Annotated in this window: 135 protein-coding genes, 3 pseudogenes and 1 riboswitch (1 of these 139 only partly in view); of the genes and pseudogenes, 77 read left to right on the top strand and 61 right to left on the bottom strand. The window is 61.4% G+C overall.

Annotation, left to right across the window (positions count from 1 at the left end; all coding sequences use genetic code 11):
- Both CFE428DRAFT_RS09060 and CFE428DRAFT_RS09065 read left to right on the top strand, forming a co-directional pair.
- Positions 1 to 951 carry the 3' end of a hybrid sensor histidine kinase/response regulator gene (locus CFE428DRAFT_RS09060; RefSeq protein ID WP_006979212.1) on the top strand. It extends 1479 nt beyond the left edge of the window, so the window shows 951 of its 2430 coding nt (coding positions 1480-2430); the start codon falls outside the window, past its left edge; it ends in the stop codon at positions 949 to 951.
- A gap of 224 nt (positions 952 to 1175) precedes the next feature.
- Positions 1176 to 2291: a lactonase family protein gene (locus CFE428DRAFT_RS09065; protein WP_006979213.1), complete on the top strand. Its 1116-nt coding sequence runs from the start codon at positions 1176 to 1178 to the stop codon at positions 2289 to 2291.
- A 111-nt stretch (positions 2292 to 2402) separates the two neighbouring features.
- Here the strand turns inward: CFE428DRAFT_RS09065 and CFE428DRAFT_RS09070 are convergent, their stop codons facing one another.
- Entirely contained in the window at positions 2403 to 2909 is a 507-nt protein-coding gene (locus tag CFE428DRAFT_RS09070) for a hypothetical protein (protein ID WP_006979214.1), read from the bottom strand.
- Positions 2910 to 3218: 309 nt separating this feature from the next.
- Here CFE428DRAFT_RS09070 and gap point away from each other — a divergent pair, with 309 nt between their 5' ends.
- The gene (gene gap / locus CFE428DRAFT_RS09075; protein ID WP_006979215.1) at positions 3219 to 4262 is read left to right on the top strand and encodes a type I glyceraldehyde-3-phosphate dehydrogenase; all 1044 of its coding nucleotides are present in this window, start codon (positions 3219 to 3221) and stop codon (positions 4260 to 4262) included.
- Positions 4263 to 4464: 202 nt separating this feature from the next.
- Here the strand turns inward: gap and CFE428DRAFT_RS09080 are convergent, their stop codons facing one another.
- Positions 4465 to 4695: a hypothetical protein gene (locus CFE428DRAFT_RS09080; protein ID WP_006979216.1), complete on the bottom strand. Its 231-nt coding sequence runs from the start codon at positions 4693 to 4695 to the stop codon at positions 4465 to 4467.
- Between the two features lie 277 nt (positions 4696 to 4972).
- Between CFE428DRAFT_RS09080 and pgk the strand changes: the two genes are divergently transcribed.
- Together pgk and tpiA are read left to right on the top strand one after the other, a co-directional pair.
- Positions 4973 to 6217 carry a phosphoglycerate kinase gene (gene pgk, locus CFE428DRAFT_RS09085; protein WP_006979217.1) on the top strand — a complete coding sequence of 415 codons (1245 nt, stop codon included), beginning with the start codon at positions 4973 to 4975 and terminating at the stop codon, positions 6215 to 6217.
- Positions 6218 to 6229: 12 nt separating this feature from the next.
- Positions 6230 to 6994: a triose-phosphate isomerase gene (gene tpiA, locus CFE428DRAFT_RS09090; protein ID WP_006979218.1), complete on the top strand. Its 765-nt coding sequence runs from the start codon at positions 6230 to 6232 to the stop codon at positions 6992 to 6994.
- Between the two features lie 126 nt (positions 6995 to 7120).
- Here tpiA and CFE428DRAFT_RS09095 read toward each other — a convergent pair whose 3' ends face one another.
- From CFE428DRAFT_RS09095 to CFE428DRAFT_RS09110, 4 genes are all read right to left on the bottom strand, one after another.
- Positions 7121 to 8167, bottom strand: a complete 1047-nt coding sequence (locus tag CFE428DRAFT_RS09095) for a Gfo/Idh/MocA family protein (protein WP_006979219.1) — start codon at positions 8165 to 8167, stop codon at positions 7121 to 7123.
- A gap of 138 nt (positions 8168 to 8305) precedes the next feature.
- Positions 8306 to 9430, bottom strand: coding sequence for a citrate synthase (locus CFE428DRAFT_RS09100; protein ID WP_006979221.1), 1125 nt, complete (start codon positions 9428 to 9430; stop codon positions 8306 to 8308).
- Between the two features lie 125 nt (positions 9431 to 9555).
- Positions 9556 to 10506, bottom strand: coding sequence for an AEC family transporter (locus tag CFE428DRAFT_RS09105; protein WP_006979222.1), 951 nt, complete (start codon positions 10504 to 10506; stop codon positions 9556 to 9558).
- An 87-nt stretch (positions 10507 to 10593) separates the two neighbouring features.
- Entirely contained in the window at positions 10594 to 11121 is a 528-nt protein-coding gene (locus tag CFE428DRAFT_RS09110; RefSeq protein WP_006979223.1) for a hypothetical protein, read from the bottom strand.
- A 74-nt stretch (positions 11122 to 11195) separates the two neighbouring features.
- On the opposite strand from CFE428DRAFT_RS09110, the gene CFE428DRAFT_RS09115 reads away from it, so the two are divergent.
- A complete protein-coding gene (locus tag CFE428DRAFT_RS09115) occupies positions 11196 to 11819 on the top strand; it encodes a BsuPI-related putative proteinase inhibitor (RefSeq protein WP_006979224.1) in 624 nt (207 codons plus the stop codon).
- A 340-nt stretch (positions 11820 to 12159) separates the two neighbouring features.
- Here the strand turns inward: CFE428DRAFT_RS09115 and CFE428DRAFT_RS09120 are convergent, their stop codons facing one another.
- Entirely contained in the window at positions 12160 to 13917 is a 1758-nt protein-coding gene (locus CFE428DRAFT_RS09120; RefSeq protein WP_006979225.1) for a hypothetical protein, read from the bottom strand.
- A 161-nt stretch (positions 13918 to 14078) separates the two neighbouring features.
- On the opposite strand from CFE428DRAFT_RS09120, the gene CFE428DRAFT_RS09125 reads away from it, so the two are divergent.
- A complete protein-coding gene (locus CFE428DRAFT_RS09125; RefSeq protein WP_006979226.1) occupies positions 14079 to 14324 on the top strand; it encodes an acyl carrier protein in 246 nt (81 codons plus the stop codon).
- A gap of 157 nt (positions 14325 to 14481) precedes the next feature.
- Positions 14482 to 14946, top strand: a complete 465-nt coding sequence (locus CFE428DRAFT_RS09130) for a Spy/CpxP family protein refolding chaperone (protein WP_006979227.1) — start codon at positions 14482 to 14484, stop codon at positions 14944 to 14946.
- A 78-nt stretch (positions 14947 to 15024) separates the two neighbouring features.
- Here the strand turns inward: CFE428DRAFT_RS09130 and CFE428DRAFT_RS09140 are convergent, their stop codons facing one another.
- The 3 genes from CFE428DRAFT_RS09140 to CFE428DRAFT_RS09150 all read right to left on the bottom strand — a co-directional run bounded on the left by CFE428DRAFT_RS09140 (position 15025) and on the right by CFE428DRAFT_RS09150 (position 18303).
- A complete protein-coding gene (locus CFE428DRAFT_RS09140; protein ID WP_006979228.1) occupies positions 15025 to 16773 on the bottom strand; it encodes a SprT-like domain-containing protein in 1749 nt (582 codons plus the stop codon).
- A 119-nt stretch (positions 16774 to 16892) separates the two neighbouring features.
- Positions 16893 to 17378 (bottom strand): hypothetical protein, encoded by a 486-nt coding sequence (locus tag CFE428DRAFT_RS09145; protein WP_042724678.1) that lies wholly within the window; start codon positions 17376 to 17378, stop codon positions 16893 to 16895.
- Positions 17379 to 17394: 16 nt separating this feature from the next.
- Positions 17395 to 18303, bottom strand: a complete 909-nt coding sequence (locus tag CFE428DRAFT_RS09150; RefSeq protein ID WP_006979230.1) for a serine O-acetyltransferase — start codon at positions 18301 to 18303, stop codon at positions 17395 to 17397.
- Between the two features lie 256 nt (positions 18304 to 18559).
- Between CFE428DRAFT_RS09150 and CFE428DRAFT_RS09155 the strand changes: the two genes are divergently transcribed.
- Entirely contained in the window at positions 18560 to 19408 is an 849-nt protein-coding gene (locus CFE428DRAFT_RS09155; RefSeq protein WP_157447468.1) for a PP2C family protein-serine/threonine phosphatase, read from the top strand.
- 107 nt (positions 19409 to 19515) lie between these two features.
- Here CFE428DRAFT_RS09155 and CFE428DRAFT_RS09160 read toward each other — a convergent pair whose 3' ends face one another.
- A complete protein-coding gene (locus tag CFE428DRAFT_RS09160; protein ID WP_006979232.1) occupies positions 19516 to 20421 on the bottom strand; it encodes a phosphatase domain-containing putative toxin in 906 nt (301 codons plus the stop codon).
- Between the two features lie 233 nt (positions 20422 to 20654).
- On the opposite strand from CFE428DRAFT_RS09160, the gene CFE428DRAFT_RS09165 reads away from it, so the two are divergent.
- Positions 20655 to 21122, top strand: a complete 468-nt coding sequence (locus tag CFE428DRAFT_RS09165) for a GNAT family acetyltransferase (protein WP_006979233.1) — start codon at positions 20655 to 20657, stop codon at positions 21120 to 21122.
- 8 nt (positions 21123 to 21130) lie between these two features.
- Here the strand turns inward: CFE428DRAFT_RS09165 and CFE428DRAFT_RS09170 are convergent, their stop codons facing one another.
- Positions 21131 to 23644, bottom strand: coding sequence for a molybdopterin-containing oxidoreductase family protein (locus CFE428DRAFT_RS09170; protein WP_006979234.1), 2514 nt, complete (start codon positions 23642 to 23644; stop codon positions 21131 to 21133).
- A 168-nt stretch (positions 23645 to 23812) separates the two neighbouring features.
- Here CFE428DRAFT_RS09170 and CFE428DRAFT_RS37145 point away from each other — a divergent pair, with 168 nt between their 5' ends.
- The 6 genes from CFE428DRAFT_RS37145 to CFE428DRAFT_RS09195 all read left to right on the top strand — a co-directional run bounded on the left by CFE428DRAFT_RS37145 (position 23813) and on the right by CFE428DRAFT_RS09195 (position 26521).
- On the top strand, positions 23813 to 24058 hold the full coding sequence (locus CFE428DRAFT_RS37145) for a hypothetical protein (protein ID WP_131989660.1): 246 nt from the start codon (positions 23813 to 23815) through the stop codon (positions 24056 to 24058).
- A gap of 48 nt (positions 24059 to 24106) precedes the next feature.
- Positions 24107 to 24427, top strand: coding sequence for an ArsR/SmtB family transcription factor (locus CFE428DRAFT_RS09175; protein WP_006979235.1), 321 nt, complete (start codon positions 24107 to 24109; stop codon positions 24425 to 24427).
- 124 nt (positions 24428 to 24551) lie between these two features.
- On the top strand, positions 24552 to 24899 hold the full coding sequence (locus CFE428DRAFT_RS09180; RefSeq protein ID WP_006979236.1) for an ArsR/SmtB family transcription factor: 348 nt from the start codon (positions 24552 to 24554) through the stop codon (positions 24897 to 24899).
- A gap of 5 nt (positions 24900 to 24904) precedes the next feature.
- Positions 24905 to 25582, top strand: a complete 678-nt coding sequence (locus tag CFE428DRAFT_RS09185; protein ID WP_006979237.1) for an MIP/aquaporin family protein — start codon at positions 24905 to 24907, stop codon at positions 25580 to 25582.
- On the top strand, positions 25579 to 26037 hold the full coding sequence (locus tag CFE428DRAFT_RS09190) for a DUF6428 family protein (RefSeq protein ID WP_006979238.1): 459 nt from the start codon (positions 25579 to 25581) through the stop codon (positions 26035 to 26037). The genes CFE428DRAFT_RS09185 and CFE428DRAFT_RS09190 overlap by 4 nt, the downstream gene beginning before the upstream one ends.
- A 25-nt stretch (positions 26038 to 26062) precedes the next feature.
- Complete coding sequence (locus CFE428DRAFT_RS09195; protein WP_006979239.1) at positions 26063 to 26521, top strand: arsenate reductase ArsC; 459 nt, start codon at positions 26063 to 26065, stop codon at positions 26519 to 26521.
- 50 nt (positions 26522 to 26571) lie between these two features.
- Here CFE428DRAFT_RS09195 and CFE428DRAFT_RS37150 read toward each other — a convergent pair whose 3' ends face one another.
- The 3 genes from CFE428DRAFT_RS37150 to CFE428DRAFT_RS09205 all read right to left on the bottom strand — a co-directional run bounded on the left by CFE428DRAFT_RS37150 (position 26572) and on the right by CFE428DRAFT_RS09205 (position 28304).
- The gene (locus tag CFE428DRAFT_RS37150) at positions 26572 to 26787 is read right to left on the bottom strand and encodes a hypothetical protein (RefSeq protein WP_006979240.1); all 216 of its coding nucleotides are present in this window, start codon (positions 26785 to 26787) and stop codon (positions 26572 to 26574) included.
- Between the two features lie 113 nt (positions 26788 to 26900).
- Positions 26901 to 27368, bottom strand: coding sequence for a hypothetical protein (locus CFE428DRAFT_RS09200; RefSeq protein ID WP_042724681.1), 468 nt, complete (start codon positions 27366 to 27368; stop codon positions 26901 to 26903).
- Positions 27369 to 27416: 48 nt separating this feature from the next.
- Positions 27417 to 28304 carry a beta-propeller domain-containing protein gene (locus tag CFE428DRAFT_RS09205; protein ID WP_006979242.1) on the bottom strand — a complete coding sequence of 296 codons (888 nt, stop codon included), beginning with the start codon at positions 28302 to 28304 and terminating at the stop codon, positions 27417 to 27419.
- Positions 28305 to 28617: 313 nt separating this feature from the next.
- On the opposite strand from CFE428DRAFT_RS09205, the gene CFE428DRAFT_RS09210 reads away from it, so the two are divergent.
- From CFE428DRAFT_RS09210 to CFE428DRAFT_RS09225, 5 genes are all read left to right on the top strand, one after another.
- Complete coding sequence (locus CFE428DRAFT_RS09210) at positions 28618 to 29424, top strand: IclR family transcriptional regulator (RefSeq protein ID WP_006979244.1); 807 nt, start codon at positions 28618 to 28620, stop codon at positions 29422 to 29424.
- Positions 29425 to 29511: 87 nt separating this feature from the next.
- The gene (locus CFE428DRAFT_RS33315) at positions 29512 to 33582 is read left to right on the top strand and encodes a DUF1553 domain-containing protein (protein ID WP_049975595.1); all 4071 of its coding nucleotides are present in this window, start codon (positions 29512 to 29514) and stop codon (positions 33580 to 33582) included.
- A gap of 6 nt (positions 33583 to 33588) precedes the next feature.
- Positions 33589 to 33885 (top strand): DUF1501 domain-containing protein, encoded by a 297-nt coding sequence (locus CFE428DRAFT_RS40370; RefSeq protein ID WP_006979246.1) that lies wholly within the window; start codon positions 33589 to 33591, stop codon positions 33883 to 33885.
- Between the two features lie 13 nt (positions 33886 to 33898).
- On the top strand, positions 33899 to 35029 hold the full coding sequence (locus tag CFE428DRAFT_RS09220) for a DUF1501 domain-containing protein (RefSeq protein WP_006979247.1): 1131 nt from the start codon (positions 33899 to 33901) through the stop codon (positions 35027 to 35029).
- A gap of 43 nt (positions 35030 to 35072) precedes the next feature.
- Complete coding sequence (locus CFE428DRAFT_RS09225) at positions 35073 to 38177, top strand: c-type cytochrome (RefSeq protein ID WP_006979248.1); 3105 nt, start codon at positions 35073 to 35075, stop codon at positions 38175 to 38177.
- Between the two features lie 172 nt (positions 38178 to 38349).
- Here CFE428DRAFT_RS09225 and CFE428DRAFT_RS09230 read toward each other — a convergent pair whose 3' ends face one another.
- The 4 genes from CFE428DRAFT_RS09230 to CFE428DRAFT_RS09245 form a co-directional block, all read right to left on the bottom strand.
- Positions 38350 to 38667, bottom strand: a complete 318-nt coding sequence (locus tag CFE428DRAFT_RS09230; RefSeq protein WP_083805059.1) for an EF-hand domain-containing protein — start codon at positions 38665 to 38667, stop codon at positions 38350 to 38352.
- Positions 38668 to 38814: 147 nt separating this feature from the next.
- Positions 38815 to 40170 (bottom strand): DUF1501 domain-containing protein, encoded by a 1356-nt coding sequence (locus CFE428DRAFT_RS09235; RefSeq protein ID WP_006979250.1) that lies wholly within the window; start codon positions 40168 to 40170, stop codon positions 38815 to 38817.
- A gap of 157 nt (positions 40171 to 40327) precedes the next feature.
- Entirely contained in the window at positions 40328 to 40711 is a 384-nt protein-coding gene (locus CFE428DRAFT_RS09240) for a four helix bundle protein (protein WP_042724682.1), read from the bottom strand.
- Positions 40712 to 40808: 97 nt separating this feature from the next.
- Entirely contained in the window at positions 40809 to 43223 is a 2415-nt protein-coding gene (locus CFE428DRAFT_RS09245; protein WP_064736162.1) for a PSD1 and planctomycete cytochrome C domain-containing protein, read from the bottom strand.
- 473 nt (positions 43224 to 43696) lie between these two features.
- Between CFE428DRAFT_RS09245 and CFE428DRAFT_RS09250 the strand changes: the two genes are divergently transcribed.
- Complete coding sequence (locus CFE428DRAFT_RS09250; protein WP_131989662.1) at positions 43697 to 43879, top strand: hypothetical protein; 183 nt, start codon at positions 43697 to 43699, stop codon at positions 43877 to 43879.
- Between the two features lie 44 nt (positions 43880 to 43923).
- Positions 43924 to 44424 carry a hypothetical protein gene (locus tag CFE428DRAFT_RS09255; RefSeq protein ID WP_006979254.1) on the top strand — a complete coding sequence of 167 codons (501 nt, stop codon included), beginning with the start codon at positions 43924 to 43926 and terminating at the stop codon, positions 44422 to 44424.
- A gap of 17 nt (positions 44425 to 44441) precedes the next feature.
- Here CFE428DRAFT_RS09255 and CFE428DRAFT_RS40375 read toward each other — a convergent pair whose 3' ends face one another.
- A complete protein-coding gene (locus CFE428DRAFT_RS40375) occupies positions 44442 to 45245 on the bottom strand; it encodes an AraC family transcriptional regulator (protein WP_006979255.1) in 804 nt (267 codons plus the stop codon).
- A 277-nt stretch (positions 45246 to 45522) separates the two neighbouring features.
- Between CFE428DRAFT_RS40375 and CFE428DRAFT_RS09265 the strand changes: the two genes are divergently transcribed.
- The 5 genes from CFE428DRAFT_RS09265 (at position 45523) to CFE428DRAFT_RS09285 (ending at position 50004) form a co-directional block, all read left to right on the top strand.
- Positions 45523 to 46479: an ROK family protein gene (locus CFE428DRAFT_RS09265; protein WP_006979256.1), complete on the top strand. Its 957-nt coding sequence runs from the start codon at positions 45523 to 45525 to the stop codon at positions 46477 to 46479.
- Positions 46476 to 47036, top strand: a complete 561-nt coding sequence (locus CFE428DRAFT_RS09270) for a D-sedoheptulose-7-phosphate isomerase (RefSeq protein ID WP_006979257.1) — start codon at positions 46476 to 46478, stop codon at positions 47034 to 47036. Before CFE428DRAFT_RS09265 ends, CFE428DRAFT_RS09270 begins: the two co-directional genes overlap by 4 nt.
- Positions 47033 to 47884: an HAD family hydrolase gene (locus tag CFE428DRAFT_RS09275; protein WP_006979258.1), complete on the top strand. Its 852-nt coding sequence runs from the start codon at positions 47033 to 47035 to the stop codon at positions 47882 to 47884. Before CFE428DRAFT_RS09270 ends, CFE428DRAFT_RS09275 begins: the two co-directional genes overlap by 4 nt.
- Before the next feature lie 300 nt (positions 47885 to 48184).
- Positions 48185 to 48991, top strand: a complete 807-nt coding sequence (locus tag CFE428DRAFT_RS09280; RefSeq protein ID WP_474373876.1) for a GSU2086 family protein — start codon at positions 48185 to 48187, stop codon at positions 48989 to 48991.
- The gene (locus tag CFE428DRAFT_RS09285; protein WP_006979260.1) at positions 48988 to 50004 is read left to right on the top strand and encodes a bifunctional heptose 7-phosphate kinase/heptose 1-phosphate adenyltransferase; all 1017 of its coding nucleotides are present in this window, start codon (positions 48988 to 48990) and stop codon (positions 50002 to 50004) included. The genes CFE428DRAFT_RS09280 and CFE428DRAFT_RS09285 overlap by 4 nt, the downstream gene beginning before the upstream one ends.
- Before the next feature lie 467 nt (positions 50005 to 50471).
- Here CFE428DRAFT_RS09285 and CFE428DRAFT_RS09290 read toward each other — a convergent pair whose 3' ends face one another.
- The 7 genes from CFE428DRAFT_RS09290 to CFE428DRAFT_RS09320 form a co-directional block, all read right to left on the bottom strand.
- The gene (locus CFE428DRAFT_RS09290; RefSeq protein ID WP_006979261.1) at positions 50472 to 53594 is read right to left on the bottom strand and encodes an efflux RND transporter permease subunit; all 3123 of its coding nucleotides are present in this window, start codon (positions 53592 to 53594) and stop codon (positions 50472 to 50474) included.
- Between the two features lie 2 nt (positions 53595 to 53596).
- Positions 53597 to 56743: a multidrug efflux RND transporter permease subunit gene (locus tag CFE428DRAFT_RS09295; protein ID WP_006979262.1), complete on the bottom strand. Its 3147-nt coding sequence runs from the start codon at positions 56741 to 56743 to the stop codon at positions 53597 to 53599.
- A gap of 35 nt (positions 56744 to 56778) precedes the next feature.
- On the bottom strand, positions 56779 to 58089 hold the full coding sequence (locus tag CFE428DRAFT_RS09300; protein ID WP_006979263.1) for an efflux RND transporter periplasmic adaptor subunit: 1311 nt from the start codon (positions 58087 to 58089) through the stop codon (positions 56779 to 56781).
- Between the two features lie 26 nt (positions 58090 to 58115).
- Positions 58116 to 58610: a MarR family winged helix-turn-helix transcriptional regulator gene (locus tag CFE428DRAFT_RS33320; protein WP_083805047.1), complete on the bottom strand. Its 495-nt coding sequence runs from the start codon at positions 58608 to 58610 to the stop codon at positions 58116 to 58118.
- Between the two features lie 222 nt (positions 58611 to 58832).
- Entirely contained in the window at positions 58833 to 60710 is a 1878-nt protein-coding gene (locus CFE428DRAFT_RS09310; protein WP_006979265.1) for a sulfatase-like hydrolase/transferase, read from the bottom strand.
- Between the two features lie 32 nt (positions 60711 to 60742).
- Positions 60743 to 62509 (bottom strand): arylsulfatase, encoded by a 1767-nt coding sequence (locus tag CFE428DRAFT_RS09315; RefSeq protein WP_006979266.1) that lies wholly within the window; start codon positions 62507 to 62509, stop codon positions 60743 to 60745.
- Between the two features lie 24 nt (positions 62510 to 62533).
- On the bottom strand, positions 62534 to 64036 hold the full coding sequence (locus tag CFE428DRAFT_RS09320; RefSeq protein ID WP_006979267.1) for an arylsulfatase: 1503 nt from the start codon (positions 64034 to 64036) through the stop codon (positions 62534 to 62536).
- A gap of 291 nt (positions 64037 to 64327) precedes the next feature.
- Here CFE428DRAFT_RS09320 and CFE428DRAFT_RS09325 point away from each other — a divergent pair, with 291 nt between their 5' ends.
- Entirely contained in the window at positions 64328 to 65296 is a 969-nt protein-coding gene (locus tag CFE428DRAFT_RS09325) for a 3-keto-disaccharide hydrolase (protein ID WP_006979268.1), read from the top strand.
- Positions 65297 to 65305: 9 nt separating this feature from the next.
- Here the strand turns inward: CFE428DRAFT_RS09325 and CFE428DRAFT_RS09330 are convergent, their stop codons facing one another.
- From CFE428DRAFT_RS09330 to CFE428DRAFT_RS09350, 5 genes are all read right to left on the bottom strand, one after another.
- Complete coding sequence (locus tag CFE428DRAFT_RS09330) at positions 65306 to 69166, bottom strand: CBM96 family carbohydrate-binding protein (RefSeq protein WP_006979269.1); 3861 nt, start codon at positions 69164 to 69166, stop codon at positions 65306 to 65308.
- 135 nt (positions 69167 to 69301) lie between these two features.
- On the bottom strand, positions 69302 to 70732 hold the full coding sequence (locus tag CFE428DRAFT_RS09335; protein WP_006979270.1) for a DUF1501 domain-containing protein: 1431 nt from the start codon (positions 70730 to 70732) through the stop codon (positions 69302 to 69304).
- On the bottom strand, positions 70722 to 73568 hold the full coding sequence (locus CFE428DRAFT_RS09340) for a PSD1 and planctomycete cytochrome C domain-containing protein (RefSeq protein ID WP_006979271.1): 2847 nt from the start codon (positions 73566 to 73568) through the stop codon (positions 70722 to 70724). Before CFE428DRAFT_RS09340 ends, CFE428DRAFT_RS09335 begins: the two co-directional genes overlap by 11 nt.
- Positions 73565 to 75190, bottom strand: coding sequence for a LamG-like jellyroll fold domain-containing protein (locus CFE428DRAFT_RS09345; protein WP_006979272.1), 1626 nt, complete (start codon positions 75188 to 75190; stop codon positions 73565 to 73567). Before CFE428DRAFT_RS09345 ends, CFE428DRAFT_RS09340 begins: the two co-directional genes overlap by 4 nt.
- Positions 75187 to 75750 carry a sigma-70 family RNA polymerase sigma factor gene (locus CFE428DRAFT_RS09350; protein WP_006979273.1) on the bottom strand — a complete coding sequence of 188 codons (564 nt, stop codon included), beginning with the start codon at positions 75748 to 75750 and terminating at the stop codon, positions 75187 to 75189. Before CFE428DRAFT_RS09350 ends, CFE428DRAFT_RS09345 begins: the two co-directional genes overlap by 4 nt.
- A 307-nt stretch (positions 75751 to 76057) precedes the next feature.
- On the opposite strand from CFE428DRAFT_RS09350, the gene CFE428DRAFT_RS39675 reads away from it, so the two are divergent.
- Together CFE428DRAFT_RS39675 and CFE428DRAFT_RS37155 are read left to right on the top strand one after the other, a co-directional pair.
- Complete coding sequence (locus CFE428DRAFT_RS39675) at positions 76058 to 76288, top strand: hypothetical protein (protein WP_237705464.1); 231 nt, start codon at positions 76058 to 76060, stop codon at positions 76286 to 76288.
- A 162-nt stretch (positions 76289 to 76450) separates the two neighbouring features.
- Positions 76451 to 76882: a hypothetical protein gene (locus CFE428DRAFT_RS37155; RefSeq protein WP_131989666.1), complete on the top strand. Its 432-nt coding sequence runs from the start codon at positions 76451 to 76453 to the stop codon at positions 76880 to 76882.
- 149 nt (positions 76883 to 77031) lie between these two features.
- On the opposite strand, the gene CFE428DRAFT_RS33325 is transcribed toward CFE428DRAFT_RS37155, so the two are convergent.
- From CFE428DRAFT_RS33325 to CFE428DRAFT_RS41530, 3 genes and pseudogenes are all read right to left on the bottom strand, one after another.
- Entirely contained in the window at positions 77032 to 79614 is a 2583-nt protein-coding gene (locus CFE428DRAFT_RS33325; RefSeq protein WP_006979276.1) for a response regulator, read from the bottom strand.
- A gap of 11 nt (positions 79615 to 79625) precedes the next feature.
- Positions 79626 to 85469, bottom strand: a complete 5844-nt coding sequence (locus CFE428DRAFT_RS41525; protein WP_006979277.1) for a HAMP domain-containing protein — start codon at positions 85467 to 85469, stop codon at positions 79626 to 79628.
- Between the two features lie 33 nt (positions 85470 to 85502).
- Positions 85503 to 87206: pseudogene (locus CFE428DRAFT_RS41530) on the bottom strand (HAMP domain-containing protein); the annotation flags it as partial.
- Between the two features lie 442 nt (positions 87207 to 87648).
- Here CFE428DRAFT_RS41530 and CFE428DRAFT_RS09380 point away from each other — a divergent pair.
- A complete protein-coding gene (locus CFE428DRAFT_RS09380) occupies positions 87649 to 87843 on the top strand; it encodes a hypothetical protein (RefSeq protein ID WP_006979279.1) in 195 nt (64 codons plus the stop codon).
- Positions 87844 to 87874: 31 nt separating this feature from the next.
- On the opposite strand, the gene treY is transcribed toward CFE428DRAFT_RS09380, so the two are convergent.
- Together treY and treZ are read right to left on the bottom strand one after the other, a co-directional pair.
- Positions 87875 to 90676: a malto-oligosyltrehalose synthase gene (gene treY, locus CFE428DRAFT_RS09385; protein ID WP_006979280.1), complete on the bottom strand. Its 2802-nt coding sequence runs from the start codon at positions 90674 to 90676 to the stop codon at positions 87875 to 87877.
- Position 90677: 1 nt separating this feature from the next.
- Positions 90678 to 92633 (bottom strand): malto-oligosyltrehalose trehalohydrolase, encoded by a 1956-nt coding sequence (gene treZ / locus CFE428DRAFT_RS09390; RefSeq protein WP_083805060.1) that lies wholly within the window; start codon positions 92631 to 92633, stop codon positions 90678 to 90680.
- Here treZ and treS point away from each other — a divergent pair.
- The 6 genes from treS (at position 92599) to CFE428DRAFT_RS09420 (ending at position 99921) form a co-directional block, all read left to right on the top strand.
- Positions 92599 to 95823 carry a maltose alpha-D-glucosyltransferase gene (gene treS, locus CFE428DRAFT_RS09395; protein WP_006979282.1) on the top strand — a complete coding sequence of 1075 codons (3225 nt, stop codon included), beginning with the start codon at positions 92599 to 92601 and terminating at the stop codon, positions 95821 to 95823. The two genes, treZ and treS, sit on opposite strands and share 35 nt — an antisense overlap.
- 141 nt (positions 95824 to 95964) lie before the next feature.
- Positions 95965 to 96378 carry a hypothetical protein gene (locus CFE428DRAFT_RS09400; protein WP_131989667.1) on the top strand — a complete coding sequence of 138 codons (414 nt, stop codon included), beginning with the start codon at positions 95965 to 95967 and terminating at the stop codon, positions 96376 to 96378.
- 180 nt (positions 96379 to 96558) lie between these two features.
- Complete coding sequence (locus CFE428DRAFT_RS33335; protein ID WP_006979284.1) at positions 96559 to 96825, top strand: hypothetical protein; 267 nt, start codon at positions 96559 to 96561, stop codon at positions 96823 to 96825.
- Between the two features lie 8 nt (positions 96826 to 96833).
- Positions 96834 to 97121, top strand: a complete 288-nt coding sequence (locus CFE428DRAFT_RS09410; protein ID WP_006979285.1) for a flagellar basal body L-ring protein FlgH — start codon at positions 96834 to 96836, stop codon at positions 97119 to 97121.
- Positions 97108 to 98505: a TolC family protein gene (locus CFE428DRAFT_RS09415; RefSeq protein WP_006979286.1), complete on the top strand. Its 1398-nt coding sequence runs from the start codon at positions 97108 to 97110 to the stop codon at positions 98503 to 98505. Before CFE428DRAFT_RS09410 ends, CFE428DRAFT_RS09415 begins: the two co-directional genes overlap by 14 nt.
- A gap of 9 nt (positions 98506 to 98514) precedes the next feature.
- On the top strand, positions 98515 to 99921 hold the full coding sequence (locus tag CFE428DRAFT_RS09420; protein ID WP_006979287.1) for a multicopper oxidase family protein: 1407 nt from the start codon (positions 98515 to 98517) through the stop codon (positions 99919 to 99921).
- 29 nt (positions 99922 to 99950) lie between these two features.
- Here the strand turns inward: CFE428DRAFT_RS09420 and CFE428DRAFT_RS09425 are convergent, their stop codons facing one another.
- Both CFE428DRAFT_RS09425 and CFE428DRAFT_RS09430 read right to left on the bottom strand, forming a co-directional pair.
- Entirely contained in the window at positions 99951 to 102110 is a 2160-nt protein-coding gene (locus tag CFE428DRAFT_RS09425; RefSeq protein ID WP_006979288.1) for a hypothetical protein, read from the bottom strand.
- Between the two features lie 33 nt (positions 102111 to 102143).
- Complete coding sequence (locus CFE428DRAFT_RS09430; protein WP_006979289.1) at positions 102144 to 103070, bottom strand: alpha/beta hydrolase; 927 nt, start codon at positions 103068 to 103070, stop codon at positions 102144 to 102146.
- A gap of 252 nt (positions 103071 to 103322) precedes the next feature.
- Here CFE428DRAFT_RS09430 and CFE428DRAFT_RS09435 point away from each other — a divergent pair, with 252 nt between their 5' ends.
- Entirely contained in the window at positions 103323 to 104909 is a 1587-nt protein-coding gene (locus CFE428DRAFT_RS09435; protein WP_157447469.1) for a hypothetical protein, read from the top strand.
- A gap of 20 nt (positions 104910 to 104929) precedes the next feature.
- Here CFE428DRAFT_RS09435 and CFE428DRAFT_RS40380 read toward each other — a convergent pair whose 3' ends face one another.
- On the bottom strand, positions 104930 to 106513 hold the full coding sequence (locus CFE428DRAFT_RS40380) for a sulfatase family protein (RefSeq protein WP_006979291.1): 1584 nt from the start codon (positions 106511 to 106513) through the stop codon (positions 104930 to 104932).
- A gap of 263 nt (positions 106514 to 106776) precedes the next feature.
- Between CFE428DRAFT_RS40380 and CFE428DRAFT_RS09445 the strand changes: the two genes are divergently transcribed.
- From CFE428DRAFT_RS09445 to CFE428DRAFT_RS09525, 17 genes are all read left to right on the top strand, one after another.
- A complete protein-coding gene (locus CFE428DRAFT_RS09445) occupies positions 106777 to 108129 on the top strand; it encodes an SWIM zinc finger family protein (RefSeq protein ID WP_006979292.1) in 1353 nt (450 codons plus the stop codon).
- Positions 108126 to 109625 (top strand): DUF5691 domain-containing protein, encoded by a 1500-nt coding sequence (locus CFE428DRAFT_RS33340; protein ID WP_006979293.1) that lies wholly within the window; start codon positions 108126 to 108128, stop codon positions 109623 to 109625. The genes CFE428DRAFT_RS09445 and CFE428DRAFT_RS33340 overlap by 4 nt, the downstream gene beginning before the upstream one ends.
- Position 109626: 1 nt before the next feature.
- A complete protein-coding gene (locus CFE428DRAFT_RS09455) occupies positions 109627 to 110706 on the top strand; it encodes an ATP-binding protein (RefSeq protein WP_006979294.1) in 1080 nt (359 codons plus the stop codon).
- 11 nt (positions 110707 to 110717) lie between these two features.
- Positions 110718 to 111707 carry an adenylyltransferase/cytidyltransferase family protein gene (locus CFE428DRAFT_RS09460; RefSeq protein WP_006979295.1) on the top strand — a complete coding sequence of 330 codons (990 nt, stop codon included), beginning with the start codon at positions 110718 to 110720 and terminating at the stop codon, positions 111705 to 111707.
- 114 nt (positions 111708 to 111821) lie between these two features.
- Complete coding sequence (locus CFE428DRAFT_RS09465; protein WP_006979296.1) at positions 111822 to 114053, top strand: DUF5682 family protein; 2232 nt, start codon at positions 111822 to 111824, stop codon at positions 114051 to 114053.
- On the top strand, positions 114050 to 115252 hold the full coding sequence (locus CFE428DRAFT_RS09470; protein ID WP_006979297.1) for a VWA domain-containing protein: 1203 nt from the start codon (positions 114050 to 114052) through the stop codon (positions 115250 to 115252). The genes CFE428DRAFT_RS09465 and CFE428DRAFT_RS09470 overlap by 4 nt, the downstream gene beginning before the upstream one ends.
- Before the next feature lie 48 nt (positions 115253 to 115300).
- Complete coding sequence (locus CFE428DRAFT_RS09475) at positions 115301 to 116797, top strand: nicotinate phosphoribosyltransferase (RefSeq protein ID WP_006979298.1); 1497 nt, start codon at positions 115301 to 115303, stop codon at positions 116795 to 116797.
- Complete coding sequence (gene nadE / locus CFE428DRAFT_RS09480) at positions 116794 to 118791, top strand: NAD(+) synthase (RefSeq protein WP_006979299.1); 1998 nt, start codon at positions 116794 to 116796, stop codon at positions 118789 to 118791. Before CFE428DRAFT_RS09475 ends, nadE begins: the two co-directional genes overlap by 4 nt.
- 106 nt (positions 118792 to 118897) lie before the next feature.
- Positions 118898 to 119533 (top strand): bifunctional nicotinamidase/pyrazinamidase, encoded by a 636-nt coding sequence (gene pncA, locus CFE428DRAFT_RS09485; RefSeq protein ID WP_006979300.1) that lies wholly within the window; start codon positions 118898 to 118900, stop codon positions 119531 to 119533.
- Positions 119534 to 119565: 32 nt separating this feature from the next.
- Positions 119566 to 120543 (top strand): ADP-ribosylglycohydrolase family protein, encoded by a 978-nt coding sequence (locus tag CFE428DRAFT_RS09490; RefSeq protein WP_006979301.1) that lies wholly within the window; start codon positions 119566 to 119568, stop codon positions 120541 to 120543.
- Between the two features lie 111 nt (positions 120544 to 120654).
- Positions 120655 to 121344 carry an NUDIX hydrolase gene (locus tag CFE428DRAFT_RS09495; protein ID WP_006979302.1) on the top strand — a complete coding sequence of 230 codons (690 nt, stop codon included), beginning with the start codon at positions 120655 to 120657 and terminating at the stop codon, positions 121342 to 121344.
- Positions 121341 to 122438 (top strand): ADP-ribosylglycohydrolase family protein, encoded by a 1098-nt coding sequence (locus CFE428DRAFT_RS09500; protein WP_006979303.1) that lies wholly within the window; start codon positions 121341 to 121343, stop codon positions 122436 to 122438. Before CFE428DRAFT_RS09495 ends, CFE428DRAFT_RS09500 begins: the two co-directional genes overlap by 4 nt.
- A gap of 11 nt (positions 122439 to 122449) precedes the next feature.
- Positions 122450 to 123016, top strand: coding sequence for an RNA 2'-phosphotransferase (locus CFE428DRAFT_RS09505; protein WP_006979304.1), 567 nt, complete (start codon positions 122450 to 122452; stop codon positions 123014 to 123016).
- 1 nt (position 123017) lies between these two features.
- On the top strand, positions 123018 to 123845 hold the full coding sequence (locus tag CFE428DRAFT_RS09510) for a TIGR02452 family protein (RefSeq protein ID WP_049975598.1): 828 nt from the start codon (positions 123018 to 123020) through the stop codon (positions 123843 to 123845).
- Entirely contained in the window at positions 123842 to 124765 is a 924-nt protein-coding gene (locus CFE428DRAFT_RS09515) for an ADP-ribosylglycohydrolase family protein (RefSeq protein WP_006979306.1), read from the top strand. Before CFE428DRAFT_RS09510 ends, CFE428DRAFT_RS09515 begins: the two co-directional genes overlap by 4 nt.
- 89 nt (positions 124766 to 124854) lie before the next feature.
- Positions 124855 to 125880 (top strand): SPFH domain-containing protein, encoded by a 1026-nt coding sequence (locus CFE428DRAFT_RS09520; RefSeq protein WP_006979307.1) that lies wholly within the window; start codon positions 124855 to 124857, stop codon positions 125878 to 125880.
- Complete coding sequence (locus CFE428DRAFT_RS09525) at positions 125877 to 126833, top strand: diacylglycerol kinase catalytic domain-containing protein (protein ID WP_006979308.1); 957 nt, start codon at positions 125877 to 125879, stop codon at positions 126831 to 126833. Before CFE428DRAFT_RS09520 ends, CFE428DRAFT_RS09525 begins: the two co-directional genes overlap by 4 nt.
- Positions 126834 to 126836: 3 nt before the next feature.
- Here the strand turns inward: CFE428DRAFT_RS09525 and CFE428DRAFT_RS09530 are convergent, their stop codons facing one another.
- Together CFE428DRAFT_RS09530 and CFE428DRAFT_RS09535 are read right to left on the bottom strand one after the other, a co-directional pair.
- Entirely contained in the window at positions 126837 to 128639 is a 1803-nt protein-coding gene (locus CFE428DRAFT_RS09530; protein WP_006979309.1) for a glycoside hydrolase family 15 protein, read from the bottom strand.
- Positions 128640 to 128730: 91 nt separating this feature from the next.
- A complete protein-coding gene (locus tag CFE428DRAFT_RS09535) occupies positions 128731 to 129135 on the bottom strand; it encodes a response regulator (protein ID WP_006979310.1) in 405 nt (134 codons plus the stop codon).
- 374 nt (positions 129136 to 129509) lie between these two features.
- Between CFE428DRAFT_RS09535 and CFE428DRAFT_RS09540 the strand changes: the two genes are divergently transcribed.
- The 3 genes from CFE428DRAFT_RS09540 to CFE428DRAFT_RS09550 all read left to right on the top strand — a co-directional run bounded on the left by CFE428DRAFT_RS09540 (position 129510) and on the right by CFE428DRAFT_RS09550 (position 137985).
- Positions 129510 to 131975 carry a DUF4838 domain-containing protein gene (locus CFE428DRAFT_RS09540; RefSeq protein WP_162145254.1) on the top strand — a complete coding sequence of 822 codons (2466 nt, stop codon included), beginning with the start codon at positions 129510 to 129512 and terminating at the stop codon, positions 131973 to 131975.
- A 401-nt stretch (positions 131976 to 132376) separates the two neighbouring features.
- Complete coding sequence (locus CFE428DRAFT_RS09545; protein WP_042724684.1) at positions 132377 to 134554, top strand: beta strand repeat-containing protein; 2178 nt, start codon at positions 132377 to 132379, stop codon at positions 134552 to 134554.
- Positions 134512 to 137985 carry a beta strand repeat-containing protein gene (locus CFE428DRAFT_RS09550; protein WP_006979313.1) on the top strand — a complete coding sequence of 1158 codons (3474 nt, stop codon included), beginning with the start codon at positions 134512 to 134514 and terminating at the stop codon, positions 137983 to 137985. Before CFE428DRAFT_RS09545 ends, CFE428DRAFT_RS09550 begins: the two co-directional genes overlap by 43 nt.
- A gap of 88 nt (positions 137986 to 138073) precedes the next feature.
- Here CFE428DRAFT_RS09550 and CFE428DRAFT_RS09555 read toward each other — a convergent pair whose 3' ends face one another.
- The 11 genes and pseudogenes from CFE428DRAFT_RS09555 to CFE428DRAFT_RS09600 form a co-directional block, all read right to left on the bottom strand.
- Positions 138074 to 138826 carry an AraC family transcriptional regulator gene (locus CFE428DRAFT_RS09555; protein WP_006979314.1) on the bottom strand — a complete coding sequence of 251 codons (753 nt, stop codon included), beginning with the start codon at positions 138824 to 138826 and terminating at the stop codon, positions 138074 to 138076.
- 14 nt (positions 138827 to 138840) lie between these two features.
- Complete coding sequence (locus CFE428DRAFT_RS09560; RefSeq protein ID WP_006979315.1) at positions 138841 to 140070, bottom strand: NAD(P)/FAD-dependent oxidoreductase; 1230 nt, start codon at positions 140068 to 140070, stop codon at positions 138841 to 138843.
- Between the two features lie 4 nt (positions 140071 to 140074).
- Positions 140075 to 142447 carry a prolyl oligopeptidase family serine peptidase gene (locus CFE428DRAFT_RS09565; RefSeq protein ID WP_006979316.1) on the bottom strand — a complete coding sequence of 791 codons (2373 nt, stop codon included), beginning with the start codon at positions 142445 to 142447 and terminating at the stop codon, positions 140075 to 140077.
- Complete coding sequence (locus CFE428DRAFT_RS09570) at positions 142444 to 143370, bottom strand: proline racemase family protein (protein WP_006979317.1); 927 nt, start codon at positions 143368 to 143370, stop codon at positions 142444 to 142446. The genes CFE428DRAFT_RS09565 and CFE428DRAFT_RS09570 overlap by 4 nt, the downstream gene beginning before the upstream one ends.
- Before the next feature lie 9 nt (positions 143371 to 143379).
- On the bottom strand, positions 143380 to 144321 hold the full coding sequence (locus CFE428DRAFT_RS09575) for a M24 family metallopeptidase (RefSeq protein WP_237705471.1): 942 nt from the start codon (positions 144319 to 144321) through the stop codon (positions 143380 to 143382).
- Positions 144322 to 144357: 36 nt separating this feature from the next.
- Positions 144358 to 144590 (bottom strand): annotated as a pseudogene (locus tag CFE428DRAFT_RS39690) (aminopeptidase P N-terminal domain-containing protein); the annotation flags it as partial.
- Between the two features lie 105 nt (positions 144591 to 144695).
- The gene (locus CFE428DRAFT_RS09580) at positions 144696 to 145628 is read right to left on the bottom strand and encodes a dihydrodipicolinate synthase family protein (protein ID WP_006979319.1); all 933 of its coding nucleotides are present in this window, start codon (positions 145626 to 145628) and stop codon (positions 144696 to 144698) included.
- Positions 145629 to 145928: 300 nt separating this feature from the next.
- A complete protein-coding gene (locus CFE428DRAFT_RS09585) occupies positions 145929 to 146573 on the bottom strand; it encodes an ABC transporter ATP-binding protein (protein ID WP_006979320.1) in 645 nt (214 codons plus the stop codon).
- Complete coding sequence (locus CFE428DRAFT_RS09590; RefSeq protein WP_006979321.1) at positions 146570 to 147358, bottom strand: ABC transporter permease; 789 nt, start codon at positions 147356 to 147358, stop codon at positions 146570 to 146572. Before CFE428DRAFT_RS09590 ends, CFE428DRAFT_RS09585 begins: the two co-directional genes overlap by 4 nt.
- On the bottom strand, positions 147355 to 148152 hold the full coding sequence (locus CFE428DRAFT_RS09595) for an extracellular solute-binding protein (RefSeq protein WP_006979322.1): 798 nt from the start codon (positions 148150 to 148152) through the stop codon (positions 147355 to 147357). The genes CFE428DRAFT_RS09590 and CFE428DRAFT_RS09595 overlap by 4 nt, the downstream gene beginning before the upstream one ends.
- A 90-nt stretch (positions 148153 to 148242) precedes the next feature.
- Positions 148243 to 149340: a YcjF family protein gene (locus tag CFE428DRAFT_RS09600; RefSeq protein ID WP_006979323.1), complete on the bottom strand. Its 1098-nt coding sequence runs from the start codon at positions 149338 to 149340 to the stop codon at positions 148243 to 148245.
- Between the two features lie 160 nt (positions 149341 to 149500).
- Between CFE428DRAFT_RS09600 and CFE428DRAFT_RS09605 the strand changes: the two genes are divergently transcribed.
- Together CFE428DRAFT_RS09605 and CFE428DRAFT_RS09610 are read left to right on the top strand one after the other, a co-directional pair.
- Entirely contained in the window at positions 149501 to 150472 is a 972-nt protein-coding gene (locus CFE428DRAFT_RS09605; RefSeq protein ID WP_006979324.1) for a hypothetical protein, read from the top strand.
- Positions 150473 to 150485: 13 nt separating this feature from the next.
- Positions 150486 to 150947 carry a hypothetical protein gene (locus CFE428DRAFT_RS09610; protein WP_006979325.1) on the top strand — a complete coding sequence of 154 codons (462 nt, stop codon included), beginning with the start codon at positions 150486 to 150488 and terminating at the stop codon, positions 150945 to 150947.
- A 42-nt stretch (positions 150948 to 150989) separates the two neighbouring features.
- Here the strand turns inward: CFE428DRAFT_RS09610 and bcp are convergent, their stop codons facing one another.
- From bcp to CFE428DRAFT_RS39695, 3 genes are read right to left on the bottom strand one after another with little or no spacing between them, the layout of a single operon-like run.
- A complete protein-coding gene (bcp, locus tag CFE428DRAFT_RS09615; protein WP_006979326.1) occupies positions 150990 to 151466 on the bottom strand; it encodes a thioredoxin-dependent thiol peroxidase in 477 nt (158 codons plus the stop codon).
- Between the two features lie 46 nt (positions 151467 to 151512).
- Entirely contained in the window at positions 151513 to 152415 is a 903-nt protein-coding gene (locus CFE428DRAFT_RS09620; protein WP_006979327.1) for an adenylate/guanylate cyclase domain-containing protein, read from the bottom strand.
- Positions 152416 to 152468: 53 nt separating this feature from the next.
- Positions 152469 to 153536 (bottom strand): CHASE2 domain-containing protein, encoded by a 1068-nt coding sequence (locus CFE428DRAFT_RS39695; RefSeq protein WP_006979328.1) that lies wholly within the window; start codon positions 153534 to 153536, stop codon positions 152469 to 152471.
- A gap of 174 nt (positions 153537 to 153710) precedes the next feature.
- On the opposite strand from CFE428DRAFT_RS39695, the gene CFE428DRAFT_RS09630 reads away from it, so the two are divergent.
- Both CFE428DRAFT_RS09630 and CFE428DRAFT_RS09635 read left to right on the top strand, forming a co-directional pair.
- The gene (locus CFE428DRAFT_RS09630) at positions 153711 to 154517 is read left to right on the top strand and encodes a FecR domain-containing protein (RefSeq protein ID WP_131989674.1); all 807 of its coding nucleotides are present in this window, start codon (positions 153711 to 153713) and stop codon (positions 154515 to 154517) included.
- A gap of 25 nt (positions 154518 to 154542) precedes the next feature.
- A complete protein-coding gene (locus tag CFE428DRAFT_RS09635) occupies positions 154543 to 155433 on the top strand; it encodes an outer membrane beta-barrel protein (RefSeq protein WP_006979330.1) in 891 nt (296 codons plus the stop codon).
- Here CFE428DRAFT_RS09635 and CFE428DRAFT_RS09640 read toward each other — a convergent pair.
- Positions 155430 to 157331, bottom strand: coding sequence for a hypothetical protein (locus CFE428DRAFT_RS09640; RefSeq protein ID WP_006979331.1), 1902 nt, complete (start codon positions 157329 to 157331; stop codon positions 155430 to 155432). The two genes, CFE428DRAFT_RS09635 and CFE428DRAFT_RS09640, sit on opposite strands and share 4 nt — an antisense overlap.
- A 65-nt stretch (positions 157332 to 157396) precedes the next feature.
- Here CFE428DRAFT_RS09640 and pgsA point away from each other — a divergent pair, with 65 nt between their 5' ends.
- The 9 genes from pgsA to CFE428DRAFT_RS09685 all read left to right on the top strand — a co-directional run bounded on the left by pgsA (position 157397) and on the right by CFE428DRAFT_RS09685 (position 165082).
- Positions 157397 to 158035: a CDP-diacylglycerol--glycerol-3-phosphate 3-phosphatidyltransferase gene (gene pgsA / locus CFE428DRAFT_RS09645; protein ID WP_006979332.1), complete on the top strand. Its 639-nt coding sequence runs from the start codon at positions 157397 to 157399 to the stop codon at positions 158033 to 158035.
- A gap of 215 nt (positions 158036 to 158250) precedes the next feature.
- A complete protein-coding gene (gene der, locus CFE428DRAFT_RS09650; protein WP_237705473.1) occupies positions 158251 to 159717 on the top strand; it encodes a ribosome biogenesis GTPase Der in 1467 nt (488 codons plus the stop codon).
- A 22-nt stretch (positions 159718 to 159739) separates the two neighbouring features.
- Entirely contained in the window at positions 159740 to 159937 is a 198-nt protein-coding gene (locus CFE428DRAFT_RS09655; RefSeq protein WP_006979334.1) for a hypothetical protein, read from the top strand.
- 469 nt (positions 159938 to 160406) lie between these two features.
- Entirely contained in the window at positions 160407 to 160724 is a 318-nt protein-coding gene (locus CFE428DRAFT_RS09660) for a hypothetical protein (protein ID WP_006979335.1), read from the top strand.
- Positions 160717 to 161013 (top strand): transcriptional regulator, encoded by a 297-nt coding sequence (locus CFE428DRAFT_RS09665; protein ID WP_006979336.1) that lies wholly within the window; start codon positions 160717 to 160719, stop codon positions 161011 to 161013. Before CFE428DRAFT_RS09660 ends, CFE428DRAFT_RS09665 begins: the two co-directional genes overlap by 8 nt.
- 63 nt (positions 161014 to 161076) lie before the next feature.
- A complete protein-coding gene (gene ispH, locus CFE428DRAFT_RS09670; RefSeq protein ID WP_006979337.1) occupies positions 161077 to 161940 on the top strand; it encodes a 4-hydroxy-3-methylbut-2-enyl diphosphate reductase in 864 nt (287 codons plus the stop codon).
- A gap of 5 nt (positions 161941 to 161945) precedes the next feature.
- On the top strand, positions 161946 to 163502 hold the full coding sequence (locus CFE428DRAFT_RS09675) for a DUF4153 domain-containing protein (RefSeq protein WP_006979338.1): 1557 nt from the start codon (positions 161946 to 161948) through the stop codon (positions 163500 to 163502).
- 27 nt (positions 163503 to 163529) lie between these two features.
- Complete coding sequence (locus CFE428DRAFT_RS33345) at positions 163530 to 164291, top strand: ferritin-like domain-containing protein (protein WP_006979339.1); 762 nt, start codon at positions 163530 to 163532, stop codon at positions 164289 to 164291.
- 50 nt (positions 164292 to 164341) lie between these two features.
- Entirely contained in the window at positions 164342 to 165082 is a 741-nt protein-coding gene (locus tag CFE428DRAFT_RS09685) for a ferritin-like domain-containing protein (protein ID WP_006979340.1), read from the top strand.
- A 10-nt stretch (positions 165083 to 165092) separates the two neighbouring features.
- Here the strand turns inward: CFE428DRAFT_RS09685 and CFE428DRAFT_RS09690 are convergent, their stop codons facing one another.
- Complete coding sequence (locus CFE428DRAFT_RS09690; RefSeq protein ID WP_006979341.1) at positions 165093 to 165548, bottom strand: hypothetical protein; 456 nt, start codon at positions 165546 to 165548, stop codon at positions 165093 to 165095.
- A gap of 250 nt (positions 165549 to 165798) precedes the next feature.
- Between CFE428DRAFT_RS09690 and CFE428DRAFT_RS09695 the strand changes: the two genes are divergently transcribed.
- Both CFE428DRAFT_RS09695 and CFE428DRAFT_RS09700 read left to right on the top strand, forming a co-directional pair.
- On the top strand, positions 165799 to 167220 hold the full coding sequence (locus tag CFE428DRAFT_RS09695; protein WP_006979342.1) for a Gfo/Idh/MocA family oxidoreductase: 1422 nt from the start codon (positions 165799 to 165801) through the stop codon (positions 167218 to 167220).
- 112 nt (positions 167221 to 167332) lie between these two features.
- Positions 167333 to 167707, top strand: a complete 375-nt coding sequence (locus CFE428DRAFT_RS09700) for a DUF2237 family protein (RefSeq protein WP_006979343.1) — start codon at positions 167333 to 167335, stop codon at positions 167705 to 167707.
- Between the two features lie 362 nt (positions 167708 to 168069).
- Here the strand turns inward: CFE428DRAFT_RS09700 and CFE428DRAFT_RS09705 are convergent.
- The 3 genes and pseudogenes from CFE428DRAFT_RS09705 to CFE428DRAFT_RS09715 form a co-directional block, all read right to left on the bottom strand.
- Positions 168070 to 170921: pseudogene (locus CFE428DRAFT_RS09705) on the bottom strand (ribonucleoside-diphosphate reductase subunit alpha).
- Between the two features lie 336 nt (positions 170922 to 171257).
- Positions 171258 to 171827 (bottom strand): dCTP deaminase, encoded by a 570-nt coding sequence (dcd, locus tag CFE428DRAFT_RS09710; protein WP_006979346.1) that lies wholly within the window; start codon positions 171825 to 171827, stop codon positions 171258 to 171260.
- Between the two features lie 273 nt (positions 171828 to 172100).
- A riboswitch (cobalamin riboswitch) is annotated at positions 172101 to 172294 on the bottom strand.
- Positions 172295 to 172381: 87 nt separating this feature from the next.
- A complete protein-coding gene (locus CFE428DRAFT_RS09715) occupies positions 172382 to 173296 on the bottom strand; it encodes a LysR family transcriptional regulator (protein ID WP_006979347.1) in 915 nt (304 codons plus the stop codon).
- 209 nt (positions 173297 to 173505) lie between these two features.
- On the opposite strand from CFE428DRAFT_RS09715, the gene metE reads away from it, so the two are divergent.
- The 3 genes from metE to CFE428DRAFT_RS09730 all read left to right on the top strand — a co-directional run bounded on the left by metE (position 173506) and on the right by CFE428DRAFT_RS09730 (position 177547).
- Positions 173506 to 175845 carry a 5-methyltetrahydropteroyltriglutamate--homocysteine S-methyltransferase gene (metE, locus tag CFE428DRAFT_RS09720; RefSeq protein WP_042724745.1) on the top strand — a complete coding sequence of 780 codons (2340 nt, stop codon included), beginning with the start codon at positions 173506 to 173508 and terminating at the stop codon, positions 175843 to 175845.
- Positions 175846 to 175858: 13 nt separating this feature from the next.
- Positions 175859 to 176737 (top strand): methylenetetrahydrofolate reductase [NAD(P)H], encoded by an 879-nt coding sequence (gene metF, locus CFE428DRAFT_RS09725; protein WP_006979349.1) that lies wholly within the window; start codon positions 175859 to 175861, stop codon positions 176735 to 176737.
- Between the two features lie 150 nt (positions 176738 to 176887).
- Positions 176888 to 177547 (top strand): hypothetical protein, encoded by a 660-nt coding sequence (locus CFE428DRAFT_RS09730; protein WP_006979350.1) that lies wholly within the window; start codon positions 176888 to 176890, stop codon positions 177545 to 177547.
- Positions 177548 to 177593: the final 46 nt, after the last annotated feature.

Here is a 177593-nt window from a genome sequence, read left to right on the forward strand (position 1 = left end):
TCCGGGAAGGGGCGATTCGTCGTCAATCGCCTCGATATCAATGCGCTCATCGAGGACACGACGCGGCTGCTCCAGGTCTCGATCAGCAAACGCGCGGTGATGAAGTTCAACCTCTCGCCCGGCCTGCCCGTGGTGCTGGGCGACGCGACACAATTGCGCCAGGTAGTGATGAATCTGGTGATCAACGCCTCCGAGGCAATCAGCGACAAGAGCGGTTTCATCGGCATCACCACCGGCCTCACGCGGGCCGATCGTGCTTATCTCTCCGGGGCCTTCTTCGCGCGCGATTTGCCGGAGGGCGATTACGTCTCGCTGGAGATCAGCGACAACGGCGGCGGCATGTCGCAGGAAGTACTGGAGAAGATTTTCGATCCGTTTTTCACGACCAAGTTTACGGGCCGCGGTCTGGGTCTCGCCGCCGTGCTCGGCATCGTGCGCGGGCACAATGGTGCGCTGAAAGTCTTCAGCGAAGAAGGGTGGGGGACGACGTTTAAAATCCTGCTGCCGTGCGCCGAGGGTGTGGCCGAGGAACTGACCGCGGCGATGCCGGGGACGGAGGGTTGGACGGGTTCCGGCCGCGTGCTGGTGGTGGATGACGAAGAAACCGTGCGCGTGACTACCGCGCGCATGCTCGAAGCGTGTGGTTTCACCACGAAGCTCGCGGATCACGGGCGGACGGGCGTCGAGGAATTCAGCGCCGATCCCGATGGGTATACGCTCATCATGCTCGACCTCACCATGCCGCACATGGATGGCGACGAAGCGTTCCGGCTCATCCGCGAATTGCGGCCGAGCGCCCGGGTGCTCTTGATGAGCGGCTTCAACGAGCAGGAGGCGATCGCGCGTTTTACCGGCAAAGGGCTGGCGGGGTTCATTCAAAAGCCGTTCACCTTCCCGACGCTGCGCGAGAAATTGCAGGAGATCTTCCCGGCGCAGCCGGCGGCGGTGTAGGGCGCGTGGTTCACGTGCGGGAAGGGGGCGGCGCTGTAGCGGCGGTCTGTGCTCTGTGGAGGGAGAGAGATGGGAGGAAGGAGCTTCTTAATCTTACTCGTAATCTTAATCTTAATCCCTCTGCGCCCGCGTCAGGATTAAGATTACGAGTAAGATTAAGATTAAGACTCAGCCGCAATCTGCAGGCTTGAGCCTCGCCCGCAAACCGCGAACACTCCCGCCCCATGAAATTCCCCTCTCTCGCTAGCGCTGTTGGTGTTCTCGCACTTTTTGCCTCGACTGGTTTGGCGACGGAGGACTTTTACGTCGGCACCTACACGAAATTCTTCGGCAGCAAGGGCATCTACCGTTTTCAATTCGACGAAAAGAGCGGTGCGGTCTCGCCGGGGCAGCTCGCGGTGAAAACGGTGAGTCCTTCGTGGGTCATCATTCACCCGAATCGGCGCTGGGTTTATTCGGTGAACGAGGGGCCGGAGGGGAAGGTAAGCGCATTCCGCATTGCGCCGGACGGTCAGTTGCAACTGCTCAGCCAGCAAAGCGCGAAGGGGGCGGACCCGTGCCATCTTTCGCTGGATCAGACGCATCGCTTCCTCTTCGTTGCGAATTACACCTCCGGTTCCGTTGCGTCCCTGCCCGTGCAGCGCAATGGCGCGCTCGCTCCCGTCGCGAGTTTCCAGCAGCAGCACGGCGGCGGGGTGAATAAGGACCGGCAGGAAGGCCCGCATGCGCACAGTATTTATCCCGGTCCGGCAAACAACTTCATCTATTCCTGCGACCTGGGGAACGACCACATCGAGCGCTACCGCTTCAATGAGGAAAAAGGCACGCTCACGCCAGTCAAGACACCGGCCGCGAAGATCGCGCCGGGCTCTGGTCCGCGGCATCTCGTATTGGACCCGCGTGGTTTCGCCTATCTCGTCAATGAAATGGGTAACACCGTGACGGTGCTCCGCTGGGACAAAGAGGGCGGGACGATGCACACGATCCAGACCGTGCCCACGCTGCCCAAGGACTTCTCGGGACAAAACACCACGGCCGAGATCGCCCTGCATCCGAATGGCCATTTCCTCTACGCCTCCAATCGCGGACACAACAGCATTGCGGTCTTTGCCGTCGGTGAAAACGGCCGCCTCTCGTTCGTCGAGCACGCGTCCACGAAGGGTAAGACCCCGCGCAATTTTGCCTTCGATCCGACCGGTCGCTGGCTGCTCGCCGCGAACCAGGATTCCAACGATATCTTCGTCTACCGCGTGAACAGCTACACCGGCAAACTCACCCCGACCGCCCAGCGTGTCCGCGTCGGCGCCCCGGTGTGCGTGGCGTTCGTGCAGGGGAAATAATCCTCCACAGGCGCGAAGCGCGACTCTTCCTTAATCCTTAATCTTTGATCGTTAATCCTTAATCTCCTCCCGGCCGGAAAAGGATTAAGGATAAAAGAGCACCCTCTTTCCTTACGCCGGCTTGACGTAAATCCCAATCACCGGCCGCGGGTAGGCCGAGGGCGAAACGAAATCGCTCACGAAACCGCTTTCCGTGCGAATCTCGACGTGGCCAGCATCCGGTCCGCCGTAAACGATGACTGCGCCGACCGGAGCCTTGTAAGGGTTCTTGATGGAAAGCTCCTTGAAACCGTAGTTGCGAGTGAGTTCGTCACCGGCTTCACGCGCCCAGGCGCTGGTCGGGCGGCTTTTGATGACATCGGCGGCCACCAGCGCGTCCTTCACGTAGGCCCAGCAATGCCACGTCATGTGCGGATGCGCGCGCTGCCGGGCGATCTGCGCGGCGCGGATCATGCGCGGGTCGTAGTGCAGCCCGTGCGATTTCGGCCCAAACATCCCCTGTTCCCCAGTCGACAGTTCGCGCGTCTTCGATTTGTCCAAGAGCGATTCGTCAGCGGAAGCGACGGCCGCGGTGGAAAGCAAAACGGCCAACAGGATAGGCAGGTGGAATTTCATCATGGATTCGGCGAAGGCGAAGGGCGGACATTAGCCGCAGGTTTCTTCACGTCAAATTAGCAGTGTGCATTCCAAAACCGGGCGGATAAGCCGCCATTTTCGAAGGGAGTAGTCCGTAGAGGCACACTGGTGGAATTATGTAGTGGAAGCGTTACACTCTCTTCACGGCGCTCAGAAGGACCCGCAAAGGCGGCGGCCACGTATTTCACAGAGTCCTTATGACCGAATGATTGTTTGACGCTCCGCGGAGTGCTCGTTTTAGTGTCCTGCGGTTTTTTCCGAATTCGCACTACAAACCACCACCAAGAAAATATGATCAAAATCGGTATTAATGGCTTTGGCCGCATCGGGCGGCTCGTTTTTCGCGCTATTTGCGACCAGGGCCTCCTGGGCAAAGAAATCGAAGTCGTCGCTGTGAACGACCTCGTGCCCGCGGACAATCTCGCTTATCTCGTGAAATATGACTCTACGCAGGGTCGTGCGAAGGAGGAAGTCTACAGCAAAAAATCCAAGCCGGAACTCGCCGAAGACGATATCCTCGTGGTCGACGGACACGAGATCAAGTGCCTCGCGGTGAAAGAAGGCCCGGCCGCGTTGCCCTGGAAGGAACTCGGCGTGGAAATCGTCATTGAATCGACCGGTCTCTTCACCGACGCCGAGAAGGCCAAGGGCCACCTTGCCGCTGGCGCCAAGAAGGTCATCATCAGCGCCCCGGCGAAGAATGAAGACATCACCGTGGTCATGGGCGTGAACCACGAGAAGTATGATGCTTCCAAGCACCACATCATTTCGAACGCCAGCTGCACCACGAACTGCCTCGCGCCGGTCGTGCACGTGCTCCTGAAGGAAGGCTTCGGCGTGGAAGAAGGTCTCATGACCACCGTCCACAGCTACACCGCCACCCAGAAGACCGTGGACGGTCCGTCGAAGAAGGACTGGAAGGGCGGCCGCAGCGCGGCGATCAACATCATCCCATCGACCACCGGCGCCGCCAAGGCCGTGGGTCTGGCGATTCCGGAAGTGAAGGGCAAGCTCACCGGCATGTCCTTCCGCGTGCCGACGCCGACCGTCTCGGTGGTCGACCTCACGGTGAAGACCGTGAAGGAGACCAGCTACGACGAAATCAAGGCCGCGATGAAGAAAGCCAGCGAGACGTATCTGAAGGGCATCCTCGCCTATACCGAAGACGAAGTTGTCTCGAGCGACTTCATCCACGATCCCGCCAGCTCGATCTTCGACGCCGGCAGCGGCATCGCCTTAAACAACCGCTTCTTCAAGCTTGTGAGCTGGTACGACAACGAGTGGGGCTACAGCAATCGCTGCGTGGACCTCGTGAAGTACATCGTCGGCAAGTAACCCGGCCCGCTCCCCAAGAGCAGCTTTTCACGCCCGTCATCGGTTTCTCCGGTGGCGGGCGTGTTGCTTTTAGAGAGGGGGGCGGTCTCTAATCTGGCTATTATCCATTTTGCGTTGCGCCAGGATGGCGATGCAGATGCGCTCCTCAAGAAACTTTCATCAGCATTTCGGCGTCACCGTGGACGAGTAACGCAGTGTGCATCTATTTTCTTTTCCGCCCGATACCTAGAAGATCAAGAAGGTAGAAGGAAAGGCCGCACACGATCCAGCACAGCGGCATGCCGAGCAGCATGCCGAGCAACACACCCGCCCACCATGGGAGCGACGTAAAACGATGCAGCAACGTCATCGTTGCGAAGATTCCAACAATCTGGAGGGGGACCATGACGACGTCCGTAATATCCCATCCTTTACTTTTGGGTCTTGCGTTCATGATCGGGCAATCTGGCTGGGATCATACGGCAGCGTCCCAGAAACTGGCAAGATGCGCGAGTGATGAGGACGGAAGGCGAGAAGTGGAAAGAGCCAGTGCCGGTCGACAGTTTCCGAGTTTGTGTGATGCAAAGGTGATCCCGGGATACGCTGTGGAACACTCGCCGTGGTAGGCCGGCAAAACATGCAAAATCCTTCCCGGCGGCCTTTTCCTCTCGCCCCCGGCAAAGTGCTTGTCTTTTCGCACTGCAAGGCGCTTCATTTCGCCCCTCACTTTTATGGCCAAACTCTCTGTTCGCGATCTCGATCTAGCTGGCAAACGCGTCTTTGTGCGCGTCGACTTTAATGTCCCGCAGGACAAAAAGACCGGCGAAATCACCAACACGGCCCGCATCAGCGCGGCCCTGCCGACCATTCAGTACATTCTCGACCAGGGTGGGTCCGTCGTCCTGGCCAGCCACCTCGGCCGCCCGGGTGGCCAGCGCGTGGAAAAGCTTTCGCTCAAGCCGGTGGCTGACAAGCTCGCCGAACTGCTCGGCAAGCCGGTGAAATTCCTGCCCGACTGCGTCGGCGCGGAAGTGGAAGCGGCGGCCGCGGCGCTCAAGCCCGGTGAAGTGATTCTGCTCGAGAACCTGCGCTTCCACATCGAGGAAGAGGGGAAGGTGAAGCGCGAGGACGGGACGAAGGAAACGGCCGATCCGGCGAAGGTCGCGGCCTTCCGCGCCAGCCTTTCGAAGCTCGGCGATATCTATGTGAATGACGCTTTTGGCACCGCACACCGTGCGCACTCGTCGGTGGTCGGCGTCGATCTGCCGATCAAGGCAGCCGGCTTTCTCATGCAGAAGGAGCTCGAGGCCTTTGCCGCGGTGCTCGACAATCCGCAGCGCCCGGTGCTCGCCATCCTCGGCGGCGCGAAGATCGCGGATAAGATCCCGCTGATCAACAACCTCCTCGACCGGGCCAACGAGATCATCATCGGCGGCGGCATGGCTTTCACCTTCAAGAAGGTGCTCGAAGGCATGGAGATCGGAAACAGCCTCTTCGACCCGAAGGGTGCGGAGATCGCCAGGGAGCTTTTTGACAAGGCGGCCACGAAGGGCGTGAAGATTCATCTGCCCACGGATTTCATCTGCGGCGACAAATTTGGTCCGGATGCCAATACCAAGACGGCGACGGATAAGGAAGGCATTCCCGCGGGCTGGGAAGGCATGGACGGCGGCCCGGCGACCCGCAAGGCGTTCTCCGAGGTGATCGCCCGTGCGAAGACGATCATCTGGAATGGACCTCCCGGGGTATTCGAATTTGAACCGTTCATGGGTGGCACCAAGGCCATGGCCGAGGCCATCGCGGCGGCGACGGCGAAGGGCGCGGTCACCGTGGTCGGAGGTGGCGATACCGCGACCGCGGCGAAGAAGTGCGGGATCATCGACAAGGTCACCCACGCCTCGACCGGCGGCGGCGCCTCGCTCGAACTGCTCGAAGGCAAAACCCTGCCCGGCGTGGCCGCGCTGAACGATAAATAACGCTCTACTGCCATGCGTAAGAAAATCATTGCCGCCAACTGGAAGATGAACCAGACGATCGCCGACGCGGCGTCTTATCTGGACAGTTTCCTCCTCGAAGTCGCCGACGAAAAGCGGATCGACATCGTCATCGTCCCGCCCTTCACCGCGCTTGCTTATGTCTCCGAAAGGCTGAGCAAAGTGCAGCACGTGAAATCCGGGGCGCAGAACATGCATTGGGAAAAGAACGGCGCCTTCACCGGTGAGATCAGCGCGGGGATGATTCGCGAGTTGTTCGCGCGCTATGTCGTGCTCGGTCACAGTGAGCGCCGCACGCTCTTCGGCGAGACCGACGAGATCGTGAACAAGAAGACCAAGGCGGCGATCGCGGCGACGTTGACCCCGATCGTGTGCATTGGTGAGACGCTTGCTGAGCGCGATGCTGGCCAGGTCGAGCAGGTGCTCCACACGCAGCTGACCGGCAGCCTCGCCGGCATTCCGGCGAAGGAGCTCGCTGACGTCGTTCTCGCTTATGAGCCCGTGTGGGCCATCGGCACCGGCCGCACGGCGACTCCCGAACAGGCGCAGGAAGCGCACGCTTACATTCGCAAGGTGCTCGCGGAGATTTCCGATGCGGCGACGGCGGAGAAGGTGCGCATTCAGTACGGCGGCAGCGTGAAGCCCGGCAACACCGGCGCGCTCATGGGCCAGCCGGACATCGACGGCGCGCTCGTCGGTGGCGCCAGCCTGGTTGCCCGGGACTTTGCCGAGATCGTGAAGATCTCGGCGGCGTTGTAGTCGCTAAGATTCAAGTGCTTAGTACTTAGTGCTCAGTTCTTAGTAGAGATCACGCGTTCACGCGTTGCGGTTCTCCTACTAAGCACTTAAGCACTAAAACTCAGCGACCTCGGTGGTCGTGCAACTTCAAAGCCGCACGGTCCGCCCTGTCCTGGCCGACTCGTAGATCGCCAGCACCAACTGCACCGCCCGTCGCGCTTCGCCGCCGGGGATCATCGGTGGCCGGCCTTCGAGAAGGGCGCGACTGAGGTCGCCGACGAGCACGCGGTGGCCGTCCCAGCTCATGCCACGGGGATCGCCGCTGCCGACCTTGAGCGTGCCTTGGGAGAGCTCGGCGCGGATGCTCTCATCCTCGGGTTGAGGATCGGCGAAGACCCAGCGCACCAGTCGGTCATTGATCAATGTCGCTGAGCCGCGGTCGCCGACGATCTCGATCCGCACATCATCGCCCGGCCAGGCAGAGGTTGCCGCTTCGATTACGCCGAGTCCGCCGTGCGCATAGCGCAGGGTGGCGGCGACGGTGTCCTCGGCTTCGATCATCGTGTGAGAAAGTTTGGCAGCGAAGGCGCTGACTTCCTCCGGCAACCCGGCAATCCACTGCAACAGATCCACCGCATGAATGCCTTGATTGATGAGTGCACCACCGCCGTCGAGCTTGTAGGAACCTTTCCACGAGGAGGACGAGTAGTATTCGTCCGAGCGCCACCACTTGATGTAAGCACTGCACGAAACGAGCCGGCCGAAGCGTCCTGTCTCCACGGCCTGCTTCACCGTCTGCGCGGCGCGCTGCAGTCGCATTTGGAAAACACCGGCGAGCGTGCCACCACCGCGTTCGGCAGCAGCGACGATGCGATCGACGGCGTCGAGCGAAACTTCCAATGGCTTCTCACAGAGCACCGCTTTGCCCGCTTCGAGGAAAGGCACGGCGACGTCGGCATGAGCGCCGCTCGGTGTGGCAATCGTGACCGCGCGGATTTCCGGATCGGCAATCAGCGACTCGAGGCTCTCCGCGGAGCGGCAGCCAAACTTCGCGGCGAACGCGTTCCGGTTTTCGGCCGAGCGGGTCCACACGGCGACGAGCCGCGCTTCCGGCGTTTCCTTGATGGCTTGCGCATGCACCTCGGCAATCATGCCGGTGCCGATGACGGCAAAGCCGATCGGAGAAATATTCATTCAGCGTTTACCGTCCAGATGGCTCCAAAAAAGAGCCCGCGAATCACGCAGATGACGCGAATCAAGCCAACTTCATTCGCGTCCATCTGTGTCATTCGCGGGCAAAACCGAAACAAGGCCGACTTAGTTCTCCGTCTTTCAGCGTTCGGCAATCGGGACGACCTTCTTGCCGACCGGGGCGCCGGCGTATTCGCTCAGCGGGCGGAAGAGGCGGTTGTCGCCGTACTGCTCGAGGACGTGCGCCGTCCAGCCGCTCATGCGAGAGATGGCGAAGATCGGGGTGAAGAGATCGGTCGGGACGCCGAGCGAGTAGTAAACCGTGGCCGAGTAGAAATCGACGTTGGCGTTGAGGCCCTTGCGTTCCTTCATGATCGTCGCGATACGCTCGCTCATCTGAATCCACTTCGCATCGCCCAGTTCTTCGCTGAGCTTGATGGCCATGGCCTTGAGGTGCGGGGCGCGCGGGTCGAGTACCTTGTAGACGCGGTGGCCGATGCCCATGATCTTCTTCTTCTGCGCCAGCGCTTCTTCGATCCACGCATCGACTTTGTCGAGCGAGCCGATTTCCTGGAGCATGTGGATGACGCCCTCATTGGCGCCGCCGTGCAGTGGGCCCTTGAGTGCGCCGATTGCGGCGCTGATCGCGGAATACATGTCGCTGAGCGTGGAGGCGACGACGCGGCTGGTGAAAGTGCTGGCATTGAAGCCGTGCTCGGCGTGCAGCACATAAGCAACGTCGAGCGTCTGGGTCGCTTCGGAGCCCGGTTCCTTGCCGGTCATGAGCCACAGGAAGTGCGCGGCTTCGCCGAGGTCCTTGCGAATTGGCGGAAGATCCTGGCCGGTCCGGTAACGATGGAAATAGGCGGCGACGATGCCGATCTGCGCTACGAGCTTGATGGCGATGGCGTGGCTCTCCGGCATGTCGAGATCATGGCGGACCGTGGGGTAGCACCCGAGCATGCTCACCGCGGTGCGCATGATATCGATGGGCGCGGCGGTCTTCGGCGCGCTCGTGATCCAGTCGATCACGCCTTGGGGCAATTCGCGTTCGGCCCGCAGCGCGGTGGTAAGGGCGTCGAGTTCCTTTTGAGTCGGCAGCCGATTGTGCCAGAGGAGGTGGACGATTTCTTCGTAACTGACCTTGCCGGCAAGTTCATTGATGTCGTAGCCGCAGTAGATGAGTTGGCCGACGTCCCCGCGCACGTCTCCGATGCGGGTTTCCGCGGCGATGATCCCTTCAAGCCCTCGTGAAATGACTGCCATAGTGGTGATACGATTTAATTGGTTGGAAAACTGTCACGCTTTGCGTCGGGCAATCGTTGCCGTCCTGCGGACGAAAATAGATTCTCTGCCCCATGCTCCCGCTTCAAGTGCTAACGCGCGAAATCTCAAATTGATCCGATCCAGCGCAGACCGAGTTGCAGCCAGAAAGGAATGGTGAGCAGACCAAGAACGGACGTGAAGAGAACCGAGCGCATGGCCAGCGATGGGTCGCCATTGTAGTGCTTGGCGAGAATGACCGGGATCATCGCGCAAGGCATCGCCGCTTGAATGACGATGACGCGGCGCAACTCGATGGGACAGGGCAGCCAGATGGCGAGCGCGAGCATGAGCACGGGCAGAAGACCAAGGCGTAGCGCGCATGCGCCGATGCTGGTCATGATGCGACCGCCGGCGGAGAGATTGCGCATGTGGTCGGCAAACGTCGCACCGGTCAGGAGCACGCCGAGCGGAATAGCGGTGGCACCGAGTCGGTGAACGGCGTCCATCACCACGGAAGGCATCCACCAACGTGCGCCGGCAAAATGGAGAGCGCCCGCGCCGAGGATGGCGATGAACGGGCCATTGATCACGTGACGCCAGCCGCCGCGATGCACCACGCCGGAGATGACCATGATTCCGATGGTCCACAGGGCGATTTCCACGCCGACATTGTGGATGAAGAGCACCGCGCTCGTGTCCTTGCCGAAACGCGTCTGCGCGATCGGCAACGCGAGATAGCCGTAATTGTAGATGCCGGTGGTAAACGCGAAGGTCCGGCGCGCGCGCGGCTCATGGGCATCGAAGAGCGGCGCGGCAAACCAGCAAATGGCGTAACCGAGAACGACGGTGCCAAAACCGACGACCGGCGCGAGGAGCACGTTGCCGGCTTTCTCCAGCGCGGGATTCCCGAGGACCGTGTCGATGATGAGGCACGGGTAGAGCAGGTTAACGATGACCCGCAGCAGCGTCGCATCCGCCTCTTCGTTCAGCCAACCAATGCGCCGGATGATCCAACCCGCCGCAATGATGATGAAGACCGGGGCGACGGCGCCAAGGAGAGGAAGATATTCGGACACGAATCGAGTGCTGGATACTGCAGAATGCGGCGACCGCGATCAATCCAGATGGATCGCGGTTCGTCGCTCAGGATAGGGCGTTTGAGCTTAAGATTCGGGAGAAGCCGGATGCTCTTCGGAAGGCGTCTCCTTTTTCTTCTTCTTGTTCTTGCTCTGGCCGAGCACGGGGAACTCTTTGGTGAGGAAAGAGATCTCGAGTTCAGTCAGACCGTAAGGAATCGTGATGACGCCATCGCTGATTTGCTTGTCGATGACCATATCGATGACCTTGCGCGTGTGCTTCTGGGTGCTGAGCATCGCGACTACGGAGCTGCCCCGCCGGGAACCGCTGAACGTGTCGAGGCTGATCCGCCCGTCTTCATCGAGCTTGAATGAGCAACCCCAGGTGCCGTTGGCGGCTTGGAAAGGGTAGATCGCGCGAATCATGCGCTCGTTGATGACCGGAATCTTTTCGATGAAGGCGTCGCGTGGCGGATTCTCAAGATGGACCGGACTGGAGAAAGTCTCGGTGTCCTGACGATTGCCCTCCACGTAAAAGCGGATGGCCACGGGAGGCTTGCCGCCCATGCCCAAGGTGAAGAGGCCGAGCAAAACGCACAGGAGAGAGGTCTTCATTTTCGTCGACGAGGAAAGGGTGGGGGCAAGGGAAGCCATTTGCCAACCATGCAGCGTCCAGCTAAAGGAGGGCGATGAAATTCCGCGTCTCGATCCTCCTTCTCTCTACGGCTTTGCCTTTGGCCCTCCTTGCTGCGGATGATCGTCCGGCCGTCACGCCCACGCCGACGCCGAAGCCGACCATCCTGAAACGCTGGATGAAGACCTTTGGCCTGGCGAAGGATCAGCTCCCAAATACGAGCGCAACGGGATTCATGGGGCTGGATATGGGAGTAGTGGCCGAGCCGGCCCACGTCGTCCTGCCCGAGACCAAGCAGGTGAAGGTGACCGTGACGCTGGCCAACGAGGGGAGAAAGATCAGGCAGCTCGAGTTCCCGACCTCACAGCGGATCGAGGTGCTGGTGAAATCGAAGGAGGGCAAGACCATCGAGCAGTGGTCGGAAGATCAGGCTTTCAACAACGAGCCGACGGTGGTGACGATCAATCCCCAGGAGCGGCTGGAATACAAGGCCACGATCCAGACCCGTGACATGGTGGTGGGCCAGACCTACACGATCGAGGCGTTCTTCCCGAATTTTGAGCAGTTGCGGAAATCGGTGACGATCACGGCCAGCAATACGCTTCCGGCCGCTACCCCGGATCCCAAAACTGGCATCATGCCGGCGGCGACACCCGCGGGCAAACATAAGAAGCTGTAGGTCGGAGTGCGTCTCCGCATCGGAGCCGGCGGGAGTGCTCCGTTGGCGCCGCAGCGGGAGGGCCTCATGCGGCACCTCCAGCTGCGCATCAGGCAGCGGTTACGATTTACCCTGCGCGAGGTGTGCCGCGACAGCGTTTCGGAGTGCGGCGCCGCTGCGCCGCTTTTAGACAATAGCGTTCAATTCAGAGCGTGCGCCCTCATTGCCGGCACGTTCAAAAGCGGCGCAGCAGCGCCGCACTCCAAAACGCAAGCGTCAGTCCGCCAGCCATTTCCAATTCGTTAAGTAGCGGTGATGGGCGAGACGAGCACGCCCATCGCCGTGGAATTCCTGGCAAAACCTACAGCGTGGTGCTGGGTTCCGCGGAGTGCTCGGGCTCCGCCGCGGGCGCCGGGTGCTGCACCGTCGACATGGATTCCGGCGGCGGTTCGCAGGCCTCGATCGGTGCGGATGGCACTTCAATCGTCTCGGTAGAAACGGATTCCGACGAAATGGGTTCAGCCGGGACGGAAGCGTGGACTTCGGCGGAAGCGTCGGAATGCGCCTCGGACGAGGGTTCCGGTTCCGCTTCAGCGGCCAAATCGGGCTCAGATTCACCGGCTTCCGTGATGGAAGATTCATCCTCACCGCTCACCGCGCTTTCGCTCGAGACTGGTTTGGCCGCACCCGCCGGCGCATTCGCATTCTTATCGTGCGGTGCCAGCGGCAGTTCCAGCATGCCATTCGAGAATTCGATGACGTGACCGGAATGAATCAAGTAGTGCAGGTCGCTGGCCAGTTGCTCCTTCCGCGCCGCGGCTTCCGGGGCGTCGTGCAGGTCGCCGAGAATTTTCACGGCCAGATCGGGGCGCTTGAGACGTGGCGTGGCTTCGACGGTCTTCAGGATCGACGAGATGCCATCGGAGAAAACCTGTCCGATCGGATGCCGCACCGGCTTCGTGGCAGAGACGTAGAGCACGCGCTTGCGGTGTTTGAAGAAGTGCAGCCCGGCTTCCATGAAGTAGGGGCGCAATCCATTGACGATCTGCTGCGGGAAGTGGCTTTCCTTTTCCCCACGCGGCGCGCACGGCGCCGGGCGACAAAGCGGTCCGCGGCTGAGCGGCTCGCCTGTCCGCTGCATTCCAGCGTCTGCCCCGCTCTTCACGATCTGCGGGAGGTAGTGTTTGCGGAAATGCTGTTCGGTGTCGAAGGCCGTCTTGAAGGTGACCGGCTCCGCTTCCTTGGTGGTGGTGAAGGTGGTGCTGGTGCGCGCCTGTTCCTTCCAGTCGGCGACAGCCTGTTCATCGCTCACGATTTCAATCTCGTACTGTTGGAATTCCGGGAACGGCATGCGGCGGCTGAAGCGCTCTTCATAGAGCTTGCGCAGCGCAGGTTGATAGCCGTGGTAGTTCGTCGGTCCGAGCAGGGCGCCGGTGGTGCGGACCCGGGCGACATTGGAGAAATTGCCCTTGATGGGTTCGCCTTGCACCGTTTCCTCGGTGTAATACTCGGTCTTCGCGCCGAAGAAGGCATTGCGCTCCACCGAAGCGCGATCGAAGGAGATCGGGCCATCGCCGATCTGGAAAAGCGGAACCGCCGGGTCGGAGGAGGTCACCCGCACGCGATGGCGCTCGGGACGCTCGAGGAAGAGCTTGCTGGTGCTGAAGACGGCGTAGGCTCGGCCGCTGGCCTTGATCTGCTTGGCGATGCCGCTGCCCGCATTCGGCTCCGGAATGAATTCGATCTTCAGCTGCGCTGGCGCCGGGCGCGGTGCCTCGCGGGGCGGGCGGGCGTCGTCGCGTGGGCCGTAGCCTTGGGGTTTGCCACCGGGGCGCCGTTCGGAACGGCCGTCGCGCGGCCGGTCTCCACCGGGACGCGGTCCACGTCCGCGATTATCTCCGGGTCGATCGCTCCGCGGTCCGCGGCGGTCGTCATCCCGTCGCGGAGCACCGGGTCCGCGCCCTCCGGGGCGGGGGCCGCGAGGGCCGCGGTCGTCGCGCGAACGCGGGAAGCGGCCCTCCGCTTCGCCTTGATAATCGGCATAGCGATTGGTCGCTGGGGCTTCTTTGACCCAGTCAGGTAGAAATTTCAAATCGAGTTCCAGTGGCGAATCGCTCATGTGGTCGTTACTTAACGGTGCCAGCGTATAGACGCCAGCGTTGATTTTTGACGATTGAATTACGTCGGAAAAAAGTCGGAATTAGTTGTTGCCAATCCTCTGAGCCGTCCTTAAAGCATGCCCCGAATACAACCCAACCAACCGCAAGCACTATCCCTTTTATGGCAGACAAAACGATCGAAGAAAAAGTGAAGGACATCATCGTCGAACAACTCGGCGTGAATCCTGAACAAGTCACCCCGAGCGCGTCTTTCATCGAAGATCTCGGCGCCGATTCCCTGGATACTGTCGAGCTGGTCATGGCGTTCGAGGAGGAGTTCTCCGTGGAAGTGCCCGACGAGGACGCAGAAAAGCTCCAGACGGTCGGTGACGTGGTGAAATACATCGAGGAGAAAACCGCGAAGTAATCATCGCAATAGTCGAATTCTTGAAGAAAAGGACACGGTCGCAAGCCGTGTCCTCTTTCTTTTTTAAGGAGAGACCTCGTGAAATCGCGAAGTTGCCCGGCCGGTTTCTTTAAACAAACGCGCAACTCTGTGTCGGGGCAGGGGTTCCTGTGCCACAATGAAAAAGCATCTCGCTGTTCTCTCCCTTGCCGTGGCCAGTCTCTGCGCTGTGCCGTCCCTCCTCCGGGCGGATGATGCCGCCGTTCCACCCAAGCCACCGGGCGGCGACAAAGCGCCCGCCGATAGCTCCAAGGCCCCTGCCGCTGGCAAAGGAGGCGGTGCCCGCATGACTCCTGAGGAGCGCCTGAAGCGCATGACCGAAGAGCTGGGCCTCTCGCAGGAGCAGCAGGACAAGATCAAGGCGATCTATGAAAAAGACGCCCCGCAGATGAAAGAACTCATGGCCAAGGGTCGCGAGAACCTGACGGACGACGACAAAGCCAAATTCCGCGAACTGATCAAAAACCAGATGGAAGAGATCGTCGCGGTGCTGACGCCCGACCAGAAGGCGAAATTCCAGGAGATGATGGAGAAGCGTCGCGCTGCCCGTGGCAACGGTAATGGCGCCGGGGCTCCGAAGTAGGCCACGAAGCATCCATTGCCTTTAGCAACCGGGCGGTGTGTCACGGGACATGCCGCCCGGTTCTGCTTTGGTGAAACTCTACTTCGCCGGCCCGGGGACTTTTAAAAAGCGGAACCGCTCGTCGTATTGCCCGCGATTGTGCCGGCGGCAACAATCGAGGCACGCCGTCTTGCGACCGAAAGGTCGCACGCGCTTGATCTCCTGAGTGCATGCGGGGCAGCGATAGAAATGCCGGGCGGCCAGTTCCCGGCGGGGCAGGGCGAGCGTATGGCAGCGCTTCTCATCGTGCAGGCCAAGATCGCGGCAGGCCTGCTGCCACTCGGGACCGTGGGGATCGATGTGCCGGCGTCCCGCGCGATGATGCGCGAGCAAATGCGCGAGTTCGTGCCGCAGCGTGCGGTCCACTTCGACTTCACCAAATGCCCGGAGACGCGGGTTGAGCGTGATCAATGACTTCGACACCAGCGCCGTGCCCGCGGTGCTGCGCATGCGCGGATTCCAGCGCACGATCACCCGCTGCGAGAGCGTCGGGCAATCTACATCCCGTAATAATTCGCGGGCTTTGGCTTCCATCGCGGCATCACGGTTCGGTGTCGCTGGTAGCTCAGGTTGTTTTTCTAGGGGGAGAGGCTTCTTGTGCCGGGTCGAGATTAAACGGGTGAGATAGTCGAATTGGCGTCCAAGACTCATGCGGTGGCAGTTTGCAGGCGGGAGAAGATCGCTGGCAGGCGGGCGATCGTAGTAGTGATTTCGTTTGTGGTGTTTTCCTTGCCGAGTGAAAAGCGAACGGTCGAGCGCGCGAGTTCCGGCGCCACACCCATGGCGCAGCAGCACGTGCGAGGGCATGATCGAGCCGACCATGCAGGCGGAGCCGCTCGAGGCGCAGATGCCTGCGAGATCGAGATTGATGAGCAACCCCTCGCCGTCGAGACCGGGGAAGCTCACGTTCAAAGTATTGGCGAGGCAGTGCTCGGGATCGCCGTTGCGCACCGCCGTCGGCAACGCCTCGCGAATGCCGTCCCAAAGCTGATCGCGCAGCGCCGCCTGCCGCGGACGTTCGCTCTCCATCGTGGCCAGCGCGAGTTCCGCCGCGCGCGTCATGCCGACGATCGCCGCGGTATTCTCCGTGCCGGGCCGGCGCTCGTTTTCATGCGAGCCGCCGTGTTGCAATCGTTCGATTGACAAGCCGGTGCGCAGATACAATGCGCCCGCACCCTTGGGGCCGTAAAACTTATGCGCGGCGAGTGAGAGTGCATCGAACTCGCGCGTATCGAGCGGTTCCTTGCCGAAAGATTGAATCGCGTCGCTGTGCAAAAGGACACCGCGCTCGCGGCAGATCGCGCTGATCTCGCGGATCGGCTGGGTGGTACCGGTTTCGTTGTTCGCCGTCATGATGGACACGAGCGTCGTCTCGGGCGTGATCGCATCCGCCACGTCCTGCGGACGCACGCGACCACCCGCGTCGACCGGCAGCCACGTTATGCGAAAGCCTTCCTTCTTTTGCAAATGCTCACACGCGTGCAGCACCGCGTGATGCTCGGTCGTGCAGGAAATCACATGCCTGCCGCGCGAGGCCTGCGCTCGCGCCAGACCGATCACCGCGAGATTATCCGCCTCCGTGCCGCCGCCGGTGAAAATGATTTCGTGCGGCTTCGCGCCGAGCAATCGTGCCAGACGATCACGCGCATCATCGATCGCCGCGCGCGCCTCGCGTCCCGCCGCATGAATGCTCGATGGATTGCCAAAGTGTCGCTCGAGATACGGACGCATCTCCGCCAGCGCTTCGGGCGCGAGCGGTGTCGTTGCGTTGTAATCGAGATAGATCATGCGGAAATTTGCGGCGGGTTTCTTTATTCGTACCAAGCGCTGATGCAAGCAACCGAACAATTCACGGAAAATTTTCGTCCGCGACTTGCGTTTCCTTTATTTTACGCGGCGTTTGCATCTCACTCCATCGCAGCCTCACGCCGGAAAATCTCCGTCGGGTTGGTAGCAAAGGCCGGCGACGCCACTGCGGAAAACCATTCGTCGAGTTTTCTGCAGCCGATCAAGTACGCCGGCATCGCCGCGATGAAGGGTTTCCAACCATCCATGTCCTCGTCCAATTCGAGGCAGCGACCGTCCTGAAATTCGATACTCAAGCAGATCAAATCGACCGCGAACAAGTCGCGCTTAAAAACGATGAGGCGCTCAATTTCAGACCACTTGATGTTTATCGGCCGGGGGTGCGAAATGCGGTGATTAACGATGCTGATCCGCTCAGCATCGAAGCGGATCGAATATCGTTTTTCATCATTCCTCTTTCGCGTTTCCATCCGGTCGGACAAGCGTTTGAAGAAAGGAATTCCCGCCCAGATTCCTAGGCGGAGCGCGAGACAGGCGCAAAACACGATGGCAATGGCGGTGGCCGCAATTAACCTCAGCACGTCCAAGAAAATGGAGTGAGAATCAAATCACCCAATCTCCGACAAATTCCGCCGCTTTCTTGTCCTTGTCGAAAATGCGGAGCTGATTCTCTTCGTAGAAGACGAGTGAGCGCGGCGGGACGCTGTGGGTGAGAAAGACATTCGCGCCGATCGTCGAACCTTCGCCGATCACGGTATCGCCGCCGATGATCGTCGTGCCGGCGTAGATGGTGACGTGATCCTCGACGGTGGGATGCCGTTTCTTGCCTTTCAGCGCCTGGCCGCCGGAGAGCGAGCGCGCGACGAGCGACACACCTTGATACATCTTCACGTGATGGCCGATGACCGAGGTCTCGCCGATGACCACGCCGGTGCCGTGGTCGATGAAGAAGTGCGACTTGATATGCGCGCCGGGATGAATGTCGATGCCGGTGCGCGAGTGCGCCCACTCCGTCATCATGCGCGGGATGAGCGGAAGCTGGTGGCAATAGAGCAAGTGCGCGCAACGCTGGATGGCGATGGCCTCCAGGTAGGGATACGAGAGAATGATCTCATCGTAGCTCAAGGCCGCGGGATCACCGGAATACGCCGCTTCGATATCCGTCTGCAATTGCTGCCGAGCGAAGGGAAGCGTGTTCAGGAAATCGGCGACCATCGCTTCGGCGCGAGCTTTCGGGCATTCCGGTTCGCTGAGCCGCAGGCTCTTGCACACCTCCTCGCCCAGACGCTCGGCGATGGAGTAGATGCGGTGGCCGGTCACCCGGCGCAGGTCGCGCGAGTGGATCGGCTCCTGGTCGTGAAACCCGGGGAAGAGGAGCTGGAGCAAGTCTTCGCAGATCGTGGCCAGGGCGCGCTTCGAGGGCAGATTCGAGCCGTCGATATTGTTCATGCCCGCGCCCGCCTGGTAGGAGGCGAGGATTTTCTCGGTAATGCTGGCCAGGTCGTGATCCATCGCTTTCTGAACTATCGCTCTTTGAATAAAGGCGCAATGCACGAGTCCAAGATGGTGTCCATTTGAACGCCCTCGTAATTCCCGTGCGACCACTTTTTCGCTGGCTTGCGATGAACGCAAGAAGCCACCCCTCCTTATGGCGCTGCCCTTTCTCTTTCGTGCATTTGCAGACGAAGACTTGAAAGTTGCTACAGAACCGGGCCACTATATCGGCGTGCCGAAGTCGAAAGCCTCTGCCCACCCCCCTAAAGAACACATGAATCTTACCGCCCCCCCTGTCCCTACGCGTTTCTCCGGTGCGAAGAAGTCGCCGGTCGATGAACACGTGGCGCATCGGTATACCGCACGGGGAGCGTGGATTTGTCATACCGGTCGCGTGCGCCGGGTGAATGAAGATTCCCTGCTAGCCGGGAGCAAATTTTTTGGCGGCAGCACCGAAGCGCCGGCGAAGATCGACATCGCCACCGGGCCGTGGATCGTGGCGGTATCCGATGGCATTGGCGGCCATCGCGGCGGCGCCGAAGCCAGCAAGGAAGTTGTGGAAGCGCTGGCCCAATGCTCCCGCGTCACGCCCGTTTCCGTGGCCGATACGTTGCGCAAGTTGAACCGGGATTTTTGTGAACGTGGCCAGACGGTGAGCGAACTTGCCGCCATGGGCGCCACGGTGGCCGGCATTGGTTGCGGAGGTCGCGGACTTTTCGCTTTCAACGTCGGTGACTCGCGGGTCTACCGGCAGGATGGCGAGAAGCTGGTGCAAATCACCCGCGACGATTCCGAGGCCGAGGACCTCATCGATGTCGGTTTGCTCCAGCCCTACGACGGCCCGCGTCCCGGGTTTTTGCATGCGCTCACTCAGGCCATCGGTGGCCGCGAGGAAGTGATCGAGATTCACACGCATATCCATCAGCTCCATATCGAAGAGAAGGCCCGCTTCCTCATCTGCAGCGACGGGCTGACGGACATGCTGCACAGCCCGGAGATCCTCGAGGTTCTCTGTGATGAGAAGCGCGCCGAACGTGCCGCGACATCGCTCTTCCAACGCGCGATGAACGCTGGCGGCGTGGATAATATTACGCTGGCAGTGGTAGAGATTGAGCGTTCTTAATCGTTAATCCTTGATCGTTAATCTTTAATCCCTCTTCGTTGCTTGGGGTTTGCGGAGAGATTAACGATTAAGGATTAAAGAATAAGGATTAAGAGTCGCGCTGCTTCTCAATTCCGATGCGCCTTGTGACAGACGGCGCAAGCCTCCGTCACGTGTTGAAAGGCGGCGTCGCGTGTGGGGCCGTCCTGCGTCGCATCGGCTAGAACGGTACGCAAGGCATCCGCCGCTTTCTCACCTTCGGCCAGTTTCGCCAGGTAATCTTCGCCGCGCTGCTTCGTCTCCGGATCGCGCGCCAGTTCGCGGAAGAGTTCCCACATGAGGACCGCGGTTTGCGCGGGGGCCTCGCCGGGATGCCCGGGCACCTGGCTCCAGCCGGCCTTCTGCGCGGCCTTGAGCGCATCGCAGTGCTGGTCGATCGCCACCATCGTATCCACCATCGGCGGCGTCTTCGCGATCTCGGGAAAATCGGCGCGCATGCCCGCCAGTTCTGCCGCGGCCGGTGGACGGAACGCCTTTACGTCCCGATACAGTCCCGCGTAATCCGGCGCCGTTCCCGCCTGGTGGAGAAAGTCGATCGCCTTCTCCTTGCTCCAGCCGTCGAGAGCCTCGCACACCACCGCGGCCGCAGTCGGCGCGCGGTGCTTTCCGTGGTGGCAATGCAAGTAGACCGGTCCTTCCGCTTCCGCGACCTGCACCGCTTTCGCGAGTTCCACGCCGCGCTTCTGCGGCAGGCCATCGTAACCGAAAGGCAGGTGCACGTAACGCATGCCATAGCGATGCGCGAGTGCGACGTTCGGCTTCGTCCCATCCACAGTCACGATCGTCTTGATCCCCAGCTTCGCCAGTTCGCGAAACCCTGCATCATCCTCCGGCGCATTTCCGGAGTAGAGTTCCGTATCGAGCTTGAAGACATTGTGCAGCGCTTGCGTCTCCACCGGTTGCCCGGGATCGGCGGCGCAGGCGGACACCGCGACACCGGCAATGAGAAGAAAAGCGACGAAGCGCGGGAACATCGGGCGACTGTAGAATCGCCCCGTCGCCGTGCAAGCTCGCCTACTCTGGGTAAGCGGTCTCGCCAGAGGTAAATGACGATTGGTCAAAGGGTGAGCCGCGGCGCGGGTTCTGCTTTGCGGAGAGCGGCGTGTTCATATAATGCACGCTTCGTCGGGACCGGAAGTGGCCAGCCACTCCGGTCCGCGCTCTTTCGCAACGCAATGTTTAACCCAATTTTAATAGGAGTGCAGTCATGGTAATCCGACAGTTTCATCCGGCCGATGAACTGGCGGTCATCCAGCTTTGGATGCATTGCGGGCTGATCGTGCCGCAAAACAATCCGCGCGCCGACATCGAACGCAAATTGTGGGTCTCGCCCGAGTTGTTCCTGGTCGGCACCGTGGGCGAGGAAATCGTCGCCTCGGTCATGGCGGGCTACGATGGGCATCGCGGGAGTATCAACTATCTGGCGGTGGCGCCGGAGTATCAGCACAATGGCTACGGGCGGGCGCTCGTCGAGCATGTCGAAGCCATCCTGCACGATTGCGGTTGCCCGAAGATCAATCTCTGCGTGCGGACTTCCAACCAATCCGTCATCGCCTTCTATCAGCGGCTCGGTTTCGTCTGCGATCCGGTGATCACGATGAGCAGGCGTCTGGTGGCCGATCAGCCGTTTGAGCTGGTCGTCGAGTACGAAGAGGACGTGACCAATTCGCACTGAGCGTTCGCTTACGCCTTCCGCACCCGTACCGCGAAGCACTTATACGCTTGCTGGCCGGAGAGGTTGTCGAAGTAGCGGTCGTCGAGGAGCGTGTTGGCGGTTTCGTAACGTGGGAGGCCGAATTCATCGCCCATGGCTTGCGCCGGGCCGAAGCTATTCGGAATGAAGATGGTGTCTTCGCGGATGCCTTCCCAGAGCGTGGCGGTGCCGGTGATGGCGCCGCGCGGGCTTTCGATGACGATCTTGTCGCCCTGCGCAACGCCGGATTTCTCCGCGGTGCGCGGATGGATCTGCACGAGGCGCACGCCGTTCATCTGCTTGCCGAAGTAGGTCCACTGCGTGACGCCGGCGAAGTGTACGACGCTGGCTCGGCCGCACATCCCCATGAGCGGGAATTGCTCATGCACCTTGCCGTCGCTGAGACCGCCGAGTGTCACATTCGGCGTGACACTGCCGGGATTGATCGCGTTCGGTACGAGTTCCTCTTCGTAGACGATGCTCGGATTCTGTCCCGTGACCTCCGGGTGCGTATAGAAAATTGGCAGCGCCGAATGGCCCGCGCCGACGAGCTTCTGATCGAGCTCCGCGGTGAAGATTTCCACCTTGCCGCTCCCGGTGAGGAAACGCTTGCCTTTGTTCTTCGGGTCGAGCGCCTCGGCGGCCTGATACCAGGAGGCATGATCGAGATAGAGCGTGGAGACGCCCGGGGTCTTCTCGCTGGCGCAAGGCCAGCGGAGCGGTTCGGCGCGCTTTTCCATGCGGGTCTGGCTCATGCCGCCCACGCCGGGCGTGCGGGCCACGAATTCCGCCCAGAGCTTCCCGAAATCCTTCCACTCGGCGCGCAGGTTGCCGGTCCAATACTCCGGTTTGTTCTTCGTATCGAGCTTCGCCATGGCCGCGGCGAGATCGATCCAGATTTCGATATCCGTCTTCGATTCGCCCACGCGCGCCACCGCGGCGTGCTGCCAGCGGATCGCGCGGTCATCGCGCCGCATATAGACGCCGTCCATCTCGAAGCCACTCGCCACCGGCAAGATCACGTCCGCGTAATACGCGGCCTCTTCCATGAAGAGCCCGGTGAAGACGTAAAACTCCAGCTTCTTGAAGGCTTCCTGCACCTTCTTCGAATTCGCGCTGCCGATGAGCGGGTTGCCCTCGGTGACGATGGCCTTGAGCTGATACGGGCGCGAATGGAGGATCGACTCCGCAAACCAATCCGGGCCGACCGGCAGCTCGCCATCTTTCTTCGGCGTCTCGCCCATGACCGGTAGCAGGTTCAGCCCGCCCGGCCAGGTGTTGTGCATGAAATTGCAGCCGCCCCCGTGCACGCCGATGTTGCCAGTGATCGCCGCGAGAAACGCCAGCGTGCGATAGGTATCGAACGCGCCGAGTTGATGCGAGATGCCCGCGTTGCAGAAGATCGCCGCGGGCCTGGCCTTCGCGTAACCCTCCGCGATCGCCTTGATCTTCGTCGCCGGCACACCAGTGATCTTCTCCGCCCATTCCGGCGTGTAGTCGTGATCGGCCAGATGCTTCTTCAGTTGGTCGAAGCCGAGCACCCACTTCGCGACAAGCTTTGCATCGTAGAGCTTCTGCGCGATGATGTGCTGGAGAAACGCCAGCACCAGGGCGAGATCGGTGTGCGGCTTCGGCGCGATCCATTCATCCGCCTGCGCACCCGTGGGCGTGAGGCGCGGATCGATCACGATGAGTTTGGCCTTCGTCTTCAGGCGCTCACGCAGCAGGTAGGCAAACGTCATCGGCTGCGTCTCCGCCTGGTTTGTGCCGAGGAAGAGGAAGAACCTGGCGCTGCCGAGGTCTTCCTTGCCGGTGTTCTCGTCCTTGCCGTAGCCGTTGGTGAAATTGCCCAGGCCGAAGGTCGTGCCGAGCGCGTCGCCGCCGGCGTCGTTGCAGACGGGGCCCACGTCGGTGTCGTTTGGCGAACCGAGCAGGGTGAAGAAGCGGCCGATGATCGAACCCGTGCCGCGCTGGAGACGGCCCGAGGTCTTGTTGGCGATTGCCTTCGCATCGCCTGCATCGCGCAGGGTGAGGAATTTCTTCGCGATGATCTCGAGCGCTTCCTCCCACGAGCACGGCTCGAATTTCGAATCCATCGAGCCCTTCTCGCCGCCCACGCGCTTCAGTGGCCTGGTCAGCCGGAAGCGGTTGTAGACGAGCTGGGTCATCATCTCCGCTTTTACACACAGGCCGCCGGCCTGTACCGGGTCGGCGTCCTCGCCGAGCACGTCAATGACCCGCCCGTCCTTGACGTGCACCTTCAGCCGGCAGTTGCAATTGCAGAATTGACAGGCGCTATCAACGATCTTGTCCGGCTGGAGCTGGCCGGAACCCTTGGTGAAATCGAATCCCGTCGGCGGCGGCGCCGTCTTCGAGTATTCGCCGTCGTGTCCTGCCAGCGTTTCCGCGGTGCGGAGCCCGAAGGTCGAGGCCGCGGCCGCGCCGAGCGCGCCACCGCGGAGAAAACTGCGCCGGGAAAGGTGCTGCGAGGATTCGTTGCTCATGGAGCGGGGGAGGTTGGAAGGTGAAGACGAAGTTGCCCTGATCGTCCAGGAAACGCTCTGACCGGGAACGAAGGCTCGGGTGAGTTGGGTTGGGATTTGGGATGGATGCGCAGAAGGAAATGGCCGGATCATCGCCTTATTGCTTATATGCACATCTAGGCATATTAGATGAATCGTTTTGGTGTAAAAGAATTTGGTGAATTGCTTTTCGGGACGAATTTTTTTTTGATCACCTCTCCCGAAGTTATCCTTCCGGAACTGACTGGGCGCGAGGTGGGTTCTGGCGGCAGGGATGGCGGGCGGACCTTCGAAAAAGTTAGACTGAACGAAAATTCAGTTAGTCGCGGAGTAGGATGCCCCGGCGTTCCCGCGCAAGCGTTTGGCCTGAATAAATATTCAGTTTTCAGAAAATAGGTGACATTTTTCATCGAGGAAACTTGCGGCCTCGTGCACATTTCGCGCATGCCGAAAACGGATCCGCCGAAGACGGACTGCGTCGATATTCTCAAAGCCCTTTCTGATCGCTCCCGCATGCGGATCGTGAAAGCCCTGCTGCCCAAGGAGCACGGGGTCAATGACCTCGCCGACGAACTCAGTCTCTCGCAATACAACGTCTCGAAGCACCTGCGTGTGTTGAAGCAGGCGGGCATCGTGGACATGCACCCCGAAGGCACCCGCCGCGAATACTTCATCGTGAAGGAATTCCGCGAGCGCCTGAAGAAGGAGAATCACGTGCTCGATTTCGGCTGCTGCAGCTTCCGCTTCGATCAGTTGCCGGATTAGCGGGATGCGGTGGGAAGTTCGCGGAAGTAGTGGAATAGATCGCAGCCCTGCAAAGCGATATGATGCCTGGGTGGATTCAGTTTTCACGTGACACATACGGTCATGCATATATATGCATGACCGTATGCGTCAGCCCTCGTCCACCCGCCTGCGGGAACTTCCGCCGATCTTCAAGGCACTTTCCGATCCCACCCGGCTGCGCCTGTTGAGCTTGCTCTCCGAGGGCGAGGTGTGCGTTTGCTTTCTCAGCGATGTGCTGAAACTGGTGCAGCCCAAAGTTTCCCGGCATCTCGCCTACTTGAAGCGCGCCGGCCTGGTGGCGGCGCGTCGCGAGGGTAAATGGATGCACTACGCCTGGGCGGAGTTGGGCGATCCCATTTCCCGCAATGTGATGAACGGTCTCCGGGATTGGATGGCCAAGGACGAAATCCTGCGCCGTGAACGGGCGGCGCTGAAGCGGGTGTGCTGCTGATTTTTATGAAAGCCTGTTTTGCCGAAGCGGTGGGCACGTTCTGCCTCGTCTTTGCTGGGACGGGGGCCATCGTCATCGATGCCGCTTCGCATGGCTCCATCACCCATGTGGGCGTGGCGTTTACCTTTGGGCTCATCGTCCTGGCGATGATCTATACGGTGGGCGATGTCTCGGGCGCGCATCTCAACCCGGCGGTGACAATCGGCTTTGCCGTGGCCCGTCGCTTTCCTGTGAGCGGCGTGTTGCCCTACGTCGCGAGCCAATGTGTGGGCGCGCTTGCTGCCAGCGGCTTGTTGCGGGTGCTTTTTCCCGCCGATCCGACTCTCGGGACCACGCTGCCCGCCGGTTCGGCGATGCAATCGTTCATCCTGGAAATCGTCCTCACGGCTATTCTCATGTTCGTGATCCTGTGCGTATCTACCGGGGCGAAGGAGAAAGGCATCACCGCGGGGATCGCCGTGGGTTCGGTGATTGCGCTGGAGGCGATGTTTGCCGGTCCCATCTCCGGCGCATCCATGAATCCCGCCCGATCGCTGGCGCCCGCGCTGGTCAGCGGTCATCTCGAGCATCTTTGGGTCTATCTTCTCGCACCCATTCTCGGCGCGCTCATTGCCGTGCCGACGTGCTGCGCCGTGCAAACCGGGGAGTGCTGCCAATCCGCCATCAAACCATCGAACCCATGAAATTATCCGAGTTCAAATCCCACCTGCAACGCACGCCCAATGACCAGTTGCGCTTCGCGCTGCCGGATGGCGGCGCGATCGAGGCGCATGCTCACATCACCGAGGTGGGGCGGGTTGACAAAGCTTTTGTCGACTGCGGCGGCACCGTGCGCCGCACCGCTCATTGCTCCCTGCAGGCCTGGGTGGCGGATGACACGGACCATCGCCTCCTGCCCGGCAAACTTGCGGCGATCATCGAAAAGGCGGCGCCCATTCTTGGAGACGAAGACCTCGACGTGGAAATCGAATATCAGGACGGACTCATCTCCCAGTTTCCGGTGGAAGCGGCGAGCAGCGCCGGGGGCGCACTCATCTTCCATCTCAGCACCAAGAACACCGACTGCCTTGCGAAGGAGTTTTGCCTGCCCAATGCGAACCAGGAGAGCAGTTGCTGTGGTACCGGAGGCTGCTGCTGAACGCGCGATCATTTCCCAAACACCTATGACCAAACCAAAAGTCCTCTTCGTCTGCATTCATAACAGTGCCCGGAGCCAAATGGCCGAGGCCCTGCTCAACCATCTCTGCGGAAATCAATTGGAAGCTCAGAGCGCGGGGCTGGAACCGGGAAAGCTAAACCCGCTGGCCGTGGAAGCGATGAAGCTCATGGGCGTCGATATTTCCCAGGCGGAAACCAAGAGCGTTTTTGAAAAGTTCAAGAATGCCGAGCATTTCGCCTATGTCATCACGGTCTGCGATGAAACCAGTGGCGAGCGTTGCCCGATCTTTCCGAGCGCGGCCAAACGCATCCACTGGAGTTTTCCGGACCCGAGCAGCTTCACGGGAAGTTGGGAGGAGCGCGTCCTGCGCACGGTCGAAGTGCGCAATTTGATCGCCAACCAAATCCGCGAGTGGTGTCCGGCCGTCTGCTCGCAGCCCGATCTCTGCGAAAGCGTCGCGTAATCATCTTTGAGACCTCCAAGAGGAGAGAGGCTCTCTTCCGTGAAATCAGCCTAAGTCGGCTCCGCAGAACGGTAGCGATCCGTCCATCCGAGCCAGTATTCAATGTCGCATGGCCGATCTTCCGGAGGACGCAGCGCCGTAAGAATCGGGTGCGTCAGGGCGTGCTGGACAAACTCCTCGGGTAGCATGACGTCGTGACACTCGACGTAGTGGGATAATCCCTCGGGCCAGGCCCACACGCCGTCCCAATACTCGCGATGTCCCACGTCGCCGCAATCGAAGCGGCAACATGAAAGTCCTCGATAAACCTCAAACTCAGGCGAAGATCGCAGATAGTGGAGTAAGGCGATCTTCTCGTCAGGACTGATCCAGTTGGGTCTTATGAGGATGCGAGGATGTGGAAACTGCCGGTCGTAATCCGTGAAGCCGTTAAACCAATAGCCAATAAGCCGTGGAGCTGGCGTGGTCGCTTCGTTTGGAGTTCCGCGATGATCTGGTGGATGCGTTCCCATAGGGCATCGAGAGCGGTGGAAAGTTCCGGAAGCGTGACGTTTTCCAGAGGAAACCGCACTCCTTTTAGACCGGGCTTCACAGTTTGCATCGGCGCGGGAAAGATCGTGAGCCCAATGGAGACAAGGTGATGGGCATCGATCGCCGGCGCTACATAAATGAGATAACTATTCCCAACGTCGTCCGTGATCGGGATGTTCCGGTCCAAGGCGAACGCATCTCGGAACCGAACGCTGAGACCCTTGCCGGTAACCCATGGCTGCAGGATGGCGTCGATTGTGATTTGCGATTGCATGGTGTCGTCAGAAAGAAAGAGATAGACGAGGAAAGCCGTCAACCCCGTGCCGCCTTTTTAGACGCTGACGAAGCAGCGCTCTCCGGTTGATTACCGGAGGATTTCCCCCTTGGTCACATCGCCCGGCACATCCAGCGATTGCACCTGGTTGATCGTCTTGAAATGTGCGTGGTCGGCGAATTCCCACACGACCTTTTTGTCCCGCGTGACTTCGATGACCATCGGCTGCTCGCCGATGTGGCCGTGGCCGAGATAGACGCAGAAGAGGGTGTTGCCATTGGGCAGGCGCTGGCAGCCCGCCATGAGCCGGAGCGGATTGCCGGGCAGATCGTTTTCGTTGAGCTCCCACACGACTTTGTCGCTCGGGTCGACTTCCTCGACCTTGTGTCCGTCGCCGCAATCGATGAGCCAGTTCTTGTTCGGCAGGAGGACGACTTCATGCGGGTCGCCCGGCACTTTCACCTCGCGCAGCACCTTGCCGTCGCCGTCGAGCTCCACGACTTTGCCCTCGCCCTTGAAGCACACCAGATAGTGGCCCTCCGGCGTCTTGCGCGTGCCGCGGAATTGATTGTGCATCTTCTCCGTCGTGGTCGTGAGCTTGATCTCCTTGGCGATTTTCCCCTGGCGGTCGACCTCGATGATCCGGCTCGTGCCGCCTTCCACGATGAGCACATTGCCATTCGGCAACGGTTGCGCGGCATGGCACTCGATTTTTTCCGGCGCCTTGTATTCCCACACCACCTGCTTGTCCTTGGTCATCTCTTTCGCCCCATTGAGATAGGCAAAGAGGACGTTTCCATTCGGCAGCATCCAGCAGTCCTGCGGATTCTTGGCGTCGACCTGCCACTCGATCGAGCCATCGGCGGCGACGATGCTCACGTGCCCGCCGTTGTAATCGCAGTTGAGAAAACGCGGCCCGGCGAAGGCGGCGGAGGCGAGGGAGAAAGCGGCGAAGAAGAGGGTGAGGCGGAGTTTCATGGAAGGGAGGGGGACAGGCGGAAAACTTGGGGGCGGGTTGTTGTGATGAAAACCACGGAGGGCGTCCAGTCTTGGGAAATGAAAGTTAAAGTCTACCATGCGGTCGAAGGGTCCGGCTGCTTTACCGGATTCCGTCGCTGGTAAAGCCGCCGGTTTCTTCGACTGCGTGCTCCGCCAACTGACCACCGGAGCAATCCGCTCAGCACTTTTCCAACAACCAAGAATGACCGCGAGGAGAAAATGGCGCATCGATTCGCCGCCTTCTAAGAATTTGCGCGAAGGCTGATTTTCATATACAGAAAGCTTTTCGCCTATGAAAATCCCCTCCCAGAAGCGCCCCAAGACCGAGCCAGCGGTCGGCGACAATGCCCTGCAAGTGCCCGCCCTGCAACGGGGGCTTTCGATGCTGGAATTTCTCGCCGGACTGCCCGATGGCGCGACGCTTTCCGAACTGGGAGCCCAACTCGACATCTCCATTGCCTCGGTGTTCCGCCTTGCCGGCGCGCTGGAGGAACTCGGCTACATCCGCCGCGACGAGAAGACCAAGCGCTACGCCGTGACGCAAAAGCTCCTGCTCCTCGGTCAACCGCATTCCGGCAGCCGCAGCCTCGTGGAATGTGCGATCGAGCCCATGCGCCGCATCCTCGCCGCGACGGGCGAGACGACCCAGCTCTGCTGCCTGGCGGAAGCGGATTGCGTGATGATCGAGCAACTGCCCTCGCTCCATCCTTTCAAATACATCGTCGACCTCGGTTCACGCGTGCCGATTCACTGTTGCGCGCCGGGCAAGGCGATCCTCGCCTTCCTGCCTGACGACGTGCTCGACGCCGTGCTGCCGCAGTTGAAATTCGAGAAGCACACCGAGCGCACGATCCTCAGCCGCGAGGCGCTGCTCGTGGAACTGGAGCGGGTGCGCGCCGGCGGTTACGCGCTCGATTGTGGCGAGCACTTCGATGGCATTCATTGCGTCGCGGCGCCGCTGCTCGATCGCCACGGCCAGACCATCGCTGCAATCACCATCGCCGGTCCCGCCACGCGGATCCCTGCGACGCGGTTCGAGGAGATCGGCCATTTGATCATCAAGGAAGCCAGCGCCGCGGCCCGGCGGTTTGAGGAATAGCGTATGCGTCCACACGAAACCTTCAGTGCCAGGAGCCAGGAGCCAAGAGCCAAGTGGCGACACCATCTGCGTTGGGCAGCGGGACACTTGGCTCTCTTTACCTGGCTCCTGGCACTGTCCTGCCACGCCGCCGACGCTCCCATCACACCGGAGGGCCGCGAATTTTTCGAAAACAAAATCCGTCCCATCCTCTCGGCGGAATGCAACGAGTGCCACAACGCCATCAAACACAAGGGCGGTCTGCGGCTCGACTATCGTGGCGGCTGGCAAAAGGGCGGCGACAATGGCGATGACATCGTCCCCGGCGATGCGGCGAAGAGCCTGCTGATCAAATCAATCCGCCATGAGGATCCCGATCTCAAGATGCCGGCGAAATCGCCGAAGCTCGACTCGAAGGTAATCGCCGATTTCGAGAAGTGGGTGAACATGGGCGCGCCCGATCCGCGCGACGAACCGCCCAAGGAAGTGGCCGGCAAACCGAAGTGGGCCGAATTGCTGGCCGCGCGCCGCACGTGGTGGTCGCTGCAGCCGGTGCAGAAGCCCGTGGTGCCGGCGGTGAAAGATGCCGCGTGGTCGTCCAATCCCGTCGATCGATTTCTCCTCGCGAAGATGGAGGAGCACGATCTCACGCCGGCGAAGGATGCCGATCCGCGCACGTTCATTCGCCGCCTTACGTTCGCTCTTACCGGCCTGCCGCCGACTCCGGAGGAAGTGGAGGCCTTTGTGGGCGAAGCCTCCAGCGACCGAATGGCGGCGATCCGCAAAGCCACCGATCGCCTGCTGGCTTCGCCGCACTTTGGCGAGCATTGGGCGCGGCATTGGCTCGACCTGGTGCGCTACGCGGAGACGCACGGCAGCGAGGGCGACCCGGAAATTCGCGAGGCGTGGCGCTATCGTGATTACATGATCAGCGCGCTGAATCAGGATGTGCCGGTCGATCAACTCATTCGCGAAAACCTGGCGGGCGATCTGCTCGCGCATCCGCGGATCAGCCCCGATGGCATCAATCAATCGATGCTCGGGATCGCCCAATATCGTCTCGTCGAGCACGGCTTCCAGCCGGTCGACACACTCGACGATGAAGTCAAGGTGGTGGACAACCAGATCGACGTGGTGAGCAAGGCTTTCCAGGGGCTCACCGTGGCGTGTGCGCGTTGCCACGATCACAAGTTCGACGCCATCAGCCAGCACGACTATTACGCGCTCTTTGGCATCTTCGCGAGCTGCCGTCCGGCGCAGGTCACCATTGATTCACCCGCGGTGCAGGCGACGAATCGCGACGCCCTCGAGCATGTGCACGCGGAGATCAAATCCGCGCTGGCCGATGCCTGGCTCAAGTCTGCCGATCAAGTGGCATCGCGGTTGCGCGATGCCTCGGCGCAGGCGGAGAAGTCGCGCGCGGTGGCCGGAAAGATTCGCGATCTCGAACAGCAGGTCGCCGATCTCGAATGGAGTGCGCGACAGGCGCTCAACCATCGTGGCGCGTCGCCGGCCAAGGCGGAGAAATTGCCCTCGCCGTTTGCGGCCTGGAGTTTTGAGAACGGCGCAAACGATACTTTCGGTCGTCTCAACGGGCACCTCGAAGGCGGCGCGGAGATTCGCAATGGCCGACTCATCCTCGATGGCAAGGGCGCCTATTTCCGCACCGACCAACTGCCGATGAACCTCGAGGCGAAGACGCTCGAGGCCTGGGTCTCGCCAGCGACGCTGGATCAGCGCGGCGGCGGCGTGGTCAGTGTCGAGAGTACCGATGTGCACGGCTTTGACTCCATCGTTTTCGCGGAGCGCGAACCGCGGCGCTGGTATCCCGGCAGCAACTTCGGCCTGCGTAGTGAAAATGTCGGCGGTACCGAGGAGACGGCGAAGCCCGGCGAGTTGGTCCACATGGCGCTCGTCTACGGCGCGGACAATAGTATCGCGATGTATCGCAATGGCGTGCCTTACGGGCACAGCTACACGAAAGCGGAGATGAAGAAATTCGAAGCGGGCAACGCAAGAGTCCTGCTCGGCCTGCGGCACAAGGGTGCGGGCAGTGGATTCTTCGCCGGGGAGATCGAGGAAGCGCGGTTGTATGATCGCGCCCTGACGGCGGAAGAAGTGGCCGCTTCCTACCATGCGGGCGCGGGCCCAGTGATCACGCCGGAGCAAATCACCGCGGCGCTTTCTCCCGAGCAACGCCAGCAACGTGCCTCGCTCACCGCGCAAATCGAAAAATTGCGCGCGGAATCGACCGCCAATCCCGCTGCCCAAATCTGGGCTCAGGCGATGGCGGACGCGGCGACGAATGCCAGCAACCCGCTGCATCTCTGGGCGAAACTGGAGAATGTGCGCGATGCCGACCTGCCGGCCGTCTGGCAGAAGCTGACCGATCCGTTGCGCGCGAAACTCGCGGAAGCGCGCAAAACGAATCGCGAGCAATTCAAAACCGCCTGGAATCTCGCTGGGGCGGATTATGCGAAGTGGTTTCCATACGGCCCCGGCCTCACCCCGAAGCCGCTGGCCGCCGGTGAATTCTCAATCGAACCGAGCGGGGATCGTGTGCTCGCCGGCCTCGAGCCCGGCGGCGCGTTCACTGATCGCTTGTCGGAAAAGCACACCGGCATTCTCACTTCGCCGCGCTTCAAGATCGAGAGCGATAGCATCAGTGTGCGCGCTTTCGGCGCTGGCGGCGCAATGGTCCGCGTGATCGTCGATAACTATCCGCTGCCGAATAATCCGATCTTCCCCAAGGCCATCCTCGAAAAGAGCGAGCCGGGCTGGGTGCGGTTGGACACGGCTTATCGCAAGGGCAGCTATGCCTACATCGAGTTCGCCACGCACGAAGACCTCACGCGTCCGCTGACCGACAAGAAAGAGAAGCCGAACTCGCGGCAAGACGAGCCATCTTCTTTCGGCGTGGATCAAGTCGTTTTTAACGATGGCAAAAGCGTCCCGCAGGAAGAGGACTCCGCGCTGGCTCCGCTACTCGATGGCCCCGCGCCAAAATCCGCGACCGAGCTCGCCCAGACCTACAGCCGGGCCATTGCCGAGGCTGTTCAGGCCTGGCGCAACGATCAACTCACCGAAGCGCAGCGCCTGTTCCTCGATGGACTTGTGCATCGTGGCGTGCTGCCGACCACGCTCACCGAGCTCGCTGCCGTCCGTCCGCTCGTGACGCAGTATCGCCAACTCGATGCCGGCGTGCCGCAATTGCACCATGCCCCCGGCGTCCTCGAGACCGCCGCTTACGACGCGCCTTTCCTGCCCCGAGGCGATCATCTCAAGCCCGGCGAACCCGTGCCGCGCCGCTACCTCGAAGTCTTCGGCGGCCAGCCGTATCACACCTCGCTCAGCGGCCGCCGCGAGCTCGCTGATGCCATCGCCAATCCGCAGAATCCGCTGACTGCGCGGGTGATGGTCAACCGCATCTGGCACTGGCTCTACGGCCGCGGCATCGTCGCGACAGTCGATAACTTCGGTCGCCTCGGCGAAAAGCCCACGCACCCCGAATTGCTCGACTATCTCGCCGCGCGTTTCGTCGAGCATGGCTGGTCGATGAAAGACATGATCCGCTATCTCGTGACCACGCGCGCCTTCGGCATGGACAGCGAGCCTTCCGCCAAGGCGCTGGCCAGCGATCCCTCGAATGACTGGCTCTCGCACATGCGGGTGCGCCGAATCGAGGCCGAGTCCATTCGCGACTCGCTCCTCGTTGATGCCGGGGTGCTCGATGACAAAATGTTCGGCAAGCCCGCCGACATCAACTCGTCGCGCCGCAGCATCTATCTGCCGGTCCGCCGCACGTTTCTGAATCCCTTCCTGCAAGTCTTCGATGCACCGCGGCCCTTCACCACGCTCGGTCGCCGCGACGCGACCAACGTGCCCGCGCAATCGCTGACCATGCTCAATTCGCCTTTCGTCATCGCCCAGGCCAAGCGCTGGGCGACCGCTCTCGTGCAGGACAGTAGCGACTGCGCCACCACGCGCATCAATCGTATGTTCATCGCCGCCTTTGCCCGCCCCGCGGATGACCACGAGCTCGCCGCCGCCACCGAATATCTCAACGAACTCGTCGTCGATCACAAGATCCGCCCGGAGGAACTGCTCGGCAGCGCCCCTGTGTGGGAGGACTTCGCGCAGTCGCTCTTCAATCTCAAGGAATTCATCTACCTCCGCTGAACCGCCATGAACCCCTCACCCTACTTCCGTACGCCGCTGACCCGCCGCGCCATGCTCCAGCGTTGCTCGCTCGGTTTCGGTTCCATCGCCCTCTCCGGTCTTCTCGCTGACCAGGGTTACGGCGCGATCTCGCCCGACGCGAAACCGCCGGGGCCGCACTTCAAGCCGCGGGCCAAGCGGGTCATCTTTTGCTACATGAGCGGCGGCGTGTCGCACGTCGATTCCTTCGACCCGAAGCCCGAACTCGCCAAGCGCAACGGCCAGCCGATGCCCGTGCCGGTGAAGCCGACGATGGTTCAATAACAACGGCAACATCATGGCCTCGCCGTGGGAGTTCAAGCCTCGCGGACAGAGCGGCCTGGAGATCAGCGAACTCTTCCCGCACATCGCGCAGCACGCAGATAGCCTGGCGGTGATTCGTTCGATGACCAGCAAGGTCAACGAGCACGCGCAGGGCAATTACTTCGCGCACACCGGTTTTTCCTTCATGGGACACCCGAGCGCCGGCGCGTGGATCAGCTACGGCCTCGGCACCGAGAATAAAGACCTGCCCGGCTTCATCGTCCTCCAGAGCGGCGCGGCGGTCCCACCGCACGGCGGCGTCGGTGTTTTCAGTAATGGTTATCTTCCCGGCCAGTATCAGGCTTCGATTCTGAAAGCGGATGGCGACGAGGCGCTGCCCAACATCAAGCCGCACGAGACCGATGCGACCCAACGTCAGCGGCTGAGTTTCATCAAAAGCATGGACGATCGATTCCTGCGCGAGGCCGCGGAGCCGCAAGTCGAAGCGGCGATCAAAAATTACGAGACGGCTTACCGCATGCAGACTGCGGTGCCGGAACTTTGCGACATCCGCGGCGAGAGCGAGGCGACGAAGAAAATGTATGGGCTGGGTTCCGGCGATCCGCTGATGGAGTCTTACGGGCGGCAGGCTCTCGTGGCGCGCCGGTTGATCGAGCGCGGCGTGCGCTTCGTGGAATTGAGTTGCATCAGTTCGGGGATCGGCGCCGGTGGTCCGCCGAACCCGTGGGACCAACACGGGAAAATCCTGGAAGGCCACGGGGCGATGGCCCGGCAGGTTGATCAACCGATCGCCGCGCTCATGACCGATCTCAAGCAGCGCGGGCTTTTCGAAGACACGCTCATCCTCTTTACCGGAGAGTTCGGCCGCACGCCCTTCTCGCAAGGCAGCGACGGCCGCGACCACAATCCTTTCGGCTTCAGCGCGTGGATCGCCGGCGGCGGCGTGCGCGGCGGCACCGCCTTCGGTGCGACTGACGATCTCGGCTATTATGCCGTCGAGAAAATCTCCTCGTTCTACGACTACTACGCCACGGTGCTGTATCTGCTCGGCATCGATCACGAGAAGCTCACCTACCGTTTCGGCGGCCGGGACTTCCGGCTTACCGATGTGCACGGGAATGTGCTCAAAGAGATTGTGACGTAGCTCGAGGCTAAGCATTTCCTCCCCGCAGAATCATTCCCTCCACATGAAAGTCTCCCGTTCCCCAATCATCCTTGCCGCGCTGCTGGGCGCCCTCTTCCCGTCACTGGTCTTGCACGCGGAGCCGCAGTGGATCTGGAGCCAGCAAAGGGCCTACGACAAGGAGAAGGAGATCTTTCGCAAGAAATTCACGATCACCGGCGAGATCAAATCAGCCACCCTCGCCCTAACCTGCGACAACGCGGCGACGGCCACGCTCAATGGAAAGACTGTACTGGAGAATCTCGATTGGAACGAGCCGGTGCGTGGCAATGTGGCGAAGAATTTGCATCCGGGAGAAAACGAACTCGTCATCGAAGGCCGCAACCGCGAAGGCGCCGCGGCGTTGCTCGCCTCGCTGACCATCGAGACGGCGGATGGCAAAAAGCAACTGGTCGAGACCGGACCTGACTGGGAGACCGCCAAGCCGGGGACCACGGATTTTCACCCAGTCCTCGTCATTGCCAAGTACGGCGCCAAGCCGTGGGGCGCGATCTTCGATCGCACGCCGAAAACGGCCATAGCCGACCCAGCGTCGCTGACCGTGGCACCTGGCTTCAAGGTCGAGCTGCTTTACACCGTGCCGAAGGAAGAGCAGGGCTCGTGGGTCGCGCTGACGGTCGATCCCAAGGGGCGGCTCCTGGCCAGCGATCAATACGGCGGAATTTACCGCATCACCCCGCCGCCGATCGGACAAAGCGGGGAAGCGAAGGTCGAACCGCTCGCGACGCAGATCGGCGGCGCGCACGGACTGCTCTTCGCCAACAACGCTCTCTACGTGATGGTCAACGAGACGAAGGCGTCGAACTCGCATGAGGCCGGTCTCTATCGTTTGAAATACAACGCGGCGGCCGATGCCTTTGAGACGCCGGAATTGCTGCGTCACATTCAAGGCGGCGGCGAGCATGGCCCGCACTCGATCGTCCTCGGCCCGGATGGCAAATCGATCTACATCTGCGCCGGCAATTTCACCAAGTTCCCCGAGGGCGGCGAAACGACGCGGCCCGTGGCCTGGCAGGAGGATAACTTGCTGCCGCGCCTGTGGGACGCCAACGGCTTCGGCAAAGCCCTGCTCGCGCCGGGCGGCTACACCTGCAAGCTCGATTTCGATGGCAAGAACGCCGAGATCATTGCCTTCGGGTTCCGCAATCACTTCGACATGGCCTTCGACACGAATGGCGAGCTCTTCACCTACGACTCCGACATGGAGTGGGACATGGGTTCGCCGTGGTATGTGCCGACGCGCATCAACCACATCGTCAGCGGCGGCGACTTCGGCTGGCGCAGCGGAGCTAATCGAATGCCGGCTTATTATGAGGACTCGCTGCCCGCGGTGCTCGACATCGGTCCCGGTTCGCCGACGGGCATGGTCTTTGGCACCGGCGCGAAATTCCCGGCGAAATATCAGCGCGCCATGTTCGCGCTCGACTGGACCTACGGCACGCTCTACGCGATCCATTACATTCCGGATGGTGCGACTTTCCGCGCGGAGAAGGAGGAGTTCGTCGCTGGCAAACCGCTGCCGCTGACGGACGTGGTCATCCGCCCGCAGGATGGCGCGCTCTATTTCACGGTCGGCGGACGCAAGACGCAGTCGGCCCTGTTCCGGGTGACTTACACCGGCAGTGAAAGCACCGCGCCGGTCCTCGCGTTGCCGCCGACGCCGGAGGCGAAGACGCGGCGGGAGCTCGAGAAGTTGCACGTGGAGGGTGTCGGTCCGGAAGCGATCGACAAAGCATGGCCGCATCTCGCGAGTCCGGATCGTTACATTCGCTGGGCGGCGCGCGTCGCCATCGAGCATCAACCCGTGGCGAAGTGGAAGGACCGCGCGTTGGCTGAGCGTGATCCGTGGGGCTCGATCGAGGCGCTGATCGCGCTCTCCCGCATGGGCTGCAGCAAACACGCAACGGAACTCGAGACCGAGGAGGCGCTGAAGAAAGGTACGTCGTCCGGTCCCGTGGTCGCGACCTTGCCCGAGGACGCCGCCTTGCAAAAGAGCGTGCTCGAAGCGCTCGGGCGCCTTGATTTCAAGAAGCTCGACAAAGCCCAGCAGATGGCGCTCTTGCGCGCTTACGAGTTGTGCTTCACGCGCCTCGGCAAACCCGGCCCGGACATCTGCGCGCCGCTGGCCGCGAAGTTCGACCCGCTCTTTCCGCAGACCGATGCGCTGATGAATCGGGAACTGGTTTCGCTGCTCGTCTTCCTCGACTCCACGAGTGTCGTAGCCAAGACGGTGCCGCTGCTCGACACCACGCCGGATTACGGCGGCGCCATCGCCACCGAAGGCCTGCTTGCCCGCAATGAAGGCTACGCTCACGGCGTCAATGCTGTCGGCGACAGCCGTCCGAACCGCCAGGCGATCGCCTACGTCTATGCACTGCGCGATGCGCATGTCGGCTGGACCCCGGCGCTACGCAAGGCCTACTTCACCTGGTTCTCGCGGACGCGCGGTTGGCATGGCGGCAACAGCTTCACGAAGTTCCTCGAGAACATGCGCACCGAGTCGCTGGCGAACTTCGTCCCCGATGCCGAGCACGCTTCGCTCGATGCGCTCTCGAAGCAGGCGCCGCCCGCGCCCCCGGCGAATATCGTGATGCCCAAGGGCCCCGGTCGCAATTACTCCGTCGACGAAGCCGTCGCGTTCGCCCAAGGCGGCCTGCACGGCCGCAACTTCGAGCAGGGCAAGGCGATGTTCACCTCCACGCTGTGCATCCGCTGCCATCACTTCAATGGTGAAGGCGGCAACATCGGTCCCGATATCTCCGGCGCGGGTAATCGCTACACGCTGCGTGATCTGCTCGAGAACATCATCGAGCCGTCGAAAGTCATCAGCGATCAATACGGCACCGACCAGCTCGAGTTGAAGGATGGCAGCACCGTCATCGGCCGCGTGGTCGTCGAGGAGAACGAGAAACTCTTCGTCATGACCAGCGCGCTCGCCCCGGAAACCCTCACGCCGGTGAATGCCAGGGACGTCAAGGCGCGCAAGCCGTATCCCGTCTCGATGATGCCCGTCGGCCTCATCAACGGCCTCAACAAGGACGAACTGCTCGACCTGCTCGCCTACATCCAGTCCGGCGGCAACCCGAACGACAAGGCTTTCGCCAGGTAAGGCGCTCCTTAGATCCGGAATTCTATAACTCCTATTCTTCCCATCTGTCCTATTGCCTCGGATGGGAGGAATAGGACGAATAGGAATTATAGGAGAAGCCTCGACAGCAAAGCGCCACACCCTTTCGGATGTGGCGCCCATGAGCGAAATTACGAGTGAGACCGCGGGGCGGTTACTTGTTCTTCTTGCCGCCGCTGTGGGCCGCGACCCACTGCTCGAGCGTGATCGAGCCGGTGTTGTCCTTGTCGATCTTCTGGAAATAGGCCTTGGCCTTGTCCGGGTCCTTCTTGCCCTGCGGGCCGGCCAGGAATTCTTCGAGGGTCAGCTTTCCGTCCCCGTTCGTGTCGAGCTTTTTGAAGCTTTCGGCCGGGTCGCGCTTCGGCTTGGCGGGCGTCGTCGTGGCGTCAGCGCTGCCAGCCGCGGGGGCTGCCGGTTTGTCGTCCGCCAGAGCGAGGGTGCTGCCGATCGCAAGAACGGCCAGGAGAGGCATGATTGATTTCATGTGGTTACGTGGATTTGTGGTTGTTTGTTTTGGTTATCCTCAGCCGACTCATTTCGTCGTGTGGCCAAAGCTGGGGAAGTGCTTTAACAGTGGGTTTCGACGGGAGTTGCGCGGAGAAATTTGGACCTCACGGATTTAGGCGAAAATGCCCTTCGCCACCGCGCCGTGCACGTCGGTGAGGCGGAAGTCGCGACCGGCATAGCGATACGTAAGTTTCTCGTGATCAAGCCCTAGCAGCGCGAGTAACGTGGCGTGCAGGTCGTGCACGTGAATCGGATTCTCCACCGCCCGATAGCCGTAATCATCCGTCGCCCCGTAGCTCAGGCCGCCCTTCACTCCGCCACCGGCCAGCCACATCGTGTAACCCTTCGCATTGTGATCGCGCCCGTCCGGCTTTCGGCTGTCCGGGGTGCGGCCAAATTCGCCGCCCCACATGACGATCGTATCCTTCAACAGCCCACGCTGTTTCAGGTCCGTGAGCAGCGCCGCGATCGGTTGATCCGTCGCCCCCGCGCTGCCCACCATCCGGGTGTGCAGATTGGTGTGGTGGTCCCATCCGCCGTGGCAGACCTCGATAAACCGCACGCCCGCCTCCGCGAGCCGCCGCGCCATGAGACATTGCCGGCCGAAATCATTCGTCGGCCCGGCGCCGATGCCATACATCGCCAACGTCGCCGGCGATTCCTTCGAGAGGTCCATTACCTTCGGCAATTCGCCCTGCATGCGAAACGCCAGTTCGTACGACTCGATCACGCCCTCGACCTCGGGATTCGACGTCGAGTTCAGCAGTTCGCGATTCATCGCCTGCACGAGATCGAGTTGCTTGCGTTGCAGGTCCGTCGGCAGATCCGGATTCCGCAAATTGCCAATCGCCGCCGTCGTTCCTTCCTCGCGCTGGGCGCCGATGCGCGTGCCCTGAAATACCGCCGGCAAAAACGAACTGCCGTAATTCACCGCGCCGAATTGCAGCGGGGGGCTCACCGTGACAAAGCCTGGGAGATTTTCATTCTCGGTGCCGAGGCCATAGAGCATCCACGCCCCCATGCTCGGCCGCACAAATTGCGCGCTGCCGGTGTGCAACTCCACGAAGGCCTGCGCGTGATTTGGAATGTCGGTGTGCATCCCGCGGAGCAGACACAAGTCATCCGCGTGCTCCGCGACTTTCGAGAACAGCTCCGAAATCGCCAGCCCGCTCTGCCCGTGCTGATCGAATTTGAACGGCGAACCGAAGAGATGCGAGCCCCCGCCTTTCGCCACGCCGGGCCGTCCGTTGTCCGCATTGAGCTTCGGCTTGTAGTCGAAGGTATCCATGTGCGCTGGCCCGCCCTGCATGCAGAGGAAAATCACGCGCTTGGCCCGCGGGGGGAAGTTTGGCTCCTTTTTCGCCAGGGGATTGGTGCTGCTCTCCGCCGCGCCCGCCATCATGCCTTTCAAGGCAAGCCAACCAAAGCCAGCGGAAACGGTGCGGAGCAAATCGCGCCGGGTCATCATTCGCGGCATGACGCCACGGCAGTCATAGGGAAGTGCGGAATGTGGAGTGCGGAATGCGGAATGAGTCCTCATAGCGGGGATGGGTTGGTTTGCGTGGATGTTTAATTCCGGTGCGACGAAAATGTGGAATTCGGATTGTGGATTGCGGAATGGCTTTTCATCGCGCGGCGCGGCTGGATTTGCTGGGCGATTTAGGTCCGTTGCGGCGGGACGTCTTGATCGACGAGACGACGATCGCGGTGAGTTCATTGGCCTCGGCGAGCAGAGCATCGCACCGCTTCGCCTTTACCAATCCTGCCTCGATGAGCATTTCGATCCAGTATGCGGACTCGTCGGACTCTTCTTCGACAATGCCGAGTTTTGCCTGAAACTCGGCAGCACTCCGTCCACGACATGCCGCTCGATAATTCGCGCCGACCGAAGTCGCCGAACGCAAAAGCTGTCTACCGATGACATCGGCCTCCCGATTTTTAGGAAGACTTTGCGTCAACCGAATTACACGAAGACCGAATTGTTTTGTACGTTGCTTAAGATCATTCATATTCCGAGATAGTATCTCGCCAATCCCGAATTCCGATTGCCGAATGGACTTTCGCCGCGAACCATTCCGCATTCCGAACTCCGAATTCCGCATTCATCTATTTGAGATAGCGAAACTCCGCACAGGCAAACAGCGCCTGGCAGAACGTACTCCACGAAAGCAACGCCGCGTCGTCGGCTTTGCCGCCTTTGACCGGCAACAGTCCGCGGCCTTCGCTGAGCAGATATTTCTCCGCACGCGCGATTTCCGCGGCATTCGGCGGACGACCGAGCGCGTATTCATAGGCGAGCGTGATGCGCTGCTCGTACGATACCGGTTGCGCGAGGACGCGTTTCGCCATCGCCGCCGCCTGATCGCGAACGAAGCCGTTATTCAGCAGATACAGCGCTTGCGCGGGAACGTTGGTTACGTCGCGCGCGGCCACCACCAGGCTCGGTTCGGCGAAGTCGAAGATATCCAGCACCTCCGGCACGAAATCGCGCACCACCGGCAGATACACACTGCGGTAATTCGCCGTGATCTGCGTGAAGCGCTCCGGCTGGATGCCCTTGCCGACGTAACCTTTTCCCGCCGTCTGCACCGCCGAGCCGTGCGGCGGCTGAAATTGCAATTGCCCGCTGGCCGTAAGCAGCGCATCGCGGATGGCCTCCGCATCGAGCCGCCGCGGCGACGCGCGCCACAGCAAGCGATTGTCGGGATCCTTCTCGCTGTCCACCGAATCGTGCGCGCTGCTGAGTTGATAGGTGTGACTCAGCACCAGCGAACGCACCAGTTTTTTGACCGACCACCCATCGTGCATGAACTGCACCGCCAGCGCATCGAGCAGCTCGGGATTGCTCGGCTTCTCGCCCGTGGCGCCAAAGTTATCCGCCGTCCGCACCAGCCCCTGGCCGAAGAGATACGACCAAACGCGATTCGCCTCCACGCGCGCGGTGAGCGGATTTGTCGGCGACGTCATCCACTCGGCGAGCTCGAGCCGTCCGCTGTGATCCGTTGGAATGGCCGGCACGTCGCCCGGCGAGAGCACCGTGAGCATGCCGCGCGGCACGATGTCGCCCGGTTGCGCTACCTCGCCGCGGACCAGCAGTCGGGCATTGCCCGGCTTGCCTTCTTCCACGCCCATCACCGCGCCATCCAGCGGCACATTCACCGTGGCCGGCGTATTCTGCTGGGCCTTTTTCTTGTTCTTCTTTTTCCCGCCTTCCTTGCGATTTGGCATCGTCACCGCCGGTTCCGGTGGCGGCGCGTCCGTGGAGGCGAGCATCTCCGTCGGCGGCGGCAGCGGAATCAGCGTCGAGGCATTGCGATTTTTGATGCCCGTGCCGCCCGTGCCGTAAAAAGTCTCCGTGCTGCGGAAGATGCCGGCCATCGCGTAGTATTCCTTCTGCGGCACGGGATCGAATTTGTGATCGTGGCAGCGCGCGCAGGCCACGGTGAGGCCGAGCACCGCGCGCGACGTCGTATCGATCTGCTCATCGATCTGATCCATGCGGAATTGCTCGGCGTTTTTCTCCTGCAAGCTTTTCGGCCCGATGGCGAGAAAACCGGTCGCCGTCAAATGCGCGGCGTGTTCCGCGCCATTCTTCGCCGGCAAAAGATCGCCCGCGATCTGCTCCCGGATGAACTGGTCGTAGGGCACATCGGCATTCGCCGCCGAGATCACCCAGTCGCGATACCGCCAGGCCTCCTGGAAGGTGAAGTTGCGCTCCTTGCCCGTGCTCTCCGCATAGCGCGCCACGTCCAGCCAATGGCGCCCCCAGCGTTCGCCGAATTGCGGCGAGGCGAGCAGAATATCCACCAGCTTGGCGTAAGCGTCGGGCGATTTGTTTTGCACGAAATCCTCCACCTGCTGCGGTGTGGGCGGCAGCCCGATGAGATCGAAATACAGGCGGCGAATCAGCGACCGGCGATCCGCATCGCCCACCGGATGCAGCCCCTGCGCTTCCTGGGCCGCGAGGATGAAGCGGTCCACCTCCGTGTGCGGCCACGCGGTGTCCTTCACCTCGGGGAGCGGCGCCGCCTTGGGCGTCTGAAAGGCCCAGAGCGTGGCTTTGGCCTCCTTCGGATCGAGGATCTTCCGCGCCACCACCTTGGCCTCGCCATCGCGCGGATCCGGCGCGCCGATGATGATCCACTTCTCGAAATCGGCGATGACGTTGTCCGGCAGCTTGCCGCCATCCTTCTCTGGTGGCATTTGCAAATCCTTGTCCTGCCAGTGCAGCGCCGTCACCAGCAGGCTTTCCTTGAGATTCCCCGGGACCACCGCATGCCCGCTATCGCCCCCCATGCGAATGCCCTCGCGGGTATCCAGCACCAGCCCGCCCTTCACCTTCTCGGATTGTGCGGAGTGGCATTTGTAACACTTGTCCGCCAGCACGGGCCGGATGTTCTTTTCGAAAAAGGCGAGCTGATCGGCCGTGGGTTGGGCCGCATCGGGCGCCAGCGCGGCCAGGCCGGAAGCCGAGACCGCAAAGAGCGCAGTCCACGCGAGGGAAAGTGAACGGAAAGACATGGCGGGGAGGGGCATCACAGAGGTAACAGCGTGAACCACGGGAATTGGGACAGAGTTTCTGGTGAATTCTTGGCGTCCCGTGGAGGATGGGCGTGGGTTTAAAACGCAGAGACGCGGAGACGCAGAGGTCGCAGAGTTTCGGAACCTGGAAGCGTGGTGACTGTGGAAAGGAGCCGTGCGGGCTCACTCACGCCTCGTGCCCAAGCTCCAGTTTGGGCATGCACCTGTCTGCGAAGCTCGAGCTTCGTCCGTGTCGGCTAAAGAAGCTGGAGCTTCCGAGACCAGTGCGCTCCCAAGCTGGAGCTTGGGAGCGAGGAAAGCTCGCCGCCATTCTCAGAGTTCTTCCTTGCCGTAATTGAAAACGGGGCTGACATCAGCTAATGCCAAATATGGGCGAGACAGTTCAAATGAGGGACGGAGATTGCATCCTGGTTATGGTCAAGGATGGCAGGGTCATCCATTGGACTTGGAACATGGCATTACCGCACGTCGAGTTCGTCCGCCGTGCCACGGGAACTCGTCCCGAGAGAGCTTGGGTTGGCACGGTATCGAAACTCGACGGCGAGGTGATGGGAATCACCTCCAAATACTTTTACGATTACCAGCTTCCGGCACCGCCAGATGTGAATGCGGCGATCAAGGAACTTTTCAAATAAACCACCTAGCATTGAGTTCGCGCGGGTCAGCCTGACTGAAGCATATGTTCGGGAAGATCGATCTGGTCCCATGGGGAAAGCTGAAACACGCTTACGGCGATGCGGTGGACGCGCCCAAATGGATACGCGCCTTCGATTCTGTGGAAGAAGAGGATCGGATGGAGGCGATTAACTATTTCCTACTGAGTTGTGCGTTTCACCAATACACGCTCTATACCGTCACTCCCTTTGTTATCCCTTTTGTTATCGAGGCGCTTGAATCCGCGACGCTCGGAGAGCGGAGCACAGGAATGTGCTCTTCCATGAAACTCGAGCTAATTCACTTTCTTCGCCTTTGCGCTCAATGCGGGCAGCGTGCGATGTATGGACACCCTTCTCCACAAGCTCCCACGGTCGAGGATTCGATTTTCGCCGGCGAGGAGCTTTATCAACGTTGTGTGGAAGATTCCGACGAGCGGGTCCGTTCAGATGCTCTCTGGCTTCTCGATTTTTGCCGTGCCGGAAAAGCAGTCAGAAATCGTTCCAAACTCCCGTTTCAGAACTAAGAGTTCCGCACTTTCCATTACCGCGCCGCCTTCCGATACTGACCCGGCGTAACTCCGGCATGCCTTCGGAAGAGTTGGGTGAAGGAGCTTTGATCGGCGAAGCCGCAGTCGGTGGCGATGTCGCTTAATGCGCGGGCGGTGGTGCGCAGGAGGTGGCAGGCGGCGGCGACGCGGGTTTTGATGAGGAATTCCTGCGGGGTGAGACCGAAGACGCGTTGGAACTGGCGCTGCATGGCGCGCAGGGAGAGGCCGCATTCGCTGGCGACGGTTTCGATGGTCAGGCGTCCGCCGAAGCCCTGGCGCATGCGGAGCACGGCTTGGGAGAGGACGTTGAAGGCGGGGAATTGGCGCTCGCGGGCGTCGGGCGGGCGCAGGACGCCCATGACGCCGATGACGCGGCCGCGGGTGTCCTTGAGGGGGAGCTTGGTGACGTGCGCCCAATCGGGCAGGCCCTGGCGGTCGAACCACAACTCGAGCCGCTCGATGACCTGCGCCTGGCCGGAGAGCAGTCGCTCGTCGTCGCCGGTGTAGGAGCGGGCCATGCTGTCGGGGTTCAAGTCGAAATCGGTGAGGCCGATAAGGTCGTGGTCGTCGCTCAGCCCATAGAGCTCATAGATGCGGCGGCTGGCGACCATGAGGCGGCCACGGGCGTCCTTGGCGAAGAAGGTGAGGTCGGGCAGGTAGTCGAAGATGCGATGGAAGAGGGATTCGGGAGCGAGGCGGCGGACCCAGGTGGCACGCTCGCGGGCGAGGGTGGGTAGATGACGCTTCGGTAATGCGCGCGGCTGGCGGGTGGGGCGGAGTGGTGTCGCATTTCGCATAAAGATTGCCGCGGACAAGCAAGACGCGCCGGGCGTTTCGTGCAAGACTGTTTGTGCTCCTGGCGGTTCTGAGCGCCGCCTTCGTAATCCTTATTCGTTAATCCTTAATCCTTAATCCCTCCGTACCGAAGCGGGATTAAGGATTAACGAATAAGATTAAGGATTAAGAATTCTCCCACCCACTAAGCGGTGGCGGGGTAGATTGACTGAAGCTTCCGACACGCCCACAATTCCGATTTTCCATGACCGACCGTAATCCACAGCTTCCCGCCCAAGGATGACGACTCCCCATTTTCTGGCCATCGAAATAGGCGGCACGAAGCTGCAGCTTTGCGTCGGGACCGAGGGCGGGGAGATCGTGGATCGGGTGCGCTTCAGTGTGGACAGGGCGCGCGGGGCGGAGGGGATTCGCGAGCAGATTGCCAGGGGCGTGCCGGAGTTGATTGCCAAGTGGCAGCCGTCGGCGATTGGCGTGGGCTACGGCGGGCCGGTGGATTGGCGTACGGGGCGCATCTGGAAGTCGTATCACATCGCCGGCTGGTCGGATTTTCCCATGGCCGATTGGTTGCGGGAGCAGACTTCGCTGCCGGTCTTCGTGGAGAATGACAGCAATCTGGCTACGCTCGGCGAGGCGATCTGCGGCGCGGGCAAGGGGATGAATCCGGTTTTCTATACGAACATGGGCAGCGGGGTCGGCGGGGGGCTCGCGGTGGATGGGCGCATTTATCACGGCGCGCCTCCGGGGGAGATGGAGTTTGGCCATCTGCGGCTGCATGGGCCGGAACGCATTTTGGAAGACGACTGTTCGGGCTGGAGCCTGGATTGTGCGATTCGCGTGGCGGTCGAGAACGCGCCGGAATCCACCCTGGCGCAACTGGTCAAGGAGAACCCGGGCAGCGGCGGTGAGGCGCGGCATCTGGTGAAGGCGCTGGAAGCCGGCGACGCGCTGGCGACCTCGCTGGTGGAGACCCTGGCCGGCCATTTCACCAATGCGCTCGGCGTGGTCGTGCAGCTTTTGCATCCGGAAGTGATCGTGATCGGCGGCGGCGTGTCGCTGATCGGCGAGCCGCTGCGCGCGGCGGTGGCCGAGCGGCTGCCGAGCTTCATCATGGATGTCTTTCATCCCGGCCCGCAGGTGCGCCTCGCGGGCTTGCGCGAGGATTCCGTGCCGGTCGGCGCGCTGCTCATGGCGGCGGACCGGTTCAATAGTTCCAAAACCACACCCCTATTATGAAAGACTGGCTTCAAAGCTACATTGCTGCTCAACACCGTGCCGTGGATTCCGTACCGCTCGACGCGGTCGCCAAGGCGACGGAAACCGTCCGCACCGCCTGGGAAAACGACCGGCAAATTTTCGCCATCGGCAACGGCGGCAGTGCGGCGAATGCTTCGCACTTTGCCACCGACCTTGGCAAGGGTTCCTCGGATGCCGTGGGCAAGCGCTTCCGTGTGCAATCGCTGACCGACAATCTCGCATGGATCACCGCGCTGGGAAATGATTACAGCTACGACGATATCTTCCTGCGCCAGCTGCAGAATTTCGCCCGTTCGGGCGATGTGCTGATCACCGCGAGCGTGAGCGGCAGTTCGCCGAACCTGGTGAAGGCGTTCACCTGGGCGAAGGAGAATGGGCTGCACACCATCGCCATGGTGGGTGCGAAGCGCGGCAAGCTGGCGGACATCGCCGGGCAGGTGATCGTCGTCGACGACACGCACTACGGCCGCGTCGAAGACGTGCACATGCACATCTTCCACATGATCTGCTACGCCTTCATGGAGAAGACCGCGTGAAGAGCGCTGCTGCCCGTCCTCTGCCCCGATTCACCGGCGACGTCGAGGTGCGTCCAAGCCTGGTACCGCGTCCCGGCATCTCGCATGTGGTGTTCGATTTCGATGGCACGCTTTCGTGGGTGCGCCATGGCTGGCCGGAGATTATGTTCGGCGTTTTCGGGCGCCATTTGCCGGTGCAGGATGGAGAGAGCGCCGCTGACCGGACCGCGCTGTTCAACAGTATCGTCTTTGGTTTGAATGGGCGGCCGACGATTATGCAGATGCAACGCTTTGCCGAGGTGGTGAAGGAGCGCACGGGAGAAGAACTGGTGCCTGAGGATCTGCGCCGGGAGTTTCAGGATGAGCTCGATGCGGAGATCGCGGCGCGGTTGCTGTCGATTCGCAGCCGGGCGGTGCCGCATGATGCCTTTGTCGTGCATGCGGCGCGGGCACTTCTGGAGCGTCTGCGCGAGCTGGGCATCAAGCCGATCGTGCTCAGCAGCACCATCGAGCATCGCGTGCGCGAAGAAGCGGAGGCGCTGGATCTCGCGCAGTATTTCGGCGAGCACATTTACGGCAGTCCCGCCGACCCGACCTCCTTTTCGAAGATGGCGGTGTTTCAGCGGTTGCTGAAGGAAGAAGGGATTCAGGGCGAACACCTGTTGTCCTTCGGCGATGGGCCGGTGGAGCTTTCGTCGACGAAAGAACTCGGTGGCCTGGCGATCGCGGTGTGCAGCGATGAAGATCACAACGGCTCTGGGGTGATGGATGCATTCAAGCGGCGGCAGTTGCTCGACGCCGGCGCGGACGCGGCGCTCCCGGATTTCCGCGATGCGGTCGCGCTGGTCGACTATCTCCTGCAAAAATGAAAACGGTGCAGCAGCTCGATCTGTCGAAACTGAAAGTATTTCCGCTGGCCGAGCGGAAGAGCCTGACCCGCGCGGAGGATATCCTGATTCCGCCGGACTCTGCACCGAAGCCGGTGTCGGAGGAATTGGCGCGGCAGATTCAAGGGGCGGCGGAGCACATTCGCGCGGCGAAGCAACGTGGGGCGAGCGTGATGCTGCTCTACGGCGCGCATCTCCTGCGCAACGGCACGGCGTTGATTCTCGACCGGCTCATGGAGCAGGGATGGGATCACGCATCTGGCGACGAATGGCGCGGGAACGATTCACGATTGGGAATACGCCTGGTTTGGCGCCTCCACCGAGAGTGTGGAGATGAATGTGGCCAGCGGGACGTTTGGCACGTGGCACGAGACGGCGACGAATATTCACCTCGCGCTGATGGCCGGGGCGCTGGATGGGCTCGGCTATGGGCGTTCACTCGGGCGTTATATTGCGGAGGACGGGGCGAATGTGCCGGGCGCGGAAGCGCTGGCGCAGAGCATCGCAGCGGAGCCGGGGCATCCGCTGACCGCGGCTCGGGCGGACCTGCTGCAGGCCTTGCGCGAAGGACGCGTGTCCTCGGGGCGCGTGGCGATCGAGCATCGTTGGAAACAGGCTTCGATCCTGGCTTCGGCCTGGAAGCATGGCGTGCCGATGACGGTGCATCCGGGGATCGGCTACGACATCATTTCCAATCATCCGATTTTCAGCGGCTCGGTGATCGGGCGTGCGGGGGAGCTGGATTTCAAATTATTCGGCGGCTCGGTGGAAGGGCTCGATGGCGGCGTCGTATTGTCGGTTGGGTCGGCGATCATGGGGCCGCAGGTCTTCGAGAAATCGCTGAGTTGCGTGAACAACATGCGCCTGCAGTCGGGGCGGCAGATCGTGCAGGGGCACCACATTTACGTGGTTGATTTGCAGGACGGTGGCGGATGGGATTGGACGAAGGGCGAACCGCCGAAGACGAACGCCGCTTACTACCTTCGCTTTTGCAAAAGCTTCTCCCGCATGGGCGCGCCGATGCATTACCTGCAAAGCGACAACGCCGCTTTCGTGCATCATCTTGCGCACGCTCTCCAGAACGCATGACCCCGGATCGCCTTTCAGAAATCGCCAGCCGTTACTCGAAACTGCGCATCGCCGTCGTCGGCGATCTTTGCCTCGACCGCTACCTGGAGATCGATCCGTCGCGGGCGGAGGTTTCGATCGAGACGGGATTGCCGGTTTACAATGTCGCCCGCGTGCGTTCGCAGCCCGGGGCTGCGGGGACGATTCTGAACAACCTCGTGGCGCTCGGCGTGGGGCAGATTTTTCCCGTCGGGTTCTGCGGTGAGGATGGGGAGGGGTATGAATTGCTGCGGGCGCTCGGAGCGCTGCCGGGCGTGGATACGGCGCACTTTTTTCAGACGTCGGCGCGGCGCACGTTTACCTATTGCAAGCCGTTGATCATGGAACCGGGGCAGCCGCCGCGGGAGCTCAATCGGCTGGATTCCAAGAACTGGACGCCAACGCCGGCGGAGGTCGCCGATCGGATCGCGGACTCCGTGGAGAAGCTGCGCGGGGCAGTCGATGCAGTGATCTTGATGGACCAGGTCGATGTCGAGGAAACGGGTGTAGTGACGAAGTCCGTGCTGGCGCGCGTGGAAGCGCTGGAAAAGAAAGCGGCGCCGATTCCCGTGCTGGCGGATAGCCGTCGTGGATTGCGCGGGTTTTCCTCGGTGATTTTCAAGATGAACGCGGCGGAGCTTTCCGCGCTGACCGGGATGCCGGCGCAATCGTCGCTGGAGGAGGTCCGCAGTGCGGCGGTGGAACTGGCGCAGCAGAATCAACGCGCGGTGTTTGTCACCATGGCCGAGCGTGGGTTGGTCGGCGCATTGCCCGATGGGCGCAGCGAGCATGTGCCGGCGTTGGCGTTGCGTGGGACGATCGACGTCGTGGGGGCGGGGGATTCGGTGACGGCGAATCTCGCGGCGGCACTCGCAGGGGGCGCGGAATTGCGCGAGGCTTTGAGTGTCGCGGCGCTGGCTTCTTCGATTGTCATCCACCAGTTAGGGACATCGGGAAGCGCGTCGGTGGCGCAGATGAAGGGGCTGTTGGGTTAAAACGCAGAGGCGCAGAGACGCAGAGGTCGCAGAGGAAAAGCGCAAGCGCCCTCCCAAAAAGCCGTCATCCTGAGCGAACGGGGAATCATGGGCGGAGTCGAAGGATCTCCAATATCCCGGGCGAAGGCGGTGGGAGAAATGAGGCCGTGGACACAGTGCTGCACGTGGGGCTCCGCGCGAAAACCCACGAAAATTGGAGGTCCTTCGACTCCGCCCATGCTACCCCGCTCCGCTCAGGATGACTGGCTTTTTTTTGGAGCGCTTCGCGCGTCTTTGCCAAACGCTTACCGATGGCATTGCCGCTCCTTATGAGGAAATTTTTCTTGGACGATTCTCAGCAAAGGGGAAGGGCGAAGAAAGGGAAGCATCCAAGATCCAACGATCAACACCCAATGGCACAAGCGTGTGCGGTGGCGCCTCTTCCATTGGATGTTGGATGTTTTGCCTTTGTCGGGCGTTCTGTATGCTCAACGCGCCCCTTCCCAGTCGAGTTCCTCGGAGGTATGTTTTTCCGGGCCGCGGAAGTAGAGGCGCAGGTGCTCCCAGAAGAGGTAGATGACCGGCGTGGTGTAGAGGGTGAGGATTTGCGAGACGATGAGGCCGCCGACGACGGCGATGCCGAGCGGTTGACGCAATTCCGCGCCGACGCCCATGCCGATGGCCAGCGGGACGGCGCCGAGGAGGGCAGCCATGGTGGTCATCATGATCGGGCGGAAGCGGATGATGCAGGCTTTGAAGATGGCTTCTTCCGGGCCCATGTTTTGATGGCGCTCCGCCTCGAGGGCGAAGTCGATCATCATGATGGCGTTTTTCTTCACGATGCCCATGAGCAGGATGATGGCGATGAAGGAGACGAGCGAGAGCTCGGAGTGGAAGAGCATCAACGCGAGGAGCGCACCGAGACCGGCGCTGGGCAGCGTGGAGAGAATGGTGATCGGGTGAATGAGGCTCTCGTAGAGCATGCCGAGCACGATGTAGACGGTGATGAGCGCGGCGAGGATGAGGATGGGCAGACTGGAGAGTGATTGCTGGAAGACCTGCGCGGTGCCCTGGAAACTGCCGTTGATCGAGGACGGCATATTCAGCTCGTGCTTGGTTTGCTCGACGATTTCGGTCGCCTGTCCGAGCGAGATGCCCGGCGCGAGATTGAAGGAAATCGTCGCGCAGGGGAATTGACCCTGGTGGCTGACGGTGAGATACGCGTTGCTTGTTTGGAACTTGGAGACCGAGGAGAGCGGCACCAGAGCCCCGGTGGTGGATTTGACGTAGATCTGATTGAGATATTTCGGATCGGTCTGGAATTTCGGATCGACCTCGAGAATCACGTGATGCTGGTTGTATTGCTCGTAGAGCGTCGAGACCTGCCGCTGACCGAAGGCATCGTAGAGCGTGTTGTCGACATCGATGGGAGACACCCCGAGGCGGGAGGCCGCATCGCGGTCCACCACGACCGTGGTCTGCAGACCGCGGGTCTGCAGATCGCTATCGATATCCTTGATCTCCGGATGCTTGGCGAGTGCCGCCATGAGCTTCGGCGTCCATTGGTTGAGGTCTTCGAGATCGCCGCTCTGCAGCGCGTATTGATACTGTCCTTTGCTGCCGCCACGGCTGCCCACGCGAATGTCCTGGTCGGGGCTGAGGATGAGCCGGATGCCTTCGATGCCCGCGGTTTTTTTGCGGATGCGCGCAATGACTTCATCCGCGCTGAGCTTGCGCTCGGATTTCGGTTTGAGGCTGAGGAAGAAGCTGCCGTTGTTCACGCTGCTGCTGCGATAGCCGCTGCCGATGAAGGAGCTGAAAGTATCGATGGCCGGATCTTCCAACAGAATCTGCGAGATGCGCCCCTGAAGCTTGACCATCTGCGGGAAGGAAACGTCCTGACCGGCGACCGTCGTGCCGTGCATCTGGCCGGTGTCCTGTTGCGGGAAAAAGCCCTTCGGCACCACCCCGTAAAGCCAGATGGTCATGACGATCGTCATCAGGGTGATGAGGAGCATGGGGAGCTGATGGCGCAGAACCCATTTCAGGCTGCTCTCGTAATGGCTGACCATCCAGTTCAAGCCCGCTTCGCTCCAGCGCTGGATGAAATTCATCTTCTTCGGATGCGCGGCTTCGGCCTTGAGGAAGCGCGAGCACATCATCGGCGTGAGGGTCAGGGAAATGACGCCGGAGACGACAATCGCCGCGCTGAGCGTGACGGCGAATTCGTGGAAGAGACGTCCGATCAAGCCGCCCATGAAAAGCAGCGGACCGAACACGGCGATGAGCGACAGGCTGATCGAGATAATGGTGAAGCCGATTTGTCGCGCGCCCTTGAGTGCGGCCTCCATCGGCTTTTCGCCTTCTTCGACAAAACGAAAGACGTTCTCGATGACGACGATCGCGTCGTCGACCACGAAGCCCACGGAGATGGTTACCGCCATGAGCGAAATGTTGTCGAGGCTGTAGTGCAGCAGGTACATGACGCCGAATGTGCCGGCGAGCGAGAGCGGCACGGTGACACTGGCGATGAAGGTGGGCCAAAAGCGCCGCAGGAAGAGGAAGATGACCATGACCACCAGGGCGATGCTCGCCATGAGCGAGAACTGCACTTCCTCCACCGAGGCGCGGATGGTGATGGTGCGATCGCTGATCACATCGAGGTGCACGCTGGGCGGGAGCCACTTTTCCGTCGTGGGCAGAGCGGCCTTCACGAGATCCGTCGTGGCAATGACGTTGGCGTCGGGTTGCTTGAAGACGATGACCAGCACGGCCGGCTTGGTGCCGGCCCACCCGCCGAGACGGGAGTTCTCGACGCCGTTCACGACGTTGGCCACCGAGCTCAGTTTGATGGGCGTGCCGTTCTTGGTGGCAAGGATGAGATTGCGATACTCGCCGGCTTCGAGGAGTTGGTCGTTGCTGTAGATCGCGTAGGAGGCTTTGTCGCCATCGACGCTGCCTTTCGGCATGTCCACATTCACCTGCTGGAGATAATTGCGGACGTCTTCGAGACTGATCTGGCTGGAAGCCAGAGCCGCGGGATTGACCTGCACCCGCACGGCCGATTTTTCCGCGCCGCTGATGACTACCTGGCCGACGCCCTTCAGCTGCGCGAGTTGCTGGCCGACGATTTCGTCGGCGTACTGGAAGACCTGCGTCGGTTCCCGGGTCTCGCTGGTCATCGCGAGAATGAGGATCGGCGCGTCCGCCGGATTTTGTTTCCGCCAGGAGGGCAGGGTGGGGATGTTGATCGGCAGATCGGCGGCGGCTTCATCAATGGCGCGCTGGACGTCGCGGGCCGCGCCGTCGACCGCGCGATCGAGGTCGAATTGAATGGAGATGCCGGTGGCACCGAGCGAACTGGTAGAGGTCATCTCCGTGATGCCGGAAATTTCACCGAGGCGCCGCTCGAGCGGTGCGGCCAGCGAGGAGGCCACGGTCTGGGGGTCGGCGCCGGGCAAGGACGCGTTAACCGAGATCATCGGGAAATCGACGTGCGGCAACGGGGCGACCGGCAGGAAGTGATAGGCGACGATGCCTAGGAAGAAGAGGCCTCCCGCGAGCAGGAATGTCCCCGCTGGCCGGCGAATGAATGGCTCGGAGATATTCATGTCTACACGCCGACTTCCGGGCGCCGGTTCACGGCCGGCAGGGTCTCTTCATGCAGACCGGGCAGGCCCTTCCGCGCACGCCACTGGCGGACACGGAGGCCCATGCGGTCGAGATAGAGATAGATGACCGGAGTGGTGTAAAGGGTGAGGAATTGCGAGAGCAACAACCCGCCGACGATGGCGATGCCGAGCGGCTTGCGGAGTTCGGAGCCGGTGCCGTTCTCCAGGGCGAGCGGCAGGGCGCCGAGCAACGCGGCGAAGGTGGTCATCATGATCGGGCGGAAACGGAGCAGGCACGCCTGGTAGATGGATTGCTCGGGCGGCAGGCCTTCGTTGCGCTCGGCGTCGAGCGCGAAGTCGATCATCATGATCGCGTTCTTCTTCACGATGCCGATGAGGAGGATGATGCCGATGAGCGCGATGAGCGACATATCGATGTGGAAAATGATGAGCGCGAGCAGCGCACCCACGCCGGCGGAAGGCAACGAGGAGAGAATGGTGATCGGGTGGATGTAGCTCTCATAGAGCACCCCCAGCACGATATAGATGACGACGATGGCCGCGAGGATGAGGAAGGGCTCGCTGGCCAGCGAAGAGCGGAATTCAGCCGCGCTGCCGGAGAAGGAGGTCACCACCGTGTCGGGCAACCCGATTTCCTGCTGGGCTTTCTGGATCGCTTCGATGGCGGCGCCAAGCGAGCTGTTCGGGCTCAGGTTGAAGGAAAGCGTGACGGCGGGGAACTGGCCCTCATGGAGGATGGAGAGCGGCGCGGTGACCGTCTTGAGCGAAGCGAAGGCGCTCAACGGGACCATCTGCCCGGTGGAGCTCTTCACATAGATCTTGGTCAGCGATTCCGGCGTGAGCTGGAAGTGCGGCTCGACCTCGAGGATGACGCGATACTGGTTCAGCTGCGTGAAGATGATCGAGACCTGGCGCTGGCCAAAGGCGTCGTAAAGCGTGTCGTCGATCGCCTGGGTGAGGACGTTGTAGCGCGAGGCCTGCTCGCGATCGATGTCCACGCTGATCTGCAAGCCGTCCGACTGCTGGTCGCTCGCCGCGTCCGAGAGCTCGGGCAGGGTGCGGAATTTGGCGAGAAGCTTCGGCGCCCACTCGGCGAGTTCTTCTTCATCCGCATCCTCGAGCGTATACTGGTATTGGGTGCGGCTAAGGCGGCTGTCGATCTGCACGTCCTGCACCGCTTGCATGTAGAGGGAAATGCCTTCGACGTTCCTGGTCGCTTCGCGGAGGCGGTTGATGATGGCGCTGGCGTCTTCCTTGCGCTCCTCGCGCGGCTTGAGCTGGATATTCATGCGGCCGCTATTGACCGTGGCATTGACCGCCCCACCGCCGACGAAGGAGCTGACGCTGCGCACATCCGGATCCTGGCGGACGATTTCCGCGATGGCGCGCTGTTTCTCCGCCATGGCCTTGAAGGAGATCGACTGCGCGGAATCCGTGACGCCGAGAATGAGGCCGGTGTCCTGCTGGGGCAGCAGGCCCTTGGGCACGATGATGTAGAGATAGATCGTGGCGACGAGCGTGCCGATGGCCACCATGAGGGTGAAGAATTGATGGGCCATGACCCACTTCAAGCCGGTCTCATAGAGATTGAGCATCGACTGGAACATCTTCTCCGTGGCGTGGTAGAAGCGGCCCTGGTCCTCCTCGCGCTCCGGCTTGAGGAGGCGGGCGCACATCATGGGTGTGAGCGTGAGCGAGACGAAAGCGGAGGCGACGACCGCGATACTGAGTGTGATGGCGAATTCGCGGAACAGGCGGCCGACGATGCCAGTCATGAAGAGCAGCGGGATGAAGACGGCGATGAGCGAGACGGAAAGCGAGATGACGGTGAAGCCGATCTGCTTCGCACCCTTGAGCGCGGCTTCCATGGGCGGATCGCCCATTTCGATGAAGCGCACGATGTTCTCGATCATGACGATGGCGTCATCGACGACGAAGCCGGTCGAGATGGTCAGCGCCATGAGCGAGAGGTTATCAAGGCTGAAACCGATGAGCTTCATGACCCCGAAGGTGCCGATGATCGCGAGCGGCAGGGCGACCGAGGGAATGACCGTTGCCCAGAATTTGCGCAGGAAGACGAAGATCACCGCGACGACGAGGACGACGGTGAGGATGAGCGTGAACTGCACGTCCTTCACCGAAGCGCGGATGGTCTCGGTGCGGTCGGCCAGGATCTCCAGCTTGATCGTCGGCGGCAGCATGGAGCGCAGCTTCGGCAGCAGCGCTTTGATGCGGTCGGCGGTCTCGATGATATTCGCGCCGGGCTGGCGCTGGACATCGAGAATGACCGCGGGAGTGCCATTCACCCAACCAGCGAGACGCACGTTTTCCACGCCATCGACGACCTGGCCGATGTCGCGCAGGCGGACGGGCGCGCCGTTTTTGTAAGCGACGATGACTTCACCGTATTCCTTGGCGGTGAAGATCTGGTCGTTGGCGCCGATCGCGTAGGATTGCTTTGGACCGTCGAAGTTGCCCTTGGGTTGATTGGTATTGTTGTTGGTCAGTGCGGTCCGGATGTCCTCGAGACCCGTGCCGAGCGAGGCGATGGCGGCGGGATTGATGCGCACGCGGACGGCCGGTTTCTGGTTGCCCTCGATGGTGACGAGACCGACGCCGCTGACCTCGCTGAGCTTTTGCGCGAGGATGGTGTCTGCCTTGTCGTTGACCTGCTCGAGAGGCAGCGTATCCGAGGTGAGGACAAGGCTGATGATGGCGGTATCCGCGGGGTTGACCTTGCTGTAGGTGGGGGGATTCGGCATGCCCTTGGGCAACACGCCGGAGGCGGTATTGATCGCGGCCTGCACGTCCTGCGCGGCGCCGTCGATATCGCGGTCGAGGACGAACTGCAGGGTGATGGTGGTGTTCCCGAAGGAGCTGACCGAGGTCATGCTCGAGAGACCGCTGATCTGGCCGAAATTGCGTTCCAGCGGCGTGGTTACCGACGAGGCCATGACGTCCGGGCTGGCGCCGGGATATTGCGCGACCACCTGAATGGTCGGGAAATCGACCGGAGGCAGCGCGGAGATGGGCAGGAGGAAGTACCCCAGCATGCCCATGATGATGACGCCAACCATCAGCAATGTGGTGGCGATGGGCCTCCGGATGAAGGGCTCGGAAATATTCATCGATACACGGCGCGGTGGGCGCCGATCATTTCAATTCACTGCTCTTCTTGTGCCCGCTCTGTCCGTGGCTGCCGGGCTTGGTGCCGGCCGCGGGCGCGCCCGCCGGGCCAGCTCCGCCTCCGTGGGAGACGACGATCTTGGAAACCGTTTTGCAATTTGTACTGGCCATCGACGACGACCTTTTCGCCCTCGGCGAGACCGCTCTCGATCAGCGCTTCGCCATCCTCGGTCTGGGCCATGTCGCCGTTTTCCTTGCGGGTGACTTTGACCTCGCGAATCTGGACCGTCTGGTCATCCTGGACGACGAAGACGTAAGTGCCATTCGGGCCGTGCTGGATGACGCTGGCCGGAACGACGAGGCCATCCTTCTGCGTGCTGAGATGCAGGTGCGCATTGATGAATTCGCCGGGCCAGAGCATGAGGTCCTTGTTCTCGAAGGTCGCCTTGAGCTTGATCGTGCCGGTCGTGATATCGATCTGGTTGTCGATGACGGAGAGCTTGCCGGTGTCGAGCTTGGTCTTGTCGTCGCGGTCCATGGCGAGGACGGCCAGTTCCTTGCCGTCGGCCGTTTCCTTGTGAATGGCGGTGAGCGACTGCTCGGGCAGAGTGAAGATCAGCGAAATGGGATGGAGCTGGGTGATGACGACCAGGCCGGTGGTGTCGGCGGCATGGACGATATTGCCCTGGTCGACGAGGCGAATGCCGGTGCGGCCATCGAGCGGAGAAACGATGGTGGTGTAGTTGAGGTTCACCTTGGCGCTTTCCACTGCGGCGGTGTCGTTGGCCACGGTGCCTTCAAACTGGGCGACGAGCGCTTTCTGGGTGTCGTACTGCTGGGAAGAAATGACCTTCTTGGCGACGAGATCGGCGTAACGATCGTAGTCCAGCTTGGCGTTGTTGAGTTGGGCCTGGTCCTGTTTCAGTTTGGCTTGGGCCTGCTCGACCGCGGCCTTGTAGGGCGCCTGGTCGATGATGGCGAGGACGTCACCGGCCTTCACGTCCTGGCCTTCCTCAAATGCCACCTTTTCCAATTGGCCATCCACCCGCGTGCGGACGGTGACGGTATTCAAAGCCTGGATGGTGCCGATGCCCTCGAGATAGATTGGCACATCCTTTTTGGTGACTGCGCCGACAACGACGGGCACAGGACCACCCGCGCCGCGGCCTTTCCCGCCCGAGCCTGTGGTAGCGGTGGATGCGGGGCGATGGGTGTAAAACCAGATTCCTCCGAGGACGAGGGCGAGCAGGATCACCCAAATCAGCCAGCCACCTTTCTTCGGTTCGGGTTGTTGGAGATTGGGCCGGGGCTTGGCAGGCGTGGGCTCCAGTTCGATGTAATTGGCCATGGGACGGATGAGGATGGAGGTGAAAACTAGTTTTGGAGACTGCCGGCGCTCGCCTTCAGGAGACGGGCCGCATTGGTTTCCGGGGGAACGTCGGAGAAGATGCCGCGAAGGATCCGCATGGAATCGGCGATGCACGCCCGGTCCTCGAGTGGGACTTCCGCGACACGCTCCGTAAGAAAATCGGCGGTGGCCTCCCGGACGGCGGCAAACTTCTCTTTTCCGGCGGGGCTGAGCTTCAGGACGACCTTGCGGCGGTCCTCGAGGTCGTTTTCCCGCGAGACCAGGTCGGCGTTGACGAGGGCGTCCACCAGTTTGGAGGTCGCGGAGAGGGTGAGGACGAGGAAATTGGCCACGTCGCCGAGCATGGCTCCTTCATTGCGTCCAAGGAAAGCGAGAGCGCGAAATTGGGGCATCGAGAGCTCTGGACTGCTGTTGGAGCGGACCTTGGAGCGGATGACGCGCATCATGAGAGGGACGACGTCGAGCAGTTCAGCAGCGCAATCTCGAGGAGGAAGGTTCATTGATTGAGTCTGGTATTAATGTCGCAATTCAACTATTGAACTACTCAACTATCGAATTGTTGCTTTCTTTGGATGTGAATTTTGCTTTTTTTATTCGCGACCCAGTAACGCAGCGCGAGACGTCAGGAGGGAATCCAGAAGCACCGCCCAGCTTATGCCTTTTTTGTGGCGCGACACCTAGACATCAATCGTAGTGATTATCGCTACATTAGCCAGTTTTTGTCAGTTTTTGGAAAATTGGGGATAAACCAACGGAGCGGTCTTGCCCTCCAACACGGCGATCGCGTGGGTCAGGATCCGGTTGGTATAAAAGGGATAGCTTTTGGCGTCGGTGTTTCCGGCGACCTTTTCCTGGACCTGCTTCATGATGGGCAGCGAAGGGCGGGCGATTTCGCCGAGGCGATCGAGGACGTTGCCCGCTTGGAGCGCAAACTGCGGGGTGTCGAGGGCTTGCAGCCGCTTCTCCAAGGTCGGGAGTGCTTCCTTGACCTGGCCCATACGGGCGAGCGCTTCGGCGGCGGCGACTTGCACGGCGCCGGAGTCGTCGTTGAGGTGTTTGCGCAAGGCGGGTGCGGCGGAGGACGCCTTGTCGCCGAGCATCGTGCACCCCTGTGCCGCCCACCAGCGCATGGGTTCGCTGCTGTCCTCGAGCGCTTCGAGGAGAGCGGGAAGATTGGCGAGGTCGCGCTCGGAAGCCTTGGTGGCCAGGGCGTAGACGTTCTCCACGGGCCACGCGCCTTCCTTGTGCGATGCCTCATAGCCTTCGAGCACGGAGCCCTCGGGGAGGAAGCCGTTGTCCTTGTTTTGCAGGACGACGCGTTTCAATTCCGCACGCATTCGTGCCATCACGTCATGATATTTGGAGTCCTTGGCAAGATTGTGGACGCTATCCGGGTCGGTGCTCATCTCGTACAATTCCTCGGTCGGTTTCTCGCCCCAGAATTGCGCGGTGTCCTTTGTTAATTTGCCTTCCGCGGCGACCCGCGCCCATGACTGATAGCCGCGTGCCTTGAACTGATATTCGAGCGGTTGCACGAAGGGCAGGTCGGGCCGGTAATTGTGGACGTAGATGTAATGGCCGTCGGAGATGGAGCGCATCATGTCGTAACGCTCGTCCATGCGGTCGCGGGTGATGTGCACGTATTGAATCGCCGGTGCCTTGGCATTTCCGGCAAAGGCGTGGCCCTGCATGTAATCGGGGATCTTCACGCCTGCGAGCGAGAGCACGGTCTCGGAGAAATCGAGGAAACTTACGGGATCGGAGATGCGCGAGCCCGGGGCCGCGGGTGCGAGGTGGCGCCACTTCGGTGGAAAATAAACGATCAGCGGCACGCTCACGCCGCTTTGCTCGAGGAAGCGTTTGCTGCGGGGCAGCACTCCGCCGTTGTCGCCGTAGTAAAAGATGATGGTGTCATCGGCGAGACCGTCATCGGCGAGCATTTTCAGTTTCGCGGCGATCTGCTCGTCGAGCACGGTCATGTGGTTGTAGTAGCGCGCCCAGTCGGCTCGGATCTCCGGCGTGTCCGGTTGGTAAGCTGGAATGCGCACCTTCGCCGGGTCCATTGGCGGAAAATCGAGGGGCAGCTCTTTCTCGGGAAAGAGGCAGCTCTCGTGGGTGACTTCATGATTGAAGACGCTGAAGAAAGGCTGCTTGGGATCGGGGCGATTGCGCCAGTGGGCTTTCTTCCCCTGGTCCACCCATGCTTCCGGAATGCTGATCGGCGAATTGTAGTCGGTCTTCGCGTTATTCGAGGTGAAGTAGCCAGCCTGGCGGAGATAAGTGGGAAAGCCGTGCAGCCAATCGGGAATCTTGCCGTTGGCGCGCATGTGCTCCGCCGGACCGCAGGTGGTGGGATACATCCCGGTGATCAAGGTGAAACGTGAGGGCGCACACACCGGCCAGGCATAGCAGCGCTCGTAGAGCACGCCTTCCTTGGCGAGTTTATCCAGCGTCGGTGTGTGGGCTAGCGGGTCGCCGTAACATCCGAGGAAGGGATTGTTGTCCTCGCTCACGACCCAAAGGATGTTCGGGCGATCCGCGGCGAAGGCAAGGTTGGCGGTTAAGGCCAGCGCGAGGAGGAGTTTGCCGAGAAGTTTCATGGGAAATGGGATAGGAGGGATGAGGTAGTCGGCTATTTTTTGAGCGTGAGAAAGACGAGGCGCACGTCCATCACGCTCTTGCCCGGAATTTGCGGGGCGCGCAGCGTCAATTCACCGCGGCCCTTGGTGAGTTCGATATCTCCCAGCTTGAGCGGTTTGAAATCTTTCACAAATGACTCCTGGTCGCGCGGCGCGCGGTCGCGTTCCATGCCGTGCAAGGGCGGATCGTTGGCCTCCGTCACCTTGCTCTCGAGACGCTTGCCCTGAAAGGAAAGCTCCACGGTGGAGCCAGCATCTGCCGCGGGCACCGTGTAGTAAACGACTGCTTCGTATTTGCCGGTCGTGCCGACGTCGATGTCCCATGTGATGCTATCCTCCGGACTGGTCCAGTGGGTGAAATAGGAACAGTTCGGCGCCCTGGAACTGCGTTGGATGCCGCCGTGGGGGATGCCATCGCGCGCGGGCAATTGGGTAAAGGGGTAAGCGGTATAGCCGACGGTAAACGGCCGGTCGTCTTTGGCCAGGTAAGGCAACTTCATTTCCTTTTTCCAAGCTTGCATCGCTTGGGAGAGACGCGCGGTTTCCTCGGGATGTTCGGCGGCGACGTTATGATCCTGCACGGGATCGGCCTCCATGTCGAAAAGCGCATTGGCCGAGTCCAGGCGGTAGCGCTGGGTACGCACACTCGTTTTGCCCGCCCAATGCGAGAAGATCATGCGATCGGGCCAGTCTTTGACGTCGCTGGTGAGGAGCGGTTTGAGGCTCACGCCATCGAGCGGCTTGGTGCTGACCGACTGAACGCCGGTAAGCTCCGTGAGGGTGGGAAGCAGGTCGATTGCGCCGGAGATTTGCGGGATGCGTTTGCCTGCTGGGATGTGACCTGGCCAGCGAATGAGAAATGGCACCCGCACTCCGCCTTCGTCGGTCGTGCCCTTCTTTCCTTTCATCTCGCCGTTCCATCGCCACAACGCCGGCCCGTTGTCGCTGAAGTAGATGACGATCGTGTCGTTCTCCAGGTGCAGCTTGTCGAGTTGGGCGAGCAGGCGGCCTACGTTCCAGTCGATATTCTCGCACATGGCGAGGATGGCACGCGTGTCGGCGATTTTCTCCTGCTGTGGATTCCGGGCGCGCAGCTTGAGGTCCATGTTGGAGAACTTGTCGAACCACCGATCCGGGACCTGCAGCGGGGTGTGCGGCGTATTGAACGGAACGTAGCAGAAGAAGGGGCGGTCTTTGTTCTGCTCGATGAAGTCCATCGCGTGCTGGGTAAAGTCGTCGATCAGGAAGCCGTGACTTTGCACGATCTGCCCATTGTGCTCGATCGGGGCATCGAAGTAATCGCCCCAATGTCCGGAGCAGAAGCCGTAGTATTCGTCAAAGCCGCGGGCGTTGGGATGATAGGGATACTGCATGCCATTGTGCCATTTTCCGAAGGCGCCGGTGGCGTAACCGGCCGCCTTGAACGCCTCGGCAATCGTGCGCTCGTCGAGATTCAAGCGTTCGCCGCCCGAAGACACCCCATGCACACCGCCGCGCAGATGATAGCGCCCGGTGAGAAACTCGGCGCGCGTGGGCGAACAGACCGGGCAGACGAAGAAGTGATCGAGGAGCGCGCCAGTGGTGGCCAGCGAGTCGATATTCGGCGTGGAGAGGTTGGTATTGCCATTGATGCTGAGGTCTCCCCATGCCTGGTCATCTGCCAACACAATGAGGACATTGGGTTTCTTTTGGTCCGCGGCTTGCGAGCCGACGGCGAGGGAGAGCGACAGCAGGATGGCGAGTAGACGGATCGTGCGCATGGAAAGTGAACGGGGTGAGACGAATTATTGAGCGGTGCTGGTGGGCGCTTTATCGAAGCCCATCTGCTTGAGCTCTTCCGGCGTCGGCCCGCCGCCGAATTGTTTCCAGTAGAGGACCTTGAACGGATTCATTCCGGAATAGTGGGCGTGCTCGTTGACCATCATCGGCACCACCGACGCCCACCAGCGATCGTATTCCGCATCGAGGCGCGTGACGACATCCGGGTGCTCCGCCACCACGTCGTGGTCCTCGCCGATATCCTTCGAGACATCGAACAGCTTCCAGCCTTTTTCGCGTGGTTTGCCGGGAGGCCCATCGCTGACCAAATGCCACTGACCACTGCGCACCGAGCAAGCGGCGTATTTGTAAGCCTGCACATCCGCGCCCTTCGGCCAGCGGCCTACATGGGTGAAGAGCACCCGCTCCGGCCACGGCGCATTCCCATCCCGCAGCAGGGGAAGGAGGCTGCGTCCATCCACTTGCTTCTGTGCTTTCTCATTGGGCGTCGCTCCGGCGAGTTCCGCGAGCGTGGGAAAGAAATCGATATTCGACGCCAGCCCCGCCGCGTCGTGTGGGGCGAAGGTGTCGGACCACCGCCAAAGCGACACGGCGCGCGTGCCGCCCAGCCAGGCGCTGCCTTTGCTGCCGCGCATGCCGGCGTTGAAGACCTTGCAAGCGGGTCCGTGGCCGCCGTTGTCGTTCATGAAGACGACCAGCGTATCCTTGGCGATGCCCCATTCATCGAGCTTCGCCAGCACGCGGCCGACGTTCTCGTCGATGTTGGCGACCATCCCGAAGTAAGTCGCGAGATGATCGTCGACCTTGCCCTCGTACGGCTTCTTGTATTCGTCGGGGCAGGAGACTGGGACGTGTGCCGCGTTGTAAGGAATGTAGCAGAAGAATGGCTGCTTACCTTTCACCGACTCCATCCAATGGATCGCCTGGTTCGTGAAAATATCCGTGCAAAAGCCCTGGGTCTTTTCAAAGCTTCCGTTGTGCAGGATCGCCGGGTTGAAATAGGTATTGCCCGGCGCATCGCCGCATGAGCCCGGATAAGTCTGTCCGATCCCGCCGCCGCCGTGGATGAAGACTTCATCGAAGCCACGCTGGCCAGGTTGATGATCCGGCTCATCGCCGAGATGCCACTTGCCGAAAATGCCGGTGGTGTAACCCGCGCTCTTGAGGACCTGCGCGATTGTGATGGCATCGGGATTCAAGCGCTCGCGTTCCAGGATGGTGTGCGTGACGCCGTTTTTGAATTCGTGCCGGCCGGTCATCAGCGCTGAACGCGTCGGCGAGCAGGTCGGCGAGACGTGGAAATCGGTGAACCGCACCGCGGCGTTGTAGAGTTTGTCGAGGTGCGGCGTCTTGAGGATCGGGTTGCCCGTCGCGGAAAGATCGCCGTAACCCGTGTCGTCGGCGAGGATGAAGACGATGTTTGGCTTGGATGGAGCTCCCTGCGCAGTCGCGACGACCGCCAGGCAACAGCACAGTACGAGAGAGAAAAGGCGGGGAAACGCGTTCATGGGGAGGATGGGGGTAAAAACTGCCGGGAAGCAGGATCGTTGCGGAGTTTTTGGGGTACGAGACCCAACCCGGCTTCGAGCCCCTTTCTTAATCTTAATCTTTGATCGTTAATCCTTAATCCCCAGACTGGCTGGAGGACTAAGGATTAACGATTAACGATTAAAGATTAAGGATTAAGGATTAAGAATTGCGATTCAGAGGTCCATCTGGTCGCCGCGCTATTGGGATTGAAAACCGCGTAATGCCTGAAACAATCGCCGCCCTTTCCGATTCCTTCCCCAACCCCCGTCATGAAAAGCTCTCCCATTAAACTCCTCTGCTTCTTCGCCTTTGCGCTCCTCTCCGTGGTCTCCTCCGGCTGGGCGGAAAATCCCTTCATCGGACGCTGGGCACTGACGATCCCCGGCGGCGCCGCCGGGTGGCTCGGAGTGGAGGAGAAAGATGGCCAGTTGCACGCGAGCATTCTCTGGGGCGGCGGCAGCGTGGTGCCGGCGGAGGGGGCGAAGGTGGATGGCAATACCTTGACGGTCACCCGGCTTTCCAAGGGCAAAACCGGCCCGGTCACCGAAACGATCACCGCCAATGTGTCCGGCGATGACCTGAAACTCACCACGGTCAAAACGAAAGGCGATGGCCAGGAATTCGGCCGCGCGGATTTCACCGGCAAGCGCATTCCGCCCGTGCCGCCGACGCCCGACCTGTCCAAGGTGAAATACGGCGAGCCGATCACGCTCTTCAACGGCAAGGACCTGACCGGCTGGCGCCTGGTGAATCCGAAATCGGACAACGGCTGGACCGTCGTGGACGGCGTGCTCATGAACCGCATTGAGGCGGGCAAGCATTTCGGCAACCTGCGCACCGATCGCGAATTCGAGGACTTCAACCTCACGCTCGAGACGCGCACCCAGGCGAACAGCAACAGCGGCATTTATCTGCGCGGCATCTACGAAATCCAGGTCGCGGAGACCTACGGCAAGCCGCTCGATCCGCATAACATGGGCGCGCTCTACAGCCGTATCACCCCGAGCGTGGCCGCGGAAAAGCCGATCGGTGAATGGCAGACCTTCGACATCACCCTCGTGGATCGCCACGTCACGGTCATCCTCAATGGCCAGAAGATCATCGACAATCAGCCGGTGCTCGGTTGCACCGGCGGCGCGCTGACCAGCGACGAATCCAAGCCCGGCCCGCTGATGTTGCAGGGCGATCACACCAGTATCGACTACCGCAACATCGTCATCCGCCCGGTGGTGAAGTAAGCGCGGGTCTTAATTTCCAATCAGTGCGCATTGGTTCGGCGCCAAGGTGACGCCGACGGTGCCGCTGCCGATGCTCACGGACTGTGTGGTTCCGCTGGCGTCCACCCACGCATTCGGCGTGGGCGCTTGCCAGGGAACCCAAATCGTTTGCGCGCTGCTGGATGAATTGAATACCGCGGCGGTCTGACGGCCGGATTCCCAAGTCGCCACCCAGCCCGTGTCATTCGGCAGTAAGCTAATGCTTTCCGGCGGCGTGGCAGAAGTGGGGCCAACCCAAACGGCATAGACATAGTTGGCGCCGCTCGCCAGGCCGGACAACGATCCGCTACTCATGATCAGTGCCGGCCAATTAGGGGAGACGTCGTCTTCGTTGTTCATTTCCCGATCTCCCGTGCTCAGCGTGCCGAAGCCTTGCAAGACTTTCACGCGCAGGGAGCCGCTGCGCCATTGGTTGTTTCCTTCCGCCACCAGCACGTTCGGCCCGAGAAGAATCTTGCCCGTCACGGCCGAGGCGGTACTAACCGCGGCGGTGGTGCGCAGACTGACGAGCCCGATACTGCCTTCTCCCGCGGCTCGCCACACCTGCGTCACTTGCATGGCGGTAGCCGGAGTGGATGGGGTGGGAATGCCATTGATATACGTCGGCTGCAGCGTGTAACGCACGCCCAGCCCACCTCCGGTTCCGGGTTCCATCGCGAGCCCTACTTGATCGGAGGCTTGCGAGAGCGACCAGGCAAAGGGATTGCTGCTCGTCTCCACGGCGATTTCCGCGCCACGGAAGGTGTCGGTGAGCGGCGGAAAATTCGTCGCACTCGTCATCAGCCCGCCAGTGAAGGTATTCCGCAGTCCGTGTCCCTGACAGACTCCGAAGTACCATTGGTCTGCACGCCCGCGAATGCCGACGATATTCTTGTCCTGCACCACGAAGTTATTCGCGATGGGGGTGCCTGCGCCGGTGCCACTCCAGTAAGAGGCGGCGTAGATGCCGAGCATGCCGAGATCGTGCGAGGGAGTTCGGGCCAGATTTTGCCAGAGGAGCCATTGGTTTTCCGGATCGCCCGTCCCTCCCGCAGCGATGGCGATACCTGCCAGAATTTCATCGTTCGGCGCGGGATACCAGTAGTCCTTCCACCAGGCATCGCTCCAGTAATCCATCTGCCCCTCGGCCGTCATGGTGAGCGGGAAGTAATTCACCGTCGCTCGCAGAATCGCGGTGGCGGTCGGGTCGTTGGTCAGATAAGCGTAACGGGCGATGATGAAGAGATCGGTCGCATGATAAACGGGTGATTCGTTTTCCTGTCCGATATAGTGAATGCCGCCATCTGGGAGCAGATTGCTTTGCACCTCCATCATCAGTTGCTTGGCGCTATTCAGGTCGCTCGAGTTATTGAAGAGCAACGAATCGGAGGAGAGTGCCAGGATGAGGGCGACATAGACGTCCTGGTTCGCGTAGTGACCCGCGGTGGGAGCGCCATACCCACTGCGCTGATAGGCGACGGCAGCGCCGAGCTTGGTGGACCAACTCGGCCAAAGGTTATCCACGGTCTGGTTATGCAAATGGCGCAGCAGATACATGGAATCGAGGAGCGGCCCGAGAGTGAATCGATTGACATTGGCATCGCCGTCCAACGGAGAGCCTTGTTCCCACCACCAGCCGCCGGCGTTGCATTGGACGAGCAGCCATTGGATGCAAGCGGTGCAGTAATTCAGCAGATCGGTCCGGACATTTGCGGGGACCGTGGTGTAATAAGGCGAACGCGGATCCGCGACCGCATAAGCGACCGGCAATAGACCTTCCGCGACGGAGCGGTACTGCCAGGTGGTTGTGACCGTGGGAGCTTGAAAGGCGGCCAGGGTGGTCGCGTAGGTGGTTTTGTTCCATTCGAGGAAGGGATTGTTCAGTGAGGTCTGCGCCTTGGCCTTCCAGTTATTCGTATTGGTCGTCAGCCACGGTGCCGATGGAGGAGTCGGGAGCGCCGTGCCGGAAACATGCAAGGTCGGCGGCGTCAGAGTTCCTTCGCGCGCTCCGAAGCTGCTGTTCAGCGACCAGTTATTTGTATTCCGCGCCAGCATGATGGTGACTTTTCCGTTGGTATCGTCGGCCAGGAAGTTGAGCAGTTCCGGACTGGAGAATCGCACTGTCTCGCCATTGCCCGTCTCGGAGGTGAAATTGAAACTCCCGAGGTAAACCGCGGCGTTCGGGTCGAAGGAGGCGAGCGGTTCGTTGGCGGGGGCGTTGTTCCATGTGATGCCACCGGAACCGCTCTCGATCCACCCGGGGGAATCTCCGGTGACGCCATCGCGCAGCCCATAGACATCGAAACGCAGGGGCGCGGCGGTGCTCCATCCCGCTGTGGTCAAAGTGAGGCTGGCATCCGTCATTCCGGGATCGGTGAAGAGGCTCGTATCGAAGCGCAGATACGCCTTGCGGTTCCCATTGTCATTCGCCGTGCCGGCGGTCTTCACCGGTAGCACGGAGAGGGTGCCGTAGTTGGTATCGGCATTCGTGCCATCGTTGACATAGGTATCCGCACCGCCGCCCGATCCCGTTGAGAGTGCGAACGCGTGCCCGTTCGCTACCGGCACGGCGTCCAGGAGAAGAGTGGGCGGTGTGCTGCTCTCGGCCGAAGCGAAGCCGGAGTTCAACGAACCATTTGAAGTGTCCCGCGCGATCATGAGGGTCACTTGCTTGTTCGCGTCTTCCTTCAGGAAATCGATCAAGTCCGGCGACGAGAAACAGATTTTTTCTCCGCTGCCCGCGGTGGAGGTGAAGGTAAAGCTGCCGAGGAAGCGGGCGTCGCTGGTGAAGGGGATGGGCCCTGGAGCGGGCCCAGCAGGCTGGGGCGTATTCGCCGGCGCGTTGTTCCACGTTAGCGTGGACGCCGTCCAGCCATTGTTCGCATCACCGGCCGTGCCGTCGCGAAGACCATAAACGCTGAAGGTCATCGGACTGCCCGTGGTGAAACCGCTCGTGCGGAGCACCAGTCCGGCGTAGTCGAAGGTTACGGGCTGAGTGAGGCTGCTGAGATCGAATCGGAGATACGCTTTGCGATTCAGTCCGACATTCGGGACGCCACTTTTCACCAGCAGATAGCCGGCTCCGTCGTAAGCGATGTCCGGGTTCGTGTCCCAAACGAAGCTGTCGCCGGCCACTCCGGAACCCGTGCCAGTGCTGAACGCTTGGGTGGCACTGGCGTCGATGGTCAACGTTGGCCCAGACCCACTTTCGTGGGAGTTGAAGGAGGTATTGTCGGCCGCGTTCGTGTCCACACGGCTCAGGCACAACGTCACCAACTTGTTGGTGTCATTGTTCAGAAAGGTAATGAGCTCCGGACTGGTAAAGCTCACCACCTGGGCGCTCGCCGAGCCGATGACGGTGAATGTCCCAAGTGGAATTGCATCGCTCAAAAAGCCATCCGGGCTCGCGGTGTCGTTGGCCGGGGCGTTGTTCCAGGTAATCGAGCTTTCATCCCAACCGCCGCCGACATCGCCAGCCGAGAGATCACGAAGGCCGTAGACCGAGAAGGTGACGGCTGTGCCCACGGGCCAGCCCGTCGTCGCGGTTAACTTGAAGCTGGCCGAGGTAAACCCTCCGGTGGGAGCGCTACCAAGGTTGAAGCGGATGTACGTCTTGCGATCGAGGCCGTTGACCGTAGGGCCGCCCTGCTTGACCGCGAGGACGGATTGCGTCCCGTAGTTGGTATCCGCACTAGTCCCGCTGGCTTGGACATACGCATCGGCAGCAGCCGTGATCGGAGATTGCGCCTGCACGACTGGGGTGAGGAAGAACAGCGCCAGTACTCCGCAAGCCAGGCGGATGAGTGCGCGTTGAAAAAGGGGACGGGCGCTGAGTGGGGGGAAGCATCGCATGGGAGCAAGCTTGCTCCTATTGCGAAAGGGGCATCTTGTATGGTCATGGCGCGGTTGTGTAAAATCCGCTCATGCCTCATCCGGTCACGAAAGCGGCTTTCCGTAGGGAACCAGTGCCCGACACTGGGCTCTGCGCTATGCGATCAAGTCCCTGATCACCTTTCCGCCGAACTGGCTGAGCTGTTTGAAGCGGCCGGCGTGGTAGTAAGTGAGCTTGTTATCATCGAGCCCGAGCAGGCGCAGTAGCGTGACATGAAAATCGCGCACGTGCGCGACACCTTCCACGGCTTCCATGCCGAGTTCATCGGTGGCGCCGATGGTGTGGCCGGCATGGCAACCGCCGCCGGCCAGCCAGATGGTCATCGCCTTCGGATTGTGATCGCGGCCGTAAGTCGTCCCCATGCGCACGCCATTGTCCGGGGTGCGGCCAAATTCCCCGCACCACACGATGAGCGTGCTCTCAAGCAACCCGCGTTGCTTGAGATCGCTGATCAGCGCGGCGATCGGTTGGTCGACGCTGCGGATGAGATTGCCGTGTGCGCGCTCGATATAGTCGTGGCTGTCCCACGAGCCGTTGTAGAGCTGTACAAAGCGCACGCCTTTCTCCACGAGCTTGCGCGCGAGCAGACACTTGCGGCCAAAGGAATCCGTCGCGTCCCGGCCGATGCCATAGAGCTCCTTCGTCTTCGCATCTTCCTGGGAAAGATCGAGCACCTCGGGCACCTGCGCCTGCATGCGAAAGGCCAGTTCGTAATTATCCATGCGCGCCGCAAGTTCATCCTGCCAGGGATGCCGCGCCTGCTGCATCTGATTCAATTGCGCGATGAGATCGAGATTTACGCGTTCTCGTTCCATATTGACGCCCGCGGGCGGATCGATATCGAGGATCGGCGAGCCCTTCGGCCGCAACGGTGTGCCTTGGAAATGCGCGGGGAGAAAGCCGTTGCTCCAATTCGCCGCGCCGCCCTGCGGATAGCTCACCTCCGGCAGGACGATGAAGCCGGGCAAATTCTGATTCAGCGAACCGATGCCATAAGTGACCCATGCGCCGATGGCGGGGTCTCCACCAAAGCGGTTGCCGCAGTTCATCTGATACATCGCCGTCGGATGATTCACGCTGTCGACCTGACAGCCCCGGAAGAAACAGAGGTCATCCGCGACACCGGCGAGATGCTCCCAATTTTCCGCCATGTCCGCGCCGCTCTGTCCGCATTTGTGAAAGGCGAAGGGGCTGCGGACGTAGTAACGTTTGCCGCTTTCCATCGCGGATTTCTGTTTCCCCTGGCGCACGAATTCCTGGAGATGCAATTCGGCGAGCTTTGGTTTGGGATCGAAGGTGTCGATGTGCGAAGGTCCGCCTTCCATCATGAGGAAGATGCAGTTCTTCGCCTTGGCCGGAAAATGGCCCGGGTGCGGCGCGAGCGGATTCGGCTTCTCCTCCGCGCGCAGCAACGAAGTGAAGGCGAGGCCGCCAATGCTGGCGCCGAGACCGTAGAGAAATTCGCGCCGGGTCGGCGCATGCAAAGCGCGGGCGCCGGCGCAGGGGAAGAAGGGCCTAGTAGGCATAAGCGAAGTCGTTGGTGTTGAAGATCGCGAGGCAGACATCGGCGAGGGCGCGAGTGCGCGCGTCCACGTCGCTGGGTTGCAGGTCGGGGACGTAATCGGCGGAGTCGTAGAGTTTTTCCGCGAAGGCAAAATTCTCCCCGGTGTTTTCCTCGATCGCTTCGCGGCGGACTTCCAGCGGTGGCCTGGCAAAGACGAGAGGTGTTGGCGATTGGGCCCGCACTTTTTGCCAATGCGCCAGGCAGGCGGTGAACTCGCGGTCATCGGGCAGGCGCCCGCAGGCCAATCGGAAACAGCGCTCGATGGCCGCGCGATCCGATGTGGTCTCGTGGGTTGCGCGGGCGGCGAGCGCGAGCGCGCGGGCGTAGCTGGCCTTGCTGTTGAAGAGACTGAAGACCTGCGGCGTCACGGTCGAAGCTTCACGGCGCTCACAGGAAAAGTCCGGGGCGGGGGAATTGAAGACCTCCATTGCGGGATCCACGAGACCGCGCAGCTTGAGCGCGTAGAGCGAACGGCGGTTCCGCTGCTGTGGAAATGGATTGGGCGTCCACGCTGCCGCGAAGGTGCCCATGACCTGGCGAGGTTGCAGCGCTGCCTCGAGATTGATTTCCGGCCGATTGGGAATGCCGCCCATCGTGAGATTGAGTTCACCTGTTGCGGAGAGCATGGCGTCGCGCAGTTCCTCGGCAGTCAACCGCCGCGGGCGGAACACGGCATACGAAGAGCCGTCCGGATCCTTCTCTGCCAGTCGCTTCCGGTCGGGGTGCTCGGCGCTGCGGCGATACGCTTCCGAATTCATGATCAACCGGTGCATTGCTTTGCACGACCAGCCCTTCTCGACCAAGGTCGCGGCCAGCCAGTCGAGCAATTCCGGATGCGTGGGCTTTTTCCCCGTGCTGCCGAAGTTGTTGGGATTGCCGGCGATGGCCTGGCCGAAGTGCCAGAGCCAGATGCGATTGACGATGGCGCGTGTGGTCAGGGGGTTATTCTGGCTCGCCACCCATTCGGCGAAAGCTTTGCGCCGGCCTTCGATGCCGTCCGGGATCGGTGTCGTTTGGATGTCGCCCAGCACGCTGAGCACACATGGCGACACGGCTGGTCCTTTGGAGAAGGGATCGCCGCCGAGATGGATGCACGGCTCTTCGAGTTCCCCGGCGGTCAGGCGATTCGGCATCATCCGCTGCGGACGAAACACGGCTGTGACCTGTGGAGTGCGCCCATCGTAAACCGTGAGGGCAAAGGGTTCGTAACGCTCCAGTTCCCACGCGAGCCGCTCGAGGCCTTTGTTGGCGATGCGTTCCAGTCCGAACTCCTCGCGGGTGAGAGCGAGTTGGCGCGGCGGAAATTGATCTTCCGGGACGCCTTGTTTCAACAGCAGGTCGCGGGCGGTGTTGAAGAGCGAGCCGCGCTGCAGCTTCGGCATGTGCCGTGCACGTTCCAGGGCGGCGTTCCATTGGGAGGGGTCGATTTTCTTTTCTGCCAGCCAAGCGTCCGCGGCCTTCAGCGATTTTTCATCGAGGCGGGTGAGCGTGGCGCGATGATCGGCGAGACTTTCCTCGAGATACCGTTTTTCTTCGAAGCCGTTCGTATTTTCGTCAGGCAGAAAGGCGGCGGCGCGCTCGGCGAGTTGGGTCGTGGCGAAGACAGCCTGGATGCCGTAGTAGTCGCGTGTGGGGACGGGATCGAATTTGTGATCGTGGCAGCGCGCGCATTGCAACGAGTGGGCGAGGAAGGTTTCGCCGACGCTATTGGTGACGTCATCGAGAAAACGCTGGCGTGCGACTTTGGCCACTTCCATCGAAGTCAGTTCCCACGGGCCCATGCGCAGGAAGCCGGTGGCGATGAGCATCTCGGGATTCGCCGGATCGATTTCGTCGCCGGCGATCTGTTCGCGGACGAACTGGTCGTACGGCTTATCCTCGTTGAACGCGCGCACGACGTAATCGCGATAGCGCCAGGCGTTGCCGCGCACGTAGTCGTTGGAGAAACCGGAGGAATCGGCGTAGCGCACGACATCGAGCCAGTGTTGCGCCATGCGTTCGCCGTAGTGTGGCGAAGCCAGCAGGCGGTCGACGACTTTGGCAAACGCCTCGGCATCGGACAGGGAATCGTGGACAAAGGTATCGATTTCCTCGGGTGTCGGAGGCAGGCCGGTGAGGTCGAACGTGGCCCGGCGGATGAGCGTGACCCGATCCGCCGGCGGCGCGACCGGAAGGTCGGCAGGCAAACGCGCACGGATGAGTTCGTCAATGGCAGCCGGGCCGTCGCCCGTGGTCGCTGGCTTCTTTACTGGTTGATAAGCCCACAGGTTCTCCGGCTTGTATTTGCGATTGGTCCACTCCGGGCTCAGGCCGCCGGAGGTCTTGACCGGTGCGCCATCTTCCGCCGCCCACTTCGTGGCATTCGCTTTCGCTATTTCCTCGGCCCGCCCTTTGTCCGGCCACGGCGCTCCGCCGGCGATCCATTCTTTGATCCACTCGACCTGTTGGGCGTAAAGCTTGTCCGCCTCCTTCGGGGGCATCGGCTTCCAATCCGGTTCGTGCTGGCGCGTGGCGGCGAGGTAGAGCGGGCTTTCCTCGGGCTTCCCCGGATTGATCGCCGCCTCCTCGCTGTCGCCGCCGCGCAGGACCGATTCGAGCGAACGCATGTCGAGGCCGCCTTTGATTTTGTGCACGTCGTTGCCGTGGCAGGAGAGACACTTTTCGGAGAAGAGCGGTGCGATGCGGCGCACATAGAGCAACTCGGCGGGGTCATCGGCGCGGAGAGTTTGCATCGATACGAAGAGGCCGAAGGCGGTGATGGTCCCGCGCAGCGGGAACAAATGGAAGGGGAGCTTCATTCCGGTTTACCGATTTCAAATAGTTCGTGAATTTCCGTCGGGGACAGCGCCGCCTGGTAGATGAGGAATTCGTCGATGCGTCCGTTGAAATTACGGATGGGGAACTGGTGGCCTTGCGTGGGCAGCCCCCAATTGCCGATCTCGCAGGGGCCGAACTGGATGGGGCGGCCGGGTTGATGCATGGGGCTGACCTCGCGGCTGATTTCCTGGCCATCGAGATACTGCACGGCCTCGCCGCTTTGGTTGTCGTAGGTCACCGCCACGTGATGCCAGCGACGCTGATTGGTGAGGTCGAAGACGCGCGGAGAAAAATAGATCTGGTTGTTCTTTTTGTTCACGCGCTGGTCGGCCGGCGCGAGATAGGCGATCGAGAACATGAGGCGGCCATCCTCGTAGATCTGCCAATGCGGATTGCCCGGATCGTAACCGTCTGTAAGCAGCAGCGCGTTGTATTTGCGATCGAGGCCGTCCACGCGGACCCATGCGGCGAGGGTGATCGCGGAATAGATGTCCTTGCCGAGATTCACGCGTACGCGATCGCCGGGACTCTTGAACTCCAACGCGTCCTTCATCGGCCAGCGGCCCTCGGTCCAGCGCACCCCGACCGCACCGCCGGAGCGGGACGGCACGCGTGGTTCGGCGACATTCTCGACCAGCCGATCCCAGCGGTCGTCCGGGCCGTGGCGGAAGAGATAACACGCGAGGAGACGCGGATCGGTTTTCGCCTTTTGCATGTGCTGCCACCAGGAGTCGTAGCGCTCCTTCGCATGGGTGGAACTGATGGCGTTCAACTTCTCGATGCTCGGGAAATCCTCCGGTCGGGTATTGCCGGGCGACAGGGTGTGATCTTCCGCGCGGCGCAGACTCTGCCCGGTGCTGAGCAATTGCATAGCGGCATTTTCGGGATGTGCTTCCACCTTGCCTTCGAAAACGTGCACCTCGGTTGCGCCGCCGGCATCCGCGTTCACGCCAAATTCCGTGCCCAAGTCGACGAGATCCATGCCCGCCGTGCGCAGCTTGAATCCCTGCGCGGGTGGCGGCACGCGTACGGTGACTTTGCCGGTGTGGCAGACCGCTTCCCAAGGGGAAACCAATTCCAGCGACGCGCCCGCCTCGAGGATCATCGAGGCGCCGCTGAAAAATTCGATCTGCGCTACGCCGCGGGTGAGCCGCAGTGCGCCTGGGCGAATTGTGTCGCCGACGCGCAATCCTTTGGTGTCCGCAAATTCCGCATCGGTGGAGCGGGTGAGAATGGCGCAGCCAGTATTGGTCTGTTCGGGCGCCTGGCTTGTCAAAGAGCGTGCGGTAGTATGCTGGCGATCGTGCAGCCAGAGGGCGGAAAGACTGAGGAGAGCGATGAACGAGGCTGCGGCGGCCATCCAGCCGAGCATGCGGAAACGCACGGCGGGAGCGGGCAACGGCACGACGTTTTTGGGCAGGGCGGCTTCCGCACTTTGGTCCACTTGCTCGCGCAAGGCCGCGTCGAGTTGCGTCCAGCGGCGAAATTCACTCCGTGCCGCCGCTGAGGTGCGCAGCATGTCTTGCAGCGCCGCCGAATTTTCCTCGGTGATCCGTCCATCCAGCCACGCGGCGATCAGCGGGTGGAGTTGCTCGTCGTTCATACGAGTCCCTCCTGCGCCATGGTGCGCGAAATGCATTCCAGCAGGGCGGCGCGGAGGCGTTGCATCGTCTTGTAAAAGGCCTGCTCGCTGCTCCCGGCTTGCTGGGCGATTTCCTTGAGATGGGCGCCGGGCGCGTAGGCCTTGAGCACCAGTTCACGCTGGTTGGGTGGCAGTTTTCCGAGGCATCGCTCCAGCGCCTCACGACGCACAGAACCGCTGTCCGCCGCGCTCTCGGCTTCGTTGGCTAGCGATTCCCAAACGTCGTCGGAAAAGACCAGTGGGCTGCGGGCGACATTACGGCGATGCTTGAGCGCCTCGAAGCGCGCGATGGTCAGCAGCCACCCGGCGAAATTGGTTTCCTTTTCAAAGTCCGCGAACTTTCGCCACGCGACGAGGCTGGCATTTTGCATGACCTCCTCCACGTCCGGCCACGTGGGCAACAGCCCGCGCAGATAGGCGCGCATCCGCGGTTCGTGCTCGACCAGCAGGCGAACGAAAGCCTCATAGCCGGCGTCCGGACGTCCGGCGGTCGGAATGCGTTCTGGGGTGTCGTCGGTCATGCAAGGAATCACTCCCGATGCCGGCGATTCTGGACAAAGAATTTGTGTGAGGCAGCAATTTAAAGCGGCCGCGGCCTCCAAACGTGACCGGCTGTTTTATACGTTTGTATACATATGGACACGTAGGTGTTTTCCTTACTATTCTGGACACCCATTCGCCGCATTCGCGGTCGTTCTTCCGCTCAATGTCTTCCACTCAACTCGTTTCCGAACGTGACGCTTTGCGCCAGGCGGTCGAATTGGCCCGAAAAGAAAGCGGCCGATGCTCAATCGGGCATTGAAGCACGCGCAAGTGAGAATCACGATCATGGAATCCCGAGTCCGCGCGCTGAAGACCAAGCTGGAAGCGATGTATCACCGCTTGGAAAAACAGTCCGGACGACATCGGCATCACATCGAGGAGGCGCACCGCATCAGCGTCCTCGAGTCGCAATACGAGCAGTGCCTCCTCGAGAATCGCACATTAAGAACGCGACTTCTGGATACGGCTTCGAAACGGTCCGCAGCGATTCGCGGCCCGATACGGTGGCCCGCATAGGCGCCTTGGTCCGTCAGTTGTAGCCCAACGGGATCAGCCTGGCGTGCGGAGGTTTGTTTTGCGTAAATTTACGCTGTGAAATGTTGACGCTTTCGTGTCACATTGGCACAAAATCGGCTGCATTCTGTCGGCGACATCACAGAATCACCCATCCCCCAAAACATGGCCAAGAATCTGATCGCGGAGCGCGATGCATTGCTGAAGGCGCTGGAACTCGCGCATCGGCGAATCAACGAAGCCCAGAAATCCCAAAAACAAGCGGAGCAAGAGATCCATACTCTGGAAGCGCAAGCCCGAGCCTTGGAGATTCAGCTGGAATCCATGCATCGCCAGTTTGAAAAACGAGCCGGCGAAATCGCCGCGTGCCATGGTCACGGCGAGGAGCACATCCGAATGCTCGAACACAAGATCGGTCAAGGCGTGGCAGAGAGTCAGCGGCTCAAAGCCCTCCTCATCGAAGCCGAATCTGAACATAGCACGAATCATGTCCCCGCCCCCAGACGCGGCGTGCATTACGAACCCAACTCTCTCCACGTCGATGCCGACGTTGAAATCGAAGCCTCTCCCCCCCATCTGCGCCGGCATCGATCGTAGCCGGAAGGAAGTTCTTTACCGGCATCCTGCGCGGTCGTAATCCGCAAATTGATGGGGAGAGATGTTCTGAAAGTGGCAGCGGTCGCCGCCCATGGCGGTACCTCTTTGCGTTTGGGAGATCAGCAACAGTATGTTGCTGCCACTTACTCTCAAGCCAGCGCCGGAACCGGCGGGGGGATCTTGACGGAGATTCGCCCCAAGGCCTTGCGCAGCATGGCAAAATCGACCGGCTTGATAAGGTGCTCGTTGAAGCCCGCGGAAAAGCTTCGCTCCAAATCCTCGGGCATGCCGAAGCCACTGAGCGCGATGCCAGCGATGGGACGGTTGCCGGCGGCGGCGACAAATTTCGGCATGAGTTCCAGGCCGCTGCCATCGGGCAGTCCGATGTCGCTCACGAGCAGATCGAATTCGCCTTCTTCCACGTGCCGCAGGGCGCTGGCGACGTCCGTGGCCGTTTGCACGACATAGCCGGAATTGACGAGGAGACGCTGGAGGGTTGCGGCGGTATCCACGTGGTCCTCGACGAGCAGCACGCGCAGGCCCTTGGGCGCTGCCTGCACCGGCGTGGCCGATGTGACCTGCTGGCTGGGCTGGACTTCACGGACGGTCGGCAACGTGACGACGAACAGGGAACCCCGGCTGGCGCCGCCGCTGCGCGCTTCGATGCGGCCGCCGTGCAGCGTGACCAGCGCGCGGCAAATGGCGAGACCCAGCCCCAGGCCACCGGAGCGCCCGCTGTTGGCCTGTTCAAAGGCGTCGAAGATGCTTTCGAGCCGGGCCGATTCAATGCCGATGCCCGAGTCCGTGAACTCGACGCGCAGCGAGCCCGTGCGTTCGTCGTCCTCGGTGCGAAGGGAGATTGCGCCGCCGGGGGGCGTGTACTTCACGGCGTTGCTGATCAGGTTCCAGAAAATCTGCTGAATGCGCGCCGGATCGGCCTCCAGCGAATGCCGCTTCGCATGCAGATCGACCGTGAGCTGGAGTTGGCGTGTTTCGATATCCGGCCGGCAAATGTCCACGGCGCGAGCGAGAAGGTCATGCGCATCCACCGGTTCGGGTTGGAGCTGGAGCTTGCCGTTGCGGATGCGCGCGAGGTCGAGCAGGTCGTCGATGAGGCGCGCTTCGAGTTGCACGTTGCGGCGGATGGTCGCGATCGTGCTGCGCATCGGTTCGGGACAGTCTGCCTCTTCCAGTAAAGTGGTGGCGTGCAAGACCGGCGAGAGCGGTGTGCGCAACTCGTGCGAGAGCATGGCAAGGAAGCGATCCTTGGCGGTGTTGGCGGCCTCGGCGGCTTCACGCGCTTGCTTCGACTCCGCGTAGAGCCGGCTGTTGTCGAGCGCCATGCCGGCGCGCTCCGCCAGTTCGATGGCCAGCGAAAGATCCGCGTCGTTGTAGCGGCGCTCCGTCATACTCGCAAAGCAGAGGCCACCCAGGGTGCGGCCGCGGGCCCGCATCGCGACCACGATATACGACTGGATTTCGAGAGGGCGCAGTGCCGCTTCTTCCTCGGGGCTGCGGGCAAAAGCAGCCATCTGCTTTTCGCCAAATTGCTTGCACAGGACGGGGATGCCGCCCTTGAGGGCCGCGGCCACTCCCCTGCCATCTTCGAGGCGAGCCGGGAAGGCGCGGCGAAATTCGTTGATCTGCTGCTCGAGGGCCTTGTCCTTATGTGCCACGACGAGCGGCTTGAGCGTGCCGTCTTCCTGCACGAGGTCGACGATGCAGCAGTCGGCGAAATTCGGGATCAAGAGCTGCGCGAGCCCGGTGAACATCTCGCCATAGTCGAACGACGAGGCGAGAACACTGCTCGCTTCCGCGAGGAAACTGGAGCGCTCCCGCGCGGCGTCAGCTTCCGCCTTGGCGGCCTCGGCGCGCATCCGTCGCACCCGGTCCTCGGCCTGGCGGCGCAACTCGGCGTTCTTCGCTTCCAGTTCGGCATTCGCCGCGCGCAACGCCGCCTCGGCGCGCTTGCGTTCCGTGATGTCGACGAACGAAGCCAGCTTGAAGATGCCGTCCGAAGATTGGAACTGGCTGAGCCCCACCTCGAGTGGAATCGTCGTGCCGTTCTTGCGTTTGCCGATCAACTCGCGGGGGACGCGCGAGGTTTCGAAATCGTGCAGCCCATCCTCCGCGATCAACACGCTGATCGACTGGCAGATGAGTTCGTCGCGGTCGTAACCGAAGAGCGATTCGGTGCGCGAATTGACGAGAATGATCTGCCCGTCCGCCGCGATCATCACCATGGCATTCGGCGCGGTCTCGACCACCATACGGAAACGCTCTTCGGCCTGCTGCCGCTCGGCCATCTCCGCTTCCATGGCGCGATTCACCTCGGCGAGCGCGGTCGTTTTGCGGAAGAGATCGATGAATACGCCGATCTTCGAGCGCAGCACCGCGGGGTTCACCGGCTTGGTGATGTAGTCGACCGCACCGGCGCCATAGCCGAGCACTACATGCTCATCCTCCTGGTAATAGGCGGTGAGAAAGAGGATCGGGACGTGCTGCGTTTTCTTGCGCTGCTTGATGAGCCGGGCCAGATCGAGCCCGCTCATGTCGGGCATCTGCACATCCAGCACGATGGCGGCAAACTCCTCATTCATCAGCGCCAGGAGCGCTTCATCCGCCGTGGACGCATTGACCAGCCGATACTCCGGAGAGTTCAGGATGGTCTCGAGAACCATCAGGTTCTTCGGGTCATCATCGACGAGGAGAATGGAGATGAGTTTATCCATGCAGAGTTGACTTACCGATGCAGCCAGACGCGGAGGAGGGAGAGGAGTTGGTCGGTGTTCACGGGCTTGGCGATGTAATCGCTGGCCCCGGCTTCGAGACACTTTTCACGGTCGCCTTTCATCGCTTTTGCGGTGAGGGCAAGGATGGGCAGCGAACGGAAGCGCGCATTGTTGCGAATGCGCCGCATCGTTTCGTAGCCATCCATTTCCGGCATCATGATGTCCATGAGCACCATGGAGAGATCGGGCGTGTTCTCGATTAACTCGATGGCCTGGCGACCGTTGGTGGCGCTGATGATGTTCATCTCTTGATTCTCGAGGACGATCGAGAGGGCGAAGATGTTGCGGGCGTCGTCATCGACGATGAGTACCTTCCGTCCGCGCAAAGCCTCGTTCGAGCGATGCAGCGTCTCGAGCATGTTGCGCTTGGCCTCCGGCAAGTCGCCGATGATGCGGTGCAGGAAGAGCGCCGTCTCGTCGAGCAAACGCTCGGGCGAGCGCACGTCCTTGAGCACGATGCTCTTGGCTACGGTCTTGAGGTGGCTTTCCTCCTCGCGGGAGAGTTCCTTGCCGGTGAAGACGACGATCGGGACATCGCGCAAGTTCGATTCCGCCTGGATGCGATCGAGCAGCTCGAAGCCGCTCATATCCGGCAGGCGCAGATCGAGCACGCCGCAGTCGAAAGGCTTGTCGAGCAGCTCTTGGAGCGCTTCCGACCCGGTGCCCACGGTGGTGATCTCGATGTCGTCGTGGCCGAGCAATTCGACGATGCTCTGCCGTTCGAGGTCGTTGTCTTCCACGACCAGCAGGCGCTTCTTGCGCGGGGCGGCGAAGGTCTTGATGCGCTCGAAGGCGACGTCGAGATCTTCCGTCGTCGCGGGCTTCACCATGTAAGAGAACGCGCCGTGCGAGAGCCCATGCTGGCGCTCTTCGTCGAGCGAGATGATCTGCACGGGAATGTGCCGCGTGTTCGGATCGAGCTTGAGATTATTCAGCACTGTCCAGCCGAGCATGTCGGGCAGGAAGATGTCGAGGGTGATGGCAGTCGGCAGGAATTGCCGCGCCAGCGTGAGAGCATGCTGACCGCGCATGGCGACGAGACCCTTGAAGCCCTTGTCGCGCGCCAGGCCGAGCAGGACCCGCGCATAGTGGGGATCATCCTCCACGATGAGGAGAGCTGTGTCGCCGGGGCGGATTGCTTCGCGGTCATCGAGCACCTCCTCGTCGCGGGCGACGGGGAGCACGGGCAACGACGCCCCGCTGGGCAGACTCGCGGCGGCGCTGGAGACACGAATGGTCGCTGCGGCCGGTCCGGTGTAATTCAGCGGCAGGTAGAGGGTGAAGGTGCTGCCTTCACCGGGCACACTGTTCAGGCGGATTTCGCCGCCGAGCAGGGTCGCCAGTTCACGGGAGATGGCGAGGCCGAGACCGGTGCCGCCGTATTTGCGCGACGTGCCGGCGTCCGCTTGCTGGAATGCTTCGAAGATGAGGCGCTGCTTTTCCGGTGCGATGCCGATGCCGGTATCGCGGATGGAAAGAGCAATCACATTTGGCGCCCGTTTCAACACCGGGTGATCCACTGTCCAGCCTTCCGTGGCCGCCTCCGCTTTCATGCTCACCTGGCCTTGCGAGGTGAACTTGAAGGCGTTGGAGAGCAGGTTCTTGATGATCTGCTGCAGGCGCTTCGAGTCGGTGCTGAATTGCCGCGGCAGCGCCGGGTCGAAATCGACGTAGAACGGCAGATTCTTGTTGTCGGCGATGTGACGGAAATTGCGTTCCACCGACTCGCGCAACGAGGCGAAGGTGATGTCCTCGGCTTCCACCGCGACGGTGCCGGACTCGATCTTGGAAAGGTCGAGAATGTCGTTGATCAGGTTCAGGAGGTCTGCGCCCGCCGAGTGAATGTTGCGGGCGAAATCGACCTGCTTCTCGCTGAGGTTGCCCGCGCCGTTTTCCGCGAGCTGCTGACCGAGGATGAGGATGGAATTGAGAGGTGTGCGCAGCTCGTGCGACATGTTGGCAAGGAATTCTGACTTATACTTCGAAGTTAACGCCAATTCGGCCGCCTTCTCCTCCAGCGCGCTGCGGGCTTGCTCGATTTCCTTGTTCTTGCGCTCCACCTCGGCGTTTTGCTCGGCGAGCTGTCGGGCCTTTTGTTCGAGCTCTTCGTTTGTCTGCTGCAATTCCTTTTGGCCGGATTGCAATTCCGCGGTGAGCTGCTGGCTTTGCTGCAGCAGGCCTTCCGTGCGCATCGTGGCCTCGATCGTATTCAGCACCACGCCGATGGATTGGGTGAGCTGCTCGAGGAAGTTGAGATGCCCGTCGGTGAAGGCGTGCAAGGAAGCGAGTTCGATCACGGCTTTGGTTTCCCCTTCAAAGAGCACAGGCAATACCACAATGCTGGCCGGAAGTGCTTCACCGAGGCTGGAATGCACCGGGGTGTAGGAAGCGGGGATATTCGAGAGGAGAATGCGCTGCTTTTCCCGCGCGCATTGGCCGACGAGGCCATCGCCCACGCCGAGACGCTCGGCCTGGTCGGGTCGCGTGGCATAAGCGGCGAGCAGACGCAGGAGGGGATCGCCATTGTCGCCGACGGTCATCTGATAGACGGTGCCTTGTTGGGCGAAAATGAGCGGGGCCAGTTCGGAGAGCAGCATCTGGCCGACGGTGAAGAGGTCGCGCTGGCCCTGGAGCATGCGGGTGAACTTGGCGAGGTTGGTCTTCAGCCAGTCCTGCTCCTGGTTGCGCTCCGTCGTCACGCGGAGGTTGTCGATCATCGTGTTGATGTTGTCCTTGAGCTCCGCGACTTCGCCGCGGGTCTCCACCTGGATGGAGCGGGTCAGATCGCCCTTGGTCACCGCGGTGGCCACCTCCGCGATCGCGCGCACCTGGGTGGTGAGATTGGCGGCGAGGAGATTGACGTTACCGGTGAGGTCCTTCCACGTGCCGGCGGCGCCGGGGACGTTGGCCTGGCCACCGAGCCGGCCTTCCACGCCGACTTCGCGCGCGACGTTCGTCACCTGGTCGGCGAAGGTCGCCAGCGTGTCGGTCATGTTATTGATCGTTTCCGCGAGTGCGGCTACTTCGCCCTTGGCCTGCACGGTGAGGCGCTGGCGCAGATTGCCGTCGGCGACGGCGGTCACCACTTTGACGATGCCGCGCACCTGGTCGGTGAGATTGGCGGCCATGACGTTGACCGAGTCGGTGAGATCCTTCCAAGTGCCAGCGACGCCGGGCACCTGGGCCTGGCCGCCGAGCTTGCCTTCGGTGCCGACTTCGCGGGCCACGCGGGTCACCTCCGCGGCGAAGGCGTTGAGCTGGTCGACCATGGTGTTGATCGTGTTCTTCAACTCGAGAATTTCACCTTTCACGTCGACCGTGATCTTGCGCGAGAGGTCGCCACGCGCGACTGCGGTGGTGACTTCGGCGATGTTGCGGACCTGGGCAGTCAGGTTCGAGCCCATGGCGTTGACCGAGTCGGTGAGATCTTTCCAGGTGCCGGCCACACCGGGCACCACCGCTTGCACGCCGAGGCGGCCTTCGGTGCCAACTTCGCGGGCGACGCGGGTCACTTCCGAAGCGAAGGAGCGCAACTGTTCGACCATGGTGTTGATCGTTTCCTTGAGTTGCAGAATCTCGCCGCGGACGTCCACGGTGATCTTGCGGGAAAGGTCGCCATTGGCCACGGCGATGGTCACTTCGGCAATGTTGCGGACCTGGCCGGTGAGATTCGAGGCCATGGAGTTCACGTTGTCGGTGAGATCCTTCCACGTGCCGGCCACACCGGAGACTTGGGCCTGACCGCCGAGCTTGCCCTCAGTGCCAACTTCGCGGGCCACGCGGCTGACTTCCGAGGCGAAGGCGTTGAGCTGATCGACCATCGTGTTGATGGTGTTCTTGAGCTCGAGAATTTCACCGCGCACGTCGACGGTGATCTTGCGCGAGAGGTCGCCTCGCGCGACCGCGGTGGTCACTTCGGCGATGTTGCGAACTTGCGCGGTGAGGTTCGTCGCCATGGCGTTGACCGAGTCGGTGAGGTCTTTCCAAGTGCCAGCCACGCCGGGGACGAGCGCCTGGCCGCCGAGCTTGCCTTCGGTGCCGACTTCGCGGGCGACGCGGGTCACTTCCGAAGCGAAGGAGCGCAACTGATCGACCATGGTATTGATCGTTTCCTTGAGCTGCAGAATCTCGCCCCGGACGTCGACGGTGATCTTTTTGGAAAGGTCGCCATTGGCCACGGCGATGGTCACATCGGCAATGTTGCGAACCTGGCCGGTGAGATTCGAGGCCATCGAATTCACGTTGTCCGTGAGATCCTTCCAGGTGCCGGCTACGCCGGAGACTTGCGCCTGTCCACCGAGCTTGCCTTCGGTGCCGACTTCACGGGCCACGCGGGTCACTTCGGAAGCAAAGGCGCTGAGCTGATCGACCATGGTGTTGATCGTTTCCTTGAGCTGCAGAATCTCGCCCTTCACGTCGACCGTGATCTTGCGGGAGAGATCACCACGGGCGATGGCGGTGGCCACGTCGGCGATGTTGCGGACCTGGCCGGTGAGATTCGAGGCCATCGAATTGACGTTGTCGGTAAGGTCCTTCCACGTGCCGGCCACGCCGGGCACTTGTGCCTGGCCGCCAAGCTTGCCTTCGGTGCCGACCTCGCGGGCGACGCGGGTCACCTCGGCCGCGAAGGAACGCAACTGATCGACCATGGTGTTGATCGTTTCCTTGAGCTCCAGGATTTCTCCACGGACGTCGACGGTGATCTTCTTGGAAAGGTCACCATTGGCCACGGCGATGGTCACTTCGGCGATGTTGCGCACCTGCGAGGTGAGGTTCGAAGCCATCGAGTTGACGTTGTCGGTGAGATCCTTCCAGGTGCCGGCGACGCCGCCCACTTCCGCCTGGCCGCCGAGTTTGCCTTCGGTGCCGACTTCCCGGGCCACGCGGCTGACTTCCGAAGCGAAGGCATTGAGCTGATCGACCATCGTGTTGATGGTGTTCTTCAACTCGAGAATTTCGCCTTTCACGTCGACGGTGATTTTGCGGGAGAGGTCACCACGGGCGACCGCCGTGGTCACTTCGGCAATGTTTCGGACCTGACCGGTGAGATTGTCCGCCATCGAGTTGACGTTGTCGGTGAGATCCTTCCAAGTGCCGGCCACACCTTGCACTTCGGCCTGACCGCCGAGTTTGCCTTCGGTGCCGACTTCGCGGGCCACACGCGTGACCTCGGAGGAGAAAGCGTTGAGCTGGTCCACCATGGTGTTCATGGTTTCTTTGAGCTGCAAAATCTCGCCCTTCACGTCGACGGTGATTTTGCGCGAGAGGTCGCCCTTGGCGATGGCAGTCGCGACGTCGGCGATGTTGCGGACCTGACCGGTGAGGTTCGAGGCCATGGAGTTCACGTTATCGGTGAGATCCTTCCACGTGCCGGCCACGCCGCGCACCTGGGCCTGACCGCCGAGCTTGCCTTCAGTGCCGACTTCGCGGGCCACGCGGGTTACTTCCGAGGCGAAGCCGTTGAGTTGGTCGACCATGGTGTTGATCGTTTCCTTCAACTCCAAAATTTCACCCTTCACGTCGACGGTGATCTTGCGCGAGAGGTCGCCACGAGCCACGGCCGTGGCCACGTCGGCGATGTTGCGCACCTGCGCCGTGAGGTTCGACGCCATCGAGTTGACGTTGTCCGTGAGATCTTTCCAGGTACCGGCGACGCCGCCCACTTCCGCCTGGCCGCCGAGTTTGCCTTCCGTGCCGACTTCGCGAGCCACGCGGCTCACTTCCGAAGCGAAGGCGTTGAGCCGATCGACCATGGTATTCATGGTTTCCTTGAGCTGCAAAATCTCGCCCTTCACGTCGACAGTGATCTTGCGCGAAAGGTCGCCCTAGGCGATGGCCGTGGCCACGTCGGCGATGTTGCGGACCTGCGCGGTGAGGTTATTCGCCATGAAGTTCACGTTATCCATGAGGTCCTTCCAGGTGCCGGCCACGCCTTGCACTTCGGCCTGGCCGCAGAGATAGCCTTCGGTGCCCACTTCACGGGCCACGCGGGTCACTTCCGCGGCGAAGGCGTTGAGCTGGTCGACCATCGTGTTGATGGTGTTCTTGAGCTCGAGAATTTCGCCCTTCACCTCCACGGTGATCTTCGAAGAAAGGTCACCTTTCGCGATGGCGGTCGCCACGTCGGCGATGTTGCGGACTTGCCCCGTGAGGTTCGAGGCCATGGAGTTCACGTTGTCCGTGAGGTCTTTCCACGTGCCACCGACACCGGGCACAATCGCCTGGCCGCCGAGTTTGCCCTCGGTGCCAACTTCGCGGGCCACGCGGGTCACTTCCGAGGCGAAGGCGTTGAGCTGGTCAACCATCGTGTTGATGGTGTTTTTCAGCTCGAGAATTTCACCTTTCACGTCCACGGTGATCTTGCGGGAAAGGTCACCACGCGCGATGGCCGTCGCCACGTCGGCGATGTTGCGGACCTGGCCGGTGAGGTTCGACGCCATGGAGTTGACGTTGTCGGTGAGATCCTTCCAAGTACCAGCGACTCCCGAGACCTGTGCCTGACCACCGAGCTTGCCTTCGGTGCCGACTTCGCGGGCCACCCGCGTCACTTCCGCGGCGAAACCGTTGAGCTGGTCGACCATGGTGTTGATCGTTTCCTTAAGCTCGAGAATTTCGCCTTTCACCTCCACGGTGATCTTGCGGGAGAGATCGCCGCGGGCCACAGCCGTGGTCACCGCCGCGATATTACGCACCTGCGCCGTCAGGTTCGAGGCCATGGCGTTCACCGAGTCGGTAAGATCTTTCCAAGTGCCCGCCACGCCGGGCACCACCGCCTGGCCACCAAGACGGCCTTCGGTGCCCACCTCGCGGGCCACGCGCGTCACTTCCGACGCGAACGAACGGAGCTGGTCGACCATGGTGTTGATCGCCTCCTTGAGCTGCAAAATTTCACCCCGCACGTCCACGGTGATCTTCTTGGAAAGGTCACCGTTGGCCACGGCGATGGTCACGTCCACGATGTTGCGGACCTGGGCGGTGAGGTTCACCGCCATGAGGTTCACGCTCTCGGTGAGTTCCTTCCAGGCGCCGGACACATTCTTGACCTGGGCCTGGCCGCCGAGCTTGCCTTCGGTGCCGACTTCGCGGGCCACGCGCGTCACTTCCGAGGTGAAGACGGAAAGCTGGTCGATCATTCGGTTCACCAGCTTCGCGGAGTGGAGGAACTCGCCTTCCAGTCGGCGACCGTCGACATCCAGAGCCATGGATTCGCTCAAGTCGCCTTTCGCCACCGCGCCGATGGTCCGCGTCACTTCCGTGACCGGCCAGACCAAGTCGTCCACGAGGCCGTTGAGCATCTCGACTTCATCGCCCCATCCGCCGACCAGACCCGGCACCCGCATACGCTGCTTCAGCTTGCCTTCCTTGCCTACCACGCGGCAAACGCGCGTCGCTTCCTCCGAGCGCCGCTTGTTCATCGTGGCGACGTCGTTGAAAGCGTCGGCGATCTTGCCAAAGACGCCGGTCCAGCCGGAAGGGAGCCGCGTGGCAAAATTGCCGCTGCGCAGGGCCAGCATGGCCTCGAGAATTTCCAACGCCCGATCCCGCTCATCCGGCGAATGATTGCTGCCGTTGCTTTGCGGAAGGTTCCCGGTCGCTTTAGGTGAATCTTCGGAGCCTTCGGGCTTCGTCGGGAGGACGGTGGGTGATCCTGGCGTATCCATAATACTAATGAGGGTGAACGAAATGGTGTCGGGGAAACGATGCAGTTTCAAGACGGCGCTCGCCAGCGGAAGGCTCGGAACGACTGTCGGGGGTGCCCATTATTATCCTATCGGGGAAAATCCGTGCCTTGGATGCGTCATGGTTCCGTAATTTCTCGAACTACCAAAATGGCTGACCTTGATATTTTGTCGGTTTGCTGCAGACCCGCAATACTTTCGGAGGGCTCTGACCATGAGTACTGCTGGTAGTGGTTTTCGCTACATTTTCTGACACGCGACCGGTTCATGTTTTGGTTTCGAAAAGGCCTGTCGCATGGCCGAACCAAAAAATCCCATTTACGACGCGCTCCAGACCAAACCGGAGCCCTACCGGGCCGTGCGGCTCTTTTTTGCCGATGGCAGCCGCCAAGGAGGGATTTGGACCGGCAAAGTCTGGTGGTCGGAGGGTGGTGCGGTTCATCCCGATCAGTGGCAGCCGTTGCCTCCGCCGGAACCTGATCAGGAGTGAACGAGGGGAAATTTTTTGGCGAGGCATGCGGCTAGGCCTTGGACAGGAGCGCCGCCGCCGGGAAATCTGACAGAATTCTGGCAAGCGGTAAGGAAGAGTTGCTCGGAAATTTTTGGCCGGAGATGAGGTCGCACCAATCGCGCGACACCGACGGCTCGACGGCGGTGTCTTCCCAGCGATCGCCCAGCGGCGGGAAGCCGAGCTGCGAGACGAGGCGAGGGACGACGACGAGCAAAGTCATTCCCGAAAACTGGCGTTCGAAAGCGACGACACAATCGGCCAACGCGCCTGAAACAGAGATGGGCCGGTAGCTGCCCTCGGCGAAGAGTTGTGGATGGTCGCGGCGGAAATGCAGGAGAGTGCGGATGAGGTAGCTCTTGATGCGCCCATCCCGCCAATGCTCGAGGAGGGATCGCGGGGAGACTTCACCCGAGATCGCGGTCAAGGCCGTGCGGCATTGCTCGTAATCCACGGGTCGGCGGTTGTCGGGATCGACCAGGCTGAAATCCCACAGTTCCGAACCCTGATAGAAATCCGGCATTCCTGGGACGGTCAGCTTGAGCAGCGTCTGGCTCAGCGAATTGATGGCACCGGCGGCGGCCAGCCGCTCGGCGAAAGGCTGGAAGGTACTGAGGAAACGGTTGCCGGAATGCGGGGCAAGGACCTTCGCCACAAAGTCGCACACCGCTTTGTCCCACTCTACGTTGGGCTCGACCCAACTGCTGTTCACCTTTGCTTCGTGCAGGGCTTTTACCATGTAGTCCTGGATGCGCTTCACGTAGACCGGACGCGTCTGGGCGTTGAGCGGCTCCAGCGGCCATGAGCCCAGCAGCGTTTGGTAAAGCAGCGTCTCCTCGTTGTGATCCGGCGCCCATTCGTTGTCGATCTTGCCGCGGAATTTTCGGTTCACGGTGTGCCAGCGGCGCAGGGCGCGTCCCCATTCCTTGGGCATCTCGGAGAGCACGGTGAGACGCGCTCGCACGTCTTCGCTCCGCTTCGTGTCGTGCGTGGAGGTAGCGAGCATCGAGTGCGGAAATTCCGCGAGTCGCGCGGCGTTCTGCCGATGGAACGTCTCGACGGTCGCGCCGAATTCGCCGGGTTCGCCGCCGACTTCATTCAGGGCGATGAGCCGATGGTATTGATAGAAAGCGGTGTCCTCCACACCCTTGGCCGCGATGGGGCTGGTGCATTGCTGGAACTTGAGCACGAACTCGCGACGCAACGTTTCATCGAGTTGATGCGGGTTCGGATCCGGCGGAAGCAGCACGGCGCGGAGAAATTCGAAAACGGTGCGTTCCAATGCCGGATTGCGCCGCCGCGCCTCGGCCAGAGCGCGGTAAATGATGCGCACGCAGGCTTCGGCCGGTGTCTCCCCGGGCACGAGATAGGTGCGATAGACCCGGAAGCAGGCGATCGTTTCCCGCACCGCGGCGGTGAGCGCATTGACGGTGAAATCGCGATACCAACGATGGCTTTCGGAAAGCCGATTGAGCAGGTGACCAAGGACATTGACCTCGCTGGCCATCGACACCTGCATGACCAGTTTCTTGCTCCGGTAGACGAGCTCCTGGAAGCCCAGCTGGCGACCGACGAATCGATTGTAAGTATCCGTCATCGTGCGTTCCGCCGTCCGGTCGACGAGCAGTTCAGTCACTTGATTGGCGAATTCATAACCCGTGGTGCCGTGCACCGGCCAATCTGCCCGCAGCTTTTCGCCGGAGCCGAGGATTTTTTCCACCAGGAGGTAAATGGCATGCTTCTCTGCGGGGACGCCGAGGGTGCCGCTGGCGCCGGTCTGCAGGGTGCGCAGATACTCGCGCGGATCTGCCAGACCATCGATGTGATCGATGCGCACGCCGTCCACCGCATGGCTGCCGATCAATTGGAACAGGAGCTTGTGCGTGGCGTCGAAGACTTCCGGCAGCTCCATGCGGATGGCCGCGAGGGAATTGACGTCGAAAAAGCGGCGATAGTTGATTTCCTCGGCGGCGACCTTCCACGAGCTCAGGCGGTACGGTTGATTGCTGATCAAGGCGTCGAGACGATCGAAGCTGGTGGGGTCGCTGGCGTCCTGCAATTCCGTCAGCGCGCGTTTGATCGCGTCGAGGACGGCGGGAGTTTCTTCGCAGAGGCGATTCAACCGGTTGCGAATGACGTCCTTCTCCCGCATGCGTTCCACCACTTTGTCGTGATCCGTCTCCGTGCTCGCCGGCAGATGCTCGATGGCGGTCAGAATGCTCATCAATTCCACGGGCGGCTCCGCCAGCAATTCCGCGGCACGCTTGAGCAGCGGCCGCGTCGAGCGCGGGCCGAGCGGCAGGCGCAACGCGTAGTAGTCCAGCCAGAAACGCCCGCCCTCGAAACGCACTTTCAGGTCACCTTGTTCGAGCACGCGCCCATACTGGTCGCCGAGCACCGGCAGCAGGACTTTGTTTTCGAGCTCACGTTTGAGTGGCACCCAGTCGATGTCGAAGAACCGCGCGTAAGGCGACGCGGGGCCATTCTCGAGCACATCCATCCACCAATGGTTTTGCGTCTCGGCGATGCCCATGTGGTTTGGGACGAAATCGACGATCAAGCCCAGCTTCAGGCGGTGCAGTTCCGCGATCAGCGCATCGAAATCTTCGCGGGTGCCGATCTCCGGATTGAGCGCGTTGTGATCGCAGATGTCGTAGCCGTGCATGCTCCCGGGCATCGCCCGGAAAATGGGGGACGCATAGACATGGCTGATGCCCAGATCGTGCAGGTACGGCACCAGCGCGCGGGCATCGCGGAAGGTGAATTCCTTGTTGAACTGAAAGCGGTAGGTCGCGGTGGGAATGGAAGCGGGCATATCACTCGGCTCGCAGCAGGAGCACCTCGGGATGGGAAAATGCAAGGCGGCCGGTCTGCGGATCGTAGCTTCCACGGCTGGAGCCGCCAAATTGGGGGGCGTTACTCGAGAAGGCGACCTGCCAGGTCCGTCCTGGCTCGAGCTGGCAAAAAGTTTCCTGGCTTAGGTCACCGGAGTGACCGCCGCGCAAATCTCCCAGGAGCAGCCAGTCTTCCGCTTCGGCTTGATAGCGGATGGCGAGCACCTCGCAGGAAAGCGCCGCTACTTTCGTGTGCTGGCGATCGACGGGACGGAAAGCCGCGTATTTCCGGCGCAGCCGCAGCGCTTCGCGATAGAGTTTCAAACAGGCTCCGTGACCGGCCATGGTCGTTTCTTTCCATTGCAGTTTCGACTGCGCGAATGTTTCCCGCGCTTGTGGTGACGGAAAATCGCGTTCCGACAATTCCTTCACGAAGATGGGAAATTTTTGCAGATCCTTCCTTCGTCCTTCCGAGACCAGACGGCCGAGTTCCGCATGGTGATCCGTGAAATACAGGAATGGCGTCGAGGCGCCCCATTCCTGGCCCATGAAAAGCAGCGGCGTGTACGGAGCGAGGCAGAGCAGGGCGCTGGCCGCGCGATAGCCTTCGGGCGTCACGAAATGATTCAGTCGTTCGCCGAAAGCGCGGTTGCCGCACTGGTCGTGATTCGAAATGCAAAAGACAAATCGCTCCGGCGGCAGATGCGAACCGGCGGTATTGTAGCGCGGCTGGCCGGCCGGCCATGGTGGGGGATAAACCCAGCCGTTTTGCAGAATGTTGACCAGCTCCGGCAATTGCCCCTGAAAGGTGCCCGCGTACATGGAGCTCCGAATGAGCCCCACCTCCACGCTGTGGTGAAAATCGTCCGCCCAAACGGCGTTCACATCGGAGCCGTCTTCGTTTAGCGGCGAGATGAGCTTCGCGAGGTTCCGCTCATCTTCGGCGATGATGTAGCAGCCGCGGTCGTGAGCGACCTCGCCAAGTTCCGCGAGAATGTGCCGCTTCGAGTCATCGAAAATCGCGTGGGTGGCATCGAGTCGAAAGCCGTCGAAATGAAACTCGTCGTGCCAGTAGCGAATATTATCGCCGTAGTAAGCGCGCACCTCCGGGCTGCTGCTGAAGTTAATCGCCTCGCCCCACGGCGTATGATGCCGGCTCTCGAAATAATCCGGCGAAAACTCGCGCAGATAATTTCCGTCGGGTCCGAAGTGGTTGTAGACGACGTCCAGAATCACCGCCAGGCCGTGGGCATGCGCGGCGTCCACCAAAGCGCGCAAATCGTCCGGGGCCCCGTATCCGCGTGCCGGCGCGTAAAGCCGCACGCCGTCGTAACCCCAGTTATGCCTGCCGGGAAAATCCGCCAATGGCATGAGTTCAATCGCATTGACGCCCAAGTCCCGCAGATACGATAGACGCTCGATCACGCCGCGATAAGTTCCTTCCGGCGTAAATGTCCCAACGTGCAGTTCGTAAATGATCAGGTCGCGAAATGCTGGCCGGGACCAGGTTTCATCGGTCCATCGGAAATCCCCTGGATCGACGACCATCGCCGGACCGGAGACGTCATCCGGTTGGTAGCGCGAAACGGGGCAGGGGAGGAGCTTTCCCGTGCCGAGATCATAAAGATACCGGTCACCGGCCCGTCCGGAAGCGTCGAGACCACTGTGATAACCATTTCCTTCCCCCGCGAGCTCCAGCTTGCGCGTTTCGCCGCCCTCAGTCGTGACCGCCACGGAGACGCGCTCCGCCTTCGGGGCCCAAACACGGTAGTGAACCCCGTCGCGGCCGATCTCGGCTCCCTGTGAATATTTTCTCCCTGACATCGCCAACGCAATCGCACGAACAAGCGTATTCGGTTGTCCCATGCGCGCAAACCGGGGACGTGTCGCGTAACAGTAGGAGATGTCAGACCCACTCTGGTTCAAGAGCGCCGTCATCTACGAGCTGCACGTCAAGACCTTCATGGATAGCGATGGGGATGGTCTTGGTGATTTCCGCGGACTGATCGAACGGCTCGATTATTTCACCGAACTCGGGGTCACCGCCCTGTGGCTGTTGCCCTTCTATCCGTCGCCCCTCAAAGACGACGGTTATGATATTGCCGACTATTTTGCCGTGCACCCCAGTTACGGCACGCTGGACGATTTTCGAACCTTTCTCGATCTCGCCCATGAGCGTGGCCTGCGGGTCATCACCGAACTCGTCCTCAACCACACCTCCGACCAAAACGCCTGGTTCCAACGGGCCCGGCGTGCGCCCAAAGGCTCACCGGAGCGGGATTTCTACGTCTGGACTGATGATCCGCGAAAATACAAGGAAGCCCGGATTATTTTCAAGGACTTCGAGCCGTCGAACTGGACCTGGGATCCCGTGGCGAAAGCCTATTTCTGGCATCGCTTCTATGCCCACCAGCCGGATCTGAACTTCGACAATCCGCTCGTCCATGCGGAACTCTTCCGGGCCATCGATTTCTGGATGGCCATGGGGGTCGATGGTCTTCGGCTCGATGCCATCCCCTATCTCTATGAGCGGGAAGGGACCAACTGCGAAAATCTCGATGAAACGCACGATTTTATCCGCAAATTGCGCGCGCACATCGATACGAAATTCCCCAATCGCATGCTGCTCGCCGAAGCCAATCAATGGCCTGAGGATGCCGTGGAGTATTTCGGCAACGGCGACGAATGCCATATGGAATTTCACTTTCCGCTCATGCCGCGCATGTTCATGGCGATACAGATGGAGGACCGCTTCCCGATTCTCGACATCCTCGACCAGACGCCGACCATTCCGGAAAACTGTCAGTGGGCGATCTTTCTCCGCAACCACGATGAGCTGACGCTCGAGATGGTCACCGATGAAGAGCGCGACTATATGTATCGGGTCTACGCCGAGGATACACGCGCGCGGATTAATCTGGGCATTCGCCGCCGGCTCGCACCGTTACTCGGTAACAACCGGCGCAAGATCGAACTGATCAATTCGCTGCTCTTCTCCCTGCCGGGTACGCCCATTATCTATTACGGCGACGAGATCGGGATGGGCGATAACTTCTATCTCGGTGATCGCAACGGCGTGCGCACGCCGATGCAATGGTCGCCGGATCGCAATGCCGGCTTTTCGAAGGCGAATCCGCAGCAGCTTTATCTGCCGACCATCATTGATCCCGAGTACCACTACGAATCGATCAATGTGGAAAACCAGCAGCGAAACCTTTCGTCGCTGTTTTGGTGGATGCGGCGGATGCTGGGGGTCCGCGAGAAGATCAAGGCGTTTTCCCACGGGACCATCGAGTTCCTGCAACCGGACAATGCCAAGGTCCTGGTGTATGTGCGCCGGTTCGAAAACGAGGCCGTGCTGGTTATCGCCAATCTCTCCCGTTTTTCCCAAGTCGTGGAACTCGATCTTGCGGCCTATGCCGGCATGGTTCCCGAGGAGCTCTTCGGACACGCCAATTTCCCGGAGATCAAGCAAACGCCGTGGGTTCTCACGCTGGGCCCACATGGCTTTTACTGGCTCGCCCTGCGCCCGCCGCCGGTCGTCGCCGCGGTGGAGGCGGTGTGGGCGCCGCCGGAGCTGAAAGTGCCGGCCACCTGGGGCAACGGCCTCATCAAACATCTCGAGCGCGAGGTATTGCCTGCCTATATCCCGACCCGCCGCTGGTACGGCGGCAAGGAGCGGGTGCTCCGTGAGATGAAGATCGTGCAAAAGGTTCCCTTCGGCGGAGAGGGGGCGGCGGCGCAGCTTTTCGTCGTCGAGGTCTCATTTACCGACGGCCTGCCGGAAAGTTATCTGCTGCCCGTGGCTTTTGCGGATGAAAATACGACGACGCGTCTGGCCGCGGAGGCTCCCCAGGCGATCATCGCGCGTCTCGACGGACAGCAATCCCTCTGCGATGCGCTGCATCTTCCGGAGGCCCGGGCGGAACTGCTCCGTCTCATTGCCGGGCAGACGGCCGCCTCCGGGCGCACACGATTGGTCGGGACAAAACTGGCCGCATTCGATCCCGCAGCCTTCGAACGTTCGCTGGCCAATTCGCGCCTGGTGAGCGTCGATCAGTCGAACACGTCGATCGCTTTTGGCGACACCTGGCTCCTGAAAATCCTGCGCAAGTTCGAGCGTGGCGCTCACCCGGATACGGAGATCACCCGTTTCTTGAACGAGGATGTGCGCCTGCCTTGCGTGCCGCCTTATCTCGGTTCGCTCAGCTTGGCCGATCGGGCGGGCGATGCGTCGATTGGGATGTTGTTTGGTTTTGTCGTCAACCAGGGCGACGGCTGGACCTATACCCTCGATGCGCTGGCACGCTACTTTGATCGCGTCCTCGAAGCTCGCCGCGATTTCGATAGCACCGCGGCTCCGGATCTCATCGGTGCCATCTATCGTGAACGCGCCCGCCAGCTCGGTCAGCGGACCGCCGAGATGCACCGGGCGCTGGCCTCCGTCGAGGAGCGCGCGGATTTTGCGCCTGAGCCATTTAGCACGCTGTATCAGCGCTCGCTCTATCAAGGCATGCGTGGCTCGGCCGGCTATATCCTGCGGCGGCTGAAACGCCAGCTCCCACGCCTGCCCGAGGACGCTCGCGCCGATGCCGCCAGCTTGCTCGCCAGTCACGCGCCGCTTCTCACCATCTATGCGCGGCTGCTCACCCATCGCATCGATGCTTCGCGGATTCGCATCCACGGCGATTTTCACCTCGCGCAGGTGCTCAACACCGGCAAGGACTTCGTCATCATCGATTTCGAGGGCGAGCCACGCCTGCCCTTGAGCGAACGGCGGCTCAAACGATCCGCCCTGCGCGACGTGGCGGGCATGCTGCGATCCTTCGATTACGCGGTAACGACCACCTTGCGCAATGAGCGTGCGGACGATGTGCAACGACTGGCCCCTTGGGCGCAGGCCTGGGCGGAGACGATTCGCGATAGCTATCTCACCGCTTATCTCGAGGCCGCGGCAGGCGCGTCGTTCCTGCCCACGTCCGCCGAGGATACGCAGCTCCTCCTCGAGGCCTACCAACTCGACAAAGCACTCTACGAAGTGGCCTACGACTTGAGCTATCGTCCCGGTTGGGTGGCGACCCCATTGCGTGCAGTGAAGACCATGCTGGCTCAATTCAACGGGCATTAAGAGACCCTAAAAAGTGCCCGCAAATTACGCGGATGACACGGATGGGATACCTTCATTCGTGTTGTCTGTGTGATTCGCGGGCCAACGCTCGTGGTGAACTTTCTTGTTGATTGCCGCGTGGGTTTGCGCTCTCCGTGTGTTGTGGCGAAAGCACTCCGCAATTCATCGATCAGCCGCTGCCTTGTCGTGGCTGTCATGCTGCTTTCGTGGCTCGTCGTCACCAACCACTGCGCGCTCGCCCAGCTTGAGGGGCGGAATATGCGGCACGCCCATTGCCATGCGTCGAAGGACGACGCGGGCAAGCAGACTCCGGCGGATGGCATGCGTGAATGCTGCAAGGCGATCAAAGCGAATCTGACCGGCAAGCAGGAGATCAAATTCGAACTCTCGTGGATCGAAGTGCAAAGCTACGCGTTGCCGCAAACGCTGTTGGCGCCGGTGGCGATTCCGGCATCCGATTTTCTGCAGGACCACGGACCTCCGCGGGTCGTTTCGTTCGCGGAAAATGTTCTCCAAAGGAGCCTGCTCAGCCACGCTCCGCCGGCTTTCGTCTAGCGATGCGGCGCCCGCCAGCGGCGGGAGGTTCTGCCGCATCGCCACGCTGACCTGAACTCGTGTGAGTTCAGCGTCTTCGCGTGCTTTTTCCACACCGTCGTGTCGTGCCCTCCCGCCTGCCCGTATGCCACGACGATTCCACCCAACTGGGGCGGGTCACTCCAAAACGAAATCAAGAACATGAAATCCAAATTCACCCTCGCCATCCTCATCGCTACCCTCCTGGGGAGCACCTTCGCCTTCGCGGACACCGCGACTGTGCCGAAAAATTATCCGCTCAAAAAATGCGTGGTCTCCGGCGACACCCTCGGCAAGCACGGAAAAGCCGTGAAAGTCTCCTATCACGGCACGGACGTGTATCTGTGCTGCAACGATTGCATAGGCGACTTCAACAAGCACCCGGCCAAGTATGTGAAAATGGTCAAGGACGCCGAGGCGAAGAAGTAGCCTTCCCGATGATGCGAATTCCTGCCCTTTGCGCGGCGGTGTTGCTCACCGGATGCGCGACCACGCCTCCACCGCTGACCCCGGCTTCGCCGGCCAGTCCCGATGCTCCCGAGGGAGCGCGAACACCGCGTAAAACTTCGCTCGGTGCTGACGCGGCGACACGGAAGACCGCTGCGCTGCTTTCCGCCGCGCAAAAGGAGCAGGCCCACTGGGATGCCTACGGCCCGGTCTCCGGCAATCCCGACGAAGAACCCAAGGCCGACGCCAAACCGGAGATGAAACATGACCATCCCTAGGAGAACGATCACGCTGGCGGTCCTCGCCTCTGGCCTTCTTTCCGGTCCTGCGTGGCCAAAGGATCCGCCGTTGCACGCGGTCGAAAAAGCCGTGACGGATCGCACCGGGTTCGCCGTGCGCTGGCAACAAAATGCCCAGGCCCGGGAAGAGGCGCTCACGCAAGTGCGTGCTCTGTTGAAGAAGCCGCTAAACGTCGACCGTGCCGTGCAAGTCGCGCTGCTCAACAATCGCGATTTGCTCGCCACCCTGGAAGACGTGGGCGTCTCCGCGGCGGACCTGCGCGAGGCGGGTTTGTGGAAAAATCCGAGTATCAACTTGAGCCTGCGCTTTCCCGATCGGCCACCATCGGCGACGGATGCGGAGGAAGGTGTGGCCTTCGACCTGCTCGACTTGCTCATGATTCCATTGCGCAAGCGCGTCGCCGCCGATCACCTCGTTGCCGCGCAGTTGCGCGTGGCCGATGAAGCGCTACGCCTCGTGGCTGAGGTGAAGGCAGAGATCTATTGGCTGCAAGGCGATGCGGCGATGCTGGCTCATCGGAAAACCATCGTGGACGTCAATGCTACCGCGGTGGACCTGGCGCAGCGTCAGCACGAGGCCGGCAATATCACCGACCTCGCGCTCAACCAGCAGCAGGCTACTTACAATGCCGCTCGTCTGGCCCTCGCCGCTGCGGAAAACGAGCAGCGCGAACATCGCGAAAAGCTCAACCGTCTGCTCAGCCTGTGGGGACCGGACACGGCTTGGAAACTCACCGAAGGGTTGCCCGCACTGCCGGAGGGGAATGTGCCCCTTCGCGGGCTGGAATCGCTGGCCGTGGCTCAGCGCCTCGATCTCGCTGCGGCGCGTGCGGAATTGGAAAGCGTGGTGCGTGCGCTCGGGCTCACGAAAAGCTACCGCTATATCGGGGCGCTGGAATTTGGCGTAGATACCGAGCACAACCCGGATCACAGCAACGTGACCGGTCCCACGTTACGTTTGGAACTGCCGTTGTTTAATCAGGGACAGGCGCGGGTCGCCAAGAGCGAGGCGGAATTGCGCCAGGCGGAGCGCAAGCTCGAAGGACTGGCCATCGACATCCGCTCCAATGTGCGGGCGTTGCACGACAAGCTCGCCGCCCTGCGGGAAACGGTCCAGTTTTACCAAAAGGAAATCGTGCCGACCCAGCAGGCGGTCGCGACCGGGACGCTGCTGCGTTACAATGGCATGCTCTTGGGCAACTACGACGTCTTTGCCACCCGGGCCGAGGCAGCCGATGCGGAACAGAAATCCATCGAAGCGCTCCGCGACTATTGGATCACGCGCACGGAACTGGAACGCGTGGTCGGCGGAAATCTTCACCCGCAACGGCCCGCCAAGACAGCGGATTACAAAACCAACTGACATTTTCGTATGATCACTCGACGTGAACTTTTCACCGGTGCCGCCGCTCTGGCGGGAGCCGCGGCCATTCCGCAAGTCGCACGCGCGCAAAATCCGCCGCCTCCGGGCGATCCCTTTACCCAGTCGCGAACTCCGGACGGCAAGATCGTGCCGCCGAGTTGGACGCGGCCGCCCCATCCGGAGCCCGGGGAACCGGGCAAGCACTACACCCCGAGCGTGACGCTCAACGGCTTTACGCTGCCATGGAAGCTCGTGGACGGGGTGAAAGTCTTTCACCTCACCGCCGAGGAAGTGCCGAACCATGAATTCGCGCCCGGATTGAAAGCGCATTGCTGGGGCTACAACGGACAGGTGCATGGACCGACTATCGAAGTCGTCGAGGGAGACCGTGTGCGCGTTTATGTGACCAACAAGTTGCCCGAAGCCACTGCCGTGCATTGGCATGGTATTATCGGGCCGAATGGGATGGATGGTGTTGGTGGGCTCACGCAACGTTCCATTGCGCCGAACGAAACGTTCAAATACGAATTCACTCTCTGGCAGCATGGCACGTTCATGTATCACGCCCATCACGACGAGATGACGCAGATGGCGCTGGGGCTCATGGGCATGATCGTCATTCATCCGCGTGAGCCACGCGGCCCGAGGCCCGATCGCGATTTTGTCTTTCTGCTCAGTGAATGGAAAATCGTCGCCGGCACGATGCGGCCGGATCCGAATGAGATGACCGAGTTCAACGTGCTCACGCTGAATGCCCGGTGTTATCCCGGCACCGCGCCGCTCATCATCAAAACGGGCGATCGCGTGCGCATTCGTTTCGGCAATCTCTCCGCGATGGATCATCACCCCATGCATTTCCACGGGCACTATTGGTGGGTGACCGCGACCGATGGCGGCGAGATTCCCGAGAGCGCCCGCGTGCCCGAGGTGACGACGATCGTTCCCGTGGGCAGCACGCGCACCATGGAATTCGTAGCTAACAACCCGGGGGATTGGGCCATGCACTGCCACATGTCCCATCACGTGATGAATCAGATGGGGCACGGCCTGCCGAATCTCATCGGGGTCAATACGCGCGGTCTCGATCAGCAAGCGCGCCAATCCCTGCCCGGTTACATGACCATGGGCGACACCGGCATGGCCGAGATGGGCCAGATGGGAATGCGCGTCCCGCGCAATAGCCTGCCCATGATTGGCAGCAAAGGGCCACACGACTACATCACCATGGGCGGCATGTACACGAACATCAAAGTTCGTGATCATCTCGAGAGCTACGACAAAGACCCGGGTTGGTACGAAGCGCCGCCCGGCACCCGAGCCGATGTCGCTAGCATCGATGAAATGCAACGCGACCTCGGCTTCATCCCCGGCGCCACTCCCAAGCCCGAAGGCGAGCACATGCATCACCACGGCTGATTGCGTGTCTCTCCGCGGGCGAAAGCCTCCTATTGGGTCGACGTCGGATGATAGGGCTCGAGAGCGATGCTCCGTCCGTTGATGTGCGCGGTGGTTTTGCGATCGGCTTCGACGGCCACGACCTTCTTGTCGCGGAGTTGCAGGACAAACTGGCAGGTGGTATCGAAGGTCACATCCGGCTTTCCGTCGCCATCGAGATCGATGGCGTTGCCTTCGCCACCGGCAGAGGTGCGGCCGATGTAGAGCGTGCCGTGGACGGCGCCGAGACTCGACTGGAAGCCGTCGTCGGTGACGCGCAAACTTGCGCGCACCTTTTCGGCCGCGGGATCGCTCGGGCTGCGCGGATAGACGAATGTCTGGTTCAATCCATCGGTCGCCAAAGCGCGGACAGGAAGCAGCCAGCCGTAAGTGCTCCGCAAGTGCTCGTCGTTTTCCGGGGTCACGGCGCCGGTGCTGATGGCTAAGAATGCCTCTTCATCCGCGCCATCGCCGTAGCTTGTCGTCGCGCTGTGGTCGCCAATCTTGGTTCTCAGCGGTGCTCCATCGTTTTCCAGCAATGGCCACGTGACGCCAAAATCCGTTGTGCCTTTCGCATGGGTGGTGACCAGCACGCCATCCGGTGTCAGGACGAAATCCTGGCGGAAGGAAGGTCCGCTCCCTTTGAATGGCGCGTAGTCGATGGCGCACCGGACGAGGAGCGGGTGGGCAAATTGCACGCTGAATTTACCGCGATAGCGATCCGGCACATCGGCCATGCGCACCCAGTGGCCGTCTTCCGTCCAGGTCGGTGCGAAGGTGATGCCGCGCCCCGTTTTACTTTCCCGCTCGCCGTCCGACGGACCCAGCCGTGAATCCCAACCGGCGCGGGCGAAACGGACGACGCCGAGCGCGGACCAATATTTATCGTAGACTTTGTAGGTATCGCTGCGGACATCGGCAAATATCTGCATGCCACCCGCATTGGCGACGACGCTGGCAAACTTACCGTCCATGGCCGCCGCATAGCCGCCGATCTCGGTGGGCGCGGGTTGCTCGGGGATTTCGGTCTTCCGCGAGAGCCACGACTCCGCGAGATGCATCATCACCGCGCCATTGTAGTTTCCGTAGTTGCTGGCCGGTTGATAGCCCACGCGTTCCGCGGGATCGAAGTGGTTCTTCGTGACGTAATAGGAACCCGCCCAAGGGGCGTCCTGCCGACGCCAGCGGGCGATGCTTTGGAAGCTGAGCATGGCTGCGTGACGGTATTCGCCGGCGAGAAGGTCGTCCCCCGCAGCATGCGCGCGTTCCGCCATGACGTCGAAGGCGAGCTGATACAGCACATCATTGAAAACGTGATCGTCGGTGCGGCCGTTGGGTGGACATTGGCCCGACGGATCTTGCAAGAGCAACGTCGTCGCCGTGCCGCGTTCGACCGCCTGGCGGATTTCCCCGCTCGATGGACCATCGTAGCCCGATTCGACAAGCGCCAGCAGGTTGCCTCGGCCCACGGCTTCCACCGCGTGCGGTTCGGGATTCGTCGTGTGATCCTGGTAGAGGTTCCATTTGTCGCCCACGATGCGATCGCGCTGCTGGCCGTGCAGCCAACTGTCCTCGATGAAGGCCACGGCGCTGTCATGTTCCACGAGACCCATTTTGGCGCGCAGCCATTCGCCCTTCATCCCGTAGGTGCGCCAGTTATTCAGGCCGCCGTGGACGAGTTGCTCGCGCGGGGTTTTCAGGCGATCGCGCCAGAGTACGATCTTTTCCGCAGGCACGTGATCGCGGTAGAGCTCCAGCGCGCCGGGCAGGCAGGCGAGAAAGAACTCTCCGTGTGCATCGGGGATTTTCGCGTCACCCTTGGCGAAACATTCGGTGGCGCGATCCATCGCTCGGACGCCGTTGTCGAGGAGGTCCGCAGCCCGCCCGGCGTGGATGAGAGTGCCGACGGCGAAGGCGAAATAGGGCGTGGAATACTGGTGCTCCCGATGCAGGAACGGATCGATGACCGCGCCGTGCGCGTCCTGATGCTGGACGGTGAATCGGCAAATCCCCTCGATGGCATCCAGATATTGATCGCGCGAGATTCTCAACGGCTGCCAGGGCCGGGCCGTGAGATGGAACTGCAACTGAGGTAGCGTCGCCGGCAAATCCTGGGCATGGAGTGCCGTGACCAGGGATGTGGCAACGAAAAGGGATTTGAAGCGGGGCATGTTCGAGGGGGAGAGGGATCGCGGCGCAACCGGTTACTTCGCGGGCGAGACCAGGAGCTTCTCCAAAAGGAAGCTGAAAATGTCGGGATGCTTTACCCCCGTCGCGCCCGTGTAATTGAACTCATATTCCACGCCGAGCGTCTTCAATTTCTCCACCAAGGCCGCCCCGAAATTCGCCGAGTGCGGCGGATCCTTCCACGGCTCGCCGAGGGCGACCGGTGAATCGTAATAAAGATAGACCGGTGGGGCAGCCTTGGTGGCCAGTTCGTAAGGCGAGAATTGCCGAATCCACGGCATCAGTTCGTCGCGCTTATCGAGAAATGTCTGGTAACTCGGCAGCGAGAACGCGTGCCCGCCATATTGGTTGTTGGGAATCCACGCGGTCATCTGTTTCGGGTCCAGCGAAGTCTGCGGGACAAAGGTCACCGCACAGCGCAACCGGGTGGATTCGCGGGCGACGGGATCGGCACTTTTCGGATCCGCGAAGTCGGCGTGAAAAGCGAGATACAGCGTATTGAATCCGCCCGCCGACCCGCCACAGCCGGCGATGCGTTCCTTGTCGATGTTCCACTCCTTCGCCTTGCTGCGCACGAATTGGAGCGCGCGAACGCTATCATCCAGGCAGGCTTTCACCGGCGGATTGACGCCATCTTTGACGGCATCGGGCAGGAGGCGATATTCGATCGAAACGACGGAGATTCCCGACTTGAGACAAGGGACCAGGAAGTCAGGTGTGTTCTTGTCCCCTGACATCCAGCCACCACCGTGAATGTAAAAGAGCAACGGCGTCGGTTGGCTGGCTTCCGCCTTGTAAAAATCGAGCACCTGCCGTGCGTGGTGACCATACGGCACGTTGGCCAGCGTGGGTTTTGGCGAGGCTGGCACTTCGGCCTGCAGATTCGCGGAGGCCACCGCGACGATGGTGAGAATGGCGGCAAGAATGGGGCGGAAATGTTTCATTGGCGAATCGGAGCGAAATCGGAAACCGACTGTCCCAATTGCCCATGCCAAACGTCAACTCTGGCCACGAGGGAAGCGGATGGCAGGGCCGCGGTCGAATTGCGGCTCGCTGAGGCGTTTCGATTTTGATGTTCGTCCGGCTGGGTAAGTGGTGCATCCTCGGCCTGTCATTTTTCCCCTTCGAGTTCGCGCATTGCTATGAAACGGTTTCGGTTGTCCCAGAAAGGCGAGTGGATCATCAATGAATTGAGCATGCTTTCTGGCAAATGGCTGGGGCGGTCGAGGGGAGTCTTGCCGTTGCTGCGCGCACTGCGAGAACTGGGCGAACCCGCCGCGATACTGCAATTGCTGGATCTCTTATTCGACAGTGACGAAGCCATCGCGCAGGAGACGGCAATCACCGTGCGAGAACTGCTCAAGGCAGTTCCAATGGGATTTTACCCGATGCTCGACGAGCGCCTGCGCCGGGGTGGAAGTTATCGACCTGCGCAAGAGCGCTGGAACTTGCTCGATGTGGAGGCGCTACGCATAATTTCCGGCCGACCGGATGCCATCCTGTTGCTCGAGTTGGCCTCCAGTCACGGCAATGGTCACGTGCGCGAGACAGCGCTGGGGTTACTCGATCAAAAAGTGAAATCCGGTGAAGAAATCCCGTTTATTCTTCTCCGCTTGGACGATTGGGTGGAGGTGGTGAGCACTTGGGCGGAAGATGCCATCCTCGAGCGCTTGGTGGAATCGAACCGACCTGCCTTTCTCCGTTGTCTCCCGCTCGTGATGCGCTTGAGCGCTCGTTCGCGAGCCAGGGCGTCCGCGGTGCTGGGACGCGTGGTGGCATTTTTCCAGGAGGACATTTCCGCCCTGGCGATTGCGGCCATGGAAATCGAGGACGGCGGCGCTCGACACTACGGCCTCTCCCTCGCGTGGCGGATCGCTATGAGGAAAGGAGAGGAGGCGCAACGTGCGCTCATTGAGACCGCGACGAAGAGCAAAAATCCGGCGGTCCGCTTGGTGGCTGCCCTCTGGTTGACGAAGACCGGAGTAACGCCGGCTTTGACTAGGTCGTATTTGGCGGACCTTCTGCGCGACCGTGTGATCAATGTGCGTTACGTGGCCTTGAGCTGGTGTGTGGTCCACGAGCCACAATCCTTTCGCGAGGAGCTTCGAGCGGCTCTGTTGGATTCCAATGCATCTTTGCGCTCCCTGGCGCAATTCTATTTGCCGAGACTGGAACCCATGGATGTGCGGGGTTTCTATCGCGACATGGTGGCCGCCGGCGACTCGGCCTTTTTGACGCCGGCTCTCGGCGGCCTCGGCGAAACCGGAAAAGCGGAGGACGCGACTCTGGTCTTTCCTTTGCTCGAAGGAGGGAAAATCAGCGTTCGCAAAGCGGCATTGGCGGCGCTGGCCCGACTGGCGCCAGGATCACACCTGGAGTTATTCGTTCGCGCGCTGCAGGATCGCAGCCCCGGTGTGAGCAAGCAGGCACGTATCGTTTTGGAATCGCGAGTGGGTGAAATTGGTGATGAGCGCCTTGAGGCAATTATTAAGAGCGACACCTATCCTCACGTGCGCAGACAAACGCTGGTTCTCATCAACCGACTTCCCAAATGGAAAAAACTGCCGTTGCTGATTCAAGTTGGCGGAAACCCGGACGATTCGTTGCAACCGCTTGCTTCCGTCTTTCTGCAGGTGTGTCTTCTCACCTACAATCGGACCCATTTTTTGCAGCCTACCCAAAGCGAGGTGGCCCGCTTACGGGCGGCGTTCGAAACCAACGAGGAGCGATTGGAATATCGAATTCGGCAGGAGCTAAAGGGACTCGTTGAAATCATCGTTTGAAATTCCGGGCTCTGCGTAATTCACCGTTTGATCGGATTCCCTGTCTGCACGCCAGCGGTATGGCGCGGAAGATCGCGCGTATGTCCGGCGTTGCGCTCGACGTTCAATGCGGCTTCCAGTTCCTTCACGATTTCCGGATGCTGCTCGCTCACGTCCTTCGACTCGGTCGGATCCTCCGCCAGATTGTAGAGCTGGCGCTGGAATTCCGCTGCGTGCGCTTTGCGAAGGCCGGGGCTGATCTGTTTCACCGGCACGCCTTCGATCCACTTCCACGGTCCTTTGCGAATGGCGAAGACGCCGTCGTTGCTATGTTCGACCATATCTGAGCGCAGGGGCTGGTCGTATTTCTCCCCGAGTAGTGCGGGCAGGATGTTGCAGCTATCCTCCGCCGCTTTCTCGGCTGACGGGAGTTTTTCGCCGACAATCGCGGCAGTCGTGGCCAGGACGTCGACGAGACTGATCATCTCGCGGCTTTCCGTGCCGGCGGGAATCTTCCCCGGCCAGCGCGCGATGAATGGCACATTGAAGCCGCCCTGGAAGACATGCGTCTTGCCGCCGCGCCATTGGCCATTCACGGCCAACCCGGCGTGGACGGCGTCCATCTCGGGACGCTTTTGAGTGGGCTCGTAAATTCCGCCGTTGTCACTCGTGAAGATGACGAGGGTGTTCTGGGCGAATCCCTGCTTTTCGAGAGTCTCGAGCACGCGTCCGACGGTGCGATCGAGTTCGTGAATCCAGTCGCCGAACCGACCGGCCTGACTGGTGCCTCGCGTATCGCGTGACGGCGTCACCGGTTCGTGCACGGCGACCGGCGCGAAGTAGAGGAAGAACGGTGTCCCGGCCTTTTGCTGTTCGATCCAGTGGGCGGCCTGATCGGTCAACTCCGGCATCACGCGATCGTCCACCCGCCGCGGCGCATCGATCTCCATCGGTGTGTGCCCGTGGCCCTGCTGCGATTCGCTGTTGTAGGTCGGCGCGAAGTTTTCATCGTCTGGCACCGGTGCGGGCAATTTCAGATCGGCAGGAATTTTTCCCGAGCGCAATCCGTAGACGTAATGATTTTCCACATAGACGCCCGTGACGTCGCCGTGGTTTTGGGGGACGGCGAAGTGATAATCGAAGCCGAGCTCATTCGGTCCCGGAGCCAGCTCCGCAGTGTAGTCCACCCGGTATTTCGGATCCTTCTTCCCATCGCCGTAGCCGAGATGCCACTTGCCGATGGCCGCCGTGTGATAGCCATGCGCCTTGAGCATCGACGCCATATTGTAACGCGTGGGCTCGATGAGCATCGGGGCAAAGGTGTTGAGCGTTTCGTATTTGAGCGAGGTCCGCCAGCAATAGCGCCCGGTGAGCAGTGAGTAGCGCGTGGGCGTGCAGACCGAAGAGGTCGTATTCGCATCGGTAAACCGTCGTCCTTCATGCGCGAGGCGGTCGATATTCGGCGTGCGCACCAGCTTCCCATCCGCGCCGAAACATCCCACGCTGCCGTAGCCGAGATCATCGGCGAGGATGATGACGATATTGGGTGTCGACGTCGTTTCCGCTGCCGGAGCGAAGACGCCGAGACCAAAAAGAAAGAGAGTGAGGAAAGCTGAGAATTTCACGCGAATGAAAGAAATGGGACGGGATGATGGTTTCCCTATCTATTCGTCTTCCTTCCTTTCCTTGGGAGGAAGACGCGCCGTCCAGATTACGGAATGGCGTAGCCTCCAACGCCGCGAAAACTCAGGAGCCTATCGTACTTTTCCCAGAGCTGCCCGAACGGCGACATTTGTCACGATTGCGGAAAATTCTCTTTTGCGAAGTAGCGGCTTGCCTCGGTGCGCGGGTCAGCTTTTGCTGCCCGGGAAATGGTTGCAGTTCTCCCATGCAAATTCTGACCACGGAGCAAGTGCTGGCGCTGGCTCCCGACGCGGCATCGGTCAAAGCCGGGCAAGGGTTGTCCAATCCGGGAAAATGGGTTTCGCTCGGCCGCGATGATCGCGCGGTTTGGGGGGAATGCCAGGGCAGCGGCAAGGATCCCTATCGCGCCCAGGCGGACCTCACCGGTCCAGCTTTTCACTGCTCCTGCCCAAGCCGGAAATTTCCCTGCAAGCACGGCCTCGGATTGCTCCTGCTGCTGGCGGCCAACCCGGCCCGCGTGTCGGAGACCACGGCGCCTGCGTGGGTCACCGAATGGCTCACCAAGCGCCAGGCCAATGCCGAAAAGAAAGCGGCCAAGGCCGAAGCGGAGACCGCTCCGGTCGATCCGGAAACCGCGGCGAAACGAGAGGCCGACCGAACGAAGCGCGCTGCCAAACGCGAAGACCGCGTCCGGGCCGGATTGACCGACCTGGAAACCTGGCTCGGCGATTTGGCGCGGCAAGGTCTCGCGCATGCCAAACAACAACCCGCGCAGTATTTCGATACGATGGCCGCGCGCATGGTCGATGCGCAGGCGCCGGGGATTGCCCGCCGGTTGCGGGAATGGCCGGGGGTCTTTGCGTCCGGCGATGGCTGGGCGGATCGCGCATTGGCGGAAGCGGGGACGCTGCGCTGGCTGCTGCACGGCTTTTCCCGGCTCGATACACTGCCGGAAGGTTTGTGCGCCAGTGTGCGACAGGCCATCGGATGGACCACGGCGGAGCAGGAATTACAAGGAGCGGAATTGCAGCGGGACCGCTGGCAGGTCATCGGCCAGATCGTGGAAGAGGAAGACCGATTGCGTGTGCAGCGGACCTGGTTGATCGGCGAGGAAACTCAGCGTCCGGCCCTGTGCCTGAGCTTTGCCGCGACGAATCAAGCGCTCGATGTGAGCCTGCTGGCCGGTACGGTCATCGAGGCCAGCGTCGCCTATTATCCATCCGGTGCTCCGCTGCGGGCACTCGTTCGCGAGAGGCACGGTGAGCCGAAGCCGCTGGTGAATGGTATGGGCTGCGAGACTTTCGCCGAAGCCTTGCAAGGCACGGCGGAATTGCTGGCCGGCGATCCCTGGTTGGAGAAGACGCCGTGGCTGGTGCGGGAATGTCTGCCGCTGCGCAGGGAGGATACGTGGTGGCTGTGCGATCGGGACGGGGCCATCGTCCCGCTGGCCCGCCAGTTTCCGCATGCCTGGCCATTGCTGGCCCTGAGCGGTGGCAAGCCCGTGACCGTATTCGGCGAATGGGATGGTCATGCCCTTCATCCGCTCTCCGCGATCGCCGAGGAAAAGTTCATCGCGTTGGGAGGGGCGTTGTCATGAGCGCGTGGAAAGATTACGTCACGGCGGCTTTGCTCGGTTCCGGAAAATCCGCGCTGCCGGCACTGCCATCCTCTTTGCAGGCCGCGCTGGGCGATACCGAAACGATGGATGCGGAGTCGCGCTTTTTGACCCACGCTGGCGCGATCGCTCTGTGGCGCCGCGCGGGATGGAAGCCGCTGCATCATGAGACCGCGGTCGTTGCCGCCGAGTCTGAATCGACCGCGCCTTTGAGCCGCGCGAGCATGGGCCATCTGCGCGCGATGCTGGCCGGACGTTGTCTTTCGGCGCTGCCGGAGTGGCTTGGAGAAGTGGCCCGTTCACGTCGCCACGTGCCGCCGGAATTGCTTCCCGCATTGCTCGACCGTGCCCGACAGGAGCGAGTCCTGCGTTCGCTGGTGATTTCTGCCGGTGGACAACGCGCGTTATGGTTGGCGGCACAGAATCCGTTGTGGAGCTTTGGTGAAAGTGCGTTGCCGGAATCGTGGGAGACGGGCGGCCGTGACCAGCGGTTGGCCATTCTCCGCTGTTGGCGCGCGGAGACACCCGCCATGGCACGGGCGAAGGTCGAAGAGGTGTGGGCTGCGGAACCCGCGGACATCCGCACCGCGCTCGTTGCGGAATTGGCGACCAATCTTTCGGAAGAGGACACTCCTTTTCTCGAGCGTCTGCTCGACGATCGGAGCAAGGAAGCGCGACGGGCGGTCATCGATCTTCTCGCGCGTTTGCCCGCTTCTCCCTTCGTCGCGCGCATGACCGCGCGAGTCACGCCGCTGTTGCATTTTACCAAAGGCGGCCTGCTCTCCCGCGCCACGCTGGAAGTGACGTTGCCTGGGGATCCCGACGCGGCGGCGACGCGGGACGGCCTCGATCCGAAAGCCTTCGGTCAGCAAAAGATCCTCGGCGAAAAGGCGGTGCTGCTCGTGCTGATGCTTTCCGCGGTGCCCCTGCGTCATTGGACGGAAGCTTTTCAACAAACGCCCGAAGCGCTTCTCAAGGCGGTGCAGAAAAGTGAATTCGCGCGGGCCCTGGCCACCGGTTGGGCCTGGGCGGCGCTGCGTCAGCGGGATGCGACCTGGGCGGAAGCCCTGCTCGACGGTGGCGTTGCCCCGCACGGTGAGTTTCTGCCCGCCAAACCATTGCTTATCGTGCTACCTGATGCTGCGCGAGCGGTGCGTCTGGCCGCCTTGTTGCGCGAAGGCGCACTGACGAAAAAGGACACCACCCGCTGGCAGGAGTTCACCGATCTGCTTTCCACTTTGCCCGGCCATTTACCACCGGCGCTGGCCCGCGATCTCCTCGCGGTGCTGCGGAAGGAATGCGCCGACGGCCTGCCGTGGCATCTCCGCTCCCTGGCCGAATCCTTTCTCCTGCGACTGCCGCCGGCCATGCTCGGCGAAGCCGCTCAAGGCTGGCCGATCGACCAGGAAGGCGTCGCGCCGCTGGTCGAAATTCTCTCCTTCCGTCACGACGCTCTCACCGCTCTTACCCCATCCTGATATGTCCACGCCCGCCCTTCGCGCACACGCCGAACAGCAATTCGCCGACGAACTCGCCGCGCTCGTCCGTCACGACGACAAACCGAAACCGCCGAATTGGAAGCTCTCTCCATGGGCGGTTGCCACCTATCTGCTCGGTGGCGAATTGGGCGGTGAGAAAATCTCCGCGAAATACATCGGCCAGCGCCGGGTCATCGAAATCGCCATCGCCACCCTGGCCACTGATCGCGCGCTGCTCCTGCTCGGCGTTCCCGGCACGGCGAAGTCCTGGGTCTCCGAGCATCTTTCCGCGGCGATCAGCGGCGATTCCACACTCCTCGTGCAAGGCACTGCCGGCACGCCCGAGGAAGCGGTGCGTTATGGTTGGAACTACGCGCAGCTCCTGGCCAAAGGGCCGTCGTTGGAGGCCCTCGTGCCGAGTCCGGTCATGCGCGGGATGCGCGAGGGCCGTATCACCCGGGTGGAAGAGCTCACCCGCATTCCGGCGGACGTGCAGGATTCGCTCATCACGATTCTTTCCGAAAAAGCGCTGCCCATTCCCGAGCTCGGTGACGAAGTGCAGGCCCGTAAAGGTTTCAATGTCATCGCCACCGCCAACGATCGCGACAAGGGTGTGAACGATCTTTCCAGTGCGCTCAAGCGTCGCTTCAACACCGTCGTGCTTCCCTTGCCGGAAAGCGTGGACGAGGAGGTCGAGATCGTGCGCACGCGCGTGGCCAGCCTTGGCAAAGCACTGGAAATTCCCGCGGAACCGCCGGCTCTCGAGGAGATCCGCCGCTTGGTCACCATCTTCCGCGAGCTGCGCGCCGGCGCCACTGCCGATGGCAAAACCAAGCTCAAGTCACCCAGCGGCACCTTGAGCACGGCGGAAGCGATCTCCGTCGTCAATCAAGGCCTGAGCCTCGCCGCGCATTTCGGCGATGGTTCCCTGCGCGCGGCGGACCTTGCCGGCGGGGTGCTCGGCGCCGTCGTGAAGGATCCGGTGCAGGACAAAGTCGTCTGGCAGGAATATCTCGAGACCGTGGTGAAAGAGCGTGACGGCTGGAAGGATTTGTATCGGGCCTGCCGTGAACTCAGCTAGCCGCCATTGCCATGCAAGACGCCGCCTCTCTTCATGCCCGTCGCGTGGCGCAGCTCGCTGCGACTCTCGCCGCGCGGATTCCGCTGCAGTATCTGCGCGATCCGCTGTCGCTCGATCACATCGCCGCCCGCTGGTGTGAGCGGCAGCGGGTTTGGCACGGGCCGGAGCATCTGCTCGCGCTACTCGATGAGATCGACACGCTGCCGGCCGGCGTGGACCGCGATATCCTCCTGCTCGTTGCGCTGTATCACGACGCCATCTACGATCCCCGCGCGGCGAATAACGAAGAAGCCAGCGCTGCCTTGTTGCTGGCTCACGCCGTCGAGCCGCAGGATACGATCATCGTGCAAGCGGCGGAGATCATCGTCGCTTCCAAATGGTCGCAACCACCCACGACGCCATTGGCGCAGCGGTTCTTTGCCATGGACGCGCGCCAGCTCGGCGACGAATGCCCGTTGCAGGAACGTCTCGCCTACGAGCGGGCGATTTTCTGCGAATACCAGTGGGCCGATTGGACGACCTATCGCACGAAGCGGCGCGAGTTCCTGCAAGGTTGGGCGCGGATGTTTCCCCAGCATCAGCGCGGTGTCGCGGAATGTTACGAACTGCTCGCCGGTCTGCGTCCACGCGTGGCGGTTTACCCCGGTAGCTTCGCACCGTTTCATCTCGGGCATCTTTCCATCCTGCGCCAGGCGGAGTCGGTCTTCGACAAAGTCATCATTGCCGTGGGCGTGAATCGGCAGAAGTCCGGAGCGGTGGAGACGGCCCAGGCGCGTTCGATGGAACTGCAGGCGCGGCTGCGCTATCATGAGGTGGCGTCCTTCACTGGTTTGCTCACGAGTTTCGTCGAACAGATGGAGGTGCCCGGTCACCGTGGTGCGAGGTGTTCGCGACGGCACGGATCTCGAGGCAGAGCTGCGCTTCGTCCGTTTCCTCAACGAGCTGCGCGCCGGAACCGGCGTAGTTTGGATCAGTTGCGAAGCGGAATACCAACATCTTAGCTCCAGCGCCATCCGTGAACTGGAAGCCATTGAACCAGGAGCGGGAGAACGTTATGTGCCCGCGACGGCGACGATCTACGACCTCGTCGATCAGAAACAGCCGGGCGTCGCGCGATGAGCACTGAGACGCATATCCTTGGCATTCGTCATCACGGCCCCGGCTCGGCCCGGAGTGTGGTCGCCGCGTTGGACGCGATTCGCCCGCAGGTACTCCTCGTCGAGGGACCGCCGGATGCCGATGAGCTCCTTCCACTGGTCGCCCACGTGGAGATGCGGCCGCCGGTCGCGCTGCTCATCTATCGTCCCGATGATCCGAAGCGCGCGGTGTTTTATCCGTTTGCGGCGTTTTCACCGGAATGGCAGGCGATCCGCTGGGCGTTGGTGAATCAGGTGCCGGTGCGCTTCATGGACCTGCCGCAGCGGCATCGCCTCGCCCTCGATGCCGAGGAGCGGGAGAGCACTGCGTTGAACGACCCGGATCGCCGGGTGCGGCGCGATCCCTTTACCCTCATTGCCGAGGCGGCGGGCTTCTCCGATAGCGAGCGCTGGTGGGAGGAGCAGTTCGAAAAGCGTCATGCCGGCCCTGAAATCTTCAAAGTGGTGCTCGAACTCATGACTGCACTGCGCGAGGAGCAGCCGATCGAATCTTTGGATCTGCGGCGCGAAGCGTGGATGCGGCAAACCATGCGCGAGGCGCAGAAGGAAGGCCACGAGCGAGTTGCAGTGGTCTGTGGCGCATGGCACGCGCCTGCGTTGGCGACTATGCCTACGGCGAAGAGCGATACGGAGGTATTGCGCGGACTGCCCAAAGTCACTGTGGCCGCGACCTGGCTGCCGTGGACACATCGGCGATTGACCTTCGCCAGCGGATACGGCGCGGGCATTCACTCGCCGGGCTACTACGAGCATCTCTGGGCGCTGGGGCATGACGGCCAGTTGGCGACTCGGTGGATGACCCGGGTCGCGCATTTGCTCCGGGCGGAAGATTTGGAGAGCTCGACCGCAAGTATCATCGAAGCCACGCGTCTGGCGGAAACGGCGGCCGTGTTGCGCGGTTGTGTGGTGCCAGGGCTCGCGGAATTCAACGATGCGGCCCAGGCGGTGTTCTGTTTTGGCGATGCCGCGCCGATGGCGCTCATTCGCGAGCGTCTCATCGTCGGCGAAGTGTTGGGTGGCGTTCCGACGGAAGCTCCCCAAGTGCCGCTGCAGCGCGATTTCCAAAAGGAGACCAAGCGTCTGCGCCTGCCGCCGGAGGCCTTGGATCGCAAGCTGGAACTCGACTTGCGCAAGCCCAACGATCTCGATCGCAGCCAGTTGCTGCATCGGTTGCGCTTGCTTCGGGTCGCTTGGGGCAAACCGGAGACGGCGCGAGGGAAGGGGACTTTCAAGGAGGCCTGGACGCTGCGCTGGGAGCCGGAGCTGGAAGTAGCGCTCATCGAAAGTGCGCCGTGGGGAAATACCATCGCCGAGGCGGCGACACGTTTTACCATCGAGCGCGCGACGCAATGTGAAACATTGCCGGAGCTGACGGCGCTGGTCGAAATCCTCCTGCTGGCCGAGTTGCCTGAAGCTGTGGAGAGCGTGATGCAGCAGCTGGAGAATCAGGCGGCGCTGACGAGTGATGTGGGCCACTTGATGGATGCCCTGCCGCCACTCACCGCCGTGCTGCGCTACGGCAATGTCCGCCAGACCGATGCTACCATGGTGAGTCATGTGGTGTCGGGGCTGGTGGCCCGCATTTGCGTGGGGCTGCCGCCGGCGTGTTCCGCCCTGAACGATGACGCCGCCGCGGAAATGCAAACGCGAGTGAATGCCACGCAGAGCGCGCTGTCCACGCTGGCGGACGAAAGTCTACGCACGGCGTGGAGCGCGACGCTGCGCCAATTGGTGGAGGACGACGCGCTTCATGGCCTGATCACCGGACGCTGCACGAGGCTGCTTCTCGACGACGGAGTGCTCGCAGCGGGCGAGGTGGCGGCCCGTCTTTCCCGCCACCTTTCGCGGGCGAATCCGCCCAACCAGACTGCGGCGTGGATCGAGGGTTTCCTCGCTGGAAGCGGCCTGGTGTTGCTGCACCAGATGCCGCTTTGGAATCTGCTCGATGGCTGGCTGAGTTCCTTGACGCCGGATCATTTTACCGAAGTGCTGCCGCTGTTGCGCCGCACTTTTTCCACCTTTGCTCCACCGGAACGGCGGCAGATGGGAGAACTTGCCAAAAGCGGCATTGGTTCCGTGACCACCCTGACGGCGGCGCCGAGCGAAGAAGATATCGACGAAGAGCGCGCCAACCGGCTCCTGCCGACATTCTCGCTGCTCCTCGGAAACCCACCGGAGACCAGATCATGAACACTCCTTCCACGGAAGAACGTCTCCATCGCTGGCGCCTGGTCCTGGGCGCCGCGGAAAAGAGCGACGGCACCGGCTGTGCCTTGTCCGCCGACGAATTGCGTCTCGATGCCGCTCTTTCAGCGCTCTACGACGCGCAGGGTTTCGGCGGCCAGGGTGGCGGAAAGCGTAGTGCCGATTTAAGCGCCTCCTCGCCGAACGTGACTCGCTGGCTGGGCGACATTCGCCAATTCTTTCCGAAGTCCATCGTCCAGGTGATGCAGAAGGACGCCATGGAGCGGCTTAATCTCAAGCGCCTGCTGCTCGAGCCGGAGATGCTCGAGACGGTGGAACCAGATATCCATCTCGTCGGCACGCTGCTCTCGCTCAATTCAGTGATTCCAGAAAAGACCAAGGCTACCGCCCGGTTGGTCGTTCGTCGGGTGGTCGAGGAACTGGAGCGTCGGCTGGCCAGCCCGTTGCGCCAGGCGATCACCGGCAGCCTCAACCGCTCCGCGCGCAACCGCCGGCCGCGCCACAACGAGATCGATTGGCACCGCACCATCCGGGCGAACTTAAAGCACTACCAGCCTGAATACCGCACCATCGTCCCGGAGACGCGGATCGGTTTCGGTCGCAAGACCGCCGCCCTGCGCGATATCATTCTCTGCGTGGACCAGAGCGGTTCGATGGCCGGTTCGATCGTCTATTCCGGAGTCATGGCCGCGGTGATGGCGTCCCTGCGGGCGGTGCGGACGTCCCTCGTTTTCTTCGATACCGCGGTAGTCGATATGACGGAAAAGCTGGCTGATCCGGTCGATGTGCTCTTCGGTGCGCAATTGGGCGGTGGCACGGACATTCATCGCGCGGTGACTTACTGCCAGAGTCTCATCGCGCGTCCCGCGGAAACCATCTTTGTCCTCATCAGCGATCTCATCGAGGGCGGAAACAAGGAGCAGCTCTACCAGCGCGTCGCCTCGATCGCCGCCAGCGGCGTGAATATGATCACGCTGCTCGCCCTCGATGATTCCGGAGCACCCTGCTTCGATCACGAAGTCGCGGGCACGTTTACCTCCCTCGGGGTTCCATCGTTTACCTGCACGCCAGATCTTTTTCCGGACCTGATGGCGAACGCTATTCAGCGACGCGATATCAGCCAATGGGCGGCGACCCAGGGGATCAAAGTCGAGCGCGGTGAAAAGCCAGCCACCAAAAAGTGAATGGCATAACGGATTGACCGAACACTAAGTGTGTAGTAGACACTAAGTATGCAAACACCCCAACCTCCTCATCGCCGGTGCTCGGCTCTCCTGACCGATCTCTATCAGCTCACCATGGCTTACAGCTATTGGAAGGCGGGGGTGCAGTCGAAAGAGGCGGTCTTCCATCTCTTCTTCCGCACGCATCCTTTCAAAAGTGGTTTCAGCATCGCCTGCGGCCTCGGCGATGCGATCGAATATCTGCGTACCCTGGCCTTCCGCGACGAGGAACTCGCCTATCTCGGGACGCTGACCGGCGACGACGGAAAGCCGTTGTTCGAGCCGGCTTTTCTCGAATATCTGCGCACGATGGAATGGTGCTGCGATGTGGATGGCATCCCGGAAGGCACCGTAGTCTTTTCGCACGAGCCGTTGTTGCGCATCCGCGGACCGTTGCTGCAGTGCCAGATCGTCGAGACGGCGCTGCTCAATCTCCTGAACTTCCAAACGCTCATCGCGACGAAAGCGGCGCGGGTCTGTCTTGCGGCTCAAGATGATCCGGTATTGGAATTTGGCCTGCGCCGGGCCCAGGGCGTGGATGGCGCGCTCGCTGCCAGTCGGGCAGCTTACATCGGTGGTTGCGCGGCGACCTCGAATGTCGAGGCCGGCTACCTGTTTGGCATCCCGGTTCGCGGGACTCATGCCCACAGCTGGGTGATGTCGTTCGACACGGAGGAAGAAGCATTCCGCGCTTACGCGGAAGCGATGCCGAACAACACCATCTTCCTCGTGGATACCTACGACACGCTGACCGGCGTGCAGCGGGCTATCGAGACAGGACGCTGGCTGCGTGAACGCGGGCATGAACTCGGTGGCGTGCGTCTGGATTCGGGGGACCTGGCCTGGCTCAGCATCGAAACGCGGCGGATGCTCGATGAAGCCGGCTTTCCCAAGGCGCAGATTGTCGCCAGCAACGACCTCGACGAGCAGACGATATCGAGTCTCAAGCAACAGGGCGCGCGGATCAGCATCTGGGGCGTCGGCACGCGCCTGGTCACCGCCTACGATCAACCCGCGCTCGGCGGCGTTTACAAGCTCTCGGCGGTGCGGGAAAACGGCGGCCCGTGGCGTCATAAGATCAAGCTCTCGGAACAAACGGCGAAGATATCGACGCCGGGCCTGCAGCAGGTGCGCCGCTTTCGCGCGAATGGCTTCTTTCTTGGGGACATGATTTACGATCTCGACGCGCCCGCGGAAACGAGCCGGGTGATCGTGGATCGCGTGGACCTGACCCGACGCAAACAGATCCCCGAGAATGCCACGGCGGAGGATCTGCTCGTGCCGATCTTCCGGCGTGGACGATCGGTTTATGAGATGCCCCCGATTACGGCGATCCGCGACCGGGCGCAGGCCCAACTCGCCGGCTTCCATGAAGGTCACAAGCGATTCCTGAATCCACACGAGTATCCGGTGGGTCTCTCGCCTGCGCTGCACGATCTGCGTACCCGACTGATTCTGGCCGCCCGTGAAGGGCGCGAGACGGGCCCGCGAGGGGAGACGCTGTGAAATTACTGCATGTCGCCGCCGCGACGCTGAACCAGACGCCGCTCGACTGGGAAGGGAACAAGCGGAACATCCTCGCGGCCATCGCCGAGGCGCGGGTGAGGGGAGTCAGCGTCCTCTGCCTGCCGGAACTGTGTATCACCGGCTATGGATGTGAGGACGCTTTTCACTCGGCGGCGACCCACGCCACGGCCTGGGAGGTCTTGCAAGAGATCCTCCCTGCTACGCGGGGAATGATTGTCTCGCTGGGGTTGCCGATCTTTCATCGCAATGCGCTTTTCAATACGGCCGGTCTGGTGGTTGACGGACGCATCGTTGGTTTTGTCGGCAAACAGTTTCTTGCCGGAGACGGGATTCACTACGAGCCGCGATGGTTCAAGCCGTGGCCGTCGGGATTGCAGAGCACGATCGAGCGCAATGGACGCAGTTGTCCAATCGGCGATCTGTGTTTCGACTGTGGTGATATCCGAATTGGCTTCGAGATCTGCGAAGATGCCTGGGTCGCCGCTCGGCCGGGGGCGAATCTCGCCCGCCAGAGCGTGGACCTGCTCCTGAATCCCAGTGCCAGCCATTTTGCGTTTGGCAAAATCGAGGTGCGCCGCCGTTTTGTCGCGGAGGGATCGCGCGCCTTTGGGCTGACTTATGTTTACGCGAACATGGTTGGCAACGAGTCGGGACGGGCGATCTTCGATGGCGGCGCACTGATCGCCACCGGTGGGCGGCTCGTGGCTGAAGGGAATCGGTTTTCGTTCGCCGATTGTGAGGTGACTTCCGCCGTGGTGGACCTGGAGCGGACGCGCATGGGGCAGGCACGCACCGGAAGTTTTCAGCCGGACCTTCAGAGCTCGGAGAGCGGCTGTGTGCGCTGCGATTTCGATTTTCCCGTGCCGGCCATTGCGGATAACGGCGCCTCACGAGCGGCGTGGGAGGAGAGCCCTCAGATCAAGGAAGAAGAATTCACTCGGGCGATCGTGCTCGGGCTCTTCGACTATTTGCGCAAAAGCCGCTCGCACGGATTCGTCGTCTCTTTGAGCGGCGGAGCGGATTCGGCAGCGGTTACGATCCTGGCAGCGTTGACGGCCAGACTCGGCCTCGTGTCCTTGGGGCGCGAGGGCTTTTTGGCCAAGCTTGGCTACCGGCACGATCTGAGTGAATTACCCGAAGCGAAACTGGTCGGCGCATTGGTGACGACGGTATACCAAGGCACGGCCAATAGCTCGGAGACGACACGCCACGCGGCGCGGGTGGTCGCCGAAGCCGTCGGAGTGACTCATTGCGAATGGGAGGTCGACGGCCTCGTTGCCGAATATACCCGCCTTGTTTCGACCGCGATCGGCCGGTCGCTGACCTGGTCGACGGATGATATTCCCCTGCAGAATATCCAGGCCCGTGTCCGTGCGCCCGGCGCATGGATGCTGGCCAATCTCCGGAATGCGCTGCTATTGGCGACCAGCAACCGTTCCGAGGCGGCCGTCGGCTACGCCACCATGGATGGGGACACCTGTGGCGGCTTGAGCCCGATCGCGGGAATCGACAAAGCGTTCCTGCGCCAATGGCTGGCCTGGATGGAACAGCATGGCCCGGCGGAAACTGGCGCGATTCCCGAGTTGCACGTCATCAATGCGCAGGCGCCGACGGCCGAATTGCGGCCGCAGGAATATCACCAGACGGACGAAGAGGACTTGATGCCTTACCCGATCCTCGACGCGATCGAGCGGGCGGCGATTCGCGACAAGCAGAAGCCGATGGACGTCTATCTGCTCATGCGAAATCGATTTCCCGCTTATCCAGCCGGGCAAATGGCCGTATGGGTGGAGCGTTTCTTCACGCTTTGGAGTCGCAACCAATGGAAGCGTGAGCGTTATGCGCCCTCCTTCCACGTCGACGACGAGAACCTCGATCCGAAGACGTGGTGCCGCTTCCCGATCCTGTCGGGTGGCTTTGTCCGGGAATTGGCGGAACTGCGGGCGTACGTTCAGGGCGAGAGTTTCCGGTAGGGCGTTACGGGTTTTCCGGGCGTGGTTTTCATTCGAAAAAGACGCGCCATAAAGTTTCTCATTGACTTAGTGTCCATACAACACGAATACTTCGTGTAAGAAAAACATGAACTGTCTCGTCCTCGTTGATATCCAAAATGACTTTGTGCCCGGTGGGGCGCTAGCGGTGCCGCAGGGCGACCGGATCGTGCCCATCGTGAACCGCCTCCTGCCGTCCTTCGACCTGGTGGTCGCCACCCAGGATTGGCACCCGATCACCCACGGTAGCTTCGCGGTCAATCATTCGGGACATCAACCGGGCGACCGAATTGATCTCCATGGCCTGCCCCAGATCCTTTGGCCGACCCATTGCGTGCAGGGAACCCCCGGAGCCGAGTTCGTCCCTGGACTGGATCCGGAACGCTGCAACCAGATTTTTGTCAAAGGCATGGATCCCACGGTCGATAGCTATAGCGGCTTCTACGACAACGGCCGTCGGCAAGCCACCGGCTTGGGCGACTATCTGCAGGGCAAAGGGGTGACCGATGTGTATGTGGCCGGCCTGGCCACCGACTACTGCGTAAAATTCACCGTGCTCGATGCGCTGCAACTCGGTTTCAACACCTACCTCATCGAAGACGCCTGCCGCGGCGTGAATCTCCAAGCAGGCGACGTGACGCACGCCGTCCAGGACATGCGGGCTGCCGGAGCGCAGGTCATCACCAGCGAGGAAACCCTTAAACACTTGGGAGCCGCCCACTGATTTATCCATCCAACACCCAACCCATTGTGAACATGAACACGGTTATTTCAGTACAAGATCGTATCCACGGAGCGCTTTGGGGCGCTCTGGTGGGAGATGCGTTGGGCGTTCCGGTCGAGTTTCAAAGCCGCCAGGCGTTGCGGGAAAATCCTGTGACGGCGATGAGAGGCTTTGGAACACATGGCCAGCCGTCTGGCACCTGGTCGGATGACTCGTCGCTTTTGCTCTGCACGGTGGACAGTTTCACGACCTGTGGAAAATTGAATGTCCACGATCTCGCCAGTCGATTTGTCCGTTGGGGCGTAGATGGGTACTGCACGCCTCATGGCGGGATTTTCGACGTCGGGATCGCCACTTCAGAAGCGCTTTCAAATCTCCAAAACGGAGTGCCGCCAGAGGAAGCGGGTCGCGCCGATGAATACAGCAACGGCAATGGTTCGCTCATGCGGATCCTCCCGGTGGCCCTGTGGTTTCTTGGCGCGACGCCGGAGGAACTGATGGTTTCCGCTCAACGCGCTTCCACGCTCACTCACCGGCACCCGCGTTCGCAGATGGCGTGTGCGTTGTATTGTTTGTTGGTCCGCGCTTTGGTTCAGAGAGTGCCACCGGACAAGGCGTGGTCTCAAGCCGTAGATGCTTTTGCCGCTTACTACGAGCGTCCGCCCTATATCGCGGAGCGATTGCATTTTCGCCTGATTGAATCGGGCAATCTGGCAAATCAGACGGAGCGGGATATCGATTCCACCGGGTATGTGATGCATACGCTGGCCGCGGCCGTGTGGTGTCTACTGACTTCCCGTTCTTTTGAAGAGACCGTCCTCAAGGCGGTGAACCTGGGAGGCGACACCGACACGACTGGTTGTGTGGCCGGCGGACTCGCCGGTGCATGTTATGGAATGGCAAGCATTCCGCCCGATTGGAAGAGCGTTTTGGCTCGTCACGACGATGTCCAATCGATGTTGGCGAGATTTCTCGATCGGTTGCCGGCGCCGAGCGCCATTTCGCAATGAAAACGACGACCCTATTCCGACGGAAATGAATCGGCACCTCGTCGGCCTGATCGAAGTCATCGCCGAATACCAAACTGAATCCAGCATCATCCATTAATTCCCAATCATCCCATGCCTCATACTTACGAATATCCGCGCGCTGCGCTCACGGTGGACTGTGTTGTCTTCGGTTTCGACGAAGCGGAGTTGAAGGTGCTGCTCATTCGCCGTGGCCTGGCGCCGTTCAAGGGGAAATGGGCCTTGCCGGGCGGGTTCGTTCGCCTGGAAGAAACGGTCGATGAAGCGGCCCGCCGGGAACTCTCGGAGGAGACCGGCTTGAAAGACGTCTTTCTCGAGCAACTCTACACTTTCGGCGCGATCGATCGCGATCCGCGTGAGCGGGTGGTGAGCGTGGCCTATTATGCTCTCGTCAAACTTGCGGAACATCCGGCGACCGGCGCGAGCGACGCCAGCGATGCCCAGTGGTTCACCGTGGCGGAATTGCCCGCGCTCGCTTTCGATCACGCGGATATTTTGCGCACGGCCCTGGAACGCCTGCGCGGCAAGGTCCGTTACGAACCCATCGGCTTCGAGTTGTTGCCGCAGAAGTTCACCCTCTCCGAGTTGCAGCACCTCTACGAGGCCGTACTCCAGGCGAATTTGGACAAGCGCAACTTCCGCAAAAAGATCCTCAGCATGGGCTTGCTCCTTCCGCTCAAGGAGCAGGCCCGCACCGGGGCACATCGACCGGCCCAGCTTTTCCGGTTTGATGCGAAGAAATACTCCGCGCTGAAAAAGCGGGGCTTCAATTTTGAGTTATGAACGCAGTCATCGAGGAACCGGTTGCGACTTTGACCCAGCTATCCCAACGCAGGCGCGATGCACTCGCTGGAACGCTGATCGGCACGGCGGTGGGGGATGCCTTGGGGTTGCCTATGGAGGGACTTAGTGCGCGACGGCAGCAAAAGTTGTTTCCGCGACCGCTGAGGCACCGCTTTCTTGGCCGATACGGGATGGTGAGCGACGATACCGAACACGCCTTCATGGTGGGCCAGGCACTACTGGAGTCGTCTGATGATATCCTGGTCTTTCAGCGCGGTCTTGCGCGGCGTTTACGGTGGTGGCTAATCGCGCTGCCGGCGGGCGTCGGTTACGCTACTTTGCGAGCCATCCTCAAGCTCTGGTTGGGCCTTTCACCCGCTCGCAGCGGGGTGGTGTCTGCGGGAAATGGCCCTGCGATGCGTAGCGCGTTGCTCGGCGTGTATTACGCAAGTGATCCTGTGCGCCGGCACCAGTTTGTGCGAGCCAGCGCAGAGATTACGCATCGCGACGTCCGTGCGGAAGTGGCCGCGTTGGCGGTGGCGGAAGTCGGCGCATGGATGGCAAAGCGAGCGGAAGATCTCGATGCATTGTGGAAATCACTTGCTGAGCTATCGACGGTGACAATCTGGACCGACATGGTTGCTACGTTGCGCGGTGCAATGACGAATCAAATGAGCGTGGCGGAATTTGCCCGGCGAGTGGGGGCGAAGGACGGAGTTTCCGGCTACGCGTTGCAGAGTGTGCCGGTGGCCATTTATTCGGCCTTGTCGCATCGCAATGATTTTGCAAAGGCGATGGAAGAAGCCATCGCCTGCGGCGGCGATACAGACACCGTTGGAGCCATCACGGGTGCATTGGTGGGAGCACGTGTTGGCCCAACCGGCATTCCGCATACCTGGCGCCAGGGGATCGCCGAATACCCGTGTTCTCCCGCGATGCTCGGTCGGGTCGCCGAAAAGCTGGCCCAGCATGCCGAAGGAGAATCGGCGTCCGGCTCCCTCCGTTACCTTTGGCCGATAAGCCTTCTGCGAAACCTGGTCTTCCTGTTCGTGGTTCTCGCGCACGCGTTGCGGCGTTCGTTGCCCCCTTACTGATTTTTGGAATTATGAATGAAAAAGAAAGAACCCGGACGAGTAAATTTCTGAGCCTCGTCCTGCGGCACGAGCCCGAGAAGGTTGGCCTGGAGTTGGATTCGGCCGGTTGGGTAGAAGTGGAAATGTTGCTGGCGGCTTGCCGTCAACATGGCGTGGCGATCGAACGTGCCGAACTGGAAGAGATCGTCGTCACGAATGAAAAGAAGCGCTTCGCGTTCAGTGACGATGGCCGGCGGATTCGCGCCAACCAAGGGCATTCCATCGAGGTGTCACTCGGTTATACACCGCAGGTGCCGCCGGCGCGGCTGTTCCATGGGACGGCCACGCGCTTCCTCGATTCGATCCGGAGTGATGGTCTGAAAAAGATGGAGCGTCATCATGTTCATCTCAGCGCCGATGAGGAGACCGCTCACAAAGTCGGGCAGCGGCATGGCAAACCTTTGATTCTGCTCATCAAGGCGGATGCGATGCATGCCGCGAATCACTCCTTCTTCCTTTCGGAGAATGGCGTGTGGCTGACTGATGCCGTGCCGGTGGCATTCATCGAATTCCCGGAAGACAAAACCCTACGGAACTAAAATGAAACGTTCAACGAGAGCAGAGATGGCGGTGGAGACCGTCGCGATCTGCGAAGAAGGTCGGTACGTGACGGCGGCAGGTGTCACCGTCGATATCGAGACCGCGGTTCGGGAGGCAGTTGCGGAAACCCGGCTTTGTGTTCCGGGTGCGCTCCACCGTCCTGCGCCGAAAAGTTCCCCGTTGGCGACGCAGTTTGCCGTGACCGGTGAGACGACGATTGCGGCCATGCGAAGACTTTCCGCAAGTGGACAAGGGGCACTGGCCTGCCTGAATTTCGCTTCGGCGAAAAATCCGGGTGGAGGCTTCCTCCGCGGTTCCGAGGCGCAAGAAGAATCATTGGCCCGCTCCTCTGCTCTGTATCGGTGCCTGCTGGCGGCACCGGAATATTACGAGCGCAATCGCGCCGCCAACACCGCGCTCTATCTCGACCTGGCAATCTGGTCGCCAGAGGTGCCGTTTTTCCGGGATGACGAGGGTGCTCTGCTGGAGAAACCCTACCTGGCATCTGTCATCACCGCGCCCGCGCCGAATGCGGGAGCCGTCGCCGTGAATGAGCCGACGCGATCGAGCGAAGTGGAACCTACGCTGCGCCGTCGTACGGCTTTCGTATTAAACATTGCCGCAGCGATGGAGATACAGCGCCTGGTTCTGGGTGCGTGGGGCTGCGGGGTGTTTCGTAATGACCCGCAATTGGTCGCGCTCATTTTCCGCGAATTGTTAGGCGAAGGTGGCGAGTTTGGCGGCGTATTCGAGGAGGTCGTCTTCGCAATCTATGATCGGTCGGCGGACCAGGGTGTCCTTCGGGCCTTTGAAAAGGAGTTTCCGTGAACTTGCCCGACAATCACACCGAGCGGTTGGAACGTGCACGGTTGTCTCTGGAGGGACTGGCGATTGGTGACGCCTTCGGTGAAATGCTCGCCTATCAAGGTGCTTCGGCGCGGGAGCGGGTTGAGCGCGGACTGATGGCTGGGCCGTGGTTTTACACGGACGACACCGCGATGGCGCTGGGAGTTTTCGAAGTGCTGCGGTTGCGGGGGAGTATTGATCCCAACGAACTGGCGCTCCAATTTGCCGAGCGGTTTCGGCGGGAGCCGGAACGCGGCTACGGTACGATGGCGCGGGTCATTTTGCGCAGGATTCTGGCTGGGGAGAGTTGGCAGCGTGCGGCGGGTTCGGCATTCGGCGGCACGGGGTCCATGGGAAATGGAGCCGCCATGCGAGTGGCGCCGTTGGGAGCGTATTTCGCGGAAGATCTCGACACGTGTTTGCGGGCGGAGGCGGTGCTCTCGGCCGGAGTGACGCATGCGCATCGCGAAGGGATATCGGGAGCGATCGCCATCGCCACGGCCGCGGCCATGGCCTGGCGGTTGCGAGGTATGCCGAAAGCGCAGGCGGCGATCGAATTGTTGCAGACGGTCTATGATCGCACACCGGATGGCGAGACGCGCATCGGCATTGCTCGCGCGCAGAAGCTGCCTTTCTTCACCGCACCAGCAATTGCTGCCCGGGTGCTCGGGAATGGCAGTGCGGTGACAGCACCCGATACCGTTCCCTTTGTCCTGTGGTCGGCAGCGAAACACCTCGATGATTATCGCGAGGCGCTGATCGATACCGTCATAGCCGACGGCGATTGCGATACGAACTGTGCGATGGTCGGCGGAATCGTGGCGCTCTATGCGGGACGCGAATCGATTCCGGAAGACTGGCAGGCGGCGCGTGAGCGTTTCGATTGGGAGGAAAAGCCATGAGCATCTGTCCTCGCACTGGCCGTCACATTCACGTCTCGAGGATTCCCACACGCGTTTCTTTTCAACCTCAACCCCAAACTCATATCTCTATGTTCGGTATTCGTTTCATCAAGACACCACCCACGACTTATCTGCTGCAATTTCGCAATGGGCGCATCGTGCGCGAAGGCACGGGATTGTCGTTCTTTTACTATGCGCCCACGGCTTCCCTGGTGGCGATTCCGGTGGGGAGCAGCGATGAGCCATTCATCTTCGAAGAAACGACAGCGGATCATCAGACGATCACGCTGCAAGGGCAGGTGACCTATCGTGTGGCCGAGCCGCGGAAGTTGGCGGGGCTGATGAATTTCACCCTGGCGCCAAATGGACGTTATCTCTCGGAAGATCCCGAGAAGTTGCCGCAGCGGGTCATCAACCTCGTGCATGTGCTGGCCCGCGGGGAGTTGGAGAAGCTGCCGTTGCGCGACGCCATGCGGTCGGCGGAGATGATCGTGGGCAATGTGCGCAAGGCGCTGGAGACTTCCCCGGAGATCAGCGCGCTCGGGATTCAGGTCATTGGCCTCTCGATCCTGGCCATCAAGCCGACGCCGGATACGGCGCGGGCCTTGGAAGCGGAGACGCGCGAGCAACTCCTGCTGAAGGCGGATGAGGCGATTTACCTGCGTCGCAATGCTGCCGTGGAGCAGGAACGGGCGATCAAGGAAAACGAACTCAACACCGAGATCGCGGTGGAGAATAAGAAGCGCCAGATCCGGGAGACCCAGATGGATGCGGAACGCGCGGTGCAGGAGAAGAAGCACCTGCTGGAGGATGAAGCGTTGGAGGCGGGCATTACGCTGGAGGAAAAGCGCAAGGGGTTGGTCACGCTCTCGGCAGAGAATGCCAGGACGGAAGCCGACGCGCGGGCCTATGGAATGTCGGCGACCATGCAGGCGCTGGGTTCGGCGGATCCGCGGATTCTGCAGGCGCTGGCGAACAATGGCATGAAGCCCGAGCAACTCATCGCCGTGGCCTTCCAGGAAATTGCCGGCAGGGCGGATAAAATCGGTCAGCTCAATATCTCGCCGGATCTCCTGCGCGAGTTGTTGCGGACCGAGAATGGACATGCCGCATGAACCGGCTCACGGAAAACAAGATCGTGCTGGTCGTGCGGGCGACGCGACTGGCCGACTTGAAGGCACGCTTCGCGACGAAGCAACAGGCGCGTTTCTATGTCCGCCGATTGGGTGCCGATTTCTCCGACTACGAACGCGAGGACGGAACCTATCAGGAAGCGATTCGGGAAACGCAGCGCATTCTTTCCGAACTCGGCCGGGTGTACACCGTCCAGCGCGCCATGTTGCCGAACTTTGTTTTCGGCCCGAAAGATGTCGTTGTGGCTTTGGGACAGGACGGGCTGGTGGCGAACATCCTGAAATATCTCGATGGCCAGCCGCTCATCGGCGTGAATCCAGATCCGCGACGTTACGATGGGCAACTCCTGCCGTTTCGCGTTCGTGATTTGCCGCGGTTGCTCCCCGAGGTCTTTGCCCGCCGGCGCGCGCTCCGTCAGGTAAGCATGGCCGTGGCGAAATTGAATACCGGTCTCGCGCTGCATGCGGTGAATGACTTGTTCATCGGCCCGCGCAGCCATGGCTCCGCGCGTTATACGATGCACATCGGGAAAAAGAAGGAAGCGCACTCCAGCAGCGGTGTCGTTGTGTCGACCGGGCTCGGTTCCACGGGATGGTTGAAGAGCCTCATCGCCGGCGCCACGGGCGTCGCCGATCTCGTGAAAGAGGAATTTGGCCGTCCGATAGCGGGTCGGGGATCCGCGATCGATCCCACTTTTCCGTGCGACGCCCGTCACCTCTTCTTCACGGTGCGCGAGCCTTTCCCCACGCAGTCGACTGGTGCGACGCTCCTTTTCGGTCGCCTGACTGCGGAGCAACCACTGGTGATCGAAAGCCAGATGAGCGAAAACGGCGTGATCTTCAGCGACGGCATCGAGGCCGATTTTCTCGATTTCAATTCCGGCACCCGCGCCACGATCACGCTGGCGGAGAAGCGCGGTTGCCTTGTCGAGTGAGAGTTACGAGTCCGTATTCAGCGAACGATCGAGTGCATAGGCCGCGCTGATGAGACCGAGATGAGTGAAGGCTTGAGGGAAGTTACCCAGTTGTTCGCCCGTCATTCCGGTTTCTTCACCGAAAAGGCCGAGGTGATTGCCGTAGCCGAGCATCTTCTCGAAGACATACCGGGCCTGCTGCGGATCGCCGCCGCGGGCAAGACACTCCACATACCAGAAGGTGCACATATTGAAGGTGCCCTCGCGCGATGCTTCGGCAAAGGCCGTGCCGTCCCCGCGGTCGTAGCGATGGACGAGCGAATCGTCGACGAGCCGCTCGCGGATTAATTTCAACGTTGATAGCCACTGCGGATCGGTTGGACCGATGAATTTGATCAACGGCATGAGCAGGGTGGAGGCGTCGACCGTGGTCGAGCCCGCGCGCTGCACGAAGGCCTGCAGATCCTTGTTCCAAAACGCCGTATGGACCTCTTTGAAGATGTGATCCCGCACCTCGATCCATTTCGCCAGGGGAGCTGGGAAGGAGCGGTGGCGCGCCATGCGAATGCCGCGGTCCAGTGCCACCCAGCACATGAAACGGGAGTACAGAAATTTCTGCGCTCCTTCACGTGTTTCCCAGATGCCTTCGTCCGGCTCCTGCCAATGGTCGCAGACCCAATCGAGCAACGGGCACAAGCTGCGCCAGAGCGCGTGGCTGATCGGCTCACCCCATTTATCGTAGAGATAAATCGAGTCCATGAGCTCGCCGAGGATGTCGAGTTGGAGCTGATCGTAAGCACCATTGCCGATGCGCACCGGGCGTGCGCCGCCATAGCCCGAGAAATGGTCGAGTGTCTGCTCCGTGAGATCGTGCCGGCCATCGATACCGTACATGATTTGCAGCGACGCTCCCTCGGTGACTTCATGGCAGCGTTGCTCGACCCAGCGATTGAAAGCACCTGCTTCCTCGGTGTAGCCGAGTCGCATGAGGGCATAGATGGTGAACGCCGCGTCGCGAATCCAGGTGTAGCGATAGTCCCAATTGCGGCTGCCACCGGGAACCTCCGGCAGGCCGAAAGTCGGCGCGGCCACGAGCGAGCCGTGGGGCTGGGAGACGAGGAGCTTCAAGGTCAACGCCGAGCGCATGACGATTTCCTGCCAGCGCCCCTTGTATTTGCAGTGGCCAATCCAGCGGCGCCAGTAGTTCAGCGTTTGCTTGAAGCTTTCCGAAACGAAATCGTGAGCATTGCACCCCTGACACTGCGCGCCGTCCTCCAGGACGAAGGAGGCGTTTTCATTCACGTGCAAATGAAACTCCGCGATGGCGTCGCCGTTCTCCACTCTCAAGGGGACCGAGGAATGCAGGCGCAGCACTGTGTGATCCGGGCCTTCCGAGGTGAAAATCACATCGTTGCCCTGCCGTTCGCAGCGGTGCTTCGAGCGCGCGTAGTTAAATCGCGGCGCGCACTCCATACGGAAGTTGATGTCGCCACGCACGCTCTTCACCCGGCGCACGAGATTGTGCGCATTCGTCGCTTCCTCCACGGGCATGAAATCGGAGATCTCCGCGACGCCTTCCGAGGAGAGAATCCGTGTCAGCAGCACATTCGAGTTCGGCAGATAGAGTTGCCGATGCTTGGAACCATTGAGTTCCGGAGAGATGCGAAAGTGCCCCCCGCGTTCCTGGTCGAGCAGCGCGGCAAAGACGCTCGGTGAGTCAAAGCGCGGAAAGCAAAAGAAATCGACCGTACCATCGAGCGCCACCAGCGCGATGGTATGTAAATCCCCCACGATGCCATGGTTCTCGATCGGTTCGGGTTTGGCCACGGGAACGGTTGTTCATACGACGAATCGCATCCCATTGGCCATCCGGCGGCATCTCTTTGCGGGAGAAGCGCCCACGGAGTTGGTCGTGATGTTACGCGACCTGTCGCTGCGTCGGCTGCGCGTATTTCGCCAGCACCAAGCGGAGGTGGTCTAGCAATTCCGCCGGTCGGAAAGGTTTCCCCAGAATGGCGTCAAAGAGCCAGGTCCGCACCACCGCGCCCGTGAATCCGGTGATGAGCACGATCGGTGTTTTCGGCGCGACGCGGCGAATCTCCGCAGCCACCTCTTCGCCGTTCATTTCAGGCATCGAACGATCGAGGGTAACCAAATCCCACTGCCCCTGTTGAAAAGTCTGCCAACCTTCACGTCCGGATTGGGCAGTGTGCACCTCGTAACCCGCGTGCTCGAGGATGCGTTTCAGTGTGAACAAGATCGTCGGCTCGTCATCCACGACCAGTACTTTGAGACGTCCGCCATGTTCGGAATTCGTATTCATCAAGATCTGATTCGCAGCACAGCGCGCACCGGAGCTTCTCTTTATCCGTTTCTGGAAAGCATACTTTACGTGACGGCGCGTAACGCGATCTCTGAACCAGTGTGGCGAGGAAATTTTTAGTAATTCGTTTGATGTATGACGGGGTTCGCGCCCATTGGTTTTCACGAATGAGAATTCGTTTTCAGTTGAGAAGGTTTGGTCGCCGTTCTTCCGACTGAATTTCCTACGACGATTGTTTCAATAATCGAATGGCGTTGTAGGTAGTGTTGAGTATGAGTTCCTCCCCGGATTGCGGAAGACGTTGTGGCGCATGGTGTCTTGCGCTTTTCGTGAGTGTGGTGGGTTTGACCGCGCAGGCGGCGAGCCCGCGGTTCATGCCGTTTCTCGCGCGCGATGCGGTGGTCCGCGAATCCGCGGATAAAACCGCGATCCTCGAGGCGGGCCGCCCGGTCGCGATTATCGTGGGCAAGGATACGCCGGGCCCGCGGCAGGGAATTGAAAATGGGCAGATCCGCAAGGCCGCGGAAGTGCTCGCCGATTATCTCCACAAGATATCCGGCGTGGACGCAACGGTTGTGGAATCTGCCCAAAAAGCTCCGGCGGGCGCGCATCGTATCTGGGTCGGCGCGGAAGCCGATCCGCTGGAGGCATTTCCCGAACTGCGACGCGCGGATGTGCAGGGCTTTGTGATCACGACGAAACCGGCCGACGGTCAGGCCGAATTGCATCTCGTCGGCGCGTCCGGCGTGGGCACGCAAAACGCCGTGTGGTTTTTCCTCATGAACTATGCGGACGTTCGCAATGTGCTGCCCGGCACGATCGGCGAGATCGTTCCGCATGCCGATCACCTGGATATCCCGCGCGATCTGTATTTGCTCAATCCCGCGCCGGATTACCTCCTGCGCACCTGGAGCGGCAATGCCGGCTTCAACACTGCAATGTGGCTGGCGGATACGCGCGACTCCGAGCGTCTGCAGTATCATCACAACTGTTACCAGATCTTCCCGCCCGGCGAGTTAGGCGCGACCCACCCGGAGTATTTCCCGGTGAAGGCGGGCAAACCTTACGTGCCGCCGAAGGACCAGACCGAAGGCTGGCAGCCGACGTTCTCCAATCCCGCCTCCGCGCAACGCGCTATCGATTATGCCGGCGAGCTTTTTGCGAAACAGCCGAACCTCAAGTCGATGTCGCTTACGGTGAACGATGGCCTCGGTTATTCCGAAACGGACATGAAGCTCGGCAAGCTCCTGCCCGACGGCAACATCAGCATCGCCGATCCCTACGGGCGGTATGTGAATGCTGTGGCTGAAGGCATCGAGAAGCGCTGGCCGGGTAAATACGTCGCCTTTCTGCCGTACAATCTTACCAAGTGGGCGCCGTCGTTTTCGCTGGCGGACAATGTGATCGTCTTTCTTTTCAAGGAACCGAACAAGGCCTACGAGGAATGGCAGGGTAAGACGAAACACGTGGGGCTGTATCTGTGGCTCTACGGAATGGGTTACGTCATTCCGAACCATTGGCCGCATGCCATGCAGGATGCGCTCCGTTGGACGCGCGAGCACGGTGGCGTGGCCTTCAAGGGCGAGGCCTATGCAGCGTGGATGAACGACGGGCCGAAGATGTGGGTGCTGAACAATCTTCTCTGGAATACCGATCTCGATGTGGATGCGCTGCTCCGCGACTATTACGAGCACGCTTACGGCCGCGAGGCCGCGCCGGCGGTGGCGCGTTACTTTGCGCAGGCGGAGAAAATCTACGAGCGCCATCACACGCCGGAGGAGTATCACTTCACGGCGCTACGTCCCGGCGAAGAGCAATTCTCCGATGTGACGGCCGAGGATTTCCAGGCGATGCGCGCCGCTCTCGACGACGCCAAGCGGGTGGTCGTCGGCGATGGCAACCGCCAGCGCCTGGATTTGCTCGAGAGCACTTTCCATTGGGCCGAACTCTACTGGCAACAGTACGCCGTGATGCAAGCCATGCTCCAGGCCCAGGTGCACAGCGACGCCGAGGCGACGAAGTTGCTCGACTCCTTTGCCGAGTTCCAGCGCCTCGGCGATCAAGCGGCTGAGCACTTCGAAAAGCAGATCAAGCCCCACGCTGAATTGTGCGTCTATGCGCCGGCGCCCGATCGGATCGATTTCCGCGCGGATGCGCAGTTCAAATGGGCTCAACTCGATGCGGCCCGCGACGCTGCCTGCGCCGCCATCTCCAAACATCTCGTTGAGGATAACCACCTGTCACCCCAGGACGCCGCGGCCTGGTGGGATCGTCTCGGCCACGAGCGTGCCGAAGTGCGGCCCTACGCGCAGACCCAGCGCCTCGCCTTGCTGCATCCAGGCGCCGCGCTCAAGAATTTGCTCACCAATGGCTCTTTCGAGGAGCCGCCCGCCACGGTGGCCGATGGCAAACCGCAGGTCGCCCGCGATTGGCCGATCTATCAAAGCCGCATGGTGAACGCGACCGTAACGCTGGATCACCATATTCACCACGGCGGCAATGCGAGCCTCACCGCGCACGGCCTCACCGACGCTTCCGGCACCCATCGTTTTATAACCGCGCAAAATCACGCGCGCTATCGCCTTACTTTTTGGTATCGCACCTCGCCGGAGACACAGCAGATCCAGTCCGTCGTTTTCCTCAACAAGCCCGTCACCACGCACTACCCGCCGGTCGATGAATGGACGCGCGTCCAGCAGGACTTCATTCTCGACAAGCCCGGCGGCGACACCACGACCTTCGCGCTCAATCTTACCCTGCGTCATGGCGGCTCGGAAAAGAGCCAGGCGTGGTTTGATGACGTGAAGCTCGAGCTCCTCGCACCGGAAGGCGCGGAGTAACTCGATGTCGGGGGGAGATTACCCGCGAAGTGATTCCGTCTGTGCGCGTAGTCTCTCGGTTTAATGGAAATATAACTCGGCGAACCGAGTCTGTTGTATCGCTGCTTTGGTTCGCTACAAAGCCATCGCGATGTAGCGAAAAAACTGGTCCGAGAAAGCTCCGGATTCTCACAAAGATTCGTCGCAGGAGCTGGTTTCCTGGCTAACGTTCGCGCCCGTCTAAATACGGACATCGCTGCGATTTCCTCTGGGGGCTTTGACGCTCCGCGGGTGGAGCCTGGCATCCATGCGCCGTTTTTTTCCGACTCATCGACCCCTCCATGCCCTCTGATTTTCCCGCCGCACGCGTTTCACATCGTCCCTTTTCCAAAAAGAATCTTCGGCGTTCATCCGCTGAACATGTGCTGACTCCCTGGTTGGTGCGTCGTCTGTCGTCCTGGTTGATCTTATCCACCGTCCTCACGGTCGGTGTCGCGCAGATCGCTCAAGCAGCGACCCGCACTTTCGACGGTGGCACGACTGGAACGGGCAACGCGCTCGATACCGCGACGAACTGGGTTGGCGATACGCTGCCGGGCTCCGCCGACGAGGCGCTCCTCGACAACAGCGTCATTACCCTGCCGAGTACGTTTTCGGTGGGGGCAAACCTCACCTTTGGCGATTTGATTTGGAATGCCAATAGCACCGCTTCCATTGCCGCCAGCGGGTCGTCAAATCGCGTCATCACCCTGAGCGAGGGCGGTGGCGGTACGGCCGCGGTGGCAGCTGGGGGAGCGGCCACCGACGTACTGGTGATGGGGAGTTCCGCGACAAGCAACACGCTGACCATCGGTGGGGGCAGTGGTACTGGTCAACTTTCCATCTCGATCACCAAGGCGGGTAACATCGATGTGGTGAGCGCGGGAGCAACATTGACCCTCACCGCCGCCGTCTCCGGAGCGGTGGGATTGACCAAGACCGGCTTGGGCACGCTTGTGCTTGCGGGCGTCAACACCTTCGGCGGCACGGCGAACAATTTTACGATCAGCACGGGCACCGTGCAGATGTCTGGCGCCGGCACGCTGGGGTCGCAATTCACCGACCTGGTGGTCAATGCCAACCTCGATCTCAACGGCACGACCCAGAATGTCGATGCCCTTTCCGGCAACAGCGCCGGCAGCATTTACAACAACGCCAACGGCACGGCTGCCACGCTCACCATCGGCAACGACAACGGCGGAGGCACTTTCAGCGGCGTCATTTCCGATAATACCAACAGCGGCACCGGTACGCTGGCGCTCACGAAGATCGGAACGGCAACGGAGACGATCAATTCCACGCAGACCTATTCCGGCGCGACGACGATCAATGTCGGCTACATCGGCAATATCAGCGGCGCGGGGAGCCTTTCGCTGTCGAACAACACGGGGCGGTTGCTCAATTCGGATGTGACGGTCAATGGCGCGACCTTTGCGGTGACGAGCAACGCGGCGGGCACGATCACCCGCGCGAAGAGTCTCACGCTGAACGACGCGACCTTCAACATTACCGGTAACAGCGCTGGCAACGCGGTCGAGTCGGTTACGAATGCGCTCACTCTGGGTGGTGGACGCTCCACCGTGACCCTGGCGCCCAATTCCGCACGCAATGTGCAATTCACCGCCGCCAGTCTGGCGCGCAGCCCGGGGGCGACAATCCTCGTCCGTGGAACGAGTTTCGGCGTGAACTCCATCGCCAGCACGACGATCAACGCGGGGAATATCACTTTCACCACAGCGCCGACGCTGAGCGGCAGCGGGTCTGTCGGCACGCCGACGGTCGGAATCATCCCCTGGGCTTACGGCGATAACAGCAACAGCGGCACCGGCACGGATTTCCTCACTTACGACAGCACGAATGGCCTGCGACGCCTGACCAGCAGCGAATACGTCACGACCTTTGCCAATGGCAACAGCTCGCTGGTGAATGCGAAGATCACCAACGTCATTGGCGCGATCAATGGCGCAACGTCACTAAACTCCCTCACGCTTGGCACGCTCGGCCGCATCAATGGTACCGGCACGCTCAGTATCAGCAGCGGCGGCATTCTCGCCCTGGATAACGTCAGCATCGGTACGATCGAGGCGGGGACCGTGGATTTCGGCACGGCCGACGGCATTCTTTTGCCAATCGCGGGCAAGACGCTCAGCATTGGCAGCGCTATCACTGGCAGTGGCGGCCTCACCGCGGGTGGTGCGGGCACCGCGGTGCTCACCGGCGTGAATAGCTACAGCGGTGGCACGAACCTTTCCGGTGGGGTCCTCAATATCAATGGCGACGCAGCGCTCGGCGCGGTCCCCGGTGCTCCGGCGACGAATCTCACCTTTAGCGGCGGCACTCTCCAGGCCAGCGCGGTCAGCGTGGCGCTCAGCAGTAATCGTAACGTCGCCACCACCGTGGCCAATGTGAATGCGGGCTTCGACACCAATGGCAACAGCATGTCCGTGGCCGGCAGTATTAATGGCATCGGCGGCATCAATAAGCTCGGAAATGGCGTTCTCACCCTCCAGCGGGACGAATGGCTATACCGGCCAGACTTTCGCCCACGCGCGGAACGTTGAATGTTACCGGTTCGCTCACCAGCACGAGCAGCCTCGTTCTCGTCGGCGGCGGTGTCACGCTCGACTTCTCGGGCGCGAATGCACCGGCGACGAATATCGTCAACAGTGCCGCCAGCCTGGCTCTCAACATCGGCGCCACCAGTCAAGCCGGCGTCAATACCCTCACCATTCAGGGCAAGGACAACGCGGGCAGCGCGCAGACTTTCAGCAGCACGACTTTCGCGAACTTCGCCTCGCACATCAATCTCACCCCGGGCGCGGGCACGGGGACCCTGACGGTCAATCTCGGTCCCATCCTGCGCGCCACTCCCACGACGAATGCGACGACCGCGTCCAACCCCGTGGGCGCCACGCTGGACATCACCATCCCCACTGGCGTGACGGTTACGGGTAGCGCTAGCACGACGAATAACATGATCGTGGGCGTGACCGTAAATGGAAATACTTGGGCGACCGTTTCCAGCGGTAAGATTGTGGGTTACACAGCCTACAGCTCCAGCTTCAGCACGTCGGGCGCCAACCTGGATGTCACGACCAGTGGCACTCTTACCGCCGATGCGGGTACGCTGCGCTTCAATACGGCGGCAGCGAACACGGTGACGCTGGGCGGCACGAATGGAGTGCGCGATCTCGGTGGTGGTGGCGTGCTCGTTACCAGCGCAGTCGGGACGAATCTCTCGACCATCACCGGAGGCGTCCTGCAGGGACTTGGCCGCCGCGACATCATCTTCATCCAAAACAACACCGCCGGGGATCTGGAGGTCGATTCCGTCATCACCGACAATGGCGGCCTTGGCAACGAAGGTATCACCAAGAGCGGCGCCGGGCGTCTCATCCTCACGGCGAGCAATTCGAACAATGGCCCGACGGTGATCAACGAAGGCACTATCGTGGTGACGGGTAACTATGTCCCTTCGGTGAGCCTGACGGGAAGCATGGCTAGTGGCAGCAACCAGATTACCGGTATTGCCGACACCTCCGCTCTCTTCATCGGAGAGAAGGTCACCTCCAGCGTGACGAACAGTTCGACCGTGATACGACCTGGGGTGGTGACCGCGATTGATTCGGTTAACGGAACCGTGACCTTGTCGAGCAACGGCACTGGCGCTCTGGCCGGTGGCACCTTCTCCTTTTCGGGTGGGAGTGGCCTGGGCGCGGCCACCAGCGGAAACACCGTTTCCGTGGCCCAAGGCGCGACCTTGCAAATCGGTAATGGGACCGCGAACGGAAACTTGTTCCTCAACCAAGTCATCAGCAGCAGCGGCTCGGTGATCTTCGATCGCTCGGATGCCTTCTCCTACGGCAATGTCATCTCCGGCACCGGTTCGGTGACCCAGGAAGGCAGCGGCCCGCTGACTTTGACCGCCACCAATACTTACACCGGTGCAACTGTCGTCGGGCCGAACAGCACCTTGATCGCGGGCAGCACCGGCGCGTTCGGTGCCAATTCAGCGGCGAACGTGGCTGCCACCGGCACCCTGGAGTTCAACGGCAAGAGCATGACGCTCGGCTCCCTGACCGGCGGCGGCAACATCGAGAACGATAACGCTACCACGGCGATCACCCTCACCATCGGGAGCGACAATATCTCGACCAATTTCAGTGGCGCCTTGAACGATGGTGCGGGCAGCAGTGCGATGGCGGTGACGAAGATCGGCACCGGCACGCAGACGCTCTCCGGCACAAATACCTTTACCGGGAACTTTTTGGTCAATGGCGGGACGGCGAATATCTCCGGTGCTCTGGCCGCGCCGCTCTTTGCCGGTGGCGGGGCGAGCGTCACAGGTATCGTGAACATTCTGCCGGGCGCATCGATCAATGCGAACGTGACCAGCTTGCTTCCCAGCATCGGCGTCGCCACGGGCACATCGAGCACGGGCGCCATCTACCAATCTGGCGGCGATGTCACTTTCAATGCCGAATTCATTCTCGCGAGTAATACGAACGCCTACGGCTTCTACGATATGAGTGGCGGCACGCTCAGCGCTCCCTCGAACTCGACTGTCGGTCCTAATGAACGCTTTCGCTTGGGTGGCGCCTCAAACAATTCGTTCGCGGTATTCTACCAGTCCGGCGGCACCATTACCCTGCCGACCACCGGTTCGGCGAATTTCGAGGTGGGTGGAAATGCCGGTGGCCCTGTAACCGGCGCGGTGGGCGTGGGTTATTTCACCGGCGGCTCACTGGTCACTGGTCTGGCGAATCACATCGGCGTCGACGGCAGCACGGGGGCGATTCGCGGTGAAGAAACCATCGCCGGCACGGCGCAGGTCACGGTCAATGGCGTGGCGACTCTCGGCCAGACGGCGGGCGACGTCGGCATCCTGAACCTCATCGGCGGCACCTATAGCGTAAAGCAGATTGTCAAGGGGACGAACGGCACCGGTTGGGTAAACTTCAATGGCGGCACTTTGAAGGCGGCCAGTGGGGCGAACAGCGGCTCCTTCTTCAATGGACTCAGCAGCGTCAACGTCTTCTCCGGCGGCGGCACGATCGATACCAACGGACAGGCCATCACGATCGGGCAGCCGTTGCTCGCTCCCAATGGAAGTGGCGTGACGACGATCCCGGTCAGCTATGGCGGTGTTGGCTACATCGGTGCGCCATATATCTCGATCACCGGTGGCGGTGGCACGGGCGCGACGGCGGTGGCGAACATGGTCGATGATGGCTCCGGTAATGGCACCTTCAAGATCGCCAGCATCACCATTACCAATCCCGGCGTCGGTTACACTGGTGCTCCGACGGTGGCGGTGAATGGCGGCGGCGGCAGCGGCGCGATTCTCGGCACGCCGGTCACCACGGTCAATACCTCCGGTGGCATCACCAAGCAGGGTGCCGGCACGCTCACTTTGAACGGCAACAATACTTATACGGGGATAACTCAGGTGACGCAGGGGACACTGCTCGTCACGGGTTCGCTCACCGGCAGTGTGGACGCGAAGAACGGCACCGCCATCGGCGGCACTGGAACGATCTTCGGAGCGACGATCGAAAGCGGCGCCACCCTGCTGGGCGGCAATGGAACTACCGCGACGGGCACGCTCACCTCTTCCAGCGATGTCTCGCTGGCCAGTAATTCGATCATCCAACTCACGCTCGGAGGTTCCGGCGCGCATTCCTCCCTGGCCCGCACCGGCGGTAACTGGGTCTTCGACAGCAACCAGGAATTCAGCTTCACCCTCGCAGGCGCCAACACCGGGACTTACGATAACATCATCACCGGGCTGACTGGCACCGAAGCCGGTCTGAGTAACATCGCCAACTGGACCATTGTGACGCCCGGTGTGGTGGGCACCTTCAGCCTGGACGCCTCGGACAATGTCGATCTCACGATCAGCGCGATTCCCGAGCCGAGCGCCTTCGTCAGCCTCCTCGCGAGCTTTGGTACACTGGCCGGCATGCAACGCCTGCGCCGCCGCCGGTCGTAATCGGGCTCACATGGATTGGAGAAATAATGGAAGCGGCATCCTGCCGCTTTTTGGACGATCAACGGCAGGAAGCCGCTGCCACACATTCCTACTGCCTAGCCGTCTGCGATCGAAAGATTCCCGGCGGGACGCCTGTCATGCGTCGAAAATGGCGCGTGAAAGCGCTTTGATCGCAGAAGCCGGTTTCCAGCGCGATGTCGCTCAAGGAGGAGTCCGTCGTGGCGAGCAGATGCAACGCTTCATCGAGGCGAACCTTCATGGCGAGTTGGCGTGGAGTGAGGTGAAAGACGCGCTGGACGAGTCGCGTAAAGCGCACGGTCGAGAGTCCGCAAAGCTCCGCGAGCTCCGCCATCTCGGGTGGATCCTGCAGTCGTGTTTGCAGCACCTCGATGGCTTGGGCGAGTTCCGGCAAGCCATGGCTGGCCGCGCGACTGGCGGAATCTTCCACATCGCGCGAGATGCCCATGAGGGCGGCGATCTTTCCCGTCCGACGGTCGAGTACCGGATACTTGCTGGTCAGACACCAACCCCGGCCGCGGTTCGGGTAGAGGTGCAATTCGAGTTGGTCGAGCACCGGCTTGCCGCTTTCGAGCACGCGCCGGTCCTGCCGCTCGTAACGTTCGGCCAGGGCGGTGGGAAAAAAATCGGAAGGACGTTTGCCCACCAGCCGTGCTTTTTCCGCGAGAGCGCAGCGCTCCATGAGCGCCCGGTTCACCGCCAGATAGCGGCCCGCGCGGTCCTTGATGAAAAAGACCACGTTCGGCAAATCGTCGAAGACGCGCTCGAGCGGCAGGACGAGCGAAAGTCCGTCCATCTCGAGCAGCGACGTGAGGCCTTTCATGCCGCGCAGCTTATTCACGCGTAGCGGTCGACGTCGAGCAGCCCGAGGTCGAAGCGGGGCGGTTCCCGGTCGACCAACTGGCCGACTAGTTCGCCGGTGATCGGGGCGAGGCTCAGCCCCATCATGGCGTGTCCGGTCGCGACCACGAGATTCGTCGCGGCCCGCGTGCGGCCGAGATAGGGCAGGCCATCCGGCGAGCACGGGCGCAGGCCACACCACGGTTGCAGCCCCGCGAAATGCTCGCGACGGAAATGGGGAAAATAGTGCGGCACCGCGCGCAGAATGCCCTCCACGCGCCGTGGGTTGATGCGTTCGTTCGTGCCGGCGATTTCCATCGTGCCGCCGAAGCGCAGTGCATTACCCATCGGCGTCACCGCTATCCGCGCTTCGGTGAAGATCGAACAGAGCTGAGGTTGCTCGATCGGCTCTGGCAACGTGACGCTGTAGCCTTTGCCCGCCTGCATCGGCAGCCGCAGACCGAGCTCCGGAGACCATGCGCCGCCGGCGAGGATGAATTCGTCGGCGGCAATTTCGCCGCGCGTGGTGCGGGCGGCGACGAAACGATCGCCCTCTCGTCGCCATCCGATGACGTTCCCATCGTAAAGCAGTTCCGCGCCGGTCGCCCGCAAGCGACGTTCGAGCGTAGCGACATAACGCGCCGGGTCGAGATGGCAGTCCTTCTCGAAATAGACCGCTCCGGCAATGTCCATTGTCACGCTGGGATCGCGCGCGGCGGTTTGCGGCGCATCGAGCACTTTGGCCGGGATGTCCAGCGTCTGCGCCTTCGCGGCGGTTCGCGCTTCTTCCTCCAACGCGCGTTCGGTTTTGCACAGCATGAGCAGGCCCTTCTTCACCAACCCGAAGTCCTCCTCCTCGGCCAATCGCGCGTAGAGTTCGCGGCTGGCGAGATGCAAGTCGCGCAGCAGCGGTGCCACTCGCTGGACGCGCTCCGGAGTGCTGGCCCGCCAAAAGCGGATGGCCCAGGCAAGCAGATCCCAGTCGAGCCGCGGCTGGATGTAAAACGGCGATTCCGGATTCCACATCCATTTCAACCCGAGCCCGATCATCCCCGGCGCGGCCAGGGGAACGAAGTGACTGGGGACGATCATCCCTGCGTTGCCCAGCGAAGCGCCCCGGCGTGCGGGCGCGCGCTCGATGACGGTCACGCGATGCCCGCGCCGAGCGCACTCCAGCGCGGCGCTGAGCCCGATCACGCCTCCGCCGACGATCGCGACGTGTTTCATCGCCTCACGGATGCCGCGGCTTCACGTCGAGCAAATGCCGCACGAAGAAGTCCATCCGCCGCCGGACGCCGTAGGGCGTCTCCGCCGCACCGTGATTGGTGTTGGTCATCACCAGGAGCTCGAAATCCTTGTCCGCCTTTTCCAGCGCATTCACGACCTGCATGGTCGAGGAAGGGTCGACGTTGTGATCCAACTCGCCCACGCAGAGCATCAGCGCGCCTTGCACCTTGGCCGCGTCCACGACATTGGAATTGCGCACATACGAATCGTCCAGCGGCCAGCCCAGCCATTGTTCATTCCACCAGATCTTGTCCATGCGGTTGTCGTGGCATCCGCAATCCGCAAAAGCCGCCTTGTAGAAATCCGCATGATCGATGAGCGCCCGCATCGCGCTCTGTCCACCCGCGGAGCCGCCATAAATGCCGACGTGGTCGAGGTCCATCCACGGTCGGGTGGCCGCCGCGCTGCGGATCCACGCGATGCGGTCCGGGAAACCGGCGTCCTTGAGATTCTTCCAGGCCACGTCATGGAAGGCCTTGCCGCGAAAATTCGTCCCCATGCCATCCGCCTGCACCACGATGAAACCCAACTCCGCGAGCATGTGCTGGCGCAGGAGCCGCCCGAACGTCTTCGGCGCGAAAGCGCCATGCGGCCCGGCATATACTTCCTCCAGCACCGGATACTTTCGCGCTGGATCGAAGTTCGATGGCTTGATGATCACGCCGTAGATATCGGTCTGGCCGTCGCGTCCTTTCGCGGTGAATCGCTCGGGCCACGTCCAGCCCGCGCCGAGTAACGCCTGGACTTCGGCATGCTCCAACTCACAGACCTGTGCGCCGCTATCGCTGCGGCGCAATTCGGTGGTGGGCGCCAGATCGGCACGGGACCAGCGATCGACGAAATAGCGACCATCCGGCGAAAAGGTCACCTCGTGATTGCCATCGCCCTGGGTGAGTTGCGCGAAGCCAGTGCCATCGAAATTCACCCGGCAGAGATGCTGATGGTAAGGATCTTCATTGGCCCGCAAGCCGCTGGCCAGATACCACACCTCGCGTTTCTCTTCGTCGACCTTTTCGACGTTCCTCACGACGCCTTGCCCCGGCGTGACCAGCGCCTTTTGCGTCCCCGTCGCGACATCATAGAGATACAAGCGGCACCAACCATCGCGCTCGCTCATCCACAGCAACTCACCGGTCTTATCCAGCCACTGCCGCCACGTTTTCTTCGTATAGTCGATGAAGGTCGCGCTCTTTTCCTCCACTACCGCGCGCGTCGTTCCAGTCGCGGCTTTGACGCCGATGATGCGGTACAACTGGTGGCCGCGCTGATTGTAATCGAAGAAAAACTCGTCGCTCCGCGGGGCCCAGCGGCCGTCGACCTCCAATCGGTCCGTGAACGGCGTGGGGAAGAGCGCATTGTCGATGGGCGTCACGCTGCGATCCGCCAGGCGCACGAGCAGCGGTTGCGGATTGGGAAGAGGATCGCCGGGTTTGGCGTACGGATAAGTGAGGACCTTTGGCTGCAATCGATCTGGCGGCGAGGACTGCACGAGCGTTACTTCGCGCGTAGTGATTTTTCCCGCGCGGCTAATGACAAAGCTCTGCGAGTCCGGAGCCCACTGCGCCCGGCCGTGATAAGCATTCTCTTCCGTCCCGTCCCTGGTCAGCATCGTTACTGCTTCATCGGCGATGTGGTGAAGCGCGACATTGTGATTCTCGATACGCACCTCCCATTGTCCATCGGGCGAGGTGCTGCGGACCGCGGGACGCTTTTCCCTTTCGCGGATGTCGCGCATCGTTCCCTTGCCATCGATGACGATTTCCATCGGCTCGTCCGTCGCCTCGAGGACCGCGATCGTTCCGCCCATCGAGTCGGAGAGCAGCCAGGTGTGCCCGACGAACGTGTGCTGGGCAAATTCTCCCGTGGGCTTGATGTGCCCGTAGAGTTTGTTCTTCCCCTCAGTATCGATCCACGAGACATCGACCGGCTCCGCCATGTGATTGACGAAGCGGAAGGTCGTCGGGGTGTTCGATTTTCGAGAAGGCCGCGGCTTGAGCGAACCGTTCGCCGAGGTGGTGACCGTCTGCTTCGGCAAGTCCAATCCGTCGAGGTCCGGCGCGCGCTGAATCTTTCCCGTCTCCGCATCGACGGCGACGTATTCCCAAGTCTCCGGCCCGGTTTGCACGCGATACCAAAGGCGCTGGTTTCCTGGCAGCCAATGCACGTCGAACCTGGCGCGAAACACCGTGTTTTCCGTGCGCTTGGGCAGGCTGAGCGCGCGGTCGTAATCGGCAGCTGAGCCACCGGCGAGCAGCGGTGTCGAGGTCACGGTCGCAGCGCAGAAATGAAGGAGGAGGAAACGGAGGATTTTATTCATCGGATGCCGGTGCGGAAGGGATCGTCGGGGTCGAGAAGGAGAGTGGCTTCGGAAGTGATGAAGGCGGAGCCGGTAATGGTGGGAGCGATGAGACCCTTTTCCTGATCAAGCCAGCGGAAGCTTCCGCGGAATTTGCTGCCGATGAAGCTTTCCTGCACCCATTCGACGCCTTCCGGCAACATGCCGTCCGCAGCCAGACAGGCGAGTTTGGCGCTGGTGCCTGTGCCGCAAGGCGAGCGGTCATAAGCCCGGCCGGGGCAGAGGACAAAATTGCGAGAGTCACCGCCACACTGTGGGTCGCCATAAAATTCGACGTGGTCCACTTCGGGAAAGCCGCTGGTATTGAGGATCTTCCGGATCCGCCAGGCGATATCGGTGAGCCGTTCCACGTCGTTGAGCACCAGCGGACCGGTGTTGCTTTTGGTCAGGAAAAACCAGTTGCCTCCCCAAGCCACGTCGCCCACCACCACACCCAGACCGGGAACATCAAGCCGGATATCCTTGGCCAGGCGATAGCTCGGCACATTGGCACATGACGCACGCCCTTTCCCATGCCAGGTGGCATCAATGATCCCCACCGGAGTCTCGATGCGCAATTGGCCGTCGCCGATTTTGCCCAGGTGCGCGAGCGTCGCCACGACACCGATCGTCCCGTGACCGCACATCCCGAGGTAGCCGATGTTGTTGAAGAAGATGATGCCCACCGAGCAGGACGGATCGCTGGGCTCGCAAAGCAGCGCACCCACGAGCACCTCCGAGCCGCGCGGCTCATTCACCACAGCCGCACGAAAGCCATCGAAGTGCTCGCGCAGGAGCGCGAGGCGCCCGCTAATCGGCCCATCGCCGAGATCCGGCCCGCCGGAGATCACGACCCGGGTCGGCTCGCCGCCCGTGTGTGAGTCGATGACGTGGATGCGGTCCATGGCGATCGCTCAGCGGCGCGCGCGGGCCTTTTTGGTTTTCCCTGCCATCAGGGCTTCGATCTCCCCGGCTTCCATCGGGATGTCGGCCATGAGGCTCTGTGGGCCATCCTTGGTCACGAGCACGGTGTCCTCGAGTCGAATGCCGAGGTTTTCCTCGGGAATATAAATGCCCGGCTCGCAAGTCATCACCCAGCCGGCCTCAATCGGCGCGCCGATGACGGAGACATCGTGCACATCGAGTCCGATCGGATGGCCGATGCCGTGCATGAAATATTTCCGCACGGCTTTCTTTTCCGCTCCTTGTTTCCGCACCTCCGCGGCCTTGATCAATTTCAAGTCGACGAGCTCTTTCGCCATCGCTTCATCGGCCACCTCACGCCATTCCTTCGGCGTGATGCCGGGCTCCAGCGCCGCTTCGCACACGCGATAGACGCGCAACACGGCGTCGTAGATCTGGCGCTGGCGCCGGGTGAAACGGCCATTCACCGGCAGGGTCCGCGTGAGATCGGCATTGTAGTTGGCGCAACACGCCGCGACATCAAGTAACAGCAGGTCACCATCGCGGCACGGACCGTCGTTTTGGATGTAATGCAATGCGCACGCATTCGCGCCCGAGCCGATGATCGGCGAATAGGCAAACTTCGCACCCCGCGAGATGAACTCGTGCGCGAATTCGGCTTCCACCTCGTTCTCGGTCACACCCGGCTTCAAGAAACGGGCGACGCGACGAAAGCCATCGCCGGTGATGGCGCACGCCTGGCGCAGGAGAGCCACCTCGGCGTCCGACTTCACCGAGCGCAAGGCGTGGAGCAGGGGAGCGAGCCGATGATAACGGTGCAGCGGAAACGCCCGATGGGTCTCGTGCACGAATCGCGCCTCGCGAGTCTCGACCGTCACCACGGCGCGGGGATGTTCGTTGTTGTTGAGATAGACGTTCTCCGCCTCGCACATCAGAGCGCGAAAAAGCACGGGAAATTCCGACAGCCATTCCACGCGCGCGATGCCGGAAACGGTTTTCGCTTCCTCCTTCGAGAGGCGCTTGCCTTCCCACGTCTCGATGAGCGGCGAAGTCTCGCGCACGAAAAGGATTTCGCGGTTCCGCTCGTCGCTGGCCTCGGAAAGAGCAGGAGAATCGATTCCTCCTGCGCGACTCCGCTGAGATAGAAGAGGTCGGCATTCGGATGGAGGATGAGCGAGCCGTCGGCATTCGTCGGCAGCACGTCGTTGTTGTTTAAAGCGACGAACGACTTCGGCGGCAGCAGCGACGCAGGCGTGTGCGATTCTCGACGAAGAGTTGGGCGGGGATGGGGGCGTGGCGCATGACGCTATTTCTTCGGCACCTTGGGCGCGGCGGCAATCCCATCGTGGATGATCTTGAGCACGGCTTTGCGTTCGGCGCCCTTGAGCGGCAGTCGCGGCGCGCGCGTCCATTCGCGGCCGAGTCCACACTCCTGGGTGCAGAGTTTGATGTATTGCACGAACTTCACGTGGGTATCGAGGTGCAGCAGCGGCGTGAACCAACGGTAAATCTCCCGCGCCTTCGCCCAATCACCGGCCAGGATCAATTCCCAGAAGTATTGATTCTGCGCCGGAAAGGCGATGCCGGTGCCGGCCACCCAGCCGTCGATGCCGAGCACCGCCGATTCGAGGACGAGATCATCCACGCCGGTAAAAATCGCATAGCGATCGCCGACCGTGTTGCGCAGATCTGTGATGCGGCGCGTATTCCCAGAGCTCTCCTTGAGCGCTACGAAATTCGGGACACTCGCCAGCTGAGCAAACATTTCTGGAGTCAGGTCGTTTCCGTAGGAAATCGGGTTATTGTAGATCATGATCGGCAACCCCGTGGCCTTCGCCACCGTGCGAAAATGGGCCAGGGTCTCGACCGGATCGGGCGTCTTGTAAACCATCGGAGGCAGCAGCATCACGCCATCCGCGCCGAGCGCTTCGCAATCGCGCGTGTAGCGGCAGGCCTCGGCCGTGCTGGTCTCCGCGACCCCGCTCAACACCGGAATGCGCCCGCTGATTGCGCGGACCATCTCGCGCACCATGAGCCGTTTCTCCTCTCCGGTGAGCATCTGATTCTCCCCGAGCGAGCCAAGGATCACCACGCCGGTGATGCCACTTTCGATCAGCACCTCGATGTGCCGCGCGGTGGCCTCGAGATCGAGCGACCCATCCTTGTGCATTTGGGTGGTGACGGCGGGGAACACTCCCTGCCAGCGATTCGACTTGGGTTTCCGGGGAGGGGCTTTCATGAGATTCAGACGAGACTAGCGAAACCGTGCGAAAAGCTCTTGTTCGGAATCACACCGGGTGCTCGCGAATATAGACAAGCGGTGCCTCTAAGAGACTGTGAAATAAATAAATCGCTTTCCCCCCGCGTGTCATTCTTGGAGCGGAGTGGAGGGAGTGTAACGACCGGAACGCAGTCGAAGAATCCCGTGGGACAACCACCGATGATCTCTGGTAAAGCGACGGGGTTCTTCGACTCCGTGCCCCGCCACTTTACCGCTCGGGGCACTCCGCTCAGAATGACCGCGAGGAGGGTGGTTTATTTATTTCACCGTCCCAACGACCCTGCCGTCGGCGAGACGGAAGATTACGTCGGCCAGCAGGTCGGCCTCGGCGCGGGAATGCGTTATGTGGAGCGCGGTTACGCCGTGCTCGCGTTGCACCCGCCGTAGGAGCGCGGCGAGGTCGTCGCGGAGTTCTTCGTCGATGGCGCTGAGCGGTTCGTCGAGCAGAAGAACCTTGGGCTGGGCGGCGAGGGCGCGGCCCAGCGCCACGCGCTGACGTTCGCCGCCGGAGAGATGATGGGGAAGGCGATCGAGCAACGCGGTGAGGCCGAGCTCGGTGGCCAGTTGATCGACGCGTTGCGCGATTTCCGCCGCCGCACGCCGCCGCACCTGCAGCGCGAAGCCCAGTTGCTCCCGCACGGTCATCGTGGGAAAGAGCGCGCCATCCTGCGGCACATAACCGATGCCGCGCATCGCCGGCGGATCTTCGGTGACATCGCGATCTCCGATCCGCACGCGCCCCGCCGATGGACGGCGCAGCCCGCAGATGATCTCCAACAGCGTCGTCTTTCCACTCCCGGTGCGCCCCATGAGGACGCCATAGCTTCCGGTGGGAATGGAAAAGCCGATGTCCTCCAGGCGAAAATTTCCGGCATGCCAGGTGATGGACTCGAGCTGGATCACAGGCGTTCTCCCAGGATGCGCACCGCCACGAGTACCACGAGGGCTAGGGCGACCAGCAGCAGGCTCACCGCGATGGCGGCTTCGAGATGGCCGGCACCGAGTTCGATGAAAATGCTGGTCGGCAATACCTCGGTTTTCAGGCGGGTGAGGCCGGCGAAGATGAGGATGGGGCCGAATTCGCCGAGGCTGCGCGCCCACGCGACGCTAAACGCGGTCAGCATTCCGCGCCGCGCGGCGGGCAGTGTCACCAGCCACGCGGCCTGCCCGCGCGAGCAACCCAGAGTCATGGCCACATCTTCCGGACGAGAGGAAAGATGATCGAAGACATTGCGCATGGTGCGTACGGCGAAGGCGGCGCCGATGACAAATTGCGCGAGGACAATGCCGGGAACGGCATAGGTGAATGGGATCGCGCGCTCGATTACCTTGCCCACCGGTGTCTGGAAAAACGTGAGCAGGCACATGCCCACGACCATCGGCGGCAGCACGATGGGAATATCCAGCGCGGCATCGAGCCACGATTTGCCCCGGAACTGCGCGCGCGAGAGCAAATAGCCCACTGGCACCGCGAGCAGCAGCGCGAGCAGGGCCGAGGTGGTGGCGCTCACCAGGCTCAGGCCAGTCGAGTAGCGAATTTCTCGCGAGCCCAGCGCCGCCCACAAATGCGCCGGGGTGGTGTAGGTGGCCAGCGAGCCGAGCATCGCGAGCAGGAAGAGCAGATACAGGGCGGTGGCCAGCGTGAGGCCGCTCCAGAATGGCGAAAGGCGTGTGGCACGGTTGGTCATTGCCCCGCCCATTTTTCTCCACCGGCCGGGGTGAAGCCATTCGCCTGGAAGACGGCGCCGCCCTTGTCCGGCGCGGTGAGATAGTGCGCGAAGCGCAGCGCCGCGTCCGGTTGCGTGGAAAAGGCGAGCACGCAGGCCGAGGCATTTTCGTGGATGCCGGAAAGTTCGGGCACTTCGATCGCTTGCGTGTCCTTGAATTGCGCAGTCACGGTGTCCCAGATGATCCCGGCATCGACGGTGCCGAGATTCACGTCCGCGGCGACTTCGGTGACCGTCGGTTTCATCACGGTGGCGTGCGCGGCGAGCTGGTTCCATTTTTCGCCGAGGGTCTTGCGCGACACGCGCGAGATGCTGGCGGCTTCGGGGTTGGCCAGCGCGGTTTTCACGTCGGCGCGCAGGAGATCATCGAGGGTGTGGATACCTTTCGGGTTACTCAGGCGCACGGCGATGACCGGACGTTGAACGGCGATGGCGAAGACTTCGCGCACGACCCCGGCCTGGCGGGCGTCGTTCACCGAACCTTCATCCACCGGCAGGTAGAGGTCGCCCTGTTTGGCCACGCGCAAACTGCTCAAGAGCGTGCCGCTGCCGCCAAATTGCAGGCGCACTTCCGTCCCGGTGTCCTGACGATATTGTTCGACGATCGTCTCCAGCGATTTCTTGAGGCTCGCCGCGCAATAGACCGTGAGCGGCGCCGCAGTTCCGCCGCTGGATGTCGAAGCGCGATGCTGGTAAAAAGCCACGCCCGCCAGCAGGGCGGCGAGAAGCAGGATGAGCGCGGCGAGTTTTTTCATGGCAGGCGCCACATTGTGCGCGGCGGAGAGGCAGAGCCAAGCACAAGCGACAGCGTCGCTACCGATGGGCTGCCAGCCGCCTGGCTGCGCCTATTCCTTCAGCAGGGTCGGCTCTTTCTTGCCGCGCTTGAAAACGCTGCGGGCGTCTTTGAGCGAAACGCCTTCGATGAAATACGAGACGGCGGCGTGGCCGATGGAATACGTGCCCGCGCCGGCGACGGCGCCGGAGATGGCGTTGCCCCAGCCGGGGAGGAACTTCACCGCGGCGCGCGCGCCTTCGCGCAGGGCGAGGCCGAGGCCGACATTGGCGCCGACTGCGGTCATGAATTCCGCGGCGAGCCTGGCGCTCATTTCGCGTCCGCTGATGTGCATGATGCCGGCGACCATAGTGGCCTGCAGCGAGGTGAGAATCGGGAAATCGGCGAGCGGGATCGGCTGTGCGCCGATGGCGGTGCAGATGGCGGTGACGGATTTGATGACGACCTGCGCGATTTGCTTTTGCAGGGCGCGATTGCTGGAAAGCCGCGCCATCTCGAGTTGCGCTGCCGGTGGAAGTTCAATGGCGATCAGCTCCGCGAGCCGCTGTCCCACGGGATCACCGAATAGCGCCAGCGTGCCGGCCATGCGGGCGCTCAATTCCGGGCGCGTGTGGAGGACGGCGTGGAGTTCCTGGCGGGCGGCTTCGATCTCGCCGCCGTCGCCTGGCAGAAGCAGCCCCATGAGTTTGGGCACCGCGCCTTCGCGCGGCGTGACGACGGGGAGAAGCTGCACAGCGTGATCGAGATCGGCGCTGAGCGAATCGCCGATCGGGCCGGCGGAGCGTGCGAAGATGAAGAGGTCGGGCGGTTCCTGGGTGAGCACTTCGCGCAGCAGGGGCAGCGAGGCGGGGCGGCGCGCATCGAGCAGACGCAGGCTGCCGCGGCCGGTGCGGTCGATCGTCTGCCAATGGCCATCGCTGAGATTTTCCTCGCCGGGCCGGAACACTTCGTCGCCAAAGAGTGTGGCCAGCAGTTCCGCTTTGCCCGCGCCATTCGGTCCCACGAGCACGAGGCGCGGCGGGCGCTGCATGAGGAAGAGTGTCTTGATCGGCGTGATCTCACGCAGGATCGGCTGCTGCAGTCCCGCGGGAAGCTTGTTCACCAGCGCTTCAAGTTTTTCGTAGAGTGGCAGGAATGAGGAAGGCTTCATCGAGGCGGGCGCTGTTTTAACCGTTGTGTTTCACCATGGCGTATCCTCCATCATTCCGCCAGTTCGGACGGCGAGGATTCTCCTACAGAAACGTTTGGGCGTCGATTTTGCGTGTTCGCGCGCGACTTTTTTCGCGCGGTTTGTTTGGCTCACCGGCTCGATGTCCGATCAGTCCTCTCCCTCCGCTTCCTCTGCGATTGCCTTGCGCATCGCAACCGTGACCATGCTCGTGGTTCTCGCGATCGCGGCAATCCTGCTCGTGCCGAAACATGAACCTTGGTTCGACGAAGTGCAGGCGTGGTTTCTCGCCCGCGATGCCAGCGTTTGGGATATCCTGTGGAAGTATGCGCGCTATGAGGGGAGCACTTCGCTGTGGCATTTGCTGCTGACCATTCCCGCGAAGGCGGGCGCACCGGCCATGACGCTCAATTTCGTCTCGGCGGCGCTGGCGGTCATCGGTGGGGCGCTGCTGCTTTTCCGGAGTCCATTTCCGCCGCTGCTGCGGCTGCTGCTGCCGGTGACGTATTTCTTTTTCTATCAGTACGGCATCGTCGCGCGAAATTACGCGCTGCTCATGCCGCTGCTCTGGCTGGTCGCGGTGGTGTATCCGGCACGATTCACGCACCCGTGGCGTTATGTGGTGATGCTCATCATCGTGACCCAGGTGAGCCTGCACGCCGCGTGGATGGGCGGCTCGCTCATGGTGTGTTTCTTGTGGGAGGCGTGGCATCGCATGAGGTGGTCGATATCGCGTCTGCGGCCGTTCACACTGGCCTTTGCCGTCGATACGGCGCTGATCGTCGCGCAGCTCTGGCCGCCGGCGGATATCTTTGGTCCGCCGTGGGAAAAGATGAATCAGGAGCGGATCACCACCGCGTTGAGCGAAGTGCTGCTCGGGACGGTGCTGCCGTGGCCGGCGATTTCCGCTCTGGTGCTGCTTTGCGCCGTTTGCTTTTTCTACACGCGCGGAGTGTTGCTCTCGTATCTGCTCTCGGTGGCCGGGTTGCTGGGCCTTGTTCATCTTCCGCTTTTACAGCGTCTGGCACGGCGGAATGATTTTTGCCCTGCTGATCCTGCACACGTGGCTCGCTTTGGTGAGCCCGGTACGGCGGCCGATCGGTCACATTGCTGACCGCTGGTGGCCGTTGCTAACGACGGGTGCGCTGACCTGCGTCGCGATCGTGCAGGTCTATTGGTCGGCGATGGCGAGCTGGCATGATTGGGAATTCCCGTATTCCGGCAGTCGCGAAGCCGCGCAGTATCTGCGTGAGCACGGCATCGACAAACAGCGCATCCATGCTTTCAAGTTCGCCACCTGCGCGGTGTTGATTGGTCTGGATCACAATCCGTTCACCAACATCGCGCCGTACATGCCAGGGTCGTTCTGGGTGTGGACGAAAGAGATTTTTGCCGGGCAAAATCCCAAGGCGTTGGTGCAGGGCAATCCGGATTGGATTTTGGCGGGCGCGCAATTGCGTCCGCCGGTGGATGTCGTGCCGCCGCCGTTACCGGGGTACGCGCTCGATCACGTGTTCTCTGGGCGGATTATTTGGAAGGACGGGTTCTATCGGACGGATTCGTATTACCTCTATAAGCGCGTGAGGTAGGGCGCACTGGCTACAACTCTCTGACGGTCTGGGCGGACAGCATCAAGGCAACGCCGCCAAAATCACATCCACATGCTCCTCCGGCTTCACCTTGCGAAAGACGGCGTGGATCTTTCCCTCCGGATTGACGATGAAGGTACTACGCTCGGTGCCCATGTATTTGCGGCCGTACATGCTCTTCTCCACCCACACGCCGTAGGACTCGACGATCTTCTTTTCCTCGTCGCTGATTAGCGGGAAGGGGAGCGAGTATTTGGTGACGAACTTGGTGTGGCTCTTCGCAGAGTCGATGCTGATGCCGAAGACCACGGCGCGGCCGGTGAATTCCTTCCACGCATCGCGCAAAGCACAGGCCTGTTTCGTGCAGCCCGGCGTATCGTCTTTCGGATAGAAATAAAGGACGACGGTCTGGCCTTTGAAGTTGGTGAGTTTGACGGTTTCGCCCCAGCCGTAAGTGCCGCCGACAGCGGTGGCGGTGAAGGTGGGGGCTTTGTCGCCGGGTTGCAGTTCTTTGCTCATGTTGCGGTAAAAGAAAAAGGGAAGGGGAAGATAGGCCGGGTGCCTGCTACTTGCTCTTCATTTCGTAGACGCCGTCCCACGGTCCGGTGGGTGGATGCGCCTGCAATTCCACGCAGCGCGCGATGAAGGTCTCGGCCAGTCCGTCGCCCGGTGCCTGCGCGAGCACTTCGCGCCAGATCTTTTCCGCGGCGGTGAATTCACCGGCGCGATACAGGCGCACCGCTTCCTCGTGGCGGGGAAGCCATGCGGGTTCGGGTGCGCCGCGCCGGCTGAGCACGGTGAAGATTTCCACCGGCTGGGTCTTCCCTTTGACGATGATGAGATCGACCGAGCGCAGGACAAATTTATCGCGGACCAACCCGGCGACATTTTCGCCGACACAGGAATCGATGTGATATTGCTTCGTCGCTCCTTCGAGCCGGGAACCAAGATTCACCGCGTCGCCGATGGTCGAGACTTCCATCTTCGCTTCGCAGCCGAGGTTGCCGACGATGGCCTCGCCCTGATTTACGCCGAAGCCGACCTGAATGGCGCCGATCCCACGCTTGACCCATTCCGCATTCAGCTTTGCGGTCCTTGCCCGCATGTCGAGCATGGCAGAGACGGCGCTCTCCGTATCGGTGACCGGACCGTTGCTGATGATGCTGCCCCAATGCGCCATCACGCAATCGCCGATGAACTTATCGAGCGTGCCGCGGTGCGCGTAGACGATGGCGACCATTGCCTCGAAGTATTCGTTGAGCTGCGAGACGAGCGCCTGCGGATCGGCCGTCTCGGTGCGCGTGGTGAAGCCGCGGATGTCGGAGAAGATGATGGTGATCTGTTTGCGCTCGCCGTGCAGCGTATTGAGGAAGCTGGCCGGGTTGTCGAGCACCTCGCGGGCGACATCCTTGCCGACATAACGGTCGAGCGCCTTGCGCGTGCGCTGTTTCTCGATGCGGTCGAGCACTTGCTCCCACGCGGCCCAGACGATGCCGCTGGCGATCAGCGTGATCAGCGGGCTCAGAAGCGAGGGAATGAGGTTGTAGTTATTCGCCAGGTTCTGCGCGATCTCGTAGTAGGCCAGAATGGCGAGGGCGAGGGACGAAGAGACGCAGGAGCGGCCGCCGCACCCAGGCGCCGAGCAGCCACGCCATGATCCCCCCAAGCACAACGAGGGGCGAGATTCGCTTGCGTGGAAAGATCGGTGAGAAAGTCGCCTTTGAGCGCGGAGTTAAGGGCGTTGAGGTGAATGTTGACGCCGGAGGTGATGCCATAAGGCGTCTGCACGCGATCTTCGGAGGCCTGCTCCGTGTTGCCGATGACGACGATCTTGTCGCGGAAGAGTTCGCCGTGGTTGTAGGGAGGCGCGTTCCATTGTGCATCGACGAAGATCTCGTGGAGCGAATGCGGGACGACGTCTTCCGAATAGCGGAAGATCACCGGGCGATGCCCGGGGGGCAATCGATCGACCAAACCGGCCTTTTCCAAGCCGCGCGCCGCGAGTGAAAAAATCTCTCGCGTGTGATCGCTGGCGGGGATGCCGAAGTATTCCTCCACGCTGGTGCGGTAATAGATGTGGCGCACCAAGCCATCCGCATCGGCGCGGATATTCACGAAGCCAATCCACGAGGGGCCATCGGGAGGGGGTTGCAATGTCTCCGCGGGGAGAATGTAGCGCTTGTCGATGAGATTGGAGCCGATGACGACTTTGTCGCGATGGCGGAGCAGGGCCGCGCGGAAGACGTCGTCGCCCGGTTTTTCCGCGGGGAAGACGATATCGAAAATGATGGCGCTGGCCCCAGCGTCGGCGAGGCGATCGACGATCGCGGCGTAGACCTCGCGCTTCCACGGGAAGCCCTCTTTCATGAGCCGCAAGGTCGGGGATTTTTCGAGATCGTCGCTAAATACCGCATCGAGCGAGCGCGTGGCTTCATCGATGCCGAGCAGGACGATGCGCGGATCGGCGGGCAAGCGACGAGCGGCGGTATTCGTGAGCAACCAGTCGCGGCTGGTGCGCTCGGCGTCGCCGTAAAACCAGCCCTGGACATAAAGAACGGCGACAGCGGCAGTGCACAGGAGGCAGATCATCGTCAAGGTGCGATGATGGGGAGGAAGCCTCGGTGTCATGGCGCAGGTAAATAGCGGCTGGCGGGCTCGGAACAAAGCGGGATTTGACCGGATATTGCGGCTTGACGTCGATTAGCGGTCGGGACAGCCTGCGGCGTCGTGATCGTAATCCGTTCCCTCTCGTTCACCAGGAAGGTGATTGTCGTTACTGCGCTGATGGCGCTCGGAGTTTTGCATGCCGCGGAAGTCCCGCCGCTGACTTCCGCCACCGTCACTCGTGTGGAGAATCATGTGAGTTATGGCAAGGTGATCGGCGATAAGAGCGAGACCCGTCCGGCGGTGCCGAACGATATCATCAAGGCGAATAACTTCCTGATGTCCGAGACGGATTCGCGCGCGGAACTGAAATACGAGGACGGCACGCTGGTGCGCATCGGGCAGAACACGATCTTTTCCTTCGACGCGGCCACGCGGACGCTGAACCTGAAGAAGGGGACGTTCGTTTTCTATATGCCGAAGGGCAAGGGTGGCGGCACGATCAAGACCCCGAGTTTCACCGCGGCGATCACCGGCACAGTGGGCAAGGTCTCGAACAACATCATCGCGATCATCGAAGGAGAGATCACGCTCCTGCCTTCGGGACGCAAAGTGCCGGCGGGCTTTTTTGCGCGGATCAATGCGGACGGGTCGATTGATATTCTGCCGTTCGACATGACCAAGGCGTTCGACGGCAAGCTGATGACTTTCAACGGCCCGTTGGTCTCGCTGCCGGAGACGGCTTTCGGCTCGATGCTCAATTACTTCCAGAGCCTCGGACGCGACTATACCGACGTGAACAACCTGCCCTCCAGCGTGAATCACTTTAATCCGAACCAACCGACGCCGACGCGGACTCCGACCGTCCATCACGCGACGCCCGCGCCTACGCCCGTCCCGCAGACTCCCACGCCACCGCCTACGACTCCGTCGTCGTCTCCGCAGTTCCAATTTTCTCCTCCGTAGCACGATGGAACCCCCGGCATCTTCGATGAAAGCGCGTTTTGTACCCCCCACGCTCCTGCTGCTGCTTGGCATTTGCGGCTCCCTGCTCGCGCAGGACGGCAAGACTTACACTTATCACACCCAAGGTTCCCTCGCGCAGAGTTCGAAGCAGAGCGCGCAGGAGGTCGAGGATATCGGTCAGATCGACGAAGAAGGCGGGAGCACGACGCTGCGGGACAAGCTGCGTTTCAACATCAACTTCCAGACCGCCTATACGACGAATGCGCTGCTCCAGGGGAACCACGGCAGTGGCGACGTGCTCTTCCTGCCGTCGTTGGACGTGGGCTTTCACACGGCGCTGAGCAAGCATTTCAACTTCGATCTCGATACGAAGGTGGACTCGGTCATCTACTCGCGGTTCCAGGATCGTGGCATCGTCGGCTACAGCGCGCAGGCCACGCTCGACTATCATATCAAGCAGGGGTTGCCGCGGTTTTACGCCACACTCGAGCCGTATCGTTACGAGAGCTTCGACACCGGGCAATTACAGACCGAGGCCATTGGGTTCACCGGGGGCACGGATTGGGGCGTCCCGTTCAATGGCGGGCGCACGCTGGGTTTCGTGGGCTATAGCTTCACAGAGTATTTAGCCGATCCGGACATCGACACCCGCATGGTGCACCGCGCGGTGGTGGGCCTGGCGCACCAGATCCGCACGAATCTCACGTTGCAGCTCTACTACGTCTATCAATTCAGCGATTACACCGATTTCGACCGTAGCGATTCCAAGCACACGATCTCCGGCAACCTGATCTATCAATTCAACGACCACTGGTACGGCAGCTTCACGACGAGCTTCATTAATAACGGCTCGACGCAGGAACACGCGGCCTACCAGAGCTTCAGTACCTCACTGGGGCTGTCGTTGCATTTCTAATCCGCCTTCGCGCTCGCGGAGAATTGCTTTCCCTCGCTGCGCAAATCCCATGCGGCGGCGACGATCGCCGGCCAGTCCTCCAGGAGTCGGCCGTAGCTGGCGATGAGCTTTTGCATGAGGATGCGGTTTTCCTCATTCGTGCGGCCGGCTTTTAATTCATACGGGATGTCGAAGTCCTCATGTTGCATCCGGTCGCGGGAGTGATCGAGAAAGTCCCGAATGTCGCGCCGCCAGAATTCCGGGGCATCGATTTCGGTGAAGAGTGCGTGTTCGAGCGCCATGATCTTTTGGCTCTCATGGGTCAGCACGATACGGTGCAAGGCTTCACGGAAATCGAGCGTCGGCTGAGCGGCGAATTCGCAAATATAGCGGCCGAGCTTCTGCATGCGAGCCGTGGTGTCGGCCTGGGTGGCCGGTTGATGGCCCGCCATGATCGCCCGCAGGATTTGTGAGAATTCAAATACGGAACCCTGTCGCGCGCGATTGATCTCCCCGGGATGCAGCGGTGCGTTGTCGCCGTTGGTTTCGTGGCGAAGACAGAGCGGCAGATGCCCGGAGAGCGCGCCGGGACAGCAAGCCCCCATCGTGGCCCCGAAAACGAGGTCCTCCGCGGGCAGCACTGGAAAGAAAGGCGGCAGCAACTCGCGATGATCGAGCCCGATCGCCATGCCGGGTGAGACCGTGCCGTCACCCACCGAAGGCGTCGCGAGGCGAGCGAGGGCTCCGCGACTGGCGAAGCTGGCGCGATAGCGTATTTCCGCCTCGGCCGCGAGTTCCCGCTCGGTGCCCTTGTGCGGAGCGTAGAAACTGGATGTCGGAATAGCGGGATTGCCCGCGTGCCCGAGGTGCGTCGTGCGAATGCGCGCCGCGCCGGAATCCAGCAGGTGGAGAAACGTGAGGCCGAGTTTGCGCACATTCACCTCATTCACCGGCACACCAGCGAGCAGGTCGCCCAGGTTGCGGCCGAGGAGCTTTTCCTGTTCGGCGAGATAATCGCGGGGCTCGAAGCTGACCGCCTCCAGCGCGTCGGCGCGGTCGGCGAAGACCCAGCGATCATAGGGATCGGTATCGGAGAAGAGCGCGAGCTTGAAGTCGCCCGAGTCCGTGGAAGCGAGTTCGCAGAGGACATCGTCAGCCACCGCGGCGAGGACGCTGCCGGCTTCGTGCAACATCAGCGCATTGCGATTCGCTCCGCCGGCCGACCCTGCGCCGAAAGGATCGAAGAGCGCAAACTCGACCGCTTCCGGCCGGCATTGGCTGCGCCGGATGAGTTCGGTGGCGAAAAGCCGCTTTTCCTGCTCACCGAGATAGCGCAGCGTCACGCCGAGGTCGGCCGCACGTTCACCGGCCAGCCCGCGCAGGCGTCCTCGGTGTCCGGCATCCACGGCACTGTCGGCGACGAGAAAATCCACGGCGCGGCCATGCGTTTGCACATTTTCCGCGAAACTGCCGAGGGCGCGCAGCAGGAGGTCGGCGCGATCTCCAGCCGTGGAAAAGCCAATGACGCCAATCTTCGCCGGTGTCGCGTTTGATTCGCGAATCGCCGCGGCCCGCGTGTAGAGCTCGGTGCGCGAGATGAAAAGCCCGGCGCGCACCAGCTTGCGTTGCCAGGAGCGGAGAGCTTCGATTTCCGCGCTCCCCCAGGCCTGCGATTCGGCATAGCGCGCAATGTGCCCAGGCAGCGAGCGAAACTCCGTGCACCGCAATGCGAAATCTACCACGAAGGACGGCATCAGCACCGGCAGATGGTCGCGCACATAAACCGCCCGTGTGTCCTCCCCGGCGACGAACGCCGTGAAAGGTGTATGGCGCCACAGTTCCGGGGATGGTTCCGGGCCGGAGCCGTCGTCGGTTGTGTCGAAGTCGTGGATGGAGTTGTCGAAGTCGTTGGGGGCCATTGTGCGCCGCTAAAGGCCTGCGCGGTTGCCTTCCAGCCGCAATTCCCGTTCCATGTTTGGGTTCCATGACCACAGCGAACAAAATCACCATCACCCGGATTCTGCTGATTCCCGTTTTCGTGATGATGGCGATCTACTACGGCCGGAGTGTGCAAAGGGGGGCGCCTATCGAATGGCAGCGCTGGGCGGCCATTGCCGTCTTCACCGTCGCCGCGGCGAGCGATGGCATCGACGGCTACATCGCCCGCCGCTTCAACCAGCGCACCCGCCTCGGTGTGGTGCTCGACCCGATTGCCGACAAGGGATTGCTCCTCACCGGGATCATCACGCTCAGCGTTTCGAATTGGGCCTACGAATTCCCGGCCTGGTTCGCGGTCCTCGTGGTGGCACGCGACGCGGTCATCGTCATCGGCACCCTCACCCTGCATTTCCTCAATGGCAGCGTGCACGTGCGTCCGACCTGGATGGGCAAGACGGCCACCGCGCTGCAGATGGTCGCCATCGGCGTCTACATGCTGCAGTACAACCCCTTCCAGGAAAACCTCGTCGTCGGCCGCTGGAATCTCGACGTGGCTTTTCTCGATATCCCGGTCTGGCTGGCCGGCATCTTCACCCTGCTTTCCGGCATGGGCTACCTCGCGCAAGGCGTCGCGCAGATGCATCATCACGGGCACCCGGATCCGAAGGACCAGAATGAGATCTGAAGGGGAGAAGTTGATAGTTGAGAGTTGATGGTTGATAGCCGCCGGTGGTCTGCGGGACGCATTCACAGGGCTGCGCATTGAAGCAAAACTTGCGCAGGTGGTTTCCTGACATACCCTACGAGCCGTTTTCCCAGCGATGACCTGAGTCGAGAAAGCGGCTATCAACCATCCACTCTCAACTATCCACTAATCCCCAGTGTCCCCGCACCGTAGCCATCGTCGGCCGGCCGAATGTCGGCAAATCCGCTCTTTTCAATCGTCTCGCCGGACGGAAGATTTCCATCGTGCACGACATGCCGGGCGTGACGCGCGATCGCATCACCTCGCAGTGTAAGCTGGGGAACTATCCATTTGAGATCATCGACACCGGTGGTATCGGCGCCAATGTCGATGCCAGCTTCACCGAACAGGTGCGTGCGGAAGTGGAGATCGCCCTCGGCTCGGCGGACGTGTTGCTTTTCGTGGTCGATGGCCAGGACGGTCTGACCCCGCTCGACCAGGAACTCGCCCGGCTCATGCGTCGCACCGCCAAACCGCTGCTCCTCGCGATCAATAAGATCGACGTGGATCAACACGGCCCGCGTGCCGCGGAGTTCTCGCAGCTCGGCTTCTCGGAATCCATCGCCATCAGTGCAGAGCACAATCGCGGCATCCTCCCACTCGTCGCGTGGCTGGAGCGCATGCTCCCCGCGCCGATCTTTGACGAGGCAGGCCCCGGCTCCGATCCCGCGTCGCCGATCAAGATCGCCATTGTTGGCCGGCCCAACGTCGGCAAATCCTCGCTGACCAACGCGATCCTGAACGACGACCGGACCCTCGTTTCGCCGATCAGCGGGACGACGCGCGACGCTATCGACATTCCCTATGAGCGGCACGGGCAGCACTATGTGCTCATCGACACCGCCGGCATCCGTCCGCGAGGGAAGGTGGATAACTCAGTCGAAGTCTTCAGCGTGATGCGCAGCGAGACGAGCATTCGCCGGGCGGATATTTGCTGCCTGGTCATCGACGCCGAACAGGGTGTGACCGCTCAGGACAAAAGGATCGCCGGCATGATCCAGGAGGAAAACAAGCCGTGCATCGTGGCCTTCAATAAATGGGATTTGATCAAGGACCGCACGGACTCGAAGGAGGAACTGAAGGAGGTGCTCGATGGATTGCGCGAGGAGCTGTTTTTCATCCCCTACGCGCCCAGCATGCTGGTCAGCGCCAAAACTGGTGCGGAACTCACGCGTCTTTTCAAGACGATCGAACGCATTCGCAGCGAATCGCAATTCCGAATCGGCACTGGCGTTCTCAATCGTCTGCTCGCGGAGGCGGTGGCCTTGCATCCGCCGGCCATGAAGAGCGGCAAGCGCCTGAAAGTGCTCTTTGGCACGCAGCCCGACCGGCCCCACGGTAAGGTTATCCCGATTCCGGAGTTCGTCCTTTTCGTCAATGATGACGGCTTGCTCGACCAGAGCTACCACCGCTATCTGGATTCCAAGTTGCGCGAGAAAGCGCCCTACACCGGTCTGCCAATTCTCCTTCACCTCCGCGCCCGTGCGGCGCGGGACAAGAGCAACGATACGCGCGGTCAAAAGTTCGGTCGTAATCCCGAGACCGGTGGGCGTCCTCCCTCGGGGCCTCGCAAACGGACGAACAAGAAAGCCGACAAACCGCGCCGGCGATTGGGCGGGTGAGCGGTCGGCGTTGCCATCGCGTATGACCACCATTTCCGAAATTAAATCCGCTATCGCGAGCCTCTCTCGCGAGGAAGCGGAAGAGGTGAAGGAATGGTTGGAGCAGCGGTTGGAAGATCAGCAGGAAATGAGGCTCGACTTTGTGGCTTCCATCGAACGAGGCAAGAACGACATCACCGCCGGAAAAGTTCGTGCTGTATGGGAGAGACGACGGGCATGAGAGGGACGGAAGAATAGGCCTTCCCATCCTTCCTATTTTTCCTATTCCTCCCATTCGACGGTTCTAGACCGACGCAACAGGGCCCAGGCGGCCGCTAAATTTTCCCTCAACTTTGTCTTGCAAAGTAATACTTTGCAAGACAAAGTCACTCGCATGCCCACTGCCGCTGAAGCCGAGGAACACCTGCGCGTCATTCGTTCGCTCATGGAAAAGGCAACGATTTATCGGGCGGTGTCTGCGCCCACGGCGCTCGCGGGCGGCATCGCTGCGGTGATCGTGGCTTCGCCGCCAGTGCAGCGGCTTTTCGATCAGTGGTTCCCGGTGAACTCGTTTCATTTTCGCTGGCTGATCGCGCTGGCTGTCACGATGGTCATCAATGGATTGCTGATCTACCGGGAGGCGCGCCGACGCGGCGATCCGCTGGTGTCGCCCGGCATGCGGGCCCGCTTTTCAGGCGTTGCTCCCACCCATGCTCAGCGGCGGCGTATTTTTTTGTTTGTTTGGTCCGAAGCTCGTCTCGGCCTTGCTCGCGATCTTTTATGGACTCGCTCTGCTGGCCACGGCCCATTTCGCGCCGCGGTCGATGATGTGGCTTGGCTGGAGCTTTCTGGTTGCCGGGTTGGGCATCTTTACGCTGGGCGCCCTCGACGACTTCGGCCCCAAACTGAACCCGGATGTGATCATGGTCGCGACCTTTGGCGGCTTTCACTTCATCTACGCTGCCTCCACCTGGCCGCGCCGGGTGCCCGCTGCGGCCATCGGCGCTACGCCGCGACCCGATGTTTGATTTCGATAAACTCGACAAGATCATCCATGAGAAAGGCCGGCTCGGAATTATGACGCTGCTAGCGACGAGACCGAGCTGGTCCTTCCAGGATCTGAAAGCCGAGCTGGAACTCAGCGACGGCAATCTCATCACGCACCTGCGCACCTTGCACGAGCACGGCTATGTGGCCGTGACCAAGGAAGTGCGCGACCGCCCGCAGACCAGTTACTCGCTCACCGATAAGGGGCGCCAATCGTTTCAAGACTACCTGACGATCCTCGAGCAAATCGTCAAAGCCGGCCGGCGGTAAAAAATTTTGCCCTTAAACTTTGTCGCACAAAGTAAGTCGAAAACACCTACTGAAAAATCGATCATGAAAATCCAACTTGCAGAACATTACGGCCTTTGCTTTGGCGTGCGCGATGCCATTGCCCAAGCGGAAGAACTGGCCACCCGCGGTCCGCTGACCATCCTCGGCGAGCTTGTTCACAACCCCGTCGTGCGGGAGCGCCTGGCGCGGCACGGTGTCCGCGAAGGCGCGTTGGACGATCGGGATTCCGCACAGTCGACGCAGGTGATGATCACCGCCCACGGCGCTTCGGACAAAGCGCGCGGCGAATGGCGCAACGCGGGCTTTGGCGTGGCCGATGGGACGTGCCCGCTGGTGCTGCAGGCGCATGAGAAATTGCGCGCACTGGTGGAGCAGGGATTCGTGCCGGTGGTGATCGGCAAGCGCGGACATGTGGAGGTGAATGGACTCACGGGTGATTTCCCCGACGCCTGCATCATCGAATCCGCGGAAGATCTCGCGAATCTGCCAACCGCCGCGCGTCTCGGCGTGATTTCCCAGACGACGCAGCCGTCGGAAAAGGTCCTCGCGCTGGTCGATGCTATCCGCATCGCGCGGCCGGCCAGCGAGGTGCGTTTCTGCGACACCGTCTGTCAGCCGACAAAAAACCGGCAGAGCGCGCTGCGCAAACTCATCGAGGAATGCGACACGCTGGTCGTGGTCGGCGGACGCAACAGCAACAACACGCTGCAGCTCGTCGCTGCCGCTACCGTGGCGGGCCGTGCCGTGCACCACGTCGAGCGCGCCGAGGAACTGCGCCCGGATTGGTTCCGCGCGGCGCGCGTCGTCGGCATCACCGCCGGCACCAGCACGCTCAAGGAGACCGTCGCCACTGTTCGGATCCGGCTCGAAGCCATCGCTACCGAACTTTCCCTCGCCGCTCACTGACCCACATGAACTCATCTGCCGTCCCACCCGCAATTCCGATTGCCTCCGCTGCCGTCCCCGCCCAATTCACCGGGCGCCTTTGGCCCGCCCTCACCATTGGTCCGATCCTCGTCTGGCTGGCCGATTTTCTTTTCTGGCGCCAGACACCGGGATTCACCTTGGGCCTCTATTTCTGCACCGTGGCCCTGGTCGTGTTCGCGCTGCATGCTCGGCCGGGGCAGCGCTGGCGCGCGGGTATCGCCTGCGGCCTCATGGGCGGCGCGGCCATGGCGACCGCCTTCGAAACTTCGTTCACCAACACGCTCGTGTTGATCGGCCTGCTCGCGGTGGTCGTGGGCGAGAGCTGCTATCGCGAAATCGCCGGCACGGCTTGGGCGCGTTGGTCGGAAGCGCTGCTCTCGTGGGTTTGCGCGCCGGGGCGTTGGCCCTGGTTTTTCGGCCGGCTGGGCTCGAATGCGCTGGTCAGCGTAGGGATGAGCAAAGCCAGCGGCGACGTGATCGCCCGGGCCTTGCAAGCGATCGCGCCCGCCGCCTGCCTGGGGTTGGTCTTCCTCATCGTCTTCCAGCTTGGCAACGCCGTCTTCAAGGAGCTTTGCAATCGCGTCTACACCGGCGTGATCGATTGGCTGCAGAATTTCGATCTCTCCTTCGATCATCTCCTTTTCTGGTTTGCCCTGAGCACGTTGATGCTGGCGTTCCTGCAGCCGCGCAAAGGCACAGAGAAGCCGCGCATCTGGACGCGGCAATGGTCCCGCGTCGGGCGTTCGGACCGCACCGTCGCGATCTGGCAGAGCCGCTCGATCCTCTTCGTCATCAACGCGCTCTTCTTCGCGGTCAATACCATCGACGTCTCGTACCTGTGGTGGCACGCGGAGTTGCCCAAAGGCGTGACCCACAGCGAATTCCTCCACAGCGGCGTGGCCAGTCTCACCTTCGCCGCGCTGCTTTCCGCGGTAGTGCTGGCGACGTTGTTCCAGCAATCCACCGAGATCACTCGGGCCCGCGGCATCAAGGCGCTCGCGCTGTTTTGGATCGTCCAGAATCTCGTGCTCATTGCCGGGGTCTTTCTGCGGCTGAAACTTTACGTCGAGGCCTACGAGCTCTCGACGGCTCGCGTGTATGTCGGGTGCTTCCTGCTGCTCGTGACCGCTGGCTTCGTCCTGCTCGCGCTGCATGTCGTGCGCGAAGGCAGTCTGAATCGTCTCATCTGGCACAATGCGCTCGCCGTCTTCGTCCTCTTTTACATCCTGCAATTTCCGGACGTGGGCGGCTTGGTGGCGCAATTCAATGTGGACCAGTGGCGCAAGGACCGCTCGCGCACGCTCGATTTTGAGTATCTCGAAAACCTCGGGCCGAGTGGCTGGCCGGCGCTGTGCTCCGTTGCCACGACGGAGGATCGCAGGCGAGGGGACGTGATCGCAGTCCGCCAAATCGTCCTGAAGATCGCCCGGGCCGAACACGAACGCCTGGCGCATGCCGACTGGCGCTCCTTCGAGATCCGCCGGCGCGCCGCCTCTCAGGCGGTGACGAAGGCTGCGGATCAAATTGCCGCACCGCTTTGACAAGCAACCGGAAACCATCGCCAAACCATGAACTACCAACACTGGATCCAACACTTTCACGCCAACCGCCTCGATCGTCCGGAACCCGATTGGGAGGCGCCGTTCACCATGCCCGAGGAAAAACGACGACTGCTGGCGCTTTCGCTCGCGGAGTATCAACTCGGCGACGGCGGAGGAGAGTGTTGCCTCGTCGCCGTGGATGCCGAGAGCTATCGCGGCTCGACGGAGGACGCTCGCCAGGTCGTCGACCTGTGGTTTGCCGAAGAGCACGAGCACTCGCGGCTCCTAGGGCGGGCGGTCGAGCGCGTGGGCGGAACGTTCGTCACCACGACCTTCGGTTTTGAGCTGTTTTATGCGATCCGCCGGCGGCTCGGCGTGCAGTTTGAGATGCTCGTGCTGCTCGTCGTCGAGATCGCAAGCACGGGATACTATCGTGTGATTCGACGGCACGTGGGAGATCAGCCGCTTGCCGATATGTGCAAGCTCATCCTGCGGGATGAAGCTCGGCATATCGACTTTCACCGGGATCGCCTGGCGTTTCGTTATCCGCGTGGTGTGGGGTGGGTTTGGAAGTGGCAGATGCACCTGCTGGCCGAGGCGTGTGGCTGGTTTCTCTGGCACGGACACGGCCGCGCGCTGGGGGCCTTGGGCGGAACGCGCCCGGAACTCTTCGGGCATATCCGCAGTGGCGTGGTCAACTTTCTCGCCGAACTGGAGCAATGCCGGGCGAAGGCGGGACGACCGGCGCGTGAGCCTCACGCCAAACAATGGCTTCAAGCGACCTCCTGATCGGCCCCTTCACTCGATTCGCGACAACCACTTTTCGAAATCTCATCTCCATGAATTCCACCACCTGGCTGCATTACTATCAACAAAACCGACTCAATCGCCCGGAACCGCAATGGGATCTCCCGTTGAATGAACACCCGGCCATTGTCGCGGAACTGGCACGCTCACTTTCCCACTTTCAGCTCGGCGAAAGCGGGGAGGGGACCCATCTCCTGCGCGAGGCGCGGCGGACTCACGCCGACGATCCGGCTTATCAGGAAGCGCTGGTCCTGTTCATCGCGGAAGAACAGGAACACGCGCGTCTTTTGCAAAAGCTGGTCGAGCGTTACCGCGGACGCTTGGTGAGCCGGCATTGGACGCACACGCTCTTTCGCCTTTTCCGCCGGGCCTTGGGCATGGGCTTCGAGCTTCAGGTGCTGGTCATCGCCGAACTCATCGGCACGGCGTATTACCGGTTGCTGGAAAATCGCTCGAACGACCCGGTGCTCCGGGAGGTGTGTGAGTTGGTCCTACGGGATGAAGCGAAGCACATCGCGTTTCACGCCGAGCGGTTTGGCGCGTCGCAGACGACGTGGCTGCCCGTTGAAAGGGCACTTTGGCTGGCCCAGTTTCAGGCGCTCTTTCTCGCGGCCTTGCAAGTAGCGTGGACGGATCACCACCGGACCTTGCGCACCCTCCGGATCGGCCGCGGCGAATTCCAACGCGAGGCGCGACACGAGTGTGTGCAATTCCTCGCCAGCTTCGCCGGGGTAATAACCTCGCGCGGATCCGTTCCTTCGCCGGTGGCTTGAGACCTTTAAATCACGGAACCTTCGCGCCCTTGCTCCAGTTCAGGGCGTCGAGTTCGGGTTCGGGTTTGGTTTCGTCCGGCCAGGTGAAATGGCAGGACTCACAATAGTATTCCCGCGCGATCACGCCGGTCGCAGCCAGAGCTGCCGGCAGGGCTCCCATGATGGTGCGGCGGGAGAACTGCGGAAATTCGATTCGGGAAGAGCCACATTCCGGGCAGCGAATGATCTGGCTGAGCGCCGGTTCGGTGCCTTTCCACTCCTCGAGCAGGGTCAGGGCGCGGCTTTCCTCGGCGGAATGCACCCGGACGCGCATGTGGGCCCGGGGATTCAGGTTCCAGAGCTTCCACTTCTGCTCCTGGGATTCGTCGTAGACTTCAGCGGCGAGTCCGGTCTCACGCAGGCGGGTGGCGATTTTGTCGGCGGGGGCGCGTTCATTGAACGTGGCGACGGTAATGAGCTGTTCCATAAGTATTCGGTAGAAATTCGGATGTGCTCGCCCTGATGTCCGTATGAAAAATGGACACCCGTTTGGCCTTTTTCGCAAGTGATTCCCGACCGGCGTCTCTCCCCGGTTTGGAGATTGTAGCGAAAATTGGACAAAAGGGATTCCTCCCTTTGGCCCACTCTGAAGACTGTGTCTCTAAGCTTGCGCGACCAAGTGGGGTTGTGAATGGTGCCAAGTCTTCCCCAGAGCAAGTGTCCCCTATCCCCACTCCATGAATTATTCGTATCGATCCTCCCGTCGTTCCTTCCTCAAAGGACTCACCGCCACCACCGCTGGTGGCATTATCCTCCCGAATATCCTCATCCACGCCGATGACACGCCCGCGAGCCGCAAGCTGGCCGTGGCGGCGATCGGCTGCGGTGGCAAGGGCGCTTCGGACCTGGAGGGATCTTCCAAAGGGAACGAAGTGGTGGCGCTGTGCGACGTCGACGAGAACAATCTCAAGAAAGCCGCGGCGAAATACCCGAACGCCAAGCTCTTCCGCGACTTCCGCAAGATGTTCGACGAGGTGAAAGAGATCGAAGCCGTCACCGTGTCGATTCCCGACCACGCCCACTATCCGGCGGCCATGCACGCCATCGGCCTCGGCAAGCACGTCTGCGTCCAGAAGCCGCTCGTGAACACCCTCTGGGAAGCCCGCGAATTGCACAAGGCGGCCAAGAAAAAGGGCGTCATCACCCAGATGGGCAACCAAGGCCATACCTACGACGACAACCGCGTGGTCAAGGAATGGATCGCCGCCGGGGTCATCGGCAAGGTCAAGGAAGTCCACGTGTGGACGAACCGCCCGATCTGGCCGCAGGGCAAAGCCGTTTCCTTCCAGCCCGGCGAAGTGCCGGCCACGCTCGATTGGGAACAGTGGCTCGCCGCGACGCCCGATCATCCGTATTCCCCGGGCATTCATCCCTTCAAGTGGCGCGGCTTCCTCGAGTGGGGCGCCGGCGCCTTTGGCGACATGGGCTGCCACCTCATCGATGCCGCCTCGTGGGCGCTCGATCTCGGCGTGCCGCGTTACGCCACGGCGACGCAGGTCGATGACCTCACCGATATCGCCTGGCCGACGGGCTCGATCGTGAAGATGGAATTCCCGAATGTGAAGGGCCACGGCGACGTGACGCTGACCTGGTACGAAGGCAAGAAGCCCGATGGCACCCCGTATGTGCCGGAATTCCCGTCGCAGATCGACCTCGCCGAGGCCTTTGCCGACAAGGATCCGAAGAAGAATGGCAAGACCTCGCCCGGCGGCTGGTTCATCGTTGGCAGCGAAGGCATCATCTTCAACAAGAACGACCAGGCCAAGGATCCGCAGATCTGGCCGAAGTCCCGCCGCGAAGCCATCATGGCCAGCCCGGTGCCGAAGACCCTCGAGCGCAGCCCGAAGGCCGGCAACCCGCAGGAAGAATGGACGTTGGCGATCAAGAACGGGAAGCCGTTCCCGTTCATGTCGCAGTTCGACTATTCCGTGCCGCTCACCGAGCTCACGCTCGTCGGCGGGCTTTCCATGCATTTCGCCGGCAAGCGGATCGAGTGGGACCAGAAGAAGCTCGAAGTGGTCGGCATGCCCGAGGCGCAGAAGTTCATCAAGCGCGCTGCTTATCGCAAGGGCTGGGAGTACTCCGCCGACAAGATCTAGGGGAAAGGGGCTTTCCGCCCCTGCCTCGTATCCTCTCTCCTATTCTTTCCCATTCCTCCTATACGAGGAATGGGAAAGATGAGAGTAGTGAGGCCGATTCAAGTCCACGACCATGTCCAGAGCCTCCAACGTTCTCGGCCAGCCGCTGCAGCCCTGCAGCTTCGATCCGCTTACCGGTTTTTATCGCGATGGCTGCTGCCATACGGGGCCCGGTGATCATGGATTGCACACCGTGTGCACGGTCATGAATGAGGAGTTCCTCGAGTTCTCCCAGGCTGCCGGGAACGATCTCTCCACGCCGGTGCCGGAGTATGGTTTCCCCGGCTTGAAGCCCGGCGATCGCTGGTGCCTGTGCGTGACGCGTTGGTCGGAAGCCTTCGAGGCTGGCTGCGCTCCGCAAGTCGTGTTGGCCTCCACGCACATTTCCGCGCTGGAGTTTGTGTCGCTGGAGGATCTGCAGCGCTACGCGGTGGATTCGGCGGTGTAGGGCGCTTTTGGGGAAGAATTTTCGAATCAGAGTTGGAGGGCACCGCTCTGTCGGTGCCTTGTCCCGGAGGGACAAAGGACATTAGCCGGGGGTAAAGCGAGCTTGCGAGCGACACCCCCGGATATAGTCCCTAACACGGATGCGCCCCGGAGGTGGCGCCGGAGTTCTACGTCAGCGGGAGGTCCACCGCCCCTCCGGGGCGAGCCCGTGAGGGGATGGAGATCCGGTGGCTACGCTCGTTCGCCAAAGGCTCACGGGCTTGCACACCGGCTAAAATCCGTTGTCCCTTCGGGACAAGGCACCGACGGAGCGGTGCCCTCCAGGGTCTTATCTGTTTTCCGAGGCTTTCTCGTGCGATGCCCCTACTGGCAAGCCTCGCACGTCCCACCGTTGCGCATGGCTTCGATGGAACACGACTGCTTTTCCTCGGCGCTGTATTCGCGCTTCGGTTCGGGAGCAGTGGTGGCGCGGCGGTCCCGGTTCGAGCTGTCGATGGCGCTCTTGTTCAGCGTGCGGAGATAATACGTCGTCTTGAGACCGCGCTCCCATGCTTCGCGATACATGAAACTCGCGGTGCGGGCGTCGCTCTCGGCCAGCCAGAGGTTCGTGCTCTGCGCCTGGTCGATCCACTTCTGCCGGGCGGCGGCGCATTGCAGAATCCAGGTCGGCGCGATTTCGAAGGCCGTCTTGTAGAGCCGCTTGAGCTCGGCGGGCACGCGATCGATCTGCTGCACACTGCCGTCGAAGTACTTCAGGTCGGCGAGCATCTCTTCATCCCACAGCCCACGATTCTGCAGCTCGCGCAGCAGGTGATCGTTGGTGCGGATGAACTCGCCGCTCATGTTCGACTTCGTGTGGATGTGCTTGTAGGTCGGCTCGATGCACGGCGTGCACCGAGGATATTCGAAATCGTGGCCGTGGGCGCGATGGCCAGGCAGTTCGAATTGCGCATGCCCTGCTGGGCGATCTTTTGGCGCAGCGCGGTCCAATCGAGTCGGGAAGTGCGATCGACCATGAGCGGCACGCCACGCTGCTGCTCCAGGTGCGCCAGCGTATCGAGCGGCATGAGCCCGCGATCCCACTTCGAGCCCGCGTAGGTCTGGTAACGGCCCCGTTCCGCCGCGAGATCGCTGCTCGCTTCGTAAGCGTAATAAGCGATGGCCTCGAGCGCTTCGTCGTTGAAGGCCACGGCCTCCGGCGTGTCGAAGGCAATGCCCTTGTCATAGAGCGCATCCTGCAGGCCCATGAGCCCGAGCCCCACCGGACGATGCCGCAGGTTGGCATTCGCCGCTGCATCGACCGGGTAGAAATTGATGTCGATGACGTTATCGAGCATGCGCATGAGCACCGTAATGGTGGCGCGCAGGCGATCGTGATCGAGCGCCCCGTCCTCGCGCAGATGCGCGGCGAGATTGATCGAAGCGAGGTTGCACACCGCCACTTCGTCGCTGCTCGTGTTGAGGGTGATCTCGGTGCAGAGATTCGAGTTATGAATCACCCCGGTGTGATCCTGCGGGCTGCGCAGATTGCACGGGTCCTTGAAGGTCATCCACGGATGCCCCGTTTCGAAGAGCATCTCCAGCATGCGCTTCCAGAGGGCAAGCACGCGCACCTTGCGCGACCACAGCTTGCCCTCGGCAGCGAGCGCCTCGTACTGCAGGTAGCGCTCCTCGAAGGCGCGCCCGCTCAGCTCCGGCAGATCGGGCGTTTCACTCGTGCGGAAGAGCGACCACGTGGCCTCCTTGGTCAGCGTGCCGTCGGAGATCGCCTTGAGGCGCTTCATGAACAGATCGGGAATCCAGTGCGCCGTGTTCATGTTGTGCGTGCGGCGGCGGTCGTCGCCGGTTTCCTTGCGCAGGTCGAGGAAGTCCTCGATATCCGCGTGCCAGAGTTCCAGGTAGCTGCAGAGCGCTCCGGGACGCTTGCCGCCCTGGTTCACCGCGATGGCGATGTCGTTGCTGACCTTGAGGAAGGGGATCACGCCCGAGCTCTCGCCGTTCGTGCCGTGAATGTGCGCACCCGCTCCGCGGATCGCCGTCCACGAGCAACCAAGCCCGCCCGCCCATTTCGAGAGATGCGAGAAGCGGCGCCAGGTCTCGGTGATCTCCTCGATGGAGTCGCCGCAGTAGAGCAGGTAGCAGCTCGAGAGCTGCGGGTGCATCGTGCCGGCATTGAAGAGCGTGGGCGTGGACGAGCACGCCCGGCGCGATTTGTAGATGCCGTAGAATTGCCCGGCGCGTTCTTCGCGTTCCGGCTCCTGCACGGAAAGGCCCATGGCCACGCGCATCCAGAAAACCTGCGGCGCTTCCATGCGCTGCTTGCGGCCAGTCACGGAATCGTGGGTGTGGATGAGGTAGCGATCGTACAGCGTCTGGATGCCGAGGAAGTCGAACTGCAGATCGGCAAAGGGATCGAGCGCCGTGGCCAGTTTCTTGAGATCGAATTCCGCGAGGCGTGGCTCGAGGCGGCCCAGGGCGATGCCGCGCGGGATGTATTCGAGGAAGGCCTTGCGATGCGCTTCCTTCAAGGCTTGCGGGCCATCGGCCACTTTCCACGGCAACGTCTCTTCGTAGATGTAGCTGAGCAAAATGCGCGCGGCGAAAAAGCGGGCGTCGGCGTCGACATCGAGCAGCGACTTCGCATTGAGCACGATGGTATCGCGGCGTTCCACCGGGGTGAGGCTGATCGACGTGCTGCGTAGCAGGCGCGCCAGCAGGTCGTCGTCGTTGAGCGTCACCTTCAGGCCGATCTTGGCGAAGGAAATGCGCGCACGGATGTCGCCGAGTTGCTCGCGCGTGGCGAGTTCGAGCTGCTGGCCATCGTCCTCGATGACCGGGCCGATGCCGTGCTCGCGTTCCGCGGCGCGGCGCGCGCGATACTTGCCGTAGACCAGAGCCACCTTCGCGTGGCCGAGATCGATGAGCGTCTCCTCGACCATATCCTGCAGTTGCTCGATATGGACAAAGCTCGGACGTTCACGGCGCAGGCGATATTCGATCTCTGCCTGCACCTGCACGCCGATCTGGTCATCCTGTCCTTCGACAAAGCAGGCCGCGGAGACCGCCTTGGCGATTTTGTGTCCGAGCCACGGCACCACGCGCGGTTTGCCCGAGGTGTCGCCGGGTAAATCACGACGGATCACTTGCGGGAACTCCGGGGTGCTGACCGCGGGCAAATCGTTGCGCAGGACGAAAGGAGCGTTGCTGGTGTTCATGGCGTGGGTTTCTAGCTGGGCGATGACGAAGAAGTTCCCGCAGGTGGCCTGCCTGAGTCCAAAAGGACGAGGCTGGCCGCGCACGGGAGGGGATTATACGTTAGGGGGGAGCTGGGGTGGCAATGCGGTTTGCGGACGAAATTTGCATATGGAACGCCCAAAGAGCGTTCCACGGCGCGCGCCCTCAACAGGGCGCTCGGGACTCAGGAAACCCGCGGTCGCGAAGCGTAAACTGGTGGATGGCTGAAGCGCGGCTCGCCCGTCCTCCGACCACCGCGAGTCCCTTCCGCCGCCTTGGCTATCCCCGCCAATTGAAGCTGTGCGCACGGCGGTCATTTACATCCTCGGAACGGTGATCCCGCGTTGCGATTGATACTTGCCGCTGCGTTCCCGGTAGCTCGTTTCGCACGGCTCGGCGGCCGCGAGGAAGACGACTTGCGCGAGGCCTTCGCCGGCGTATATGCGGGCGGGCAGGGGAGTGGTGTTCGAAATCTCCAGCGTCACGTGACCTTCCCATTCGGGCTCGAAGGGGGTGACGTTCACGATGATGCCGCAGCGGGCGTAGGTGCTCTTGCCCACGCAGAGGGTGAGCACGTCGCGCGGGATGCGGAAATATTCCACGCTGCGCGCCAGGGCGAAGGAATTCGGCGGCACCAGGCAGGACTCGCCCTGGATGTCGACGAACGAGCGAGCGTCGAAGGCCTTCGGGTCGACGACGGCGTTGTAGACGTTGGTGAAGACCTTGAACTCATCAGCCACGCGCAGGTCATAGCCGTAGCTCGAGAGGCCGTAGCTGATGATCGGGGCTCCGTTGTCTTTCTTCCGCACGAGTGATTCCTCGAAGGGTTCGATCATCCCGTGCTCTTTCGCCATGCGGCGAATCCAGTGGTCGGCGTGCACGCTCATTTCAGCTCAGGGCAAGGAAAGCCATGGATGACGCATTTGCCCCGCGGTGGCGCGGGTGATTGAGACGGAAGATGATACGCATGAGTGATGGGATTTTTCCCCGGAGGGAATTGGAAATGGACAAAAAAGCCCCCGGCACAGCCTCACACAGGATGAGGAAAACCGAGGGCGGCAGGGCGCATGAATCGCAGAGCGATGGAGTGCGTCTTGAAGCGATCAGGATCTCATCCGGTCGTTTGGCGCGACCGTTGGTTTCGGCCCGTGATGAGCGGGCGGGATGAGGGTGAAAAAGCAGGTCTTCTGGCTTCGAGGTTGTCCTACTCGCCCCGCCTTTCCGCGTCTCTACGCAGTGGCTCTACATGGGGCTTTCGTCGCTCGTTACAGCGGCGCTAACCGTTCGGGATTTACACCCGATTCCCTATTCTCCCGAGGCCGTGACCGCGGGCACTTTTTCACTAAGCTACCACTATATGTTGTGGTGGTATTTCAAAGAACTACCCCATATTGGGTCTGAAGACGGACTCAGGTCAAGAGTTTTTCCGGCTAATTTTCCCTCAGGAAAGCGGTTCGATTCCTTTTAGCGTGGAAAAGCTGACCGCGCGCATGATGCGCAGGAATTCCTCCATGTAAGCCATTCTCGAGGCGGCTTGGGTAGTGGCCGCGTAGAGCCGGCTCTGCAGCCCGCTTTTCCCCACTGGTTTCCACACCACATAGTGGCGATCGAGATAAGGCTGCACGGCCCATCCCGGCAGCGCCGCGATGCCGCGTCCACTGGCGACCAATTGAAGAATGGCCACGGTCATTTGCGTCGTGCGCCGGACCGGATTCACTTTGGCCGGGAGCAAGACCTCACGCACCAGGTCGAGCCGGTCATCGGGAATCGGATAAGTGACGAGCGTTTCGGACTTGAAATCGCGAGCCGTGAGATAGGGTTTGCGCGTCAGGGGATGATGACGGGAGAGCAGCCCGAGCACTTCGTAGGCAAAGAGCGGATGAAAGACGACATTGGGCCGCTTGAGGGCGTGGGAAACGATGACCAGATCCGCGCGGTTTTCGCCGAGCAGTCCGAGAGGATCCGCATGAAAACCGGAGACCAAATCCAGCTCCACCTGCGGCCAGTGTTCGCGGAAAGCGTCCATGGCCGGCATCAGCCAGTCGAAACACGAGTGGCACTCCACGGCGATGCGCAGCTGCCCGGCCTGGCCTTGGGCGATTCGGGCGAGGTCGCGCTCGCCATCCTGCACGCATCGGGTCACCTGATAGGCGAGCTCGACGAAACGCTCCCCTGCCGCGGTCAAGCGCAAGGGAACGCTCTTTCGTTCGAAGAGTTCGATCTCGTAGTGCTGTTCCACGGCGCGAATCTGATGCGACACCGCCGGCTGGGAGAGATGCACTCGTTTGGCGGCCTTGGAGAGGTTCCCGGTTTCGGCCAGGGCGACGATGGTTTTTAAATGGCGGATCTCGAGCATGGCGCGAAGGGCATTGAATCTAGGAGCACGGAAGAACGCGGCGTTCGTCCTCCGGAGGCGCTTTCGTAGGTGCTCACCGGCGGCTACGCTAATGGCGGAGGCGCTTCGGGCAAGCTTCGTTGTCTGGAGCATCATCATCAACGCCATGAATGATCACTCTCAAAACGTCGCGTTTTGAGAATGAAGCGAATCGCCGGAAACTGGCTGGAATGAACGAAGTCCTCCTCACTCACAACCTCGGTTTCCCCCGCATCGGCGCACAGCGCGAACTCAAGCGCGCCACGGAGGCCTACTGGAAAGGCCAGCTCTCGGAAGAAGAACTCTTCAAGACGGGCGCGGAGTTGCGTCGCGCCCACTGGCTGAGCCAAAAGGCGGCGGGCATCGACCTGATCCCGTCGAACGACTTCAGCTTTTACGATCAGATGCTCGACATGAGCTGCCTGTTGGGCAACGTGCCGTCGCGATTCGGCTGGGAGGGTGGAAACGTCGACTTGGCCTTGCGCTTCCAGATCGCGCGCGGCGTCGCGAGCACCCACGAGGCTGGCTGCGCCTGCGGCCACCAGGCAACGACGGCGAGCGAGATGACCAAGTGGTTCGACACGAACTATCATTACATCGTGCCGGAGTTCCGGCCGGATACGGCTTTCCAACTCAGCTCGACCAAGCCGTTCGATGAGTTTGCGGAAGCGCGCGCGCTCGGCATCACGACGAAGCCTGTACTCGTCGGACCGCTGACCTATCTTTTCCTCGGCAAAGGCCAGGAGGAAGGATTCGATCGGCTGGCTTTGCTGGAGCGCTTGCTGCCCATCTATGGCGAGATTCTGAGGCGATTGCGCGAGCAGGGTGCGGAGTGGATTCAACTGGATGAACCCTTCCTCGCGCTCGATCTCAGTGCCGAATGGCAGGCCGCGTTCCTTCCAGCCTATCGTCAACTGCGCCAGGCGGCGCCCGGCGTGAAGCTGCTCCTCGCCACCTACTTCGGCGAGCTTCGGGAGCACATCGGCCTGGCGGCGGGTCTACCAGTCGACGCGCTGCATATCGATGCGACCCGCGCCGGGCACGAACTCGATCAAGTTGCCGCGCAACTTCCGAGCCCGATGATCCTTTCCGTGGGCGTGGTCGATGGCCGCAACATTTGGAAAAACGACTTCGATCAATCGCAGCGCCTCCTCGACCGGGCGAGGGCCGGGCTGGGAGCTTCGCGCGTGTGGGTCGCGCCTTCTTGTTCCTTGCTGCACAGCCCGGTTTCCTTGCGACGGGAAACGTCGCTGGACCTCGAGTTGAAGAGTTGGCTGTCCTTCGCCGAGGAGAAGCTGGCCGAGGTGGCGACCCTCGCCCGGCTCGGCACCCGTGAGGGCAATCCCATGGCCCTGCACCACAATCAGCTCGCCGTGCAATCGCGTCGGATCAGCCGGCGCATTCATCGCCCGGAAGTGAAAGCCCGCGCCGCGGCCGTGACGGCCGCGGAGAGCCGGCGGCAATCCCCTTTCGCCGAGCGGCAGCCAAAGCAGCACGCGGCCTTGCAGCAGCCGCTCTTCCCAACCACCACGATTGGCTCCTTCCCGCAGACGACGGAGGTGCGCAACGCCCGCGCCCGTTGGAAAAAAGGCGAGCTTTCCGAAGTGGATTACACCGCCTTTCTCCGGCAGAAGACCGTAGAGTGCGTGCGCTTTCAGGAGGCAGCGGGCCTGGACGTGCTGGTGCACGGCGAGTTTGAACGCAACGACATGGTGGAATACTTCGGCGAACAACTGGATGGCTTCGCCTTCACCACCCATGGCTGGGTACAGAGCTACGGTTCGCGTTGTGTGAAGCCGCCGATCATTTTCGGCGACGTCCATCGCGCGCATCCGATGACGGTGGAATGGTCCCGCTTCGCGCAAATGCTGACCGCTCGCCCGATGAAGGGCATGCTCACCGGGCCGATCACCATCCTCCAGTGGAGCTTCGTGCGCGACGACCAGCCGCGTAGCGCCACCGCACGCCAGATCGGCCTTGCCGTGCGTGACGAGGTGCTCGATCTCGAGGCGGCTGGGATTCGGGTGATCCAGATCGACGAGCCGGCCTTGCGCGAGGGGCTGCCGTTGCGACGGGGCGATTGGCGGGAGTACCTCGCCTGGGCCACCGAAGCATTCCGCATTTCCGCGGCCGGCGTCCGCGATGAGACGCAGATCCACACGCACATGTGTTACTGCGAGTTCAATGACATCATCGCATCCATAGCCGCGCTCGATGCGGACGTGATTTCCATCGAGACCTCGCGCTCGAACATGGAATTGCTCGAGGCCTTCACCCACTTCCGTTACCCGAATGAAGTCGGGCCCGGCGTATGGGATATTCATTCCCCGCGCGTGCCCTCCGTGGAAGAAATGACCGCGCTGCTGGAGAAAGCCGCCGCCGTTTTGCCGGTGCGGAATCTGTGGGTAAATCCCGACTGCGGTCTCAAAACCCGCGGCTGGGAGGAAACGAAGGCGGCGTTGAAAAACATGATCGAGGCCGCCCGCCAGCTGCGGACTCGAGCCGGCGCGCCCCAGTCGGCGCCGCGCTGACCACCCAACGCTAATGCACATTCAGGATATCCTCGCGAGGAACAAGACCTCCATCTCGCTCGAATTTTTCCCTCCGCGAACTCCGGAAAGCAGCGAACGCCTTTTCCAAACCATCGCGGAACTCGCGCCATTTGCGCCTTCGTTTGCCAGCGTGACGTATGGTGCCGGCGGCGCCACGCGGGAACTCACGCATGATCTCGTGGTCAGGCTTCGCCGAACGACCGCCCTTGATCCGATTCCGCACCTGACTTGCGTGGGGCATACGGCGGAAGACATTCACGCGGTGCTCGCACGATACGCCGCCGCCGGAGTGAGCAACCTCCTCGCGTTACGCGGTGATTTGCCCCAGGGCTCAGCCGCCAGCGCGAGCTCCTTTGCCCAAGCCGCCGATTTGGTCGGTGCCATTCGGGCATTCAAACATCCGCACGAGACCCGCGGCTTTGGCATCGGGGTCGCCGGTTTTCCGGACGGGCACCCGCTCACCCCGAATCGGCTGAGAGAGATGGATCACCTCAAGGCGAAAGTCGACGCCGGCGCCGACTACATTTGCACCCAACTCTTTTTCGACAATCACAGCTTCCACGACTTCCGCGAGCGTTGCGAACTCGGGGGAATTCGTGCGCCGATTCTCGCCGGCGTCATGCCAGTCACGACCCTCTCCGGCCTGCAGCGCATGGCGGAGCTGGCGGCTGGTGTCCGCATTCCGGCGAAGCTTCTCAAGCGGCTGGCGGCTTCGGGAAACGACCCTCACGCGGTGGCGGAGATCGGCATCCAATACGCCATCGAACAATGCGCGGACTTGCTACGCCATGGCGTTTCGGGAATCCACCTCTACACGCTCAATCAATCGGCGGCTTCCGTCCGCATCCTGCGCAGCCTGGAGCGCCCCTAACCCAAGTTCGACAGTCGTTAGGGATAAAAAGCTTTTTCCGTGAGGGGATGTTGGGTTGGCTTCTGGAGAGGCGGTTGGTTGTCAGGGATTGGATGTTGTAGTGGAGACCGCCGCCTTGCTGGAGCAGAGAGGAAAGGGGCAAGCTGGGGCATGTTTTTGCGGCGCAATCGCAGACAGAAGAACGGTCAACAATACGAGTATTGGACTTTGGTGGAGAGTCACCGCACGGAGCGCGGGCCGCGGCAGCGGGTGGTGGCGACGCTAGGCAAACTGCCCGGACTCGACGAAGAGGAACGGGCCGGCTGGGAGGAGATAGCGCGTTTACTGGATGGGGATGGGGCGCCTGCGGAGCCCACGCCGCCGGGAGATCTTTTTGGATCGCCGGCCGCGCCACCGTCCCTACCGCCGCCGCAGTGGGCGCAGGTGGATCTTTCTCGCGTGCGCGTGGAACGGTTGCGGCAGTTTGGCCAGGTCTATTTAGCCTTGGCGCTTTGGCGGCGCTTGGGATTGCACGATTTTTTCTTCGCGCATCTACGGCGCGGGCGCGAGGAAATCGATTGGGCGACGGTGGCCGCCATTCTTTGTATCGGCCGGTTTTGCGCGCAGGCTTCCGAACTGGCGCTGAGCGAGCGATGGTATGGGCAGACCGCTCTCGACGACCTGCTGGGCGTTGGTGTCGAAGCGGTTTATGACAACCGGCTCTACCGCGGCCTCGATGCGCTTCTACCTTTGCGCCAGGCCCTCTTTGGTCATCTCAAGGAGCGCTACGAAAGCCTCTCTTGGCCAGCGCTTCGAGTTCCTGTTGTATGACATCACCAGCACTTACTTTGAAGGCCAGTGTGCGGGCAACCCTCAA

Origin of the sequence: Chthoniobacter flavus Ellin428 (assembly GCF_000173075.1) — a bacterium.
GTDB lineage: Bacteria > Verrucomicrobiota > Verrucomicrobiia > Chthoniobacterales > Chthoniobacteraceae > Chthoniobacter > Chthoniobacter flavus.

Coding starts and splice junctions, on each gene's coding strand:
- CFE428DRAFT_RS09065 (WP_006979213.1), top strand. CDS start 1,176: ATGAAATTCCCCTCTCTCGCTAGCGCTGTTGGTGTTCTCGCACTTTTT.
- CFE428DRAFT_RS09070 (WP_006979214.1), bottom strand. CDS start 2,909: ATGATGAAATTCCACCTGCCTATCCTGTTGGCCGTTTTGCTTTCCACC.
- gap (WP_006979215.1), top strand. CDS start 3,219: ATGATCAAAATCGGTATTAATGGCTTTGGCCGCATCGGGCGGCTCGTT.
- CFE428DRAFT_RS09080 (WP_006979216.1), bottom strand. CDS start 4,695: ATGAACGCAAGACCCAAAAGTAAAGGATGGGATATTACGGACGTCGTC.
- pgk (WP_006979217.1), top strand. CDS start 4,973: ATGGCCAAACTCTCTGTTCGCGATCTCGATCTAGCTGGCAAACGCGTC.
- tpiA (WP_006979218.1), top strand. CDS start 6,230: ATGCGTAAGAAAATCATTGCCGCCAACTGGAAGATGAACCAGACGATC.
- CFE428DRAFT_RS09095 (WP_006979219.1), bottom strand. CDS start 8,167: ATGAATATTTCTCCGATCGGCTTTGCCGTCATCGGCACCGGCATGATT.
- CFE428DRAFT_RS09100 (WP_006979221.1), bottom strand. CDS start 9,430: ATGGCAGTCATTTCACGAGGGCTTGAAGGGATCATCGCCGCGGAAACC.
- CFE428DRAFT_RS09110 (WP_006979223.1), bottom strand. CDS start 11,121: ATGAAGACCTCTCTCCTGTGCGTTTTGCTCGGCCTCTTCACCTTGGGC.
- CFE428DRAFT_RS09115 (WP_006979224.1), top strand. CDS start 11,196: ATGAAATTCCGCGTCTCGATCCTCCTTCTCTCTACGGCTTTGCCTTTG.
- CFE428DRAFT_RS09120 (WP_006979225.1), bottom strand. CDS start 13,917: ATGAGCGATTCGCCACTGGAACTCGATTTGAAATTTCTACCTGACTGG.
- CFE428DRAFT_RS09125 (WP_006979226.1), top strand. CDS start 14,079: ATGGCAGACAAAACGATCGAAGAAAAAGTGAAGGACATCATCGTCGAA.
- CFE428DRAFT_RS09130 (WP_006979227.1), top strand. CDS start 14,482: ATGAAAAAGCATCTCGCTGTTCTCTCCCTTGCCGTGGCCAGTCTCTGC.
- CFE428DRAFT_RS09140 (WP_006979228.1), bottom strand. CDS start 16,773: ATGATCTATCTCGATTACAACGCAACGACACCGCTCGCGCCCGAAGCG.
- CFE428DRAFT_RS09150 (WP_006979230.1), bottom strand. CDS start 18,303: ATGGATCACGACCTGGCCAGCATTACCGAGAAAATCCTCGCCTCCTAC.
- CFE428DRAFT_RS09155 (WP_157447468.1), top strand. CDS start 18,560: ATGAATCTTACCGCCCCCCCTGTCCCTACGCGTTTCTCCGGTGCGAAG.
- CFE428DRAFT_RS09160 (WP_006979232.1), bottom strand. CDS start 20,421: ATGTTCCCGCGCTTCGTCGCTTTTCTTCTCATTGCCGGTGTCGCGGTG.
- CFE428DRAFT_RS09165 (WP_006979233.1), top strand. CDS start 20,655: ATGGTAATCCGACAGTTTCATCCGGCCGATGAACTGGCGGTCATCCAG.
- CFE428DRAFT_RS09170 (WP_006979234.1), bottom strand. CDS start 23,644: ATGAGCAACGAATCCTCGCAGCACCTTTCCCGGCGCAGTTTTCTCCGC.
- CFE428DRAFT_RS37145 (WP_131989660.1), top strand. CDS start 23,813: ATGAATCGTTTTGGTGTAAAAGAATTTGGTGAATTGCTTTTCGGGACG.
- CFE428DRAFT_RS09175 (WP_006979235.1), top strand. CDS start 24,107: ATGCCGAAAACGGATCCGCCGAAGACGGACTGCGTCGATATTCTCAAA.
- CFE428DRAFT_RS09180 (WP_006979236.1), top strand. CDS start 24,552: ATGCGTCAGCCCTCGTCCACCCGCCTGCGGGAACTTCCGCCGATCTTC.
- CFE428DRAFT_RS09185 (WP_006979237.1), top strand. CDS start 24,905: ATGAAAGCCTGTTTTGCCGAAGCGGTGGGCACGTTCTGCCTCGTCTTT.
- CFE428DRAFT_RS09190 (WP_006979238.1), top strand. CDS start 25,579: ATGAAATTATCCGAGTTCAAATCCCACCTGCAACGCACGCCCAATGAC.
- CFE428DRAFT_RS09195 (WP_006979239.1), top strand. CDS start 26,063: ATGACCAAACCAAAAGTCCTCTTCGTCTGCATTCATAACAGTGCCCGG.
- CFE428DRAFT_RS09205 (WP_006979242.1), bottom strand. CDS start 28,304: ATGAAACTCCGCCTCACCCTCTTCTTCGCCGCTTTCTCCCTCGCCTCC.
- CFE428DRAFT_RS09210 (WP_006979244.1), top strand. CDS start 28,618: ATGAAAATCCCCTCCCAGAAGCGCCCCAAGACCGAGCCAGCGGTCGGC.
- CFE428DRAFT_RS40370 (WP_006979246.1), top strand. CDS start 33,589: ATGAACCCCTCACCCTACTTCCGTACGCCGCTGACCCGCCGCGCCATG.
- CFE428DRAFT_RS09220 (WP_006979247.1), top strand. CDS start 33,899: ATGGCCTCGCCGTGGGAGTTCAAGCCTCGCGGACAGAGCGGCCTGGAG.
- CFE428DRAFT_RS09225 (WP_006979248.1), top strand. CDS start 35,073: ATGAAAGTCTCCCGTTCCCCAATCATCCTTGCCGCGCTGCTGGGCGCC.
- CFE428DRAFT_RS09230 (WP_083805059.1), bottom strand. CDS start 38,667: ATGCCTCTCCTGGCCGTTCTTGCGATCGGCAGCACCCTCGCTCTGGCG.
- CFE428DRAFT_RS09235 (WP_006979250.1), bottom strand. CDS start 40,170: ATGATGACCCGGCGCGATTTGCTCCGCACCGTTTCCGCTGGCTTTGGT.
- CFE428DRAFT_RS09240 (WP_042724682.1), bottom strand. CDS start 40,711: ATGAATGATCTTAAGCAACGTACAAAACAATTCGGTCTTCGTGTAATT.
- CFE428DRAFT_RS09245 (WP_064736162.1), bottom strand. CDS start 43,223: ATGTCTTTCCGTTCACTTTCCCTCGCGTGGACTGCGCTCTTTGCGGTC.
- CFE428DRAFT_RS09250 (WP_131989662.1), top strand. CDS start 43,697: ATGGCATTACCGCACGTCGAGTTCGTCCGCCGTGCCACGGGAACTCGT.
- CFE428DRAFT_RS09255 (WP_006979254.1), top strand. CDS start 43,924: ATGTTCGGGAAGATCGATCTGGTCCCATGGGGAAAGCTGAAACACGCT.
- CFE428DRAFT_RS40375 (WP_006979255.1), bottom strand. CDS start 45,245: ATGCGAAATGCGACACCACTCCGCCCCACCCGCCAGCCGCGCGCATTA.
- CFE428DRAFT_RS09265 (WP_006979256.1), top strand. CDS start 45,523: ATGACGACTCCCCATTTTCTGGCCATCGAAATAGGCGGCACGAAGCTG.
- CFE428DRAFT_RS09270 (WP_006979257.1), top strand. CDS start 46,476: ATGAAAGACTGGCTTCAAAGCTACATTGCTGCTCAACACCGTGCCGTG.
- CFE428DRAFT_RS09285 (WP_006979260.1), top strand. CDS start 48,988: ATGACCCCGGATCGCCTTTCAGAAATCGCCAGCCGTTACTCGAAACTG.
- CFE428DRAFT_RS09290 (WP_006979261.1), bottom strand. CDS start 53,594: ATGAATATCTCCGAGCCATTCATTCGCCGGCCAGCGGGGACATTCCTG.
- CFE428DRAFT_RS09295 (WP_006979262.1), bottom strand. CDS start 56,743: ATGAATATTTCCGAGCCCTTCATCCGGAGGCCCATCGCCACCACATTG.
- CFE428DRAFT_RS09300 (WP_006979263.1), bottom strand. CDS start 58,089: ATGGCCAATTACATCGAACTGGAGCCCACGCCTGCCAAGCCCCGGCCC.
- CFE428DRAFT_RS33320 (WP_083805047.1), bottom strand. CDS start 58,610: ATGAACCTTCCTCCTCGAGATTGCGCTGCTGAACTGCTCGACGTCGTC.
- CFE428DRAFT_RS09310 (WP_006979265.1), bottom strand. CDS start 60,710: ATGAAACTTCTCGGCAAACTCCTCCTCGCGCTGGCCTTAACCGCCAAC.
- CFE428DRAFT_RS09315 (WP_006979266.1), bottom strand. CDS start 62,509: ATGCGCACGATCCGTCTACTCGCCATCCTGCTGTCGCTCTCCCTCGCC.
- CFE428DRAFT_RS09320 (WP_006979267.1), bottom strand. CDS start 64,036: ATGAACGCGTTTCCCCGCCTTTTCTCTCTCGTACTGTGCTGTTGCCTG.
- CFE428DRAFT_RS09325 (WP_006979268.1), top strand. CDS start 64,328: ATGAAAAGCTCTCCCATTAAACTCCTCTGCTTCTTCGCCTTTGCGCTC.
- CFE428DRAFT_RS09330 (WP_006979269.1), bottom strand. CDS start 69,166: ATGCGATGCTTCCCCCCACTCAGCGCCCGTCCCCTTTTTCAACGCGCA.
- CFE428DRAFT_RS09335 (WP_006979270.1), bottom strand. CDS start 70,732: ATGCCTACTAGGCCCTTCTTCCCCTGCGCCGGCGCCCGCGCTTTGCAT.
- CFE428DRAFT_RS09340 (WP_006979271.1), bottom strand. CDS start 73,568: ATGAAGCTCCCCTTCCATTTGTTCCCGCTGCGCGGGACCATCACCGCC.
- CFE428DRAFT_RS09345 (WP_006979272.1), bottom strand. CDS start 75,190: ATGAACGACGAGCAACTCCACCCGCTGATCGCCGCGTGGCTGGATGGA.
- CFE428DRAFT_RS09350 (WP_006979273.1), bottom strand. CDS start 75,750: ATGACCGACGACACCCCAGAACGCATTCCGACCGCCGGACGTCCGGAC.
- CFE428DRAFT_RS39675 (WP_237705464.1), top strand. CDS start 76,058: ATGGAATCCCGAGTCCGCGCGCTGAAGACCAAGCTGGAAGCGATGTAT.
- CFE428DRAFT_RS37155 (WP_131989666.1), top strand. CDS start 76,451: ATGGCCAAGAATCTGATCGCGGAGCGCGATGCATTGCTGAAGGCGCTG.
- CFE428DRAFT_RS33325 (WP_006979276.1), bottom strand. CDS start 79,614: ATGGATAAACTCATCTCCATTCTCCTCGTCGATGATGACCCGAAGAAC.
- CFE428DRAFT_RS09380 (WP_006979279.1), top strand. CDS start 87,649: ATGGCCGAACCAAAAAATCCCATTTACGACGCGCTCCAGACCAAACCG.
- treY (WP_006979280.1), bottom strand. CDS start 90,676: ATGCCCGCTTCCATTCCCACCGCGACCTACCGCTTTCAGTTCAACAAG.
- treS (WP_006979282.1), top strand. CDS start 92,599: ATGTCAGACCCACTCTGGTTCAAGAGCGCCGTCATCTACGAGCTGCAC.
- treZ (WP_083805060.1), bottom strand. CDS start 92,633: ATGACGGCGCTCTTGAACCAGAGTGGGTCTGACATCTCCTACTGTTAC.
- CFE428DRAFT_RS33335 (WP_006979284.1), top strand. CDS start 96,559: ATGAAATCCAAATTCACCCTCGCCATCCTCATCGCTACCCTCCTGGGG.
- CFE428DRAFT_RS09410 (WP_006979285.1), top strand. CDS start 96,834: ATGATGCGAATTCCTGCCCTTTGCGCGGCGGTGTTGCTCACCGGATGC.
- CFE428DRAFT_RS09415 (WP_006979286.1), top strand. CDS start 97,108: ATGACCATCCCTAGGAGAACGATCACGCTGGCGGTCCTCGCCTCTGGC.
- CFE428DRAFT_RS09420 (WP_006979287.1), top strand. CDS start 98,515: ATGATCACTCGACGTGAACTTTTCACCGGTGCCGCCGCTCTGGCGGGA.
- CFE428DRAFT_RS09425 (WP_006979288.1), bottom strand. CDS start 102,110: ATGCCCCGCTTCAAATCCCTTTTCGTTGCCACATCCCTGGTCACGGCA.
- CFE428DRAFT_RS09430 (WP_006979289.1), bottom strand. CDS start 103,070: ATGAAACATTTCCGCCCCATTCTTGCCGCCATTCTCACCATCGTCGCG.
- CFE428DRAFT_RS09435 (WP_157447469.1), top strand. CDS start 103,323: ATGCTTTCTGGCAAATGGCTGGGGCGGTCGAGGGGAGTCTTGCCGTTG.
- CFE428DRAFT_RS09445 (WP_006979292.1), top strand. CDS start 106,777: ATGCAAATTCTGACCACGGAGCAAGTGCTGGCGCTGGCTCCCGACGCG.
- CFE428DRAFT_RS33340 (WP_006979293.1), top strand. CDS start 108,126: ATGAGCGCGTGGAAAGATTACGTCACGGCGGCTTTGCTCGGTTCCGGA.
- CFE428DRAFT_RS09455 (WP_006979294.1), top strand. CDS start 109,627: ATGTCCACGCCCGCCCTTCGCGCACACGCCGAACAGCAATTCGCCGAC.
- CFE428DRAFT_RS09460 (WP_006979295.1), top strand. CDS start 110,718: ATGCAAGACGCCGCCTCTCTTCATGCCCGTCGCGTGGCGCAGCTCGCT.
- CFE428DRAFT_RS09465 (WP_006979296.1), top strand. CDS start 111,822: ATGAGCACTGAGACGCATATCCTTGGCATTCGTCATCACGGCCCCGGC.
- CFE428DRAFT_RS09470 (WP_006979297.1), top strand. CDS start 114,050: ATGAACACTCCTTCCACGGAAGAACGTCTCCATCGCTGGCGCCTGGTC.
- CFE428DRAFT_RS09475 (WP_006979298.1), top strand. CDS start 115,301: ATGCAAACACCCCAACCTCCTCATCGCCGGTGCTCGGCTCTCCTGACC.
- pncA (WP_006979300.1), top strand. CDS start 118,898: ATGAACTGTCTCGTCCTCGTTGATATCCAAAATGACTTTGTGCCCGGT.
- CFE428DRAFT_RS09490 (WP_006979301.1), top strand. CDS start 119,566: ATGAACACGGTTATTTCAGTACAAGATCGTATCCACGGAGCGCTTTGG.
- CFE428DRAFT_RS09495 (WP_006979302.1), top strand. CDS start 120,655: ATGCCTCATACTTACGAATATCCGCGCGCTGCGCTCACGGTGGACTGT.
- CFE428DRAFT_RS09500 (WP_006979303.1), top strand. CDS start 121,341: ATGAACGCAGTCATCGAGGAACCGGTTGCGACTTTGACCCAGCTATCC.
- CFE428DRAFT_RS09505 (WP_006979304.1), top strand. CDS start 122,450: ATGAATGAAAAAGAAAGAACCCGGACGAGTAAATTTCTGAGCCTCGTC.
- CFE428DRAFT_RS09510 (WP_049975598.1), top strand. CDS start 123,018: ATGAAACGTTCAACGAGAGCAGAGATGGCGGTGGAGACCGTCGCGATC.
- CFE428DRAFT_RS09520 (WP_006979307.1), top strand. CDS start 124,855: ATGTTCGGTATTCGTTTCATCAAGACACCACCCACGACTTATCTGCTG.
- CFE428DRAFT_RS09525 (WP_006979308.1), top strand. CDS start 125,877: ATGAACCGGCTCACGGAAAACAAGATCGTGCTGGTCGTGCGGGCGACG.
- CFE428DRAFT_RS09535 (WP_006979310.1), bottom strand. CDS start 129,135: ATGAATACGAATTCCGAACATGGCGGACGTCTCAAAGTACTGGTCGTG.
- CFE428DRAFT_RS09540 (WP_162145254.1), top strand. CDS start 129,510: ATGCCGTTTCTCGCGCGCGATGCGGTGGTCCGCGAATCCGCGGATAAA.
- CFE428DRAFT_RS09550 (WP_006979313.1), top strand. CDS start 134,512: ATGGCTATACCGGCCAGACTTTCGCCCACGCGCGGAACGTTGAATGTT.
- CFE428DRAFT_RS09555 (WP_006979314.1), bottom strand. CDS start 138,826: ATGAAAGGCCTCACGTCGCTGCTCGAGATGGACGGACTTTCGCTCGTC.
- CFE428DRAFT_RS09560 (WP_006979315.1), bottom strand. CDS start 140,070: ATGAAACACGTCGCGATCGTCGGCGGAGGCGTGATCGGGCTCAGCGCC.
- CFE428DRAFT_RS09565 (WP_006979316.1), bottom strand. CDS start 142,447: ATGAATAAAATCCTCCGTTTCCTCCTCCTTCATTTCTGCGCTGCGACC.
- CFE428DRAFT_RS09570 (WP_006979317.1), bottom strand. CDS start 143,370: ATGGACCGCATCCACGTCATCGACTCACACACGGGCGGCGAGCCGACC.
- CFE428DRAFT_RS09575 (WP_237705471.1), bottom strand. CDS start 144,321: ATGTGCGAGGCGGAGAACGTCTATCTCAACAACAACGAACATCCCCGC.
- CFE428DRAFT_RS09580 (WP_006979319.1), bottom strand. CDS start 145,628: ATGAAAGCCCCTCCCCGGAAACCCAAGTCGAATCGCTGGCAGGGAGTG.
- CFE428DRAFT_RS09590 (WP_006979321.1), bottom strand. CDS start 147,358: ATGACCAACCGTGCCACACGCCTTTCGCCATTCTGGAGCGGCCTCACG.
- CFE428DRAFT_RS09595 (WP_006979322.1), bottom strand. CDS start 148,152: ATGAAAAAACTCGCCGCGCTCATCCTGCTTCTCGCCGCCCTGCTGGCG.
- CFE428DRAFT_RS09600 (WP_006979323.1), bottom strand. CDS start 149,340: ATGAAGCCTTCCTCATTCCTGCCACTCTACGAAAAACTTGAAGCGCTG.
- CFE428DRAFT_RS09605 (WP_006979324.1), top strand. CDS start 149,501: ATGTCCGATCAGTCCTCTCCCTCCGCTTCCTCTGCGATTGCCTTGCGC.
- bcp (WP_006979326.1), bottom strand. CDS start 151,466: ATGAGCAAAGAACTGCAACCCGGCGACAAAGCCCCCACCTTCACCGCC.
- CFE428DRAFT_RS39695 (WP_006979328.1), bottom strand. CDS start 153,536: ATGATCTGCCTCCTGTGCACTGCCGCTGTCGCCGTTCTTTATGTCCAG.
- CFE428DRAFT_RS09635 (WP_006979330.1), top strand. CDS start 154,543: ATGAAAGCGCGTTTTGTACCCCCCACGCTCCTGCTGCTGCTTGGCATT.
- CFE428DRAFT_RS09640 (WP_006979331.1), bottom strand. CDS start 157,331: ATGGCCCCCAACGACTTCGACAACTCCATCCACGACTTCGACACAACC.
- pgsA (WP_006979332.1), top strand. CDS start 157,397: ATGACCACAGCGAACAAAATCACCATCACCCGGATTCTGCTGATTCCC.
- CFE428DRAFT_RS09655 (WP_006979334.1), top strand. CDS start 159,740: ATGACCACCATTTCCGAAATTAAATCCGCTATCGCGAGCCTCTCTCGC.
- CFE428DRAFT_RS09660 (WP_006979335.1), top strand. CDS start 160,407: ATGCTCAGCGGCGGCGTATTTTTTTGTTTGTTTGGTCCGAAGCTCGTC.
- CFE428DRAFT_RS09665 (WP_006979336.1), top strand. CDS start 160,717: ATGTTTGATTTCGATAAACTCGACAAGATCATCCATGAGAAAGGCCGG.
- ispH (WP_006979337.1), top strand. CDS start 161,077: ATGAAAATCCAACTTGCAGAACATTACGGCCTTTGCTTTGGCGTGCGC.
- CFE428DRAFT_RS09675 (WP_006979338.1), top strand. CDS start 161,946: ATGAACTCATCTGCCGTCCCACCCGCAATTCCGATTGCCTCCGCTGCC.
- CFE428DRAFT_RS33345 (WP_006979339.1), top strand. CDS start 163,530: ATGAACTACCAACACTGGATCCAACACTTTCACGCCAACCGCCTCGAT.
- CFE428DRAFT_RS09685 (WP_006979340.1), top strand. CDS start 164,342: ATGAATTCCACCACCTGGCTGCATTACTATCAACAAAACCGACTCAAT.
- CFE428DRAFT_RS09690 (WP_006979341.1), bottom strand. CDS start 165,548: ATGGAACAGCTCATTACCGTCGCCACGTTCAATGAACGCGCCCCCGCC.
- CFE428DRAFT_RS09695 (WP_006979342.1), top strand. CDS start 165,799: ATGAATTATTCGTATCGATCCTCCCGTCGTTCCTTCCTCAAAGGACTC.
- CFE428DRAFT_RS09700 (WP_006979343.1), top strand. CDS start 167,333: ATGTCCAGAGCCTCCAACGTTCTCGGCCAGCCGCTGCAGCCCTGCAGC.
- dcd (WP_006979346.1), bottom strand. CDS start 171,827: ATGAGCGTGCACGCCGACCACTGGATTCGCCGCATGGCGAAAGAGCAC.
- CFE428DRAFT_RS09715 (WP_006979347.1), bottom strand. CDS start 173,296: ATGCTCGAGATCCGCCATTTAAAAACCATCGTCGCCCTGGCCGAAACC.
- metE (WP_042724745.1), top strand. CDS start 173,506: ATGAACGAAGTCCTCCTCACTCACAACCTCGGTTTCCCCCGCATCGGC.
- metF (WP_006979349.1), top strand. CDS start 175,859: ATGCACATTCAGGATATCCTCGCGAGGAACAAGACCTCCATCTCGCTC.
- CFE428DRAFT_RS09730 (WP_006979350.1), top strand. CDS start 176,888: ATGTTTTTGCGGCGCAATCGCAGACAGAAGAACGGTCAACAATACGAG.